Genomic DNA, 230,686 nt, shown 5'->3' on the forward strand with positions numbered 1-230,686 from the left:
TCTGTTGTAAGAAGGCTTAATTCTCTAGCGCTTCCGTTTAAATGTGGGCAAATCAATACTGTTGGATTATTAAAATCTGCCTGTCCAAGTCTTTCGCCATATAAGCTGTTTGAATCAGATTGGTTATTTTCTTGAGCAGATTGTGCAGCTTGTGCAGATTGTACAGATTGCGCAGCTTTTGTATTTTGCGTATTTTGATTGTTCTGGTTTGAAAGAGAGCCAGGAACAAACTTAAGCATTTCTTCGTGTGCAAATCCAAGAGCTGCAAGTCCTTTGGTTTTTTGCAGCACCCATGCTGCTCTCGCTCTGTCGTGTAAGCGTTTTTGCCCTTTTTCCTCGGAGCTTACAAAAATGTCATAAAGGTTACCAGAAACGTCTTGGATAACGGCATGAGATATTCCCGCAGCGGCATCGGTGGCGTTTGCCTGCTCACTTTGGCGGGTTCCGGCGAATTGTACTTCTGGCATGACCGATGAGGCCAGCGCTACCAACTTGAATCTGCTTATCTGTGTCACAGTTCAACAGTAATACAAAGCAGCGAGATATAGTCAAATAACCTTTAACCACATTTGTGTTTTAATCTTTTATTTTCTCTTTGTTTGCTGTAACAATAGAAATATGATTTCTTCTCCAGAGTCATTATTGAATGATTTAGATGATTCACAGCGTGCAGCAGCCATGGCGTTAAATGGTCCTGTTCGCATTGTGGCTTGCGCTGGTGCTGGTAAAACTCGCACTATTACACGCAGAATAGCGTATGCGTGTGCTAAAGGAGAATGGGATGAAAATCGCGTTTTGGCGGTAACTTTCTCTGTAAAGGCTGCTAAAGAAATGCAGGAACGTCTTAAAAAATTAGGTGTTAATAATGCGACTGTTGCAACTTTTCATTCTGCAGCATTAAAACATTTACGTAAGGTATGGGATTCAGTGTGCTCAGCTCCTTTTCCAAGAATAATGGATGATCCTAAAGAAGTTACAGAGCAAGCATTGATTCATTACACAGATCTTGCAAATATGACGTCTGTGCAAATAAGAGATATTATTTCAGAAATTGATTGGGCGAAAGTTTCGCTTATTGCACCAGATGATTATGCGAAAGCATACGCTTGTGTTCACAGAGAACTCCCTGCGGGCTTAGATGTTAAACAATTCGTAGAAGTTTATAAAGCGTACGAGATTGAAAAAAATACGCGTAATCTTATTGATTTTAACGATTTGCTCCTTTTAACCTGTCATATTTTAAGATCTTTCCCTAATGCTGCTAAACAGATTCGTAGTTTAATAGGTTGGGTTACTGTTGATGAATATCAGGATGTTTCGCCATTGCAACATGAGCTTCTTGTACTATGGTTGGGCGATAACCGCAATATTTGCGTTGTTGGAGATCCTGCACAAACCATCTATTCTTTCGCTGGCGCTAGTAGCTACGATTTACTTGAGTTTCCAAACGAATTTGCACCAATTTACGCGGATATTAGTTTGAATACGGATTACAGGTCTACAGAACGTATTGTTGGTCTTGCTAATCGTGTTCTTTCACAATCTGCGTGTAGGCGTGATTATTTAAAATTAAAATCAAATATTAAGGGTGGCGCTCGCGTTTCCAAAAGTATTTATAATACTGATTACGATGAGGCTCTTTCTGTTGCTCAGCAGATTTCTAAAGCTGTTAAATCGGGGGATGCGCTTCCTACGGATTTTGCTATTCTTACGCGCACTAATGTTCAGCAGAATATGTTTTGTAGAACATTAGGTAGCTTGGGCTTACATTTTTCTGTTAAAAAAGATGCTGGTCTTCAACCTGATGTGCTTGATAATAATATAGATAATACAGAAGTAAGCAATTCCAATTCATCGGTTGCTGGCGACTTATCCTTTGCTGATACAGATAATAAGTTTGTAGATAATGTTTCCGAAAAAAAGCATGTTGATTTAATTAAGAAATCTTTACTTCCTGTAACTATATCTACAATTCACGCGTCTAAAGGTTTGGAATTTAAACACGTTTTTTTGGTTGGCTGTTCTGAAGGTCTTCTTCCTTTTGGATCTTCTGTTAGTAGAAGTGAAGATGAGGATGAAGAAGAACGCAGACTTATGTATGTTGCAATAACAAGAGCGGAAAAAACCTTGCATATTTCTTACGCTCTTTGCAAGGATTATGGAAGTGGTATGCAAAGAACTGTAAGTCATTTCTTAGAATAATTTGTTTAAAATAATTCTAAGAAAATCGCAAGTTTTTCCGCTCTGTTTTATTATTTCTATTCATTTATTATTCATTTGTTATTTATTTATTGTTATTTATTATTATTCATTTATTATTCACTTATTATTTATTTATATCTGAATCGGGATTTGAATCAGAATCAGTTTCACCGTTATCTGAATCTTCGTCAGCATTGTTGTTTGCGTCATCAGATTCGTCGTCAGACGTGTCATCAGATGCTAACAGTTTGCTTAATTCATCGTCCCAATTCACATCTTTGAGTTTCTTTTCTAAATCTTCACTATTCTTGAAGTCTTCCAAATTAGGCATATTTATGCTTGATTCTTTTGACTTTTTATTTGTTTCAGTTTCCGATTCAGAATTAGACTCAGCATTAATTTCAGTATTAGTCTCAACATTATTATTTTTCTTATTTTCATAAGAATTTTCATGTTCAGACTCGTTGTTCTTAATCTTAGAAGCTGACGACTCTTCATTATCTGTAGAATCAGCCTCATAGGATTTGCTTGCCTCATCTTTGTTTTTAGAATCTGCAGAATCTATTTGCTTATTATTATCTGTGCTATTTTCATCTGTAGTATTCGATTTTTTATCACTTGCGCTTTCCTCATCCTGAGACTCTGGCAAATCAGGCAAAAGATCAGGATGATTCCACATAGAGTCTCGCTCCTCAATGCCTTTTTCGCTTGTAATAGAATCCCATAATGCTGCAGCTTCTCGCATTCTGCGCGGTCTTAATCTCAATCCGATAAGAGATTCAAAAGTTATTTCCGAAGGTCCACCTGCAGCGCGCTCGCGTCTCATCATCTCTCTAAGTTGATCGATGTGTGGAATATGTGCCATTCCAGCACGCCAAATAACGCAATCAACCCAGCCTTCTGTAAGAGCAAGAAGTGTTTCCAGTCCTCTAAGAGCCTGTTTTTGACCCTCTGTTTCTGTATCTGCAACTTTAGAAATATCCACTGCTCCAGAAACAGCTTCTGGATCCATTTCTTGAATATCTCTAAGCTGGTCTTCTACAGCATCTAAGTCAATAGAAATACCATCTGCATACTTTATAATCAGAGCTTCAAAACGTGGCATAAGCCATGGTACAGACGCAAACAAGCGAGCGTGTGCAAGTTCGCGTAAGGCAAGATAATTCATAACTTCTGTTACGTCTAATCCCCAGGTTTTTGCATAATCTATGCAATTGTATGGAATAAGACCTCCAGCTGGATTGTTAAGTAGTGCTATACCTTGATCGAAGCTTCCATGAACCTCGTGAGATAATGCTCCAGCAGCGTATCCTAGTTGCATCGCAAAAGATGTATTTCCGAGCAATCTCATAAACTGGTCAGGTTGTTTTACCTCATCTGGCATAGGAATTGGCATGATTCCATCGTATATGCCATCTACTTCTGTATCTTGCGAATCGCCGAATTTTGCGGATATTACGCTTGTAAAAGCCTCTCCCACAGATTTTGCAACAGGGTTTGCAAACTTAACCCACGAATCTATTGTTCCTTCAATCCAATCAGATCTAGAAAGAATATCTGGTGTTCCTGGCGCAGGATTTAAGTTGCAACTTGTGTCTAGCCACAAGTTTGCTTGGCTAAGTGCTCTTCTGGCACAGTCCGCAACTTCAGCGTTTACGGTTCCTCCATCGCTTGTTGATCTTTGAATAGCGATAGATTGTGCAAGCTTTTTATTTATTGGACCATCTTCGAGAGTCACTCTCATTTCAAGAGGATTGTTTAACCCTCCTGTAGAAAAAGCTTGCATCATGGCGTGAACTTCGCCTGGTGTTGGAAGTCCTCCAATTCCACACCTTTCCTTGATGTGTTCGCGTATGTCGAAAGGAAGGTTCTCAAAGTTGTGCCATGCTCTTTCGCCTTGTTCAGAACCAAAGCAGTCGACGAGCCACTGGTGAATTTCTTCTTCGCTCATAGTTAAGTCCTTACAGTCTTAGTTAAAAGTCATCTAATATTTTCTACGTTATTTCGTATTCATTTATTAGCGTGACTTTTTGCAGCTTATTACAGATTCTACCTGATATACGGCAATTTTCATTCAATAAATCAATAATTTAAGTAACTTTTTTAATTTAATATTTTAAATGAATCCTAATTCCGTTATGCGTATGGCTTGAGTATAGAATTATTTCTTATGACTAATAAGATATTTGCTGTTTTTAGTAATGGATGTATGACTGTTATAAGTTTTATGAGTAGAGTTTTTAATTATTTTGTTAAATATTTTTCTTCAAAATCCGTGCAGTATTTTATTGGACTAATTACTGGTGTTCTTGCGATTATTGTGCTTTTTCTTCCTAGCGCATATGTTGTTGAAGAGCCAGGACCAACTCAAGACGTTTTAGGAAAATCTTCTGGAAAATATGTGATAAACGTAGATAATCCTAATAATCCTAATAATCCTAATAAAAAAGTTGCTTCAGCTGCTTCGGGCTTAAAATCGCATTCAAAAAGTGGCAAATTGCTTTTAGTCACAGTAAATACGTCTGGAGTGCCAGGGTATGAGATTCCAAATATTTACGCTGTTTTATCTTGGTTTGATTCAAAAAAGCAGATTTTGCCGCGTGAGGTGTTAGTGCCTGTAAATCAAAATGCAAGTGATTATAAAAAAGAAACAAATAAGCAGATGACTTCTTCGCAATCTTCTGCGCAAGTGGCGGCTTTGGATTATGCGAAGAAACATCTTAATGTAAATGTAAAAAATGTAAAAGTTAAGATGCATATAGACGATATTGGCGGTCCTTCTGCAGGAATGATGTATGCTTTGGGTATTTTAAACAAGCTAACTGGCGTAGATTTGGCTGGCGGCAAAACAATAGCAGGCACGGGAACCATTGATAATAATGGGAAAGTTGGGGCAATCGGCGGAATTCGTTTAAAGATGATATCTGCTAAAAGAGATGGTGCAAGATGGTTTCTAGCGCCAAATAGCAATTGCGATGAGGTGGTTGGCAATATTCCGCAAGGTTTAAACGTAGTAAGCGTTAAGACTTTAGATGATGCGTATAAAGCGTTGGAGAAAATTAAGGCTGGTAAAAGTATAAAGTCTTTTAAAACGTGTAATGCGAAGATGTAGAAGGTGTTGAAGATTTTGCATCATTTTTTATCTCTTTAACTCTTTGACTCTTTATCTACATTATTGAAAATCCTATATCTAGTATGTTTTATTATGCAAAGTGCTGCATATTGTGTTTTAAGACACGCCGAGTGTGATAATTTCGATGCTAAAAAAGCGAAAAATATAAAGTTTTCAGTATATTTTTAACGTATTTTATGGTTATTCTTATAGAATCTAGTAATTTTTACGAATATTAAAAAATGTGTAGATTTTCCTTGAATTTTCCTATGGGGGGGGGGGTACAACTGTATACGTGCTTTGCAGTAGTGCACTGTGTTATTTTGCATTTGAGCGTTTGGCGCGAATTTAACTACTGGTTTTGGGGAAGCTAGGTATGCTTACGTTTATTTAACGCTTGCACGCTAGTTTTCATCAGCAGTTTCGCGTTGTTTACGTAGTCGGCTTACGTTTATTTACGTAACTTGCTTGCGCGCTTTTTTGCTTGCAATGCAGTGTTCTACACCCCGGGCAATGCTTATTAGTTTATAAAACCAACAGGTATGAGTATTCGAGTAGCTTTTAGATTTTAAGAAATCGAGGCGTTAGAATGTCATGGTTTCATGGCTGTTTTTCTAACCTTATATGTGCAGCTTGTAGTTTTGTTAACCGTCATCGTGCGATTGACGATGCTAGTGATTCTATAACTTCGCTAAAATCTAAAAGGTGCACTGAATGGTGCTCTAGTGCTAACGCTTCTAAATTGTATTACATTCGTCGCGCGACTCTTGCGTTGATTGTTGCCGTGGCGACTATTCTTGCTGTTCTCGTTGTGCCAGCTAAGCCTGCAAGCGCTGCGCAGGTTATGTGGTCGTATGGCGGTTATGGATATTTTACTGCTAATGGTAATGGTATTGGTAATGCTGTTGAAAATATGCATATTACGCCAACGATTACTAAAGACTCTAATGGTACTCATGTGCAGTATGAAATATATTTTAACTATGCTTTTCTTGAAAAACTAGATCCCCAGCCTAGACAGCGTATTCCAGCGCGACCTACTTTTTATGTAGATCTTCCGAAACAGCTTATTACGGACACTATTAGAGTGAAAAGAGATAGGCGAAATGTTTACGAGAAAAAGTGGAATGACTGGTCAACTCAGAATGCTAGCGGCATCCCAGAAACAATGAAAACTTGGGATAAGAAATGGGGCTGGTCTCAAACAATTTCTCGTTGGCATTATACGTATGGCAATACAGATTTCAATGATCAATGGGAAGATACTGTTGGTAATGGTCATTTTGGCTGTGGATATAATACTGATCCTACGTCTAAATTTCAGAATTACAGTTTATGCGAAATAAAGAAGTGGCATGACAATGGCGACTTTGGTATAATGCTGCGTTCATTTGAGAGTGCTAATTCTACGACTTGCTACCGTTGGGTTATTACTGCAGATGTGCCAGATGGTACTGATATTCGTTACATGCCTATTATTGCTGGATATCAGGCTACGAATGCTGAATCTCATGAGCGTCATTATGCAACTTATGGTCCTTATGATCATGATGGTGATGGCATACCAGATAACGTGGAGTGGGATAATAGTACCGATCCGACTAAGCCTGGTGGATTGCATTTTGAAGAGTCGGAGGATTCACAGCCTCGTCAAGCTTCTTCTGTGAGAGCTTATACTGATGATGGTCACTGGCAAGAGAATCCTGGTGATTACTTCAATAATAAGGGTAGTTTTGTTCCTGATTATGGCAGTGACGGTAAAAGAGGTAAACTATACGATCATATTCCTAAGAATCTTACTTATTCTATTGATGGTAACGCTTATTTTGATAACAATAAGAGTTCCAATGCTCAAGTTACTTTTGATGATCCTAATAGTCCGAAGCCAGGGACTTTGCAACAAGGTCATGCGTGGATTGACAAGTCCACAGGCAAAGTGTATTTTAATCCGGCAGACTCGCATAAGAATCATATAGTTTATATACCGATTAAAGTAACATATCCTAATCCAAATAAGTACAACTGTAATCATACTCAGCCTTTTTCAGAGACGGTTGTAGCTAAATTCCGTGTTTGGCCTATGTCTCATTTTTATAAGCCTGTGTATCCAGATTATGATAAGAAACAGGTGCAAGCTGGAAAATCAATTACGTCGGTTCCAAAAAACGAGGGGATTACTAAAGGTAATTTTCCGAAAGGTACTACGTTTGAGCTTGGTAAGAGTAATAAATATTCTAAACCAGTGCTTTCTTGGTCAAAAATGACTAATACTAGTACTGGTGAAGTAACTTTTACTCCGAGCAAACCTCAAAATCCTAATAATTACGATACTCCTGTAATTGCTCACTATCCTGATGGCTCAAGTAGTACGGATAATGGGCAGGTTTATGCTCACGTTAAAGTAACGCCACTTACTGTAGGCAATAACGATTTAGGTTTTTCTATTGCCGAGGGTGCAGGTATGCACGATTTCGGTAGTAAGTATTCCGACCGTATTACTTATGGTTCGTATCATACGGATCATTACACAAATCTTGATAAAGATAAGCAGATAGATAGTAGTAAGCTTCTTATACCTGACGCGTGGTCTGCTAACAACAAGTCTCCGATTAAATTCCGTGCTATTTGCCACGAAGAAAGTAAGGATAATTATACGCTTCTTAAATGGGATGAAGCGAAAAAAGAGTCTGTTGGTGAAGTTAACGGATTAAAGTTTACAGCTTTTCATCAATGGAAAATCGCTACGGAAGATGAAGAAAACAAGTGCAGGAATGATAAAAATTGTAATCTTAATGATTTTAAGTACTCGTATTTAACTAAAGATGAGTATAACACGAATACTATGGCTCGCTCTCGCGCGATTATTACTGGAACGCCTGAGAAAAGCGGTAAGTACGAGTGTCGCGTATTTGCTTTTAACAATGCTGTTAGTCTTAAGGGTTTCGATGACATAATTGTCAATGACACTGGCGGAAGTGTTGTTTATAAGAAAATGCTATTTGCTAATTATGGTACTCAGGGTGCGACTAAGGATTCAAAGGGTAAAGATTGGAATGATCAAACTTTAAAGTTTAGTGTTAAAGCTTCTTACGCGCATAGGAATAATCCTAGTTACGTGCCGTTGAAAGTGAAGGCTGGTGAATATCATGCAAGCCTTACTAACGGTTATAAGAATGTTACTGATGTGCCTACGAGTAAGAAAGGTGCTAATAATGCTACTAATCAGGATGATATAGAAGAAGGTGCACTTCCAGACGGCACTTGGTTCGAGTTTGATGAAAACCAGTATAAGAAAGATAATCCTGGTTGGTATAAGAAGGATAAGGATCATCCTTATGGAATGTCTTTCTACGATAATGGTCAAGACAATAAGCCTAGCGATGGTGGGAAGACTGGTAAAAACCATGGTACGGGTGATGGTTCTCACTATGGAGTGATGTCTTTTAAGCCGCTTAAGTGGCAGAAGCCTGGCGTGTATAAAATTCCTGTGATTGTACATTATCCGGACGGTTCAAAGTCTACGGATAAAGATGCTGGTAATGGCGATGGTGTAAGTAAACCAAATCCAGTGTACGCGCAAGTGACAGTAGATCCTATGGAAGGCGATGATATAAAGCTTCGAGTACTAAGGTCAGATTCTCCTGACGCGCCTGATATTAGTGATGCTGATGGTCAGTTTGGAAGTGGTAGCGGTCTTACCATTATGAGTGGCATGAGTCTTATGCATAAACCGTTTATTGACGCTTGGTCTACAAAAGACGTGTGGAATAGTGGTAATAAAACTGAGAAGAAAATAAGCTTGGAAGTTTTATGCGAAAATGATGATCGTGATTTTGTTTCAAAACTTGCGGGTATGAAAGCAAGTAATCCAATTACATGGAGTCATGTTGATACGTACTCCGAGCGTGAGAAATGTAAGAATAATTCTAATTGCAACGCGCAGCATAAATTGTATAGCTATAACGCTAAGGATAATCCGAATAATCCGTTCGATGCTGCTCAACGTACTACTGCTACGCTCGATGGTATTCCAGAAAAAACTGGTGACTATCAGTGTGTTGCTTGGGCTTTGAAACCAGAAGCTAAGAAATCTTTTGATGATATGAGTAATCATCATGGTGCTAAATATGATTTGTTGAATGAAGTTTACGGTAATCAGTACACAAGGGGTAAAGATTACGAGTTTAAGACTTTCATGATTCACGTGGTGAAACCATTCAAATTACCAAAGACGGGCGGCATGAATTGGAACATGCTTCTTGGTGGTGTTGTGTTTGTTGGTACTTCTCTGATACTTATTGCATTATTGCTTGATCAAAGCAAGTGGGGACGTGCGCTCATCGCTGAGATTATCAATATTATTAAAGTTTTTATCCGCAAAACCGCTAGAAAATGGCGCATTGAAAGGTGGCGATGCTGATGAAAATTTTCTGCAGCGCAAAAACTGCAGTGTCAACGTTCCATGTGTTGGCAATTGCATTGCGTAGTTGCGTTGCGTAGTTGCGTTACATAGTGATGTTGCACAGTGACGTTACATAGTGACGGCAATTATGCCGAAGCATGGTTCGGATTTAATCTTGCTGCGCGCGGCGCAAATCGTAGCCGCCGACAGAGTTCATACAACTTGCAATGGCTCCGCCGACCGTGCGCAACACAAAACAGAAAACTTATCTCTTAAATCTGCTCGAAAGGGCAATAAAAAAGGAGAAATTATGAACAAGATAACTAAGCAATGCGTGGCGGCAATCGCCTCGCTCGCAATGGCTGGCACGCTGTGCGTTGCTGGCGCAGTGGTGGCTGGCAGCTCCGCTTGGGCTGTAACACCTGCAGCTGCTGCTAAGGCTCCATGGGAGGATACCACCAAGACTGGTTCCATTACCATTAACAAGAAGGATGATACTTCTGGTACACCAAAGGGTCTTAACGGTGCAACCTTTACAGTTCAAAAAGTTTTAAAGATTGGTACTGCTGCTGTTCCTAATCTTGCGAAGCAAGAGGATTGGATTACTCTTGCATCTAAAGTTAAGGATCTCAACGAGGCTGCAAAAGCTGGTAATCCTACAAGTAAAGTCACGTTTGATACGACTTTTGGCAAGCAAGGCAAGATGAGCCAAGAAACGAAAACAGTTGATGGTGAAGCCGGCATTGCAAAGTTCGATAATCTTGCAATCGGCTTGTACTACGTTGAGGAAACTGGTGTGCCAACAGGCTATAGCCCTGAGTTTACTCCATTCTTTATAACTGTTCCGCAAATTACGCGTGAAGATGGTAAAACCACCAACACTTATACTTATGCTGTAAGCGTTTCTCCAAAGAACTGGAATGCTAATGGTGGTATTACTAAGGATGCTCAAACCAGCAAGATGGTAGGCGTTGGAGACACGCTTCCATATGTGATTACTGCCAAGGTGAAGCTTCCACTAACGCCTGCTATGAATGGTAATAGTTTATCCAGCTCTAATTTTACTGGCTTTAAGGTTTGGGATGATGCATTAGCATCTGCATATAGCAACCTTACTGACTTTGGTAATACTGCAGCTAATTATAAGGTTCAAGTTGGCGAGTACGATGCTAAAACTAAAGCTTTGAAGAAGGGTGCTGTTGATTTAACTAAAGCAGGTAATGATTTTAGTGTAAGCGATAGTACTAATACGCCTAACGATAATGATCGTAAGCGCATTCTGTTCACATTCGAAGATGCTGGCTTAATTAAGATTGCTAACGCATTCGGGACAGATTCTAAAGTGTTTGCTAGTAAGGATATTCGAGTTCAGGTAACTTTGAATCTTAAGATTAAGAGCGATTTTGGTAGTACGGGTGTAAAGACTACACTTACTAACAAGTATGGTTTTAACCCAGGCGGAGACAGTGGTAAGGATACTCCTGGTACCGATACCAAGACTGTATTCCACAAGTTCCATATCTTCAAGTACGACGGCACTACTTCAAAGGGTTCTGATGCTAGTAAGGATGATCGCAAGGCTCTTCCTGGAGCAGAGTTCAAGGCGTTTGCTGATAAAAATGAAGCTGTAAAGTGCGCAAAGGACCCAAGTGGTAACGATAATTGCAAGAATGCTATGCCTGGCTTTACTGCTAATGCTGCTAATGCAGGAACTTCTACCATCACTACAACTGGTAGTAATGGTAAGACTTCTGATTATGTTGCCAAGACTACTGATGCTCAGAGCAGCAAGATTTATCTTGTTGAGGTTAAGGCTCCAAATGGTTATGTCCGCTCAGAAGATGTTCATGAAGTGGATACTGCTAAAGCAAAAGATAATGAATCGCTTGAGGTTCCGATTGCTGATGTTCCAACGAGCAATAACATTGAACATTGGTTCAAGCTTCCAAATACTGGTGCTTATGGAGTGATCATCTTCGCCATCATCGGTTTGGGCTTAGTTGGCGCTGGCACATTCATGTACATGCGCAACAATCGCAAGAAGGAAGAAGAGCAGGCTGCGTGATTTGCTCAGTTTGATTAGCAAATCATAAACGATTGAGTCTATAAACGGTTGAGTCTGCATAAATTGAGTCTAGGAGTAAAATCCTAGACTCAATCCTATGTAGTGCGCTTGTATTAAAAAACACCGAAATTCGGTACAATCGCACTACAAGGTTACGCCAATTGATGTAGAGATTCGAGATTTTTTGCAGCGAATGAAGCGAACCTCAGCATCTTTGATGGTGATTCGCTGAAGTAGCAAGAAAAATCGAGAATCTCGGTGATGCAAGATACGCAAAAGTTCTAGATATTCAGAAGGTTTGATGTATTTCTCTACGAGCAATAAATAGCGCCATCCTAAAACCTTAGAATATTAACGTTCATAAACTATCCGTAAAAGTGCGCGTCACTTGCGAGGAGAGAAATACTCAAACCTCGCGCAACGACAAGTAAGTGGAATATGCGCGTATTATTTTCCGCTTTTTGTACGTGATTTAGGTCAAATGTGGTACAAAGTGCGGAATTATTTCAATAAATTCTTTAGCTTGGAGGAGTTATGAAGCTAGCCGATATTAGCAATTGGTGCCGCTCGTTGAGCGAGCGTGCTGTTGCTAAATTGTTCAAGAATAAGGCGAAGCATACCTCCAGCGTTGCTGGCACGAGCAGTGTGGCTGGTGTTAGTGGCGCGGCTGCGGAAAAGTCGCCAGCAACCGAAGAGCAAACTCCACGATCCAACTCAAGCAAAAAAACACAGAAAAACTTAAAAACACAGAAAACCTTTATACATCGCATAATTGAGCCGATTGCGTTAGTGCTAGCAGGCGTATTGTTCTTCAGCTACCCAGTGGCGTCAACGCTGTGGAACAACCACGTGTCTAAACAAATTTCCATAGATTACGACAAAGTAAGTTACAATCAGGCTGCTAGCGTGCGAGAATCTATTCTAAGAAGTGCGCGAAAATACAATGCGCGCAGAAAAAAATTCTTTACAGCCGACCCGTATGACGGCAGTGACAATTACAAAAAAACAGCAGACTATAAGTCATATATCAAACAACTAGACGAACCAATGGGAATTATGGGAATCATAAAAATCCCGAAAATTGGTGTAAAACTACCGATTTACCATGGCACTTCGCGCGATGTCCTAGCTCGCGGAGCAGGACACTTGTATGGCACAGATTTACCTGTGGGCGGCAAAAACAGGCATACCGTTATTACAGCGCATACTGGTTTGCCTACGGCAACTATGTTTGACGGTTTAATCGACATGAAGCGTGGAGACTACTTCTACATTGATGTACAGGGCGATACAATGCGCTACAGGGTGTTTCGCATTAGTGTTGTAAATCCAGAAGATATTAGTTTGTTGCAGCGCGAAAAAGGGCGTGATTTGGCGACTTTGCTTACGTGCACGCCGTATGGTGTGAACTCGCATAGGCTACTGGTTACGGGGTATCGCGTGCTGCCAGACCCAGTGCACGCGCCAGAAGATCATCTTCAGTGGCCGCTTTGGATGACGCTGTTTGTAGCTGCTATGATTCTTTCGCTGTTGATAATTTCAATCATGGTGACTGGATACTTGCAAAAGCGTAAGAATAAATCAGATTTGCGCGGCAAGCACATACTTTGGGTTGGACGCGGCGAGATTAAGTTACGCAAGAAGTAATAGGCATAGGTATTCCTGCATTTGTTCCCTTTTTGAGCAAATACGTAAACAAACGCGGGCAAAAATAAACAAACTCGGGAGTTTGATCTAATCTCGAAATCGTCGATTCGCACCTATTTAAGTCGGTAGTTTTTTCTTGCGTTTTGTACCGGATTTGTTGCACATATCAATGTTTTGACATATAAAAAGCGGAGATAAATAGGGGTGCGGCGTGCTCTAATATCGTTGTCTTGTGGTTGGAAGACATGCTCGCCACAATATCTTGTGGTTTTGCGACACGCAGGTCACGCAAAACACTTCACCTGCTACATGAAACTATTCTGTTATTAGCAATCAATCAATATATTTTTTTGTAAAAGAGAACAATTATAAAAACTTTTCCTTAAAGCTCTGTTAGAGTCTATTTTTTCTTGCAATTCGCTATGGGGGGGGGGTATATTTGCTAAATGCTTTTGCTTGAGTACTTTGATGAAGCTGTGCGTTCTGCGGCTTTATTGTTGTGCTCACATGTGGAATTGCATTAAGCGTTGTTTGTAAATGTTGCAATTGCTAAATGCTAGTTCATGTATTTGAATGCTCTTAGTACTTCTGTACTTGATATATGTAGTATTCTGCCCCAATTTTGGGATTCGTGTAAAAGCAGGGTGTTGCTTATGCAATAGCCAAAATTGCCAAAATGGCTAGGATGTACAAACTAGCCAAGAATGACAATCGAAGGTGAGTCGATTATGTTACCTGCAAAGTTTGCTAGTTTCGCATCTCGCGTGTGCAGTATTGCGCAGAAGGTTTTTTCTGTGAACGATACTGACAATGCGAATAGTGTGGCAGATGCACCTGATGGTTCCGACTCTACCTATTCAACGCGCCCAGATTCCGATTACCACAGTGCGCCAATTTATTCGTACTCAAATATGCAAGTAAATTCTTCATCATCTTCTTTATCTTCATTATCTTCTTCATCATTTGAGAATGATTCATTAAGCTCATACGTAGGTAAAACAGCAAGAAAATCGCATATCTTGCGAAACATGATTCTTGCAATAATTGTCACCTTTGCCACCATAGTGACAATGCTCATCGTGCCGCCGATAAAAGAAGCGAATGCAACTCAGGCTTGGTGGGATTACGCTGGCAATGGCTACTTTACTGATGGTGATTATTGGGTTGGTGATGCTGTTCGTGATGTTTCTATTAGCTATCCTAACATTCAATACAATCAGTGGGATAGTGATTATGGCAAAAGTGGAACTAAAATTAGTTGGAATATTACCTTCAATGCGGATGGTATGGGATTAAATTCGTTATCTACTAATGTGCCTCCTAAAGGGAATGCAAAGTCAGATGGTTCGCCTTGGGATGGTAGGCCAGATTTGACAGTTTTTCTTCCAAAAGGTCTTAGGGATGGTGATTCTACTCATAAAAGTTCAGTTCGCGTAACTCGCACTGCTATTACGAGACATTTTGTAAAGAAAGAAGGAGAAAAAGGCCATTGGGAATTTAAAAGAGAAGTAAAATATAATAGTCAAAGGCCAAGTGAATTTACTAATAGTACTAAGCATAATTATACCTACGCTGATGGCGATTATTATTTTAATGAGGCTTGGAAATACTCGTTAGGTGGAGAAAAACTTGGTAAAAGCGATGATGCTACCTGTGGAGACCCCGAAATTAGAAAGAAATACAATTTTTGTGAGATTCGCAAGTGGCGAGGCAATCCGAGTAATCCGAATGATTCCAGCAATAAATTTGGTCGTGTATTTCTTGATTGGGCTCAGGGTGATACAACTTTCTCTTATGAGTGGCATATAGAAGCATTTGTTGAAGATGGTGTTAATCCAGAAACCTTACCTATTATTGCTGGTTGGGATTCTAATAAAACTGGTATAGGTGCAGGTTATTGGGGGAATAGTACACGTAACAAGTGGGCTGCTATGGGTCCATTTGATACTGATGGCGATGGTATTCCTGATTACGTTGAGCATCAATTAAAAATGGATCCGACAAATGGTGATGAGATTTCATATCCTAAATACAATAATTCAGATGATAAGAAGTATGGGCAAGATAATATTCCTATTACTACATATCATCGCCCTATTACAGTGAAACCGTTTGCAAAAACTGGTGAGTGGGAAGGTAATTCTTCGCAAGGTGGTTTTGAATACGATGGTGGTACGACTACTAACTTGCCTACCAATCTTGGCATAAAATATGAGCTTACTAACAAAATTCCTAAAGGTGTAAGAGTAGTTAATTCTACATCGAATATGCCTGATGGTTCTGTATATATTGATAGCAGAACTGGTCATGTAACTTATAACCCTAGAAAAGAAGATAAGGGCCAAGTTCTTGAATTTGGGACAAAAATTACTTATCCTGATCCTTCTCGATACCCGTATAACTGTAAGTATTATGATCGTGGCTCTTTCGTTACAGAGCAGCACCCAACTAAGATAAAGGTCGTTTCGCAGGCGTCACTGTACAACCCTGTTTACACTCCAATTGATTTGACAGAAAAAACTGGTGATGATCAGGCTAGTGTAATGCCAATTGTTTACGCATCTGTTAAGAGCGTGCGTGATAATTCTAAGAAGAATGCGGATATTATTCAGACTGGCGATCTCCCTAAAGATGCTACTTTTGAGCCTAAGCAGTATGTAAATGGTAAAAATAAGAGCGATCCTGTTCTTGATTGGAGCAGTATTGAGAATCAGGATTTGCATAACGGCAAAGTTCGTTTTTATTCCAACAAGTGGAGAGAAGGCGGTAAATATCATTCACCAGTGATAGTGACTTATGCTGACGGATCTAAATCTACAGATCCAGATGCTGGTAATGCTGATAAGAATGGTGATTTCAAAAAAAGCGTTGTCTACGCTACTGTTAATGTAAAACGTCCAAATCCTAAAGATCCTTACATTATTATGAATATTCATAGTGGTGTAGGCGGTAGTAATTTGGGAGATAATGGAACAGTTTATGCTGATATAAATTCCCCGCTTAATCCGGGTTTGTGGATTGATTCGTGGTCTAGATATAAAACTGGTAAAATTTCTTTGAAATCGTTGTGCTGGAAGGAAACTATAGGCAAGGGCGGTAAAGTAGAAAAGAAGGATTACACCTTTAGTAATAGCAACGAAGATAGTGTTAACTCTTTTAGTGGATTAACTTTTAAGCAAACTGAGAAATGGGCTCATGCTAGTGACAATGATCAGCAGTGCTGGATTAATGGTAAATCTTGCAACCGTCAGAGCCAATTATATGACGATGACCAATACACTATTGAACGTTCTCGTGGAGAAATTAAAGGAAGTCCTAATAAGGGTGGTAAGTACGTTTGCCGAGTATTTGCGTTGAGCGATGGCAGCGATGCTAAGAACAAATTCGACGCTTTTGTAAAAGAAAACAAACATGATTTTGCTTTGCCAGGAAATAGTAAAAATATTGAATGGGTTTCTAAAGACGTTAATATTGTTATTCGTTCACTGGCGCATAAGTATAACCCACGTTACACAAAGGTTGAAGTGCAAGCTGGCGGTAAAGCAAAGTCTGATGCTCCAGAAAGCTATCGTGGTGCTAACGGTGTAAATAAAGGTGATAGCAGTCAGAATGATTTGGTGCAGGATGGCACTTCTTTGCCAAAAGGCACATGGTTTGAGCTTAAAAAGTACTCTAAGCATAAGAAATCAGAAGATAAGCGTTCCTGGTCTAATTTCGAAGGAAAAGACAGTAATAAGAAGAAGGATGATAATAAGCCAGAAGATACTAAGACTGACACTAAGTATGGTCAAGTTACTTTTGCACCGCTTCAAAATACTCCTATTAATGACTATCTTGTTCCTGTAATTGTACATTATTCAGACGGTTCAACTTCAGAAGATGATGATTCTGGTAACAAAGGTATGCCAGTGTACGCTCCCGTGAGCGTGGTAAGTAAGCCAGTTACAGGAAAAGACTTGAAGTTAAATGTTTACTCTAATAGGCAATTGAGCAGACATATTTCTGATAATGATAGTGAAGGTATGCGATTCCGAAAGGGCGATGAGCTTAGGGATTTAACTGAGGCAGAGAGCAAGGATAGTAAGAAGATTCCTGCCAATAGGAAAGACCCAATGTTCTTCGACTCTTGGTCAAGTATTAAGCAAGGCAAAATCTACCAGCATATGCTTTGCTACGAAATAAACCAGAAAACTGGCGCGCATGAAAATTATAAGTTTGATGAAGTTAATGGTTTAAAGCTTGCTGGTAGAAAAGGCAACAAGGATAACGGAGACTTTGAAGATGGGAAGCCTTCTCAGTGGACTAGATCAAAAGAGTCGCGTAAACAGTGCAATAAAAACAATAGTTGTAATAATGATCTTTACCTTTATGGTGACGAGCGTGACACGACTGAGCGTACTCGCGGTTGGTTGCGTGGAAAAGTTAATAAAAATGGCGACTTTGTTTGCACCGTATACGCTATTAAAGACCTTGAAAATAAAGGTCAACATGGTGGATTACAAACTAAGTTTGAAAAAGCTGTAAAAGATTTTGTAAATAATCAGTCTGGTAAGACTTTAGAAAGCGTTATTAATGGAGTTTTGACGAATAAGGAAGATAGTAAAAATCCTCAATACAATACTATGAGGCATGTGGATTGGGAGTCTGTAACCTTCCCAATTCATGTGCATAGTGACGCTCACTACTACAACCCAGAGTATGTTCCTGTTAAGGTAAAAGCGGGCAATAAGGTTACTACCGCAAAACCTAAAAGTGTGAAGCCAGAAACTGGTGGAACGGCTGGTGGTATTACAACTTCAGGTCAAATGTATAAGGATATGAAGCTTGGTGATTTGCCGCAAGGTACGAAATTCAAACTTAAGCAATATAAAAATGACGATAAACATAAAGTCATTCCATGGTCATTTATGAAAAAGTCTTCTGGAATTGATTATAGTAACTCTGGCGAAGTGACCTTCTATCCAGATGTGACCATTAGTGCTAAAGATTATGAGACTCCAGTGGTTGTTACATACCCTGATGGTTCAACGTCGGAAGATGAGGATGCTGGAAATCAGGGCAAGCCTGTATATGCGAAGGTTACAGTCGAAGGCTTAAATCAAAAAAGTAATCTTCAGCTTAAGTTGTACAAAGATAAGGATCCTCAAACTGGCGAGCCGATGAATGGTGAGTTGAACGATAGGCTGTATGTTATGAATGGCATATCGCTGCTTAGAAAACCGTTCATTCGCACTTGGAGTTTGACTAGCAAGAATAAGCTTAACCTTCGCATGCTGTGCCACAAAGATGGTACAAGTGGTAATTGGACCAGCGATGAAAAGCAAAGTGTTGTTTATATTCCTGGCAATGGTAGCAAATCCACGCAATGGAAGTTTGCTAACGAAGCACAGCAAACGAATTGTCGCGAACGAGGGAATTGCAATGCTGCACATACACTTTATGGATTCATTAATGACCCGAATGATGTGAATAGTGTTAAGAACGCAATCGCTAGAACAGAAGATATTGTTGACGGCACGCCAAAACAAACTGGCGACTATAGCTGCACAGTGTTTACGCTGGATGATACTGCACTGAAGAGGTTCAATGCTCTTGCTTCCGATAATACGTTTATGAGTAATCCTTATAATTCTGGTGCTCGCGACTTAATGAATAATAATTCTTTGAAGCAGGGAACTAATTGGGATAGACTCACGTTCTATATTACTGTGGTCGAACAATTTAAGCTGCCGAAGACAGGCGGGGAAGATTGCGTGAACTGGAACATGCTGCTGAGCGTAGTGTGCGTGATTGGTACGGGCGTGATGGCGGCTGGGTTCTTCCTTGATCAGACCAAGTGGGGGCGCGCGATGCTTGAGGCGTTGCTGCGTAAGACACTGATGTGCGAGACACTGATGCACAATATGCAAATTAAAGATTTTATCTGCAAAACTGCCAAAAAGCTTTGCGCTTTAAGGCGACGTAGCGAAAGGTGGCGATGCTGATGAAAAAATTTGCACGCAATCCTGCTAGTCGGCTAGTCGAAAGAGTAGCGCTGGCTTGCAAGCTTGCGGTGCGATTCTCGCTAAAACTTGTTGCGTACTACGATTCGCGTAAACATTAGCGCAATCAAGAAGTGTGGCTCGATTAATTGTGGCTCGTTCTTAAACTGTGGCTCGATCACAAATCGCGTCTTACTTACAAATTGTGGCTTGCTTACAAATTGTGGCTTGCCCACATACCGCAACACAAAATAAACAATAAACATTAAACAATAACCGTATTTTCCTCAAAACCTGCCCACGAGGGCACTGATATAAAGGAGAAGAAAGTGAATAAGTTCACTAAACAATGCGTTGCCGCTGTGGCTTCGCTCGCAATGGCTGGCACGCTGTGCGTCGCCGGCGCCGTGGTTGCTGGCAGCTCCGCTTGGGCTGCTCAGACTACTACTGAAAAGGCTCCATGGGATAAAACTCTTGATGCCAACAAGAAGGGTTCCATTATCATTCATAAGAAAGATAGAGTTGATTCTCAATCCGCACAAGGTCTTAATGGTGCTGAGTTCACTGTTAAGAAAGTTTCTAAGTTTGGAACTGAATCAGTAAATCTTAAAGATCAAGATAACTGGGTAAAACTTGCTGCTAAAGTTAAGGATCTTAATGAGTGGGTTGCTACTCATGGTAATAACTCTGCTGCTGGCTCATCTGCTGCAGGAGCCTTCAACGTTGAATTTGATCAATCATTTGGCACAAACGGTGAAAATAAAAAGAATACTACAGACGTTGCTGGTGAAAAAGGTGTGGCAAAGTTTGATAATCTAGAAATCGGACTTTACTACGTTTATGAGTCAAAGGTTCCAGATGGGTATTCTGCTGAATTTGTTCCTTTCTTTGTAACAGTTCCTCAGATTACTCGTGAAAAGGCAGATACTAATAATAAATATACTTATGATGTTAATGTTTCTCCAAAGAACAGAAATGCTAAGGAAGATATTATTAAGGATGCATTGACTAGTAAAATTGTTGGTGCAGGAGACACTCTACCTTATGTCATCACAACTAAGGTTACACTGCCGTCGGATGCTAGCAAGGACACAAGTGGTGAATTTGAAACTAAAAATCTTACAAATTTCCAGATTTATGATGATGCATTAATATCAGCATATGATGACCTTGAAATCGGTAAAATTTCTGCTGTCGTAAAAGTTGGTGAGTGGGATTCTACTGCTAACGATAGTAAAGGCGGATTAAAAACTGGTTCATCTGAAATGACTAAAACAACAGAATATTCTCTGAGTGTGAGCGATTCTGAAGTTGATAATAATAATGGTGCAACTCGTAAGCGTATTCTCTTTAAGTTTGACAAAGAAGTTGGATTGAAAAAAATTATAAGCAAGTTTAATAAAGATTCATCCAAAGATGTTCGAGTTCAAATCACTTTGAATCTTAAACTGAAAAAAGATTTGAATACAGTTGGATCCAATAATAAGCTAGCCAACAAGTATGGTTTTATTCCTGGTCATAAGCCAGGTGGACCAGATACTCATATTACTGGTAAAACAACAGAGACAGAGTTTCGTAAGTTCCATATTTTGAAGTATGACGGTACAACTGGTCAAAAACAAGGTGATACAAAGAAGGGTCTTTCTAAGGCAGAATTTAAGGCATTTACAAATAAAGATGATGCTGATAAGTGTGCTAAGGATCCAAGTGGTAACGATAATTGTAAGAATGCTATGCCTGGCTTTGCTGATGTTGCACAGACCAACACTGAAGCAACAATTACCACCACTGATACTAATGGAAAGACCAAAGATTATGTTGCTAAGGTAACCGATGTTAATAGCAAGATCTATGTTGTTGAGATCAAGGCTCCAGAAGGATTTGCTCGTTCTGAAAAGTCTTACGAAGTAAATCTCACTTCTGCAGCAAATGAAGAAGCACAAGAAATTGAAATTCCTAACGTTCCAGATAACAAGGGCAACAATTGGTTCAAGCTTCCAAAGACTGGTGCTGCTGGTGTGATTATCTTCGCTCTCGTGGGTCTTGGTCTTGTGGGATCGGGTATGTTCGTATTCCTTAAGAATCGCAAGAAGGAAGAAGAGCAGCAGGCTGCATGATTCTAGGCAATTCTTAGGAATTGAAAGGCGCTAGGCGATTGGGTTTCTGTGTGTTTGCGCGTGAGACTTTAATCGCCTAGTTATAATTAAATACTCAGTAGGCTGTGCTGTGTTCGCGCACACCGATGGTTTGATCTACATATGCGATGAAGTTTGAAACAAACATCGCACACGTTAGTGTGCGCGAGCATCCCTCTTCTTCGCACAGCGCAGTCTGCTGTTTTTCTTATGGTTCTGCATGCTGAGCCTGAGTGCTCTTCACGCCGCCTACTATAAAATGTTCATCAAGAACAACAATTCACTGCTAACTAGAGAAGAAGTTGCAATGTCAAACGAAAATTCGGATGAAGGCAAAGTTTCTTGGTGGAAAAGAATATTTGAAAGAATAATTCCTTGCATTATGAAAACAATTAGAAAATATCGTGACAAGAAGATAAATCCAATTATATGTAATGAAGAGAATGCAGAAGAAGTAAAAAAAGAGCAATTAGTGGAAGAACTTCGAAGTGTAAGATGCTGTTACAATGCATATGATAAATTCTCTTCAGGATTTGTACTTGGATTCCTTTCTGGGTTTATTGGATTGTTAGCTGGATTTGTGAAGCCTGAAGCTAATCTTAAGAATATTATCTTTATGGCAATACTTTTCATAGTTATTCTACTCTGTCAAGAGTTCTTCGTTTATAAAGCAAATATATATTATGAGAAAATGGAAGTTGTTAAGGCAGAACTTGAGAAAATAAATAACTCGGCTCAATCAAATCCTGAGAAAATAAGCATACGTATTTACAACCGTAACTTAGTGCGTCATAGTAATTTCATCAGTTAGCTGCACTTGCTGAAACAACAAAGAACAACGGTGTTTATATTAATGCACACCGCTTAGAGCTGAGCAAACACAAATTTTCCAGGCTAATCAAAAACAGATAACTAAATCTGTTACGAAACTCATAGACGATACTCAAAACTTAATAAATTCAAGATAAACAAACACGCGAAACGAGGAAGCATGAAATTAAACAGCGCTGTTACGAAACTATATGCTTTCCTCAATAAAATTTCACAAAACAAGCTTTTTAAAAAACAAGCTAGTGAAACGTCTGCGCCTACGCCGCGCAAATCCCACGTTGCTAGCAAATCCAAGCAAAAATCTAATCTCCGACGCATCTTAGAGCCGATTGCATTCGTGTTGGCTGGCATTTTGTGCTTTAGCTACCCTGTGTGCTCAACGCTGTGGAACAATCACGTTTCTAAGGAGATTTCTACAGCGTACGATAAATATAATCACGACCAGGCTGGCGACGTGCGACGCGCACACATTCGCGCCGCAAAACGCTATAACGCAACGCGCAAGGATATGCTCACGCGCGATCCGTACGGCGGTGACGGTCAGGAAGACATAACTAACACGCCTGGCTACAAGCGCTACCTTAAAGCGCTTGAGGAGCCGATGGGCATTATTGGCATTGTAAAGATACCGAAGATTGGCGTAAAGCTGCCGATTTACCACGGTACAAAAGAAGAGACGCTGGCGCGAGGCGCGGGGCACTTGTATGGCACGGATTTGCCAGTAGGTGGCAAGGGGCGACATACTGTGATAACCGCGCACACTGGTTTGCCGAACGCAACCATGTTTGATTCGCTAACAGACCTTAAAAAAGGCGACTATTTTTACCTAGACGTGCAAGGTGAGACATTGCGATACAAGGTGTTTCGTATAAACGTGGTGGATCCGCATGATATAAGTTTGCTTCAGCGCGAGAAGGGGCGCGATTTGGCGACTTTGCTTACGTGCACGCCGTATGGCGTGAATTCGCATAGGCTTTTGGTAACAGGGTATCGTGTGCTGCCGGACCCTGTTGCGGCGCCAGAGGACCATGTGCAGTGGCCGCTCTGGATGACGCTGTTTGTTATAGCGATGATATTCTCGGCGGCGATTCTTGCCATGATGATTGCTGTGGTTGCTGGTAAGAAGCGGCGCAAGTGGGATATTCGCGGCAAACACATACTGTGGGTTGGACGCGGCGAGATTAAGTTACGCGCGAATTGACGAGCGGCGCGTAGACCGCGCGCGAGCGATACTTCCGCATTTTGTACGTGATTTTGCCGTTTTGAGCAACAAAAAGCGGACTATTCACACAATTTGGAATATTGGCTTTGCGTTAATTGTTGTTACGAACGCTTTTCGCTGAATTTCCGCATCTTCGTCCGCTAACGGCTGAGTTACGTAACTTTTGTTAACTAGGTCGACTTTTCTGCCCAAGCAATCGGCGAGTGACCGCATTAGTTCTTGTTTGCGCACAATTCGCGAGGTTTCGTGTTCTAAGTTCGATTCGTTTTGCAACTCGTATATAAAATCCACGTCTGAATTGCGATTGGCGGTTCCTTGAGCAACCGATCCGAATAAATACAGCGATTTTACACCGAGTCTGCGGGCGATTGGAGCACAAAGTTTTTGTACGATTGACGGGGTTAGGGTAAGAGGGTGGGTCAGTTTTGTGCTTTTTGAGATTTCTGCAGATTTTGTAGATTTCGCTGGATTTGCAGCTGTTGCACTAATTGCCATTTTTCCTCCTTACGCCCAAATAATTTGTTAACTTTGACTTGATGATACCTATATATAAGTTTATACGTTTGCGCGACGACCTACCTTCGCGCTCAAAGCGTAGCGCGCGAAGGTAATTCGGAGCGCTGAGCCGCTTAGCGTAGAAGCACGGTGTGCTTCTGTGCGGCGAAGACGTGAGCGCGGCTAATCCGCGCGAACGACACGACCTGTCTTTTCGTTTAGAGCGTAGCACGAAAAGGCAATTCGTCGCGCAAACGTACTACAAGAAAAATAAACAAAGAAAAATAAACAAACACGCGAGAGATACGCTAATCAAGAAAAGCGGAAAGTGGGCGATGAGGGACTCGAACCCCCGACATCCACCGTGTAAAGGTGGCGCTCTAGCCAGCTGAGCTAATCGCCCGCTTGAAACAAGATACAGTATGGTGTGTACTAGATGCGTGATTCGCGATTTGCGTGTGTCTTTTGGCGCTTGCGTTTTGCGTTTTGAAGCGTCTTAACAATCGCGTAGAGTATATTCAATAATGATATGTTCAGGAGGTCTATTGTTTATGGCAAGTAAACCCGATACTGCGCGTAATTCTTCTGGTATTGAGCGCGTAGGTAAGCGCAAGAAGGGTTACAGCGTAGAGCAAGTTAATGATTTTCTTGAGCGTGCCCATTCTTTGTACGAGTCCGACGACATTCGTCTTACACAAAAAGATATTCAGGACGTGTCCTTCGATTTAGAAGATGAAGGATACGCTATACCTCAAGTTGATGCGGCTCTTTCTAGGTTGGAACGTGCTGTTGTAGATAAAACAACTGAATACGAAATTTCTCATCGCGGTAGAATCGTTTGGAAAGCACAAGCCGATAGTGAATACCGTGTTTTGCTTAATCATTCTCAGCGCGATTACAAGATGCGTTTTGATTCTGGTCAATCACGCAAGCCTTCGTATGATAAAAAACAGGTCGATAATGTTGTCAATAAGACCTTAGATAAGATTTCTATTCTTCTTGGTTATAAACCAACGTGGGGTAATACTTCAAGCGATCTTGATGGCATTGACGCAATGTTTGTTTCCAACGTGTTGTTTACACAGCGTTCTGGTAAACATGGATACGATGAGCGTCAAGTGGATTATTATTTGAACGCTTGCATACGATTGCTTAGTAGGCTTGAATCTTACGATCGTGTTTCTAAGTACCTAGATTTTGATTCTAATGGTGCTGCCGCATCTTCTGTTAACGCAGCATATAGTCAGCCGACGCCACAGTCTGTGCAATCTGCAAATCCTATGCCTCCATCTATTCCCGTTGAGCATAATGCGGATTCGTCTGTAGTAAATCCTGTTCAAAATACTGTTGAAGCAGATAATCCTGTTGCAAATGATATTTTTTCTAAAACTACAGTTGATGAAGTAGATTCGCATCATATTAGTGCAGATAGTGTGCCAGTCGTTGAGCATGTTGCAGGTAGTGATAATAGTTCTGCACAGCATGTTGAAGATATGCCTCAAGATAGGCAAAGCATTTTCGCACCTGTAGACAACAGTGTTGATAACAATAGTGGTGCTTCTCTTAACGATTTGCACCATGGGGATAGGGCTATTTTTACGCCTCATTCTGCTAATGTAGAGCCTAATGATGATACTGATGACGAGATGTCTCAGGCGTCTACTGTTATGCCTCCTACGTTCCCGCCATCGTATGCTCCGAAAGATTCTTATTCGCAGACTTATACAAGAGACAGTGCTATTCCAGCTGCACCTAGCCAAGATTCTTATAGTCAGAATCATGTTAATGCTGCTAATGCTGTTAATGATAATGCTGTTAATGCTAAAGATGATGATAAGAATGATTCAAAAAATAGTGCTTCAAACCCTGTTGGTGATTTGAATTTGTCTCTTCTTGCATCTCCTAAATTTGAGCCGTCGCAAAGTCTCAATTTAGATATTCCAGATCTTTCATTCCCAGTTATGAACCATTTTAATGCTTCTTCTGAAGATTTTAATGCTAACAATGCTGGCAATAATGATTCAGATGATTTGGATGATACTGGCGAATCTAATTTCGGTGGTTTTGTGAATCCAAGTCACAACTAATCTATAAAAATACTTTGGATTAGCAGATTAAGAGTTTTTGATTTTCATGCCGCTGTATAACGATGAGGCTGTAGTTCTTAAGACTTTTCCTTTAGGAGAAGCGGATAGAATTGTAGTTATGCTTACTAAAAAGCATGGTAAGATTCGTGCTGTTGCAAAAGGTGTTAGGAAAATAAAATCTCGTTTTGGGGCGCGTTTAGAACCTTTTATGCGTGTGAATGCACTTTTTGCTACTGGAAGAACTTTTGATGTTGTTTCTCAAGCAGTTTTAGTTTCTGCTTATGCTGAGAGCATTTGTGCTGATTATGATTTGTATAGTCGCGCTAGCATGATTGCAGAAATCGCAGATGATTTGGTTTCGACTTCTGCACAGTATCAGGATTCTTGTATGCAATACAATCTGCTTGTTGCAGCCTTATCTGCTCTTTCTAGGGGATTGCATAGTGCTGATTCAATTGGATTCTCATATGTTTTAAGAGCGTTAAAACTAGCCGGCTGGTCTCCTATGCTTAATGAATGCGTAGTTTGTGCAACTAAAGATGATTTATCATATTTTTCCTCTTGTTCTGGAGGAGTTATGTGTTCTAAAGATCATGATTTGCAGTCAATTAAGTGCAATGATTTAGCACGTTTTCAAATGATTTCTTTGATTAATGGCGATTGGAAGAATATAGACGGAACAGATATTGATTATTTAACGTATAGATGCGTTGAGCAGTGGTGTGAATATTATCTTGAGCGTCCAATTAAATCAATGCATTTATTAGAAAATAATATGTGATTTAATATAGCTTTTTTAGCGTCTTGCTTTAGCGTTTTAGTGAGCGTTTTTGTTAATTTTTTGTTTGAATTTTATAATAATTGTCCTCGCTGTCTGATGCAATAATGATTGATATCAGACACGGGTGCTCTTTCAAAGAGCTGAGAAGATTACTGTCTAACCGTTTAACGTGATTCGGTTAATGCCGACGTACGGAGTTTTCTGCAGGGTCGCCTTTGTTTGATAACTGATAATGAAAGGAGACCCTAATGGGTGCATCTGTTGAAGAAGAAACCGTGCGTCCATCTTTGCGATGGAATGTAGCTGATATTACGCTCACGGTTGTTGTAGCTGTAGCTTCTGGTATTATCTTCTGGGGTATCGGTTTGATTAGCGAGCCTATTTCTGCTGCTCTTAAGCTTATTCCAGTTCCAGGCGTCAGCGCATTGTACTACGGTTTGTTCTATTTTGCTGGTCCTTTGGCTGCTATTATGGTTCGCAAGCCAGGTGCAGCATTGTTCGGTGAGTTTATTGCTGCAATGGTTGAGTTGACCGTTGGAAGTCACTGGGGCGGTATCGGTACCGTTCTTCCTGGATTTGTTCAGGGCTTGTTTGCTGAGTTTGCATTCTTGTTCTTCATGTATCGCAAGTGGAATGTTGGCTTAAGCGCACTTTCTGGCGCATTAGCTGGTTTGGGTGGAATCGTTTCAACCTACCCGTTCTACTATGCAGGTGTTCCAATCTTTGGTTCATTCATGGTGATTCACACTATTTGCAGCATGATTTCTGGTGCTGTAATCGGTGGCGTTTTGATGTGGTACTTGTATAAGGGTATTGCTGCCACTGGCGCATTGAGCCGCTTTGCTTCTGGCAAAGAAGTGCGCGCCTGATTTTACGGGTAAGTACAAGTAAAATCAAGTTATAAATTTGATTTGTGGGCGGGGGATTAATTACCTCGCCCACTTTTGTAAAGTCGCAAATAAAAGTCAAAATAAAAGTCAAAATAAATCACAAATCACTATAAAACAAAGGAGTTAGTATGCTAAGAGTACGTCTTGAATATGTGCATCCATGGACGAATCACGCAGGCATGTACCTTGCAAGAAAGCGCGGATTGTATGCGCAATACGGATTAGACGTAGAGTTTACAAGCACGGATACGGAGCGCGGAGATGTTCCAGCATGCTTGGAGCGTGGAGAAGTAGATATAGCTCTTGTTCGTTTAAATCAGCTTTTGGCTCATCAAAATGGTGCAAACAAGTTGACGTCATTTGCTGTAATGAATCAATCTCAAATTGGCGGAATCATAACAAATAAAAACACGGGCATTACTCGATTTAAAGATCTAGAAGGAAAGCGCGTAGTAATCCCTATGGGCGTTAAGCGTCTATACACGGAGCTTCAGCAGGCTGTTGCTGCCGACGGCGGCGATTTTAGCAAGCTGATTACAATTGACCCAGGTCCATGGGAGCCAGACATTCGAGCCGTAGAACGCGGAATGTGTGATGCTTTTATTAACGTAGCTTGGTGGGAGCCATATCAGGGTTCGCTTCCGTTTGATCAAGTTGTTGTTCTTCCATTCGATTCTATTGGCGTAGCGCCGCATCATTCTTACTATGTTTGCGCTCGCCAAGAGATGATTGAGCGAAATCCGCAATTAATACGCAACTTTGCAAGCGCAACCGTTAAGGGCTATGAGCTAGCAGGAAAAGACCCTCAGGCTGGTGTTGATGCTTTGCAGAATGCGCTTTGCCATATTAGCCCAGAGGCTTTGCGTGCCTCGCTAGACGAAGTCATTCCGTCTTGGTACGACAAGAATGGTCGTTGGGGCACGGCAGACATGGCTTTGGTGGAAAACTACACTCGTTGGATGAGTGAAAATGGCCACTTAAGTGTGCCTCTTGATTGCGCGCTAAAAAGCCTAGAAAACGGATGTGTAACAAACGAGTATTTGCCAGAATAGTCGTTAATTTTGCAATAGTTAGTTTTGCGATAGTTAATTTTGCAATCGTTAATTTTGCATAAGCAAAGTCGCCAGCAGCCGCGCATGAGCTAGTTGGCGTCAAATAATTCTGCAAAAAAATGCGTGAAAAACAATGAACCTGTAGTTAAATATTTGTGTAAATTGGAGCGAATATGGAAAACGAAAGCAACGACCCTCAGCTAGATATTGTTGCTCAAAGATGGGCAAATGTTGATTTAGATGAGGCAAATACTGTGTGCTCGCTTTTAGAGGAGCCGCTAGAAGTAGATTGCGTTTTAAGCCATAGTTTGCGCCCGATGGCTGCAGGTTCATTGCTTCGCGCGCATTACAAAGATAATGCATCAAAGCAATCTAAAAGTTTGGACGTTTATATTAAAAGATGCAGCACAAAAGTGAGGCAAGCTAGCACAATCAGACCGTATCATCGTTTTGCTGAACATCTTTTAAAAAACAGAATAAGCACGCCAAAATACTTGTATTTTAACAAAAATAGCGAGTCTTTAGGTTTAGAAAAGAATACTGCTGGCGATACTTGTGGCGATATTTACGTAGACGGCACTCTTCTTGTAATAGGCGATTGCGCTTACGAAGTGACTTTAAAAGCTAGCGGGGAAGACCGATACAAAGACGCGTACACTTGGGATCCGCCTAAAACGCGTGAAGAAGCCAAAAATCTTGGAGCAATGATGGCAAAAATCGCCTTAGCTTCGCAAAGTTTTGACGAGCCAAATCCTAAGGAAATCAACGCTTTTCAATCAAGATTTAGTCTTTGTGCAAGCGAAGACGTGCAAAATGATGCAGAAGTTTGGTTAAAAAATAGACCCGATTTAGCGAAATTCTTAAAAGAACAGAATCGTGATTTTGTAAAAGATTTAAGCGAATTTGCTCCAACATGCAAAAAAATTTACGATTTAGGGTACGCGAATCTAAAAAAGCAGTGGACTCATGGAGATCCGCATATATCTAATTTTATGTGGGAAGGTAGTGCTCCAAGCGCAGTATTTGACTTTGGAATGGCGTATAAAAACACAGCAATCTACGATTTAACAATGACTTTGGAACGCAACACAATTCAATGGGTAGATATTGCGAATGGCAAAAAAGATTCATTTAGAACGGATTTAGTTAAGTCAATTTTGCAAGGATATTCTAGCGTTCGACCATTAACAGATGTTGAAAAAGAGTTGCTACCACTTGTTTTATCTGTAAGTCAAATCGAACAATGCGTAGAATTTGTAGACTATTACTTAAAGTCAAATGGATCTTATGACTTTAAAATTTGGGGTTATGATACTGGATTCTTAGAGCACGCTAGATGGTACAAATCTAGTTACGGAGAGCAATATTTAAACGCTTTAATAGAGATTTTGCGAGAAATATAATTATAGAGGATTTTGGTGGATTTTTTTACTTGATTTTGCATGCTTTTATTTAGCTTTGCAAAACGGGTTTAAGCATTCGTTCAATGGGGTTGTTAGATTTTAACTATGAGTTTTGAAAACGTTGATTACACTTCGTTAAGTATTCCAGCGGCTCCATTTAGTGATCCTAGCCGTGTGCCAGATTTTCCTAAAGGCAAAGTTCCTCGCCATGTAGGCGTGATTATGGACGGCAATGGGCGTTGGGCTAAAGAGCGCGGAATGATTCGCACCGAAGGGCATAAAGCGGCGGAACCAGTGGTTTTTGACACTATTGCAGGAGCCATAGAAGCAGGTGTTCGCTACTTGAGCTTGTACACGTTTTCTACAGAAAATTGGAAGAGGTCTCCTCAAGAAGTGCATTTTTTGATGGGATTTTCTAGAGATATTATTCACCGCAGAGTTGCGCAAATGAACGAGTGGGGAGTGCGCGTGCGTTGGGCTGGAAGACGGCCAAAATTGTGGAAGTCTGTTATTGACGAGTTGGAAAAAGCTCAAGAAATCACAAAAAATAACACTACGATTGACGTTGTTTTTTGCTTAAATTATGGCGGTCGTGCGGAAATCGCAGATGCTTGCGCGGCAATTGCTAGGGAAGTTAAAAGCGGCAAAATTAAGGGCGATCGCATTAGCGAGAAGATGATTGCGGAACACTTGTATAATCCAGATATTCCAGATTGCGATCTTGTGATTCGCACTTCGGGAGAGCAGCGCACAAGCAACTTTTTGCCTTGGCAAGCATCTTATGCAGAGCTTGATTTTGTGCCAGAACTCTTCCCAGATTATGGTCGCGAAGCGTTGTGGAGGTCAATTGACCGTTATGCGCATCGCGACCGCAGGTTTGGTGGCGTAAAAAACGCTTAAAAACGCTTAAAAACGCTTGAGTTTACTTAAGTTTACTTGTTTTCGCGTTCTTCAAGAATCTTGTCTACAAGAGCAGATTTTGCGTCTATTTGGCCGCTAAAACCAGGGCGAATGTCTAGTTTTAATATAACGCCTGTGCGATAGCCTTTTTCTACAAGAACCATAGTCGCGTCTTTTACAACGCGCATAACGTCGTCGAATTCGCCTTCGATGTTTGTAAACATTGCGTTTGTTTCGTTTTTTAAGCCCGAATCACGAATCACTTTAACGCAATCTGCTACGTATTCGCTAAGTTCTTCGCCAACTCCGCTAGGAGCAATGCACAATGCTGCAACTGTATTAGTTTTGTGGCAATTCTTGTTATCGCAAGTATCGCAAGTATCGCAGTTATCGCAAGTATTGTTATCAGTGTTTTCGCTCATTTCAAATCCTCTCAAAGTGAAAAATATGTGTTGCAAAATTATGCTTACACTTTATTGTATTCGTTTAGCTTATATATGATGCTTATATATGTTGCTTTAGCGTCACAGGGTTTTTCTATAATAAACACCGTTTTCACCCAAATTTTCTAGATTTACGAAAAAGGTGTATTGTGGCTGTTTCAAAGCTTGATGAAGTCGTATCCTTGGCTAAGCGTCGAGGATTTGTGTTCCCAGCTGGCGAGATTTATGGTGGTACGCGTTCTGCTTGGGATTATGGTCCTTTGGGCGTTGCGTTAAAAGACAATATTAAGCGCGAATGGTGGCGTTATATGGTCACTACGCGTGGCGATGTTGTTGGAGTGGATACTTCTGTTATTTTGCCTTCCCAAGTTTGGGTTGCGTCTGGTCACGTTTCTGTGTTCAATGATCCTTTGATTGAGTGCTTGAATTGCCATAAGCGTCATCGTGCAGATAAGCTCGAAGAATCTTATGCAGAAAAGCACGGCGACAAAATGCCAGAAAATGGCTTGAAAGACATTGCTTGCCCAGATTGCGGCACTCGCGGAAACTGGACGGAGCCTCGCGATTTCAACATGATGCTTCGCACGCATTTGGGTCCTGTAGAAGACGAAAACAGCTTGCATTATTTGCGACCAGAAACAGCTCAAGGCATTTTCGTTGACTTTAAAAACGTTATGACTGCTACACGCCAAAAGCCACCATTTGGCATTGCGAATATTGGTAAGTCTTTCCGTAATGAAATCACTCCTGGAAACTTCATCTTCCGCACTCGCGAGTTTGAGCAGATGGAAATGGAGTTCTTCGTAGAGCCTGGAACAGACGAAGCTTGGCATCAATATTGGATTGATACACGCGTAAATTGGTATGTCGATTTGGGCGTAAAGCCTGAAAATTTGCGTATGTATGAGCATCCTAAAGAGAAGTTAAGCCATTATTCCAAGCGTACTGTAGATATTGAATACAAATTCGGCTTCCAAGGATCGGATTGGGGAGAGCTTGAAGGTATTGCAAACCGTACCGACTACGATTTGTCTGCTCACGCTAAGCATTCTGGCGAGGATTTGAGCTACTTCAATCAGGCTACTGGCGAAAAGTATGTGCCTTACGTTATTGAGCCTGCTGCTGGCCTTACGCGTTCGCTTATGGCATTCTTGGTTGATGCTTACGACGTTGACGAAGCTCCAAACACTAAGGGCGGAGTTGATAAGCGTACTGTTCTTAGACTTGACCCTCGCTTGGCTCCTGTTAAGGCTGCTGTTTTGCCATTGAGCAAGAAGCCAGAATTGCAAGCTGTTGCTCAAGATCTGGCTGCAGATCTTCGCCAGCATGATTGGGTTATTGATTATGATGAGTCTGGTGCTATTGGTCGCCGCTACCGTCGTGAGGACGAAATTGGTACTCCTTTGTGCGTAACAGTTGATTTTGATACTTTGGAAGATCATGCTGTAACAATCCGCGAGCGCGACACTATGCAACAAGAGCGCGTTTCCTTAGACAAGGTTGCGGATTACGTAGCAAGCCGCATTAACGAAAAGCGTGTTAAGTATCCGCAAGGTCCTGTAGAGATTGTTGGTACTCGCGCTGCAGACGGTGGTGTGGATGTTTCTAAAGAAAACGGTGTTGATGAATCGCAGCCTGTAAAGATTGCTCAGGCTGGCGGATTGTATTAATACGCGTATAGTGAAAAATCGCTAATAAACAAAAACAAAATATATTAAAGTGAATGGAGTTAAAGCAATATGGATTTTTCTATTAAACCAGTAGATTTAGGGAAAATTCATATTGCAACTCCTGTTGTTTTATCTCCAATGGCTGGTATTACTAACTGGCCTTTTCGAGTGATTTGCCGCGAATATGGTCCGGACGGGCTTTACGTAGCAGAAATGATTACAGCTCGCGCATTAGTTGCAAGGAATCCTAAAGCCCTGCGTTTATGCCGTTTTGCGCCTAACGAAAAAGTGCGTTCTTTGCAACTTTACGGAGTAGATCCTTCTATTGTAGAGCTTGCTGCTCGAATTGTTGTTGATGAGAACATGGCGGATCACGTTGACTTAAACTTTGGATGCCCAGTTCCTAAAGTTACAAGGCGCGGCGGCGGTTCTGCTCTTCCTTGGAAAACAGATTTGCTTCAAGAGATTTTGCATCGCGTTGTTTCTGTTTGTGATCCAGCAGGAATTCCTGTTACAGCTAAATTCCGCGTTGGTATTGACGAAAATCACGAGACTTTTATGCAAGCTGGTCATATTGCGCAAGAAGAAGGATGTGCTGCTGTAACTTTGCACGCGCGTACCACTGCAGAATATTATGGTGGTCATTCTGATTGGAGCCGTATTGCTGAGCTTGTAGATGCTTTGGATATTCCTGTTTTTGGTAATGGCGATATTTGGGGTGCGGATGACGCTCTAGCAATGTTTAAAGAAACAGGATGCGCAGGCGTTGCTATTGGCCGCGGATGCCAGGGGCGTCCTTGGATTTTTGCAGATATTCGTTCTGCTTGCAATGGAAGCAATGAGCGCGTTAATCCAAGTCTTGGGCAAGTTTGCAAGGTGATTTTAAGACATCTGGAGCTTTTAGTCGAGTTTTATGATGGCGATGAGCGAATGGCTGTTCATGACTTGCGCAAGCATATTGCTTGGTATTTGAAGGGTTTCCCTGTTGGAGGTGGAACTCGTAAGAGTTTTATGGAATGTGAGTCTATTGAGGATGTTCAGCGTAATATTGATGCTTTAGATTCTTCGCTAAAGCTTCCTGAACAAGTTTTAGACACGCCGCGTGGGCGAGTTCGTTTTGCGAAAAAAGTTCATTTGCCATATGGGTGGTTGGATTCTCGAATAACATCTCATAGTGAGCGTGAGGAGTTGTTTGGCGATGATCCAATGGATGCAAGTTACTAGGTTTTACTAGTGTTTTCTAGGGTTTTTGAGTATACAAAACATAATATAAACTATTGCTTAATATTTTAAACTTTTGTTAATAAAACGCATTAATGATTTGCGTATAGCACGGTGTATTATCGAATCGGTGACATTTTTTCAGTTTTTATTCATAAAACGCCGCCATTATCGAGCGTTTTGCGCTAAAGTAATGCGTAAACGTGCGTGTGAGTGACAGGAGACAACGGTGAGCGAGATTGCCCAGACTGACAATTTCAACGACAAAACCATAATCAAGGTAGTCGGCGTCGGTGGAGCCGGTGGTAACGCCGTCAACCGAATGATCACCGAGGGTTTGCAGAACGTAGAATTTGTGGCTATTAACACTGATGCCAAGGATTTGTTGCGTTCTGATGCTGACGTGAAGATTTCATTATCTGACGCTTCGAGTCGAGGATTAGGAGCAGGTGCTGACCCAGAAAAAGGCGCTAAGGCTGCTCAAGATCATCAATCTGACATTGAAGAAGCATTAAAGGGCGCCGATATGGTGTTCGTAACTTGCGGAGAAGGCGGTGGAACTGGTACGGGTGCAAGCCCTATTGTTGCCCGCGCTGCACACCAGCAAGGTGCTTTGACAATCGCAGTAGTTACGCGTCCATTCGGTTTTGAAGGACCTCAGCGTGCTGCATCAGCAAAACTTGGTATTGAGAATCTTCGTAAAGAAGTCGACGCTTTGATTGTGATTCCAAACGATCGTTTGTTGGAAATTTCAGATCGAACCATCGGAATTATTGAAGCTTTTAAGACTGCAGATACCGCATTGCTTGCAGGCGTTCAGGGTATTACAGATTTGATTACCATGAATTCTTATATTCATGTTGATTTCTCTGATGTTACCGCTGTTCTTCGCGGTGCAGGAACTGCGCTATTTGGTATTGGTGCAGCGAAGGGTGAAGACAGAGCTACGCAAGCTGCAGAAATTGCTATTAGCTCTCCATTGCTTGAAGAAAGCATTGAAGGTGCTCATGGTGCTTTGATCAATATTGCTGGTCCAAGTGATTTGAAGCTTCAAGAAGCAAGTGCTGCAACAGAGCTTGTTCGTAAGGCAATACATCCAGAAGCGCAGATTATTTGGGGTCTTTCTTTGGACGATTCTTATGGAGACGAGGTTCGTGTTACTGTTATTGCAGCTGGTTTCGATTCTCATCCTAAGTCTGAAGACAGCAAAGCAGGTGCTTTCGTAGATATGCAGGCAGGAGTCGATCCTGTGGCTCCAGCTCATTCCACTACTACTGCTCCTTCTAAGCCTGTGGACACTGTTAAAACCGCGGAACCTGTTTCTTCTATGTTTGATTCTGTTGATTCAGTTAAGCAATATCAAACACAGGCTACTCAAGTGAAGCCTCAAGACGAACCAGACGAGCTGGATATTCCTGATTTTCTGCGTTAAGCATAACTAGGGGAGGGCATCTTAATGGCTGGTTTTATGAAGAACATGATGTCTTATGTAGGCATGAGTGATGTTCAGGACGACGATGATTTCGCTGATTCTCAGACACAAGATACTTCGTTTGACAACGACCACAGCGTTGCTCCTATGAGCCTTCATAATAGTGATGCTGCACAATCTGGTAATGGTGCTTCTACTCGATCTAATGCAGGTCGTATGAGTCGCATTACTACGATTCATCCAAAATCTTATGAGGATGCGCAATTAGTTGGAAGAGCTTTAAGAGATGGAACACCAGTAGTCTTGAATCTTACTGGTGTTAGCGAATCCGTTGCATATCGCATAGTTGATTTTTCTGCTGGCGTTGTGTTTGGTGTTCGCGGATCTATAGAAAGAGTAACTCCTAGAGTCTTCCTTTTAAGCCCTTCTCAAGTAAATATAAAAGTTGAAGATGCTCCTAATGGCGGATCTGCTCGCGACTTATTCTCCTAAAGCTAAATAACATGAGACTAGTCGCCAGCGACCGAACATTAGATTGCTACGCTTAGCTTGTATTTAAGGCAGATATCTTTTAGGTATCTGCCTTAAATTTATACTTATCCTGTACTTATATTTTGGTTTACGATTAACTTAGCTATTGTGTAAAATTATTGAAAATAGTTTAAAGGAAAAGCTTAATGGATTTTGTAATACGCTTAATACTAATTTTGAATATTTTCATAAATGCTTATCTAGTAATACTGTTTATTCGCGCAGTTTTAGATTGGATTCCGTTTATATTCCATTCTTTTAAACCAAATGCGATTTTGCAAAAATTCACTCAAATCATATATTTTATGACAGAACCACTTTTAAGATTTGCGCGAAAATTTATACCACCAGCAAGATTAGGTAGCATAAGTTTAGACGTGAGTTTTATGGTAGTGTACTTTTTGTTACTAGTTTTACAAATGTTTTTGAATATGCTTTACTGATGCTTATTAATCACAATTTTTAATGAAGCGACACGATAGTTATTAATTTAGAAAAATATTGGTAGATTTCGTAAAAAAATAATCGCTTTTTACACAATTTTTTCTATAGACGTGATAGCATCGAATAGATATATCAAAAGGGCTGCGCGCCCAAAAGTGAGGTGTAATGCATTATGGCTCTGTTAACGCCTAAAGACATTCGCGAGCATACCTTCCAAATCGTTCGATTCAAGGGAGGCTATGATGTTGACGAAGTTGATGACTTTTTGGATCAGGTTACAGAAACAATAGAAGCGCTTGGTCAGCAGGCAGTGCAGGGGCTTGGAGCTTCCACGCAGTCTCTTGGCGCCGATGTTGCTAGCTTGAACAATAAGATTTCTGATTTGACAAAGCAAGTTGAATCTTTAACAAAAGAAAATAATGATTTACGTGAAGCATCCAGCAGTGCAAACAAGAATGACAATGATCTTGCAGCAAAGCTTAAGGAAGCTGAAGAAAATAATCGTGCATTGAGCGAGCAGAATCAGCAGCTCAAAGAACAGCTGGATGGTTTAGGTGCTCAAGTAGATCAGCTCACCGCACAGGCTGCAAATGCTGATAATGCTAAGGCAGACGCTGATAAGAAAGTTCATGAAGAGCTTGAAAACGTTACTCGCGAACGCGATGACTTTAGAGCAAGTAGCGAGAACTTGGGCCGCGAATTGGAAGAAGTCCGTCAACAGCTTGTTGTAACACAGCAGGAAAACGCTAAGGTTCAGGATTTGTCTCGTCAACTTGAAGAATCTCATAAGCGCGAAGAGCAGCTTCGTGAGCAGGTTGCTAAGATGGAGCCAAGCACGGAAACAGGTAGCTTGCAGAAGATTGCAGGTGCTGGTGCAGAAGTGGGCGGTTCTGAGCCAGAACGCGCTACAGCAATGTTGACTCTTGCAATGCAATTGCACGATCAGTATGTAGATAAGGGCAAGGCTAAGGCAAATCAGATAGTCGAAGAAAGCCAAGCTCGATATAACGAGATCGTTACTAAGGCAGACGATTATTCTAATCGTACTCGTAGCGAAGCTGATGAATACAATAAGCAGACTCGTGGAGATGCGGATGATTACTCCGTTCGTACTCGTAGCGACGCAGACGCTTATGCAGCTCGCGCTCACAACGAGGCAGATGCTTATTCTGGTAAGGTTCGTCAGGCTGCTGATGATTATTCTAAGCAAACTCACGATCAGGCTGATCAATATGAGTCTGAAGTTCAGCATAGAGCAGCGGATTACGATTCCACTACTCGCACTGCTGCAGATGCTTACGCTCGCCAGGTGCGTGAGAACCTTGAAAAGCAGACTAAGGTTATTGAAGGAAACATTCAAAGCCTCAAGCAGTTTGAAACTGAGTATCGCACTCGCTTGACCGACTTCCTTGGTCAACTTGTTGCTCAAGTTTCCGATGAGAACACCTACAGTTCTATGGAAAATCAGGATCAACAGGATCAAAAGTAGTTATACTAAATCCAGTTAGATTGGAAAAATACATTGACGCATTGTGATATGCGTGTAGAACGGCTGCGTAATCGCGCAGCCGTTTTTGCACTGATTGCTTTTATTGGCGTGGTTTTAGACCGCATAACCAAAGTTTGGGCATTAGCAGCGCTTAGTGGTGGAAAAAACATTGAGATTCTTCCACACTTGCTCTCTTTTACTCTTGTTAGGAATCCTGGAGCATCTTTTGGCTTAGGCTCTTCTTTTACTTGGATTATTAGCGTGTTAGCTTGCGTTGCATGCGCTGCTATGACTGCTGTTATTAAGCACACAAAATCCTTATATTGGACTATTGCGCTTGCTTTAGCTTTTGCTGGAGCTTTTGGAAATCTTATTGATAGAGCGCAATATGCTCAAGGCTTTTTGAACGGAAAAGTCGTAGATTTTATAAACTACGGATGGTCCGTTGGAAATGTTGCAGATATTGAGCTTATGTTTGCAGGAATTGCAGTTATATGCCTCATTTTGATTGGGATTCCTCTTATAGAGCGCGCTGATGAGTGATATTCGTTTTACAGTTACTAGTCAATTTGCTGGATGCAGGTTCGACGTATGCTTGTCGAACCTTATGGGAGTATCGCGTGCAAACGCAATATCGCTAATCGATAGTGGCAAAGCAAAAATCTTAGATAAAAAATCACAAAAATCCTCAACTTTGCAAGATGGAGATGTGATTGTTATAAATCAAGAGGAAGTTGAGGATCAAAAAGAAAAGTCAACTAGCAAATCCACTATATGCGATATTCCAATAGTTTATAACGATGAAGACATTGTTGTAGTAGATAAGCCTGTTGGAGTCGCAGCGCATTCAGCAAAAGGCTGGGATGGCCCAACAGTGCCAGAATGTCTAGAAGCAAGCGGTGTTGAAATAAAAACAACCGTGTGCGATGAATCACGAAAAGGAATCGTAAGCAGATTAGACGTTGGAACAAGCGGATTAATGCTAGTTTGCAAAACAGATTTTGCGTATGAAGAAATGAAAAAACAGTTTGCAAATCATAGTGTAAAGAAAATATATCACGCTTTAGTCCAAGGAAATCTTACACAAAATAAAGCTACAATTGATGCACCAATTGGGCGAGCAAAAGTTTCAGATTTTCGTTTTACAATAACTAAATCAGGCAAGCCTGCAATTACGCATTGGGATGTTATAGAACGTTTTAAAGGAGCGACTTTAGTAAAAGTCAATCTGGAAACTGGCAGAACGCATCAAATTCGTGTGCATTTTTCGTCAATCGGACATCCAGTAGTGGGCGATCCTATGTATGGTGCGAATCCTCAATTAAGTGAAAAATTAGGACTTTCTAGACAGTGGCTTCATGCAATGAGTCTAAAATTTAAGCATCCTCGAACGGGAGAATTTATTAAAGTTGAATCGAAGTATCCGTTAGATTTGCAACACGCTTTACACGCCATACAAGAATTGTAAAAGTAGCGTTATTTAGTAAAACAGGTCATATTGCATCTATAGAATAGCCACTATGGCTAGGTTGGAAACAAACTTCGTACACTTACATAATCACACACATTATTCGCTTTTGGATGGTGCTTCGAAGATACCAGACCTAGTTGCACGTGCAAAAGAATTAGGTATGCCAGCTGTGGCTATTACAGACCACGGAAATATGCATGGTGCATACGAAATGTGGAGTACTGCTGTAAAAGCTGGTATTAAGCCGATTATTGGCATTGAAGCTTATGTGACTCCTGAAACAGCCAGACAAGACAAGAGCAGAGTGCATTGGGGAACTGAAGAGCAAAGAAGCGACGATGTTTCTGGTGGCGGTTTAATTACTCACATGACTATGTGGGCTGAAAATGATGCAGGCTTAACAAATCTACTCAAAGCGTCTTCTATAGCCAATTTAGAAGGTCGCGTAATGCGATACCCTCGAATGGATAAAGATGTATTGTCAAGGTATTCTAAAGGGGTTATAGCGTCTTCTGGATGCCCATCTGGAATTATCCAAACCCGTCTGCGCTTAGGTCAATTTGATGAGGCTTTACGCGCTGCAGGCGAGTTTCAGGATATTTTTGGGCGCGATAATTTCTTCATAGAATTAATGAATCATGGGCTTTCTATCGAAACGCGCGTTACTAAAGATTTGCTTGAGATTGCGAAGCGTCTTAATGCCCCTCTTCTTGCCACAAACGATTTGCATTACGTGCATGAAGAAGATCGCGAAGCGCAAGATGCAATGCTCTGCATTAATTCTGGATCACGTTTAGATGATCCAGACCGTTTTAAGTTTGATGGATCTGGATACTATTTAAAATCTGCTGAGCAGATGCGTGAATTGTTTAAAGAGTTTCCAGAGGCTTGTGACAATACGCTAGAAATTGCCCGTCGTTGTAACGTTATGTTCGACGATGGTGAAGATGGCGCTTTTATGCCGCAATTTGATTGCCCAGAAGGTTGGGATGAGACTTCACTATTCCTTAAAAAAGTTGAAGAAGGATTAGAGCGTAGATATAACAACAATGTTCCTATGGAAGTCTTAAAACAAGCAGACTACGAGTGTGGTGTTATATGCCAAATGCAGTTCTGCGGATACTTCCTAGTTGTTGCAGACTACATAAATTGGGCAAAAGCACATGGTGTTATGGTTGGTCCTGGACGTGGATCTGCAGCAGGCGCAATGGTTGCGTATGCTATGGGAATTACTGAGCTTGACCCAATGAAGCACGGTCTAATTTTTGAACGATTCCTAAACCCAGAGCGAGTATCTTTACCAGATATTGATGTTGACTTTGACCCAGATGGTAGAGCCAAAGTTTTGGAATACGTTGGTGAAAAATACGGAAGAGATAAAGTAGCTCAATGCGTGATTTATGGAACGATTAAAACAAAGCAAGCATTGAAGGATTCGGCTCGAATAATGGGCTACGAGTTTTCTGTTGGAGAAAAAATTACAAAAATTTTGCCTCCTCCAAAAAACGGAAAAGATATGAGTTTCCACGATATTTTTGATGAAAAATCAAAGAGATACGCGGAGGCGCGCGAGTTTCGCGAAATGTATGACACTGATCCAGATACGAAGCGAATTACCGAAGAGGCAAAAGGTATTGAAGGCTTGATTCGCCAAACTGGTGTTCACGCTTGCGCGACGATCATGGGCTCGGAGCCTATTACCGATACTTCGCCTCTTTTGGAGCGTACCGATGGAACAATAACAACAACGTTCGAGTATCATACTTGCGAAACGTTGGGCTTAGTGAAAATGGACTTTTTGGGTCTTTCCAACTTAACAGTTATTAGGGATACGCTTAAAAATGTTGAGCATAATGGTAAAGAGCCTATTGACTATACTAAAATTCCGCTTGACGATAAGGAAACATATCAGCTTCTTGCTAGAGGAGACACTTTAGGAGTTTTCCAGCTTGATTCCGACGGTATGCGTGCTCTTCTGCGCACACTTAAGCCAGATAACTTTAACGATATTTCGGCTTTGATTGCACTTTATAGACCAGGCCCTATGGATATGGATTCTCACACTAATTACGCCAAGCGTAAGAATGGTTTGCAAAAGATTACACCTATTCATCCAGAAGTTGCTGAGCCGCTAAAAGATGTTCTTGGTGAAACATATGGTTTGATTGTTTACCAGGAGCAGGTGCAGTCAGCTGCTCGTATTTTAGCTGGGTATAGCCTTGGTAAAGCAGATGTTTTGCGTCGAGCAATGGGTAAAAAGAAGCCAGAAGTGTTGGCTAAAGAGAAAATCCCGTTCTTTAAAGGCATGAAAGAACATGGTTATTCAGAAGAAGCTGCACAAGCTGTGTGGGATGTTCTGGTTCCTTTCTCTGGTTACGCGTTTAACAAGGCTCATTCAGCCGCATACGGTTTGATTTCTTATTGGACTGCGTATTTGAAAACGCATTATCCTGTGGAGTTTATGGCTGCATTATTGCAGAACGAGCGCACGAATAAGGATAAGACAGCGCTTTACTTGGGTGAAGCACGACGCATGGGTATTCGTGTTTTGCAGCCAGATATTAACGAGTCTGTTCTTGAATATTCTGCAGTTGGAGATGTAGTTCGTTTTGGACTTGGAGCTGTTAGGAATGTTGGTGATAAAGCCGTTAACGATATTATTAGCGAAAGGGAAAGCGAGCGCGGAAAGTTTGTTGATTTTAAGGACTTTGTAAACCGTGTATCTTTTGCTGCTTTGAATCGTAGACTTGTTGAATCTCTTATTAAATCTGGTGCTTTCGATTCAATTAATCCTTGTAGAAGAGCTATTTTTGAAATTTGTGGACCACTAATTGACTCTGTTATTTCTATTAAGCGCAGACAGGCAGGTGGTCAGTTTGATCTTTTTTCTGATCTTGATGATTCCGATAGTGATCTTGGAGATGCTCAAATCAACATTCCGGATGTTGAAGAATGGGATAAAAAAACGAAGCTAAACTTTGAGCGAGAAATGCTTGGGCTTTACGTTTCGGATCATCCTTTGAGTGGTCTTTCTGCTGTGTTGGCTGGTCTTAGGGAAATGTCGATTGCTCAGCTTTTAAATCGCGCTAAAACTATGGGCGAAAATCAGCAGGTAACTCTTGCAGGCCTTGTGACTAATGTAGACAGGCGAGTGTCTAAAAAAGGTAATGCTTGGGCGATTGTAACTATTGAAGACATGGAAAGTTCAATACAATGCATGTTCTTTGGTAAGGTCTATGAGTCATCTGCTGCAGAACTTGCGATTGATCAAGTTGTGAGAATTAGGGGACAGGTAGAGGTTCGAGACGAAACAGTATCTTTAAGAGCAACTGAGTTTGAAGTTCCAAGCTTAGAGGCGGAAGATGCTCAGCCTGTTACAATTGTTCTTCCTTTGCAAGCATTGGAAAAGTCGCGTATAAAAGAGCTTGAAAATATTGTTACAAGACATCCTGGTTGTTGTGAAATGAATCTTGCTTTGATTGATTCTAGAGGATGCGCAAAAGTATTATCCTTTGGAGATAGATTTAGAGTTAAACGAGATACGTCACTTTTTGCAGAGATCAAAATATTGTTTGGTCCTAATTGTTTGCCAAGCGCGTAGATTATGCTTAAAGTATTTTTAAGTGGCGTTAACTAGCTGTTTAATAAGTTAGGGGTACAAAATGTGTGCAGATCATGAAGGTTTGAGTGAAGATAGTAGCGACAAAAACTTTGCGAATAATGGGAAAAATTCTAATAATTCTTCTAATTCCAAAGAGTCGAAAGAGGTTCGCACATCTTTTACTGATAAAGAGCTTGAAGATGCGTTACTTGGATTTGAAAAAGAATTTAGCGAAGAACAAAAACATGATTCTGTCGATGATGTTGTAAATAAGATTGAACAAGCAAACTTTGAAGAAGATTTGGAAGGTTTGTTGGGCAAAAAAGCCAAGTGTGCTCTGTTTCTAACTGTTATGGAACCAGGGGAGCTTCTTGCTGCTTTTTGTAAAATGGCTGGTATTAGAGCTAAATGTTTTAGTGATGAGAACGGTGGAGTCGCCGTTTTATGCGATTTAGACGAGGATAATCCAGAAAAATCTGTTAAGCGGTTCACAGACTATTTTCGCGGTATTCCAGCGATTTTAATGGTGAATCGAGCTAATAAAATTGATGCAAAAGTCTACGAATATAAAAAAGAAGTACAGGATGCTATTCCTCCTATGGTTCTTACGATGTCTGCCAGATGTGTAGAAGATCTTATGATTTGTTATGCGACAGTTGAAGATCTTAAAGAGTCTGGGATTGAGGTTACTTATACGGATGATTTAAGCGATGAGCAAGCTAAAGAGATTTTTTATAAATATGGCAAAAAAATGTGAGCCTAATCTTGCAAATACGCTAAATTAAAAGTAAGTAAATTCATTGCTATATTTCTAAATAAAAACTAAATATAAGAGATAATATAGTCATTGCGTTTTGCTCTAAAAACATGTTGAAAAATATAAGACTTGAATACTGATTGGACTGTAGATTATGGATAGACAACAAGAGTTCGCTTTGCGTACGGTTGAAGAGCGTGATGTCCGTTTTATTAGACTATGGTTCACGGATGTTCTTGGAACTCTTAAATCGGTTGCTATTGCTCCAGCAGAGCTTGAAGCTGCGTTTGAAGAGGGTATTGGCTTTGACGGGTCTGCGATTGAAGGCATGACTCGTGTTTTAGAAGACGATATGATTGTTAAGCCAGATCCTTCGACTTTCCAACTTTTGCCATGGCATGGTGGTCCAGAAGGTACGGCACGCATGTTTTGTGACGTTTTAACGCCAGACGGCGAGCCGTCTCTTGGCGACCCTCGTCATGTTCTTAAGACTGCGCTCGCAAAAGCTAAAGAAAAAGGCTTTACTTTTTACGTTCATCCAGAAATTGAGTTTTACTTATTTGAAGCGCAAGACGATTGGTCTAAAGCTCCTGTTCCTATTGATGAAGGTGGGTATTTCGACCACGTTCCAAGAAGTTCGGCAATGGACTTTCGTCGTAGTGCTGTGAGCATGCTTGAACAGATGGGCATTTCTGTTGAGTATTCTCATCACGAAGGCGGTCCTGGTCAAAACGAGATTGACTTAAGATATGCAGACGCTCTTACTACTGCAGATAATATTATGACTTTCCGCACTGTTGTTAAGGAGATTTCTCTTGAGCGCGGAATGTATGCGAGCTTTATGCCTAAGCCTTTAACGGATCAGCCTGGTTCTGGTATGCACACGCATTTAAGCTTGTTTGAAGGAGATTCCAACGCTTTCTACGAGGCTGGGCAAGAGTTTAATATGTCGCTTATTGCGCGCCAATTTGCGGCTGGCATTTTGCATCATGCTGCGGAAATTTGCGCTGTTACTGACCAGTATGTGAACTCTTATAAGCGATTGTGGGGTGGAGCTGAGGCTCCTAGCTATGTTTGCTGGGGTCATAGTAACCGTTCTGCGCTTTTGCGTGTGCCTCAATATAAGCCAGGCAAAGGTAATTCTTGCCGTATGGAGTTTCGTGCTTTGGATCCTGTGGCAAATCCTTATCTTGCGTACTCTGTTTTGTTGGCTGCTGGTTTAGATGGTATTGAAAAGCAGATGATTTTGTGTGAGCCTACGAGCGACGACGTTTGGGAGCTTACGGATGCTGAACGTCAGGCTATGGGTATTCAGCCTCTTCCTGAGTCTTTGGATGAAGCTTTGAAGATTATGGAGAAGTCTGATTTTGTGGCTAGCGTACTTGGTGAGCATGCTTTTGAGTATTTCTTGCGTAATAAGCATCAGGAATGGGAAGAGTATCGCCGTCAGGTCACTCCTTTTGAATTGCAGAAGTATTTGCCTAGACTTTAGTTTTCTTTTGTATTGCTTTCGCGCGTGTCAAATCTAAATTTTTGAATATTTTTTGAATATTTTTCAAATGTTATTATTTGTGATTGTTGACACGCGTTTTAATTTTTTGTATTCAGATGTTTAGTTTGTGGCGAAGCTCACAGCCATAATCTAAACATATGTTTATATATATTAACGTGTGTTGAAAATTATAACATTTTATAACAAAATTCGTGAATATTAACAATTAAAGCAACATTATGTCTTCTTGCTTCTATTTAAATATGCCATTGCTTTTCGAGATTATAATAATAAAATTTTTAAATTGGTGATACTTAAATATCAAATTAGATATTCATCTACACCCATGATTTACAACGACTGTAAGCCATGCCTAAATATAAGAAGGAAGGTAACTCAAGTGAAGAAGCTGATTCTTGATCTTGATACTGGTGTTGACGATACTCTCGCTATATCTTATGCTCTTGGAAGCCCTGAAATGGAGCTTATTGGCATAACTGGAACGTATGGCAATGTTTTAATGGAGCAAGGTGTTCGTAACGCGCTTGCAATCACAGATTTACTTGGGCATCCAGAAGTAAAAGTCTATAAAGGTCTTTCACACGCAAGCACAAAAGATTCGTTTGAAGTTCTTCCAATATCTGCTTTTATTCATGGTGACAATGGAATTGGCGATGTTGAAATTCCAGATTCTCCTCGCAAAGCAGAAGATGAATCCGCTGTTGATTTCATTATTGATTCTGTAAAGAAATATGGCAAGGATTTGGTGTATGTTCCAACCGGTCCAATGACCAATATTGCTGCTGCGCTGAAGAAGGCTCCAGAAATCAAAGATGAAATCGGAAAGATTGTTTTGATGGGTGGAGCGCTCACCATTCATGGAAACGTAAACGCTTGGACTGAGGCGAATATTTCCCAAGATCCAGATGCTGCAAATATTCTATTCCGTTCTGGTGCTCCAGTGACGATGATTGGTTTGGATGTTACATTACAGACCTTGCTTACTTACAAGGAAACAAAGCAATGGCGTGATCTTAACACCAAGGCTGGTAAGTTCCTTGCAGATATGACTGATTTTTACATCAAAGCTTATGAAACCACTGCTCCACACCTTGGTGGATGTGGTTTGCATGATCCTTTGGCTGTTGCTGTTGCAGTTGATCCAACGCTTGTTACAACGCTTCCAATTAACATGCAAGTTGATGTGGAAGGTCCAACTCGCGGTCGTACCATCGGTGATGTTACGCGCTTGAATGATCCTGTTAAAACCATGCAGGTGGCTGTTGGTGTAGACGTGCCAAGATTCTTGAACGAATTTATGACTCGTATCTCTGGTTTGGCAAAAATAGCTGGCTGAGATCATATTGTTTGCGTTGTGCAACATTTTGCGACCTTTTACGCTTCTTGTTGCACAACATTCTTTATACGTAAATGTAAAAATTAAAAATATTTATTGATCGGATTATTATGACTGAAATTGCAAAATCTACTGCGGTAGATCCATACGAGGATCCAAAAACCCGCGACAAAGTGGCGATTTACTCGCTGATTTTGTTGCTTATAACCTTTATTCTTGGAACATTATGTTTGCAGGGCTTTAATCTTGTATTCGACCAGATTGGCAAGGCTGTTGGTGCTCCTGATCAAGCTTCGCTTATTACAAGCTTGCCAATTATTGTTCTAGGTATCGTGTGCTTTATATACGGTTCTCTAGGTGACTTTGTTTCTCTTCGCAGACTTATAACAATAGGTCTTGTAACACTGTTTGTTGGTTCCTTGTTTGGTTTTATTGCAAACTTCTTCTTTACTCCAAATTTGTGGACTGTTATCATTGCTCGCATTATGCAAACTGCTGGTGAACAGGTAGCAGGTTCTTCCTTCCTTGTTATTGCAACTAAGTATTTGCGCAATGATTTGAAAGTTATTTTCTTTGGACTCTTTACTGCCGCATATCAGCTTTCTGCTTCTATCGGCGTATTTGCTGCTGGTCTTTTAAGCTCTATCGCTTGGCAATATTTGTTCCTTATTCCTGCAGTAACCATTCTATTCCTGCCAGTACTTGTTAAATGCTTACCAACTAAGAATGGTATTGGTGGAAAGATTGATAAACTAGGCTTTACTATATTCGGTATTGCTGTGACATTGTTAACTTTGTTCTTCTCTTACAAAGCTTGGGGATTGCTACTTGGATCCATCGTGCTGTTTGTTGTATTCGCTGGATACATTATGAAGGCAAAGAACCCGTTCGTGACTCCTGCATTCTTTAAGAATAAGCGTTGGCTTTCGGGCATTGTTTTGATATTCATCTTCTACTTTACAAACTACTGCATGCCTCCAATCTACAATGTGATTGGCGGTGCTTTATACAAGATGAATACTTCTCAGGTTTCTTCTTACCTTGTATGGGCATTCGTTGTAGCAGCAGTGTTTGGCACTTGCTCTGGAACAATTATTGGTTTCATTGGACGTAAAGCTGGCATTATTACAGCCGCCGTTCTTATGATTCTTGGATGGGTTGGTGCTGCTGTATTCATCAATTCTGGGTTCCTAACATTAACACTGTGCGCATGCGTTTACTACGCTGGGTGCGGACTTATGTATTCGCCAATCGTTTCTACTGTTCTTAGTGCATTGCCTGTTGAAGAGTCTGGCCGTGGCTGCGGTATGAACGATTTGGTTATGAATGTTACAGCTTCTATTGGTATTTCTATTTTCAGCGGATTCTTTGCTGGAAATCTGTTCAAAGGATTCTCCTTTGCAAATATTCAAGGATTAGCTGCAGGATACTCAAACTTGCTTATGATGGGCGCTATTGTAGCCTTCATAGGTTTGGTGGTTTACATAGTTCGTAGCGTTATGGTTAAAGAGTAATTAATATTTACTCAATATTAGTGGTCACTATCTTGCAGTCATCTTTGGCTGCGTAGTTAGTGGCCACTTTTTTGTAGTCTTATGTTGCGCATTTTTACGCTAACATAGTTTTTTCATGCGTTGAATACTAATCGGGTATGCTGTTCCAAGTTCTTGTGCCCAAAGAGAAACGTAGAATTCTTCGCACATCCACTTTAGTTTTTGTGCTTTTTCTTGAGCCTCATCTCGATTCATTCCGGCTGGTAAGTCGTCAGCCTTCTTTTGAGCGTCTAGCACAAGCTTATGAGCTTCATCTGCTTGCCAAGCCCATCGTACATCTCGATCCTTATTTGTTTTAGCTTTATCAAGTCGAATTAAATCAGCATGCAAGTAGCGTTCTATTGAACTAAGCGCGCTAGAATCTGCTTTTGCAATAAATCCAGGAAAAACAAGTGAGGCTGCGTGTTCTTTAATGGATTGAAGAACACTAAGCATTGGCAAGTCGGCTTTGCCGCCAACAGCAGTGCTAACTTTAGCAAAACGCTTCAAAATAGCAATCACATCGTGCGCAATACTATAAACCGTGTCTTCGTATACTTCGTCAATATTGGCAACAGCTTCCTTAAGTTCAACATCGTTAGTAATTTTTTGTGTATCTGGTATAAGTCGCTTAATAGCTGCCATTTGCAAATCTTGAGACAAATCTTTAGAAGACTTATAAGGTGCAGAAGCAAGTATCAGAGCTTCACTTCCAAGCCATCTAGATGTAATACGTTTATCATCTAAAATAAGCATATTAAGAGCGCCTTGCCAAACCATTTGAGATCTAGAAAGATTAGTTGCACCAGACTTATGTAACAAATCTGCTCGCTCAACAACATTTCCAGCTTCTGCAGCTTTAATTGCTTTTCGGTTAACAACAGTTCTCGCAGACTCTTGAGCTGATTTTGCAAAGCGATGCTGAAGATTTATTAACGACTTATCGGTTCCTAAAATAGTAGGCTTAATACGCCTGTTGTTCTGATTATGTGAATTGTTTTGATTAGGTTTGTTTGTATTAGATTTCTTTTGCTCAACGCTAAAAGTTATGCGCAAATAAGGAGATAGCCGTTGCAACTGTTCATCGCTTAAAACTTCTGGATGGATTTGTGCTCCAACAACTTGAATCGCAGCTTTAGTAAAGACTTCGCTAAAATCTTGCCAAATAAAATCTTCTTGTGGATTTTCGTTTATTCCTGGAAGATAGTCATAATTGTCATCTATCCACTCACGGATTTTACGAGCAGTATCTGGAGCTGGAACGAATTGTACTCGCAAAGTCTTAGGAAGAGACTTAATCATGCCAATAATAAGCTCGTCTAATAAGCCTGGCACATTCCAAGTAAACTCTTGAGGCTTAAGTCGCAAAAGCGCATGAAGTGGAACGTGCACAGTTACACCATCTAAAGGATTATGCGGATCATAAATGTAGCTTAAACGCAAGTTGATTTTCTGACCGTCTGTTCCAATCGTATGCCAAGTATCGGGGTAGTCTGCCAAATCAGTGTCATTTGTGTATTGCAAGCGCTCAACATCGTCTGGGCTAAAATCAAGAAAATGCGGGTCTTGAAGCCTGTAATTTTTCCACCATTTAGCTAAATCTGCAATGGTTGTAGCTTCTTGAGGAAGTTTATCATCGTAGAAAGTAAACAAATCCTCGTCGTTTACAGTTTCGCTTGCCTGTCTAGTGCGATTTGTTTGATTATCGGCATCGTTTAAAACGTTAATATTTGAGGATATAAAATCGTTGAATGGAAAACGTTGCTGAACATTTCCTTCTACTAAGCCTTGACGAATCATCAACATTCGAGATTCATATGGGTTGATTTTAGACCATTGAACAGTGCGATTTTGCACAATAGGCAAGCCGTACAAAAGCACCTTCGATTGGGCGATTGCCGCACCTTTGCTTGCACTCCAATGAGCATCTGAATATGTTACGCGAGTAAGATTCTTAGCTAAAGACTCTGCCCAAGCAGGGTCGATTTGCGCGCAATACCTTGCCCAAAGTCTAGAAGTTTCAACTAATTCCGTACACATAATCCAAGAAGGAGTTGTTTTAGAAACAGATGAAGCTGGAAAGATTGCAAACCTTGTGCTTCTAGCACCCTGATAATCGTTTTTTGCCATTTTTTGAGCGCGCTTAATAGCGCGAATTTTGGCTGTTCCGCGAAGACCTGCAAAATCCGAAGCCTTAGGCTCGCGAATAACTTGCATGCCAATCATAGAAAGCAAGCCAGAAAGCATAGAAGCGTGGATTCCTTGGTAATCCCAAGTGCAGCAAAGACTGTGAGCAGCTTGCTGATTATTTGGTAATTGGCGGATTTGCAAAGGTGCGCGTTTAAGTGGTAATGCTTCGCCAACATTATAATGAAGTTCTTTGCATAAATCTTTAAGCTGATTAACTAAATCTTTCCACTGTTTTAGGCGTAAAAAGTGGAAAAATTCCTCTTTGCAAAGTCGCCTTAGCGCGTTATTGCTTATTTCGCCATCCGCTTGGAATATGCGATCCCAAATATTCAATGCCGTTAAAAAGTCACTTAACTCGTCTGCATAACGATTGTGTAATCTATCTGCTTCATCGCGTTTATCTTCCGGACGTTCGCGCGGATCTTGCAAACTCAAAAACGCCACAATTACCAGCACAGCAGCAAGAGTATTAGGAGTGGTTTTACGCGCAGCTTCAATAATCATGCGTCCAAGGCGAATGTCAATCGGTAGTTTAGAAAGCTCGCGTCCAATATGAGTTAAAGTGATGAAGCCTGATTTTCTGCTTATTGCACCAAGTTCACTAAGCTCGTTAAAGCCGTCGCTTACAGCCTTAATATCTGGAGGATCAATGAATCCAAAATTCGTTATATCTTCGCCAGTTTTAGCAACACCAACAGAGAGCATGTGTAAAACAACAGCGCCAAGTGAAGTGCGTAAAATCTCAGGGTCGGTAAAGCGCGGGCGAGTTTCGTAATCTTCCCTAGAATACAAGCGAATAGCGATGCCATCTGCAATTCGCCCACAACGACCAGAGCGCTGATCTGCACTTGCTTGAGAAATAGGTTCTATAGGAAGACGCTGAACTTTAGCAGACTTAGAATATCGCGAAATTCTAGCAAAACCAGGGTCTACAACGTAGCGGATATCAGGCACTGTAAGAGAAGTTTCTGCAACATTAGTGGCTATTACAATCCGCTGATGAGTGTGATGTTCAAAAACGCGATGCTGGTCTTTAGAAGAAAGACGTGCAAAAAGTGGAACAATCTCAATGGCGTCACTACGATTCATGTCGCTTGCACGCGCACCAAAATAAGAACGCAACGATGCTTCAAACTCGCGAATATAGCGCTCGCCAGAAGCAAAAACCATAATATCGCGCGCGCCCTGAGTATGGTTTGAATGAATCACAAGTTGAGCACATGCGCGAGTTACAGCAGAAGAAATGTCTTCGTCGCAAATATCGCCGCTTTCCGAAAGACTTTGGCTTTGCGCAACGCTTTCATCATCCATAGCAATATCGGCAAAACCTGGAACGTGCCTCATAAGTGAAGGCGCGCTTCCAAGCGGTTCATAAAGTACGCGCACGGGGTATGTTCGCCCCGAAACCTCTATAACAGGAACTTTAATGTGCAAAGCCTGCTCAAAATGGTCTTTAAATTTTGCAGAATCGATTGTCGCAGAAGTGATAATAAGTTTTAAGTCTTTGCGCTTTGGCAAAAGGGTTGTTAAATATCCAAGCAAAAAATCAATATTTAGGCTACGCTCGTGAGCTTCATCGATAATAATAGTGTCGTAGCGTGTAAGAAGTGGGTCGCGCTGAATTTGAGCGAGTAGAATACCGTCCGTAACTATGCGAAGCTTTGTTTTAGATGAGCTTTCGTCGTTAAAACGCACCTGGTAGCCGATTTCTTCGCCAAGCTTAACACCCATTTCGCTTGCGATTCGCTCGGCAACTGTGCGTGCAGCAAGTCGGCGAGGTTGTGTGTGAACAATTTGCTTTCCGCGACCACCTCTGCCAAGTTCCAAAGCCATTTTTGGGATTTGAGTGGTTTTGCCAGAACCAGTTTGACCAGATACGATTATAACCTGCGACTCTTTAATGGCTTCAATAATCTCGTCGTGTGCAGCACAAATCGGCAGTTCACTAGGATAGTCAAAGTTCATATTTAATCCTGTTAAATCTTGCTAAATCCTATTTTCTTAAGACTTCTATAATCCTGTATCCCTTAGAGCTTGCGTATTTTTCAACGCTAAAATCTTCCCCAAGATTTTTAGAAAGCCAAGGGATTAAGGAATCGGAGCCAAGATTTTTTTGAACAACCAAATAAGCAGTTCCACCAACTTTTAGGCGAGGAAGCCATGTGAGCAAAATATTGTGCAAAATGTCTTTTCCAACGCGGATTGGAGGATTAGACCAAATAAGATCAATGTCTTTTAGCTCATCTTCTTTTAATGCATCTTCTACAAGATAAGTGTGAATGTTATTTAATCCAGCATTCTTGGCATTAATATCAGTAAGTTCTAGAGCGCGTTCATTAACATCTACAGCATAAATTTGCGCATTAGGGGATTCAAAACCTAAAGCCAAACTAATAGCACCCCATCCGCAACCGATATCGAAAAATCGCCCATTTTCTGGAGGCTGTGGAGCATGCTTAAGAAGAACTGCAGTTCCTAAATCAAGTTTAGAAGAGCTAAAAACTCCGTTAGAAACTTGCACGCTAACCTCGTGACCGCGCAAATCAACATGCAAAGTTCGTCTTAAGTCTAAAGAATTTGGGTTAGCGGAAAAATACTGTTCGCCGCCAGTTTTAGCTTCTTTAGTATTTTTGTTTGTTTTAGTAGCATTAATGCTGCTCGTCTTTTTAGTTTTATTAAAAGTGTTAATAGCCATTTTAGTGTTGCGTTAAAAATTATGTCTTCTAGATTCACAATAATAAAACAAACGTTGTAAATCGTGTATTAACAGGGGATTTAGCGTAAGTAGTTAAAGCAAAATAGCAAAGGGCATAGTTTTGGTAGATACTTTAGCAAACAGCAATTTGGTGAGTGGTGATAATAGTATGCCTGAGCATAAAAATGAGCATAAAGACGTTCTTTCAGGACATTCCGAAGTACTACTAGATTCCACAAACACTGGATCAAGCCTAGAAAGTAACGATGAAGCTTGGCAAGAGCGCGAATCAAGAAACGCCTTAAAACGAGTTGCTGGCCTTGGAGAATTACAAGACGTAACCGAAGTAGAATACAGAAAACTAAGACTAGAACGCGTTGTTTTAGTAGGAGTATGGTCTAGCGCTCGCGGAACTTTAAGTCAAGCAGAAGAGTCTCTTAGAGAGCTTGCGGCGCTTGCTAAAACAGCTGGCGCAGTAGTGTGCGACGGCATGTTGCAGCAAAGATATAGGCCAGATGCAGCAACGTATGTTGGTTCTGGAAAAGCGCGTGAACTTGCGGCGGTTGTGGCGCAAAATGATGCGGATACGATTGTGGTAGACGACGATCTTCCACCAAGCCAGAGAAGAGCTTTGGAAGATGCCACTAAAGTCAAAGTTGTAGACAGAACGGCTGTTATCCTAGACATTTTCGCTCAGCATGCAACAAGCAGGGAAGGAAAGGCACAAGTCGAGCTTGCTCAGCTTCAATACATGCTTCCGCGACTTAGAGGTTGGGGTGCTGCTCTTTCTAGGCAGGCTGGCGGTCGCGCTGCAGGAGACGCAGGAATAGGCTCTAGAGGTCCTGGCGAAACAAAAATCGAAATGGATAGGCGCGCAATTAGGAATCGAATTTCAAAATTGCGTCACGACATTGAGCAAATGGCACCAACTCGAGAAACAAAGCGTGGCTCTAGGCGTCGCCAAGATATTCCAACTGTTGCAGTAGTAGGGTATACAAATGCTGGAAAATCTTCGATTATAAATAGGCTTACAGGATCTAAAGAACTTGTAGAAAACGCGCTTTTTGCAACTTTGGATACTGCTGTCCGAAAGTCTTTAACTAAAGATGGTCGCGCTTATACGCTTGTAGACACGGTTGGCTTCGTTAGAAGGCTGCCTACTCAGCTAGTAGAAGCGTTTAAATCAACTTTGGAAGAAGTTGGTAATGCAGATGTAATTTTGCACGTAGTTGACGGTTCTCACCCAGACCCTGTTTCTCAAATTGAGGCAGTTAACGAGGTTTTAGCTCAAATTGACGGTGTGGAAGATATTGTGCAAATTATTGCTTTTAATAAGTCGGATGTTATGCAAGAACCAATGCGTTTACGCTTGCAATCATTGTATCCTGATTCTTTAATTGTGTCTGCTGCAAGTGGAACAAATATTGACCGTTTAAGAACGCGTATAGAAAATTTGTTACCTTCACCACATGTTCATGTTAAAGTTACATTGCCTTATAGCGATTATTCTGGATCTTTGCTATCTAGAGTTAGGGAAAATGGCATTGTAAAATCGGCGGAATATAAGGATTCTGGCGTAGAATTAGATGCTTTTGTTGGCGATTCCTTGGCTGCAAAACTTATGCAAATTGCACTTTAAACAAAATTCCGGTGGTGTGATTAAAGTAAAAGCTGTTTATACACATATAGCTCTTAATGTGAGAGCAGCCCTTGTATTTTTCTATTTATAAGTTATAAGGGTCGACTCGGTTTGTGGAAAAGGGGTTTTTCTAATGGTGAGTTCTCAGGTTAAGCCAACTAAGCTGGCGATTATTGGTGCTGGTGCAGTAGGTTCTACGCTTGCGTTTGCTGCAGCTCAGCGCGGTGTTGCTCGTGAAATTGTGCTTGAGGATATCGCTAAGGAACGTGTTGAGGCAGAAGTGCTCGATATGCAGCATGGTTCTAGCTTCTATCCAGCCGTTTCTATTGATGGTTCGGATGACGTTGAAATCTGCCGTGACGCAGACATGGTTGTTATTACTGCTGGTGCTCGTCAAAAGCCTGGTCAGACTCGCTTGGAGCTTGCAGGTGCAACCATCAATATTATGAAGTCTATTATTCCTAATGTTGTAAAGGTCGCTCCAAACGCTATCTACATGCTTATCACTAATCCTGTGGATGTTGTTACGCATGTTTCTATGAAACTTTCTGGTCTTCCTGCCAATCAGATGTTTGGATCTGGCACAAACCTTGATTCTGCACGTTTGCGCTTCCTTATTGCTCAGCAAACTGGTGTGAATGTTAAGAATGTTCACGCTTATATTGCTGGCGAACATGGCGATTCCGAAGTTCCTCTTTGGGCTTCTGCTACTATCGGTGGCGTTCCAATGTGCGAATGGAATGCTCTTCCAGGTCATGAGCCATTGGATGAAGCTAAGCGTGAAGAGATTCATCAGGAAGTTAAGAACGCTGCTTACAAGATTATTAACGGTAAGGGCGCTACAAACTACGCTATCGCTATGTCTGGTGTTGATATTGTTGAAGCCGTTCTTCGCGATACTAACCGCATTTTGCCAGTATCTTCTCTTCTTGACGATTTCCATGGAATCTCAGACGTCTGCATGTCCGTTCCAACTTTGTTGAACCGTAATGGCGTAAACTCTCGCTTGAACACTCCAGTTTCGGATCGCGAGCTTGCTGCTTTGAAGCGTTCTGCGGAAACTCTTCGTCAGGCTGCTGCAGAGTTTGGATTCTAATTAATATTAGCCGTTCATAAAACGCTAATTATTAAAATTTAAATTTTGAAAGTCGTTCCTTCAATCTTTGTTTTGGGGGAACGACTTTTAAATTATGAATAAGATTTATAAAATTTGATTGTATAGGTTGTATAAATTTGCTTAAAAGGGGATTTTGAATGTTTAATCATAAAAATCTTGAGACAGATACTGTGTTAATGCACAAGTTTGAAGATTTGAGATCTCAATTTCCAATTTTAAGTCGCAAAGTACATTCAAAACCCTTGATTTACTTAGATTCCGCAGCTACTTCTCAAAAGCCGCAGGTTGTAATCGATGCAGAGAGCGAATTCTATAAGACTATTAATGCTGGCGTGCATAGGGGGGCGCACGAGTTGGCGGCGCTTTCGACAGTTGCCTTTGAAGAAGCGCGTGCAAAAGTTGCAAAACTCGTTGGTGCTTGTGGTGAAGAAGGAAACGAAGAGATTATTGTTACACCTGGAGCTACAGGCGCTCTGAATCTTCTTGCCACTTCTATTGGAAATGCCACGATTAACGCTAGATTAAGTCGTCCTGGTTTTACAAAAGTTAACTCCACTTTGCACAAGCATTTTGTGATTAATGAGGGAGATAATATTGTTGTTTCTCGCGCAGACCATCATTCTGTTTTGTTGCCGTTCCAAGAGCTTGCGATTCGATCGGGTGCGGAACTTCGCTGGATTGATGTAACTGAAGATGGTCGAGTGCGGGCAGACGCGGATTATTTGAGAACTATTATTGATGAGTGTACGAAAATCGTTGCAGTTACGCATATTAGCAACGTTACTGGCGCTATTACGGACGTTTCGACGATTTGCAAGCGTGCGCATGAGGTTGGGGCGATTTTTGTTCTTGATGCATGCCAGTCCGTTCCGCATATTCCAGTTGATCTTCACGCGCTAGATGTTGATTTTGCAGCTTTTAGCGCGCATAAAATGTATGGTCCTACGGGTGTTGGGTTCTTGTATGGTCGTCGTGAGTTTCTTCAAGCTCTTCCACCAGCCAATTTTGGCGGTTCAATGGTAGAGCTTGCGTGGCTTAACAAGCCGGCGCAATACATGGATGCACCTTATCGTTTTGAGGCAGGAACTCAGCCAGTTGCGCAAATGGTTGCGGCAGGAGTGGCAGCGGATTGGCTGCGCGCGTTGGGCATGAACCGAGTTGCAGAGCACGAGCAGGAACTTGCTGCAGAATTGTTGAAATTACAGGATGTTCCAGGAGTTCGCGTGCTTGGGCCGCTTGATTTAAACAACCGTATTGCAACGGTCTCTTTTGAGGTCGAAGGAGTGCATCCGCATGACGTTGGACAGTTTTTGGATGCGCAAGGAATTGCGATTCGCGTTGGACATCATTGCGCTCAGCCGATTCATCGTCATTTTGGCTTGTATGCTTCAAATCGCGCATCTGTTGGAGTTTATAACACAATCGAAGAAGCTCGCGCGCTTGTTGAAGCAGTTTCTCACGTTCGCGCATACTTTGGCGCATAGTATTGTCAAATAGAACTCAAGTAGAATTCAAATAAAATATTGTTTAATAACAAATAAGGAGAGCATATGTTTGATATGAGTGTTGATGACGGTAGCGGTTTAGAAAGCATGTATCAAGAAGTGATTTTAGATGCTGCTAGAAATCCGCACGGAAAAACACATTTTTCAAACACAGAAAGTCTTTCTAAAGCAGAAGAGCAGGAAGAGAAAGTTGAGGAGGCTTCGGATAAGTCGCCAGCAACCGATGAGTTTAAAAACGATTCTAATATAACAATTACAAATCATCATGAAAATTGTGCTGTAGAAGCTAATAAAGATTATGCATTAGGAAAATCTCATCAATTTAACCCAACTTGTGGAGATGAGGTTACGATGCATGTGGAACTCGCTAAAAATGCTGACAATTCAAGCAATGCGCTTGTTAAAAGTATTAAGTGGGATGGCCATGGTTGCTCAATTTCGCAAGCTAGTCTTTCGATTATGGTTGATTTGGTTGAGGGAAAAACTGTTGAGGATGCATTGCGATTGGCTGCGCTTTTCCACAAACTTATGGAATCTAGGGGAGCAGGATTAGAAAACGAGCAAGACGAAGATGAGTTGGAAGATGCAATGGTTTTTCAAGGCGTTTCTAAATATCCAATGCGAATCAAGTGCGCATTGCTTGCATGGGAAGGATTAAAAGACGGTATTGCAAAGGCTATTGAGGCTTTATAAAATCGTAGTGTAACACTAAAAATAAGGAATATTATGGCAGAAAATCAGGCTCAATCTCAAATCGACGTGAATAGCATCGGTCGCGTAACTGAGGAAGACATTCAGGATGCTTTGCATGATGTTGTAGACCCAGAGCTTGGAATTGACGTAGTGGATTTAGGTTTGGTCTACGGGATTGAAATTGACGAGCTTGGACGTGCGATTATTACGATGACGCTTACAACGCCTGCTTGTCCTCTTACAGATTTGATTGAAGACGAATGTGCGAGTGCGCTGGTTGGACTTGTAGACGAATTTAGGATTGATTGGACTTGGAAACCGCGTTGGAGTATTGAAAATATTACGGAAGATGGGCGCGCGCAGCTTGAGGCACTTGGTTATAATTTGAACAATTTGCCTGCTAGCTTTGGTTCTGGAATTGGTGCTGGAGCAGGTGTTGGATCAGGTATCGGGGCTGCTTCTTCCATAGATGTTGGTGGAATATCACCAACTATGTGAATTAAGGCTTTTAATGATTAACATAGAAGATTTTTCGCATGATTATGATGATCGTAATAATTGTGACGATTATTGCGATTTATGTGCGCAAAAAATTATTGAAAACGGCATAACAGATGTTGTTTTTGACTTGCATCTTCTTGTTGATTGGGATGCGCGCCGCACTTTGGAATCAGATTACCCAGATTATATTGGCGAGGTGCTGTTTAGCTATGAGCCAGAATGGGGTTTTGAGTTTCACGAGGCTTTGCGCGAAGCAGGATGGAGCAGTGCACGCGCGCTTGAATCGTTTAGCGAGCATCATGGTCCTGCAGTAACTTGGCTTTATCGCTTGTATTTTGAGAATTTTTCACACGGATTTTTAGGGGAGCGAACGCGTTTTTCGGCTGTTGCTCGCAATTTGATTGCACAAGGTGTGTGCGTTTGGGCGTTGGGAAATGCTTCGCAAGAGTGGATTGATTGCGCGCGTGAAACTTGCCCAATACTTGGCGAGATAAATGGCGTTAGTGCATCTTACGAATCTCATTTACGCAAGCCGAATATTATGATTTATAGAGATTTTTTGAGCAAATATGGTTTGAGCGCGTCTTCTACTGTTTTTGTTGAATCTGATTTGCGTAGCTTAAAAACTGCGCAAAGAATTGACTGTGCATCTGCAAAACTATTCACGCTGTAATAAAACTATTCACGCTGTAATAAAACTATTCACGCTGTAATAAAACTATTCACGCTGTAATTGCCTCAACATTTGTAAATATTTATCAATAGTTATCTGAATTTGTCAATGTTTGTCAATGTTTGCCAACACTGTCAATACTTGACTTATAAACATTTGTTATTTTTTACGTTTTTCAGTCATAAATAATCACCTATATGCAACTTTTTAGCTGTATTTACTTGCAATTGTGCGTTATTTATATAATAATAAAGCACAAAAGCAAGTTTTTATAAGCGTTTATTATCTATAAATTGATAATTCTTTAATAGGTTGGTATGTGACGGTGAAAGTAAAGTCGGATAAAAAGAGAACAAATATTAGTGAAATTAAAAGAATTGTTAAGAAAAATAACGGTATTATCACGGCAAAAGAAGTTTCTTCCGCAGGAATTGACTCTTGGTATCTAACTAGCATGGTCAAAAATAATGATTTGGAAAGAGTTGCGCGCGGCGTGTATTTCGATAGCAATTCAAATAATTATGATGAACTTTATTTTTTCCAGCTTCGTAATAAAGCTTGCATATGTTCTTACCAAACTGCCTTGTATTTGCATAATCTTACAGATCGCATGCCGTTTATAAACGAAGTTACGGTATGTCAGGGATATAACACGTGGCGCATAAAAAATGATGTTGAAGTGCATCAAATTAAAAAAGAATGGTATAAAATTGGTATCACTCAAGTGCGTACGGTTATTGGTAATTATGTGATGGTTTATGATATGGAGCGCACTATCTGCGATTTGGTTAGGAATCGTAGGCGTCAGGATTCAGAGATATTTGTTAAGGCTTTGCGTGCGTATGTGAGAAATCCTAAGAAAAATGTACATAGATTGCGCGAATATGCCAAAAAATTTGGTATTCTTCGGCAAGTTGACGATATTTTGGAGATTCTCGATGAATAACAGTAGTAATAAAAGTATTGCAATTAGAGATAGTGTTACGCGGCGTTTGCGTAATGCACAAAAGCAGTGTCAGTGAGCGTAAAAACCAGCATGAAAGTGTGCGATAACCCGATTAAAACTGCGAAAGCTATTTTAAATTCATAAATTCATAATCTACAATTCATGTACATTTTGTATAGTTTAATTTATGTTTGCTTATATAGACGATTCTGGTGACTCTGGGTTTAAATACAACAGAGGTTCAACTAGGTATGTCGTGATAGCAGCATGTATTTTCGATACTATTGAAGATATTACTCATACTTGGCAGTTGATTGAAACAGCAAGATGTGAGGAACAAAATGGAGAATTCTTTCATAGGTATGATCGCGAATTTAAATATAATAAAACGCACCCTAAGCTTAAAGACGTGTTTTTTGATCGCATGAAATCAGCTAATTATCACGTACGAGTAATTATTGCAGATAAAACTAAAATTCGTAGTAAAAATTTATTAAGTAAACCTAAGCTACTAAAAAGTTATATGATACGTCAACTTTTTACGCACACATTTGGAGCGGTCAGGGAATGTGTTTTGTATATTGATGGGCAGGATACTCGCGCTTTTTCTATTCCTGATACAGATTATCTAATGAATATAGTTAATAAAATATGTCCAGGAACATTACGCAAGGTTAATTTTGTTGATTCAAAAACAAATCCAATGATTCAATTGGCGGATATGACCGCTGGAGCTATTCATGCAAAATTAGAAACTGGCAATCCAAAAGCATTAGCGCATTTTAATACTTTTGCTTATAGAACTGATAAGCCGTTGGGAACGTATTGGATGTTTACAGATGACTAAATACTTTGTTGTTTGGCGAAAATTCTGTCAAAAATAACGAGTAAAAATTATAGCCCCTCTATTCATTACGTTGTGTAAAGAAACGCGCACCAGCGGGTGACTATTCGAGGGACTTCTTAAAATTCTATCAAACTAGAATGATGTTAGCAACATACTGTAGTGCTTGTCGTTTTTAATCTGCGTGAAATCGGCAACCTTAAGCAAGTTTTTTTATAAGTGAGATAGCTAGCGCGCGCATTCGGCCGATTCGAGCGAGTCGTAGTTATACATGCGCACAGTATTTGTAATAATCATCTGAGTGAGATTTAGATTTTCAGCGCGCAAGTTATCTACAAAACGCTGGTATTTAGCGAAAGTATCGTCAGAATAAGTGCTTAATTCGCCTCGCAAATACGTTTCAAAAGACGTATTTTCTGCTGTATCTTCGCTTGTTTTTAGAACGCGCATTGCAAGACCTAAATGAGGGTAGTGATTTCGAAAATCATCTGCCCACTTAACTTGCGTTAAAATAATCTGCTCCTGCGCACTTTTTCTAGGTTCTAAAATCGGCTTAATATAAGGCTTAATTGTGCGTTCAAAAATTTCCGGCGCAGTAGACTCCATCATTCGCGCATACTTTTCTGTAATCAAATTGCTGCCATCACTATTTGCACGCTCAAGATCTTGCTTATAAGACTTTTGCAAATCAAGAGGCCAAGTTAAAAATTGGCTCATGCGCATAATGTGGAACGTTTGCCAGTCTCCCTGACAATTTGCGCGTCCACCTTCGTTTTCTGTAAGCTGAAATTGCTGCCATTCTAGTTTTGTAATTTCTTCTGCAAGATTTTGCGTTTTTGGATTTTGCGTTTTTGGATTTGATAATGAATTGCACATCATAAGCTCCTTAAGCACGTTGCGCGCGAATTAATATGTGCTTCAACATACGGGCGTTGCCATTCTAAAAATGTTTCATTGCAATTGCTCAAGCCTTGATATTTAAGCTCTTCCACTACTTCATTGCACACGTTTTGAATGATCTCGTTTATTTTAGATTCGGCTTCACTGCTTCCTTTTCCGCCTTCGCCAAATCCGCTTCCACCAAAGCATGCTGCGGAACTTAGTCGCATAAGCGATTCAAGTTTATTACACACGTTTGAAAGCCTAGACGCCATTCGCGCGCTGAGCTTGCGTAAAGCTGCAAATTGCCACTTATAATATGGCAAATATCCTGCGCTTATTGGGTTATTTAGCAAAAATACGATTGACGCGCTTGCGTGCACAAACTCGTTTATAGAAAGCCATGCTGCAGCTCCGTCTTTTCGCGCTAGCATTCGTGGAACATTGTATTGACCTGCTTGAGCCATCATGCCGAGTCTTCTGGATATTAGTGAGATTCGCACATCGTCTGGCATGAGTTTAAAACTTTGACGCGTTTTGCTAAATTCTCCAAGTGGGTCTGCAAAAATTTGGCCGTTCGTAGCTGCAGCAAGTGTTGGCTCGCTTAGCGAAAGCCACAGATGCGGCTCGTTTTGACTTGGCGCGGCGGAAAATCCTGTTATGTTTTCAAAAAACCTAGCTGTACTAAATACTCCGACTCGTTTGCTGCTTTCGCATGATTTAGCGCGTGGAGTTTCTTTGCGAGATCCAAAACCATAGAATTCTTGTGGCAAATCGTTGTAAGCTGCTTGCAAATCCTCGCCAATTTCCGCATAGTCTTCATCGGTAAGCCATAAGCAGAATCCTGGTCCAAAATCATGATCGCGAGAAATCTCGTCGTCAAATCCGTAGCATTCTGATCCGTGACCGACTAATCCCGATGCAATTCGGTTTTTATATTTTTTAAATTTTGGTAATTCTAGTAGTTGCTTTCCGTAAGTTTGCCAATATAATTTTGCAAGCTGCATGCCGTTTTTTATTTTAGGATTATCTTCTGTTTTTATAATTTTATTTGACTCTGGATGCAGCTCATCGGTTGCTGGCGACTTTTCCGAATCGTATTGAATCGCATCCGCCGCGCTTGTAGCTGTAAATTTTTCTGCTGCATCCTGTGCTTGCTGCAGATTCTCCAACGTTATAGCATATGACTCGCTATCTTTTCCGTAACATTGTGCTATTAAATCTAGAGCTTCACTGTACGCTTTTACAGCGTCGGAATACTCTTTTCGTGCGTATTGAACTTGCGCATATCCAGCTAAAGCAGATGCATAATGCGGTTGATTTTGGTTATTTCCATCTTTGTATATTTTTAAACTCATTTGTGCGTGTTCAAGAGCAGAGTTAAGAGTTGCAGATTTGCTGTTAGTGCTTACGTTAGGCTGCGAGCACTCTTGCAAAATAGCAAGCGCAATATTGGTGTGAGTTGCTGCTATATCTATGTCTGTTGAAGGATTGACACTCGATTTTTGCAATATGTCCAATGCTTTTTCAAGCTGATCTATTGCTTCTTTAATTTTGCCTGTTTCGCTGTAAAGCATTGAAAGATTGTTGTGAAGGGCAGCGAGTTTTCTATCGTTTGGTTTTAGTGTTTTCGATGATTCTTTAAGAGCTTGAGAATATATTTCTGCTGCACGATCGTAATCGCCAGCCGCGCGAAGGCTAGTAGCAGCGTTTATAAGTGTTGTTGTGCCAGCTTCGGTGCCAGATAGTTGCATTTCGTTTGCAATATTTAGAGCGCGATTGATAATTGGTTGATTTTTCGCATGCTCTCCTCGAGAGCGATAAAATCCCATCAACTCGTTTAACACAGATAGCTGCAATGCTTGAGCGTTTGCTTCTTGTGATTTATCGTACGCGCAATTTGCTTTTTCTTTAGATTCTTTATTTTGTGTTTCTTTAAGTGCTTCTTCTTGCGATTGGTTTAGCGCATTTAGCAGGTATTTTTCGATTTCTTGCGCGTTTGCGTGGCTTGCAAACATATTGTCAAGCTCTTTATATAATTGATCTGCTTTTATCATTTAAGCCACCTTGCTTTTTGCGATTAAATTCCGTTTTGCTCACTACTCAATCATACAGAATTATGCGTTTATACAGAATTATGCGTTTATAAGAGTGCTGCAACATGCGCGATTGTGCAAAAACAAAAGTCGGGCTGGTGGGATTTGAACCCGCGGCCTCTTCGTCCCGAACGAAGCGCGCTACCAAACTGCGCTACAGCCCGATGTCGATTGTGCGAACTCAATAGAGATTACTCATCGTGAATTCATCTTACGAATACATGATGCAACTACATGTCGTAATCGCTCATGCAACACTCCGACAACGTGGTTATATTAGCGTGAACTTGCTACAAATTAACAGTGTGTGTCGTTGTCAAATAAATTCTTTTGAAATTTTATTAAAAATTCGCTTGTATTCTTTTGAGGCTGCATGGTCTCCGCAATATTTGCAAAATGATGTAACTTTTCGTAAATAATTTTGTATATCTTAATAAAATAATAAAAAGTTTTACTGTAAATGTATTTTTCTTTCGAAAACAGAAAAATATAAATATTTCTATAAAAATGTATATTTGTTGCAAAAATGATTAGCGTAATCAATCTATTAGCACAATAAAGTGCATTTGCGACTCGCTTATCTGTATTCCCTAGTAGCTACAATTGGCGTTTATGACTGACACGAATACTGCAATGTCTGCCGCACAAAACGCCGCAGAAAATGACGTAACAGATAACGCCAATGAAATTGACACCGTTGAGCATGCTGAGATGCTTCTCGCTCAAGATGAGGCTATTGCTAAGCGCGTAAATGATGGTGCTACTCTTGACGAAGCAATTGATCCAAGCAATAAAGAGTTTGGTCCGCTTGCGCACCCAGAGCAGGTGCAGATGCGCGTTGCTAAGCGCGCGATGATGCTTAAGGAGGGTGTGCAGCCATATCCAGTGCATCTTAACGTTACGGATACTATCGAAAAGGTTCGTGCTGATTTTGACGGCAAGCTTGAAGCTGGCGAAGAAACCGATACTGAGGTTGGTATTGCAGGTCGCGTGCTTTTCTTGCGTAATGCTGGTGGCTTGTGCTTCGTTAAGCTTTCTGCTGGTGACGGCACTACGATTCAGGCGATGGTTTCCAAGAAGGAAATTGGCGAAGAATCCATTAAAAGCTTCAAGCAGATGGTGGATTTGGGTGACCACTTGTACGTTCGCGGTCGCGTGATTTCTTCTAAGACTGGCGAGCTTTCCGTATTTGCAACCGAGTGGGCGATTGCAGCTAAGGCTTTGCAGCCACTTCCAGCTTTGCACAAGGAATTAAGTGACGATACTCGTACGCGCAAGCCGTATATTGGCATGATTGCAGACGAGAAGATTCGCGATATGGTTCGCAGGCGTTCGCATGCAGTGGCTTCTCTCCGTCGCACTTTCGACAGCCACGACTTCTTGGAAGTTGAAACACCAATGTTGCAAACGGTTCACGGCGGTGCTGCTGCTCGTCCATTCACAACTCACATGAATGCTTTCGACATTGATCTTTATTTGCGTATTGCGCCAGAGCTTTTCTTGAAGCGCTGCCTGGTTGGTGGCATTGACCGCGTGTTTGAAATCAACCGCGATTTTAGAAACGAAGGCGTGGACGCAACTCACGCTCCAGAGTTTACAATGCTCGAGGCATATCAAGCTTACGGTACTTACGATACGATTGGTGCTCTTACTAAAGAGCTGATCCAAAAGGCTGCTGTAGACGCATTCGGCTCCACTAAGGTGACTTTGCTTAATGGCGAAGAGTACGATTTTGGCGGCGAGTGGAAGCAGATCACCATGTACGGCTCGCTTTCCGAAGCTTTGGGCGAGGAGATTACGCCAGAAACTTCTGTTGAGCATTTGGGTGCAATAGCAGACAAGCTTGGAGTTGAGCGCGACGAAGTTGAGAATCACGGCAAGTTGGTTGAGCACTTGTGGGAGCACTTCTACGAGGATAAGCTTTATGAGCCAACGTTTGTGCGTGACTTCCCAGTGGAGACCAGCCCGCTTGTTAAGGGTCATCGCACGAAGCCTGGAATGGTTGAAAAGTGGGATTTGTATGTGCGCGGATTTGAGCTTGCAACTGGCTACTCCGAGCTTAACGATCCTGTTGTGCAACGCGAGCGCTTTGTGGCTCAAGCTAAGGATGCTTTGGCTGGAGATGTTGAGGCAATGGATATTGACGAGGACTTCATTGAGGCTCTCGGCGTCGGTATGCCTCCTGCTGGCGGCATGGGAATGGGTATTGACCGCTTGCTGATTGCGCTTACGGGCGCAACCATTCGCGAGACGATTACCTTCCCACTCGTAAAGCCTCTTCGCTAATTGATAGATTTTAGTAGATTGTAAAGCCGTTGGATGTTGTTTAAACATTCATCGGCTTTTTCTATTAAATTTTTCGTGTTTGCTTACTTTTATGTAAGTAGTCGTACGAAACGAATAGACTAGGTAATTATGACATATAAATTAGTATTGCTCCGACATGGTCAGAGCGCATGGAATAAGACCAATCAGTTCACTGGTTGGGTTGATGTACCGCTGACTGAGCAGGGTGTTGAGGAAGCTAAGCATGGTGGCGAGCTTCTTAAAGAGAAGAATGTTCTTCCAGACATCGTGTTCACTTCTTTGCTTCGTCGTGCTATCAACACCGCGAATTACGCGCTTGATGCAGCCGACCGCTTGTGGATTCCAGTTCGTCGTAGCTGGCGTTTAAACGAGCGTCATTATGGTGCTTTGCAAGGTAAGAACAAGTCTGAGATTCGTCAGGAATATGGCGATGAGAAGTTCATGATTTGGCGTCGTTCTTACGCAACTCCACCTCCTGAGATTGATCCAAACGATGAGTATTCTCAGACGAATGATCCTCGTTACGCAGGCGATCCAGTTCCAGAAACTGAAGCTTTGGCGAACGTTGTGACTCGCGTAACTCCTTACTGGGAGTCCGATATTATTCCAGAGCTTAAGTCTGGCAAGACTGTAATGATTGCAGCTCACGGCAACAGCTTGCGAGCAATCGTTAAGATGCTTGACAACTTGAGCGAAGAAGAGATTTCCAAGGTGAATATTCCAACCGCTATTCCTCTGCTTTACGAGTTGGATGAGAACTTCAAGCCAATTAAGCCTCGTGGCGAGTATTTGGATCCAGAAGCTGCTGCTGCTGGTGCTGCCGCCGTGGCTGCTCAAGGTCAGAAGTGAGTTTGATTAGCTTAAGTTAGCTTAATTATCTTAAATTAACTTAAATAAAAAGTAGGTTTGCAAAATTAATTGCAAGCCTACTTTTATTTTACAAGCTACTTTTTAGGTTTCTATTCAAAAATCGTGTTCTGTGCCACAACCGTATTTATGCCACAACCGTGTCTTTATCTGGTTCTGGCTTCTTAGTTGGGTCAAATCCAGAAACAATAAATACAACTTGCCTTGCTGCAGCAACTGAATGATCGCCGATTCTCTCCATGAATCTGCTTAGAAGCACCAAGTCAATCAATTGTTTTCTAGTGCCGTTCCAATCTTCGCCTTCTACAAGCGCAAAAATGTGTTCGTGTAACTTATCCATTACGTCGTCGCCGTGAATAATTGCATCTGCTACATTAACGTCTCTATTTGAAAGCATGTCTGTTAATTGACCTGCAAGAACATGCAAAAAGTCAACCATTTTTTCAACAGTTTCTTTTGCTTGACTTGGTATTGCGCAATCAGGCCAATTTCTTCTTGCGATTTGCGCAACGTGACTTGTTAAATCTCCCATGCGCTCAAAAGTCGCAGCCAAACGCATGGTTGCTACTACTTCTCGCAAATCTGTTGCTACAGGATTTTGTCTAGCTAGCAATGTTAAGCATTGATCTATAACGCTATTTTCTAGTGAATCTAGTTGAGTATCATTGTCTATAACTGCTTGTGCAGATTCTAAATCAGAATTTAATAAAGCATTTCCAGCATCGTTCATGGCTTTTGCAACAAGCTCTGCCATGCGTTCAATGTTTAATGCAACTGCCTTCATCTCTTCGTTGAAAATCACTCGCATGGTGCGTCCTTTCTTTTTTGGTGCCTGTGTTGACTTATATTGCAGTCGTATATTGCCAACGTGTATTGACGTTTTGTGTTTTAAAATTATTTTGTTTTAAACTAAACCCTAATCAAGTATAGACTATTCAAAGCACGTATAAGCGTGTGCTTAGTTGTGTTTTTGTAGAATGTTAGTCGAATATTAAAATGTGAGAGCATTGTAGTATTCTTTAAGAGTATGTTTCAGGATTCTACATCTTCGCCATTGGTTGTATTTGTAGTGTTTGCTTTGATTGCTATTTGTGTTGCAATCGTAATTGTTATGTTTGTTGTTGATTCGCTTTTTCCAATATTTCGTAGTGTTTTTAGACCGTTTTTTAGTTCTGTTGTAAATCGTATAGCAGGTGGTTTGCGTAGTATTTTTCGTAGTAGGTTTAAGAAGATTTTAAAAATTTTAGGTAAACGTAGTTTTAGTGATGATGAAGATGATGAATATTCAGTTGATAATAATTCAGATGATATAAGTTCAGATGCGTGTGCGATTTTATCTATGCTGTCTGCTGCGACTATTGTTATCGATGCTGATAATGATGTTTTACGAGCTAGTTCTGATAGTTATACGCTTGGTGTTGTTGTTGATGATTCTATTGTTCAACCGAGAGTTTTGGATTCTGTAAATAGGGTGCGCGAGTCTGGCGGTTTTGAGAGTTTTGATTTAGTTACTTTTACTCCTGAGCGGTATATAACTATTGGTGAAGGCTCTGATTTTAATGGTAATTTTGCTGGTGACAGTGCTGTGTTATTAAAATCAGCTACGGTTGCTGGCGACTTTTCCTCGAATAAAACTGATAAATCGTCTGATGCTTCCACAGTTTCTAGACCTAATTGGCTTAATGTTACTGTTGGAAGTGTTGGAGCAGGCAAGGTTGTTGTTATTTTAAATGACACTAGTGCTACGCATCGTTTTGAGCAGACTAGAGATGATTTTATAAGTAATGTTTCTCAACAACTTATTAGCTCTACTCGAATGATTTCTAGTCTTACAGAACTTTTGCAGGATAATAATGTTACTCTTAATCGTGTTAAGGAAGTGTCTTTAAAAGCTCAGAGGTCTTCTAAACGCCTGGAACATATGCTGGAAGATCTTCTGCTTCTTATGAGTGCTCAGAAGCCTATAGATGTGTCTAAGGCGAGTGCTGTGAACGTCTTGAGCGTGTTAAAAGATGTTCACAATCAAGTTTCAGATCTTGCTTTGAGTCGAAATGTGCGTCTTTGTGTTAAGTCTGATTCTTCGCTTAGTGTTCTAGGAAGTTTTTCACAAATCAGCGCTGCTGTGCGTAAACTTGTTGAGAATGCCATTATCTATTCTTCAGCAAATAGCAGTGTGGCGATTTCAGCGTTAAAGTCTGATGACTCTCAGTTTGCAGTGATTCGTGTTGTTGATTGTGGCTCTGGTATTGCGTTGCGTGATCAGCCTCGTATTTTCGAGCGTTTTTATCGTTCGGATAACCAGAACGACGGAAGTCAGGATGGTGTTGGTTTGGGTCTTGCTATTGCTAAGCACGTGGCTCTTACTCATCACGGTAGCATTACATTGTGGAGTAGACCAGGGCAGGGTACTACGGTTAATTTTGCGATTCCGCTTGCAAAATCGGATGCAAAATAGTTCGCTTAATCGTGTTAAGTGTTTTACTTTCCTAGTCTTCTATAATCCCAACGGTCAAAGTGTTCCCAAATTAGGAGCAAAATACCTATTACAAATCCGCTAAGGCACACTACTGCAAAAAACCATAGTAGAAAGTGTAAGATTGCGAGCACAACAGTGATTATCGATGCTATAAGCCATAGAACTGTTCCAGCCATAAATGCTTTGCACAGGTCTACGCGCAATGGCTTTGGTGCCTCTTTGCGCGCATCTGGGTTAATAATCGGTGCGAGCTTCATATGATTAACCATACATCTAGTAATGTCTAATATCAATTTTTGGTTATATTTTTTTGATGATATACGTTTATGATATACGTCTAAATTTTGCTATTTTCTTTTTCGACACTATTTTTATCACATCCGTACCACGTTGTAGTCTTGAGCTTTGTAGGTGCCGTTTTGACGTGACGCTTTGAACAATTTCGGGAGTGGTTTTTTATGAGACATGGTGCACATGGTGCTAAGAAAGCAAAGGGGCGTTTCGTTTCGCCTTTTATGCTTTTTTCGTCTTCTCATACTTCCAGTGTTAATTCTGAGCGTTCTGCCGAAGCGGTTTGTGCGAATAATGGTGCAGTTGTGGGTTTGAGTGAATCTGTGGCTCAGAGTTTGCAAATGTCTTCTGCTCCTCGTACTCGTCGTGAGATTCGTTTAGCTCGTGAATCTAGAGAACGTAAGAATTGTATTATTGTTTCTACGTCTTTAGTAGCTATAGTTGGTGCTGCATTGACGTCTATGGCTTTGAGCAAGACTAATGGTTTTGGTTCTTTTGCTTCAAAGCAATATGCTTCTGAGATTAATTTTTCCAATGATTCTAATGATCAAGCTGCTTCTCGTTCTAGTCAGCGTGAAAAGTTAGATCGTGCTGATAAATATTTGAAGTTCAGCAGTGCTGTTGCTGGTCTCGAAGCTGATTTAAACGCTTTCTCTACTAGATCGTCTCATGAGTCTAAGTGGGATTTAGGTTCTAATTCAGATTTTAAAGTTTCTGAAATGTCTAAGTCTTCTGCGAACAATCCGCAGGTTGCTATTTTAATGGATTCAGACGTTAATTCTTTACCTGCTGGATTTAATCCAAATCATAGTTCTGGCGATTCTGGGAATGCGTATGAGTTTAGCCAGTGCACTTGGTGGGTTTATGTTCGTAGGCATCAGCTTGGTCTTCCTGTTGGTTCTAATATGGGAGACGGCTGGATGTGGGGTTTGACTGCTCGAAAGCTTGGATATTGGGTAGATCGTACGCCTCGTCACGTTGGCGATATTATGGTGTTTGGTCGCGGTCAGGCTGGCGTTAATCGTACTTATGGTCATGTTGCTGTTGTTGAAAAAATTAATCCTGATGGTTCTATTGAAACATCTGAGTCTAGTGCGGAGCTTCATGGTAGGACTTTCTCTAGGGTTGTAAATCCGAATGAAACTTCAGCTTTTGAATTTATCCATTACTAGACTATTTGGTATTTTAATATTTTGACATTTTAATATCATCTTAATATCTGTTGCTACGTTTTGCGATTTTCTAGTCTATTCTGGATTTTATACGTATGTCTGTGCTTGCTTTTGTGCTGTAAATAGTGCGTGCGAATTTTGTTTGTGGTATTAGTTTGTAGTATTACCATGCTAACATCGCTAATGATGATTAAGCGAGATAAGATTTTTTCTTCTGTATTTGCAGGATTTGTATCTGCAGCGCTTGTTGCTGCTATGATTCCGCTTGCTTGTGCTTCCGCTTCTGCTGAAGAATCAGCAGTTACATCTACACGTTCTTTCCCTAAGATTACTGATGTTAAGCGTGATTTGTTTACAGAATCCACTTCTACCGATGTTGATGCTAATTCTCATTGGGGTGGTATTGAGTCTTTGGATGTTCCGCAGACTAAGAGTGCTTCTGAACTTGCGCTTGAACAGTCTCGCCTGCAACAGCAACAGGCGCAGAATAATTCTGCTGATGGCTTCGACGCTGCTGCAAGCCGTTCTGGAGCACGTAATGGCGTTGGGCCTATGACGTACTTTGTTGCTCCTCCAGATAATCAGTCTGTTTCTGCGATGCTTAATTTTGCTGCTCAGTTTTTAGGTAAAGTGCCTTATCGTTCTGGTGGAACAACTCCTGCTGGTTGGGATTGCTCTGGTTTTGTGCAGTACGTTTTTGCCAATATGGGTATTTCTTTGCCGCGAACTTCTGGAGCTCAGGCTACTGTAGGTACGGCTGTTCCGAGTTTAGCTCAGGCTCAGCCTGGTGACATAATTGCCAATGGTACTCATGCATCTATTTATGTTGGCAATGGAATGGTTATTAATTCTCAGTATGCTGGAACTCAGTATGATCCTATTAGATATGTTTTTTCAGGATCTTATTCTATTCGTAGAATCTTCTGACAATTTGATTTTTGAGTGGTATTCATGATTTTATGGATACCACTTTTAGTTTTTGTTAGTAGTTTTGATGCGTTTTTAGGTTATTTTTAATTAATTTTGCCGTTAATCCTTAGGTTTGTTGTGTCGCGATAGACGCGACTACCTTAAACGCGCTATTCTAGTATTTAAAGTATTTAAGAAAATAAAAAATCGCGCGATGCTAGGAGGATCTAGATGGCACAAGATGTTATTACACAAGAAAAAGCTGTTCTTGTAGGTGTTGATGGTTCTCATGCGAGCTATAAGGCTGTATGGTGGGCATCTAATTATGCTAAGCATGCTGGATTACAGCTTCAAATAGTTTGTGCATATTCTTTACCTAGTTATGCAGCTGTATCTTTTGATGCGACTTATACTGCGATTGGTGATGATAATGTTGCTCATCAAGATGCACAGGAGATTCTTTCTAAAGCAAAAGCTGTAGCTTTAGAACAGGGCGTGGATGCAACAACGTTAATTGTTACTGGCGATCCTTCTTCTGTGTTTGTAGAGCTTTCTAGGAACTATCAGCTTATTGTTATTGGTAACCGAGGTAAAGGCGGATTGGCTGAGCGCTTGCTCGGCACAACAAGTTCTTCGCTTCCAGCCTACGCTTATTGCCCAATTGTTGTTGTTCCATATACGGATGATGATGGTCAGCGAATTCACTTGAACAATAAGATTTCTAAGATTGCTGTTGGTTCTGACGAGTCTAAGTGGGGATTAAAAGCTCTTGAGATTGCTGCAGATTTGGCTGATAGTTGGAATGCGCAATTAGATGTGATTTCTGCTGTTCCTAGCGTTCAGGGTGCGGAAGGTGACACTGCTGTTATGGGATCTTATATGGAAGATCTTGATGAGAGAGTAAAGCCTATTTTGCAGCGTTTGCCAAATCTAAAGATTCATCGTTCTGTAGTTCCAGGCTCTGCTGTAAACGCTTTGACTCAAGCGAGCTTAAACAATGATTTGGTTGTTGTTGGCTCTAGGGGCAGGGGTGGTTTTACAGGATTGCTTCTTGGTTCTATTAGTCAGGGTCTGTTACAGCATTCCTCTAGACCAGTGTATGTGGTTCCACGTAAGTATGTGGAGTTAAGCGCTGCTCAAGTAGCACAGCAGTCTAAGATAAGTAACGATACTAGTGCTATTGATTCTATAAGTGGCGTTCATACAGTTGATGTTCCAAAAGCTGGTGTTGAAGCTGCTAAAGAAATCGAGCAAACTATTGATCCGCTTCACTAGTAGCTTGTAGTAGAAAATAGCGTCCAGAGCACTAAAACAGTGTTTTGGACGCTATTTTGTTTCAAAGCTAGCAACTATTTTGATTTTTACTTGTTTTTAAGTAAAAAGCGCGCGCGTCTTGCTTCGCGAGCAGCACGTTTTTTAGCGAGTTCGTTATTGTTCATTTCAATAGCAAGTTTATAAATTTTAATTAACTCTTGAGCTTGCTTTTTGAAGTCATTGTTCTTTGAGTATTCAAGAACATTTGCTTTTAGTTGTGCTTGCTCTTCTTCGCTCATGTTAAGAACGCGACTAAACACTTGTTTAAAGTCTTCTCTAGAATCCCACTGATAACCATTTTTGCCACTAATAATCTGATTTTCATTAGGGATATCGTGCTTTACGAGAGCAAATAATCCAGATGCCATGGCTTCAAGCATAGAAAGTGAATGCATCTCCGATAGGGAAGCGGTAGTGTAGTAGTCCATAGCGTGCAAATACTTAGGAATTTGCGTGTGTTCAATAGGACCTAGTAGGTAGATTCTATCTTCAAATCCTTTGCTAGCTACTTTCTTACGCAAGTCTTCTAAATCAGGTCCTCCGCCAATAACAACGAGTCTAGCTAATTCGCGCGGAAAATCACAATACATAAAGTTATCAATCAGCTCAGAGATATTCTTTTCTGCTCCGATTCTTCCAACAAAAACGAAGAGTTTCGTAGAATCAGCAATACCGTATTTTTTACGGAATTCTTTCCTAAAAGCAATTCGCTCTGGTGTAGGCAAGAACTTTTTATATTCAACTGCATTGCTAAGAACAACAACTTTTTTATCGACTTTTTGACGATCAATATAAGCTTGAGCCTTAGCAGACATACTAGTAATAATTGTTGCGTTTTTAGAAAATCGCGTAAAATATTTTGCTGAAATATTCCTAGAAAACTCTGTAAAATGCTTTAGACCAATATAAAACAGGAACTTATCGTACTCTGTATGAAGAGTATAAATAACAGGAACATGCTCTTTTTTAGCAACTTCTAGACCTATTTCACCAATGCCAAACTCGTTTTGTATATGAATAACATCTGGTTTAAAGTTGATAGGGAATTTTTTGCGCATGTTTCCAATCGGAATTGCAACCCTATACTTGTATAACTTTTTAAGAAGTATTCCTGGAACGTATACAACTCCGTCTACAAGCTTAGTTTTTCGCTGTCTTTCGGATCCGACTGTAACAACAAGAACCTCGTGTCCAAGTTCCTCGTACATTTTTTTAAGCATGTAGGATTGCGTTGCTACGCCATTTATGTATGGTGGATATGTTTCTGTAAAAATCGCGATTTTCAAAGTTTCCTCCAGTTACATAAATAGCTCTAACAACCTTAAAAGTGTAGCATTGTGTAAGTTATTGCGCCACAAATTGTGATTTTTAGCGTTTTTAGTGTCTCACATTTACTGTTACACGCACTTGCGCGCCTCGTTCAAGAGTGTGCTTAACTGTGCAACCCTTGTTGATATGTCTTTCCATGCGTTCTTTTAGTTCTTTTGCATTCTCATCGTTTAAAGCAGGTTTTGCGTTTGTAGCATCAACTGTTACATCTTCTTGGAATCTTAAGTAAGTTCCTTCTTCTGGATCATAAGTTCCATTTACAAGAACTCGAGCACCTTTTCCTTCTCCGAGCGCATGCTCAACAGCGTACTGGCTGCTTAAAGCTGTACATCCAGCTAATGCTATTTGCATTAATTCTACCGGTGAAAATTGCCCTTCTCCTTTACCAAATTTGAGTGTTGCGCCATCATCACTTTGTGCTTGCCAAGATCCGTCTTCTAAACGTTCAACCCATATTCTTCTAGTCATTTTTGCTCCTTTGCATTTTTATACATTCACACATTGTGATTATGTTTGTGCTTATGTCTATTTGTTTTTAACTTTTATTTTTTAAGACAAACCTATTATAACTAGTATGCTTTGATTTCAGTTTGATTCTTGTTCTTATATTTCTTATATTTACTTTTGGTGGTGTTGAATTTAGCTAATGATAAAATAATCTCATGGCTTTAACTCAAGAAGAACTTGCGGATATCCGCTCTCGCGTACCACAGAAACCTACTTCCGATATTCCTACACCTTATGAGGATTTGGTTAGAAAAATACTTATGGAAGGTACTTTAAAATCGGATCGCACTGGTACTGGAACAATATCTCTTTTTGGTCAACAAATTCGATTTGACTTAAGCAAGAGTTTTCCGCTTATAACCACAAAAACAGTGTTCTTTAAGGGACTTGCATATGAGCTTCTTTGGTTCCTTAAAGGTTCTAGTAATGTGCGTTGGTTGCAGGAAAATGGCGTGCATATTTGGGATGAGTGGGCAGATGAAAATGGCGATTTAGGTCCTGTTTATGGCGTTCAGTGGCGTAGTTGGCCAGCGCCTACTCAAGAAAATCCTAATCGCACAATCGACCAGATTGCTAATGTTCTTAATCTTATGAAAAATCATCCTGATTCTAGAAGGATGATTGTCAGTGCTTGGAATCCTGCAGAAGTTGAAAACATGGCTTTACCTCCTTGCCACTCGCTTTTCCAGTTCTACGTTGCTGACGGCAAGCTTTCTTGCCAGCTTTACCAGCGTTCTTGCGATATGTTTCTTGGAGTGCCGTTTAACATTGCTTCTTATTCTCTTCTTACAATGATGATGGCTCAGCAAGCAGGATTAGAGCCAGGAGAGTTTGTTTGGACTGGTGGCGATTGCCATATTTACGATAATCACGTAGAGCAAGTCTTAGAACAGCTTTCTAGACAGCCATATCCTTACCCTAAGATTGAAATTCATAAAGCTGATTCAATTTTTGACTATGAGTACAGTGATTTTAAGGTTGTTGATTATAAGCATCATCCTACGATTAAAGCTCCTGTAGCTGTGTGATCTTATTTATTAGTTGATTATTAGTTTGAGTTTTTGACTAGGAGTTTTATGGCAAACGATATTCCTGTGCGTTTAATTTGGGGACAGGCATACGATCTTGAAGGACGCGTAGGGGCAATGGGCGTAAATGGTGGTATGCCATGGAGACTTTCCCCAGATTTGCGCTATTTTAAAGCCATGACAATTTCTTGCCCAGTAATAATGGGTAGGGGAACTTGGGATTCTATGCCAGAAAAGTTCCGTCCTCTTCCTGGGCGAGAAAATATTGTTGTTTCTAGGAATCCAGATTTTAATCCAGATGGTGCAAAAAGTTTTACAAGCATTGAAGAAGCAATATGCTACGCAAAAAAATGGATTGAAGATAATCCTATTGAGCATATAGATTCTTTGGATTTGCCTAAAGATGGTAGCGCAATTTGGATTATTGGAGGCGGAGCAATTTTTAAAGAAGTGATTGAGTCAAAAATTGTTGACGCTGCATACGTAACTCAAATTGACACCAGAGTAGAAGCGGATACGTTTGCTCCTAACATTCAGAGACTTGTAGATGATGGATTGTGGAAAGTTGCATGTGATGGCGATTGGCAAGAATCAGCTATAAAAGTTGGTGCAAAACAATTCGACGCAAAATACAAGTTTATGGTATATAAGTCAATTAAAGCTAAAAAATAAGCTAGATTAAGGATATGTATGGAATCTTTAAACAAAATTCATGTAGATGCTAAGCATCCATATGTTGTTATGACGGTTTGTACAGGGAATATTTGCAGATCTCCAATGGCAGAAATCGTTTTGCGTAACGAGTTTAAGCTTAGAGGATTAAGCGATGTTGTTGCTGTAAAATCATGCGGCGTAAGCGACGAAGAATACGGGAATCCGATTGATAGGCGTGCACAAAGAGAGCTTAAAAGTAGGGGTTATTCTTTGCCGTTAAGCCATTTTGCGCATAGGATTGAGCGAGACGAAATAGAGGAAACAAATCTTTTTCTTCCAATGACTGCTTCGCATATGCAATCTTTGCTCAGGATTATTCCAGCGCAAAAACGTGGTCTTGTTCACATGTATAGATCGTTTGATCCATCTTTAGAAAAACCACAAGCTGGTCGCGAAGCTGTTTTAGATTTGGCTGACCCATGGTACGGAGGTCCTAAAGAGTTTGAGATTGCAATGGACCAAGTGGAGGAGTGCGCTCCTTACATTGTGGATTGGGTAGAGTCGCAGATAACGCGCGAATAATAATTGCGTAAAGTATAATTGCGTAAAGTCATATAAAGTTATATAAAATCGCTTAAAATATATTAAAACCAGACGAACCAATTGGAACGTCTGGTTTATTTTTATGTTTTTTATTTAAAACCTATGATTTATTTTCCTCTTAAAGCTCTGCGACTTACTCGAGGAGCATGAGTTGGGTCAATTCCTTTTGGAATACCGAACCCAGATTTGCCCTGTAGAGTACGCAAACGATCATTCAAAATTGCAAGCTCAGTTTTAGTGAGGAAGAAGCGACGATTAGGGTGAATCATCTTAAGCAAAGCAAACTTGTGATTTGTAGGCATTAAAGTTTTAGCTTTTAAAACCTTACTTCTTAAATCCCTAAGTTTAACTTGATTTTCACCATTACCAACGCAAATGCGGTAAACAGGAATATTAGATCCTGCTGTAACACTTTTAATTGCGTGCTCTTGGCGATTCATAGCTTGGCTTAAACGCTCATAGTTACCTTCGCCAACAAGGAAGATTCCGTTAAAGCCAGTTCCTCGCCAAATAGCATCTTTTGTACGAGGATCAACCCACACAGGTTGTTGAGGGAAAGTGAATCCGCCTTTGTTAATAGCAGATACAATGCCAGCTGCAGCTCCAGGCTTTCCTTCTAATCTTGCATAGCCAACCTTATCTGCGCGTTTAGTGAGAACAACAGTAAACAGTAAAAGACCCAGCATAAGCGCTGTTATTACCATCATGATCCAAGTCAAAATGGACCATCTAATAATAACACCAGCTACAATGCACAGCACAACAGGAGCTACAAAAGCTAAGCCAAGCCAAAGTGGAAGCTGCTTATCGTCTGTATGCGTGTACTTGTAAATACGCACAATCTGTGAAATCATGCCTGGCTTCTTAATGCCTTTTGCTTTATCGTTTGCCATTTGCGTTTATCCCCTAATACATAATATTAGCGTTTTATTGCTTTGTATTTTGTTGCTTTATTGCTTAGTAATCATACCCTAAACACGCTTATGCTATAAATCATAGCTTTGTTAGTATACTAGCGATTTATTTAGGCCAATTACCGCGCTTTGGTGTACTCGGCTTTGGAAGTCTCCATCTGCGCATTTGTATTGCTCGACTGCAAGCATACATAGCGGATCTAGAGCTTTTGCCAACAGAAACTTCGCCATATCGTTTAACAAGCTCTTTACGAAGCTTACGCCACATTATTATAACGTCAATAATTGCAGCAAAAAGATATGCGTAAAGAACAATCGCAAGAGCAAAATATAGAGCAATATACTTAGTGGATAAGAAGTTTTGAGTTAAGAATATGCAGAGCATAATCACGATTGCAAACGGCACAAAAAATTCGCCAATGTTGAAACGCGCATCTACATAATCTCGAATATAAACTCTCCATGGAAGCTGCTCCGACTTTGGCATATGAGCTAAGTCTCCATTTTTCATCGCATCATATTGAGCATTTTCTTTTTCGCGCAATCTAGCTCGCGCAGCCTTTGCGCTTGCTTTTCTATCCGTTGGAACTAACGGTCTAAGATTCTGCGCTGTAGCTTCGCTTTGCTTCGGCGTTGGAGCGTTCTTTGTGCGAGTCTTTGCCTTATTTTCTATTTTATTTTCACTATTTTCATTAGTCGCTGATTGATCGCCATTTTGTGCACCATTATCAGCAGATTTTTTTACGAATGGATTCCATGTCATGTTTGCAGATTACCCAACAGACTAGACGCGTTATGAGCAATTTCGTTGGTTATGAATAGTCTGATAATAGTAATTCAACTAATGTTTTTACTAATCTACTGTTTTTTGGAGGACTTATGGCTGGTTTAGAGGTTGATGATGTGCGTTCGCGCGTGCAAAACGCTTGGGAAGATGTTATTAGCGTATTAAATAAGAAGATCTCTTTAGGAGCTGTTTCTGCTAAGGGTATTACTGGAGATCATATGCGCGCTTCGGCTGAGTATGTGGCCGAAGTTTTGCGCGAAGTTGGTGTAGATGCTCGAGTTGAACAGTCCCAGAATCCAGATGGTACTCCTGGAGCTTTTGAAGTAGTTGGATCTCGTATTGTGGATCCTAATGCTCTAACTGTTTTGCTTTACGCTCATCACGATGTTCAGCCTGTTCCAGATGCAAGCGAGTGGAATACTGATCCTTTCAGAGGAACCGAGATAGATGGACGCTTGTATGGTCGCGGTAGCGCTGACGATGGCGGCGGAATTGCAATTCACTACGGTGCTTTGCGTGCTTTAAGCGAAGATTTAGGCGTAAATATTAAGGTGTTTATTGAAGGTGAAGAGGAAATGGGCTCTCCAAGTTTCATTCCATTCATCGAAGCTCATAAAAATGAGTTTGAATCAGACGTTATTATTGTTGCCGACTCTGGAAATTGGTCTGCAGATGTTCCAAGTCTTACTACTAGCTTGCGCGGAAACACTACAGTAGACGTCAAAGTGAAGGTTCTTGGTCATCAGGTTCATTCTGGACAGTTTGGCGGACCAATTTTAGATGCTTATACTATTGCTTCAATGCTTGTTGCTTCTCTTTATAACAAGGAAGGCGATTTGGATGTTCCTGGAATTAAATCTCAGGAACCTGTTGGCGGTTTGCAACGTGATTTGGATGAGGCTCAAGTTCGCGCGGATTCTTCAGTAGTGGATTCTTATAAGCTTGCTGGTACTGGTTCTCTTGCTGCTCGTATGTGGACTAAGCCTAGCTTGACTGTTATTGGTATGGATGCTCATCCTGTAGAAGAAAGCTTTAATGTGATTGCTCACGAAACGCGCTTGCGACTTTCACTTCGTACAGCTCCAAGCCAGCGTCCAGAAGAAGCACAAAAAGCTTTGAGTGATTTTTTGGTTGCAAACGCACCATTTGGGGCTGAGGTTACTGTAGAGCCAGTTGACAATGGTATGGGATGGGCTATGGATCCGAATGCCGTAGCAACTCAAGACGCTTTAGCTTCTATGAAGGATGCTTTTGGCGTGGATCCTATTAATAAGGGTGAAGGTGGATCTATTCCATTTATTCCAGAATTGCAACGAATTTTCCCTAAAGCTCAGGTTTTGGTTACTGGTCCTGAAGATCCAAAGTCTAATGCGCATAGTCCAAATGAGTCGATTTCTCTTTCTGGTTTGAAATCGAATATCGTAACTGAAGCTTTGCTTTTAGATCGTCTAACTAAGTAGACTTAACAACTCGTATACAATCGCTATATAGAATTTAAGCGTTTGTATACGAGTCTACGCAATGACGTAAAATCTTCACACGACACGGGTGCTTTGCATTAATTTGTAAAGCTGAGAGAAACCGCTTGAACGTGAATCCAGGTAATGCTGGCGCACGGAGATCTGTTTTTCCCGTGCCTTAATGGTGATCTACGATTTAAGCCAACGCATAAGTCGTAGTGAAAGAACAGTAAGGCACATATCTATGTCGAAAGAAAATGTCTTATTGCAATGCAATCAGCGATGTAAATCACTGATATGATGTTTTGTTTATTAGGATAAGTCAAAAACGTGTTTGCAATAAAGACATTTTAGGATTTTTAGGTCGTTAAAAAGTCCGTAGCAGATCTAAATGATTCTAAAAGAAAAAATTAAAAAATAGATAGAAAATAACTAAAAATCATTGCCATAAAGGATTTTGCTATGCCTGATGCATTTGAAACGCCAGTTTTTAACAAAACTAATACGCAGGATGCCGAAACATTCCTTCCATCGGCTAGCTGCAATGCTCAGCTACGTTTTGATAATTGGGGTTATCGTCATGCTTCTCGCAAACATTTTGCTGTACGCGGGTTGAACCTAACAATTGAAGCAGGGCAAAGAGTTTTGTTGCTTGGTGCATCGGGCATAGGCAAATCCACAATTCTTGAAGGTGCTGCTGGGCTGATTGGTAGTGATATTGTTAAATCTAGCCCAAATAATTCAAAGCCTGATTCGAAGAAGAATGTTCTAGTTGAAGACGAAGATGGCGGTGTGAGCGAAGGCTCAGTATTCGTAGATGATTTACCAGTTCATAAAGCGCGTGGGCGAGTGGGATTAGTGTTACAAGACCCAGAGGCTCAAGCTATTTTTCAGCGTTTAGGAGATAACGTCGCCTTTGGTCCTGAAAATATGAATGTTCCTCGTAAAGAAATATGGGATCTTGTTAATAAAAGTCTTGAAGAAGTAGGTTTAGAAGGCTTACAGTTACACCGTTCTACAGCCCATTTAAGTGGTGGACAAATGCAGCGTCTGGCATTGGCTGGAGCATTGGCTATGAAGCCAAGCGTGCTTCTTTTAGATGAGCCTACGGCAAATCTAGATCCAGATGGTGTTAATCAGATTGTAAAAGCTGTTGGTAAAGTTTTAGACGATACCAATGCAACAATGGTTCTTGTAGAACATCATGCGCAGCCTTGGATTGATTTGATTGATAGAGTAGTGGTTCTTGGTCTTGATAATTCTGTGAACAATACAGAAGAGAATAACTATGTTCACGATGATGATATTGCGCGAGACGAGTTTGCGCAAACAGTTATTGTTGCAGATGGAACTCCAGACGAAGTGTTCAGCAGAAGAGATCTTGATTTTGAAAACCTTGGGATTTGGCTTCCTGACAAGTATAAAGATCCACAAGATCGCAAAATTGGTAGGATTTATGTTGAAGGCGAACCAGATTGCGATCCAGCAAAAGGTGATGGAAGAGTAGTTCTATCAACAGAAAACCTTGCGATTAGTCATACGAGTACTCCAATAGCAAAAAATATCAATTTGAAATTTAATTCTGGACAAATCACAGCATTAGTTGGAGCAAATGGTGCTGGAAAGTCAACTTTATCTCTAACTTTGGCAGGATTAATTCCAGCTTTAGAAGGTCAGGTTGTAGCTAGTGAGGATCTTTGCGAAGGTGCAGGTGGCACTGATCCTATGAAGTGGAAGTCTACTGATCTTGCTAAAAGAATTTCATACGTTTTCCAGAATCCAGAACATCAGTTTGCGTGTGGAACCGTGCTTGAAGAAGTTATGCTAGGTCCTATTAGAACTGGAATGAGTGAAGAAGACGCTAAAACTAAAGCAGAGTCTTTGTTAGATAGATTCCGCTTATCTAGATATGCTAATGCAAACCCATACACTTTATCTGGAGGTGAAAAGCGTAGACTTACTGTTGCTGCATCTTTGGCTGCAGCTCCAAGAGTTTTAATTTTAGATGAACCAACTTTTGGACAGGATCGTAAAACTTGGTTACAAATTATAAAACTCATTGCAAGCCTTCGCGCGGACGGCGTTAGTGTTATTGTTGTTACTCACGATAGAGAGTTAGTAGATGCGCTTGGAGCGCGTTTAGTGGAACTTAAAACTAATGTGGATTCCACTAATAACGAATTTTATGAGTCTGAAAATATAGATAATTCACAAGAATCTTTAGCATTATCTTCGTCAACAAATGCAACGAATATATCTCGAATAGAAGTTAGCGATGTGAATCATCGCGATGAGGCAGCTCGTGCATCAAGTTATTCTCCATTCTTGGCATCTTTGAATCCTGTGTATAGGATGCTTGGAGCCTTCCTGCTTTCGGTTCCGCTTTTGTTTACTCTCGATTGGCTTTCTGCAACAATAGCTTTGGTTTTGGAGTTTGTGATTCTTTGGGTTGTTAAAATGAACCCTTGGCGAGTTATTAAACTTTCTTGGCCTGTATGGGTTGGTGCGCCTGGATCTGCCTTAGCTGTGTGGTTGTATGGTAAATCAGGTGGAGCAACATGGTTTGATTGGGGAATTATTCACGTGAGTGATCATTCCACAACTCTTGCAATTGCAACATTTATCAGAATTTTAGCTATCGGTGTTCCAGCTATTGTTACTGTTATTGGCATTGATGCAACTGATTTAGCTGATGCTTTTAGTCAAGTTATGAAATTGCCAGATAGGTTTGTTTACGGTGGATTAGCTGGTATGCGATTGTTTAGTGTTCTTCAAGACGATTGGGCTGCTCTTAGTGCATCTAGGCGTTCTCGCGGACTTGGTGATGATAGTAAGATTAAGGCTTTTATGCCTCAAGCTTTTGCTCTTTTGGTGCTTTCTATTAGAAGATCTACAACTTTGGCTACGGCTATGGAAGCGCGTGGATTTGGTGGAGAAAACCCAAGATCTCATGCACGTATAAGTCATGTGAATAAACGCGATTATGTGTTTATGATTGGGTGCTTAATTATCCCTGCTATAGCTTTAATCGCTGCTGTATACTACGGTACTTTTGCTCTTCTTGGAGGCAATTAACACTTAATACTAACACAAAATGTGGGCTTGATGGGATTCGAACCCACGGCCTTCTGCTCCGGAGGCAGACGCTCTATCCACTGAGCTACAAGCCCGCAACTCGTGAAAGTATACACGTTGCTAGGGATTGAAAGTATATGCTATTAGTCAATTTTTGTGACTTTGATGCATACTTTAGCGAGTTATTACGCTTTTAAGATCGCTTGCTACTTTTTTAGGATCTTCAGCGCACATGAGTGCAGACACAGTGCATACTCCATCAATGCTTAGGTCTTTGATTGGGAAAACGGTGTTTTCGTGGATTCCACCAATCGCTAGAGTTTTTACGCCCATACTGTGTGCTACTTTTGCTACCTCATTTACGCCTTCAATTCCAAGAGGCGGAACATCATGCGCCTTAGTGTTTGTGGCAAATGCAGCTCCGATTCCTATAACATCAGGAAGTGGAGTATCGTTCTCTTTGCACTCTTTATATGCTTTTTCCATTAGGTCTACTCTTGCGCAAGAAAGTCCAATCATCCATTCGGCTGGCATGGATTTACGTGCTGTAACAAAAGGCGTGTCTTTTTGACCAATATGCAGGTTGAATCCCAGTTTTGCTGCGCAATCAACGTGATCGTCTATGAAAATCGGTATATCCCCATGTTTTGCTTTTATAAGTGTTTTGCGTAACTTTATGGCTTTTTCTGATATTTCAGTATCGTTGGAGTATTTATCTCGCAATTGAACTACTGTCACTCCGCCATCTATGGATTCTACTGCAACTTGCTCTTCGCTACGGTTTCCCATACGTGGATCTGTTACTAGGTAAAGTGTCCAATCTGTTGGTTCTATGCTGAACTCAATGTTTGTTAGTTCAAACATGTTGTTTACGCTTAATGTTTGCAGCGCATCGATCCACAGTGTTCTGAATGTTCCTGGTGCGGTTGTTTGTCTCGCTGCAAACGTTCCAGCTGCTGCAGCGTGCACGTGTGCAGCTACTGTTGCTGCTACTGGGCGCTCTGGGTTTGCACCCACATATGCAGCCACTAATGCTCCAAGAGCGCACCCAGTTCCTACAACTTTTGTCATAGCTTTGTGTCCGCCAGTTATTCGCGCTAGGCATCCGTGACCGTATACCGCGTCTTTTTCTCCAGATATAGATACTACAGATCCGTATGCTTTTGCCAGTTTTTTGGCGGCTTCTAGCGCGGAGTTTACTGGGTCTTGCGCATCTACGCCTTTCATCTGACTGCTTTGACCAGCTAAAGCTAATATTTCGCTTGCGTTTGCTCGTATTACTGTTGGGTTTTGTTTTACGATTTCTCTTACAAATTTTGTTCTAGTGGTTAATGCGTCTACTCCAACTCCAACTGGGTCTAGTACCCACGGAGTTTGTGTTTCTTCGCATGCTTCTATGGCTTTGAGTATGGCTTTGCCTTTTATCTCTTCGAATGTTCCAACGTTTACTAGAACACCTGACGCTATTTTTGCGATGCCCGCGGCTTCATCTGGGTCGCATACCATTATTGGTGTAGCTCCTGCGGAAAGTAGCGCATTTGCTGTTATGTCTTGAACAATATTGTTTGTTATGCAATGAGTTAGTGGCTTCTTTGCTCTGACTCTTTCTATGCATGATCTAACGTCATTTAGAAACATTCGTCTTCTTGCGCGAACGCTAAAACTTGTATCTATATTTGTATTTGATTCGTTTAATTCTTCCATGATTTTCCCTTCGCTAGCACTACCTAGATCAGGTTTAACGGGTGTAATCTCAGCGTTTTTACGCACCCCGAACCGACTTTGACTATATCGTTTGTGTATGACGTTTGGCTGTGTAATAATTTACTTCGCGCGTTTTGCGTTGTTTTGCTTGAAATTTCGGGGATGATTGAAGACTATTGTTTTAGATTTTATAAAATTTTTCCATTAATTTTTTATTTTTGTTTGCATTTGTACTTTTATAGTGTTAGCATCAAACACAACACAAACAGATATCGTAAATTTTACGATTTACGATTTTGGATTTGTGACTGACCACATTATCGTTTAGCTTTGCAGCTAAGTATTAGGGAGGCGGCTATCATGCGTAACATGAATGCTCAAGCTCGCGATACTTTTGATGCTGCTCGTATGTGGTGGTGGCAGACTTCTCTTTGGCGTAGTTTACTCTAAAGTTTTAGAAGCTGCATGTTTTAGGCTTGTAAAAGACCTCTAGGGTAAACCTGGAGGTCTTTTTTATATCTCCGGAAAGCCAAATCTATTTGGATTAATCTTACGTCTAAAACAAATCTAGAAAATCTAAAACAAATCTATAAACATAAAAAACAATTAAAAAATTGTTTAAAACAAGCAATATAAGAATCTAAATAAAAGGAGAAAATCATGGCTCAGGAAATTAATGAAACTAAGCAGGAAACCTCGTTTACTTCTGCTGAATCTAGTGTTAATCAGGCTGCGGATTTACTTAAAGGTGTAAATGTTAAAAAGCATGCTTTAGATATTACGTCTTTGGTGTTGGTGGCTGTTCTTTTTGCGGCAGGATGTATTCTTGATTTTACTGTTGCAAAAGCGCTTTCGATCGGGAATATTCAGCCAGAGTTTGTAATTGCATCGTTCTGCTTGTCTATTTTGCTTGTTCGTCCAAACGTTATTCAGGGCGCGATTATTGGTGCTTTGGCTGCGACTTTAATTCAATTTAACACTTCAATTCCTGGTCTTGAGTACGCTTGCGATATTCCAGCAGCAATTATTATGACTTTGATGTTGATGGGTTATTTAAAGTCTTTTCCTAAGGATGCCGCTAGAAAGTTCAGTGTTTTCCCATTCATTTCTGCCTTTATTGCAACTGTTATTTCTGGAATGATTTTTGCAACAATCGCATCTTTCTTTATTCTTCACTCTCCAAACACTGTTCTTGTTATGCTTCCAATCATTTTGGGTACTGCTGTGTTTAATGCTGTTGTTGTTGAGGTTCTTTACACTCCAATTCGACTTGTTTTACACAAGTAAATCAGAATTGAAAAATAATTAAACAAATTAATTTAAATCAATGTAAATAAATATCAAAACATAAATAAATACCAAAAGTTGATAATTGAAATTTGATTATCAAAACATAAAGGAGAAGATTATGAATCAGGAAATTAACGAACATGCAGGTAATATGCTTAATTCTGTAAGTATTAAAAAGCATGCTTTAGATATTACGTCTTTGGTGTTGGTGGCTGTTCTTTTTGCGGCAGGATGTATTCTTGATTTTACTGTTGCAAAAGCGCTTTCGATTGGCAATATTAAACCAAACTTTTTAATCGCATCGTTCTGTCTTGCTATTTTGCTTGTTCGTCCAAATGTTATTCAGGGTGCGATTATTGGTGCTTTGGCTGCGACTTTGATGCAATTTAACGCATCGATTCCTGGTCTTAATTATGTTTGCGATATTCCAGCAGCAATTGTTATGACTTTGATGATTATGACTTATGTTCGCGTTTTCCCTAAGGATGCCGCTAGAAAGTTCAGTATTTTCCCACTTGTAGCCACTTTTATAACTACAGTTGTTTCTGGTTTAATATTTGCCTCTACTGCATCTTTCTTTGTTCTTCATTCTCCTAAAACGATTCTTGTTATGCTTCCAATCATTTTGGGTACTGCTGTGTTTAATGCTGTTGTTGTTGAGGTTCTTTACACTCCAATTCGACTCGTTTTACACAAGTAAGTATTTGAATTTGTGTTGGATAATATTCAGTAAGTCATATAATCGTCAGAGAATATAATCCAGAGAATAATCAATAAGTAATGTTCATAGTATTGTTGGGTTTTTAAGAGTTAGGAATTATTGTGTCTTTGCTTGAGCTTAGGGAAGTATCTTTTAAATATTTGAATCATAATAAGGATGATTCTTTAGACTCTGCAAAGGCACAAGATTCCACTTTTGCCTTGAACAATATAAGTCTTAGTATTGAATCTGGCGAATTTGTTGGAATTATTGGACCATCTGGATCTGGTAAAACAACTCTTGCCTCTATTTTCTCTGGTGCTATTCCTCATCATTATTCTGGAGAACTTTCTGGAATCGTTAAGATTGCAGGTCAAGAAACTAAAAATCTTGCTTTAACTAATATAGCTTGCTTAATTGGATCAGTTATTCAAGATATTGATGCGCAAATGGTGGCTGCAAACGTAGAAGATGAGATTCTTTTTGGTCTAGAAAACTTTGGTGTTGCGCACAATGAAATACCAAATCGAATCGATGAAGCTTTACAAATTGTTGGCATTAGTGATTTGCGCAATCGTGATTTAGACACTCTTTCCGGAGGTCAAAAGCAGAAAGTTGCGATTGCTGCTATTCTTGCGCTAAAACCTAAAGTTATGGTGTTAGATGAGCCTACGTGCGCTTTGGACCCTGTATCTTCTAAAATGATTTTTTCGATTCTTAAAGATTTGAATAAGAATTTTGGAATAACGGTTGTTGTAATTGAGCAGAAAGTGGCGCTTTTAAGCGAGTATTGTAAGCGTTTGGTTGTATTGTCTAATGGCACTTTGTCGCTTGATTTGCCTGTTGGACAAGCGCTAAAAAATATGGATTTGCTTTATTCTATTGGAATAAATTATCCTCGTACAACTCATCTTATTAACGATTTACAAAGTGAGAATATTTGCGCTAAAAGCGATTTGCCTGTATCGGTAGAAGATACAGTAGATACTATTGTTAATACGATTAATAGTGGAAATTCTTTAGTTTCACATGATGATTCATATAGTGAATGTGATGAAGATAAATGTGCGGTTGCTTTCGACTTTTCCAATGAATCGCAAAACTTAGCACAAAACGCTTCACCATGTCTTTCTTTGCAAAATGTTAGTTTTTCGTATCCAAGTGGCGTTAGTGCTTTAAAAAACGTGTCTTTTGAAGCTTACGCTGGGGAGCTTGTAACTCTTGTTGGAAGAAATGGAGCTGGAAAAACAACTGTTACTAAGCTAATAAACGGTTTGCTTAAGCCGAGTAGTGGAAGTATTTTTATTGATGGCAAAAATACTAGCAACATGAAAATAAGCCAAATTGCTCACTATGTTTCGACTCTTTTCCAGAATCCAGATCGTCAGCTTTGTAAAGATACTATTTTAGAAGAAGTTGCGTTTAGTTGCATTCTTTTAGGTGAGTCTGTTAAAGAATCTAATAATCATGCTATGCAAGTGATTGAAAAGCTTAATTTAGATCCTAATGCTAGCCCTTTTATGCTTTCTAGAGGTCAGCGTCAGATGGTTGCTTTGGCTGCAACTGTTGTAACTAAACCTAAGATTCTTGTGTTAGATGAGCCTACTTGCGGACTGGATTACATGGAATGCTTGAGAATCATGCAAGTTGTAGAAGACCTTAGAGACCATGGTTGTTGCGTAATAATGGTTTGCCACGATATGGAAGTGGTGCTTGATTTTGCAACGCGTTTAATCGTAGTAAATGATGGACATATTCTTGAAGACGGAAGCATAAGCCATGTGTTTGAGAATAAGAGTATTTGCGATGAAGCTGCTTTATGTGCTCCTCTTTTGTGCGCTGTATCTCAGGGCTTAGTTAAAAATGGTTTTGCTAAGTGTAAAGGATTGTATAAGAGAGATATGTTGGTTAATGCTCTTAAAAAGAGTTGCAATTTGTAAAACAAATGGGTGATTTTTATGCAAACTAAGATTCTTACTTATAATGCTGGTTCAACTTTCTTGCACAAGGCAAATCCTATTGCAAAACTTATATTAGCTATAAGCGTTGTTGTGTCTGCTTTTATAGCTCAACAATTTAGCGTTCTTGTAACTATTGCAGTATTGATTCTTGTTGCTATGGCTATGGCTGGGATTCTTAAAACTCTGTTTCCTCTTGTGCGCGCAATGCTTATTCTCGGCGTTGTAATGTTCTTTTTGCAAACGATTATTGCTCAGGGTGGAAATTATATGTTCTTGTGGTTTACATCAAGAGGAATTTCTGTTGCTGCAAGAGCATCTTTGAGACTATTCTGTTTTGCTTTGCCTCTTGTTAGCGTTCTTAGCATTACAAAATTGAACGATTTAGCTAATGCTGTTGTTCAATATCTGCATGTTCCTTACTGCTATGTTTTTACGATTACTACAGCTGTGCGTTTTGTTCCTATTTTTGCGTACGAAATGTCTCAGATTACAGAAGCTCAAATGGCAAGAGGAGTGGAGTTCGATACTAAGAATCCTTTTAAAAAGATTAAGCTTATGATGCCTTTGATTGTGCCTCTTTTGGTTTTGTCTGTTCGTAAAGCCGATAGTTGTGCTTTGGCTGCGGAAGAACGTGGATTCTATTTGCGCACTTGTAAGTCATCTTATAAAAAGTACACTTTTGGATGGCGTGGGCTTGTTCTTATTGTAATATCTGCGATTATGATTGCTTTGCCTATAGTTGTGTCTATATTAGCTCCACAAATTATTTAAAATAGTCTAAACTAATCTAGAATAAGTTAAAAAATTCTAGAATCTAGGCGATTTTTGATGAATAATTTAAAGGTTTGGCTTAAAGGTGCAAGACTTTATACTCTTCCAATCGGAATAGTGCCAGTTATTATGGCGATTTCGATTTTTGCAAGATATTTATTCAGTGGTCAAATACTTGTAAAACCTTATAATATTGAAAATTTTGTTATTCAATCACTATTGTGTATAGGTGTTGCTGCTTTTATGCAGATTTCAGTGAACTATGCGAATGATTATTGTGATGGTTTGCGCGGATTAGATGATCAAAGATCTAATAGAGATTTAGGCGATAAAACATTGTGTGATGTGTCTTGGAGACTTGCAGACGCTGGTATTAAACCAAAATCAGTTTTGTATGCTGTTTGCATATCTGCCTTAGTATCATGTGTTTTTGGGTTAATCATTACTGTTAGAAGTGGAATTTGGATATTTATTCTTCTTGGACTAGTTTGTCTTATGGGAGCGTGGTTTTATGCGGGAGGATCACATCCTTACGGTTACCGTGGTTGGGGAGAATTTAGTGCGTTTTTGTTCTTTGGACCTGTTGCTTTTTTAGGGACATTGTGTGCTCTTAGTTTTGGAAGTGATTTTCCTAAAGAATCAATAACAACGGCAAGCATTCCACAAATTGTGTTTTGTGTGTTATTGTCCATTATTCCAGGCGGATTCTCTGCTTGTCTTATGATGATTAACAATTTAAGAGATATAGAAAGTGATACAAAACACGCAAAATTTACAGCAATGTCAATTGTTGGGGAGAATATAGGGCGAATTATATTCGTTTCTGTTGTAATTATGTTTACGCTTCTGCAGTGTGTTTATGTTTTTCTTAATATATTTTTTGCTAAGTTTATGACAATAATTTGGAATGTAGCCAGATTGAATAAAAATGCTTTTAGAATAAATTGCTTCTTGTCTAATCAGGGTGTGTTTATTGTTTGCTGCATTTTGTTATTATTGATTACCTACATGTTTATTAAAAAAGCGTATTCGCTAGCATATGCGGTTATATGTGGGAATTATGCTAATGCTTTTCCAATATGCGTATCTTTAGCAATGCTTGGTGCTTTGACTTTTGTATTGTCAATATTTGCATGCTAGCTTTACCGCATTAAAAAGCGGTTTATAATGTATTTTATACATGCGTACTAGTAAAATCGTATGGCAACGCGCACGGTGTGCTTTTAGTGTTTGTGCAATGAATATGCATGATGCTGGTTCACGCAATGACCGCAAAGCTGGCGTGTATTAGAGTGTGCAAAATGTGTGTTAGTGGAATACATAGCGCTGTTGCCTTGTGTTTTAGGGTAAGGAAATGAGGTTGTAAAATGTCTGCTGTAACCAGCGATGAAGAGATGGGGAAGTCGCCAGTTGTGCTTACCGATGATGAGTTGCGAGATGCGGCTGAGTTGTCTACTCCTAAAAAAGACGATGATAACAGTGAAAGCAAAAAAGAAAATGCTGAAAAAACTGTTGTAGTTGCAGAAGACGAGGCAGTGAACCGTATGGATCTTGTAGCAATGTTGGAAGATAATGGCTACAAGGTTGTAGGACAAGCAGCTAATGGAGAAGAAGCGGTTAATCTTACTCGTCAATTCCATCCAGATGTTGTTTGCATGGACGTTAAGATGCCAGTAGTAGATGGTATTCAAGCGGCTGCCACTATTTGTGATGAGAATATTGCTCCAGTTGTTATGCTCACTGCTTTTTCTCAATCTGATTTAGTTAAGAGAGCTACTGGCGCCGGTGCTATGGCTTATGTTACCAAGCCGTATGAGGAGTCAAAACTTTTGCCTGCTCTAGAAGTAGCTATGGGTAGGTTTAGTGAAATTAACGATTTATTAGATAGTGTTGAGCGTACTGAAAATAAGCTACAGGATGCGCAAGATCAGCTTCGTAAAGCAGAAGAGAAGCTTAAGAAGGCTGAAGATACTCTTGAAGAGCGTAAGCTTGTAGACAGGGCAAAAGGTTTGCTTATGGACAAGGCTGGATTCTCGGAACAGGGTGCTTTCCGCTGGATTCAAAAAACTTCTATGGATCAGCGTATTCCAAAGAAGCGTCTTGCTTTAGCTATTATTGCTAAGTATGGTGAAGAAAAACCATCTGCAGAAGCGTAAACAGTATTTCAAAGCATTATTTAAAAACAATATTTTGTAGTTGTTACAATTAATGGTTGTGCCAGCTATGGTAAATAATTTCATAAAAAATTTATTTTACGAGAACGCAGGTGGGTAGTTAAGTGAATGCCAGCATCGTTGCAAACGAGGATTCTTTGAATAATGAGGATGAAAATGGAACGTTGTTGGTGGTAGATGGCCACTCACTTGCGTTTCGTGCTTTTTACGCAATATCTGCGGATAATTTTTCAACAAAATCTGGTTTTGCAACCAATGCAATATGGGGTTTTTCAACAATGCTTTCTCAGGTTATTGAAAAAGAAAAACCAGATAAGCTTGCTGTTGCTTTTGACGTTAAAGGCGGAACTTTTAGGAATAAACTTTTGCCGCAATATAAAGGAACTCGAGAAGCTGCACCAGAAGAGCTTCTAGCTCAACTTCCTGTTATACAAGAATTGCTCAATGCATTAGGTGTTAAATATATTACAAAACAGGGTTACGAAGGCGACGATATTATTGCAACCTTAGCCACAATGGGCGCTAAAGCTAGATATAAGACTCTTGTTCTTTCTGGAGATCGTGATGCGTTCCAACTTATTGATGAATATATAAATGTTTTGTATCCAGGCAGGCATTTTAAAGATTTAAAACAAATGGATACTGATGCGATTATTGAAAAATATAATGTTACGCCTAAGCAATATTCAGATTTAGCAGCGCTTAGAGGAGAAACTTCCGATAATATTCCAGGTGTTCCTGGAGTAGGCGATGGTTATGCAGCAAAGTGGATTAATCAATTCGGTGGATTAGAAGGCATTATAGAACACGCGGATCAGGTTACTGGCAAAAAAGGTGAGTCTTTGCGAGAAAGCATAGATCAGATTCGTCTAAATAAGAAAGTAAATACTCTTGTTAAAGATTTAGATCTTGGTGTTAGTATTAATGATCTTGAATTTGGAAATGTTGATGCCGCGTCAGTTGGCGAATTGTTTGAAAGACTCGAGTTTGGTACTCGCAGTAGAAGGAAGATTTTAAAAGAATTTACGCGTGGAAGCAAAGAGCTTTTAGAAGAGAACATTAAGATGATGATTTCTGCTGGAAGCACTCATGCTGTCAGTGATGTTAATTCTGCAGAGTCTGATAATTCAGATGATTTAGAGGATTTCAAAACTATAGTAGATAAAATAAATATTCATAAAATTTATTCAGAATCTGATTTAGATAATTGGATTAATCTCGTTTCACCATGTATTGAGAAAAGTGAGTCAAAGGGATCGTCAGAATTAGTTAAAGAGAATACGGAATATAAATCTAAAGCAACCGTAGATTTGTTTGAATTACTTGATTCTCAAGAAAAACCTTCTTTAAATCTTATAAGAAATGATTTAGAGTGTGCAAAAACTATTAAAGATCACAAAGAACTAGTTATATATGCATTGCAAAAACCAAATAATAGCAGTCAGTTTGGTATTTATGCAGATGTGCTAGTAATGCTATCGCAAAATAATGCTGCAATTGTATATTCTGATGTTCTTAATGGGGATTCTAGCGAAGATTGTAATAAAATCTGCCACAAGCTAAAAGATTTCATAAAAATGTATGAATCTTCAATTGTTTTGCATGACTACAAAAAACATATAGCTCTTCTTAAATCGCTGAAAATTGTAGATAATAATTACTCTTTTAATCCATTACTTGACACTCGTTTAGCATCTTATTTGATAGAACCAGATTTTCGCAATGAAAATATTGAAGATATGGCGGAACATGTTCTAAATATTCATGTAGAAAATGAAAAATCTAATGAAGAGCCTGCACAAGGAGAGCTTGATTTTGTTTTAGAAGATAGTGATAATCCTGAAGAGTTAAATCAAGAAGAGGATAAGCGTAAAAAGCAAGAAAAGCGTATTTTGGAAACTGCTGTAACAATAAGATTGTTGGCAAAGCAATATGCTATAAAACTAGATGAACGTAAACAAACAGGATTAATGGTCGATGTCGAAATGCCTGTTTCTAGGGTCTTAAGAGGCATGGAAGATGCAGGTGCTGCCGTAGATATGAACAGGCTCGTATCTATGAGAGATAATTTTGCGGCAGAAGCTCAATTTGCCCAAAAAATGGCTTTGGATGTAGCAAGCAAGCCGATAAATTTGCAAAGTCCTAAGCAGCTTCAACAATTGCTGTTTGAGGATATGGGTTTAAAGCCTACAAGAAGAACGAAAAGTGGATCTTATACTACTAATGCAGAAGCATTGCAAGAATTATATGCAAAAATTGATCCAGATGAAAAAGCTAGTCAATTCTTAGGGGCTTTGCTAAAACATCGTGAGACAAACAAGTTAAAGCAGATTGTACAGAGTCTTATTGATTCTGCAAGATATGAAGATGGCAGGATTCATACCACTTTTGAACAAACTATTGCAGCTACTGGGCGTTTAAGTTCTTCGGACCCAAATTTGCAAAATATACCGAATAGGAATGTGGTCGGTAGGGAAATTAGAGCTGCTTTTATTCCAGGAAATCAATACGATCAGCTTATGAGTTGTGATTATTCTCAAGTAGAGCTTAGAATTATGGCTCATGCTTCTGCAGATGAAACACTTATTAAAGCTTTTAAGTCTGGTGTTGATTTTCATAAGTTTGTAGCAAGCTTGGTTTATAAGATTCCAGTTGAACAAGTTAGCCCAGATCAGAGATCGCATGTTAAAGCAATGAGTTACGGATTGGCATATGGGCTTAGTACTTATGGTTTAGCAAAACAGCTTTCTATTAGTCCTGCTGCTGCAGAAGTTCTTAAAGAAAAGTATTTCGATACCTTTGGTGGCGTGCATGACTATTTGGAGTCTTTAGTAGATAAAGCTAGAAAGCTTGGATATACTCAAACGATGTTTGGTCGTAGAAGGTATTTTCCTAAGCTAAATTCCACGAATAGAGCATCTCGTGAGGCTGCAGAGCGAGCCGCTTTAAATGCTCCTATTCAAGGAAGTGCTGCAGATATTATGAAGCTTGCAATGATTCAAGTAGATAAGGATTTGCGAGAAGCTAAAGTAAAAAGTCGTGTGATTTTGCAAATACACGATGAACTTGTTCTCGAAATAGCACATGGCGAAGCAGATATCGTAGAAAATATTGTTAAAGGCGCTATGGAACATACTGTTGAGTTAGACGTTCCGCTTAACGTGTCTACTGGATTGGGAGCTGACTGGCAGCTTGCTGCTCACTGATTTTATTTGTGAGAATTATTGTAAAGCCCGCTGTAGGTTTATTGTAGGTTTATTGTAAAGGTGTAGAATATGGCAACTTTAGTTGATGTTGTTAGGGTTTTAGAAGACTTGTATCCTCTAAATCTTGCTGAATCTTGGGATAATCCTGGATTAATTGTTGGAAATCCTATGGATAATGTGAATAAGATAGTTTGTTTATCTGATCCAACTTTAGAAGCTGTTGAAGAATCATGCAAAATGGGTGCTGATTTGATTGTTTCTCACCATCCTTTGTTTTTTAAGTCGGTTCACGAAGTTTCTGGTTTTTCTGTTCGAGGAAAAATAGTTCAGACACTTATTGAAAATCATTGTGGCTTGTGGGTTGGTCACACTAATGCGGACGCGGCTTTTAGGGGAGTGGCTGATGCTGCAGCTAATGCTTTTGGTCTTAAAGATTTGCATCCTCTTGTTCCAGCAAGTAATAATGACCTTTCTCTTGGTCTTGGCAGAGTTGGAGTGCTTGAGCAAAAAATCACGCTTAAAGAGTTTGCTATGCGCGTTTTTAACGCTTTGCCTACTACTAATCTAGGCATTCAAGTGTGTGGAGATATTAATGCTATGGTTAGCAAAATAGCTGTTCTTCCAGGTTCAGGTGATTCTTTATTTGATGAAGTTCGCGCTTGCGGAGCAGACGTGTATGTAACAAGTGATTTAAGGCATCATCCTGCAACGGACGCGTACGAGCAAGCTATTTATGAATCGCAATTAGCAAACTCTAATATTATTAAGCCCATGCTTATAAACACTCCTCATAGTGCCATTGAGTCGTTGTGGTTTAAGTATGCTGTGCAAGATGTTCATGATTCTATATACAAGAATTTTGGTGAATCGTTGGATGTTTCTTGGATTGGTAGAGCTTTCGACCCTTGGAATTATGTGATTAATTAGAGTGATTGATCAGCGTGATTAGCGGATATGAATATGAAAAAACAGAAAAGTCTTGCTGATTTCTCAGCAAGACTTCATTCCGTGTCCGGAGCGGGACTTGAACCCGCACGCCTGTACAAATAGGCACTAGCACCTCAAGCTAGCGCGTCTACCATTCCGCCACCCGGACGGGTGTTTTAGACAACAGATAGAACTATAACATCTTTTTTAACTCTTTGCTTCGGCGTGTTGAAAATTAATCTATTTTTGTCATAATTTTGTTAATTTCATCCTTATTTTGATGATTAATAGGCTTGTTTGGGTCAAAATCGACAATTATTACTGGAATATTTTGTACTTCGCCGTTTGAATCCACTATAGAATGTTGTGGATTTTGATTGTTATTACGTTTTGGATAGTCCAATCTTGTGAATGCTCCACGAGATTCATGTCTTGCAAGTGATGCTTGCAGAACCGATTTTGCAAGCGTAATCATGTTTTGTAATTCCCAAATAGCGATTAGCTCTTGATTAAAAACAAGATTTTGTGAATGTAAAACAAGAATTTTAGCTTGCGGAATAATAATCGTATCGATTTTTTGCAAAGCATCTTTAAGGGTATTTTCACTGCACCTAACCGCTGTAGCATTTTCCATAATATTTTCTAGTTTTTCTAGTAGATTATATGGGTTTGTTGTGTTGCTAGATGTGCTTGTATTTTGAATAAGACCGATTATCTCTTGTACACGATTTTCTGATAATTTGTCTAGATTTTCAAAAGTATTAGGAGTGCTATCGTACACATTTTTTGATGTATCTACTATATGCTCTTCGTGTTTTTCTTGACTTTTCTCCTGACTTTGTTCTTTTAATTCTTTTGCAATAGACTTACCAGCTAGTTTTCCGAACAGGCATGCATCAAGAAGAGAGTTTCCGCCAAGGCGATTAGCTCCATGTACTCCCGAGCATGCGCATTCTCCTGCAGCATATAATCCGATTATTCTCTGTTTTTTATTATTAACTAGTTTATAAACTTGCCCGTTAAGTGATATGGGTATTCCCCCCATCGTGTAATGCGCTGTAGGTCTAATAGGTATAAGATCTTTTGATGGATCAAGATGAGCGTATTTTTCAATAGTTTCTACAACCTGTGGAAGAGCTTCTAGCATATGTTGCTTTTCTATATGAGTCATATCTAGCCATACGCAATCTTTTCTATCAATGTTGCTAGTAGTATCTTCAACGCCTCTTAAAGCATCTATCTCTGATACAATCGACCTGCTTACTACATCTCTTGGAGCTAAATCCGCATGCGTGTCGTCGTAGTTTTTCATAAATGCTTCATTCTTGCAATTCCTAAGAACTCCGCCTTCTCCTCGAGCTGCTTCAGAAAGCAATATTCCAGTATGAGCTAGACCGGTCGGATGGAATTGTATGAACTCTATGTCTTCTAGTTGCAATCCTGCGTTTAGTGCTAAAGACATTCCGTCCCCAGTTAAATCCCAGGAATTAGATGTTGTTGAAAATAGTCTTCCAGCTCCACCAGTTGCTATAAGAACATTTCTTGCACATATTTTTTCTACTTTTCCACTTTTTTCGTTTAGTGCGATTATGCCCTCTACGCTATTAGATTTGTGGTTTATAGCAAGGTCTGTTACATAAATATCTTCTTCAATTTTAATATTTTCCTCTATGCATTTTTGCCATAGGCTGTATAGAATTTGGTGTCCAATTCTGTCTGCAGCGTACGCAGCTCGTCTAATTGGCTGCTGACCGAAGTCGGCAGTATGCCCACCAAAAAATCTTTGATTAATATGACCATCTTCTGTTCTAGAAAAGGCAACTCCAAAGTGTTCTAGTTCAATAACTGTATCTCTAGCTTCTTTTGCTAGCATTTTTGCTGCGTCTTGATCGCTTAACCAGTCTCCACCGTGAACGGTGTCGTAATAGTGCCATTGCCAGCAATCTTTTTCTATGTTTCCTAATGATGCTGCGATTCCACCTTCGGCAGAACCTGTATGAGACCTTAACGCTTGAAGCTTGCAAATCACTAATATTTTAGGCTGTTTTCCTTGAGATTTTAGCGTTTTATATTCTTCAGATTTCACTAATCCCAGTGCTGCAGAAAGTCCTGCTGCTCCTGCGCCGATAATCACAACATCGTATGATGATTGCTCTACTTGTATTTGCACAGTTTTTTCTTTAACTGTAGTAGTATTTTCTTTTTGCTGACTCAAGTTTGACTGCATAACATTTATTTTCTCATATTTTCTGCTTTTTATTTAAGATTTTTCCTATTTAAACTAAAAACACCATTTTGGTTTTTGACTATTCCATTTAATTCAAGAATTGCTATTTCTCCAGAAATCTTAGATATTGAAAAATCATTATTTGAGTTTGTATGAAGCATGATTGCATGTATATTGTCAATGTTTGCGCATATTTTTTTGCTCTTACACTCTTGAATTGCTTTCAATACAATTTTTTGAAAATCATTACATGTATCTGGAATAATATTGTTATTGCTTAAAGAGTGTGGCAAATAATGGTGGGAATTAGGATAGATACTATCTATATCATTTTGTGAACATATCATCATAGCTTTTCCATCGTGAATAAGCATATTGCATCCAGCATTACTCGGTGATGTTACATCTCCTGGAACAGAATAAATCTCGCGATTTAAGCTATTCGCCCAGTTTGCTGTGTTTAAAGCTCCAGATCGTAATCGTGCTTGAGATACTATTACCTTGCTAGCAATAGCCGCAATAAGGCGATTTCTGAGTAAGAATCTACGTGCAACAGGAGTAGTGTCTGGGCATAGTTCACTAATACATGCCCCGCCACTAGAAAGAATCGCATCAAAAAGTTGAGCATTGCTTGAAGGTCCCATTTTGTTCAAACCTCCAGCAAAAACAACAATTGTTTTGCCAACAGGATTAACATTTGCTACATGAGAGTCTAAAGCATCCAAGGTTCCCCAATGAGCTGCAGCGTCAATACCATAAGCTCCGCCAGAAATAACTGTGTGCCCCTTTTTAGCGCACGATTTAGCGAATGTAAAGCTAAGCTCGTATCCGTAGTCATTGCAACCTCTAGAGCCAACAATTGCAAGTGGCTGCTTACATTGAATAAGCGCGTTGGGATCTCCAATTCCCCACAAACACAATGGGGGAGCTACTTGGCATTGGGTTGCTAAATCTTGTAGCTGTTTTGGCCAATATTTACTTTTTGGTGAGATAATCCATTGCGTTCCGTTAGAACTAAACCATCTTTTAAGTTGATTTGAATCCCAAGAAGGCAATTGTTTTAGTCTTAAACACCATTTTTTAATGGATCTGTGTAATATATCAAAATTGTTAATAGCAATTTTATTGTCAGCATTATTGCTTCCCCATATTTTAAGACCTTTCAGAAAATATTCTTCTAAAACAGAAACTTTTGAGTGATTTTTTATAATGTTAAGAATTTTTCCATTATTTTCTAAATCATCTAAATTCGATTTAGTCTGGTTTTCTAAAGATCCGTCTATGTAAAAATCATCTTGACAGCAGCTATTTTGCAGATCTAATTCTAGCTGCTTGTTTTTTGTTTTACCAATAGATTCACTTATAGATTCGCAAATAAGGTGAAGTGCTTCCACAATACTGCCAGTGTTTACTGACCCTATTACAAGTGTGTACATTATTGCATCTGCGCCATCAATACAAAATGTGAGTATTGCGCGCGATAAAGTATCGTTATCTATTCTGTAAGTATTGTTGTTGCCATTTATGCTACTAATATTGTTCATATTCTGGTCCTTAAACTAATTGCCTGAGCAATGTCAGTTAAATCTGGAGAAGTGTGCCCATAAAGATCAGCTAAAGTCCATGCAAGCCTTAAAGCTCGATCTGCTCCGCGTAAACTCAACTTGTGGTTTTCAAGTGATTTATTAATTAACTCAATAGCGTATTTAGATGTGTATTTTCTAAGCCATGTTCCAGACGCTTGAGCGTTACAACTCCATCCGAGTTTTCTAAAACGATTTTGAGCAACCAGCCTTGCGTTTTTTACGTTTTCTCGCATCATTGCACTAGTTAGAATTTTTTCTGACATTTGACTAGATCCATGTTCTGATTGCGCTTTTGAAGTAATAATTTTTTCTACAGGTGGAACATCCATTTGAATATCAATCCTGTCTAGAATTGGTCCAGAAAGTCTAGAAAAATAACGTATTCGTTCCTTCTCTTTGCATGTGCATCGTTCGCCATTGCCATAGGCGTATCCGCATGGGCATGGATTTGCTGCGATAACAAGTTGGAATTTAGCAGGATATAATGTTGTTCCTTTAGATCTTGAAACAGCTATGTGACCAGATTCCAATGGTTCTCTAAGAGTTTGCAAAACTCTTGGTGAGAATTCTGGAGCTTCATCCATAAACAAAACTCCACAATGTGCACGAGTTATTATTCCAGGCTTGGCTAGACCTGCGCCTCCTCCTATAAGAGATGCTGCAGAAGATGTATGATGAGGTGCCTCAAAAGGCGGAACATCTGTTATTCCATAGTATGGTAGTGTTCCGCAAAGTGACCTAATAGATGCCACTTCAAGCTGTTCTTGCTCGTTTAGTGGGCACATGATGCTTGGCATTCTAGATGCCAGCATAGTTTTACCAGATCCTGGAGATCCAATCATCATAACGTGGTGTCCGCCAGCTGCAGCTACTTGCAATGCCCACTTTGTGTGTTCTTGCCCTAATACTTCCGACATATCACCGATTTCTCCTAGCGGATTGGCGCTTTTTATTGGATCAACATTATCCGTATTATTCATGTTTGAAGTCGTATTATCGTTAAGCGCTGATTTGGAATAGAGTCTTGTATTATCGATTTCTTTAATATGAAGATGATCATAAGGGTTAATTGCTTTTAATGCTCGTTCTCTGTTCTTTTCGGCAATCGGTCTAGCCTTGTTTTCTAATTTCCCGTTTAGTTCGTCTACCAAATCTAAAATGTGTTTAATCCCAATTACTTCAATTCCATTTATCAGCTTGGCTTCTGAAAGATTTTCGTAGGGAATAATCATTTTTGTAATATTTTTTTGCTTGGCATATAAACAAATTGGTAGCATGCCTTGAATTGGTAGAACTGACCCATCTAAGTTAAGTTCTCCTAAAATAATCGTATTTTCTAGCTCGTTAAGTGGAATAATTCCTCTAGCACTAAGTATGCTTGCTGCAATTGCAAGATCGTAAGATGCTCCACTTTTTGGCATAGACGCAGGTGAAAGATTCACTGTTAACCTTGTTTCTGGCCATTCGCAGCGTAAAGATGTATATGCTGATTTAACTCGTTCTCTCGCCTCGCTTAAAGAGGTGTCAGGAAGACCAATAATAGAGAATCCTGGCAATCCACTAGATATGAATGCCTGTAATTGTATTGTAAAGGCTTTCAAGCCCAGTAATCCTACAGATAATGCGTTTCCAATAACCATTAGAATGCTCCTAAAATGTGATGTAGTTGAATATTTTTATCTTTTGAAATTAGTATTGATATAACGTCGAATCGTATTTTTCTGTGTTTAAAAAAGTTGTGCTCGTCTAACCACTTAAATCCAGCTTTATGTGTTTTTAAGCATTTTTCGTTTGTTACTGCTTCTAGTGGAGTTCCAAATCTTACGCTTCGTCTCGTTTTTACTTCTATGAATACAATTCTTCCAAACGGATCCATCATCACAACATCAAGCTCTCCAAAACGACTATGCCAATTTCTGTCTAATAGAATCCAATTTTTAAGAATTAGTTTTAGAGATGCGTATTCTTCTCCAAGATTTCCTATTGTTTTATTAGGGATTGAAAAATCGCATAGTTCTACTTCAATTTCTGCTATGCGATTTAAAATTTCTTCTTTTAATCCCACGCAATCCGTGCAATATTCGTTTTGCTTATATGTCATATTGCTATTTCATCAACACTAAAAACGAATTACCAGATTTTTCAATCAATGTGGTTAAAGGATGTTTTTGGCGTGTTGCGTTGGTTTTAAAGGGGAATTAGCACATAAATACAATTCATATTTTTTTTTATTATGCGTTAATTATGATTATTTTCAAATCTTTTTCATCTTTTATAAAGAATCGCCTACAGTATTAATGAAAACTATATAAATATATGCAATACTTGAATTATGCAAATTAGACCAGGTTCTATGTATCCGCTTGGTGCTACCTACGACGGTGCAGGCGTGAACTTCGCATTGTTCTCTGAGGTGGCAAAGCATGTTGAGCTATGCTTGTTCGATGAGCAAGACAATGAGACTCGCATCGATATGACTGAGCAGAATTCTTACGTTTGGCATACTTACATATCTGGAATACAGCCAGGGCAGAGATACGGTTATCGTGTGCATGGACCGTATGATCCAAATCATGGATTATGGTGTAATCCAAACAAACTTCTTTTGGACCCTTATGCAAAGGCAATAGAAGGCAATATTGACGGTGACGAAAGCCTATTTTCGTATTGGTTTGCTAATCCAGATGATTTAGCCGCAATGAACACTTTGGATTCTGCAGATCACACTATGAAAGCAGCTGTTATTAACCCATATTTTGATTGGGGTAACGACCAGCATCCAATGATTCCGTACCACGATAGCGTGATTTACGAGGCTCATGTTAGAGGAATGACGAATTTAAATCGTAATGTTCCTCCAGAAATTCGTGGAACATACGCAGGTTTAGCTCATCCAAGTGTAATATCTTACTTAAAAAAGCTTGGTATTACTGCTATTGAGCTTATGCCTATCCACCAGTTTGTAAATGATTCTTTCTTGCAAAATAAAGGATTAAGCAATTATTGGGGATATAACACCATTGGATTCTTTGCTCCTCAAAATTCATACTCGAGTTCTGGACAACGCGGCGAGCAAGTTAACGAATTCAAGGCAATGGTTAAGGCGTACCATGCTGCAGGAATGGAAGTTATTCTAGACGTTGTTTACAACCATACCGCTGAAGGAAACGATAGAGGTCCAACCTTAAGCTTCCGCGGAATCGACAATCGCGCATACTATCGTCTTGTAGATAACGATCAGAGACATTACTTCGATACTACTGGTACTGGAAATTCGCTTCTTATGCGTTCTCCTAAAGCATTGCGACTAATCACAGACAGCTTGCGCTATTGGGTAACTGAAATGCACGTAGACGGATTCCGATTTGACTTGGCAGCAACTCTTGCTCGTCAATTCCAAGAAGTAGATAAGCTTTCTGCATTCTTCGACATTATTGAACAGGATCCTATTATTTCTAGCGTAAAGCTTATTGCAGAGCCTTGGGATATTGGTGTTGGAGGATACCAAGTAGGTGGATTCCCTCCAAGCTGGTCCGAGTGGAATGGTCGCTACCGCGATTGCGTACGCGATTTTTGGCGCTCGCAGCCTTCGACTTTGCCTGAATTTGCAAGCCGACTTATGGGAAGCTCCGATTTATATGAGCAAAATGGACGTAAGCCTGTAGCTTCTGTAAACTTTATTACCGCTCACGATGGTTTTACTATGAACGATTTGGTGAGTTATAACGAAAAGCATAATGAAGCGAATAAAGAAGGCAATAACGACGGTGCTAATGATAATCGTTCGTGGAATTGTGGAGTAGAAGGTCCTACTAATATTCACGATGTTAACGAGCTTCGTCAACGTCAAATGCGAAACCTGTTCTCAACTTTGTTGATGAGCCAGGGCATTCCTATGATTTGCGCTGGTGACGAGATTATGCGTACTCAAAATGGAAACAACAACGCATATTGCCAAGATAATGCTATTTCTTGGATTAATTGGGATTTTAATTCCACACAAAAAGATATGTTTGATTTTGTTTCTAAGCTTATTCATTTAAGACTAGATCATCCTGTTCTTCACAGGCGTAGATTCTTTACTGGTAGAGAACCAGGGGATGATGTTTCAGAGATTCCACAAGTAGAATGGTTTGATCATACTGGTTCTGTTATGGATATGGAGGCATGGAGTAATACGCATGCTCTTTCGGTAATGATTTATTTGAATGGTTCAGATATTCCAGAAACCGATTGGTATGGAAGCAGGATGGTAGATAATGACTTCCTTCTTATTTTCAATGCGCATTATGAGCCTATAACATTTACTTTGCCAGATAAGAATTATGGTGAAAAGTGGACTCTTGTTGTGGACACTCATAATCCAAAAGGACCGCAATTGCATTATGAATCAGGATTCAATATTGTTGCTCAATCGCGAAGTTTCCTTCTGCTTATGAGTGAAAATCAAGAAGAAAATAATCTAGCATAAAAATATTCATATATAAAACTAATTGAGGCTTAGATTCTAAAAACTAGATTCTAAGCCTCAACTTTTTTATTGATTAATCTATATCACATTGAATATTGTTTTTAGAATGTTCATTTATTTTAATTTGTAAACGGTCGCTTTGCATTGCTGCGACTTGTCTTGAAAATACTATTATCCATCCTAAAAAGAGTAAACAAGATAATGCTTCTACATTAGTTAAGGTGTTATGACCCTGCACCCATTGATTTCCAACCCATGCGGTAAGGACTACTGCTAAATCTGAAGCTACGTAGAATGTTTTAGAAAGTCTAGGAGCAAGCCAAGGAAGGCAAATAAGCATAGTGCAAATAAGACCAGTAACACCTCTTGCGCATAAATCATGTATAACTGGGTGAGGAGTGTATCTAAATGTTCCTATACCAATAAATGCAATTCCTCCCAAAATTAGTAATGCAGCCATAATGGTGGTTCTAGTTTTAAAGTGTTTCGTAACATTAGAGTCTTTATGTTGCAAAATTTCTTTCTGAGTGGCAACGAACTCTGTTATAGCAAAGTAGCTTGTAATAATAATGCATATTCCAGCTAAAATCAGCGTAGCATTAAACATGCTTGCAGCAAATGTTGTTTTATCTCCTAGTTGAGAAAAGTTATTGTTGTACCAATACGGGTCGTCGGATGTCAATCCGGCTGTTGCTGCACCAGAAATCACAAATAGCGGTAGCAGTGATGCAACGGTTTTCGCCTCTAAGAGTTCCGCTTGAACCAGAGTTGCGTATCCAACAATTCCACTTAAAGCACAACAAAGTACAGGAAGATAACTGTTTACTGCGCTTCTTCCAATAATGCTATTGATTATAGAAAGCAGAGCAAAAGACATAAGAAGCATTGTTGCGCCATAAATCGTAGATAATGCGATTATTTCAAAAGCATGTTTTGCAATTTGCAGACAATTCTTTTTAAGTATTTCTTTGTGCGTTCTTAAATATCCGACTACAAAAGTACACATGCTGCAAATAGCCACTATTCCAGACGCTACTGTAAATAATCGTTGCGTAACTTGCCAAATCGCTGGCATAGTTTTCATGTATACAGACATTACGATTATGCTGAATATTGCACAAGCTAAAAAAGCTATTAATCCAGCCGCCTCTGCACGTTGAAAACGCCCCATGCTAACCTCTAAAATCTGTCGCCTATTTTCATTGCTGGTTATATTCTATCGCGCGTGTTGCAAATTTGCGTTTGTCTCCGATGTGCGCTATTGTAGTTGATTGTGCTTGGAGCTGGTAGTTAGCTTGGAAGCCTCGGGGTGTAGCGCAGTTTGGTAGCGCGCCTGCTTTGGGAGCAGGATGTCGCAGGTTCGAATCCTGTCACCCCGACTTTTTTGTATGTGCTTGTATTTGCTTGTTTTTGTGCAATTTTTAATCAAACTGTGTACGTAGTTGTGTACTCATATAAATGTGTTTATACAAAATTGCGTATTTGCATTTTCAACACTTACTATACAAAAAAGTACTCTATGTGTATTCTTGTAAAGGTGAGTTTTTGATGCATTATTTGCGTTGGATTCTTACATCGTGATTATAAATATTTGACTCGGGAGCCGTTTCTGGCTGAGAGGAAGCGAAAGCTTCGACCGATTGAACGTGTGCTAAGTAATGTTAGCAACGGATGTCGCTCTTTCCCCGTGCCCAAATCTTTCAATATTGAAGAAAGGCACTTATATTATGACTAATGTTTCAATGGAACATTCTAATCGCTGGCGTATTCTTGATATCGTCATAGCTGCTATTATCGCTGTTGCATCTGGCGTATTATTCTGGGCTTGGGATATTGTGTGCGCAGCTCCTACTAATCTTTTTGCAAGCCTGTTGCCTGGTGCTGAAGGTTTATCTAATGGTTTTTGGCTTTTTGCTGGACCTTTAGCTGCAATAATCGTGCGTAAGCCTGGTGCTGCATTGTTTGCTGAAACTCTTGCTGCTTTTGTGGAACTTATGTTAGGAAATCAATGGGGTGTTGGCGGATCGTTAATCGTCGGCATTATTCAAGGTGTTGGCGCTGAACTTGCATTCATTTTCTTTATGTACAAAACATGGAATTTGCTTTCCACTGCAATATCTGGATCGTTAGCAGGCGTAGCTTGCTTTATTTATAATTGGGTTAGCGGCGGTCAAGGCTGGAATACTCAGTATATTGTTGCAAATCTAATTACTTCTATTATTTCTGGTTTTATTGTTGCAGGCGTTGTAGTGTGGTTTGTTCAAAAGGCATTAGCTGCAACGGGCGTGCTTGATCGTTTTGAATCAGGCCGTCCTCAAGCATTAGTGTGAGTTATATCTAAATACTCATTGCAGCTTGTAAACTATCGTGTTTAATGCGCAAAATGCAAAAACACGGTAGTTTACTCGTATGATGTTTATATTTCGTACTTGTTCTATGTTTTATATTTTTTGAAATTGTGTTATGCAATTTTTATATTTTTAGATTTTTATATTTTTAGATTTTGCTATGCAATGAAAGTTTGTTTGTATGCAATTTGTTGATAAAAATGAATGGACTCCAGCGAGCGTAGTTGCTAAAGACTGGGGTTGGAGACACGCCACGCGCAAAGATTTTGTGTTAAGGAATGTAAATATTGATATTAAGCCTGGCGAGCATGTGTTGCTTTTAGGTGCTTCTGGCGCTGGGAAAAGTACGTTTATGGCTGGTTTAGCAGGTGTTTTAGGTGATGAAACAGAAGGCATGGAAGAAGGTAGCCTTCTAATCGGTGGCGTTCATGCTAGAGATGCTCGCGGAAAAGTTGGACTTGTTATGCAAGATCCTGATTCTCAAATCATTCTTGAAAGAGTAGGAGACGATGTAGCTTTTGGAAGTGAGAATCTTGGAGTTAATAGCGAAGAGACTTGGAATCGCGTAAAGCTTTCGCTAAAAGCTGTTGGATTAGACAATATTACTCAAGGAAGTCAGGGTCTTAGACGCTCAACACAATCTTTATCTGGAGGCCAAAGGCAACGTCTTGCTTTAGCAGGAGTGCTTGCAATGCATCCTGGATTGCTGCTTTTAGATGAGCCTACAGCCAATCTAGATCCTGAAGGTGTTCAGCAAGTGCATGATGCTGTAGCAAATATTCTTAAAAAAACAGGTTCTACAATGATTGTAGTTGAACATCATATTGATGTGTGGCTGGATTTGATTGATAGAGTTATTGTTATTGGAAAAAACGAAAATAATAATGATGCAAATGTAGGATGCGTTATTGCAGACGGTAAGCCTGAGGATGTTTTTGAAAAATATGGCGATATGCTTGCAAAAGGTGGTGCTTGGGTTCCAGGAAGAACAGTTAAATCTTTTGCTCCTAAACATTGCGATGGCGAAATCAATGGCGAAATCAAAGATACGGAAGAATCTGTTGCGCTCTATACTAATGATTGCTCTTTTGGAAGAACTCTGCCACTAGCGGAACATGTTAATGTAGCTTTTCGTTTTGGCGAAGTAACGGCTTTAATGGGGCCTAATGGTGCTGGTAAAACCACGCTAGCGTTAACGCTTGCAGGATTATTAAAACCAATTGCTGGCAGTGTGTGCATGATGGAAAAGTATGTTCCAAAACGACGTAAAAATAATCTTTTTACTTGGAAAAGTCAAGAATTGCTAGGGCGAGTTGGCATGGTGTTTCAGGAGCCAGAACATCAATTTATAACATCGTCTGTAAGAGACGAAGTTGCTGTAGGTCCTAAAAAGCAAGGAAAAAGCGAAAAGGAATCTTACGATATTGCCGATAGCATGCTTGAACGTATGGATTTAAAGCGTTTTGCTCTTGCTAATCCTTATACATTATCTGGAGGAGAAAAACGTAGACTTTCTGTAGCTACGCTTTTAGCTGCCGCTCCGCGTGTTGTTATTATGGATGAGCCTACTTTTGGGCAAGATTTTAAAACTTGGACAGCAATGGTAAAACTTATTGCGCAAATACGTGATAGTGGCTCAGCGGTGATTGTGGTTACTCACGATGATGAGCTTGTAAAGTCTTTAGATGCCAGAGTAATAAGAGTTGAGTACGAAAAAATCGTAGAGTCCGCTCATAACTATAGCGAAGGGAATGAGTAGAAGTGAATAAAACTAGTAGTGCAGAAGAATCGTCTAGTATTCAAGTTAAAGATTTTGAAAGTTTATTAAAAGTTTCGCATATTGATGTAACAGCGTCTTCTAAACGTTTAGAAAGTGAACGACTAGTTTCGCCTTCTTGGTTTATTCGTAAGCTCAATCCAATAAGTCGTTTTATTGGAGCATTATTACTTTGCTTGCCTATGTTTGTAACATTAGATATTGTTTCTGCTTCTATTGCATTCGGTTTAGATATACTGTTATTTGCAATTGCTGGAGTAACTCCTTGGTATGTTTTACGCCATACTTGGCCAGTTTGGATTGCTGCTTCGGGTAGCTTTATATCGGTGCTTTTATATGGCCAAAGTTCTGGAGATGATATATTTAAGTTTGGTTGGATGCATATAAGTCAAGGATCATTGTATTTGGCAATTTGTACCTTTGTTCGTGTTGCATCTGTAGCAGTTCCAGGCGTTATATTAGCCATTGGATTAGATCCAACTGATTTAGCAGATGGATTAGTGCAGATTTTGCATTTTTCTCCACGATTTGTGTACGGAGCATTAGCTGGATTGAGAATGTTTAGTCTATTACAAAATGATTGGCGTGCTTTTGGTTTAGCTCGAAGGTCTCGTGGTATATCGGATGGTAAAGCGTTGCAGCGCATGCTTTCGCAATCTTTTGGTTTGCTCGTGTTATCTATTCGAAGAGGCACGAAACTTGCTACAGCTATGGAAGCTAGGGCTTTTGGCAGTAGTATTAAACGCGTTCCGGCACGAAAATCGAAGTTAACAGCATACGATTGGATATTTTATGTAATTTGCATTGCTGTTCCTACTATTGCTTTATATGCTTCAATACAAACAGGATATTGGCATAATGCGTTTATTCATATGTAAAGCATTGTGAAAATTACAATGCGTACATATTCTTAGATAATATTCATAGTATGTGTGAAGTTATGAATTCAGATTCTCAAGAACATTTGGATCTTTGGAAGGCTCCATTTGTTAAGGATAACATAGACGCTTTAGTGGAAATTCCTGGAAGTAAGTCTTTATCTAATAGATATTTGATTTTAGCTGCTCTTGGAAGTAAACCTGTTGTTTTAAAGGGGCTTTTGCATTCTAGAGATACAGAACTTATGATGTCTGCTCTTAAGATTTTTGGCGTGCGATTTGAGGAAATGGAATCATATACATCTGTGCTTGTTATTCCACCTCATGGCAATATTTTTGACATTGCTGATGGATCTGTTGTTAATTGCGGCTTAGCTGGTACGGTAATGCGTTTTGTAACAGCTTTGTCTTTATTTGCAAATAAACCTATGCGATTTGATGGAGATAAGCAAGCTTATGCGCGTCCTATGAAACCAGTTCTTGACGGGTTAGAGCAGCTTGGAGCTCATGTGAAATATCACGGAGAAGTTGGTTTCTTGCCATTTAGTATTATTCCACCTAAAAATTTTGGAAGTTATGAGATAAATGACCAGCAAACCACTCATCAAAATCATGTGGTTCGTATTGACTCATCTTCGTCATCTCAATTTATATCTGCTCTGCTCTTGATTGCATCGCGTATTCCAGGAGGACTATGCATTGAGCATATTGGAAGTAAACTGCCTAGTATGCCTCATATTCGTATGACAATGGAAGATATTCGCAAAGCTGGCGGAGCGGTAGATATGCCAGAAAGCGGAGTATGGCATGTTAAAGAGCATGATTTGACTTTGCCAGATGAAGTTGTTGTAGAACCAGATCTTTCTAATGCAGCGCCTTTTATTGGAGCCGCGTTGATTGCTGGAGGATGCGTTAAAATACCTAATTGGCCATTTGAAACTACTCAGCCTGGGGGATTGTTGCCTAGAATTCTTGAACAAATGGGGGCAGAAGTTTTTCTTGAGCATGAAAGCTTAAATTCTGGCGTTCTGTGTGTTAAGTCAAATGGGAGTATAAAAGCTATTAGTAACTTGGATTTAAGCGCAGCTGGAGAGATTACGCCTAGTATTGCGGCAATGTTGGCGTTTGCAGATGGTGTAAGCGAGTTGCATGGTATTGCGCATTTAAGAGGCCACGAGACAAATCGTTTGGATGCAATAGTTACGGAACTAAAACGCGTCGGTATAGGAGCAGAAGAGCTAGACGATGGAATTCGTATTATTCCTAGCAGAAATATGCATGGGGAAGTGATGGAAACTTATGCTGATCATCGTATGGCAACTTTTGCGTCAATGTTAGGGCTTCGTATACCTAATATAACCGTAAAAAATATTGCAACAACGCGTAAAACAATTCCTGATTTTCCGGGTATGTGGTGCAAAATGATTTCTAAATAATTGCGATTTAATATAGCAAGTCCCGAATATAAAAGTCCCGACTAGATGAATCTAATCGGGACTTAATTATAGCCAAATAATAAGCTAATAAATATTAATAAAATATTTAGCGCTCAAACTTGTTGCCGTAAGAATCAACTCCAGCTTCTGCGATTTGTGCAGACTTTCGAGCGATTGCCAACTCTTCGTTGGTTGGGATTACAGCAATAATCACAGAGCTATCTGGAGTGGAAATAACGCGTGGCTCCTTAGAGCGAACCAAGTTCTTCTCTTTATCGAGCTTAACGCCGAATGGAGCAAGCTTTTCGCACACAAGAGCGCGAACAATCTCGTCGTTTTCGCCAACGCCAGCGGTGAATGTGATTACGTCCACGCCGCCCATTTGAGCTGTGTAGTTGCCAATGTAGCCAACAATGCGGTGAACGTACACGCCGAGAGCAAGCTTAGCGTCTTCGTCGCCTTCTTCAATGAGCTTGTGAATATCGCGCAAATCGCCGTGGCCAGTCATGCCCATCATGCCAGAACGCTTGTTGAAGAGCGTATCAAGCTCGTCCACGTTCATGTGCGCATTGCGAATAAGGTGGAATACCACTGCTGGATCAATATCGCCAGTGCGGCCGCCCATCATTAAGCCTTCGAGTGGGGTTAAGCCCATAGAAGTTTCAACTGGCTTACCAGAAATCTGAGCGGAAGCAGAAGCACCGTTACCAATGTGCAAAACAATCTGCTTTAAGCCTTCTGCAGGCTTTCCAACAACGCTTGGAACTACAGAGCCAATGTATTCGTGAGAAGTGCCGTGAGCGCCATAGCGACGAATGTGGTATTGCTTTGCAATATCTTTGTTCAAAGCATAAGTTGCAGCAACCTGTGGCAAATCGTGGAAGAACGAAGAGTCAAACACCATAATTTGTGGAACATCTGGCAAAAGTTCAGTCATAACTTCAGCGCCAACAGCCTCAGGGCCGTTGTGAAGTGGAGCCAAAACAGCCAAATCCTTCACCTTATTAATGGTCTTTTTGTTTACTAATGCAGGCTTAGGGAATGTTAAGCCACCCTGAACAACGCGGTGTCCAACAGCTACGATTCCAGACTTGGAAAGATTTGGACCATATTCTTCGAAGAATCCAAGTACGCGCTTTAAGCCTTGCTCGTGATCGTGCACTGGCTCGTCAAACTCATGCTTTTCGCCATTGAATACGTGCTTGTAGTGTCCGTCAACTGGTTCGCCAATTTTTTCTACGATACCAGACGCAATACCTTCGCCGCTTTCCAGATCGACGAGCTGGTACTTAATAGAACTAGAACCAGAATTGATAACAAGAACGGTTTTTGCCATGAGGGCATCCTCCATAAAGTGTTGATAAGGCTAGTAAATTGCCACGTTTAAGTGTACAGGTAAGTTCCTACAATGAGTGGGTTTTATTAGTCAGAATATCTGCAGGAACTTACCTATTTATTAAATTTGTTATTTATTGTTAGAATTGCGCTTCCAATGCTGTAAGAGCAACAGTGTTGATAATATCTTGAACCAATGCTCCTCTAGACAAGTCATTAACAGGCTTATTCAATCCTTGTAGGATTGGTCCAACAGCTAAAGCGCCGCTAGAACGCTGAACAGCCTTATATCCAATGTTTCCAGCGCATAAATCTGGGAACACAAACACATTTACGTGACCTGCTACATCATTGCCTTTAGCCTTTGATGCCGCAACAGTAGGAGACCATGCAGCGTCAAATTGAATAGATCCAACAACTTTCAAATCTGGGTCTTTTTCTTTTACCAGCCTTGTAGCTTCCTCAACTAAATCAACATCTGCGCCTTTGCCAGATCCGAGCGTTGAATAAGATAGCATTCCAACTTTAGGATCTAATCCGAAAGCTTTAGCGGTTTGTGCAGATTGAAGAGCAATATCAGCCAATTGTTCAGCGTCTGGGTTCAGATTAATAGCACAATCAGCAAATACTGCTACATGATCTTTAAAGCACATAATGAATGCGCCAGAAACAAGCTTAGATCCAGGCTTAGTTTTAATAACTTGAAGAGCAGGGCGTACGGTATTTGCCGTTGAATTAACAGAGCCAGAAACAAGTCCGTCTGCTAATCCAAGTACCACTAGCATTGTGCCAAAGTAGCTTGCGTCTTTAAGTTGTTCGCGAGCTTGCTCTTCGGTCATGCCTTTCTTTGCGCGCAATTCGCAAAGCTTGCTAATCATTTTTCTGAGTACTACTTCGTCTTGCATAGATTGGAAGCTTGCTTTGCTAAGAGACTTTAATCCAAGTTCTTGTCCTCTTGCAAGAATAGATTCGCGTTCTCCAACAATAATAAGATTTACAATGTCTCGCTCTAACAAGTAGTCAGCTGCTTTTAGAATGCGGTCTTCTTCGCCTTCTGGAAGCACTATTGTTTTCTTATTTTCTTTAGCTTTTCCAAGTAAGCTGTATTGGAAGGCATATGGGGTAGTAGGCGCATTAAAAGGTTGTTTCAAAGCGTTGATGATTTTTTCATCTGCAACATAATCGTTGAATTTATCTGATTCTGATTCGCTTATAGAAGGCAAAGTCCAAAGTGGAGTGCCATTATTGTTTTGAGCGTAGTTTTCTTTTACTTCTTTTGCTAAGTCTTCTTTGCAATCAGTTACAAATATGCCGAATACTTTTGTGTATTCTTTGCTGACGCTTGCGCATTGTGCTTCGATTGTTTGCAAGATTTGCTTGCTATCTCTGCCTTCTGCGCAAATGCTTAGGAACACTGGAGAAGCTAAGTCGGCTGCCACACTTGCATCAAATCGGAATAAATCTGGATCAAATACAGAAGTGGAATCGCTTGCTACAATAACGCATCCTTGAGCGTTCGTTACGCTAATCAGCTCGTTGAAGTGAGCTACAATATCTCCTCTTAGTGTGTCTTTGTTTTTACGAACTGCGCATGGGCATGCTGCGATTACTTGTTCTAGAGTAGCTTTTGTATTGCTTGATGCTATTAATTCGCTTGTAAACGCGTCATCATGTTTTGCGGATGGCCTAAAAACAGTTGTTGGATAATGACTTGAAAGAGCTTTTGTAACTCCTAGTGCTACGACATTGCGACTTTGTGCGCAATCTGCGCTGATAATAGTTACGTTAACTAACGACACGACTTTTCTCCTTTGATGCGTCTGCGTTTATTTTATTTTGCGTTGCATTTTTATTTTGTTTCGCATTTTCGTTTTTGCTATTCTTCGTATTTCAACGTTGAAAAATTTGCATATCAAACGAAGAATCCTCTAGTTATTTTAGAGCTATTTGTGGGACAACAAGCTGATTTTTTAATTTTTTGCGTATTTTTTATTAATTTTTTAGGGAGCCAACCTTTCGATTGACTCCCTAAAAATCAGCTAAGCAATTTTAGCATTGATAGCTTAAAACTACTCGTTATCGCCAGCGGTTGCAGCGGTAGCGGTGACAGCGCCTGGCTTGTCGGTCTTAACGCCTGGCCATACCCAATCGGTGTAGTCTGGGTGATCAAGACCCTTGTCGACTGCATACTGGAAGGCTTCGAGGCGGAAGTCCTCGAGCTTCTTGATTTCGTCGGCATACTTAGCTGCGTCAACCATGCGCAATGCTTCAGCGGTAAGCTCGTAACGATCCATGTCGTTCACGCGAACCATATCGTATGGCGTGGTGGTGGAGCCCTGCTCCTTGTAGCCATGAACGTTGAAGTTGTCGTGGTTTGGACGATCGTAAATCAAGCCGCGAATGTCATGTGCGTAGGAGTGATAAGCGAAGAGGACTGGCTTGTCAGCAGTGAAGAGATCAGTGAACTCTTCGTCAGTCAAAGCTTCGTTGTTTTCCTTAGCGGACTGCAACTTGAGCAAGTCAACAACGTTAACAACCTTGAACTTAACGCCAAGCTTGTTCAACTTGTCGGCAGCGGCCATCAATTCCTGCTGTGGAACATCGCCAACACCAGCGAGAACAACCTGAACTTCGTCATTGTTCTTAGCGTTGGAAGCCCACTTCCACTCAGCAGCACCCTTCTCGAGCTCTTCACGGGCTTCGTCGAGAGTCAACCAAGTAGCAGCTGGCTGCTTACCAGCGAAGATAGCGTTAATCATGTTGGTGGACTTGTAAGCCTTTTCAGCAACAGCAAGCAACATGTTGGAATCTACTGGGAAGTAGATGCCGATTACGTGATCGTTGTTGAAGGTCTTGTTCAAGAGCACGGAGGTTACGCCTGGATCCTGGTGCGAGAAGCCGTTGTGATCCTGACGCCATACGTGAGAGGATACCAACAAGTTCACAGAGGAGATTGGCTTACGCCATGGGATCTCGCGAACGGTAGCCTCAAGCCACTTTGCGTGCTGGTTCAACATGGAGTCAATAACGTGTACGAAGGACTCGTAAGAGCTCCAGATGCCGTGACGACCAGTGAGCAAGTAACCCTCGAGGAAGCCTTCCATCTGGTGCTCGGAAAGCTGCTCGGTGACCTGACCGGTAACAGCCATATGCTCATCAACTAAGCCAGAAAGGTAGCCAGCATCCCACTGCTTGTTGGTTACCTCGTAAGCAGCCTGCAAACGGTTGGAAGCAGTCTCATCTGGTCCGAAGATACGGAAGGAATCTGGGTTGTTCTTGATGATGTCACGAGTGTAGACACCAAGACGACGGGTAGCTTCGAGCTGGCCCCAGCCGTGACCGAATTCCTTAACTTCCTTAACTTCGTAATCCTCAAGCTTTGGAAGCTTCAAATCTTCACGAATACGACCGCCGTTAGCGTTTGGATTTTCACCAATACGGAGTTCGCCCTTTGGCATGAAGGAAAGAACGTCTTCCTTAACAGCACCCTTTTCATCGAAGAGCTCTTCAGGCTTGTAGGACTTCATCCAGTTCTTCAAAACCTCGAAGTGAGCTTCGGTATCGCGAGCAGATGCCAGTGGCACCTGGTGTGCACGCCAAGAACCTTCGGTCTTCTTGCCATCGATGAACTTCGGGCAGGTCCAACCCTTTGGAGTGCGGAAGATAATCATTGGATAGTAAGGACGAGTTACATCGTTAGTCTGAGCTTCAGCCTTAATATCGCAAATCTCATCGAAGATGGTTTCGAACATATCAGCGAAGCGACGGTGGATGGACATATGATCCTCATCGTCGAAGCCAGCAACGAACTCGTATGGTTCGTAACCCATGCCGTGGAAGAACTCATGAAGCTCTTCGTCAGAAATACGGGAAAGAATAGTTGGGTTAGCAATCTTATAACCGTTCAAGTGCAAGATTGGAAGCACGATACCATCGGTACGTGGGTTCACAAGCTTGTTGGACTGCCAACCGGTGGCCAAAGGACCAGTTTCAGCTTCGCCATCGCCGACGATTGCTGGAACAAACAAGCTTGGGTTGTTCATTACAGCGCCGTAAGCGTGGGAGAGAGCGTAACCAAGCTCGCCACCTTCGTGGATGGAACCTGGGGTTTCAGGAGCGAAGTGGGAAGGAATACCGCCTGGGTAAGAGAACTGACGGAAGAACTTCTGTAAGCCAGCTTCGTCCTTAGTAATCTTTGGATAATATTCGGTGTATGTGCCGTCGAGGTAGGACTGAGCAGTACCAGCTGGTCCGCCGTGACCTGGACCCATGATGATTACAGTATTCTGCTGGTGATCAGCGATAAAGCGGTTGATGTGTCCAATAAGGAAGTTAAGGCCTGGAGTAGTGCCCCAGTGACCTACCAGACGATGCTTAACATCTTCGCGAGTAAATGGCTCCTTCATTAGAGGGTTGCTGCGAAGATAAATCTGACCGATTGCGAGATAGTTTGCTACGCGCCAATACTTGTCTACGCCTTCGATGGCCGCCTCAGAAACTGGAGCATTTAGCTTCTTCCAAGGGGTGCCAATAACAGGACTCGTCATGTGTACTCCTGTACTCAAGCACTTTTCAGTGCAATTTTAATCATTACCATTTGGTTATAGAGGCTGAAAAACGAATGTATTAGCCTCTTTTTCCATCGTTCTCAGTATAGTAACAGCTTTTGACTTTTGTGCGTTTGATTACTCACTACGTGCGATTTTGTTGAAAAAATGTGTTAAAGTGTTCGCAAAAATCTTCTTAAAATTATCATTTATGTTATGTTTTATGTTCACTTTATTGCTATATAAAGCTTGATTGGTTTTAAAACTAGATAAGTCACGGCGTTTCTAAGCACTACAACGTCGCAAAGCGCCATTAGTATAAATTAAATCAGTCTTAAATATCACCTTTAAAATATTTGCAAAAAATAAAGTGATAAATAAGGAATATATAAGAAGCGTGTAAATAAGGAGAATCATGGCAAAAGGTCCGGTACTTGTAGTTGACTTCGGTGCCCAATATGCCCAGCTAATCGCTAGAAGAGTGAGGGAAGCAAACGTTTATTCGGAGCTTGTTCCACACTCTATGCCAGTAGAAGAGATGCTGGCAAAAGATCCAAAAGCCATAATTCTCTCTGGCGGACCTGCCTCCGTTTATGAGCCAGGAGCGCCAAAAATTGACACAAAGATTTTTGAAGCAGGCGTTCCAGTGCTTGGAATTTGCTACGGATTCCAAGTTATGGCTCACGAGCTTGGTGGAGTTGTAGACAAAGCAGCATTGGGTGAGTATGGAAAAACGCATGCAACTATTGATGAAGCAGAAGGATTGCTTGCTAATTCTCCGTTAGATCAAAATACTTGGATGAGCCACGGAGTGGCAGTTAAGAGTGCGCCAGAAGGATTTGAGGTGCTTGCTCACACTCAAGGCGCTCCTGTTGCAGCTATGCAAGACAAAAGTCGCAAGCTTTACGGAGTGCAATGGCATCCAGAAGTCAAGCATACGCCTTTAGGTCAAAAGCTTATTTCTACATTTTTGCACGAATGCGCAGGTTTGGAAAATGATTGGAATCCTTCGAATATTATAGAAGATCAAGTTGCAAAGATTCGCGCCGAAGTTGGAGATGCACAAGTTATCTGTGGGCTTTCTGGAGGAGTCGATTCCGCTGTTGCAGCAGCCTTAGTGCATAAAGCAATTGGAGATCAGCTTACTTGCGTTTTCGTAGATCATGGTCTTCTTCGTAAAGGTGAAGTTGAGCAAGTTAAGCATGATTTCGTTGAGGCAACTGGAATAAAGCTTATTGCAGTAGATGCAGAAGATGACTTTTTAGATGCGCTTAAAGGCGTAAGTGAGCCAGAGCGCAAGCGCAAGATTATCGGAGAAAAGTTTATTCGCACATTTGAAAAAGCGCAGCGCCAAGTTATTGAAGAAGCTGGTAAAACTGGAGCAGAAGTTAAATTCCTCGTACAGGGCACGCTTTACCCAGATGTTGTTGAATCTGGTGGCGGAGACGGTGCTGCAAACATTAAGTCGCATCACAATGTTGGTGGCTTGCCAAAGGACTTAAAGTTTAAGCTTATTGAACCTTTGCGTACTCTGTTTAAGGATGAGGTTCGCGCAATTGGTACGGAGCTTGGGCTTCCAGATGCTATTGTTTGGCGCCAGCCGTTCCCTGGTCCAGGCTTGGGTATTCGTATTGTTGGCGAGATTACTCGAGAGCGTTTAGCTGTGCTTCGAGAAGCAGATGCTATTGCGCGCGAAGAGCTTTCGGCAGCTGGATTAGATCGCGATATTTGGCAATGCCCAGTAGTGCTTTTGGCAGATGTTCACTCTGTTGGAGTTCAGGGAGACGAGCGCACGTATGGTTCGCCAATTGTACTTCGCCCAGTAAGCTCGGAGGACGCTATGACTGCTGATTGGTCGCGAGTTCCTTACGATGTGTTGGCAAAGATTTCTACTCGAATCACAAACGAATGCCGTCAGATTAATCGTGTTGTGCTTGACGTAACCTCTAAGCCGCCTGCCACGATTGAGTGGGAATAGATGGTTCTAATATAGTGAGGTAGAATCTGGCTCTAAAAAGAATAAAGTAAGAGTAAGAACAAAGCAAAGCCGCGATTCTTGCAGAAAGGAACAATGATGATCCACAGCATAAAGATATTTACGAGCTTCAATAAAAAGATGTTTGTAAAGCTAAAGTTTGTGTTGGCAAGAGTTGCGGCTATAACATCTTGTGTTGCTACGATTTTGGCGGGAGCAGTAGTCGTAAGCGGCCCAGCGATTGCATATGCTGGCGCAAAATCATCTCAAAAAACTATACAAAAAGGCGTAATAGTCACAGCGTTCCAACAAAATTGGAAAAGTATAGCTAAGGAATGCAAAAAGACGTACGGTCCAGAAGGCGTAAAGTACGTGCAGGTTTCGCCTCCGCAAGATCACATTAAAGGTGACCAATGGTGGACAAGCTATCAACCTGTAAGCTATAAGCTAAATTCAAAACTTGGCACCGAAGACGAGTTTAAAAAGATGATTACAACGTGCAAAGCTTCGGGTGTTGGAATTATTGCAGATGCGGTAATAAACCACACAACTGGTTTTGCAAACAAAGACACTGTTGGCGTTGGTGGAAGCAAGTATGATGCTGCAAATCAATCGTTCCCAGATGCAGGATATACAAAAGACGATTTTCATAAGTCAACAGAAAATATCAACACGTATCGAAAAGCAGAAATCGTTTGGACACATCGACTTGTTGGACTGTTAGATTTGGACACTTCTAATCCTCATGTGCAAAAAACTTTGGGAGAATACTTTGCGCATATGTTAAAGTTTGGAGTGGCTGGGTTTAGAGTTGATGCAGCAAAACACATGTCTCCGCAAGATGTAAAGGCTATAAAAGCTGCGGCTGCGGATGCTGCTGGAACAACGCCAGATAAGATTTGGTGGATGCAAGAAACAATAGGGTTTTCTGAGCAAGACCCTAGAATTCAGCCGGACCAATATTTGCAAACTGGTGAAGTGAACGAATTTGAGTATTCTTATAGGCTTAGAAACTATTTTTATGGGTCTATTGAGAATCTTAAACATATAACAGATAAGTTGATTCCAAGCAAAAAGGCTGCGATTTTCGTTACAAATTGGGATACTGAGCGAGACAATGCAAGCAGAGTTTTGACGTATAAAGATGGCAAAAAATACGAGCTTGCAAACGCGTTTATGCTGGCGTATCCGTATGGAACTCCAAATGTGTTTTCGGGATATGAGTTTACAAAACGAGATGAGGGAGCGCCTGGAGCTACGCAAACTTCGATTCCTGATGTGAGTTGTGCAAAGGATTCCAAGTGGCAATGCACGCAAAGGCTAACTTCAATTCGCGGCATGATTGGGTTCTACAACGCTGTTAGAGGCACTAAGGTTACTAATTGGCAAGATGATGACGATAATAACGTTGCGTTTAGCCGAGGAAACAAGGGTTTTCTTGCGATTAACAACACGGAAAATCCGCAAAAAGTGAGTTATAAAACCGACTTGCCTGACGGTGAATATTGCAATGTTTATGAGTCTAAAGATTGCACTAAAACTGTGAGCGTTAGTGGCGGAAAAGTAAAGACCACTGTTGATGCGGAATCTGCTGTTGCTCTTCATGTTAATGCTGTAAAAAGTCTTGGAAATGCTAGAGCTAGAAACGTTACAATATTTATTTGCGTGTTTGTTGCGGGAATTTGTACGTTTGTTGTTAATAGAAGATTTGTTGAAAAATCGAAGAAGCTTACCAAAGGCAATAGTGATGGTGCTAAAACAGGTGAGACTAAAGGTAAGTGATTTATTGGATTAGTCTTTGGATTAGTCTTTGGATTAGTCTGAAATAAATCAATAGCCTAAAACAGGTTGACTCTGTTAAAACGTTTATTTATAATGATTATTCTGGCTTTATGCCAGTATCTAATTGATAGTTTGATAAATCAAAAGGGGTCGATCGGTTTCGACGGTGATCTGTTCGCCGCGGGGAAGCGTGCCGAGAATGCGAAAGTCCACTCGTAAACGTCCTTTCGCAAAAGAATAAGTGCTAAATCTAATCGCACTGAGTTCGCTCTTGCTGCCTGAGCTTCGCGCCAGGATTAACCAGCGAGCAGCTGCTCCGTTTACCCACTCACGTCTTCGGAGTGGTGCTAAACGTCATTAGAAGACTTGCTTGAATTGCCGAGCTGCAGGGTAGTTCAGGGACTTTTACTGTAGATATGCTCGCCATGAATTGTCTGCGATAACATGGGGGCAGAAAAACTGCCGAATGGCCAGCAGACTACGCACGTAGAAGACCGAGGGTACGGTTTCCGGACCGGGGTTCAATTCCCCGCGACTCCACAAACGCAAAAACGCCACTGCTCAAACAGTGGCGTTATTTGTAGCAAAACCCAATGTTTTCAATGTCTTAAGCATAAAACAGTGGCGGTTTCTATCGCTTGTACACAAGTATGTACGATATGTGATATAGCACATACAACAAACAGAAATAATCAGAGCAAAAGCTCTAGGTATAAGATCTAGAGCTTTTTGATTTTCCTATGCATACTTATTTGCGCCGTATGTTTTGACCTATACCACTTATTTATTTTTATTTTTATCATTAATATCATTGTTTATGTAGTCAACAAAATGTCGTGCTGTAATACGAACAATGTTTTCATCAAAATAAATTTTATTATTTTTAAGCCCATTCAATATGCTTAATTTTTCTCTTAAAATTTTTTCAGCCCGTCTTATTCTTCTAACTTTTTCATCTTGATTATATTGATTAAATTTTTCAATTTGTTCAGAAATTATATCTTGTATGTCTTTTTGTAGTTCTTCATCATCTTTTCTAAATTCTTTGCTTCGTGTTGTTCGTGAATTCGTATTAATTACTGGATGTTTTACGTAATAATCATGAATAATTTTCTTAGATATTTCTACTTCATTAGCCTTATTTGGTAATATCCCTCTGCGTGCATCAATCCATGGCATCTCACTGCGGGCGCGATTTTCTAGTTCTTCAATACTAAAATCAATTAAAGCGTCGCAAACGTTATAGATAGTGAGTAAATTAGAATAAGTAAGATGATTTTTAAGTTCATAAGGTCCTAGAACAATATCTTTACATTCTATAAAAACATCATTAATTCTGTGCATCTTAAATAAATCTAGGCATACTGGACCATTGCGCCAAGCCTGAAAATTGTTATAGAACAAAGGAGAATTAGTGGATGCTAGGTTATAAGCTTGGCAATAGTAAGAAAGTAATTGTAAGCGATTAATATTCATTTTCCCATAACGTTTTAAAATCGCATATGCTACATGAGAAATAGTAATCATATCTATTCTCCATCGGTGCAGAAAAGACAACAAAATGATTAACGTAAAACCAAATGGAATCCTTTTATAAATCACGTTGAACGAATAATTTTAGTTGTAAAATGCTACGAACACGTGTAAACAATAAAAATCATTCGGTTTTAAGTTAGCGAAAACGGTACCATATAAAATAAAACACATCAACAATAGCGCGTGTCGTTCTCAATGGGGATTGTAATACAGTGTGGTAATCAACTACTGCTTTGGTGTCGAAGCAAAATCTCCTACTACTTTTATTGACTTTTATGTATGTTTGATTGTGTAAATTTGTAGAAGAGATTCTTCTTTAAGGTTGATTTTAGTTCGTTTAATATGATTATTAGGAGCGCATTGTGTGCAAACCGCCGAAAGTGATTTCGATTGTAGGTCCAACAGCATCTGGCAAAACGAGTCTTGGTATTGCAATTGCAAAGAAATTTGCTGAACGTGGTGTAAAAGCGGAGATTATAAACGCAGACGCATATCAAATGTACCGTTATATGGATATTGGTACAGCAAAAGCCACTAAAGAAGAGCAAAGCGAGATTAAGCATCATTTAATAGATATTATTGATCCAGAAGAATCCATGAGCGTTGCAAAATTTCAAACGCTTGCTAGGCAATGCATACGCGATTTGCAAAAAAAAGGTATTCGCCCAATTCTTGTTGGAGGCTCTGGTCTATATGCTCGTGCGGCTGTAGATGATATAACTTTTCCAGGTACAGATCCTAATATTCGCAAAGCTTTGGAAGATCGTGAAAAGTCGCAAGGAGCAATGGCTCTTTTTGAAGAGTTACAAAAACTGGACCCTGTGGCGGCTAAAAATATGGATCCAAGAAATTCGCGCAGAACAATTCGCGCTCTAGAAGTTATTGAATTAACAGGGAAGCCGTATTCTGCTACTCTGCCAAAATACAAGTATTTGATTGATTGTGTGCAAATAGGATTGGACTTAAACAGAGAAGATTTGGATGCGCGAGTGGAGCTTCGCACAAAAATGATGCGCGAGCAGGGTTTTGTGAATGAGGTCGAAGCAATTCGTTCTAGGCTTGGTGTTACTGCGAGTAGAGCTTTGGGATACAAGCAAATAATGGACTATTTAGATGGCTTATGCAGCGAAGATGATGCTTTTGCTGATATTGCTCAGAAAACTAAACGTCTTGCTAGAAAACAAATGGGTTGGTTTGGAAGAGATTCGCGTATTCATTGGGTTAATGCTTTGCAGCCAGATGTGGTTGATGCCTCAATGAAGATAATTAATGCTGCTGATAATGGCGATTTTAAAGATGATTTGATTGCCGAATCAACTTCCCATCATCTCGGCGCGTTAATTGTCGAATAGTAATAATAGAATAAGTTTTTAGATAATTAATCTTTAGATGTTTATGCGTGAACCCTAGCTTAGGCTGGGGTTCATTGCGTATAAGGCATATTGGGAATGATATTGAGAAACGATATCGAGATACTTATTTGTATGAACATAGGAGATTTGTGTGAATAATCATCATTTGTCAAACTCTTCCAGTGAAATCTTAGAGAAGAATGATTTAAGTACTTCTGGAACTAATGCCGCTTCTTTGCAAGATGCTATTAGCGCAAGTCACGCGCATCAGCATAAGCTTTCGCTATCACTAGCGTTAACGTCAATTGTGTTTTTGGCAGAAGTAATCGGATCTATTTTAACTAATTCGATTTCTTTGCTGATTGATGCTGGTCATATGCTAACGGATATTTCCGTTTTAGCTGCATCTACGGTTACTGCGATTTTAATGCGCAAAAAGCCTAATGCAAAGCGCACTTGGGGGTGGGCAAGGCTAGAAGTGATTACTGCTGCAGCTGGCGCTCTTGTGCTTCTTTTTGTAGGCGTTTATGCGATTGTGGAGTCGGGGATGCGTCTTTTTGGCGCAAGTCATAATGAAATTCACGGTGTAAGTCAGCTGCTTTTCTTTGGTATTCTAGGTCTTCTTGCAAATATTGCTTCGCTTATAATTCTTGTTTCTCAATCTAAAGACAATATGAATATGCGAGCAGCGTTTTTGGAAGTTATGAACGATGCTTTAGGCTCTGTAGCAGTAGTTGTTTCTGCATTAGTTATGATAGCTACAAATTGGAGCGGTTTCGACGCTGTAGCTGGCGGAATTATAGCAATTTTGATGATTCCTAGAGCGTTGCACTTGCTTAAAAATGCTGTAAAAGTTTTGCTTGAGCAAACTCCAGAAGGATTGGATATAGAAAAAGTTCGTGACCATCTTGAACACGTTCCGCACGTTCTTGCTGTTCACGATTTGCATGCAAGCACTGTTTCTACAGGAATGCCTATTTTTATGGCGCATGTTGTTGTTGAGCGCGATTTGACGATGGGGCAGTGTGCGGATATTTTAAGCCAGCTTCAAGATTGTTTGCGTGAGCATTTTCCAGTTTCTGTTTCGCACACAACATTCCAGTTGGAGCCAGAGGGATATACTACTCAAAGTTCGTCGGAGCATCACGAGTAGTTTTGTTGAGTAGTTTTTGAGTAGTTTTGTATTGCAACAGTTACGCGTGTTGTAAATACATGTAAATGTAAATACATGTAAAGTAGAGTGATATTATGCCGTTAAAAGAGTTAATAGACAACGCGCATAGCGATCGCGTTAAGCGCATTTGTGCAATAAGTCGCGCAAAATCGCGAGTGGATGGGCGCTTTTTAGTTGAAGGCCCGCAAAGCGTTAGGGAAGCGGTAAGGTACGCGCATAAATCTATTTTAGACATTTACGTTTTGCAAGATGCTGTTAATAGTGACTACATTGATGTCAATTCTTTTAAAAATCTTAAAAATGGCATTTTGCAAAATGGATCTTTAGAAACGATAAGCAAAATTGTTGACGAATCCTTAAAAAATCAGTGCTATGTGCACCCTGCAACAGCAGAAGTTATGCATAAGATCAGTACGGATTGTCAAGGGATTGTTGCCGTTTGTGATTCTACTATTTTAGATAAAGAATTTATAAAAGAATTTAATAGTATTGGGGTAGAAAGCAAATATAAGTCTGGTTTTGCTTATGATCCTATATTGATTGCAGCCTGCTGGCAGGTAAGAGACCCTGGCAACGCTGGTGCTATTATTCGCGTTGCAGATGTAGCTGGTTGTAGTGCCGTTGTTTTTGTTGACGATTGCGTGAATCGTTTTAATTCAAAGCTTGTTCGTTCTACTGCAGGCTCATTATTCCATTTGCCAGTAGTGACAATGAGTGAGGATGATTGGTTTGATTGGATAAAGTCATTAAAAATAAGGGTTATTGCAGCTGATATTTATGGAACGGAAAATAAAAAACCAAAGTCTTTTGCAAATCTTCTAAAACCACTAAGTGATGATTTAAATAAAGGATATAACGAAGGATCTAATGCAATATTATTTGGAAACGAAGCCAGAGGATTGCCAGAAGAAATATTAAATAAAGTAGACGAAATATCGGTAATACCTATTTACGGAAAAGCAGAATCAATGAACTTGGCAACCAGCGCTGCAGTAATGCTAATGGGCTTGGCTATGTCTAGTCATGAGCGAAAAATGTAGATTTGAGACGTTTTTTGAATGCTTCACAAAAGTACACATAACACGGATAGGAAGGGTGCTGTGGCAAGTAGTAAGCCGTTCGACGCGAAGGCAATTACAAAGGTAGTAAAAGAGGGTATAGCTTGTGTTCAAGCCGCTAAAACAATGGAAGAGTTGAAAGCGGCAAAAACTAAGTATGCAGGAGCTCAGTCTGCAATGACCCTTGCCAGCAAGTCTATTGGAAGTCTTCAAGTAGAAGAAAAGAAAGAAGCTGGCAAGATAATGTCGGCTTTACGCGCTGATTTTGGTCGTGAATTTGCAGCAGCCCAAGAGCGTATTAAGGCTATTGAAGAAGCTAATATGCTTCAAAAAGAAACAGTCGATATGACCTTGCCAATAAATCGTAAGCCGCTTGGCGCTCGCCATCCGATTGCGCGTATTATTGAAGACTTTGAAGACTTCTTTGTGTCTATGGGTTGGCAGATTTCTGCAGGACCAGAGGTAGAAACAGAGTGGTTCGATTTTGACGCGTTGAACTTTGGTCCAGATCATCCTGCTCGCCAAATGCAAGATACTTTTTATGTGCAAGGTAATCAGGCAAAGGATGCTGCAGGATTTGTTGGATCTAACATGGTTTTGCGTACGCAAACTTCTTCCGATCAGGTTCGTGCGTTAATTGAGCGAGGAGTACCTCTGTATATTGCGTCCCCAGGCCGAGTATTCCGTACTGATGAGCTTGATGCAACTCATACGCCAGTCTTCCACCAGTGCGAAGCTTTGGCAGTAGATAAATATTTGAGCATGGCTGATTTAAAGGGTGTTCTTGATCGCCTTGCTGTTGCAATGTTTGGCCCAGATGCAAAAAGCCGTTTGCGCCCAAGCTACTTCCCGTTCACGGAGCCTAGTGCGGAGTTGGATCTTTGGTTCCCAGATAAGAAGGGTGGTCCAGGTTGGATTGAATGGGGCGGATGCGGAATGGTTAACCCGAATGTTCTTAAGTCTGCAGGCTTAGACCCAGATGTTTATACGGGATTTGCTTTTGGTGTTGGCTTGGAGCGCACTTTGCTGCTTCGTCACGATATTAACGATATGCACGATTTGGTTGAAGGCGATAAGCGCTTCAGTGAACAGTTTGTGATGGGAGAGTAGTACTCATGCCAATGGTAGATATTGACTGGCTTAAAGATCATGTTGAAGTGCCAGAAGGTTTGACTTACGAGCAGCTTGCTAAAGATTTGGTGCGAGTTGGCTTGGAAGAGGAAGAGATTCACGACTCTCAAGTTACAGGTCCTATTGTTGTAGGATACGTTGTTGATGCTACTCCTGAGCCGCAAAAAAATGGCAAAATTATTAATTGGTGCCATGTTGATGTTGGAGATAAATACAACGAGGTAGACGAAAATGGCAATAAAGTTCCTCGTGGAATTATTTGCGGTGCTCCAAACATGGCTGCGGGAGAAAAAGTTGTTGTAACTCTTCCTGGGGCAGTTTTGCCTGGCGATTTTAAGATTGAGCCTCGCAAAACTTACGGCCACATTTCTAACGGAATGTGCGCATCCGAACGCGAGCTTGGGTTGGGAGATAGCCACGATGGCATTATTTTGCTTCGCGAATACGGTTTCTCTAAAGCTGAATATGATGCTTTGAAACCTGGAGACGACGCAATGTCGCTTCTTCACTTAAACAAGCCTTTGCTGGAAATTAACATCACTCCTGATCGTGGATACGCGTTCTCGTACAGGGGTGTTGCGCGCGAATATCACCATTCAACTGGTGCAACTTACACTGATCCAGTAATTGAACTTAATAATCAAGCTGATCAAGTAGTTTCTATGTCTGATGGAGCTTCTAAAGATATAGAAGTTAGTATTGAAGATAATAATCCTATTCATGGTGTTGTTGGATGCGACCGTTACTACGCTCGCGTTGTTAGAAACTTTAATCCAGATTCTTCTAGCCCTAATTGGATGCGTAGGCGTTTAACTCGTGCTGGAATGCGTGGTATATCTCTTGCAGTAGACGTTACAAATTACGTAATGCTCGACTTAGGTCAGCCTCTTCACGCTTATGATTTAGATAAGATTGAAGGTCCTATTGTTGTTCGCCGCGCTAAAGCTGGAGAGCATTTAACAACTTTAGATGGCAAAGACAGAGAGCTTAACGTTGAGGACTTGCTTATTTGCGATTCTCCAAAGGGAAATCACGGTTCGCGTGTTCTTGGACTTGCTGGCGTAATGGGCGGAATGTATGGAGAAGTAACGAGCGAAACGAAGAATATTCTTGTTGAAGCTGCACACTTTGACCCCGTTTCTATTGCACGTACAGCTCGTAGACATAAGCTTCCAACTGAGGCATCTCGCAGGTTTGAGCGTGGCGTTGATACTGCTTTGCAGCCAGCAGCTGCGCAAATGGCTGTTACAATGCTCAGCAATTTTGGTTCTGGGGAGCCTTCTAATACGCCTACAGACGTAAACAATACTGTTGATAGAAGTGTTATTGTTTTCAAAGCTAGCGAAGTAGAGCGTGTTTCTGGCTTAAGCATTGATTTGAATCGTATTAGCGATATTCTTACGGATATTGGTTGCTCTGTTGCTGGCGGCGGAAACGGATCGTTCTCTGTTTTGCCTCCAACTTGGCGCCCAGACTTAAATGATCCATGCGATTTGGTCGAAGAAATCGCGCGCTTGGTTGGCTACGATGAGATTCCTGTTAAGGTTCCAGCTGTTCCTGTTACTGGCAAAACTGGTTTAACGCAAGATCAAGCAACTCGTAGAGCTATTGCATATGAACTTGCTGAAATGGGCTTGATTGAATCTTTGAGCTACCCGTTTGTTGGTCAGGAAGATTTTAAAGCTTTCCGTGAAGACGTTGATTCTGTTGCTAAAGTCAGCGTAAAGATCGCAAATCCTTTGGCTGGCGATCGTCCTTGGCTTCGCAGGAATGTTCTTACCACTTTAGCTGGAACGGTTCGTAGAAATATTCGTCGTGGCTTGAGTGATGTTTCGCTTTATGAGCTTGGTCACGTGTATTTTGCGGATCCTAATGCTCCAGCTATTCCTGCTTTGCCTGGTTCGGTTCGTCCTACGGATTCTCAGCTTGCTGCGTTGGATGCAGGTTTGCCTGAGCAGCCTTTGCATGTTGCAGCTCTTTTAACTGGTAATGCTGAAGAAACAGGTTGGCTTGGAACTCATAGAGAAGTTGATTGGAGTGATGCTGTAGAAGCTGTTAATCGTTTAGGAAAGCGAATCGGCGTTGCTTTTGACGTTCGTCAGATTAATTCTGATGATGTTCCTGCTTCTTGGCATCCAGGTCGTACCGCGAAGGTGTATATTCCTGTTGATGGTGCCGACGATGTTGAAATTGGTATTGTTGGAGAGCTTCATCCTCAGGTTGATGAGAATTTGGGTTTGCCAAAGCACTCTGCAGCATTCGAGCTTGATTTGAGCGCATTGTTTGATGCTATGCAAGTTAAGCCTGTTCAGGCAAAACCTGTTTCTACATTCCCTCCTGTTAAGCAGGACTTTGCGTTTGTTGCTCCTTCTTCTTTGACTGCTCACGATTTAAAGGAAGCTATTGTTAAAGCTTCTGGTGATTTGCTTGAGTCTGTAGAGTTGTTCGATGTTTATGAAGGCGAACAACTTGGAGAAGGGCTAAGATCTCTTGCTTATTCTGTAACATTTAGGGCTGCTGATAGAACGCTTTCTAGCGATGATATGGAAGCGGTTCGAGAGGCTATTACAAAGTCTGCTCAAAAATTGCATGCAACATTGCGAGTATAAGTTCGAGTATAAGTTACAGAGTCGCGTTTTTTAAATTGATACGGCTGAATGATTAGTATTATCTGGTTGTTCAGCCGTATTTTTTAGTAAATAAAATAGTATTTATGGCTTTGTTAAAATGTATATATTCATGAATATATTTATGTATTCATGTATATTAGATTGGAGTGCTCTTTAGAAAGGTATTGCCAATTATGGTTGAGTCTAATAGGAAGTCAAATAATTTTAGTGGCGATGATGCGCTTAATCATAGTTATGTGAATGAAGATAATAATTTTGACGATGCTTTTGATGTTAATGACGATTTTGGTTCTATTGAATCCGCTGGAAAGCAGCGTCCTACGACTAAAGCTGCACGTTTAAATGCGATTGAACAGGCGCTTTTAAGTGAGGTTATTACTTCACAGTCTCAGCTTGCTAAAGTTTTGGCCCGTCATGGTTTTGAGGTTACTCAAGCAACTTTGAGTAGAGATTTGGATGAAATAAATGCGGTTAAAATTCGTCTTACAGACGGCAGAATTGCTTATGTTCTAGGAGATGGAACTGGTAATCGTCACGCAATGGATACTGTTAGGATTGATCAACAGGTTGCTAGGACTCTTTCTGGTCTTATTACAGAAGTTGGATTTGCTAATAATATTGTTGTGATTCACACTCCTTCGGGCGCTGCTCAATATGTTGCAAGTGTTATTGATAGGCAGCCTTTAAAAGGTATTTTAGGTTCGGTTGCTGGCGATGATACAGTGCTTATGGTTTGTGTTTCTAACGAAGAAGCAGAAGATAGAGCTAATTGGATGCTTTCAGTTGCATCTAGGTGATTTTGTATATAGTTTATTCATTTTATAGTTATATTTGTGTCTAATATGCATCGATGGATGTTGAATTTATAATACTTGCTGCAAAGACCACAGCGTTGTGGTTTTTGCACTTTGTTATAGTACAATCAATTGCATAAGTATTATTCCTATTGTCTTATTTTTTTAAATATTATTTTTCAAAATATGATAAAAGCGTTGTATTTCTAAGCGTGTTGAGATTTTATCTATGGTTGTATAATATACTATATATTGTTTATTTATTCAATATATGACCTTGGGAGGTCACTATGACTAGTAAGAAACGTATTGTATTGGCGTATTCGGGTGGCCTTGATACATCTGTAGCTATTCCGTACCTTAAAGAACAAACAGGTCAAGACGTTGTAGCTGTGTCACTAAACGTTGGTCAAGGTGGAGAAGCGCTCGAAGTCATTAAAAATCGCGCTTTGGCTTGTGGTGCTGTTGAATCGTATGTAGTTGATGCTCGTGAAGAATTTGCGGATAACTATTGCATGCTCGCATTAAAAGCAAATGCAATGTACGAAGACGTGTATCCTTTAGTTTCTGCGCTTTCTAGGCCGCTTATTACTCGTCACTTGGTTCACGCAGCGCACGAATTCGACGCAGATACGATCGCACATGGTTGCACTGGCAAAGGAAACGATCAGGTTCGTTTTGAAGTTGCAATTCAGTCTTTGGATCCAGATTTAAAGGCAATTAGCCCAATTCGCGATTTGTCGCTTACTCGAGATGTTGAAATCGCTTTTGCAAACGAGCACAAGCTTCCGATTACTCAAAGCAAGAAAAGCCCATATTCTATAGACCAAAATGTTTGGGGAAGGGCTATTGAAACAGGCTTCTTGGAAGATCCGTGGAATGCTCCAACCGAAGAATGCTACTCTTACACAAAGAATCCTTTGGAAGCTACAACTCCAGACGAAGTTACAATCACGTTTGAAAAAGGTATTCCAGTTGCAATTGACGGTCATAGCGTAACTCCATTGCAAGCAATCGAAGAAATGAACAAGAGAGCTGGGGCACAAGGAATCGGCAGAATCGACATTATTGAAGATCGTCTAGTTGGCATTAAGTCTCGCGAATTGTACGAAGTTCCAGGCGCGCAAGCTTTGATTACGGCTCATCAAGAGCTTGAGAATTGCTGCTTAGAGCGTGAACAGCATAGGCTTAAGCGTGCTCTTGATAAAAAGTGGGCGGAATTTGTGTATGACGGCCAGTGGTTCTCGCCAGTTGTGCGTTCTTTGAACGCGTTCATAAACGAAACGCAAGAGCATGTTTCTGGCGATATTCGCATGACTTTATACGCTGGAAAGGCTGTTGTAACAGGCAGAAAGTCGGATGAGTCTTTGTATGACTTTAACTTGGCTACTTACGATTCTTCCGATACTTTCGACCAGCGCGCTTCCAACGGATTTATTGAAATCTACGGATTGTCTAGCAAGGTTGCAGCGGCTCGAGATATGCGCGTTGCAAAGAACAACTAACAAGAGGAAAGCAGAAAGAAGAATATAACTATGCACGATGCAAATGCCGATGCAAATGTCAACGCAAACCATCCAATAGCCTTGTGGGGCGGACGTTTTAGCTCAGGACCTTCCGCAGAGCTTGCAAAGCTTAGCAAATCAACTCAATTTGATTGGCGATTAGCGGATGATGATATTGCAGGATCTCGCGCTCATGCGCATGCATTGCATCGTGCAGGTTTATTGACAAATCAAGAATACGAGGATCTTCAAAAAGCTCTAGACGAGTTGCAAAATCGCGTGGATAATGGCACTTTTACGCCAATTGAAGAAGACGAGGATGAGGCAACTGCATTAGAGCGCGGTTTGCTTGATATTGCAGGAAGCGAACTTGGAGGAAAGCTTAGGGCTGGTCGCTCTAGAAACGACCAAATCGCAGCTTTAATACGCATGTTTTTGCGCAGACACTCGCGCATTTTGGCTGCTCTCGTGCTAGATGTTTGTAATGCTTTAGTTGCTCAATCTTTAGCTGCAAAAGATTCTGTAATGCCTGGTCGTACTCACATGCAGCATGCTCAACCTATTTTGCTTGCACACCAGCTAATGGCTCATGTTTGGCCGCTTTTGCGAGATGTAAATCGCCTTGCGGACTGGGATTCGCGCGCAAACGAAAGCCCGTATGGGGCAGGGGCATTGGCTGGCAACACTCTTGGACTAGATCCCGAAGAAGTTTCTAAAGAACTTGGTTTTTCTGCTGTTTGCGCGAATTCTATTGATGCTACAGCAAGTAGAGATATTGTTGCGGAGTTTTCATTTATTGCAGCCATGATTGGCGTTGATATTTCTCGCTTAAGCGAAGAGATTATTATATGGAATACTCAAGAATTTGCGTTCGTAACTTTAGACGATGCTTATTCTACTGGATCTTCTATTATGCCTCAAAAGAAGAATCCAGATATTGCGGAGCTTGCTAGAGGAAAAGCAGGACGATTAATCGGAGATTTAACTGGATTAATGGCCACTCTTAAAGGTCTTCCTACTGCTTATGCAAGAGATTTGCAAGAAGATAAAGAGGCAGTTTTTGACCAAATTGACACTCTAGAAGTTCTGCTTCCAGCATTCGCAGGGATGGTTAGAACAATGCAATTTAATATTGCTAGGTTGCGTGAACAGTCTGCTACTGGTTTTGCCTTAGCTACAGATATTGCAGAATGGCTTGTAAAACAAGGTGTTCCATTTAGAAATGCGCATAAGTTATCAGGATTATGCGTAAAACGTGCTGAAGAACTTGGAGGGGATTTAGACGTTTTAAGTGATGATGATTTTGCTAATATTCTGAATGATTTTGTAGATCGAGACGATATTGAGAATCTTAAACTTGTTCTTTCTAGTGATGGATCAGTAGCTTCTAGATGTGGAAAAGGTGGAACGGCTTTTGTTCGCGTAAAAGAACAAATTACCCAGGCTCAGCTTGCTATTGATGAGTATAAGAAATTTTCTGAATCTGTAAGTGATGGAACTGCTTATAAGAGTGTCGCCCTGTGCTGCCAAAATTGAAAGGCTTGGATTGCGCTTTTAGCGCCCGATGCCTAGGTAAGTTTTGGCAATAATAAGGAGATACGAATGGCTCAGGTCAGGAATTACAAGGAAGCTGGATTTGCTTCCTTGTTTGAAGAGCTAAAGTGGCGTGGATTAATTTCACAATCTACTGATGAGCAGCAGCTTGCTCAAGCGCTTGACGGAGAACCATTAACGTATTATTGCGGTTACGATCCTACTGCTGCTTCATTGCATATTGGTAATCTTGTTCAGCTTATTAATATGCGTCACTTGCAAGCTGCAGGTCATCATCCTATTGCGTTAGTTGGTGGTGCTACTGGTTTGATTGGTGATCCTCGTCAAAGTGGAGAACGCACGCTTAATTCTAAAGATATTGTGGCTGGTTGGGCAGAGCGCTTACGCAAGCAGATTGGCAGAATTTTGCCTCTTGATGGAGAGAATCCTGTTCGTTTTGTTAGCAATTACGACTGGGTTTCTAAGATGTCTGCTATTGACTTTTTGCGTGATGTTGGTAAGAATTTCCGTGTTGGCACAATGCTTTCTAAGGATATTGTGGCTCGCCGCTTAAACTCCGACGAAGGCATTTCTTTTGCTGAGTTCAGCTATCAGGTTTTGCAAGGAAACGATTTCTTGTACTTGTTTGATAATTACAATGTTACTTTGCAACTTGGCGGTTCGGATCAGTGGGGTAATTTGACTTCTGGCATGGACTTGATTCGTAAGGTTCGCGGAGCTTCTGTGCACGTGTTTACAAGCCCGATTATTACGGATAATCAAGGTCGTAAGTTTGGCAAGTCGGAGGGTAACGCAATGTGGCTTGATCCTACAATGCTTAGCCCTTATCGCTTCTATCAATTCTGGTTTAATCAGCCAGACGATGAAGTTGTTAAGCTTCTTAAAGCTTTTACGTTCTTGCCTAAGAGTGAGATTGAGCGATTGGAAAAGCAAATTCAAGAAGACCCAGGAAGTCGTGAAGCTCAGCGTGTTCTCGCTTGGGAAGTTACAAGCTTTGTTCATGGTGAAGATGTTACGAATCAGGCTATTGCTGCTTCTTCGGCATTGTTTGGTAAGGGTGATTTAGACGCTATTGATGAGCAAACTCTTGAAGCTGCCTTGGATGGTGTTAAGGTTAAGGCGCAGGATGGTAGTTTAGAATTTGCTAAAGCAAATAGTGGTGATCGCGTTGTTGAGGCTGCTGTTGCTGCTGGATTGTTCCGCACAATTTCTGAAGCTCGTCGTGCTATTGAAGCCGGTGGTTTGTACGTTAACAATAATCGAGTAGACAGTGTCGATGACATTTTGAATGATAATTCATTCTTACATGGTCGTTTTGCTTTGATTCGTAGGGGCAAGAAGGCTATTGGCGCTGTTGAGCGTGATTAGTTTTTTAAGCGTGTTTGATTTGTTTTTAATATTAGATTTTTAGTATAATTTTATATTTTTAGAATTTGAAAGGTATGCCAATAATGGGCGAAGAACGCGGATCGCGTAGTGGTAAGTCGTTTGGTAATCGTGGCCATTTTAGCCGTCAAAATGGCGGTAAAAATGGTGGGAACGGCGAGCATCGTGGCGGATTCCATAAGGGTGGATTCCACAAAGATGGTGGCAGAAAGTTTAATCACCGTGATGGCGAACGTAGATTTGAGCACAATGATCGCAGATATGATGATCATAAGAACGGTCGTCGTGACGATTTTGAGCGTGATTCTGGTAGTTCAGAAGGTTTAAGACGCAATGGATTCCACAAAGGTGGATTCAATAAGAGCGGTTTTAAGAAGGATAACGATCGTAGGTTTAACCATCGTGATAATGATCATAGGTTCAACCGTGATGATCGTGATAACCGCAGTGATCGCAGATTCGATAGAAAAGATAATCACGAAACTCGCAGAAATCGTGGTTTTGATGTCAAGTCGGAAGAAAATGGCAATCCAAGGTACAAGAAGTTTGATCGTGATAATCGTGGCGAGCGCAATGATCGCCGCTTTGAAGATAATCGCGGTGGCTTCCACAAGGGTGATTTTAAGAAGAATGATTCTAGAAAGCGCGATTCAAAGTCGTCTTTCCGCTTTGAAAATGGTCCTCGTAGAAACTCGGATGGAACTGTTTCTTACCCATCTCAAAACCCTTATACTGATAGGCGTCCAGGCGAACCTAAGATGCCTAAGGGCTTAGAGTATTCCATGCTTTCTAAAGAATCTCGTGAGCGTTTGCGCGGTCTTTCTAAGGAACATTCTGAAAATATTGGTTTGCATATTCTCGCAGCTTATGCTTTGCAAGAAGAAGATCCAGAGCTTGCATTGGAACATGCAAAGTGGGCTGCAAAGCAGGCATCGCGTATTGATTTTTCGCGCGAAACATTAGGATTTATTGCATACCGTCAGGGTGATTACAAGCTTGCTGCGCGCGAGTTTAGAACAGCTATGCGAATGAATGGCTACATGGATTATCTTCCATTTATTGCCGATTGTGAGCGCGGTATGGGCAACCTTGATAAGGCTTTGGAAATCTGCATGTCGGATGAAGCTAGAAGGGTTACTGGCGAAGTCAAGGCAGAAATGTTCCTTGTGTACGCAGGTGTTTTGGCAGATACAAACCATTCAGATAAGGCTATTGAGCTTGTTCACGCAATGGGTAGGTCTAAGGGTTTGCCTGGCGAGTATAGAATGCGTGCAGTTCAGGCGGAACAGTACTTCCTAGAGGAGGCTGGGCGAAGTGATGAGGCTATTGAGCTTGACTCTTTGCTTGATCGCTTAGAAGAGCAATACGCAGATATTGAAGACGAAGAAAATCCAGAAGATGTTGTGATTGACTACGATTTGGAACATCTTAATGACGCGATTATGGACGAAGTTGGCATTAGTGAAGATGATGCGCAATTTGCTCCAGATGATGACTCGGATGATTCAGACGATTCGGATGATTCAGATGACGATTCGGGCGAAGATTCGGATGATTCAGACGATGATTCACAAATCGCAGACAATACTGAAACTATAGAGATGAGTGCAGTTAAGTCTGAAGAGGAATAGTACAACCATATTTTCTAAGCCCGGCTTCTGTATTATGAGAGTATAGTAAGCCGGGCGTTTGCTACTTCGATATTTTTAAAATCATGCGGGGATATTCTATGCAACTTGATGAACGAACGAATTTTTCAAATAGTAAATCTGCGTTAAGCAAGAATTTTCGCTTAGCTTTGCTTGACTTAGACGGCGTAGTGTATAGAGGCGGAAAATCCGTTGAATATGCTGCTGAATCAATTGAAAATGCTCAAAAAAATGGCATGTTTATTGAATATACGACTAATAATTCTTCTCGTTTTCAAGAAGTTGTAGCAAGTCAACTAGAAAGTTTCGGCTTAAAAGTAGAGCCGTGGCAGATTATAACTTCTTCTGTTGTTGCAGCAAGAATGGTTGCTCGCTACGTTCCGAGAAATTCTAATGTTTTAGTGCTTGGAGCCGATCATCTCATACAAGAGGTTCGTAGTGCTGGTCTTAATCCAGTAAAGTCTTGTAAAGACAATCCAAAAGCTGTTATCCAAGGCTGGTATCCGCAAATGACTTGGCAAGAAATGGCACAAGTCGCTTTCGCCGTAGAGCATGGAGCTAAGTATTTTGTTACTAATCGCGATTTAACAATTCCACGTGAATTTGGTATAGCTCCTGGATGCGGTTCTATGATTCAAGCTGTAGTAAATGCAACTGGAGTTGAGCCTATTGCTTCTGCTGGAAAACCCGAGTGCGCAATGTATGACGAAGCGAGATTGTTGGTTGCTGCAAATGCAAATCACAATGATGAAGATGTTAAAGAATATGCAGAAAAAGATGAGTTTGGGAATCCTGTAATAAGTATTTCGCGCTCGCTAGCCGTAGGAGACCGATTGGATACAGACATCGAAGCAGGTACCAGAGGGGGATATGAGTCTCTTCTAGTGCTTACTGGTGTCACCAATACGCGCATGTTGCTTGAGGCTCCAAAACACTTGCGACCAAGCTTTGTTTCTAAGGATTTAAGAGGACTAAACGAGGCTCATGAGTCTCCAAAGCGTGTTGACGACGTTACATTTGTATGCGGAACTTCTAGAGCACAAATTGTTTGTAATTCTATTGAAGTAAACAATCCTAGTGATTGCAACGCTTTACGTGCTGCTTGTGCGCTCACTTGGAGCTTAATAGACGGTGGAAAATCACTTGAAGACTACATTCTTCCAGAGTTTTCTTTATAAATATATGAGTTTGCGTATGTGTGTATGAGGATTTTTCAATGTCTGACGGAGATGATTTAGTTCAGCGATTAGATTGTGAACTTGTAAATCGCGGATTAGTGAAAAGTAGAACTACAGCTCAGCGTTTAATTAAGTCTGGGTTAGTAAAAGTAGATAATCGAATTGTTTATAAATCATCATTTTTAGTGGAAAAAGCGCAAGAAATAAGTTTTGATGAATCAAAAAAAGAAAATTCTTGTCTTAAATATGTTTCTAGAGGAGCACTCAAATTAGAAGGTGCGTTCTCTTTATTTGAAGATTTAGGATTAAAAGTTTATTCAAATACTAAAGCGCTAGATATTGGTGCTTCAACTGGCGGTTTTTGCGATTATTTGTTGCAAAATGGCGTTAATCGCGTTATTGCTTTAGACGTCGGACACGGTCAATTGCACCCAAAGATAGCAAGCGATCCGCGCGTTATCGAAATGAGTGGCGTAAATATTAGAAATGTTTACGCGCAAGATTTGCCTTACAAGCCTAATCTTATAGTCTCAGATGTTTCTTTTATATCTCTTACTTTTGTTATTCCAGTAATCGCGCGTATTGCGCAAAACAACGCGAATATTGTTCTTCTTGTAAAACCACAATTTGAAGTTGGTAAAGGAAATCTTGGAAAAGGCGGAATTGTAACAGATAAAGACCTAAGACTTAAAGCATTAGAAAATATTAAAGAATGCGCTAAAAATAGTGGTTTAAAAGTTGTTGCAACTCATGAATCTCCTATAGAAGGAACTCATGGAAATATTGAATATCTTCTTTATGCGCGATTTAATGGTTAAAAATAATTATTTGATAAATATTTTTTACATAAGCAGTACAATGCGCAATATGTAGTGCAACAATTACAATATTTATTGTTATTTGCAAAACCACAAAGGGGCTGTGTTATGCCAGAACTTTTAGTAGATGATGATGCTTCTTATGCTCGTCGCGCTCTGGTAGTTACGCATGCGCGTCTTGATAGTCACAGTGCCGTTGTAAATCAAGTTACCACGCAGCTTAGTAGTGCTGGTTTTCATGTAGATGTGTTTCATAGTGCTGCCGTATCTGATTTTGCGCAAAAAACAGCACATGTTATTGATGAAAACACAGAGATTGTTGTTGTGCTTGGTGGAGATGGCACAATGCTTCAAGCTGCAGAATTGGTGCATTGCACTCCTGTTCCAATCATAGGTATAAATCTTGGTCATGTTGGATTTTTGGCGGAATTTGAAAGCTTCCAAATAGATGAGGCTATTAGAAGAATTGCTCAAAAAGATTACTTTTTAGAGCATAGAATGGAAGCTCATGTAGACGTTTGGCTTCCTGGAGCGAGTGAGCCTTTAAGTGATTGGGCTCTTAACGATATTACTTTAGATAGGGCAGATCGCGGTAGAATGGTGGAGCTTTCGATTCGCGTTGATAATGTTGAAATGTCGTCTTTTGGCTGCGATGGTGTTATTGTTTCTACTCCTACTGGATCCACAGCTTACGCATTTTCGGCAGGAGGTCCAATCATGTGGCCAAATGTTGAGGCTTTGCAACTGGTTCCTTTGGCTGCACACGCGCTTTTTTCTAGACCATTGATTATCGGAGCAGGTTCAACTTTTACTATTGATATTTTGGAAGATTCAGCTTCTGGTGGTTGGATTTGTTGTGATGGTAGGCGTCAAAGGGCTTTACCGCAAGGATCTAGGATTCAAATTCGTCAGTCCAAAGATGAGCTGTTTTTAGCGCGTCTTTCTGGTGTTCCATTTACGCAAAGATTAGTTACTAAGTTTGATTTGCCTGTAGTTGGTTGGCGCGAAAATCGTCGTAAAAAGTCTTCCAAACCTAAGGAATATGAGGCTAATCTGCATAATGAAACTGATAGGAATTATGAAGATGTTCCAAATGTCTCAAATAACTACCATAACCCTAATAGCTTAAACTCGTAGGGGGCATCCTTGCTTGAAGAATTAGAAATTCGTAATTTAGGACCAATCTCTCACGCGGTTATTACTCCCTCATATGGAATGACTGCTATTACTGGAGAAACAGGGGCTGGAAAATCTATGCTTCTAAGCGCTATAAGACTTATATCTGGAGGAAAAGCTGATTCTTCTAGAATTACATCTTTTGCGTCAGAATCATGGGCGCAAGGCGTTTTTTCTGTTCCAAAGTCAGGAATTGTTTCTAATTTTTTGCAAGAATCTGGGATAGATGTTGAAGAATCTGAAGGCGATGATTCTAAAATAGATGTTTATGTATCTCGTACTGTTCCAAAATCTGGTAGGTCTAGGGCTGTAGTATCTGGTTGTTCTGTTCCTAAGACTTTGCTGGATAAAATTTGTTCGCAAACAATAACAATTCATGGGCAAAGTGATCAGTTGCGTATAGCAACAAGTGCAAAACAGCGTGAGTTCTTGGACTCAATTTCTTGTGATTCAAAAGAATTACAAGAATATTCTGTGGCATTTAAAGAATGGCAGGATGCTGTTGAATCTTATAACAGGCTTATAAATCAAGAATCTTCTTCTAGGCAGCGTGCAGATTATTTGCGAGAATCGCTAGAAAAAATTCGCCAAATCGATCCAAAACGGAATGAAGATGAAGAGCTTAAAGCTAAAAGAGACCGCATAGAAAACGCTGCTCAAATCGTTGGAGCTATTAGCGAAGCAATTTCTTCGTTAGACGCAAGTCAAATTGACTACGGCGCAATAGATTCCGTTGACGCATTACATTTGGTTGACAATGCATCTAAGGCAATTCGCTCAATTCGAGTTGACGGAGATTATAGTGCGATTGCAAATCAACTTGACGATATTTCTTCCCAAATTTCCGACATTGTTATGCAGCTCGCTCAGCAATTAGATGTTGATGAGAGTCAGGAAGATTTAGACGCTATTAACAATCGTATTCACGATTTAAGCGATTTAACTCGCAGATGGGGTCCACAGATTGACGATGTTTTAGAGTGGGCTAAAAAGGCGCAATTTGAGCTTGAAGATTTGGATGATTCACCTGAGGCTATTGATCGCGCTAAAAAAGCTTGTGATAAGTATTATTCTAATGCCAAAAATTTAGCAGATAAACTTTATGATTTGCGCAAAAGTGCAGCAGAAAAGTTTAGTTTTGAAGTTAGTAAAGAGCTTGAATCTTTGGCTATGCAAGATGCTCAGCTTTTAATCAAAGTTAATAGGCGTAAAGTAGATGAAACTGGAGTAGTTGACTTAGATTCTCATGGTTTAGACAATGTTGAGTTTCTTTTTAAGCCTTTCCCGTCGTCTGATTATTTGCCAATGGGTAGCAGTGCTTCAGGTGGAGAGTTAAGTAGACTTATGTTAGCTATGGAGTTGGTTGCGGCAAAATTCAATAACAGCGACTCTCATTCTATGACTTTTATTTTCGACGAGGTTGATGCGGGAGTTGGAGGAGTTGCAGCAGTGGAATTAGGCAAACGCTTAGCTCAACTTGCTAAAAGTTCTCAGGTGATTGTTGTAACGCATTTGGCTCAAGTTGCTTCTTTTGCTGATGTTCAATTTGTGGTTAGAAAAAGTTTTAGTGATTCATCGGTTTCTGGCGATTCTTCTAATGATTTTGACTCTTCATTAGTCGTAGATACTACTGTTACTAAGTTGGATGATTCACAGCGTGAGCAGGAAATAGCTAGAATGCTTTCTGGAAGTCAGTCGCAAGCTTCTTTAGAGCATGCTAGAGAATTGTTAAAAACAAGCAAAATCTAATCTAAAATCTGAATCTAATTCAAAGTAATTTTTATAAAACAGGATTAATATCAGGATTAATAATATGAGCGAAAATGTGTTAGTTGATAATTCAAATTGTGCAGCAATTTTTGATTTTGATGGTACTTTGCTTGACTCTTTACATGTTTGGGATGATATAGACGAAAAGAGTTTTGCTAAACGCGGTATTAAAGTGCCTGCTGATTTTGCTGATTCCACTGCAACAATGACTCCTCGAGAAGTGGCTGATTATGTTATCGCACGTTTTGGGTTTACGGATTCTCCCGAAGATTTAATGCAGGAATGGAATGATATGGCTAATGAAGCTTATTCTAATCAACTGCTTCTTAGAAAAGGCGCTAAAAATTACGTTGATTATTTGCATAAAACAGGTGCAAAATTAGTTCTTATGACTACTCTTTCTAAATCTTTATGCGAAGCATCTTTAAAGCGAACAGAATTATGGCAATATTTTGATTTGATGATTTTTGGTGAAGATTTACAATCAGATGGGAAAAATAGTCCTCAAACTTATTTAGATTTGTCCAATAGAATAGGTGTAAAACCAGAGTATTGCACTGTTTTTGAGGATTCAGCTATAGCTTTAAAGTCGGCTCGTTTGGCTGGAATGAAAACTTGTGGGGTAGCGGATTTAGATAATAGTGATTTAAATCCAGAATTTAATAATTGTTGCACAGTTTTTTGTGATTTTGATTTCGCTCCAAAAGTGTTATGCAAAAAACTAAGTGAAAATCAAAATTAAGTTGAGGTTTCACATACCCCGGGTTTTGTCGCGTGCAAATATGCACACGGATGACCATCCATCTCGATTTGACGTTACCGCCAAACTCTAGCAGTCTACCCGAAGACTTAGGCGAGCAGCCCTTAAACACCTTCTGCTTGACCTTGCTCCCAATGAGGCTTGCCATGCGGCTAACTGTTACCAGAAGCCCGGTGGTCTCTTACACCGCCGTTTCACCCTTACCTAAACAAAAGTTTAGGCGGTCTATTCTCTGTTGCGCTATCTCTCAGGTTGCCCTGGGCGGACGTTATCCGCCATTGTGCTCTACGGAGCCCGGAAGTTCCTCAGCTACTCCGAATGAACATTGCAGCCGCGGTCATCGTGAAACCTCAACCTTCCCAATTATAGCAGACGTCTTAATTTTGCGCATATTTTGCGACTCGCTAGAAAATGGCGGCTTTTAGCGGATATAATGGATGTATCAGCGGCGCTGGTGCCGTTGACGTGTACACAAACCGATTTATATCGGATTACTTAAGGAGGTTCGCATGGAAATCGTCATCACCGGACGTCATACGCAGATTAAGCAAAGATTCCGTGACGTTGTGGAAAGCAAGATGAATCGTGTGACCGCCATTGCTCCAGATGCGCAGCGCATTCAGATTGTGCTTAACACTGAGGGCAATCCAAGGCAGGCAGATACTGCAAAGAGAGTTGAAATTACTGTAGTTGCAGGAAGTACGGTTATTCGCGCAGAGGCATCTAGTACTGACCAATACAGTGCATTGGATATGGCTCTCGATAAGTTGACGCTTCGTTTGCGTCGTACTCGCGATCGTCGTAAGGACCATCGTCGTGGATATGAGCAAATGGTTCCAGTTGATTTGGGTGTTGTAGAGCCAGAAGTTGAAACAACTGTTGAAGAAGTTGTTCAAGTTGATGGAACAAATAGTGCAGATGCTGCAGTTGCTTCCGACTTGGGTCCTGGTGAATCAGTAGAGGTGAGTGTTGGAGATACTCCTATTGTGATTCGTCGTAAGCTCCACATTGCCGAGCCAATGAGCATTGACGAAGCGTTGTATGAAATGGAACTTATTGGTCATGATTTCTTCCTGTTCGTAAATAAGGAAACAATGAGACCTTCGGTTGTGTATCGTAGGCATGGATGGAGTTATGGTGTGTTTGAAATTGATACTCCAGAAAACGTTTCTAAAAAGAAGTAATAAAACAGTAAAGAAACAATAGAAGAATAAGGGTAAATAAAGTAAATAAAATAACTCATATGAGTTTAATGCCCGTCTAGTAATTAGCTAGGCGGGCATTTTATGCGTTGTTTTGGACTCGCTAGCTGCAAAAATCGTAGCCGTCGCGTAATATAGGCACAGTTTACGTCTATATTGGCTAGCCGAATAATAGACACGACCTAAGGGAGCTAAACGTGGTAGATATCGTCGATAAAGCCTTGCGCATGGGTGAAGGCCGTCAATTGAAGCGCCTTGAGAATGTTGCAAAGGCTGTGAATGCGCTAGAAGATGAGATTTCTGCGCTTTCCGATGAAGAGCTTAAAGGGCAAACGGCAAAATTCAAGCAGAAGTTAGACAATGGTGCAAAACTTGATGATTTAATGCCAGAAGCATTTGCTACAGTAAGAGAGGTTTCAAGGCGTACTCTTGGTCAGCGTCATTTTGACGTTCAGCTCATGGGTGGTGCAGCATTGCATTGGGGCAATATTGCAGAAATGAAGACTGGTGAAGGTAAAACACTTGTTGCAACATTGCCTAGCTATTTAAATGCTTTGGAAGGTAAAGGCGTTCATGTTGTTACCGTTAACGACTATCTTGCTAGCTATCAGAGCGAGCTTATGGGGCGTATTTACAGGTTCCTCGGTATGAGTGTTGGATGCATTATTACGGATCAGCAGCCTCCAGAGCGTAGGAAGCAATACAACGCAGATATTACTTATGGAACTAATAACGAGTTTGGTTTCGACTATTTGCGTGACAACATGGCTTGGGAAAAGAGTGATCTTGTTCAGCGTGGTCACCATTACGCAATAGTCGATGAGGTTGATTCCATTCTTATCGATGAGGCTCGTACGCCACTTATTATCTCGGGACCTGCCGAAGGTGATGTTACGCGTTGGTATCGTGAGTTTGCAAAGCTTGTTCTAAAGCTTGATCGCGATGTTGACTACAAGATTGATGAGAAGCGTAAGACTGCTGGTATTTTAGATTCAGGTATTGCAAAGATTGAAGATTACTTAGGTATAGAGAATCTTTATGAGCCAAGTAACACTGCTTTAATTGGATACTTGAATAATGCTTTGAAAGCTAAGGAATTATTCCTTCTTGATCGCGATTACGTTGTTACTAATGGCGAAGTTCTTATTGTTGACGAGCATACTGGTCGAGTTCTTCCAGGTCGTCGTTACAGCGATGGTTTGCATCAAGCGATTGAAGCCAAGGAGAATGTCGAAGTAAAGGCGGAAAATCAGACTTTCGCGACTATTACTTTGCAAAACTACTTCCGTATGTACGACAAGCTTTCTGGTATGACTGGTACTGCAGAAACGGAAGCTGCCGAGTTTATGGGAACATATAAGCTTGGTGTTCTTCCAATTCCTTCTAATCGTCCAGTTATTCGTATGGATAAGGATGATTTAATCTTCCGTACTAAGAAGGAAAAGCTTGCTGCTATTGTTCGAGATGTTGCTCAGCGTCATGCAAAGGGTCAGCCTGTTTTGCTTGGTACGGCATCTGTTGAATCCTCTGAGATTGTTTCTTCGCTTTTGGATGTTGCTCGTATACCTCATCAGGTGTTGAATGCTAAGCAGAATGCTAAGGAAGCAGCTGTTGTTGCTGTTGCTGGTCGTAAGGGTGCTGTGACTGTTGCTACAAACATGGCAGGTCGTGGTACAGATATTATGCTTGGTGGAAACGTTGAGTTCCTTGCAGATGCAAAGCTTAAGGCAGAAGGTTATTCTCCAGACGATACTCCAGAAGAGTATGAGAAGCGTTGGCCAGGAGTTTTGGCAGAAGTCAAAGAGCAAGTTAAAGACGAACATGAAGAGGTTAAGAAGCTTGGTGGCTTGTATGTTCTCGGCACTGAGCGTCACGAATCTCGTCGTATTGACAATCAGCTTAGAGGTCGTTCTGGTCGTCAGGGAGATCCTGGTGAATCTCGTTTCTACTTGAGTTTGGAAGACGATTTAATGCGTTTGTTCAACACTCAGCTTGTTGCGCGCGTTATGGCTAAAGGTTTGCCAGAAGGTGAGCCGATTGAATCCAAGTATGTTTCTAATGGCGTTCGTACGGCTCAAAAGACTGTTGAGGCTCGTAACTTTGAAATGCGTAAGAACGTTTTGAAGTACGATGATGTTATGAATAAGCAGCGTACTGTTATTTATTCAGAACGTCAGATTGTTCTTAAAGGTGAAGATATTCATGAAGATATCTTGAAGTTTATTAAAGATACTGCCGATAGCTATGTTCGCGGAGCTATGAACGGTTCTGATAAGCCAAAGAACTGGGATTGGGAAGGTCTTAAAGACGCTGTTAATGCTGTTATGCCAATTATTTTGGATTGGGATCAGCTTCGCCTGCAAATTGAGTCTCTTAAGGGAGAAAAAGCTGTTGAAGCTTTGCGAGACACTATAGTAGATGGCGTTACTACTATTTACGCTGTGTTTGAAGAAAGAATGGGTTCTGATAACTTGCGCCAGTTTGAGCGTAGAGTTGTTCTTGCTGTTCTTGATCGCAAGTGGCGTGAACATCTTTATGAGATGGATTATTTGAAGGATGGTATTGGTTTGCGCGGTATGGGTCAGCGTGACCCTCTGGTTGAATATCAGCGCGAAGGATTCCAGATGTATAACTCAATGATTGAGGCAATTAAGGAAGAGTCTATTCAGCTTCTGTTCCGTATGAATCTCGAGCAGATTGTTGCGGAAACTGAAAACCAAGATGATTCTTATGTTGATGCCGATATTGAGCAAGCAGAACAAGAAGAAGACGAGCATTCTGGAATCGTTGGTCCTGCTCCTATGAGCCATGCTGATGGTGAAGTGCCATTGAGTAAGCGTCCAAAGGTTGAAGAGTGGAAGACTCCTTGGGCTGATGGTCGTACGTTCCCAGGAACGAACAAGAATGATGAGTGCCCATGTGGCTCTGGCAGAAAGTACAAGTTATGCCATGGTCAGAATGAGGATCAGAATAATTTTGGTTTAAACGAAGATTAAATTTTAAGTTGTAATCTTTGAAGAATGAGGCTGGTGCTTTAACATCAGCCTCATTCTTTTGTATAAATGCACTTAAACTCGTGCGCCTTTTCCGTAGTCGTTGTAGTCTTCACTAGAAGTATAATTTTTCTTTCTACTCATAAGTAAGCCTGCAGATCCAACAAGAAACAGAAAAGCGCTTATAGTACCTGAGTATGCTGCGAAATAGGGCACTAAGACGCTAAGAATTACGCCCAAAATGCCCAGAATAAGAATAGTCCATAAAACTATGAGGGTAATAGAAATATTCTTAAAATGTGGGTTTGGTGGAACAAAATCGTCTCCGTAAGAATCCATTGTTTCATCAACATCTAACCAACTGGTCTTAACGTTATCTCTTGGACCAGCATTATTGTATGACGCTATTTTAGTAAGTGGTTTTGTCGCCTGACTAATACGTTTTTTAAAGATTTTCGCACTTTTAGATTTCTCTATTTCTTTAAAATCTTCTGCATGATCTCTAATAAAATCAGACCAATTCTCATTAAAAGAATTATCGCCAAAAGAATCATCATTATTGTTGTTTGAGTTTTTGTCCTCAGGGTGAGGGGAGTTGGTATTCTTAGAAGGAGTCATAAATTATACTGTAGCAAGTCTGCTTGATTGCGTAATGATTCGCTTTTAGTAACTCTTGCTAGAAGGGGTTTTTTAGAATGTTGTATTGGTTCTTCGTAAAGGGGTTTGGATTTATTGCGCGTTTACGGATTAATCCTACTGCTCAAGGCGTTAACAACATTCCTAAAAAAGGTGGGGCTATTATTGCCGCAAATCATCTTGCTGTGATTGACGATGCACTTTTGCCTCTCACATGCCCTAGGATGATTCATTTTATGGGTAAAGCCGAGTATTTTGAAGGCAAAGGATTAAAGGGTCGCTTTAAAAAATGGTGGTTTACGTCCGTTGGTGTATTCCCAGTAGATCGTTCTGGAGGTTCTAAATCACTTGGGGCATTGAATCATGCTCGTGAGATATTAGAAAATGGACAGCTTTTTGGAATTCATATTGAAGGAACTAGAAGTCCTGACGGAAGATTATATAAGGGACATACTGGTGCAGCTCGCTTAGCTTTAGAAACAGGATGCCCGATTGTTCCAGTTGCGATTATTGGTACTAGGGAATTGCAAAGGCATGGTCAGGTTATGCCTGCAAAGGGCTATACAAAGGCTATTTATGGCGAGCCTATTGAAGTTGAAAAAATGAATCCAGAAGATATTACGCACGATATTCTTCGTGAGCTTACCGATAGAGTAACCAAGACAATTCAAAAAATGAGCGGTCAAGAATATGTTGACGAATATGCTCAAACCGTTAAAAAGCGTATTATGGCAGAATCAGTGAAATAAGCTGATAAATTGTTTGTTGTAGATTATTTGAGTAAAATATTTTGATTCAAATAATCTACAACATAACTCACAACATTTCATACAATGTGTGTGTAGCATTACCTGCGTTATTTGTATAAATCAAATAACGGTTAATGTAACAACTGTTGGGTTTCCGCTTTCATCAAGAACACGAACTTGTGTACCAGGAGCTACAGACTGGAATCTTACCGTGTGCATAAAGTCTCCAAGCGGAGCGGAAACATTTACTTTTAGTCCTAGGGCTTCAAGAGCTTTTCGAGCGTCGTTAGCATTTTTATTGCGAACATCCGGCATAGTAACAGTTCTTGGACCTTTAGAAACAACGACATTGAGTTTATCTCCCCAATGAAGTTGGGCTCCTTTTTCTACAGATGTGCTAATAATTTTGCCTTTTTCAACGGTATCATTGAACTCTTCACTGTATGTTGGAACAAGTTTTGCGTCGTTAAATGCTTTATCCGCATCTTCTTTTGTTCGGTTAACAACATCTGGCATAGAAACAGGCATAGGACCTTTAGACAATACAACAGTAATGTTCTTATTGTGATTCATTTGCATTCCTGGTGTTGGAGAAATTTCTACAACACAGCCTTTAGGAACATCTAATGAATAAACGTCGTTGCTTTCTTTGTGATTAATAGAAGTAAAACCAGCCTTGCGTAAAGCTTTTATAGGATTCTTACCAGTTGTTGATGTTGGATCGATAATATCTTCAGGAATTGTAGATTGTCGTATTCCTTTTGACACAATAACATGAACTTTATTATTTCCGTGTTTAGATACATGACCGCCACTGAAATCAGGATTAGTGGAAATAATGTTTCCAGAAGGTATATTATCGCTAAATTCTTTTTGAACAGAATAAGGAATATTGGATATTTTAAGAGTTTGCTCGTAATCAAACCATGGAATATTTGTGATTTTGCAAGCTTCTTGTGTTTTGCATGACTGCGTATTTGGTTTCGGCAAAGACCAGTAGCTTCCAGGTCCTAGATAATACCAGTAAGAACCAAATGCGATTGCTGCTGCAATAACTGCCGCGCTGCTAACAGCTATAATAACAACTTTATTGTGTAATTTTTTATGATTAGAGTTTTGACTTTTACTGTCAGCGCTTAAATCATTCTTATTAAATTGAGGCGCACGCATAGCAATAGTTAACATATTGCTATCATTAAAATCTTCAAGTTGATTCACACTGTTTGAAGAATTTTGACTATTGGAATAGTTAAAATCAGTGTTACTGTTTTTTTGAACTATTGTCATAGTTGCATCAATATCAGCTGTTTTGTCAATATCAGTTGTTTTGTCAATGTCTTTAGTTTTAGACAATACCTCATTTCCAATATTGTTAGGATTAGAACTACTCTGATTTACATTCTCTTTATTAACTTTATCAGCATTATTTGCATCGCTCGCATTAGGAGGAAGAGGTATGTTAGAGTAATTTCTTTTATCGAATTTATCTGAATCAGACATTCTATTTTCAGTTTTGATTGCGTCTAAAGTCGTATTTAAAAGTTGATCTTCATTATCGTAATTTGGATTAAACTTATATTGCCAATCTTCTTTAGGCATATTAGCACAAATTTGTCTAAGCATACTAAGTGCTTTAGAAGCGTCACTCGGTCTTTTTTCCATTTCTCGAGCAGTAATAGATGCAAGAAAATCAGCTATAGAAGAGTTGATATCGCTACAAATTGTTTTTACAGATGGAGTGTCTTCATGAACATGCTTAAAAACAAGCGTAACAGGATTATCTGCGCTAAATGGAACACGCCCAGCAAGCATTTCCCAAGCCATCATTCCAGCAGAGTATAAGTCTCCTTGAGGAGTGGCAAGATTCTTTTCAATCATTTCTGGGGCTAGGTATGCGGCGGTTCCAAGAAGAAGACCAGTAGAAGAAAGTGTAGCTTGCGATATAGCACGAGCAAGACCAAAATCAGTTATTTGCACGTGACCGCGGTCGTTAATAAGAATATTTTCTGGTTTAATATCTCTGTGTACAACACCAGCAAGGTGTGCGGATGCAAGACCATCTAAAGTTTCCGCGAGAACTCGAAGAGTGTCTTTTAGGCTAAATGTGCCATATTTGTTCATTTCGTATCTAAGATTTACTCCATGAACATATTCCATCACCAAGTAGTCAAGTCCTTCAAATTCGCCAGTATCGTAAACCTGAACAATATGAGGATTCGCTATTGCAGCAGCAGATGTAGCTTCACGCCTAAATCTTGCAATAAATTGCTCTCTATGTATTCCTTGAGCTAGTTGAGTATGCATGATTTTAAGCGCAACTGGGCGATTAAGACGCTCATCTTGCGCTTGATAAACGGTAGCCATGCCGCCTTCTGCTATCTTCCGCATTATGCGATAGCGATTCTCAATACACATTCCTGGTTGCGCTTGAACTTCACTCATGTAGTAAATCCCTTATACGCGTATTAAACCAACTACCTAAAAGTGTACAGGCAATACAGTATCCACTAAATATTTAGTATATCAGTGATTTTACTGCCATTCTCTAGGAATGAATTTGCTAGAAACCTCGTTCAATATGGATTTTCCAAATTCAGATAATGTACTGTTATCTATTTTTTCTTGCGATTCAACCCAAAGATTGTGAATGCGCTTTTTAGACTTACTTATAGCACCACTCTGATTGAAAATGTTAATAATCCTATTAACATCATCTTCATTGCGATTATTAGAGTTATAAGCATCTATCAAAAATAGACGATCTTCGCTTGAAGAAAGATCTAGAGCATCAGCCAAAAGGACAGTGCGTTTACCTTCTCGAATATCGCCTCCAATAGGCTTTCCAGTGTGAGCAGAATCTGAAACAATATCAATAAGATCATCTGCAATCTGAAAAGCAATTCCCAATGGTTCGCCAATATCATTCGCCAACTTAATAGCGTAATTTTTATTAAGTCCAGCAGATAAAAATCCGAGCACAAGTGGAGCTATAGTTGTGTAACTTGCAGTTTTCCAACGAAAAACATTTATTGAGGATTCTGCTAGTTTCTTTGGATTTTTAAGGCTCATCATTTCTATGGAAAGATCTAAAACTTGACCAATACCAACGTTTCTTTGCATATTTGCAAACTCGCCTAAAACTTCTTGAGGATTGCGCAAATTAGTACATGCTTTTCTAGTTATGTCAAAGCTTTGAGTTGCTAAAATATCTCCAAGCATTAATCCAAGTCCAATGCCGATATGCTTGCTATTGCATGCTTTGCTCAATGCGCAATATGCGCTTGGTCTTCCTCGTCTTAAAGCCGATTCGTCGATTATATCGTCATGTACAAGTGCTGCAGTTTGAAAGACTTCTAAAGCACATGCAACATCCAGCATTGCGCAATATGCAGTGTCTTTAGAGCAGTTACCGCGTACTGCATCGAAAGCTTCTAAAGCTAAGTAAGCTCTGAGTCTTTTGCCGCCTTCACTAGAAGAAATTGCTTGTTTCACTACATCTTTAAGTGTTTTATCACAACTAGAAATAAGGTTTTTACAAGCTAAAGAATTAAATTGGTCATAAATTAATTCGCTTATACGCGTCTCTATACATGACTTTTGCGAATCTAAACTCATATTAAGAGTTATCCACATGCCTTAGACATTACAAAATGAGTATTTTTCTAGTATTTTCTAGGATTTTATAGCCTTTAACCACATTGCGTTATTTTTATTGCACTAATTTGTTTCTGCTGCAAAACTCTTATTACCAAGTTAAAAACAGTATAAAAACACAACAAAATAAGGAGGAATTATGCAAATAAAAAGTGAATTGGAAAACAAGCAAGTTTTTGAAGATAATGATCATGAATATTCAACTTTGAAAGAATTAACAAATTTATATGCTGCAGGTATGTTTTGCGGAATATCTGAAGAGTACTTTGCTATGACTTGTGTTGCTGGAAATAGTATAGAAAAAGTGAATATCAGTAATGTTCCAAAAGAATGTATGACAGTTTTAGATATTCCTAAAGATTATATTAACAAACATCATAATTATGAAGATTATTGGATTAAATGTCTTAGAGATTTAACGCCAGATCTTTTTGAAAAATACATAGGCATAGATTATATGAGCAAAAATTTGAATGTTAAAAAAGAGGAAGCTGTATTTTCAAGTTATGATATTTTTGTTACACAATCTATACGAAACTGGCATAACATGGTTTCTAAAAAAGACGGCAATATTGTGGGTTATGACTTAATAATGTTGCCGATTGCAATGCTAAATAACATTAATGTTCGAGATACTCTTCTTGTGTCTTTACTAGACAGTAAAGGCGAGTATTACAACATAAATGATCTGCTCGTGCTAGCTTTAGCTCCACGAGAAAAAGAAAGATCTAAGGAATTAAGAGATTTTCTAGAAGAAAAATTTAACGAAGAATATGAGTTGCCTGATATTTGTAAAGCGCTAGACGTTGTTAACTTGCTAAAAGCTATGACTTATGTTGTAGATAATAATCCTAAATTAAAAGTACAAGTTTACGCATTAATGTCTTATATAAGCTGGTGGTTTAAGCTAGGAGATGTTGAAAGATACGTTTCAATGGCGCTAGAAATCGATCCTGATTGTTCTATGGCTATGATTGTGGATAATGCATACAAAAGTCATGTTGAGCCAGCATGGTGTAGAAAATTCGCCACGCCGCAAGTAGGGAAGCAGAAAAAATCGTCCTTAGAAGATGATTTACTTCTTAAGTAAAAGTTGCCCTTGCCATAACTATGCCTTTGTGGTATAGTGAGATGCCTTTAAAGGGCATAGCAAGGTATGGTGAATGCCTTAATATGGCGGATTACTTTGCGCATAGCAGGGAATCTACAGGAGGAAAAGTTTGGCGAGCGAAGATACATCTATTGTCGATTCCAAGATGGGCAAGGAAGAAAATCAGGAATTTAAAATGTCAGAAGATGTTGATGATCAAGATGTAGATGTTGACGTTGATGCAGACATGGATCCAGATGAAGAACATATGGATTTAGAAGATTTTGATGAAATCCATGATGATCTTGATGTAGACGATGTTGACAATTTAGATGACGTTGACGATATGAATAATCTGGATGACATTCCAGATGATGAAGATTCCGAAGATTCTGACGATAATAAAGAAGAAGCGCCACAAGTTCCACAAGCAAAAGGTGCTTTTATTGTTCGAGATGATGATGACGACGATAATCTTACGCCTTCTGGAAATCCTAAGCGTCGAGTAATCGCCACTGGTGCTACAGCGGATCCTGTTAAGGATTATTTAAAGCAGATTGGTCGCGTGAGCCTGCTTAACGCAGAGCAGGAAGTTGATTTGTCAGAGCGTATTGAGGCTGGTTTGTATGCTCAGCATTTGCTTGATACGCAAATTGACCAAATGGAGTTTAAGCGTAAGCGTGAGCTTAAGTGGGCTGCAGCAGACGGTAAGAAAGCTAAAGATCATCTTCTTGAAGCAAACTTGCGTCTTGTGGTTTCTCTTGCAAAGCGTTATACAGGTAGAGGCATGCTTTTCCTTGATTTGATTCAGGAAGGTAATCTTGGTTTAATTCGCGCAGTAGAAAAGTTCGATTGGAAGAAGGGCTTTAAGTTCTCAACTTATGCTACTTGGTGGATTCGCCAGGCTATTACTCGTGCTATGGCAGATCAGGCTCGTACTATTCGAGTTCCAGTGCATATGGTTGAAGTTATTAATAAACTTTCTAGAGTTCAGCGCCAGATGCTTCAAGATTTGGGTCGCGAACCTACGCCAGATGAGCTTGCACGCGAGCTTGATATGCCTGTTGAAAAGGTGCAAGAAGTACAGAAGTATGGTCGTGAGCCAATTTCTTTGCACACTCCTTTGGGCGAAGATGGTGATTCTGAGTTTGGCGATTTGATTGAAGATACTGACGCAATCGCTCCATCGGACGCTGTAGCATTCTCGCTTCTTCAGGAACAATTTAGACAAGTTCTTGAAACTTTGTCTCCTAGGGAAGCTGGCGTTATTAAAATGCGCTACGGTTTGGAAGATGGTCAGCCAAAGACTTTAGACGATATTGGTCGAGTCTATGGTGTTACTCGTGAGCGTATTCGTCAGATTGAGTCTAAGACAATGTCTAAGTTGCGTCATCCTTCCAGATCGCAAACTTTGCGTGACTTCTTAGATCAGTGATTTTAGAATAATTAACAAGTAAAGTGTCGTATTGTTGCTTTGTTTAGCAGGGATGCGACACTTATTGCTTAGTGGTTGCTTAATATTCGTGTTGTACAAGGGGTAGAAGTGGTCTCTAATAAAGATCGAGAACAGTATGATGCCGACAGTTTGACTGTGCTTGAAGGCTTGGATGCTGTACGAAAGCGCCCAGGCATGTATATTGGCACCACTGATAGTCAAGGTTTAATGCATTGCCTTTGGGAAATCATTGATAATGCTGTTGATGAGGCTTTGGCTGGGGCTTGTGACCATATTATTGTCACTCTTCACGATGATGGTTCTATTGAAGTTGCAGATAATGGACGTGGTATTCCAGTAGATGTAGAGCCTAAAACAAAACTTACAGGTGTTGAAGTTGTTTTAACTAAGCTTCACGCTGGAGCTAAATTTGGTAACGCTTCGTACAATGCTGCAGGTGGCTTGCATGGCGTTGGATCTTCTGTTGTAAACGCTTTAAGCTTGCGCTTGGATGTTGAAGTTGATCGTGATGGTAAAACGCATCACATGGCTTTCCATCAGGGGCATCCTGGAGTTTATAGTGACGCAGATCCAGCAAATCCGTCTCCAGCTTCTCCGTTTAAGCGCACTCGCAAGAACAAGCCTACTGAGCTTGAGGTTATTGGTACTGTTTCTCCAAAAACTACAGGTACTCGAGTCCGCTATTGGGCTGATCCTGAGATTTTTAACTCAACAGCTCGCTTTAGTTATGAACAGTTAATTGATCGAGTTCGTCAAACTAGTTTTTTGGTTCCAGGCTTGCGCATTACTGTTATTGACGAGCACGTGCCAGAAGGCGAATTTAGCGATATTCAAGAGATTGATGTTAGCGCTAGTGATGATGCGAATGCTAATACTAGTGATTTAACAGATGATTTGGCTTTTAATGATGGATCGCAAGCAACCGTAGATAATGAATCTAATGAGCTAAATCAATCTGAATATGAATCAGAAGAATCTGAATCTGATGGCGAATCAGAAGAAACCACTGCGCAATCTGTTGCAAATAGTGAGTCTTCTAGAGAATTGCAAAATAAGCATCATCCTAGAGTGGTTGAATTTTTGCATAACGGCGGAGTAAAAGATTTCGTTGATTTTCTTTCAAAGGGTCAAGCAGTCTCAGATATTTGGCGTATTTCTGGCGAAGATACGTATGTAGAGGAGACACAAGCTGTTGATTCTGCTGGAGATTTACATGCTCAGCAAGTGACGCGTAAATGTGGCGTTGACATTGCGATGCGTTGGGTAAACGGATACGATTCAACGATTATTAGTTTCGTAAACGTTGTTGAAACTCCTGGCGGAGGCATGCACGTAGACGGATTCTTGCAAGGATTGACTAAGCAGATTCGTAAAGCTGTTGAAGATAATGCTCGCAAGCTAAAAGTAAATCTTAAAGATTCAAACACTAAGATTGAGCGAGACGATATTCTAGCTGGAATGGTTGCTGTTGTAACAGTTCGCATTGCTGAACCTCAATTCCAAGGTCAAACTAAAGATGTTCTTGGAACTGCTCAAGTTAAGCCAATCGTTACTAAAATGACGGACGCTCAATTTGGGGAGATGATTAGCGGGTCTAAGCGAGGGTTCAAAGAGCAATCTGCCAGAGTTTTAGAGAAAATTGTTTCCGAAATGCATGCGCGTATTCAAGCGCGTAAAACTAAGGAAGTTACTCGTAGAAAGAATGCACTTGAGTCTGCTTCAATGCCACCAAAGCTTTCTGATTGCCAGCCTGGAAATGACGATGTTGCAGAACTTTTCATCGTCGAGGGTGATTCTGCACTTGGTACGGCAAAAGCTGCTCGAAATTCTGCTTTCCAGGCACTTTTGCCAATACGCGGTAAGATTTTGAACGTGCAAAAAGCAAGTCTTGCGCAAATGTTATCCAACAAAGAGTGCGCTGCAATTATTCAAGTTGTTGGAGCAGGATCGGGCGCAAGTTTTGATATTTCGCAAGCGCGTTATAACAAGATTGTTATGATGACAGATGCTGATGTTGACGGCGCGCACATCCGTATTTTGTTGCTAACGCTGTTCTATCGTTATATGCGTCCGCTTATTGAGCACGGGCATGTTTATGCTGCTGTGCCGCCTCTTCACAGAATTGCGCTCGCTGGAAAGCGCAAAGGTGAGTACATTTACACTTACTCAGACGACGAATTGGCTGGAAAGCTTGATGATTTGCAAGCTAAGGGCATTGATTTTAACAGCGATATTCAGCGCTACAAGGGCTTGGGTGAGATGGATGCGGATCAGCTTGCAGACACCACTATGGACCCTAGAACGCGAATGCTAAGAAGGATTCGTATGGAAGATGCTCAGCAGGCGAGCGAAGTATTTGATTTGCTGATGGGCGATGACGTTCCTCCGCGCAAGCAGTTTATTGTTGATAATGCAGACGACTTTGATCGCTCCAAAATCGATACCTGATTTTGTTTTACTTGTGCGTTAAGTTACTTAATATTTGTAATTTTCTTCGCATTGCATGATGTGTATGACAAATTTTGAATTGTAATTACATTATGACATTTAGTTAAGTTATAATGATTTTATGATATAATTGCGAATACAGGTTTGCTTCAATAGTGGAAGTGAGTCTGGGATTTTGCATTTACTGATTTTCTTAAAATTTGTTTTATAAGAGGGAAAAATGAACAAGAAAACTGTGATTTTATTATCGACGACGATGATGAGTATTGCTACAGCCGCTTGCGCTTTTTGCATTGCTCAAACTGCGAATGCTGCTGATACTTACGTGGATTCTGGCACTTCCACTGCAAAAGTTACTACCCCCCCCCCAATTGAAAATACTTCTTCTCAAGAAATCAATTCTTCTGAGACAAATGGCATAAAGTCTTCTGATCCTTCTGATTCTTCTGATAAAGATAATATAAAACCTGAAACGAATTCGAAACCAAATTCTAATACAAAAACTGAATCCAAGCTTGAAACTAAGAGTAGCGTAAAGTCTGATGCAAAGTCTGATGTCAAGCTTGATACAAAGACTAATGTAAACACTGTCGTTAAGACTACCGCTAAATCTAATGTAGATTCTGTTGAAAATACTGATACAAAAGCTGAATCAAACATTGATTCAAAGTCTAAAGTTAATGAAAACTCAGTTTCTCCAACAATTTTTAATCAAGCGCTTTTTGCTAGTAGTAAGCCAGATCCTAATAAGACAAATCCTCAAATACAAACAACTGAGCTTAAGGTTAGTCTTTGTTGGGAAACCATGAACAAGGATAATAAAAATGAATTTATTAAGAGCAATAGCGATTTTGGTCAATTGAATTTTGAGAGTTGGTTTGGACCAAACTCAGACAGAATTGGAAAAGACGTGAAAGACGCGTTTTCAAAGATACAGTTTCAGATCAAAGACAAATCTGATAATGACAAAATAGTGGCAACGACTGTCGGTACTTATAATCCTGATACTGCTACGAGCGCAACAAAAAGCTTGGGTAGCTATGATTCAACTCATACATATGAAGTATCCGTAGTAAATAGCACCATTCCAAGCCCGTATTATGTGACGTACAACAGTGTTGTTACAGACGAATCTGCTGCCTTTGATTCTGGAGCGACGTCTTTTACTTGGACGCCATCTAAAGATAAGAATAAGCAACAGCAGAACAAATATTTTCGCCTGAATGTCCTGGAAATCGTCTATGCCAAAGATGAATCGGTGGCAGACAAATGTTTCTCATACGAGCAACCAAAGAAGGATGATGTGAGCTATCGCTCCGATGGTAACTGGAATTTTACATACACTGACGATAATATTTTTGCGCGCCTTCGTGTAAAAGATAATAAAATTCAGTTTCCAACGGATGAAAATGGTAAACCTAAGGTTCCTGTTAAAGCAGGTTTTAAGTTTGTTGGTTGGCAGTTCTATGTTGCTAAAAAAACAAACGGTAGGCCATATACGTCAGGTGATCGTATGTGGGACGACGACAAACAGATAATAAACAGTACAACGGTTGCGTACTCACCATTAAATGCGCAGACTACTATCTACCCATATTTGTTTGCTCTGCTCAGGGACAACAAAGGCGTCAATACGTTTGGCAGTAAGCTCGGCACGCAATATTGCTTGACGAATCACACCTTTGTGGTATTTCCAAAGTGGGAGGCCTCGGGTTATAAAGTTACCTTTATGAATGGCGACGCCCAGCTTGCAGAAGTAAAAGTGCAAGAGAACAAGTCGATCGATGGAGACGAATGGACAAGTGAGTCCATGCCGGCTGATCCGACGCAAGCTGATAAAGACTTTGCAGGTTGGAACACTCAGAAAGATGGTCAAGGCGACGCCTTCACTAAAGACTCGGTTGTAAAGAGCGATATGACAGTGTATGCGCAATTTAAGGATAAGGTTAAGCCTGCGCCTGCACCTACGCCGTCTCCGTCTCCGACTCCTGCACCGACTCCTATTCCAGAGCCAACTCCAGAGCCAGAATCGGAGCCTACGCATAATCCTAAGCCGACTCCTATGCCTGAGACGGATGTGACTCCTGAACCTGAGCCAATACCAGTTCCTGACGTTCCTGATGTTCCTTATGTTCCTGATGATTCGTGGATTCCTGTTCCTGAGATTGTTCCTGAGAATCCAGAGTATTCTGTTGTTGAGCAGCCTGTGTTGAATCCTGTTCATTCTTCGGATAAGCCGGTGGGGCATTCTGTTGAGCAGCGTTTTAAGGCTGTTGATGCTGGTGAGGCTTATAATGCTAAGGCTCCTGCTAAGCATTTGCCTGATACTGGTGTTTCACTGGTTATGTCTATAAGTGCTTTGTTTGTGTCTTTGTTTGCTGGTTTTGGTTTGTCTATGTTCAAGTCTCGCAGCAAGCATTAAATATGTGTGTAGTAGGTTGATTTTATGTAAGAATCTAGTTATGTTGTGTTGATATTGTGATTCAAGAATTCCCCCTGTTGTGTAACTTGTATGGTTGTTTGCAGGGGGAATTTGATTTTATTGTGTTTTTGTTTTTTTTTTGTTGTGTTTTATTTACTAGCAAACATATTTTTCGCATATTGGCGAATGTCATCTGGATTTATCATATTGTATTTTTCTTTTATTTTTGTGAAGTATTCGCCGATTATGTTTTTGCTGATTATTTTATTTGATGAATCATTAGTTTTTAGATTGCCGCGAGTAAGTATCCAAGGCTCCTCATGATGCGTGAATCGTTCAAGTTCTTTACCACTGTAGCAGCAAAGATTATCGATAACACTATCACATACTGCTCTTTCGGTGGCAGATAGTGTAGTTGTTAATTCCGCTGTAAGTCGTGTGATATCGCTTTTTTGAGCGTATCTGTAATCAGCTAATTTTTCTGATGTTTTAATTCCTGATATTTCTGTTGTTGGTGAATCTATTGGAGTAAAAGTGTAGTCTTTATAACGCAAATAGACGTCTTTATACACAGGTCCATGAACCCATGCTTGACAATCATCGGTAAATATAAACGATTTATAAAAAGCGAAATGAAAACCCTGAATGTAGTATAAGGATTTTTGCAAGGCTAGGGGAGTTATATCCTCACACTTTATAAGCAAGTATTGTATTACATTGTTTATTTTGTCACTCGACTTATTACTATTAAAGTTAATATTTGCAGAATTATTTTGTGATTCGTTTATTAGTTTTTGAGTTGCCTTGTAGCTTTTTCCGTAGCTAAGCGCGGATTTCAAATTATCCTTATTGCTGATTAATAATTGCAAGTAATATTTCGGATCATTATAAATGCGTAGCAAAATATCAGAATATTGTTTTGAAGGAATGTTTCCATCTGCAAATCTAGAAAACGTTTGTTCACCCCAACCGAGCAGTAGTGATAGTGGACGCTTACCTATTGAGTATTTAGCAGGGATTTTCTTGATTTCGTCAAGTGGAATAATATTGTTTTCTTTACGATACTCGTCATACAATGCTCGAAGATTCGCGTCAATAATTTCGGGTACATATACGGCAGAGCCGCATTCTTTGCAGTGTGCTTCTGTGCCAGTGTAGGAATATTGTTTTCCTTTGATAGATGCAGTCATTGGAACGGATTTTGTTGAGTACTCAACGTCATTCCTGCATTCTTCGCAAAATGTCTTATCTGTATTCATTTATTGAAGCTCATTTCTAAAGTTTATTATTATAATTTACGATTTGTTTTATGATACAAAAAAATAGATGTGTTGATCAAGAAAAAATGCATCTATTGATGCATAAATAATTTCATAAGTATTCTAGAATAAAATCTATTAGCCTTATTATTTTATTTGATTTGTTTTTATATTTTAAGATTATCTTCAAGAAAATGTAAATTGAAAACTTTTATTTAGTTTAAATAAGATGTTGAATCATTTGGTTACTTACAGTATTGCTTATGCTGTTGAATATTGTATCATTTTTATTGTTGCTAATTTTTGTCTTTCCGAGTAATACATGTATTTGCAGTAGGAGTGTTGCATGACTGATTTAGATGCTATTTCTGATCTATCTACAACAGATTGTGCTCTTTGCAAGGAATATAATATTCCCGATGCTGATACGCTTGCTGCGTTTGAAGAAGCTGAGCAACTGAAATATAATCCTAATGCGAAAATTTATAACTCGTTTGATGAATTTATATGTGAATATGATTAATCTTCTTCTTGCAATTATTTATCTAGCATTTATCAGTTTGGGTTTGCCTGATGCTCTTTTGGGATCTGCTTGGCCGACTATGAGCCACGATATTGGCGCGCAAATTTCTTGGGCTGGCGGAATATCAATGGTTATTTCTGCAGGAACTATTGCTTCTGCTCTACTGAGTGACAGGATGACTAAGCGTTTTGGTGCAGGCAAAGTTACGTTCGTATCTGTTGCTTTAACTGCATTGGCATTGTTGGGTTTTTCGTTTGCGCCGAATTATATTGTGCTTATTTTGTTAGCAATCCCGTATGGTCTAGGTGCTGGAGGGGTAGACGCTGCTCTTAACAATTATGTTGCTTTGCACTACGAAAGCTGTCATATGAGCTGGCTTCACTGCATGTGGGGTATTGGAGCTTCAGCTGGACCTTACGTTATGGGTTTTGCTCTTTCTCACGGATTTGGATGGTCTGCAGGATATCAGTATATTGCGATTGTTCAAGTGATATTAACTGTAATATTGTTTATAAGTTTGCCATTGTGGAATAATCGTAAAGCGCATGAATTAAGTAAATCTATTCAGATATCTAAAGAATATTCTAAAACGCTATCTTTTGCGGAAGTTTTGCGCATTCCTGGAGCTAAAAATATTCTTATAATGTTCTTCTGCTACTGTGCTATTGAACAGACTGCAGGATTATGGGCTAGTAGTTACATGGTTTTGTATGGGTCAGTTAGCCACGTTGTTGCAGCGGGATGGGCAAGTTTATTTTATGTTGGTATTACAGCAGGACGATTTATAAGCGGATTTTTGACAATGCGTTTTAATGACGAAACCATGATTCGTCTTGGGCAACTAGTGATGATTCTAGGTATTCTTGTGTTGTTATTGCCATTGCCAAATCATATAGCATTAGTTGCAGGATTCGTGATTATTGGTTTAGGGTGTGCTCCTATTTATCCATGCGTTATTCACTCTACACCGCATTATTTTGGAGCTGATAAATCGCAAGCGATTGTTGGCATGCAAATGGCTAGCGCGTATATTGGATCAATGTTGATGCCTGCAATCTTTGGATTTATTGGTCAAAACGTGTCTATGTCTTTGCTTCCAACATATTTGATTATTTTGCTATCTATAATGTCGTTTATGCATATGCAATTGCTTCGGACTTGCAAAAGTTGAGTATGAGAATATTTTCGTGTGATTGTTTGCTTAATGGTTGTTTGTTTAAGATTTATTAAGATTATTGTGAGTTTGATTACATTTTGTTGCGATTGGAATTGCTATTGCAATTGTGAGTTATAGAATATCTGAAGATTCAATGCTGTTAAATGCCTGTATTATACTTGTTTTGGTGTTGATTCCGTTATTTTGGTAATTATTCTAGAAAATTTGGTTTTGCAGGAGGAAAAATGGGTAAGAGAACCAACATAATTTTGACTACCACTATGATGGGTATTGCTACGGCGGCGTGTGCTTTTTGCGTTGCTCAAAGTGCAAATGCTGTTGAAGCATCAGTGAATGATGGCGCTAATTCAACTGTAAATTCTTCTAACACAAACTCTTATGCTGTAAGTTCTAATAAAACCAGCATGGGGGGGGGGTGCTTCCGATAGCACTTCCGTAAAATCCTCTGAAAGTATCAACTTCTCCAATTCTACTGAATCTGCAAAACCTGCCGAAACCACAAAATCTACTAAATCTTCTAAATCTTCTAAAGCTTCTGAATCTGTAACTGATGCTGAAAATTCTGAAAATGCTATACTTACTCAAACTCTTGTTGATGTAAGCAATACTAATCTTCAAACAAATAATCTTGAAGATAGAAGCGTAACTGCATCTGAAGAATCCAGGGCAGCTTCAACTGATTCAACTACTACAAATGATGAATCTTTAACTTGGACACGTGATGACTTTAATATCACCCCTGACGGCAAACAGATTGGGTACAGGAAAGATATTACTGTTACTGATCATGATGGAAAACCAGCTGGTACAGAAAATGTTATTGTTCCAGGACTTAATGCAAAAGGCCTTGCAAAGCTTAAGAAAAATCCGCATTTAGTTATTCCTGAAGGCATTGAAGTTATTCATGAAAACGCTTTTACTGGAAGTTCAACACAAGTTGGAAGTGAGCATAAACACATTGATGGCGAAACTTATATTGAAGGTGTAACGCTTCCGCAGTCCCTTAAGATCGTAGAATATGGAGCGTTCGGCTGGAATAAAATTAAGGGAACCCTTGTTATTCCTAAAGGAGTTATCTCAATACATAATGGCGCTTTTTTAGCTAATGAAATTCAAAAAGTTGTGTTTGAAGGTGTGATTGATGGTAAGGGAAAAGAGCACGATACAGACTCTAAGCCGTATTATCTTTCTGGAATTGGTACTGTTGCCTTCCAGGGTAATAAAATTACTGAAATTGATGTAAAAGATAATTTGGCTAAGTATCAATTATTCCCATCTAATAATCCACAGAAGGGTGATTCTGTATTTGATAATCAGAATCCTGGAACTTTCAATATTGAAGTAGGAGATGAATATAAAAGTCCTATTAAAATTACGAAAGAAGGTGTCAATCAGAGCATTGGTGTAGTGGAAGGATTCAAAGAAGATGGTACTCCAGTACAGATTGAACATTCATCTTACTTTAAGAAGAATAAAGAAGGCAAATATATAGCAGTAAAATCTGGCAAGCTTGAAGGTCAGTGCCTGTTTTATGATATTATCAACAAACAATTTAGGATAATTGGTATTTCGCACTTTACCTACAACATTGTTCCTAAACCTAAGATCTACAAAGTTACTTTTGTTAATGATAGCAATAAAAATTATGCTTCTGTGCAAGTTAAGGAAAACAAAAGCATAAGTGAAAATAGTGTTGTCGATCAGAAGATGCCTAAGAATCCTTCTAAGAAAGGTTACACTTTTAAAGAGTGGAATGCAGATTCTACAGGTAAGGATAAAAGCAAAATATTTACTGAAAAAACTACAGTAAAGGGTGATATAACAGTCTATGCTATTTATGATTTAAATGCGACTGTTATGAATGTTGCTCCAACTCTTACATTGCAGGATAAGACTATTACCGTTGGTGATTCTCTTGATTTAAATAGTCTTGTTGTCTCTGCTACAGATCCTGAAGATGGAGACCTAAAAAATGAGGTTAAGATTACTAATAATGGTGGTTTTGATAATACAAAGCCTGGCGTTTATGAAGTGACATTTACTTTATCTGATAAAGGGAAGGCAAGTGTAACTAAGACTGCTACTGTTACAGTTGTTAAGAAACCAACTCCAACTCCTACTCCTACTCCTACTCCTACTCCTACTCCAACTCCTGATCCTGAGCCGACGCCTGTTCCAGAGCCAGAACCGAAGCCTGAACCTACGCCTGAGCCGGATGTGATGCCTGAACCTGAGCCAATACCAGTTCCTGATGTGCCTGATGTTCCTGGTGGTTCGTGGATTCCTGTTCCTGAGATTGTTCCTGAGAATCCAGAGTATTCTGTTGTTGAGCAGCCTGTGTTGAATCCTGTTCATTCTTCGGATAAGCCAGTGGAGTATTCTGTTGTTGAGCAGCCTGTGTTGAATCCTGTTCATTCTTCGGATAAGCCATTGGAGCATTCTGTTGAGCAGCGTTTTAAAGCTGTTGATGCTGGTGAAGCTTATAATGCTAAGGCTCCTGCTAAGCATTTGCCTGATACTGGTGTTTCACTGGTTATGTCTATAAGTGCTTTGTTTGTGTCTTTGTTTGCTGGCTTTGGTTTGTCTATGTTCAAGTCTCGCGGCAAGCATTAAACGCAAATATCGCATATAATCGCGTATAAGAATTAAAAAATATTGGAATAAGGCTTCTGAGTAAATGTTTTATAACATAAAGTCAGAAGCCTTATTTTATATGCGATTTTTGATGTAAACTGTATTAAAGGTTTGTTTTAAGAATTATTACTTTGTAGTCAGTGTTCTATTGTGCTTTATCTTAAAAAGGAGGGTTTATGATTGGTAATAAGCAAGAAGTCTTTGACAAAGATAAGCTTGATTTTGCAATATTTTGTATTGAAAATGTTGCTAAGAAGCTTAATCAAAACCCTCGAGATACGTATGATGCTTTGACTAAGAAAAGTAATATTCTTATGTCTTATATTGTTCCATCTTATGATGTTTTGCATACTCAAGGCAAAGAGTATATTACAAATGACATTATTTCCTTTATGCGCGAAAAAGGTGTAAAAGTATGATTGTTTATCACGGTTCTTTTATGCCTGTGGAATTTCCAGATGTATTACATTCGCGTAACAATGTTGATTTTGGCGCAGGATTTTACGTTACATCAATACGCAGTCAGGCTGATAATTGGGCGAAGAAATTTATTAGCAAAGACAAAGATGCTTTCGTTTCTTCTTATAATTTTGACGATGATGCGCTTAGTGAATTATCTATTCTTAAGTTTGATTCATATTCTGAAGAATGGCTTAATTTCATACTTAATGCTCGTTCTGGAAATGATACGAGTAGTTTTGACGTGGTAATTGGCGGTGTTGCGAACGATAAAGTTTATAACACTCTTGAATTGTTTTTTGATAATTTAATTACTAAAACTGAAGCTTTGGGTAGGCTAAAGTATGAGAAGCCCAATAACCAAATTTGTTTTAGAAGTCAAAAAGCTATTGATTTGTGTCTTACATACATAAAAAGCGAGTGTGTAAATAGTAAGTTTTTAGGGGAGTGATGGATTTTGAAGGCGAATCCTATTTTGTTACAAAAGAAGTATGCTAGGGTTGTAAGTTTGCTAGCTGAGCGTGCTGGGTTGAGTTATGAGCAGGCGCTTGACGTGTTTTACCATTCCGTCACTTATGATTTGATGCGTAATGGTATTTCTGATATGCATTGCATGAGCGACGGATATTTAGTTCAAGATTTGCTTGATGAGATGCATAATTCTAAAATGTGTGTTAATGCATGACTTTTGTAATAAATTAAACGATTGCGTTATATATCATGCTTGCATTAGTATTTCGACTATAAAGCGTACAATGTGTATACGTTTTTACATTATCTCGTTATCTATTTTTTAAGAGGGCAAATGAATAAGAGAACTGGTCTTATGCTGACTACCACTATGATGGGTATTGCTACGGCTGCTTGTGCTTTTTGCGTATCACAGGCTGCGAATGCTTCTGAATCTTCTACTGTTGATTCTGCCAATGTTACACAAAATTTAGGTGCTGTAAGTTTTAATTCCGCCGATGGGGGGGGGGTATCTAAATAGCGCTTCTGTAAAACCTACAGAATCCACAGAACTTAAAAAGACATCGGATACTTCGAAACTGCCAAAACTCGCGCAAAATAGTAAGTATTCTGAACCTAATAGTGAAAAGATTCATAAGACCGTACTTACTGCGTCTACTGGAAATATTCTTAAAAACAATTCACTTACTGGCAATTCAAAGCCGCAAAATGTTGCTAAATCTGTTGGTAAATATAGAAGTGTTAATGATGAAACGCCTGTATTTGACACTGCTGACAACTACAAAAAGACTAGTGAGGATGATGACCAAATTAAGTATACTTATGTGAATAATTCTCAAAAAATCACGAATCCATTTCCAGATATAATTTCAGATAACGATATTGAAAAAGCATTTAAAAATAAAGAAGTTTCTGTAGAAAAAATTTATTTTAAGCCTGCTGCAACTTCAGATAATCCTAATCCCAAAAGTGAGCTTATAAAAAATAGATTCTTAAAGAATGTTGATGGGGAATATATTGTTTACAAAGTATACAAAAATTTTCCAGATGACAATAGTGCACAGATTTATTCAAATTATGGAATATCTATAAAAGGTTCCATTGCAAAAGATGGGAGTATTTATGCTGGTTCTAAATCAACGATTACAATTTCCTATGAGCCTTTTACCTTTGAACTTAATGGTTATAAAATTGCTGAGAATTCTAAAAAGTCTATTGATATCAAATGTATTGATTCTTCCTTTAAGAATTACTTGTATCTAAAGCTCACATACAAGTATAAGTTTAATTCGGAAAGATTTAATTTTTTACACAATTATTGTCACCAGGATACCTGTGATAATTATTCATTGTTTTTTAATAGGTATTTTTCTGCAGCAGATGCGCAGTTCCACTTTGTAGATGATTTGCAATATAGAGCTAAGAATCCAAATGGGGTAGATAAGTACGGTAAGTTAAAGCAACGAGGAAATTCTGACACTCATCCATCTTTAACTGATGAAGACAAAAAGAAGGGTACTCTAATATCGTCAGTTCCATTTTACGAAATTGCAGGATTGACGGATATTTCTGGTACTTCTGCTGTAATAACTGATAAAGCAGCCTTCTATCGAACAGATAGTGGTGACGGTAAGACATCTATTTTGTCTTTTGATAAAGATCCAGATATAAAATATGCGAAGCGTCCTACACTTGCTGATCTTACTGGTAAGAATATTCCAGGATACGTGTATTGGGATAATGACATTGATAAGCCTCAGAACAAGAATCATGAGTTTGTGAACGATAATGCTACTAAGGAAGATCCTGGTAATCACTATCTTTCCTTTGCTTATGAAATGAAGGATGGCAAGCCTGTTAAGCGTCTTACACGTAAACACTATTATGTTACTTTTAGAGCAATTCCTACGCAGTTGGTTGTTAAATATAAGAAGTCTGATGGAACATTCGAATCAAATGCAAAGTACGAGCTTTTAGATTCTGGTAATGCGAAAATTGGCAATGAATTTGCTGCTACAAGTGGTGATGTTACTACAAGCAACAAAGAAGCTTTAGTTACTATGATGAAATCGTCTAGTACTACTTTTCTTAAAGGTTTTACTGGTTACTTATCTAATGGTGCTGTGTATTTGATTCCAGGAAACTATACTGTAAAACCTACAGCTCAAGCGCCTGAAGGGTACGAGTGGGTTGTAGATTCAAATAAGCAGGATACCAAAACTAGTGCAGATATTAATATTGGACTTCAAACTGGAAATACTACTGCTCTGCAATTTATTACTTTTGTATTGAAGAAGAAGCCAACTCCTCCTATTCCTGCACCATCTCCAACTCCTGAACCAACACCAACGCCGACGCCTGTTCCAGAGACAGAATCGAAGCCTGATCCTAAGCCAGAGCCTATGCCTGAGCCAGATGTGACTCCTGAACCTGAGCCAATACCAGTTCCTGATGTTCCTGATGTTCCTGATGATTCGTGGATTCCTCTTCCTGAGATTGTTCCTGAGAATCCAGAGTATTCTGTTGTTGAGCAGACTGTGTTGAATCCTGTTCATTCTTCGGATAAGCCGGTGGAGTATTCTGTTGAGCAGCGTTTTAAGACTGTTGATGCTGGTGAGGCTTATAGTGCTAAGGCTCCTGCTAAGCATTTGCCTGATACTGGTGTTTCAGCAACTTCAACATTTGTGATTTCAATCGTATCCCTTTTCGTTGGTTTTTCTAGTTTGCTTGCTGGAATAACTAAACGCAAAAATTAGTATTGTATTTATGAATGTTTTGAGCGAATGCTGATAATTTCCCTCTGATGTTTTATATATCAGGGGGAAATTCGTTGCTATCGTCTTATCTGCTTTCAAACAAATATTGTGTGCGTCTACTTATATTTAATGTTTATCTTTATTGTATAATCAAAAGTGTTTATAAGTTTTGTGGATTTAAGCTTTGCTTAATGGTTGTTTGTACAATTTGTGTAATTTTATGAGTTTTTAGTGAAGAGGCGAAAATGAATAAAAAAACTGCAATCGTGTTGTCAACGACGATGATGAGTATTGCTACTGCGGCTTGCGCTTTTTGCATGGCTCAAACTGCGAATGCGTCTGAAAATAATTCTGCATCAGATGTGAAGCAGAATGTCACTAGTGTTGATTTTTCTAATGGGGGGGGGCTTTCCTTGGTGATTTAGCAAAGTCACAAAGATCCGTAAAATCACAAGAAAATGTGCAGAATGATATATCTGCAAAGTCGCGCGATTTGGCGCAGTCACATGCTTCTAAACAGTCACAAGAAATTATTAGAAAACAGAAGTCTGATTCTGAAGATCATGAATCTAACTTTGATAATGCGGAACCTTCCAGTAGTGAAACTAGGTTGACATCTTCCTCTGACTATAGTGGTTCTGTTGTCGATAACAAATCTGATAAAAGAAGTGATCTTACTGATGCGGATAAACCAAAAAACGATGAAGTAAGTACACAAAGATCAGTTAAAGCAGCAAAATATGATAGGGCGGCAGCAGAGTCGCCTGCTAATGTCGATAAGCAAAGCGAAGTTAAACCTAATAAAGATGGCATATACGATTTTAGTAATGACAAGAATGTAATTAATCCGTTCCCGAATGTTATTACGCCTGCTGAAGTCAAAGAGCTGCAGGATAAAACAACATCTGTTAGGCCTCTGTCCTCTATTCAAAAGATTTTTTATACACCCTATGGCAAGAAGTTTTCTGTAGAGAATGGTCAAGCATCTGGCGATACTAAAAGCATTAATGAGACTATCAATACATATAATGGCAGGCTTGGAAGAATTGATACATTCATATTTTTCCCGCGGGTTGATAAAGAAAGTGTATATACTGCCGATGGTCAATTTTATCCATACAGATCATCCCGCGAGCTAAAAAATCCAGATGGATCAGCAGATTTTGACTTTAATAAAGCTCCCGACAATAAGATCTCATACAGGCTCGAGGTAAATGGGAAGCTTATTGGATCCAATTTGGCTGATAAGACAAATATCACAGTATATATGAGAAAGAACCAAACGTTTATTCATGTTGTTATGGAGGGTGACAACACTCATGAAGCTATTTTTGGCTATGAAGGATTTAATCATGAAGATTCATCTGGAATTTTTGGATATGTCGCCTTTTTACCTGAATGTGGCGCGCAATTTCACTTTGTAGATGATTTGCAATATCGCAAGGCAGCAAACATTAAAGGGAATGATGAGCTTCCACAACGTAGTTCTGGTGAAGCTGATAGGTTCTCTACTAAACCGTTTACCAAGTTGGATTTATCCGATTTGTCTGACGCGAAAAATATTTCCGAAGTTAGGTTTGGTAATAATCAGGTTGTCAGAAATATGTATACGCCTCTTCTAAGCTACGAAGGCGATCCCAAGAAAGATTCTATTAAGCGCCCAACTATGGAAGAGCTTAAAAACGCTAACATCCCTGGTTATCTTTATTACAGTAACGATATTGATACTCCTAATGGAGGCAAATTTACAAAGAATAATACTGATAATTTTGGCAACTATGATTACGGTATCGCGCGCGATAAGGATGATAACCAGTTAACAATCAAACATTATTATGTGACATTTAGACCGATTCCTACTCAGCTTGTTGTGCAATACAAAGATTTGCAAAACAAGATTGAGAGTGGTAAGCAATTTGCACTTTACGTTGGCGATAAGCAAATTGCGGGTGATTTAAAGTCATCTGAGTCTAGCGCAGCTCCAGAGTTAAACGCATTACAATCAATGATAACAAATAAAAATACGGCTTTGCTTAGTGAAGCTGCTGGTTATCTTTCCAATGGTTTTGCTTATTTGTCTCCTGGAAACTACATCGTAAAGTCTGCTGCTGAAGCGCCTACAAACTATGAGTGGGTTGTTGAACCAGAAAATTCAGCAGATATTAATAGTGCTCCAATTGATGCAAAATTTAATATTGCGGTTCATAAGGATAACTCAATTTCTACTCAAAAAGTTGTTACTTTTGTGTTGAGAAGAAAGATTGCTACCGTCAAATTTATAAATGATGATGACAAGAAACCGTATGCTACTGTGAAAGTTCAGCAAGGTCTCTCTATTAGTGGTGATGGTTTAACTGATCAGTCTATGCCTGATAATCCTACTAAAGCTGGTTTTACTTTTAATGGTTGGTATCAGGGTGAAAATGGAACTGGGGATGCGTTTACTGGTGATACTGTTGTAGCTAATAGTGATATGACTGTATATGCGTCGTATGTAAAAGAAACCTCTCCTACTCCTACACCTGAACCAACTCCGACTCCTACTCCTACTCCTACACCAACCCCGACTCCTGATCCTGAGACGAAGCCTGTTCCAGAGCCAGAATCGAAACCGACGCCTGAGAAGACTCCTGAGCTGGATGTGACTCCTGAACCTGAGCCAATACCAGTTCCTGATGTTCCTTATGTGCCTGATGATTCGTGGATTCCTCTTCCTGAGATTGTTCCTGAGAATCCAGAGTATTCTGTTGTTGGGCAGCCTGTGTTGGATCCTGTTCATTCTTCGGATAAGTCGGTTGAGTATTCTGTTGAGCAGCGTTTTAAGGCTGTTGATGCTGGTGAGGCTTATAGTGCTAAGGCTCCTGCTAAGCATTTGCCTGATACTGGTGTTTCACTGGTTATGTCTATAAGTACTTTGTTTGTGTCTTTGTTTGCTGGTTTTGGTTTGTCTATGTTCAAGTCTCGCCGCAAGCATTAAATATGTGTGTAGTAGGTTGATTTTATGTAAGAATCTAGTCATGTTGTGTTGATATTGTGATTCAAGAATTCCCCCTGTTGTGTAACTCGTATGGTTGTTTGCAGGGGGAATTTGATTTTATTGTGTTTTTGCTGATTATTTTATTTGATGAATCATTAGTTTTTAGATTTCCGCGAGTAAGTATCCAAGGCTCCTCATGATGCGTGAATCGTTCAAGTTCTTTACCGCTGTAGCAACAAAATCGCAACTATAGCAGTAAAGATGATTACCCAATATGCGCAATTGGGGAAACTAACTCGGTTCCTGAAGCGTCTCTTCGCATATCGGGCTTAGGTAGCTCTACGTTCGCTCCACGTTGTGTAGTCGCGTAAAGCGGATAGTTTCCAACGTATGCTGCCAAAATCGTGTTTTGCCCCTTAAGGAATCGCTGTGATCGCACGCCTCCTGTGCCGCGACCCTTTGTAGGGTACATTTCTAGCGGCGTAATCTTTGCAGCTCCGTTTTCTGTTCCAGCAAGCGCGTCGCTATCTCCAGCAAGAGTGAATACTACGCTTCCAGAAGCAGAAAATAGACCATTTTCGCCCTCTTCGTAATTCCATTCAACATCATTTTTAGCAACTACAGCAAAAGCAGAAACAGTGCATCCTTCGTTAAGCCTAATTCCTGCCATTCCTGCAGAGCTTCGCCCCTGCGCTCGCACTTGTTTTGCGTCGAATGTAAGTAGGGAAGAATCGCTGCTTATAAACACAAGCCTATCTTCATCATTAGCAAGTGCTGCATTAATTACTGAATCGTTGTCTTTTAAGTCAATAATGCTCCAAGAATCCATTGTTGTTGGTGATTCAAAATTCCATCGTTTTACAACGCCATTCTTTGTTCCGATTGCAAGAGGAGTTTTAGAATCAGAATCGCTCAACGCAATAGCAGCTACGACTTTTTCTCCTCTAATTGGGTCTGTGCTTTGAGTAGAAGTTAATAATTCGCTTGCTTTAACGCCATTAGAAAGCGATTCTAGAACGTCTTCGTTTCCTTGATTTAAGTGTGGCAAATCTGCAACATGCGCTATTACTAATCGCCCTGCGGATGTTATTAAAGCGTATGTTGCTCGCGTAGTAGTAGTAAACATGCTTAAGCATGGAGTGTCAAAAATATTTGAAGAATGTGCCTGCCATCTATTAAATGTTTCAACATTAGTTCTTGCTATAAGCCCAGATGTGCTTAAAGCTACGGCACACGGTTCGTCGCTTAATTGCAAAGCTGCTGAGGTTGCGTCAGTATCTCCAGACTTACGAGCGGCGCTTGCTGCTGCTGCAACATCTGCCTGGGCATTTGTCAATTGATTTGCTGCAATAACTGCGTCCATGGCTGAATCAGAATTAACTTCTTTACTGTTTTTAGTGCAAACAGGTGTAAAGCTGCCATCTTCTTGCTCGTCTAAAAGAATAGTTCTGCGCGGAGTATCCCACTGCTTTACAGCGTAATCCATTTCTGCAATCACAACTTTGTCTAGCTGATTCGCTGAGCTTAGAATATCGTTAAGTTCATCTATTTTTTGCAATAAATCGTTTTTTTCGCCTTCTAGCTCTATTCGACTCATTTTCGTAAGTCTTCTGAGCCTTAAGTCAAGAATGTATTGCGCTTGAATTTCGTCTAAATCAAATACGCTAATAAGCTTTGATTTTGCGGTTTCTGCATCTTCGGAAGACCTAATTACTTGAATTACTTCGTCAATGTCCAGCATTGCAAGAAGCAATCCTTCTACAAGGTGCAGTCTCTCTTTGGCTTTGTTTAGTCTAAATTCGCTGCGCCTTCTAATAACGGTTCTTCTGTGCAAAATCCACACGTCTAGAAGCTCTCGAAGACCCATTGTGTGAGGTCTTCCATCAACTAGTGCAACGTTGTTAATCGTAAAGCTTTCTTGCAGCGGAGTGTGCTTAAAAAGCTGTGCAAGAACAGCGTTTGGGTCGAATCCTGTTTTTATTTCTATTACGATTCGCGTTCCGTTATGTCTATCTGTTAAGTCGATTGCTCCAGATATTCCATCTAGTTTGCGTGCTTTTATGCCTTGAGATATGCGTTCGAGCACACGCTCTGGTCCGACCATAAATGGTAATTCGGTAACAATAATCGCCTTTTTGCGCGCTGTAACGTTTTCAATATGCGTTTTCGATCTAGTTGTAAAAGCGCCTCTTCCAGTTTCGTATGCTTCGCGAATCCCATTGCGACCGATAATTATGCCGCCGCCAGGCCAGTCTGGTCCTGGAACTATTTGCATTAAATCGTCTAGGGTAGCATTTGGATGCTTCATAACGTATTTTGCTGCAGCTACAACTTCTCCAAGATTGTGAGTGGCCATGTTTGTAGCCATTCCAACTGCGATTCCAGAAGCTCCGTTTACGAGCAAGTTTGGTATAGCAGAAGGCAGAACAGTTGGCTCTTTTAGCTTATTGTCGTAGTTTGGAGCAAAGTCAACAGTATCTTCATTTATGTCTGCATTCATTCCAAGCGCTGCTGGAGCTAGTCGCGCTTCTGTGTACCTGGATGCTGCAGGACCGTCATCTAAGGAACCAAAGTTTCCATGACCATCAACCAAGGGGAGTCTAAGTGAGAACGGCTGAGCCAAACGCACCATTGCTTCGTAAATCGCGGAATCTCCATGCGGATGCAGCTTTCCCATCACTTCGCCTACAACGCGAGCAGACTTCATGTACGCGTGCTCTGGGGTAAGGTTCATGTTTCCCATTTGATACACGATTCGGCGCTGTACGGGCTTCATTCCGTCTCTTGCATCTGGCAATGCGCGTGCGTAAATCACAGAGTATGCGTATTCCAGGAAAGATTTGCTCATCTCTTCGTTAAGCGGCGTTTCAACAATGTTTTCCTTAACCTTTCTAGGGTCGAAGGTTTGTTTTGCTGATTTGCTGCGTGAAGGCATGACTTTGAACTCCTTGAAGTGATTTACAAGCCTTTATAATACCAATTTATGTGCACAAAAGTTTGGTAAATGCTTATTTTATGACTATTTTACTTATAGTCTGTTATGCATTATTCATGATTTCGTATAGTTTGTGTTTTGACTACAATGTTGCTTATGAGTATTGAGATTCCGCCTGTGGATGATTTGCTGAATTTTGTTGATGATTCGTGTAACTCAGATCTTCGTTTGTCTGCGATTCTTCCAGCAGTCAGCTCTTCGATTGATGCTTCGATTAGTACAGCTGTTTATAATGATCCTGATACTGCGCGCATTAGTTTTGGATTTCCGAAGTCGCAGAGTGCTGTTGTTGTGCTTGTAGACGGACTTGGCTATTGGAATCTTGCCATCAGAAAAGGTCATGCTCCATATTTGCGCTATCTTCTTAACGATTGCGCAAATCAGCGTCCAATAAAGACTTGTATTCCGAGTACTACGGTTGCAGCAATGGCAACTTTTGGCACAGGAACATGCCCTGGTCTTACTGCAATGACGGGATACACGCAAAAAAATCCTAAAACGGGTGCATTATCCCAATTAATCCAATTTAGGGATGCTCCAGATCCATTAGATTTGCAACGCCAGCCTACAATATTTGAGTCGCTTTCTAATTTAGGTGTTAGAGCGAATCATATAAGTCTTTCAAAATTTGAGGATTCTCCTCTAAGTCAAGCAGCTTTTAGGGGAGCTAAATTCATAAGTGGATCAACTCCTAGAGCAAGAATTATGAATGCTGCCAATAGTACTAAAACGCCTGGTTTAACATATTTGTACCTTAGAGATATTGATAAAGTTGGTCATAATTACGGTTGGAAATCTGAGAATTGGGTTTCAGTTTTTGAGCAGATAGACGCGCAACTGAGTCTTTTAAAAAAGAATTGTCAAAAAGGCACTTTGATTGTTATTACTGCAGACCATGGAATGATTGAATCAAATCCAGATTTGAAAATAGATATTGCAAAAGATAGTCGTCTTACTAAAGGAGTTAAGCTTGTTGGGGGAGAGCCTAGGTCTGTTATGCTTTACGCGGAAGATGGCGAAAATCCAGATGACATTGCGTTAAGATGGTCTAACGTTTTGCAAGATAAAGCGCGTGTTAGAACTAAAGAGCAAGCTGTTAAAGATGGTGTTTTTGGGAAAGTCAGCCCGTTAGCATTAAGCGTCATAGGTGATGTTCTTGTTCAAGCAAAGTCATCTGTAACTATAGTGGATTCCAGGATAGAAACAGAAAAAGCCATGAACTTACCAAGCGTTCATGGCTCTATGAGTCACATGGAAATGGATATTCCATGCTTAGTTGATATAGCTTGATTTATGATAAATTAAGCCTCTCCAAAAAGAATCTCATCCCAACTAGGAACAGCAGCTCTCGTGCTCTTCTTAGCCCTAGTATGCTCGTTCATATGCTGTTTTGGTTCAGTCTTTGGAGTTTTTATAGCAACTGTTTTATCTGCTTGAACATGCGCATCTTCAGAATCTGATCCAAAAGTGTTGGATTTAGAATTTGCATATTTGCTTTTTGCAGAAGCAGAATTGGAAGAATCGACTACCGCATTTTCACTAGAATTATCTTGTGAAATGTTTGCGCTCGCATTTTCGCTACTATCTTCATTTTCTGAATTTTCTTTAGACTTATAGATTCCAGAATTAGAAGAAGAGTTTGCAATATTTGCAATATTTGCAGCAGTTTCTGCGGCTTCTATGTTTTTTACGTTTGCAGAAGACTGTTCTGTATTATCTGGATTGTTAGATGGAGTAGAGTTTGATACCAAATCGCTTAGAATCGGATTTTCTGTATAACCATCTAAAGAATTATTCGTATTGTTGCTGTTTTGTTCTTTTTGTGCAGCCTCTGTTTGAATAGCAACATTTGCAAGATTAACGCTATTCCTTGATTCCCACTGACTCACAGCACGTTCTATTCTTGCAGAACGAATCGAATTTCCTGGAAGCTCATCATTTGCGAATGGGAAGTTTATGCTTACTGTGTCTCTATAAGCTCCTCCAAATTGTGATTTTTTAGAAGAAGAATCATTGTTCATGACTTCTTCGCCAAGCAACAATCTAGATGAAGGGTTTGCGCACGTAACAGAGTTGTCGTGCATATTCCAAGTCCACTCTGCTTTTATTGTTCGAGTAGCAGTGTTGAACTCTGCTGTTATAAGCCATGGTTCAAGTCCGCGTCTTGTGGCACGCCATTTTACAGTTTCCATTCCAATGTGTGCTTTTGCGAGAGTTCGTTCGATCAAATCTGAAATAGTTCTCATATTGCTTTGTTTTGGAGCTGGAACTGTTAAGAATTGCTCAATAGCATACTGTTTTTCTGTTTCAACGCCACTAGAGAATCTTTTAACTTGAGATTCGCTTACGTTATATCGCTTTGCAACATGTTCTGGATCGACGCCAGCACGTATCAGTGCTTGTATCTGAGATATAGGTAGTGTTGCCGTGGTAGCAGTTGGCGAATCATCAGATTTACCAATAGAATTAACTGTGTTTTGATTATCGCCATCAACATTTGTTAGTTTTTTTGATTCGGCAATCGCGTGCTCCAGCGTGTCGTCAACATGAATTTTTAACGGCGTGTTTTCAAAAATAAAAATTAAATCGCCATTATTATCCACATGATCGAAACTCGCCTCTTTTGGCGGATTTTCAAGCATTGTGCACCACTTTCCTCGCTTTTAACGCTACTTATAACATACTTTAGTCCATAGTCTGCCTTCTTTGCCATTTTCTATGAATAAAAAAGCGAGTATTCTATGCGGGGTAGCTTTCATGTATGCTATGCGCGTAGGTAGCTTTTATTAGATAGCTAAAAGTATAAAAGTAGATTTAGTAAGTAGTTTTAAAAACGAAAGGACCATAATGGCACAGGATTATGATTCTCCTCGTAGCAAAGACGAAGACGAGGAGTCATTGGAAGCGTTGAGTAAGGGTTCACAAAGCTCTTCTAACGATATAGACGATGATGAGAATGCTATTGCAGAAGATTACGAGTTGCCAGGTGCAGATTTAAGTAATGAAGACGCGTCTGTTACAGTAATACCAATGCAGGGTGATGAATTTATTTGCTCAGAGTGTTTCCTCGTAAAGCATCGTAGTCAGCTTGCGCAAATGTCTCAAGACGGTCAGCCAGTTTGCAAGGAGTGCGCAGCCTAATGTCTTATGACGAGACCTACACTGGTCCAGAACAGGTAGAAGTTCTTATCAAGTATTTAGATAATTTAGACAATACTGATAGTAATCAGCCTGCTATGGAACATATTTCTTACGCTCATGCTGGAGATGCTGGGGCGGATTTGCGAACTACGCAAGATGTGACTTTGCGCCCGTTTGAACGTGCTCTGGTTCCAACTGGTGTTGCTATAGCTTTGCCAGCTGGATACGTTGCTCTAGTTCATCCGCGTTCTGGTCTCGCTGTAAAACAAGGTGTTACAGTTCTTAATGCGCCAGGAACCGTTGATGCTGGGTATCGCGGTGAAATTAAGGTCCCGTTGATAAATATGGATCCGAACAATACTGTGCAGTTCCATCGTGGAGATCGTATAGCTCAACTAGTTATTCAGCGTTATGTTGAAGCTAATTTTATTGAGGCAAATCAGCTTCCAGGATCAGATAGATCTACAAAAGGATTTGGATCTACTGGAGTGCAATAAATTATATAAATCCGGCCAGAGCTAAGTTTATTAGACTGAGTCGGATTTATTGTATTTAATATTAAGTTTATTGTATTTAATATTAGACATGTAGATTATTGTATGATTTAGCTTGTTTTACAATGTAGGATAGTAACTATAAATCGGGAGGTGATATTCGATGGGTGAAAATCAAGACGACATTAAGGGAGCTAACATGCTCGGATGTGAAATTAGCGAAGATATGCGAGACCCATTGTGCCCAATATTGCGAATGTGTAAGTGGCATCATCCCGATGAGAATATGGAGATATTACACAAAGCTTATGCTAGAGCCGTAAAACAGCATACTGGTCAAAGGCGTAAATCAGGCGAACCATATATTATTCATCCTCTTGCTGTTGCTCAGATTTTAGCTGACCTAGGAATGGGTCCTATAGTTGTTGCTGCAGGATTATTGCACGATACTGTTGAAGATACGGATTACACGCTAGAAGAGTGTAGGGCTGATTTTGGTGATACTGTTGCAGGATTAGTTGACGGTGTTACAAAAATATCAAAAATGGAATATGGAGAAAGCGCTCAGGCAGAAACAATCAGAAAAATGGTTGTTGCAATGAGCCGAGATGTGCGAGTGTTGGTTGTAAAACTTGCAGATCGTTTGCATAACGCTCGTACATGGAGATACGTTAAGCCATCTAGCTCACATAAAAAGGCTCGTGAAACTCTAGATGTTTACGCTCCTCTTGCAAATCGACTCGGCATGAACGCAATTAAAACAGAGCTTGAAGAGCTAAGCTTTAAAGTTTTATATCCAAAAATTTATAACGAAATAGTAGTTTTAGTTGCTCGTAGAGCTGGTCAGCGTGAAGTTTATTTGCGTCAAATTCTAGAAGAAATCAATGAAGATTTAAACCAGCAACATGTAAAAGCTTCTGTTAAGGGGCGTCCAAAAGATTATTTCTCAATCTATCAAAAGATGATTGTTCGCGGTCATGATTTTGAAAATATTTACGATCTTGTAGGTGTGCGAATAATCGTTGATTCTATTCGAGACTGTTATGCTGCATTAGGTGCAGTGCATGCGCGCTGGAGCCCTGTTCCTGGACGTTTTAAGGACTATATAGCAACGCCTAAGCTAAATATGTATCAAAGCTTGCACACTACTGTTGTAGGTCCTGGTGGAAAGCCTGTGGAGATTCAGATTCGCACATGGGACATGCATAGGCGTGCTGAATTTGGTATTGCTGCTCACTGGAAGTATAAGGCAAACGGACAAGCTGGTCGCGCTTTAAGCAAGCCAGATAAAGGTGATGTTAAGCGTGAGCAAGAAGAAAACAAAGAGCTTAGCGAATTAGATAATTTAAAGTGGATTCAGCAGCTTGCAGATTGGACCAGTGAAACGCCAGATTCTGACGAATTCTTGGGTTCCTTAAAGCAAGATCTTGGAGCTTCGGAAGTCTACGTGTTTACTCCAAAGGGAAGTATTGTTGCTCTTCCGCAAGATGCAACTCCAGTTGACTTTGCTTATTCTGTGCATACCGAGGTTGGTCACAGAATGATGGGCGCTCGTGTAAATGGAAAGCTTGTGCCACTTGACACTAAGCTTAACAATGGCGATACTGTAGAAGTTCTTACATCAAAGTCTGATACTGCTGGTCCTTCAAGAGATTGGCTCAGCTTTGTAAAAAGCCCTAGAGCTAGAAATAAGATTCGTCAATGGTTTAGCAAGGAACGTCGTTCGGAGGCGATTGAAGAGGGTAAAGACGAGCTTACGCGAGCTATGCGTAAACGTAACTTGCCTTTATCTACTTTACTCACTCCGCAAGCGTTAATAGGTGTTGCTGAAGAGCTTAATATAACTGCTAACGTAGAAGCTGTTTATGCTGCAATTGGCGAAGGTCAAGTTTCCACTCAAAACGTTATCTCTCGTCTTGTTAAAGATGCTGGTAGTGAAGAAGTAGCTGAAGAAGCTCAAGAAGAAGCACTTCCGCTTAGGAGAGTGGAGCGTAATCGCAAGTCTAATGGTGTTCTTGGTGTCTCCGTAAAGGGCGTTGGAGATGTGTGGGTTAAACTTGCTCGCTGCTGCATGCCTGTTCCTGGAGATGACATTGTTGGTTTTATAACTAGAAATCAGGGTGTTTCTGTTCATAGAACGGATTGCCAGAATATGATTGATTTGCAAAAGTCACAGTCGGAGCGTGTTATCCCTGTTCAATGGACTAGCGATAAAGGCTTGTTCCTTGTTAAAGTTCAAGTAGAAGCTTTGGATCGTCAGCATTTGCTTTCGGATGTTACGCGAGTTCTTTCGGATCATGGTGTAAACATTCTTTCGGGAACGATTGCTACTGGAGATGACCGCGTTGCTACAAGTCAATTTACGTTTGAAATGGCAGATCCTCAGCATTTGAACACTCTTCTTGCTGCGATTCGTAAGATTGATGGCGTTTTTGACGTTTATAGAATTACGGGCGCAAAAGATAGTGCAGAACCGCGACTCAGAAAAATGGAACGCGACTAAACAATAAAACCTAAACAATAAAACTTCCAGTCAAATAATGTTTTGGCTGGAAGTTTTATTATTGTAATTTTTATATTATTTATGCTTTATTTTAGTTAATGTTATTACTTAATAACCTCAATAGATATAATTCCAACTGGCTCTAGTGGGGCATCAGACCTATCTGTTGGAACAGATTCGAGCTTATCTACAACAGCCTTAGATTCGTCATCCACGACTTCTCCAAAAATAGTGTGATGACCATCAAGCCAAGGAGTTGGCACGGTAGTTATAAAGAACTGAGATCCATTCGTGCCATGTAAGCGTCCGTCTCGTCCGCGCTGTTTTCCAGCATTTGCCATTGCAAGAAGATACGGTTTATCAAACTTTAAAGATGAGTCAATCTCATCGTCAAATTCGTAGCCAGGACCACCCATTCCGTTTCCAAGAGGGCATCCGCCTTGAATCATAAAGTCTTTGATAATACGATGGAATGTCAAACCGTCATAGAATGGTTCGTTGGATTTTTCTCCCGTAAAAGGATTCATCCACTCTTTTGAACCAGTCGCCAAGTCAACGAAATTTTTTACTGTAATAGGCGCTTTATCGTCAAAAAGATTAATCTTTATATCGCCTTCGGACGTATGCATATTGATAAGTGTCATAATGCGATTTTCCCATATGTTAAAGACTGTTCAAAATTGTTGCAAATAAAACTGTTGCAAATAAAAATAAGGCGAGCTTGAGCAGGATTAATCTTGCACTAACTCGCCTTATTTTCGTAATATCAAAACTTTAGAAACATAGATACTCTACGCTTTGGCGCTTTGATATAACGTTGAACCAGCTTCCTGGAACTTTTTACTCATCTCTTTCATACCCTCGGCAATAGCCTGACTGCGGGCTTCTTCAACAAGTTGTTCTTGTTGAGCTGCGCCACCGAAACGCTTGCGAATATTCTGAGAAATAGCCATTGAGCAGAATTTTGGTCCACACATGGAACAGAAGTGAGCCATTTTTGCTGGCTCTGCTGGAAGCGTTTCGTCATGGAAAGCAATAGCGGTATCTGGATCGTAGCTTAAATTAAACTGATCCAGCCAGCGAAACTCGAAACGAGCCTTGCTTATAGCGTTATCTCGATCCATGGCATGCGGATGATGCTTAGCAAGATCCGCAGCGTGACAAGCAATTTTATAAGCAATAACACCTTGCTTAACGTCGTCCTTATTAGGAAGTCCTAAATGCTCTTTAGGAGTGACGTAGCAAAGCATTGCTGTGCCATAACGAGCGATTTCAACGCCGCCGATAGCGGAAGTAATGTGATCATATCCTGGTGCAGTATCGGTTGTTAAAGGACCAAGAGTATAGAATGGAGCATTCTGGCAAATTGCTTTCTCCATTTCAATATTCATACGGACAGTGTCGAATGGTACGTGTCCTGGGCCTTCAATCATAACCTGAACATCGTGTTGCCAAGCAATCTTAGTAAGCTCTCCAAGAGTCATAAGCTCGGAAAGCTGAGCAGCATCGTTAGCATCAGCTAAGCTTCCTGGACGCAAGCCGTCACCCAAAGAGAACGCAACATCGTACTTGGCGAAAATCTCGCATAATTCTTCGAAGTGAGTGTAAAGGAAGCTTTCTTGATGGTGTTGCAAGCACCATTCAGCCATAATGGAACCGCCTCGAGAAACAATACCGGTTACGCGGTTTGCAGTAAGAGGCACGTATCGAAGAAGTACGCCTGCGTGAATAGTCATGTAGTCAACGCCTTGCTCGCACTGTTCAATAACAGTGTCGCGGAACAATTCCCAGCTGAGCTTAGAAGCGTCATCCTCAACCTTTTCCAAAGCCTGATACATTGGCACAGTGCCAATCGGAACAGGGGAGTTACGCAAAATCCATTCTCGAGTTGTGTGAATATCGTTACCTGTGGAAAGATCCATAACGGTATCCGCGCCCCATTTAGTAGCCCAGGTAAGCTTTTCTACTTCTTCGTCAATAGAAGATGTGACAGCAGAATTACCCATGTTTGCGTTGAGCTTAGTTAAGAAGCGAGAACCAATAATCATAGGTTCTGCTTCAGGATGGTTGATATTGCAAGGAATAACAGCGCGACCAGCTGCAACTTCAGAACGAACAAGTTCCACATCGCAGTTTTCACGAGTTGCAACATATTGCATTTCTGGAGTTACAATATTATGCCTTGCATACCACATCTGTGTAATAGGATGATCTGCAGCCTTCATCGGCTTATGAGTGCGACCACGCCATTCTTTAGAAGCTTTTCCTCGCTTAATAGCTCGCTTACCGTCATCTTGAAGATTTCGACTACGACCTTCATATTCAACAACATCATTGCGATCTCTAATCCAATCAAGACGAAGAGGAGCCAAGCCCTCTTTAGGATCGCACTTAGGACCTTCTGTGTTGTAATCCTTAAATGGTGGGTTAGGGCCAACGCCTGGAGTATCAGAAAGCTTAATTTCTGTATATGGCACTTCCAAATCGTAAGAACCATATTCATATTCAAAGTGAACTGGAGTAGTTTTACGAATATGAGCTTTGTCTCTTTGAGTACATCCGCGAGAAGCGATATCAACGCGCTGCTGCTTTGCTAATTTTGCAGCGTCTTTTGCTTCTTTAGCATTAATGAATTTTGGTGTATCGCTAACTTTCTCGTCAGCTTTTTCCTGCACTATAACGCGTTTTGCATAACCGTGCTTTTGATTGCCGCGAATGTGTGTAAAGCGTTCCACGAATTCACTCATTGTGGATTCTGGTGTTTCGCTTACGTACAATGCTTCAGATACAAACAATCCTGCAGCCTTACTGCGAGCAATCATTTCAACATCTTCTAAAGATGTTCTTCCTCCAACAAGTACTGGAAAATCGCTTGCTGAGCAAATAGTATTAATCTTTGCTTCATCTAAAATAGTGTGATTTGGTTCTAATTCGTAAGTTGGAGTAGTGTTTTCGCAACCATCTTCTGGATTATGCATTGCTGTTACACAAATATAATCAATGCAGCCATCAGGAAGTTCATTAATAACCTTAACAAGACTTTCTGTTTCAACAGATAAGCCGATTATTGCGTCTTCTCCTAAAAGTGCTCGTGCTTCTTTTGGTTCCATGTCGCTTTGTGCAAGATGAACTCCATCGACTTTAATTCCTTGATTTCTTGCCTGCCAGACAACGTCAACTCTTCCGTCTATTACGAAAGTTACTGAATCACATTTATCGTTATCTTCTATGATTTGTGCAATATCTCGTGCGATTGATGTGATTTCTTTTGCGCTTTCATCCGCACAATTAAGCCTTATAAATGTTGATCCTGCACGTAAAGAGTCGTCAACTACATCCGTGAGTGCGCGATTCTTGCATAGTTTAGGATCTGCAATAAAGCATGTGTTTAGGTTGAACTGGTCACGCATTGATGCGTATGGATAGTTTGAGGTCATACTTAATCGTTGCTCCCTACGTTGTATTAACTAACAGGTTCGAAGGGTCAGGTTTTTCGCCTATCTCAGCCTTCTTTAAAAAGAAAGCACCCCTGCAAAATGTTGTGACTCAGACATTTTACATTATTCGGTAGTTTTTTAGTAAATCGTAGGCATGTTGAGTGGTTGACCATTTGATAAATATAAAATCCTAGAAGCGATTAATAGTTTTTAATGCATGCTATTCGCTACTAGGATTTTATTTGTGACTTTTATTATCGAATATTATCGACGTTCATGATGGTTGATTTTATTGGATATTAAATCTCCAACAGTCTGTACTACTTGCACGAGCAGAATGCAGAAAATAACAGCAACACTCATAACATCATATTGGTAGCGCTGATATCCGTAGCGAATTGCAATATCTCCTAGGCCGCCTGCGCCAACGGTTCCAGCCATTGCAGAGAATCCAAAAAGTGTAATGAAAGTCAATGCTGCTCCACGAATTAATGAAGGCAAGCTTTCAAAAAGCAATACTTTGAATACTATTTGCGTATTGCTTGCACCAAAACTTTGTGCAGCTTCTATAAGACTTCCATCAACTTCTGCGAGAGATTGTTCAACAATTCGTGCTACGAATGGTGCAGCTGTTAGAACAAGAGGAACAATAGCACCAGAAACGCCCAAAGACGTTCCAACAATAAGCCTAGTGAGTGGAATTATTGCAACGAGTAGGATTATAAACGGTATTGAGCGAACAATATTTACAATCCAACCTAAAACCGCATTCAAACATGAATTAGGGCGTATTCCTTGTTTTGCGCTTGTTATAAGAAGAACTCCTATTGGTAATCCTATTACGTATGCGAATAGTGTAGATATTGAAGTCATAGATATTGTATCTCTTGTGCCTTCAATGAGTAGTTCTCCATATTCGTCTATAAATTGTGAAATATTTTCTTGCATTTTTATTTCACCCCATTATTTGTTGCGCTATTAGTGGTTATTCCATTTTCGGAATTACTATTATTGGATTTAGTTCCCCTATGGTTTTCAACATGTTCGTCTGCAATAAGCGTTTTTAAAATATTGCTTTGAGGATTTTTGAAAAGTGTTGAAGTGTCACCGATTTCTACGATTTTTCCGCCGTCAATCATAGCAACCCTATCGCAAATATTTCTTGCTACTGCTAACGAGTGAGTAATAATAACCAGTGTTACGTTAAGATCTCGGTTGATTCTTCTAAGCAAGTCAAGTATTTGTGCTGTAGTTGTTGAATCCAAGGCGCTTGTTGCTTCGTCACAAAGCATTATAGAAGGATTATTAGCAAGTGCTCTCGCTATTGCAACTCTTTGCTGTTGTCCGCCAGAAAGCTGAACGGGGTAGCGGTTTGCTAAATCTTTTAATCCAACTAAATCAAGTAAATACTTTGCGCGTTCTTCTCTTTTTTCTTTAGGAGTGTTGTTTATTTCCAAAGGAAAAGTCACATTTTGTAATACAGTTCTTTGTTGGAAAAGACTAAAGTTTTGGAAAATCATTCCAATATTCGATCTTATTTTAGACAAATCTCTATTTTTTGCGTCCGTAATATCTTTTCCGTCTATTATCACTCTTCCAGATGTTGGACGTTCTAACAAGTTCATGCATCTGACTAATGATGATTTTCCAGCTCCAGAAGATCCCAAAATACCAAACACTTCGCCTGATTCAATAGTTAAATTAATATCGTTAAGTGCTTCATGCGATTGCTTACCACTTGAGTAAGTTTTATAAAGATGCTTAATTTGAATCATATTATCTCTCACTGATTTTGAAAAACAAGCATGAGGCATGCGCCTCTATGCTTTTGTGAGTCACATGTCTCATACTTGTTTATGGCTAGAACACTGTAATCATCTTAGAAAACTGGCAAAACAGCGCCATTGTAGTTTTTCTTTATAAAATCACGGACCGTATCTGTTTTTAACGCTTTTACAAGAGCCTTGATTTTAGCAAGCTTTTCGGATCCCTTCTTAACAGCAATAATGTTTTCGTAGGTTTTAGCAGCTACGCCTCCAACTTTTTCGCTTGTAAGAGGATCTTTAGTTGGGTTAAATCCAGCTTGAATAGCGTAGTTTCCGTTTAGAGCAGCTAAATCAACGTCTTTAACAACTGTTGGAACCAAAGCGGCGTCTATTTCCTTAAACTTTAGATTCTTTGGATTAGAAACAATATCTTTCTTTGTTGCGTTAACATCCTTTGGGTTCTTTAGCTTAAGAAGACCTGCGTCTTGCAAAAGAAGAAGTGCGCGAGCTTCGTTGGTTGGGTCGCTAGGAACCGCAACTGTTGCTCCATCTTTTAAGTCCTTAATTGTCTTAGTCTTTCCTGGGTAAAGTCCAAATGGCTCAAAGTGGATTCCAGCAATAGAAATAATATGCGTTCCTCTTTCTTTATTGAAGTTATCTAAGTATGGCAAATGCTGATGGTAGTTTGCGTCTGCTTCGCCTTCTTCTACAGCAGTATTTGGTTGCACGTAGTCAGTAAATTCTTTAACAACCAACTTATAACCCTGCTTTTGCAAAATCGGCTTAACTACTTTGTTCAAAATATCGCTGTGAGGAGTTGGGGAAGCTGCAACCTTAATCACTTTATCGTCCTTGGTTGCTCCATTTGCAGAAGATCCGCATGCGCTTAGAGACAGTCCTAAAATTGCAGTTAGTGCGGTAAAAGCGGCAATAATCTTTGTGTTCTTTTTTGTGATTTTCATATTTTTCCCCTTGTCCTTTAATGTGTTAATAATTTTTCGTTTCTTAGCAACGGAATATCAATATATGCGATTTTGTAGCCTCTTCGCTACCTATTTTCTATTTGTATAATTTATGACGAGTTAGTAATACTAATGAAATCAGGCAGATAGGTGACAATTAATTTTTTATATTTGCTATTGATTTTTTGTTTTTCGTGATTTTTTTATGATTGGCGTTTTGCGATTTCTCTGTTTAGTGGACGCTTTTATTGCAATATGACTTATGCAATGCGCCTTATGTAACATGGCTTATAATAAAAACATGACTTCTTTGCGTTTAGCTTTAGCTCAAATTGACACTTGCGTTGGAAACATAAGCAAAAATACGGATGAAATATTGCGATTTTGCAAAGATGCAAGTAGTGGTAACGCCGATATTGTTGTGTTTCCAGAAATGACACTAACAGGGTATCCAATCGAAGACCTTGCTTTGCGTGCGACATTTAGAAAAGCAGCTAACGAAGCTGCCTATAGTCTTGCTGAAAGCTTGAAAGATAGCAGATTAGGTGACTTATACGTTGTAGTTGGAACAGTCGGTGTAGACGATGAGTTAGGTAAGCCAAGAAATCGCTTGCTTGTTATTCATGACGGAAAAGTGGAGTTTGTTTATGACAAGCATTTCTTGCCAAATTATGGCGTTTTTGACGAATTTAGAATTTTTTCTTCTGGAAATGATTGCGGAATTCTAAACGTTAAAGGCACAAAATTAGGATTTGCTATTTGCGAAGATATTTGGCAAGATGGCGGCCCGGTTGCGCGTCTTTCTAAAGAGGGGATTGATGTTTTAGTAACAATCAACGGTTCTCCGTACGAAGAAGGCAAAACGGATATCCGCTTAAAGCTTGCGCAAAAGCGTGCAAAAGAGGTTAATGCTCCTCTTGTTTACGTAAATCAAGTTGGTGCTCAAGATGATCTTGTTTTTGATGGCGGCAGTTTTGTAGTAAACGCAGACGGGTCTTTGATCGAGCGTTCTAAAATGTTTGATCAAGACTTAAGTTTTGTTGATTTTGATACAGATTTAGATGCACAAAAGTGCTCAACAATTGCTCAAAAATTAGACCCAGACGAAGAAGTTTATTGTGCATGTGTATTGGGACTTAGAGATTATATGCGTAAAAACGGCTTTAAGGGGGTTTGCTTAGGACTTTCTGGCGGAATCGACTCTGCGCTAGTTGCAACTATGGCAGCAGATGCTTGCGGTGGGCAAAACGTTTGGGGAATTTCAATGCCAAGCATGTATTCTTCGCTTGGTTCTAAAGACGATGCTTGCGATTTAGCGCAGCGACTTGGAGCGCATTACGATGTTCAGCCTATTGAGCCACTTTTTAAGTCGTTCCAAAATCAGCTTGATTTGCAAGGCATTGCTGCAGAAAATTTGCAAGCACGAGTTAGAGGTGTGATTGTTATGGCGTACTCTAATTCAAAAGGTTTGCTGGCTTTAGCTACTGGCAATAAGTCGGAGCTTGCATGCGGTTATTCTACGATTTATGGAGATGCGGTAGGAGGGTATGCTCCTATTAAAGATTTGTTTAAGACTCGTGTTTGGGCGCTTTCTAAATGGCGAAATCGTGCTGCTAAAAATGGCGTAGGTCTTGGAATGTTGCCTATTGCAGGAAGTGAAGATTTTCCTAAAGACAATAATCCTAAAGAAAAGGCTCCAAAAGATGGAATTCTTATACCTGTAAACTCGATTATTAAGCCTCCAAGCGCAGAGCTAAGACCAGGGCAAAAGGATTCTGATTCTTTGCCAGAATACGATTTGCTAGATAAAGTGTTGGAAGCTCATATTGAACTTGCTCACGGTCGCGCAGATTTGCTTGCAGACGGTTTTGATGAGCGCACAGTTGATACAGTTATTAGGCTTGTAGACCGCGCAGAATGGAAGCGTAGGCAGTATCCGTTAGGTCCAAAAGTTAGTGCGATTGCGTTTGGAAGAGATAGGCGAATTCCAGTAACAACCGCGTTTAGAGAGTAGACGAAATCTTGGATACGTCTTGGGAAAAGTCGCAAGCATCCGTTGATTAACTACATATTGCATATACGCTAGTTTGAGTATTCAAACTAGCGTATTTTACTAAAAATAAGCTAAAAAACAGTAAAATGTGAGGTAACTCACGTTAAAAATGCCAAAAATCGACGTGTACTGTTTGAACGTTGCTCTAACATAGTAGAGAAGGCGACGTGAAGAAGCGTCGTGGATACGAAAGGAGTCAAATATGGCATCAGTGGATGCATCCGTTCTCAGCGAAGAGGATCTTCGTGCAAAAGCGTGGGATGGTTTTACAAGCGGCAATTGGGAAAAAGATATTGACGTTCGTGACTTTATCCTAAAGAATTACACCCCATACGAGGGTGATGAGACGTTCTTGGCAGACGCTACCGAAAAAACGAAGCATATGTGGAAGTACCTCGACGACAACTACTTGGCAGTTGAGCGCGAGCGCCGTGTATACGACGTTGAAACCCATATTCCAGCAGGTATCGACGCAATGCCAGCAGGCTACATTGAAAGCCCAGAAGTAGATAACGTAATCGTTGGTTTGCAAACTGACGAACCTTGCAAGCGTGCTATGATGCCAAATGGTGGTTGGCGAATGGTTGAGCAGGCCATTAAGGAAGCTGGCAAGGAAGTAGATCCAGAAATTAAGAAGATTTTCACCGTTTATCGCAAGACTCATAACGATGGCGTGTTTGGTGTTTACACCAAGAATATTAAGATTGCTCGTCACAACAAGATTTTGACTGGTTTGCCAGATGCTTATGGCCGTGGTCGTATTATCGGTGATTATCGTCGTGTGGCTCTTTACGGCGTAAACATGCTTATTGAGTTCAAGAAGCGCGATAAGGATTCGATTCCATACCGCAACGACTTTACTGAGACCGAGATTGAGCATTGGATTCGCTTCCGCGAAGAGCATGATGAACAAATCAAGGCTTTGAAGCAGCTTATTAACTTGGGTAACGAGTACGGCTTGGATTTGAGCCGCCCAGCTCAAACCGCTAAGGAAGCTGTTCAGTGGACTTACATGGGCTATCTTGCTTCTGTTAAGAGCCAGGATGGCGCTGCAATGAGCTTCGGCCGTGTTTCCGCATTCTTCGATTGCTACTTTGAGCGTGATTTGAAGGCTGGCTTAATCAACGAAACCGATGCTCAGGAAATCATTGATGCTTTGGTTATGAAGCTTCGTATTGTGCGCTTCTTGCGTACTAAGGATTACGACGCAATCTTCTCTGGAGATCCATACTGGGCAACTTGGTCCGATGCTGGCTTCAGCGATGATGGTCGCACCTTTGTTACTAAGACTTCGTTCCGTTTGCTCAACACTTTGACTCTTGAGCATCTTGGGCCAGGTCCTGAACCAAACATCACTATTTTCTGGGATCCAAAGCTTCCAGAAGCCTACAAGCGTTTCTGCGCACAAATCTCTATCGATACTTCTGCAATTCAGTACGAGTCCGATAAAGATATTCGTGAGCACTGGGGCGATGACGCTGCTATTGCTTGCTGCGTTTCCCCAATGCGCGTTGGTAAGCAAATGCAGTTCTTCGCTGCTCGTGTTAACTCCGCAAAGGCTTTGCTCTACGCTATCAACGGTGGCCGCGATGAAATGACTGGCATGCAGGTTATTGATAAGGGTGTTATTGACCCAATCAAGCCAGAAGCTGATGGAACTCTTGACTACGAGAAGGTTAAGGCCAATTACGAGAAGGCTTTGGAATGGCTTTCCGAAACCTACATTGAGGCTTTGAACATCATCCACTACATGCATGATAAGTACGCGTACGAGTCCATTGAGATGGCTTTGCACGATAGGGAAGTCTATCGTACACTCGGCTGCGGTATGTCTGGCTTGTCTATTGCTGCAGATTCCTTGGCTGCTTTGAAGTACGCGAAGGTTTACCCAATCTACAACAAGGATGCTAAGACCACTGAAGGTCATGAGTACGAGTACATCGAAGGCGCAGACGACGACTTAATCGTTGGCTACAAGACGGTTGGCGAGTTCCCAATCTATGGTAACGATGACGATCGTGCTGATGACTTGGCAAAGTGGGTTGTAAGCACTGTTATGGGTCAGGTAAAGCGTTTGCCTGTGTACCGTAATGCTGTTCCAACTCAGTCCATCTTGACTATTACTTCTAACGTTGAGTACGGCAAGAACACTGGTTCCTTCCCATCTGGACACAAGAAGGGTACTCCTTACGCACCAGGTGCAAACCCAGAAAATGGTATGGATTCTCACGGTATGCTTCCATCCATGTTCTCCGTTGGCAAGATTGACTATGACGATGCTCTCGATGGTATTTCTTTGACCAACACCATTACTCCAGATGGTTTGGGAAGAGATGAAGACGAGCGTATAACGAATTTGGTTGGTATTTTGGACGCTGGCAACGGTCACGGCTTGTACCACGCAAACATCAACGTTTTGCGCAAGGAACAGCTTGAAGACGCTGTTGAGCACCCAGAAAAGTATCCACACCTTACGGTTCGAGTTTCTGGCTACGCAGTGAACTTCGTAAAGCTCACTAAGGAGCAGCAGCTCGACGTTATTTCTCGTACATTCCACCAGGGTTCGGTTACTGACTGAGTCTGATTGATTTATGAGGTGCCGCCGGGAGTGAGCAGGTTTTGCTCCTGGCGGCTTTTAAAATAAACGTAGTTTTTAAAATCGAATAAATTAAACCAAAGACGGTTATAGGAGGGCATATAGATGGTTGAAAACACAGCATTTCGTACCACGACTCAGCACATGTTAAAGGAGTCAAAAGAGTATGCCCGACAAACTTTAATGGGTGGTCTTTCTGGTTTTGAATCTCCAATTGGATTAGACAGAAAAGACCGCTTAGTTGCTCTTAAAACTGGCGATATTGGGTTCGTACATTCGTGGGATATTAACACTTCTGTTGATGGCCCTGGCACTCGCATGACAGTGTTTATGAGTGGCTGCCCACTTCGCTGCCAATATTGCCAAAATCCTGATACTTGGAAAATGCGCGACGGCAAGCCAGTCTACTTAGATGCAATGATTAAAAAAGTTGACCGTTATCAAAGTCTTTTTAAGGCAACAGGCGGCGGAATCACGTTTTCTGGCGGCGAATCCATGATGCAACCAGCTTTTGTATCTAGAGTCTTTCGTGCAGCAAAAGAGATGGGCGTGCATACTTGCTTAGATACTTCTGGCTTTTTGAATCGCAATTATACGGACGAAATGATTGACGATATTGATCTTTGCTTGCTAGACGTTAAATCTGGTATTGAAGAAACGTATAAAAAAGTAACTGGCGGCTTGCTTCAGCCAACTATTGACTTTGGTCAGCGCTTGGCGAAGGCTGGTAAGAAGATTTGGGTGCGTTTTGTGCTAGTTCCAGGTCTTACAGATAGTGAAGAAAACGTTGAAAAAGTTGCCGAGATTTGCGATTCGTTTGGTGATGCTGTTGAGCATATTGACGTGCTTGGATTCCATCAGCTGGGCCGCCCAAAGTGGCATGAGCTTAGGATTCCGTACCCTCTTGAGAATCAAAAAGGACCTTCTAGGGCGCTTAAAGAGCGAGTTGTAAACCAGTTCAAAGACCACGGTTTTGTTGTGTACTAGACTGCGTTTAGATTGCACCAAAGTTGTAATTGTAATTTAGGAAAATTTTGCGTATTGTATTGTTTTTTTTTTAAAGGATTTTGTATAATTATACAAATAACCTTTTTTAGAGAAAGGATACGCAATGAAGCGCAGAATAGGTTGTTGGATTGCATTAGCTTTTGCATTAGCGTTAGCTATTTTTGCACGGTGTAACGATCAGTTTGGCTTTGGTACAGCGCTTATTATTTTAATTGTTTTGCCGATAATTTTGTTGCCGATAAATATCGTTGCAGCTTTCGATAAGAAACTTCTTATCGAAGTGCCGATAATATCTATTGCTATAACTATTGCTACAGAACTTGCCACTTTTCCAATAAAAGATTTAGGTTTACATACCATCTACGTTATCCCAACGATTTTGGTTTCGGCGGTTGCGTTTACTCTTACTAGATTCCTTAAAACTAAACTTGTTAAGAGCATAACTCAATAAGATCAAACAATAAAACAGATTGATTATTTATTTGATTTTTATTTTTGAATAGTCGTAGTTGTGTGCGAAAGTTGAAGCCGTGTTAAAAGATGCATAATCTATAACACGGCTTAAATATATCTTGCGCAATGTTTTGCAAAATAATATTCAAGCAGATACAAAATAAAATGCTGCGTAAGATGCAAAAAGCGTAAGAATTTGGCTAAAGCGTGTAATCGGGAGGCGTTCTTGAATAAGGAACCAAAGCTCTTAAAAGAGCCTAGAGAAGGAGTTCCAGAAGTCATTGATACGCTTGAAGCATATAAAGAATATTGTAATTTGTTAGCATCAGGGTCGGGGTCTTTGGCTGCAGACGCAGAGCGCGCATCTGGTTTTAGATATGGTCACGAAGATTGGCTGATTCAGTTCAAACGCAAAGGTGCAGGAATTGGATTGCTGGACCCAATAGCTTTAGGAAAACTTGGCGTTGATTGGCATGAATTTAATGAGGCAGTAGGGGATGCGCCTTGGATTATTCACGATTCTATGCAAGATTTGCCAGGATTTTTCGATATTGGTTTGCGTCCGCGTGCTTTATTTGATACAGAAATCGCAGCTAAATTGCTTGGTAGAAAGCGATTTGGATTAAGCTCTGTAACTGAATATTATTTGGGGTTGACTCTTGCAAAAGAACATTCTGCAGCGGATTGGTCATATAGACCTCTTCCTAGAGATTGGCGAAATTACGCTGCTTTAGACGTTGAATTGCTAATCGAATTAGAAGAAGTAATGAGCGGCGAGTTAAAAAAGCAAGGCAAGCTTTTATGGGCAAATCAAGAGTTTGCACACTTATTAAGTAAAGGTGCGCAAAAGAAGGCTCCTCACCCAAATCCTTGGCTTAGAATATCTCATATAAGCGTTCTTATGCACGATAAAATCGGCTTAATGATTGCAAAAGAGCTTTGGCAAAAACGAGATGAGCTTGCTCGTCAATACGATATTGCGCCAACTCTATTGCTTTCGGATGCTGCGATTATTGAAGCAGGAAAGCGAAAACCAAGTAATTCTAGGGAGTTTCGCTCAATTCGCATTCTTAACGAACGCGTTAGGATTCACACGGGCAGCGAGCAAGACAAGATGTTTGAACGCTATGCTCCGATTCAGCGCAAAATCAAGCCAAATGTGTGGAAAGCTGTTATAGAAGACGCGATTAGCCGCGCTAAAAGTGGAGAAGTTGCTATTGTTTCTAAGCTTGATGATTCAAGTAGTAAATATGGCAATTACAACGATTCTGAAGATTCTGTAGATTCTGGCGATTCTGCGGATGCTGGCGATTCTGTTGATTCTAGCGACGCACAAGAATCGCAAGCAGCTCCACGATCTATGAAGTATTGGCGTGATCATCATCCCAAAAGATATGAGCGCTTACAAAATGTAAAGCAATCTTTAATTAAGATTGCGGAAGATACTCACACTCCTTCGGAAGTTATTATTAAGCCGCAAATCATACGTAATCTTTGCTGGCAGGATGATGTTGAGCATATTAATGTTAAAGAGTTCTTAGATGAGCAAGGCGCAAGAATGTGGCAAAGTGATTTAATTGCTGAGTCCGTAACTCGCGCTATTATGTAACGGTTGTGCCATATGGCAGAAGCTAGAAAACGTAATTTCAGGAGCATGAAGCGTGAAAATCAGCGTCAGGAATCTTGAGCCAACTAAGGTTAAGCTCACCATTACCGCAGATCTCGAAGATTTTGAGCCATTTATGGATCAGGCTCGTAAAGAGATCGCAAAGCAAATCAATGTGCCAGGTTTCCGTAAGGGACACGTGCCAGGCAAGATTGTAGATCAGCGAGTTGGCTTCGGAGCTGTTGCCGGTGAAGCTGTAAATTCTGCTGTTCCAGAGCTTTATTCTAAGGCTTTGGAAGAAAAGAAGATTCGCCCAATGGATCAGCCAGAATTTGATGTTCAGGAAGTCCCAGAATCTGCTAAAGACGAACTTAAGCTTAAGTTTGTTGCAACTGTTGAGCGTCGCCCAGAGTTCAAGCTTAACAAGTTTAAGGGTGTAGAAATCGAAGTAGAAAAGCCAGAAGTTACAGACGATGATGTTAATGCTCGTCTTGAGGCTTTGCGTCAGCGCTTCGGTACTCTTGTTGGTGTTGATCGCCCAGCTAAGAAGGGTGATTTTGCTAACATTGATTTGGAAGCTCGAATCGACGATGAGGTTGCTGATTCTCAGAATGGCGTTAGCTATGAGCTTGGTTCCAACACCATGCTTGATGGTTTGGATGAGGCTTTGGAAGGTCTTTCCGCTGGCGAAGAGACCACTTTTGAAGGCACTCTTGAGGCTGGAAAGAACCAGGGTAAAAAAGCTCAGGTTAAGGTGAAGGTTAACTCTGTTAAGACTCAGGAATTGCCAGAGCTTAATGATGACTTCGCTCAGGAAGCTTCTGAGTTTGATACTTTTGAAGAGCTTAAAGCTGATGTTCGTAAGTCTTGCGAGCAGGCAAATGAGGGTCGTCAGGCTACTATGGCTCGAGATGCCTTTATTGCTAAGCTTCAGGAAGAGGTTGAGATTCCTGTACCAAAGGGTGTTAAAGAAAAGGCTGTTGCTGAACATCTTAAGGGTATGACTCCAGATCCTGAAAAGGCTACTAAAGAGCAGAAGGAAGAAGCTGAGAAAGCTGCAGAAAAGGAGCTTCGTGACCAAATGGTTCTCGACGCTTTGGCAGAAAGCCTCGATGTTTCTGTTTCTCAAGCAGATGTTACCAACTTCTTGGTTTCTGTTGCTCAGCAGTATGGTATGGATCCAAGCCAGTTTATTAACGCTATTGTTCGCAATGGTCAGCTTGGTTCCGCTGTTCAGGAAGTTGCTCGTTCTAAGGGCTTGCTTGCTGGTATGCGTGCTGTAAAGTTCGTTGCTGGCGGAGAAGCTCTTGATTTGAGTGCTTTCTTGTCGGAAGATGAAGAGCCAGAAGATGAAAGCGTTAAAGCTGCTTCCGCTGCTGCTGCAGTAGCTGATGAGCTTACCTCTGAAAAGTAGTTAGAGTCTTCTAAATTAGAATCTTCTAATAATCTTGTTATTTAAGACCTAGTGGGGTGTAACTCTGCTGGGTCTTACTTATATCTAATTAAATAATTACGATTATTATAGGAAAATCTTAAGAATTGCGAGACGTTATGGATAATAGTGCTAAAACTAAGCATGAAGCTTGTTGCAGATTTGGCAAATTCGGCAAATCTTGCAAATTATTTAGTTTTGCAATTCGAGTAGTGCGTTTTGTTGCAGCTTCTATTGTTCTTGGCATTCTTATAGGCTTAGGTGCAACAATTCTTACGTTTATTCTTTATGCAGTACAATATATTGCCTTTGGCTCAATTGAATCTGCTAAAAACACTGTATTTTCAGCTCTTCCTTGGTATCGCTACGTGTTGTCTTGCACAATTGCGATGACTGTTGCTGCACTAGCTTGGTATTTTTTGCGAAAAAGAGAAAATCCTCCTCGAATCGTTACTATTCCACAAGCCGTTAGTGGCAGTAGAATGCCAATTTTTTCTACTATTGCACATGTTTTATTGCAAATCGGCATTGTTGGCTCTGGAATTTCAATCGGCAGGGAAGTAGCTCCTAGAGAATTAGCTGCAATGATTGCTCAGCGTTGCAGCAGTATTTTTCATATGTCTGTTAAGACTCAGCGTATACTAGTTGCGTCTGCTGCAGGCGCTGGCTTGGCTGCAGTGTACCATGCGCCTTTAGCTGGCACCGTGCTTTCTTTAGGTTTGCTTAGTAAAACTCAAGGTTTTGGTTTTTATGCGTGGCTAAATCGCGAAAATGGCTCGCTAATAGATAATGCAGCTAAAAATATTGCGCGCTCGGAGCGTTTGCATTGCTTGCCTTTTGCTCTTGTTATGAATTATGTTGCTGCGTTTGTTGTTGAATTTTTATTGCATCATTCTAGATACTACAATATTTCGCAATTTTCTTGCGTGATTTCTTGGCAAATTTGCGTTTTAACTGTTGTTGTTGGTGCAGTGTGCGGCTTAGTTGGTTACGTTTTTCGTTTTGGTATTATTTGGTGTAGAACTCATGCTTTGCGTGGCGTACAAATGCTGTGTTTTATGCCTGTAGCTGGCTTAGTTATTGGTGTTGCGGCTTGTTGGTTTCCGCATATTATGGGGAATGGTAGGTCGCTTTCTCAGCTTGCTTTTTCTGTAGCTAGTTTTCCGTATTTGGCAGAAAGTTCGCATATTGTGACTATTTTGTTGCTTCTTGCGCTAATTAAAATGCTTATGACTGTGCTTGTTTTGCGCTACGGTGCTTCTGGAGGTGTGCTGCAGCCGAGTATTTCAACGGGTGCTTGCTTTGGTGTGATTTTATACGCTATTTTTTCAACGTTTGGTATTTTGCAAGTTTTTGAGATTTCGCAAGTTTCTGCAATTTCTGTATCTATTATTGGCGCTGTTTCTTTACTTGCGTCTTCTAGAAAAGCTCCGATTATGGCGTGGCTTTTAGTTGCTGAATTAGTAAATGCGCCGTTTGCATTACTTTTTCTTATGCTATTTGCTGCAATTGTGTCCAATTGCGTAGCTAATTGTGTTGAGCGATTTATTTCGCATTTTTTGCGGTCACGCGCACACGATAGTCTAGATATATTCAAAATGTTTGTAAGGAGATAAGGTGACTGAGCTGTTTACGGCTTCTCCCGTTATGCAAGAAGGGGAGCCACAAAATCCAATGGATTCGATTTTTAATCAACTTTTAAAGGATCGTATTATTTGGCTTGGTTCTGAAGTCAAGGATGAAAATGCTAATATCATCTGTGCACAGATGCTTATGCTAGCTGCGCAAGATCCTAAAAAAGATATTTGGCTTTATATAAATTCGCCTGGAGGGTCTATTACGGCAGGAATGGCGATTTATGATACTATGCAGCTTATTGAGCCAGATGTGGCTACTATTGCTGTGGGAATGGCTGCTTCTATGGGTCAGTTCTTACTGAGTTCTGGTACTCCTGGTAAGCGTTTTATTACATCTCATGCACGTGTTCTTATGCATCAGCCTTCTGGCGGTGTTGGTGGTACTGCAACTGACGTGCGTATTAATGCTGAGTTAATTATGGATATGAAGAAAACCCTTTCTGAGCTTACTGCACAGCAGACTGGCCATACAGTTGAAGAAATTTACCGTGACAATGAGTATGATCATTGGTTTACTGCGCAGCAGGCTTTGGAGTATGGTTTCGTGGATAAGATTGTCACCACTCCAGCTTCTATGCGTGGGGAGGAGTGATTTTATATGGCAAGTGAAGAAGCAAAGTTTGTTGCACGCGCCCAGCGTTTGGGTGGATTTGGTCAGACCAGTGGTGTGTTTACGAATCGTTATGTTTTGCCTCAATTTGGCGAGCAGACTCCTTATGGTATGAAAACTCAAGATCCTTACACTAAGCTTTTTGAAGATCGTATTATTTTCATGGGTGTACAAGTTGATGACACTTCTGCTGATGACATTATGGCTCAGCTCTTGGTTCTAGAAAGCATGGATCCAAACAGGGATGTAATGATGTACATTAACTCTCCAGGCGGTTCTATGACGGCTATGACGGCAATTTACGACACTATGCAGTATATTAAGCCAGATGTTCAGACGGTGTGTTTGGGGCAAGCTGCTTCGGCTGCTGCGATTTTGCTTGCAGCTGGTGCTGCTGGTAAGCGTATGATTCTGCCAAATGCTCGTGTTCTTATTCATCAGCCTGCTATGGGTCAGGATTTTGGTAAGGCTACTGAGATAGAGCTTCAGGCTAAGGAAATGTTGCGTTTGCGTGAATGGTTGGAATCCACTCTTGCAAAGCATACTGGTCAGGATATTGAGCGTATTCGTAAAGATATTGAGGTGGATACGATTCTTACGGCTCCTCAGGCTAAAGAATACGGTATGGTAGATGAAGTTCTTGAACATAGGTCTTAAGTAGTTTTTACTTTTTAGATTTTTATGTTTTAGCTGCAACCCTTGGCGACACGCCAAGGGTTGTGTTTTTGTGAATATGGTTGTATATTAGTCAAGTTGCCGAAAACAAGGGAACGATTTCCTAAGGCTTCGGAAACATGCGCCAGTAGCCCAACGGATTAGAGCATCTGACTACGGATCAGAAGGTTGCAGGTTCGAATCCTGTCTGGCGCACAGGTGGCGCGGTGATTTTCACCGCGTTTTTTTTATTCTGTTTTCCGTTTAACGCATACTAAATCATATTAGGTATAAAAAAACGAGGAACAAATCCAACATTGGGAGCGTTCCTCGTTTGCTTGTAAGTCTTACGCTTATCGTTTAAACCTACTCAGTAACTGCCTTCTTGAGCAAAGAACCAGCGGAGATTCTAACACCGTAAGATGCAGGAATCTTAATGGTTTCGCCAGTGCGTGGGTTGCGGCCAGTGCGCTCAGCGCGCTTCACACGCTCAGCGGAGAACAGACCAGTGAGCTTCAAGCCTTCACCAGACTGCAAAGCCTCAACGAACACATCCTGGAATGCGTTGACAGCGGCCTCGGCCTGTGCCTTGGTAAGGTTGGACTTCTGAGCGATCTTCGAAACGAGATCAGACTTGTTGTATGCCATACAAGCATCCTTTGTGTTAGGGGCCTTCTCTTCCAAAGACCACTTTCACTCATAGATATTAATACATTTTCCCTACAAATGCGCGGTTTTTCGCCGTTTTTCCGAGATTTTTTTACGATTTTTTAGATTTTTTGCTTGATAAAATACTTTAAAATCGTAGAAATGCCTTATATAGGATTATTTATACTATTATCAACTAAATAATCTTATATAAATAAGAGAGTTTGTTTTCAAGATTTTAAGTAGACCATACTAAGCTGTCTAGCTTTTTAAGCATATGTTACATGGTCTAAACTAATCCGCGGTTACTAAGACTTTTCATAGCAAAAGCGCCTATTGGTATTCTTAGCCAGTAGAACATGAGTCTGTAAAGTAGGGTAGCAGATAATGCGATAGTTGGATGAATTCCAACTGAGGTAAAAGCAAAAGTAAGTGAAGCTTCAACAGCTCCCAATCCACCTGGTGTAGGAACAGCGGAACCAGCAGTATTGGCAACTAGGAACAGTAGCACTGTTTCCCAAGGGTTTGCATAGTAGCCGAAAGCAAGAAGAGCTACCCAATATCCCAGTCCTGTTGCAAAAACAAGAATAAGACCGCCTACAGTGCCTTTAATGAGCTGTTTAGGGCTACTTATTAGCTCTTTAATCTGTTTACCATAATCTGAAAGAATAGGAAGATATCTTTTACGTATAAATTTTCGAATAGGTGTAATAATCATAAAAGTGCATATGATTAGCGTTACTATTCCTATTACTGTTATGAGCATGTGTGTAGGAATCATTCCAGAAAGCACATTTTTACCAGTAAAAATGCCTACGCAGAACATAACTAAAGCTGTAACAAGTGCTTGTAAAAGCCAAACTGCACTTGTAATGGCTGTGGCTTGAGCAGCCGAATACCCATTCTTTTTTATAATTTGCATGTTCACAAAGGCTGGTCCTACGCCAGCTGGCATGGAAACAGCTGTAAACCCAGAAGCAGCTTGTGATGTAAACAGAACGCCAGCAGAAGGGCGCGAATCGTCCATAAAAGATCCAACTGTAATCGCAGAACCTACCCAAGCTAGCAAGCTGAACGCAAAGCATAATAGAACCATTAATGTATCCGCGCGTTTAAGAGCAGATACAATTTCTTGAGGATGCCACTGTGTTGCAATAGCAGCCAGAGCTGCAACAATAAGAATTAGCGTAACGAAGAATCTAATATTAAAACGGGCTAATCGCACTGTATCATAATCTTCGTCATCTGTGTGCTCACATACCTTTTCACCTAGCTTAGTTTTAAGTTCTTCAAACAATTTCTTATTCCAAGACGTTAATGCTCTAGTTGATGAAGGAATAGCAGCTTTTTGCATAAAAGGCATTATTTGAGCTAGTTTATCTGCGCCCCAAGTATTCATAGCAGCTTCTATAGCGCTACTTGTATCAATGCATGTTGCGATTATTGATAAAAGTTGTACTTTGTCTAAAGCAACATTGGTGTCGTCGCTAGCCACATCGCCATTTTGCCATCCTGCAATAACTGGAGTTCCATCTTCTAGCCTTGCAAGTGTTTCTGGGCTTATTCTTCTATGTGTTATTCCTCGATTGTTTGCAATATCGAGGTAGCGCATAAGTCTTTCCGCATCTTTAATTGTAAGTGTGTTTAAATTGCATGGTACAAGTACATTATCGGTATGGAATACCATTATTGAAGATTTTCCACAATCTGTTACTCCATAAACGTTTGCTGTAGCTAAGTGCAAGCTCCTAAGAACAAGAAGCATTGAAAGATGATGATGTATGGAGTGTCTTGCAGAACGATCTCGTCTGACGGGTATATCTATTAGCTTAATCCATTGCCATAGCTGATTTAGATATCCTGGCAAGTGAACCTGATTATCTAGAACCGAAATCACGTATCTTGTTCCATGAATATCAATCGCATCGTATAGCCTTGAATTTTCAATCAGATCGTCATCAAGGTTAGATTTCAGAACACCAGTATGGTCTGTAGTTAGTGTACGTCTGTTTAATTGAACAAGATGAGTAATTCCAATATTTTCTAATGCGTCAACTATATCTTTTCCCCAAGCACCTTTGCTGCGAGTGCCTTTAATAAATCTGATTATTGTACCTATAGCACGACCAATACACCAAGATGTTAAAACACCTGTTAGTGAATGCCATGATGTGACTATTAGTATAGGTGAAGCAATTATTAATGCTTGCCAAGATATTCTTACGACTTTACTATCTCGTCTAGGTCCACTAACGGTTAAAAAAGCAACTATTACCGCGTATATGTCTGGCAATAATTCAGTACCGTGACTGCTGGAAATTGAGTTAAATGATGTAAATAGTGGAGCATTATTTAAAGCAGTGAGAAGATAAGAAATATACCATACGAGAGGATATGTTAATAGCAAGGTTAGTGTAGATATCGTTGTGTCAATCCAACGTCTTGCGTTAATCATAGAAATTACTACGCTAGCTACTATGGCGATTGTAATTGCTTGCTGGAAAAGAGAAGATGGTAATCCAGTTACAATCCACACAATAATTTTTCCAGCATTTTTTGCATCGTGCTCTACGCCTGCGGTTGTGCCAGAAAAACACATTGTAAACAGTACAACCGCAGTTCCTAGTGCAATAGATATAATCGCGTAAATCAAGTCAGCCCAGTTACGAACTAATTTAGGCTTCGTGTCATTAATAACCAAATTTTCTTCTACTTGCGATTGCATAACCACACCGTTTATTTATTGAATAAAATTATCGAATAAAATCAACCAGCCTAGATGCAATACCAGTATAAGATTCTGGTGTAAGAGCTTTCAACCTATTTGCTGTTTCTGTATCAAAGTTTCTAGAAGATATAAACTCTTCAACATCTTGTCTAGAAATACTATGACCGCGCATTAATTCTTTAACTTGCTCATATGGGCGTTCCATTCCTTCTACGCCAGCAATTTCTTGAGCTCTCATAGCAGTTTGGATTGGTTCTCCAAGAACTTCCCAATTGCTGTTAAGCTCTTCGCTCATCATTTGCGTGTTTGGATGAATCGACTTTAAGCCGCCAAGAAGATTGTTTAAAGCAAGAAGAGCATAGCCGAATGCGGAACCAACGTTTCGTTGAGTAGTTGAATCTGTTAAGTCTCGCTGCCAACGGCTCTCGGTAAGAGTTGCGCAAAGAGTGTCGAAAAGTGCGCAAGAAATCTCAAGATTTGCTTCCGCGTTTTCGAATCGAATAGGATTCACTTTGTGAGGCATTGTGGAAGATCCTGTAGCTCCTTTAACTGGAACTTGTACAAAAACTCCGCGAGAAATGTACATCCACACGTCTACAGCAAGATTGTGAAGAATATGATTAATGTGACTTACTGTGCTATAAAGCTCTGCTTGCCAATCGTGGCTTTCGATTTGCGTTGTAAGAGGATTGAAGCAAAGACCCATTCTATTTTCTACAAATTCTTTAGAAACGCTAAGCCAATCGACATTAGGGAAAGCTGCAAGGTGAGCGCCAAAAGTTCCGGTAGCACCGTTTATTTTTCCAAGATATTCTTGGCAGCTAAGGTGTTTTAGCTGGCGATTTAGCCTGTAAACAAACACTGCAAGCTCTTTACCTAAAGTTGTAGGAGTGGCAGGCTGACCGTGAGTGAGCGATAGCATTGGCATATCTCTATACTCTTGTGCTTTTTGAGTTAAGTAATCAACAATAGCTTTCAAATTTGGCGTGTATACGTTTTCAACCGCATTTTTTACGCACCTCGCTATAGAAAGATTATTTATATCTTCACTCGTGCATGCAAAATGAACTAATGTTTTAAGATTGCTAAGCTGGGTTTTATGCCCTAATACTTGCTCTGCTTTGTCTAACTCGTCGTCAATGTAGTATTCAACAGCTTTAACGTCGTGATGTGTTATAGCTTCGTGAGCTGCATGGCGTTTTATTCCTTCTGCTCCAAAATTTTCTGGAATTGCACGCAAATAATCGCATTCTTCATCTGTTAAAGGATTTACGCCGTCTACAATGGTTTTGAATCCGTTTCCCTTGTATCCGTTTGCTAAAAGGATCATCCATTCAACCTCTACGCGCATGCGCTCGCGGTTTAAGGCTGGTTCGCTTAGAAATTCTACAAGATCAACAGTTTGATTGTGGTATCTTCCGTCTAGCGGAGTCAAAGCAATAGCAGGGCAAATATCAGTAAGCTTCATACTTTAAAGGTTACAGCATGGCATGAAACTACTAGGTGTTTTGAGCGGTTATTAGTTAATGGCGCATAGTTAATGGCTCATAATTCCTTGCCATAGTGTTGTTTCTTCTAATTCGTCACCTAGTGTTTTTCTAAAATGCTCTTCTTGCATTCGTATCTCTTTAGATCCAAGTTGATGAGAGTCTTCATAAGCTGCTTTATGATAATTCAAATCATGTGTGAGCGTTCCTTCTTCTGGTACATTTTTTACTAAGATTCCATCTTTTTCAAAAAGTTTTTCATTCTTATAACTTTTAGTTCTGTATTGTTTATTGTTTTTCTTACTATTTTCTTTATTTTTGTTTTGCGATTTTATTCCATTTACAACAAGTGAATTGGATATTGCATTATGAGCTGTTTTAGGGGCGATTGTGCCATTGTGGGCAGTAGCGCTTTTCTTTGCAGTTCCATGTATTGTAACCCAATTATTTCTATTTGGATTAGATGCGCCATCTAAGGTAGGAACTAGTTCGTCTTCCATTTCTATGCTTGTGACCCAAGTTTTATTTGGTATTGGATGGTTTGCTATTGGAGATCCAGCAGTTACGACGTGTTTTATGTTGTATTGTTTTGAGTAATCGCTAGCTATGCTTGCAGCTACAATTCCTCCTTGTGAATGTCCAACAAGAATAACTGAGTCTTTTGCTTTAATTCCGCTTTTTCTCATGGCTTCTATAACCATTCTTGTGCTGTCTGCATTTTGTCTTACGTTTTTAGAACTACTCATAACTTCTGCGTTTTGTGGCCATCCAAAAGGAGATTTTGGTTTGCCATCTGTTCCAGGTATTGTAACAAGCCAAGATATGCTACCGTCTTTTTTCTTAAATCGTTGTATTGCTATTGTTGCTCCATCTGCGTTTATTTTAGGCGGTTTTACGCCAAGGTTTCCATTTGAAAGATCTGTTAGATTTGCAAGAGCTTGACTAATATTGCTTCCTCTGTAATGCAATATTTTCGAATATTCTCTGTGAGGTAATCTAATTTTTGTTACTTTAAGATTATTCCCTTGGTTTGCATCGTTGATTTTTGCGCTAAACAAGCTTAATGCGCTTGCAAAAGTGGAAACTGGTGCTTTTGAATGTTTTCCATCGTTCTTTTCTTGAATACTAGAAAAAAGACGAATAGGGATTCCTGTTACGGGGTTTATTAGAAAATGCTTAGAAAAGCCTCTAATAAAGCCTTGTTGAATTGGCGCAGTTTCATGACTCCATTTAGAAAAGTTTTTCATACCGCTTTTTTGAGTCATATCTAAAAGTATGCTAAATCCTACGCTTGCAAAGAATGGTACTGCTGTAATAGGGAAGATACTTGTACCAATCGATACAAGATTATCTAAGTTTTCTCTATTTTTGTATTCTGCGTTAGCATATAGATTATTTGCTCTGATTATTAGAGAAGATAATTCATCAAGTTTATTTGATAACGATTCACATTGGCTTGATTTTATTCTGCATTCTGCAGGATCCAATAGCGGTTGTAAAGAATCGTCGTTAAAATAACCATTAAAATTTTTGTTATTTTCATAGAAAACAGACGATTTTTGGCTTTCAATCTGCATCGCAGCTTGCATCCAGCTTGTGCTTAACGAGTGGAAATCGTTGGATAGTTCTTGTAATTTTGCGGATTTTGTTTTGTATTCGCTAGCATCAGCTACGCTAATGGTTTTCCCACCTGTTATTGTTGATTTAACTCTCCAAGGCATTAAATTCACCTCCATAAGTTGATTTTTGAGTTAATAGAGCTAATTTCGCATGCTTTTTTGGCAACATTAAACATTTCTTCATTGAACGCGTTTGCGGCTTTTCCATGCCAATCTTTAAGAGTATTTGAATGTGCTTCGCCAAGCACGCTGTTAGAACATTGTTCTGTTCTTGCTATCAGCCAGTAATAATTATTAAATGTATGCATACAAAGTATTACACACAATGTTTTTTAAATAGTCACGAAAAATCTTTTAATGTGGTTAAAGGTTCCAAAATATTGAAATATAAGGGTTTATATTCTATTAGATATTTTTTTATTACCTTTACCACGGCTTGTTACTTGAATCTTCTTGTTTAGAAGACTTTGTTTTTCCAGACTTACTATTTGAATCATTATTGCTGTAATCTTTTTCGGATTGGTTTATTTGATTCTGGTCTTGATCTTTTTGATTGTTTTGTTTTAATAAGTCTTCGACCTTCTTTTTTTGAGAATCGCTTAAACTAGAATTCCCAGATTTGTCCTGCAAATTATTTTTTTGGTTTCGGTCATTATAGTTGGATTGTGTACTAGAATCAGTATTCTTTTTATCTTTATCAATTTGTTTTTGTAAGAATCTAGTAAGTCTTTTAGATATTAGTGCGTTGTGCTCAATACTATTTTTTATATGAGGTAAAAGAATAGTGTATGGCGATTTTGCTTCGCTAAATTGATCATCAACCTGTTTTTGAGATACGAGCAATATTTCTCTATCTGCATCAACTTTTTTTGACGCTTTTATATTATTTATTAGTGATTTTGTGGCAGAATTATACGTTGATTCTGCTTTAAGATTAGTAATAGACAAATAAGCTGATATAGCGCATAAGGCTATAACAATAGAAGATAAAGTAACAAGAGAAAATCTTAGGAGTGACTTAGGTGTGATTCTGCTAATCATATAAGCTTCCTTGATTTTGTAATCCAGCATGATAATTCCCAAAGAATCAATATGCTTGCAAGAATAGCAAAAGGCCAAACGATTGGCTCAGGTCTAAGTCTCGGCTTAACAGTATTGTTCTGTCTCCATTGTTTAGAAAGAATATTTTTTGCTTCTAATCCAATAGAGTGATTTTTGCTAGAGTCAACATATTTTCCACTAATCTCATCAGCTATATTTTTAAGATTCTGCGGATCCATCTTAGATATTCCAGGTTTTCCAGTAGATGGGTCAATAATCCATTTACCAGATTGTTTTGTAGAAGAATCTGTAGAATTTATATCATCTAAATCATTTAACTTAGTGGTGGTATTTGGGATTTTCCCGCCATTTTTAGAACCTACGCCAATAACATAAGCATGATTCATGTATCCGCGTAGAGATGAGAATGTTCTACGCTTTCTAGAAGTTGTTTCTTCTCCATCGCTTATTAAATATAAAACTGTAACGTCTTGCGGATGAGCATCATGAATTGCCTTAGCTTCAAGAAGGGTCTTATCTAGTGGAGCATCCAAACTAGTTCCGTTTGAAACTCCAACAGGTTCAGTGTTGATAGTATCAACCCAATTTTCAATTGCATTAGAATCTGGCGTAAGTGGAACATCAACACTAGAAGACGCTCCAAATCTAATAGCAGTAAAACTTGCGTTTATGTAATTATTTGTAATTTGTTTTATTATTTGTTTTGCAGAATTAAACCTAGTGGTTGTGTTGTTGTTTAAATCCTTAGAATCATTAACATTCATAGAGCCGGTAACATCTAAAACAAATATAACATTTGTAGCATTAAGAGAGCGTTGCAAAGTGCTTTTCATAACACAAGGGCATAATGCACAAATAGCTAGAAGAACGCATATTAACACTCTTCGAACCCTCATATAAATTGTTTCGTCCGAACTAATGTTTTTGCGATTAATTGGGAAAATTTCATATAACGCTAAAATGCCAAGAATCGCAATAGCAACTAGCGAAATCCAACTAAAAGATATTTTCATCGTTTTATCCTTCTCGCTGAAATAAGCCAGAGAGTTACAAAAATAACCGCAAATATTGTTGCAATACTAGGATCGTCGCTTAAAGCTGACTGTGTAGAGTCCTTTTGCATAATTGTGTGCTGCTGTTCAATTTTACGTACCAAAGCTAAAACAGAATCAGAATTATGCTGAGTTAAGAAAATGCCACCATTTTTTTCAATAAGTTCACGCATCTGATTAGTAGTGTTCTCATTTTCGCTTTGAGTAGATCCAGAATACAATCCATCGACTTGAATATTAGCTCGCTTTGTTAAATCTAAAGCTTGCTTAAGAGAATAAACTGGTTTTCCAGAAACAACATTATCTGTAGCTAAAACAATAGATGCACTACGATTAAGACGATTATGAGGTTTTTGGGAGTTGCTAGAAGAACCATATACAACTCCAGGAATCATTGCAGCGCAACTAACAAGACCGTCGCCAATTAAGGATGTTGCTTCTTTTCGATTTTGCGTGCCATCAAGCCAAGTGGAAATCTGCTGATATTGGCGCTGTTGCATATTGTCGATTTTGTCTTGTGTTTGAACTCCATCCAACAACTTAGAAGCGTACTGCAACTGTTTTTTAACAAGTGAATAATCATCTGTAAGAGGAAAAACAGTTCTAGAAGTTGAATTAAAAATACTCAAACCAATGCGCTCGCCTTGAAAATGCTCAACAAATTTCAAATAAGCGTTAATAACTTCCAGATCATACGGCAGAGTAGATCCAGAAACGTCTAAGCATAAAACAATATCTCTAGAGCTTGATTGTTCGTTCGCATTTAAAACTCTTGAAGGTCTAGAGCTGAGAATTGTAGTGCATATAAGAGCTAGGATAAGCATTATAAAAGAGAATTTGCGAAGAATATTCCATAGTCTCCATTTTCTAGCACATAAACTTCCTTGCAAATCCTCGTCTAAAGTAAATGTTCTCAAAAAGCTTGATTCTAAAATGTTTTGTGAATTATACGAATGATTCTTTAAGCTGTGTCGTTTAACCTCACTAATCACTAATACAGTTATAAGAATTATTACGCTTGCTAAAACACCAAAAAATAGGACTACTGGCCATTTAAGTCGCATAGAGAAAATAGATGAAACTAGTGTTGAACAGTTATATATTTGGTAGTTACATAATGTTGAGAATGATAATGTGGAGAATGTCATCTTTTATTCTCCTTTGTTTTCCAACTTTCTAGCAGAATAAGAACCCATCTTGCACCTTGATCCACATCTGTATTTTTAGCTTGATTATTATATGTGCTATCTGCAAATTCAGGAGGATATAATGCTGCGATTGTTTGTCTTAAAAGATCTGCTCCATGAGTGTTTTTCCAAGATTTTCTAAGTGAACTAATTTCTCCAAGTGTATGCGATTTAATGTTTTCGCCACTCATTATGGAAACATATTGTCTAGCTATTTGCGCTAATTTTGCAAAAGCCTGATCTTTCTCAATTTTATTTTCATGATATTGGCTTACCACTAAATCAATCTTTTTACGCCATTCTTGCTTATTGGCATTCATTGTATGAGCAGCATTTTTAACTTTTTGCTTAGAATCCACTTTAGTGTTTATTTTATAGATTGCAACATATAGAACTACGAAAGCAGCGCATGCGATTATTAGACTTAAGCCAATAAATGTAAATAGCATTGAATCATCGTTTAGAATTTTATTAACATCAAGAATACTCATCGACTTACCCCACTAGCTCAAGCGTAAATCTTTATTGCTTTTAGCGCCAGAAAACATACTCTGTAATGTAGCTTTCGATATAAATTTCGTCGAAGAATGGAATATTTGTTCACTAGAAGAACCGCGTATAAGCGACGATCCCGTGTTATTTAGAATTTCGTGCAATGCGTTATTGACAAAAGCTCTATGTGTATTAACTTCTTTAGCGCAAGAATCATCTTTTAAGAATGCTGGGATCTCTCGCATTGTTGTACCGTCAATTATTGGCGTGAGTTTATATGAATTAAATGGATTAATTGGACATATTGTTACCACTATCAGTGAGTGGAGTCTTGAAATTTTTTGCAAATCATCAAAATGTTTTGACGAAATTGCATATTCATCCGTAATAATTACTATTAATCCGCGTGATTGATTAATTGAATTAGCAAAATTTATGATCGTATTTGTATCTCTAAGTTTTTTACGTGTTTTGTATATATTTTTATCCAGATTACGTTCAAAATCAGGAAGATTCCTAGATGAAGGAATCTTTATAATATCGTTACCGTCAAATAAAACGCAGTTTAATGAATCATTACGTTTTAGACTTAAAGACGCAAAGAAACACGCTGAATTAGAAGCAGCCTCGTACAAATACTCGTTAAGTCCATTATAAGAACATGAAGCATTCATGTTCGCGCTAGAATCTACAAGAATCCAAGTCTTAGAAGAACAGTTTCTTTCTCTAGAAGAAACCATTGGTTCACCAAGTCTAGCGCTAGCTTTCCAGTTCATCATTCTAGCTTCATCACCAGGCTGCCATGAGTGAATGTCAACTAAATCACCATTTCCAAAATTATGATTGGACGGATGCTCTCCTTCAAAAATGCCCAACGATTTTTTGGCTACAGGTAAATTCAGACGATTATCTAATTCTTCAATCTTTCGCCTAATCTTTTTAGCAGAATTTGAAACTAATAAGCTTCTTTTAGTATCTTGTAGCACAAAATCAGATTTTGTAAAAGACTTGAATATTCTTGTAAAAAACGTATTTACAAAGATCATGGTGCAGGAACCGTTTTCACTATTGCGTCAATAATCTGATCACTTGTAATAGAATCAGCTAAAGCTTCAAAAGTAAGAAGAATCCTGTGTCTAAGAACATCATGAGCAAACTTTTTAACGTCTTCCGGTATTACGTAATCTCTTCCAGAAAGCAAAGCTTGAGCTTGACCAATGCGGATCAAAGCAATAGAAGCTCTAGGGCTTGCGCCCATTCTAACTAGAGAAGAAATAGTTTTAAGAGGGTGACTACCTTCTCCTCTAGAAGTTGCAACAATATCTACTGCATACTTCATAACTGCTTCCGAAACATGTACTCTGCGAGTTGCCGATCTTAAGAAAGTGACATCCTGAAGGCTAATCTTTTGATTATTTAAAGATTCTGGATTGAAAACGTCACTACCTCTATTGGTTAAAAGCTTCAGCATACTAACTTCTTCGTTGAAGGAAGGATACGACATAATTGCTTTAATCATAAAGCGATCCATTTGTGCTTCTGGAAGATTAAAAGTTCCTTCTTCTTCAATAGGGTTTTGTGTAGCGATAACCATAAAAGGCTGAGGAAGATTAATGCGTTCTCCACCAATAGTTGTGGCGCCTTCTGCCATTGCTTCAAGCATAGCGGATTGTGTTTTTGCGTTAGAACGATTAATTTCATCTAGAAGAATTACGTTAGCGTGAATAGGTCCAATTTGTGTTGTGAATCTTTGAGAAGCGAAGTCAAAAACTTGTGTTCCAACCAAATCTGCTGGCATTAAATCAGGAGTGCATTGCACTCTTTTGAAACTTCCAGACATTGCTGTAGCAAGAGTCTGAGCCGCTGTGGTTTTAGCCAATCCAGGAACGGACTCAATAAGAATATGTCCTCCAGCAGCAAGAGTTAAAATAAGTGATTCTCTGAGAGAATCCTGTCCAACAAGTGTTTGTGCAAACCTAGAACGAAGAATATCAGCGATCTGTTGAGCTCGTTTAATATCTTCATTAGAAACACCAGCAGATACTGGTTGATTTATAGAGTCAACAATTTGATTAGCTATTGTATTGCTGACCATTGTATTGTTAGGTGTAACTGCACGTGGTTGTGGAGGAAGATTAAATACGCCAGTATTAGCGTTATCGTTTTGTTTGCTTGGTTGTGGAGGGAATAATGCCATGCGTTTCATTCTAACTGATGTTTACTACTTTAGATGATTTTACTACTTTAAATAATCTTTACTATTCGCTAGGGAGAGTCCAATCTATTGGTGTTGATCCTAACGATATTAAAGCTTGGTTTGCTCTTGAAAATGGACGAGAACCAAAGAATCCTCTAGAGGCAGAAAGAGGACTTGGGTGAGGGGATTGAATAATGATTGCGTTTGTAAGAAGAGGAGCAAGACTTTGAGCATTTCTTCCCCACAAAATTGCAACCAGAGGAATATGCTTGCCGTTATTATCTACACGGTTATTCAATGCGGTAATAGCTGCATCGGTAATTTCTTCCCAGCCCTTTCCCTGATGACTATTAGGTCTACCTACTTCAACGCTAAGGCACCGGTTTAGTAGCATAACGCCTTTTTGAGTCCACGGTGTTAAGTCACCATTCTTTGGCATTGGTACATTTAAATCACTAACTAATTCTTTATAAATATTAATAAGACTTTTAGGTAATGGTTTAACGTTTGGAGCAACGCAGAAACTAAGTCCTACAGGATGACCTGGAGTAGGATATGGGTCTTGACCAACAATAAGAACCTTTATTTCTTTAAAAGGTATTGTAAAAGCTCTGAGAATATTGTGACTTTCTGGCAGGAATCGCCTCCCGCTAGATAGTTCATCTCTTAAAAAGTCTCCCATTTTGTGAACTTGTGGTTCTACTGGTTCAAGAGCGTCTGCCCAATCTGGGTCTATTAAATCGTGTAAAGACTTTCGCTGTTTAATCTCCATGGTTAATAACTTTAAAACATAAATGACAAATATGTGCAGCAAATAATAATAATTTTTTATATTTCCATTTATCTTATGTTTTGTGCGAGGCATTCGCTAGTATGTATTCCATACTGTTTTAATGATTTTTTGGAAGGGATACAATTATGGCGAACAATAGCCAGAACGTGTCATTCACGACTGATGATTTCGATAATCCACCAGAAGGTCCTGTTGGAGTACATCGTGGAAATCGCGCGTGGTATGCTGTATTGTTCCCATATGTTGTTGTGCTAGTTGTTGCTGTTGTGTTGGGTCTTCTGGCATGGGCGGTTATGTCTGGAGAAATCAACAATATTCGTATGCCTTGGAGTGCAAATAATTCAGCAATTTCCAAGTCTTCTAATGGCAATAAAAATGGCAAAATTGATGAGAGCAAGAGTAAATCTGACAAAGCTGATGGCGATGATTCAGACGAGGATAAGGATCCAGAAGAAACAGATAAGTCAGATAAAAAGCAAGATAAAGAAGATAAGAATTCTTCTAAAGACTCTAATGCTAACAATGGCTCTTCGACAGCAGATATTAACAAGACAGTTCAAGTAAAAGTTGTTAATGCAACTAAAATTCAGGGTCATGCAGCTCAAGAAGCTGAAAAGCTTAAGCAAGCTGGTTATGCAAATGTAGAAGCTGCAAATCCTAAAGGTAATGTTCCTTCGGATTCTGTTGTTTGGTACAAGGGAGATGAAAATCGTGCTGCTGCACAAGATGTTGCTAAAACTTTGGGTATTAGCAATGTTGAGGCAACTAGTGAAATAACTACCACAATAGTTGTTGTTTTGTGCAAGTAAATTACGATTTACTCATTTTGCAATAAATTTCAATAATAAATAATTTCTTAAATAGTCGAGTAGAAAGTTATCTAGAGTGGCTTTTTGCTTGGCTATTTTTGATTTTGCTTATAGATTTTTTCTATATATTTTTGAATATAGTTGGCACTCGGGCACTTAGAGTGCTAATCTTCATTTAGCACTCTAATGTTGCAGGTTTAATCAACAGCTGACGGTTGGTTAGATTTCGACGGTTTGAGTGAGTGTTCCATAGTTAAGTTATGTGGAGGAATAATGGCAAAGATTATTGCCTATGAAGAAGATGCCCGTCAGGGTATGCTTGCTGGTCTTGATAAGCTTGCAAATACAGTAAAGGTGACTCTTGGTCCAAAGGGTCGTAACGTTGTTCTTGATAAGTCTTACGGCGCCCCAACCATCACTAATGATGGCGTTTCAATCGCTAAGGAGATCGATCTTGAAGATCCGTACGAGCGTATTGGCGCCGAATTGGTAAAGGAAGTTGCTAAGAAGACTGACGACGTTGCAGGTGACGGCACTACAACCGCTACTGTGTTGGCTCAATCTTTGGTGCACGAAGGCTTAAAGAATGTTGTTGCTGGTAGCAACCCAATCGCTCTTCGTCGCGGAATTGAAAAGGCTTCAGAAGCAATTGTTAAGGAATTGCTCGCATCTGCTAAGGATGTTGAAACCAAGGATCAGATTGCAGCTACTGCAACTATTTCTGCAGCAGATCCTGAAGTTGGCGAAAAGATTGCTGAAGCTTTGGATAAGGTTGGCCAAGACGGTGTTGTTACCGTTGAAGACAACAACAAGTTTGGTCTTGATTTGGACTTCACTGAAGGTATGCGTTTTGATAAGGGTTATATTTCCCCTTACTTCGTCACTAATGCAGAAGATCAGACTGCTGTTCTTGAAGATCCATACATTTTGCTCACTTCTGGCAAGGTTTCTAGCCAGCAGGACATTGTTCATGTTGCTGAACTTGTTATGAAGTCTGGTAAGCCATTGCTTATTATTGCTGAAGATGTTGATGGCGAAGCATTGCCAACTCTTGTTCTTAACAAGATTCGCGGTACTTTCAACACTGTTGCAGTAAAGGCTCCAGGATTTGGCGATCGCCGTAAGGCAATGCTTCAGGATATGGCTATTTTGACTGGTGCACAGGTTGTTTCTGACGACCTTGGCTTGAAGCTCGATTCTATCGACGCTTCTGTGTTTGGCCATGCTGCAAAGGTTATTGTTTCTAAGGATGAAACAACTATCGTTTCTGGCGCTGGCTCTAAGGAAGATGTTGAGGCTCGTGTTGCTCAGATTCGCGCCGAAATTGAGAACACTGATTCCGATTACGATCGCGAAAAGCTTCAGGAGCGTCTTGCTAAGCTCGCTGGCGGCGTTGCTGTTATTAAGGTTGGTGCTGCTACGGAAGTTGAGGCTAAGGAACGTAAGCATCGCATTGAAGATGCAGTTCGTAATGCTAAGGCTGCAATTGAGGAAGGCTTGCTTCCAGGTGGTGGCGTTGCTCTTGTTCAGGCTGCTGCTAAGGTTGAGAAGTCTGCTGATATTGTTGCTCTTAGTGGAGAAGAAGCCACGGGTGCTGCAATTGTGTTCCGTGCTGTAGAAGCTCCAATCAAGCAGATTGCTCAGAATTCCGGCGTTTCTGGAGACGTTGTACTCAACAAGGTCCGTGAGCTTCCAGAAGGCGAAGGCTTCAATGCTGCAACTAATACTTATGAAGATTTGTTGGCTGCAGGCGTTACCGACCCAGTTAAAGTAACTCGTTCTGCTCTACAGAATGCTGCTTCTATCGCTGGCTTGTTCTTAACTACAGAAGCTGTGGTTGCTAATAAGCCTGAGAAGCCAGCTGCTGCACCACAGGCTGGCGCAGAGATGGGCTACTAAATAAAAGTTAGACGTATTGCTTAGCTTTTAGCTAGTTGTTATATGTGAGCGGTGAGTTGTTATAAAATACAAGTCATCGCTCACGTTTTTTATTTATTATATTGTTTAATTATTTTGTTTATCCCATTGCAAACAAAGATGTAGCTTGCGCTTCTGTATCCATGTAAATGTTAGAAGCATTTTGCATAGCGAGTTGAATGGATTGCAATGATTGTTCCATTTGCTGGTGTGCTGCACGCCATTGCCCAGCTGTTGATGCAAATTGTGTAGCTGCAGGACCAGTCCATACACTTTGCAATTGTTGGAGATTTGCGTACATTCCATTTGTGGCGTCTCGAATCGCATTAATCGAAGATGCAACTGCTGCAGCAGATTGCTGAATTTGTTCTGAATCAACTCTAAATTGTGTCATTTTTTCTCCTCATTTAGTGTAGTTAATTTTCTTATGGTTATTCATTTAGTTTTTGCCGTGCAAACTTATCTTTTGTATAAATTAAATTTATTTTTTTAACTTTTGTTTTGCATAAATTGCTCTATTTTGCGCTTGTTTCTTGTAATCTAAAAACACGGTATTATGAATATATGCCGTCTAGAAAGTTTATAAAAGATTTTTTTATCAATGTGGTTAAAGGCTTATCTGCTTTTGTAATTATTGTATTTTTGAGCGAAAGTGTTTTGTTTCCAACAACAGCTTTTGCTAATGATGGATTATCAAAAGCGGATTCTCAGAATAAAAGCACTAAAAATTTGGGTATTGTGGCAACGGATTCTATTACGGATACAGAAAATCTTCTTGGAGATTCTGTTACAAAAGTTTCAGATATGATTTCAATAACCAAAAAACAAACAGGTGTATCGGTTAAATTACTTTATTTATCTAATTTTACTGGAAATAAAAATCCGTCAAAATGGGCTAGCGATTTACTTACAAGCACTAATCCAGATCGTAATACTGTTCTTCTTGCTGTTGCTACTCATGATGGAAAGCTTGTAGTGGCAGTTTCATCTAATTCTGATGAATGGCTTAAAAGAAAAACAACCGTGGATTTGCTTTCTGATGCGGCGTATCGTCCTCTTATTAGTTCTCAAGGTGCTGATTGGTCTCAATCTGCAATCATGCTTATGAAGCAGATTGCTCGGTCTAAGAAAACTTCTGTAACTTCCAGAACAAGTGTAGTTTCAACAATCGTTATGGTTGTTATTATTGTTGCTTTGTTTGTTCTTGTTGCACTTATTTTGTGGAGAAGAAACTATATTCTAAAACAAGTATCACTAGGGTTGAGAAGAGCTAAGAGACGCCATGCGGCGCGTAAATAAATCGATTTTTTTCAGGAAACACTCAGGAAACATTCAGTTTTATAAGTGATGCTAATCAGTATGGGTAAGAATGTAGAAGCATCTATTGTTGTGGTCGATGACGAACCTTCAATTCGTGAGCTTTTGGTAGCATCGCTACACTTTGCAGGATTTGATGTAGAAACAGCAGCTTCTGGTTCAGAAGCTATTGATGTTATTGAGCGTGTACATCCAGACCTTATTGTTATGGACGTTATGCTCCCAGATATAGACGGATTTACGGTTACAAGGCGAATTCGCCAGAATGGTATTGCTGTTCCTGTGTTATTCCTTACTGCTAGAGACGACACTCAGGATAAGATTATGGGTCTTACTGTTGGTGGCGACGATTATGTTACAAAGCCTTTTAGTCTAGAAGAAGTAGTTGCGAGAATTCGTGCAATATTGCGTAGAACTCAAGATCCAGATGAAGATACTCCTGTTGTGCGCGTTGCTGATTTGGAAATTAATGAGGATTCGCATGATGTTTCCAGATCTGGTGTTCCAATTGAATTAAGTCCTACGGAGTATAAGCTGCTTCATTATTTGATGGACAATGAAGGTAGAGTATTGTCTAAGAGTCAGATTCTCAATCATGTTTGGCAATATGATTGGGGTGGAGATGCGGCAATCGTAGAATCCTATATTTCTTATCTTCGTAAAAAGATCGATGGTATTGAAATTAAAAATGAGGATGGAAGCTTAAAGAAGGTTGTTCCTCTTATTGAAACAAAGCGTGGTATTGGCTATATGATTCGCGTTCCGAAAGCAGGTCAAGCCTGATTATGCGTGAGAGCAAATCTGTGGATGGTTCGCTTTACAATAATGGTTCCAAAACATCTGGTTCTGATAACAGCGGATTAAATCAGTCCGAAGTTAGTGCTGATCGAAATGTTAAAGCCGAATTGGTGACTTATTCTGGTGATAATCCTAAAAAAACCAAGAATAAATCTAAGTCCAAATGGTTGCGGAGGCATATTGATGCTATACCGTTGAGTACTCGTTTGGTGGCGTGTACTTTGGTTGTTCTTACAATTGCTGCATTTTGTATTTCTCTTTCTATTAGGCAATTAGTTGGCAGTTATCTGTTGGATAAAACCGATGCTCAGCTTACAGATCAGGCTCAGCTCATTTACGACAATATAGATTTACTTCGTAGTAAGGATTCTGGAGAACAGGCTGCAGGTCCTAATGATTATTTCTTGCAGATTAGAGACACTAATAACAAGATTATTACTACACCTTTGATTCCAAAACTTAAAGGTGATGTTGTTTCTATGCCAACTCTTCCAGAAGATGGCGAAATTAATAATGTTGTTGTAAGACGTAGGCCTTTTACTGCTCCAGCGCGAGTGCATGGAGATGTAAAAAGCATTGATGAAACAACTGCAAAAGCTGCGGAATCTCCTTGGCGAGTTCTTGTTCTTACATGGGGTCAGCGAAGCGGATATAATTCCGAAATGCATGTTAGAGGGTATGTTTATATAGCTCTTTCTTTAAGTGACCAATTAGATACTGTTAATACGCTTACACGCTATTGTGTGATGGTTAGTATAACAGTTATCCTTCTTGGTGCTGTTTTAGCCGCTCTTATTATTCAATCTACTCTTGTTCCACTAAAGAGAATAGAAAAAACTGCGTCGAAGATTGCTTCTGGAGATTTAAGTAGGCGAGTACCTTCCGCCCCAGAAAACACGGAGGTTGGATCTTTAGCTGCTTCGTTGAACTCTATGCTTTCTAAGATTGAACAAGGATTTAACGACCAGGAAGCAATGACTGAGAAAATGAAACAATTTGTTTCTGATGCAAGTCATGAACTCCGTACTCCATTAGCTGCTATTCATGGATACGCTGAATTGTATTACATGTGGAGAGGTGTGCCTGGTCAGCAAGAAAAAGCTGATGATTCTATTGCTCATATTAAGGCTTCTAGTGAAAGAATGACGGAACTTGTAGAAGATTTGCTTTCGCTGGCGCGATTTGACGAGGGTAGAGGAATAAATGTTTCTCAGACAGTTAAAGTAACTCCTATTCTTTCTGATGCGGCAAATGATTTGAGAGCGTTAGATCCAGTTCGAGTTATTCAGCAAGGCACTTTGCATTTAGCTGATGACTGGAAGTTGATGAATTGCTCTAAGCCAACAAATTGCAGTCTTGATAGAAAGTTTATTTTTACTCCAGGTGAGTTACCTAAAGTCACTTTAAAGGGTGACGGAGCTAGATTGCGACAAGTTCTTACAAATATTGTTGGAAACATTCATCGATATACTCCAAGCGATTCTCCAGTAGAGATAGGTATGGGTGTTCTCAAGGCTTCTATTACTCCTGAAGCTCTTCAAAAAATGGGATCTGTATCTCGTTCATTGAAAGACTTTTTGGAAGCTGCGGAAGTGAGCCAATCTACTGGAACAGGCAGCTCATTTGTGGTTATTCGCGTGGTAGATCATGGGCCTGGCGTACCTGAAGAATCTTTATCTCACATATTTGAGCGATTCTATATTGCAGATCCATCTCGCGCTAGAGAAAAGGGTGGTACTGGCTTAGGTATGTCTATTGCTCAGTCTGTTGTTAAAGCTCATCGTGGTTTTATATGTGCTACTACGTCTTGTGCATCTAGGACCAGCAGCGATCAGCTTATTGATGATACAATGGCAGGAAGCGAGTCGTCTGAATCTAAGCCTCATGGTTTAACTCTTACGGTTGTGTTGCCGAATGTGATATTTGACGATGAGAATAATAAGAAGGCTAAGAATACAGATACTTCTAGCATGGTTACCGATAATAATATTGTAAAAATCGATAATAGTTTAAATTATTAATTATTTTATTTATAATTTTGCTTGTTTTGACATGTTTTTTCGGATAATTTATTGCTTATAGTTTTTGTTTTAGATTGTTCGGGATTCATGCGCTACAATTGATAAAGCGTGAGCCGAGTGAATGTTATGTGGATTATAGTAGAATATGATGATTCGCATAGAATTTAATGAATTCGAGTGAGGTGTGTTATGCCCAACGGGCGTGTTCGTTGGTACGATTCTAAAAAAGGATATGGCTTTATATGCGATGAGGATGGCAAAGATGTATTCTTACCATCTTCTGCGCTGCCAGAATCAGTGAAAGAGCTGCGTAAAGGTACGCGTGTTGAATTCTCTGTTGTTGAAGGTCGTAAAGGGCCACAGGCAATGGGTCTCACTGTTGTGGCTTCTGCGCCTTCGCTGGTAAAAGCCACAAGACCAAAAGCTGAAGATATGGCTGCAATAGTAGAAGACCTTATTAAGCTTTTGGATTCTGCAGGCAATGGTTTACGACGTCGTCATTATCCGTCTACTGCTGAGAGTAAGAAACTTGCGCATTTGTTGCGTGCTGTAGCAGACAATTTTGACGTGCAGGACTGATATTTAACAGGATTTTTTATGGCAGATGAAGTAATTAATCCTCAGGAGCTTGCATATAGTATTGCTGTGGAAACTTCAGAGCGTGAAAACGCTGTTGGAGATTTCGTAAGTGCTACAGATCTTGGTAGTGATGTTACCGATTTTAGATTTGTTTGCAATATGCCTGGGTATGAAGGTTGGCAGTGGTCAGTAACGCTGTACCACGATGCTGATGTTGATCGTTGGACAGTTAATGAGTCAACTCTTGCCCCAACTGAGGATTCTTTACTACCTCCACCTTGGATTCCTTGGAAAGATAGACTTAAGCCAACGGATCTTTCGGTTATGGACTCTATTGGTACAGCCGAAGATGATGAAAGGCTTGAATCTGGAGTTAATCCAGAAGATTTAGATTATAAAAAATCTAAAGCAAATGTTTCTGAAGATTCTGTAGAAACTGAATGTTCTGAATCGGAAAAGTCGCCAGCAACCGAACAGGATGGCGAAACAGAGCAAAATAATGAATCTAAAGAAGATAATGAGTCTAAAGAATCTCAAGAAGATTTTGAAGAAGCAGTTGAGACTTTTAGATTAACTCGTAAGAGGGTTATGACTGCTGAGGCAATAGCTCAAACGGCGAAGCGATGGTATTCGGGACAACATGGTCCTAAATCGCTTTCTACTAAAATTGCGGATGGTAAAGCGTGTTCATCCTGCGGATTTATGATTCCGTTAGCTGGCAGCTTAGGAAACATGTTTGGAGTTTGCGCAAATATGTGGAGCCCAGACGATGGGAGAGTGGTGGCATTAGATCACGGGTGTGGAGAGCATTCCGAAATAGAGCCACCAGAGCCTTCACAACTTTGGATTCAATCGGCTCCAGCTTATGACGATTATCATATTGAGATAGCTCCTCAAGCCCCTAGAGACGAGAGAGCAGATGTAGAGCTTATCGAAGAAGCGATTGAAGATAGTAAGGAAAATCGTAAAAAACATCGCAGGTTGATAATTGAAGACGAGTCTGACGAGTTCAGTGACAATAGCGACAATAGCGAAAATAGCGATTCTGCAGAAATTGATTCAATTGATAGAAGTAATAATAAAGATAATAAAGCTAATGAAGATATTGAATCAGAAGATTTTGCAGATAGCACTGATAATTCTGATGATGTTGATAAGAGTGATGTTTCGGATGATGCAGATAGCGCAGATTATGCAGAATCTGGCGATGACTCGGATTCTGCAGATGACTCTGGTTCTATAGACAATTCTGAAGATTTAAATAAGTCGTCATTAACCAATGAGTAACACTAAATGAGTAACACTAAAAATAGTGTTAGAGTCATGGCAACTCGTTACCATAGAACGAAGGATAAGAACGGAAGGCAATTATGTTTGAACGGTTCACTGACCGCGCTCGGCGTGTGATTGTGCTAGCTCAGGAAGAAGCGCGCTCTCTTCAGCATAACTATATTGGTACCGAGCATATTCTCTTAGGTCTTATTAGAGAAGGCGAAGGAATAGCAGCAAAAGCTTTAAACGCCAAAGGCGTAGAATTAGACAATACTCGTAAACAAATAAAAGAAATGATTGGCACTGGTACTGTCTCGCCTAGTGGACACATACCTTTTACTCCGCATGCTAAACAAGTGCTTGAGCTTAGTTTGCGTGAAGCATTGCAATTGGGGCACAGCTATATTGGTACCGAGCATATTCTCTTAGGTCTTATTAGAGAAGGCGAAGGTGTTGGAACGCAGGTGCTTATTAAGATGGAGGTCGATTTAGGAGACCTTCGTAGCACTGCAATGGATTTGATTCGAGGAAATTCTGGATTACCAGAAGACGGTCAGAAAGGTGATCTGGCTAATGCGGGAGGAGTGCAGGATAAGAGGAATCAGTCTGGTTCTGCGCTGCTAGATCAGTTCGGAAGGAATCTTACTACAGAAGCTGAGCAAGGGAAGCTTGATCCTGTTATTGGTCGTTCAAAAGAGATTGAGCGCGTTATGGTTGTGCTTTCTCGCAGAACTAAGAATAATCCTGTTCTTATAGGTGAACCTGGTGTTGGTAAAACAGCTGTTGTGGAAGGTCTTGCACAGAAGATTGTTGCTGGAGATGTGCCAGAAACGTTAAAGGGCAAGCAGGTTTATTCTCTTGACTTGGGCTCGATGGTTGCTGGATCTCGTTATCGTGGCGATTTTGAAGAGCGCTTAAAGAAGGTGCTTAAAGAAATTAAGACTCGTGGAGATATAGTTCTATTTATCGATGAGATTCATACTATTGTTGGTGCTGGGTCTGCAGATGGTGCTTTGGGTGCTTCTGACATGCTTAAACCTATGCTTGCGCGTGGTGAGCTACAGACGATTGGTGCTACAACTACCGATGAGTATAGAAAGTATATTGAAAAGGATGCGGCTTTGGAACGAAGATTCCAGCCTATTCAAGTTCAAGAGCCTTCTATTGCAGAGACAATTGAGATTCTGAAAGGTTTGCGTGCGCGCTACGAGAATCATCATCACGTAACCATTACTGATGCTGCTTTGCAGTCTGCAGCCGAAATGTCTGCTCGCTATATTCAAGATAGGAATTTGCCAGATAAAGCGATTGATCTTATTGATGAAGCTGGAGCTCGCCTACGTATTAAGCGATTGACAGAGCCACCAGAGCTTAAGGAACTTGATTCTAAGATTTCTAAACTTTCAGAAAAGAAAGATGAAGCTATTAAGAATCAGGACTTTGAGAAGGCTGCCGACTTGCGAGATGAGCAGGAAAAGCTTGAGGAAGAACGTAAGAATAAAGAGCAGGCTTGGCGTGAGGGCGAGTCTAATGTGAATATGGTTGTAGACGAGGATGTTATTGCATCTGTTGTTTCTAATACAACTGGTATTCCTGTTGTTAAGCTAACTCAAGCGGAATCCAAAAAGTTGCTCGGTATGGAAGCGGAGCTTCATAAGCGTATTATTGGTCAAGATGAGGCTGTTTCTGCACTTTCTCGTTCTATTCGTCGTGCGCGAGTAGGATTGAAAGATCCAAAGCGTCCTTCTGGATCGTTTATTTTCGCTGGTCCTACAGGAGTTGGTAAGACAGAGCTTGCTAAAACCTTGGCTCAATTCCTGTTCGACGATGATGATGCTTTGATTCGTGTTGATATGTCGGAGTTTGCGGAAAAGTATGCGGCTTCTCGTCTTTTCGGTGCTCCTCCAGGATATGTTGGCTACGAGGAGGGTGGCGAGCTTACGGAGAAGGTTCGTAGAAAGCCATTCTCGGTGGTGCTTTTTGACGAAATTGAAAAGGCTCATCCAGATATTTTCAACACTTTGTTGCAAGTGTTAGACGACGGTCATTTAACAGATGGCCAAGGAAGAAAAGTTGATTTTAAGAACACGATTATTATCTTGACTACAAATCTTGGTACTCGCGATATTGCTAAGTCAGCGAATACTGGTTTTAGTCTTGGTAATAATGCGGATGCATCTTACCAGAGGATGAAGGATCAGGTTAATTCGGAATTGAAGCGTCAGTTCCGTCCAGAGTTCCTAAACCGTTTGGATGATACGATTGTGTTCCGTCAGCTTACTGAGCCAGAGGTTCGTCAGATTGTTGATTTGGACGTTAAGCGTTTGAATGATCGTCTGTTTGAACGCCATATGACTTTGGAGCTTACAGATGCAGCTAAGAATCTTCTTGCGCAAAAGGGCTTTGACCCTCTTCTTGGAGCAAGACCGTTGCGCAGAGTTATTCAGCGTGATATTGAGGATGCTATAAGTGAGAAGATTTTGCTTGGCGACTTAACAGATGGCGAGCGCGTTGAAGTTGATGCGGAAGGCGAAGGTTTGCTGGGGGAGTTTATTTTCCGCGGCATAAAGTTTGATGTTGAGTCTTGATTTTGAGTTCTAACTAGTGAAAATATTCTAAATAACAAAAATCCCGGTGTGTAAATCTCATCGGGATTTTTGCGTTTTATTTCCCAAATGTCAATCAGATTTGAGTGTTAATTTTGTAGATAGTCGACTGAATCTTTAATAGTTACTCGCTCTTGGTTTATAACCTTCAAATTGTTTCTAAAAGATATTAGAAGATTCACAATTTAATTGTGTATTGCTTTGTAAACGTAAATATGCTAGAGCGGCACGCAAAACTTGTGACTCTTTTATAACAGCAATCACACTTCCTATAGTGATGCGAGCTTGTTGTACATGCGAGCATATATAAATTTTGATATTTTTACAAATTTTATGACTATGTTGTTGCAGTCATAATTTTTAAATATAATAAGGATAAGTCTATCTGATTATTCTTCTCACGTCTAGAGTGTTGTGTTGATGTCAAATGGATTAGGTGGGTGCAAATGTGTCCTTGTGTAGCAAGGCTTAGCGAGAGCTATCGTTAAAAGGTTTAGCGTATGGCGGCTTTAGGCTGGGTTCTCGCGGTTTTTGAGTGTGATTTTGCTGTTTGAGGAAACATGTCGACGCTCTGGGGTCGAGTGCACAGGATGTTAACGTTAAAAAGTGCACCCACTTTGCACCCAGCTGGTGAAGTGGAGTTATGTGATTATGAGACAAAAAACAAGGTAAAATTTATTTGAAGTTATCTTATCTTGTTTTACATTGTTGAGTCGTTTTATATCTTGTGGACAAACACTTCTGGCATATTCAAAATCATATTTTGAGCCTCGTTTCTAACACTAATATTAGGGCACTCTAAAAGAGTTCTTTTTAGTTTACACTGACCATTTTCCGCATTTATTAAATATTCTTTGTGGTGCTTGAGATAAGTTGCTGTTTCGCGACTAAATCCGATTCTCTGCAGCATAATAGTTTCAGCGTTAGTTGTTCCATACTCAACATATTCGTACCAGTCGTTAGAGAAAGAAGTTACTTTATGTATTCTTTTATATTCATTAGAAAACTTTAAGAAGTAGTTCGATAGACTGAAAAGTATTATATTATCGATTACTTCAAGGGTGTCAGCAAAAAGAATATTGCGAAATTCTATCGTATCTTGGTATGTAGCTGTTTGAGTTTTACTAATCCAAAAGTTATCCGGGTGTTCTCGATGATATTCAATGCCTTTATTTATGATATTGTTTAGTCCGAATCCGGAAATCCACTGCATTAGTAGCACACCATACCAGCTTAATTTTTTATGTTCTCCGTTAGTTACTTTTCCTAATGTAGAAAATTCATATTGCTCCCAATTAAATATGGTACATAATTGTTCGAGGAACTTCATTATATCATCGTAATGAAAGTGACCATCACTTCGTTGCGGATATTGTAGACCATTTATTATTGCTTTAGAAAGTGCAACTGTCTGATCATAAGAAATATTAATATCATCATCCGGTATAAAACCATTTTCGTTCAGTTTAGATTTTATGCTTTTTTCGTCTGTAGGAGTTAACAAGTCAGAAAATGACTGACGCACGAAACTATTGTTATTTGTAACGATGTCTTTCGCTAGAATCAGACCAAACTTTCTAGTTAGCTCATATGATTCTTCACTTTGACTATCGCTTCTTTTCTCAATTGCAACGCTTCCAGATTTAAGCGTATTAATGATATATTTTCTTTCTGGGTTTGTAAGAATACCAGCCCCAGCTTCTATAGATAGAGATTGCGGCGGAACGTCAGTTTTTAACATATCTACGTATTCCGATGATTCGCTTTTGTCGTCGGCTTCTGTAACAAATATGACGTTGCCATAAAGATTATATTCAATTCTTCCTACTCGGCCTATAAGATTTTTAAAGTCCACAGGTGTCATTTTACGAGTAAATACTTTTTTAGTAGTTATGAATAGGTTATCAGCTGGAAGGTTTACGCCTTCGAGAAGTGTACTGGTACAGAATAATGTCGTAATTTTACCAGCACGAAATAGATCTTCAATTCTCATACGAATTGAAGAAGGCAAATATCCAATATGATAGGCAATGCCTTTTTTGATGATGTCAGCTAGATAATAATCCTTGTGTACTGATGTAGCAATGTCATTAGACAAAGCATTAAGATCTTTATCATTTAAGTCATTTAATCTATCAGCAAAATTTTTAGCAGTATAAACAGCTTTACTTTTAGAATTGAAATAAACGATAGTTTGATGATGATTAGGAATATCACTGGATCTATTTTGGGATTCAATTACATATAGGAAATCTTCAAGTTGTATATTTCCTGATTTGACACCCGATACTTCGATAAGATTCTTGGAATGCTGATTATAAACAGACATTTTCTTGTTTTTAAGATCAAGCAAAAACTTAATCTGTGTTACAGGAGAAAATGATGTTTTTAATGCCGATACATTTCCTTCACTTATATCGGTTAAAAGGTGTAAATATACTTCTGGATTAGGTATATTAGGTGATGCAAAGATAAACTTTGGTGGGCATTTACGTTTCCTAAGCATATCGACTACTTTATAATAAAAAGGAGCCCTGCCATTTTTAGCAGAGAGCTTATGCGCTTCGTCTATAAATAGATAATCAATTTTAAGGTTTGGATGAGCGATGAGCATATATAAGAGACGTTCAGGCGTTAATACATAAACAAAATCATGTTTTCCTTCTAAGGCAATGTCCGTGGAGGCAGTTATTACTTTATAGTTTTTCTTCCTTAACAGGTCATTCAAATCTTCTCGTATTATTTTTTGAGACACCTCGTTAATTAAGGCCTTAGTTGGTACAATGATAGCAAAATTTTTATGGCTTTCGTTAGTTATCTGTTCCTTTATAAACATTCTCATCAGAAATGACTTACCCATTGATGTTGGTGCGGAATAGCTAAAATATTCATCATTAAGATGGTCATATGCTTGTTTTTGAGCAGAGAAAAAATGCATATTTTCTTGGGTAGGAATACGTAGGTAGGACTTTTTGTATTCTTGAAATAATCTACTTAAAATAAAAGGATCCTCAAAATCAGTGTTCAAAATGCTAATGCCACGTGTATTGTCAGTATTTGAAAATACTGAGCCACCAAATGCTTTAATGTTTTTATTATCAGGAAATAAGAAATTTAGCAGCACGATAATCTCTTGTGCCCACATTTTATGTTCTTCATATTTTGTTGCATGATTTGATTTTGAGAGTAAATCGGCAAATCGTAAAAGGTCATGGACTTCGGTGCTATTTAGCAAGTTGTCAATGGGCAGGCTTAGCGTTTTTTGTGCGTAAGAAAGCAATGCTTTTTCATATAACTTATTTAGATATTCGTTTTCACTAATTGAATTAAATATTACTTTACCCAATTTAACTTTATCGTCGCTCATAGTAACACCTCACTTACATTAGCAAATCTTCCATTATTTCTTTTTTATCTTTTTCAGCATCGTTAAATGGGACGATATAAAAGTAAAAGGAGTGCGCACCAAGATTCATTTGTTTTATTTTATTTGCAATGTAAGATACGTGCTGCTTAATATCAGTTTGCATTTTTGCGTCCACAGCTTCAAGGAAATCCAAATTAGATCTGCTTTGAGGATTTAATCCCAAGGAATACCCAAGAAAGACGCCATAAGCTATGTCGTTAGCCATCTTAGTATTGGATGATGGAACCATGATATTCATTATTTTTTCCGCAGTTTCAGCATCAAATGACTCTTCAAAAATATGACTGTCTACAAGTATAGAATCCACTCTTTTTACATCATGCTCCACCTTCTCGATAGTAGTAAAAGCATGATCGATAGCAGAACGTATGTCCCCAGTAATGTCAGAAGAACCGAATACCGTTTGATAACAAGGGAATGACGTATTTTCTAGTGTTAGTAGGTGTACAGCATCGCTTGATTTGCCAAACGAAGTAGAAGAAGAGTTCAGCTCTACTTTACTGAATAACTTTGGTGCTCCGAGAATATCTTCCAAAAAAGCATAGAGTAAAATTTCTCCTAGCTCATTTCCTGTTCCTCTAACATCAGCTGCTCCGTTTTTCTTCATTACCCTTAGAGCTTGTATTCCAATTGAGCGTGGGTTAGATGACTGGCTTAATTTTTCTACTTGTGCTCTAGAAAATACATATTCGCTTACAATATTTATTAGATAGTTGCTTAAACTTGCAAAATTAAACAGGTTACTACTTACATTAAGGTGAAAGAGGCGAAGCTGTTCCGGATTTTCAAGTCCTAAGCTTTCGCTATGTTTTACTTCAGTAAATATAGAACTAAGGTTATTACCTTGATTTGAGTGATTTAGAATTGGACTCATCTTTCGCCTCCTTTCATCTTAATTCGAACTATAACTATTCGAATTTTCCATCGGTTTCAAAGATGTGAACTAGTTCTTCATCGGTCATAGTTTTAGATACTTTGTCACGCACAGAACTCATAGACATGTCGAGGCGCTTAAAACGCATCCTTCCTGCTGCGTCTTTGCTTTTTCTTATTAGTTCAATTCTTCCTAAACCTGAATTTTGCCGCGCATACTCAGCAAAACCTTTAGCTTTACCAAGATTATCGTTAAAAGCTGGATTATGTGGCTCGAGTACATCTATAACAATCCCGTAAGGCATACGAGAATCCTTACGAATAATTATGAAATCTGGATAAGTTGGTCTAATCTCACCATCCATTTCATAAGGTATGCATAACGACCAGTTGGCTTTAGGAGGATTTCTTAACCAACATACAAAGTCATCACGTTTTGATTCTTCTTCTAATACTCCCGATTCCCAATCATTTAATTTAATTTTTGCAAAACCATTTTCGTTTACATACAAGTGATCGGTATAGTCTTTCCCATATTCATCATGAGGTACTGTAATAGTTTTAGGCAATTGGAAATTATGCTTACTAATAGCATCACCATCTGAAACAATACCGTTATATTGTTTACGATATTCTTCAGAAAGTTTTGTAGTATATCTGCGACACTCATCATTCGTTTCATGGAAAGTATCTTTTGCATAAGAATTAAGGTTTGCCATGCATTCATCATTTGCAGCAAAAAGTATTACATTAATCTTCAAATTTGTTAATTCATTAATGTCATAAGATGAACTCAAATACTCAAATCCTATACCTTCATTACCAAGACGAGCTTCTGCAACTTTAAACTGTTTATCAATATCCTCATCCGTGCTAAACAGTGAATCTTGAATAGATTTTGAATTTATAGACTGTCCAAAAACGTCAAAAATTTTCGTAGATAGCTTAAACTCTTTTGCACTTACAACAAGAGAATCATATGATCCTTCTTCCTTAAGCCTTTGAATATAAGAATCAATCATACGAACAATGTCACTATGAACTTTTTTACTAACAGATTGATCCAAACCTGTTTGGCTTAAAAGACGCGCAAGGCTAAACAAAGATTTAAGATAATCGTTAATACGATTTTTTCTAACGTCATAAGTTAAAAGTCCAGAATCATTTATAGCTTTAACTATTTTTTCACGATTAAAATCAGTCACTTCAGACTGTTCTTGTTCGCGTATTACTACAGTAGGTTCTTGTTGAGCAAAATCGTCGAGTCGCGCAACTGGCAAACTAGATACAAACTCTTCATCTATATTAGATATTGCATTTTTTGCAATATCTTCAGAATTACTTGTAATATCGTTTACATTATCGCTTAACTCATTGCTTATCGCATCACTTACAGTATTACTCGAATGATTATAAATATGCTTTTGCTCCAAAATGTCGCTTTTCTCCACATTTTTATAAGCAGCATTTTGATATGCAACATCTTCAGATCTGTTATCGTCTTGCAATAAATCATTAAATGTAGGCTGATTTATTGAAGTATGATTTAGCTTACCGTTCTGATGCGTCACTGCTGAAGAATGGGAAATTGTTGTATTATCAGCATCACCGTGAGAAGCCACGCTATGGAAAATCGCACCATGAGAAGCTGCATCGAGAATAGACTTTCTTATTATCATGTTTTGCGTATACACAGATAACGTATCTAATTTCTTATTCTCTATAGATTCTCCATAAATATCCGTAGATATACTTCCACCCTCTGAAGATTGAAAAGCGTTAATAACATACTCTACCGTTTCTTTTTCAAAGAAAGGCAAATAAAGATGCACATCATTCAAAGTATCATCTACTAGTATGTGCATTTGCATAGGCGTTCTAACCATGCGACCTAAAAGTTGCGCAATATAAGTTGCATCTTTTGCACGCCTAAAGCTCATCATTGTTTCAGCTCTAGGACAATCCCAACCAGTTGAAAGATTTTCTTTGAAAAAGACAACCTTAATGTTCATATTGTCTTGTATTCGAGAAGGCTCTTCATAAGGAACTTCAAGACCTGCAATTTCTATAGAAGAATTCGTTTCTCCAAAAGTATGTACAACTTCTCCTCTTGAGAACTTAAAACCAGTGCATTCCTCAATTTTTCTTAAACACACATCAAGATCTGTTGAAGATATTTCCGATTGCGTACCATTTTCTACTTGCACAACAAATACAGGATTAACATAAGCATGATGTTGCTCACGACAATATTGCAACCAGTGATCCCACTTATTCTTCCAATCATTTGCCGCTGCTTGTAAAACAGCCATTGCTTTATTTACAGACGTTTCATCAGAATATGAAATAATGATGCGATCTTTAAGCAAGCCTGACGAGCGAACTTCATCTGGTTTTATAATCACTCTATAAATAGTCGAAGGTGTTCCTTCTACTAAAGTATTGAATCTTTCAGAAGTAGCAGACATTCCTATTACTAGAGGCATAGAATTTAAATCGTCTTCTTCGCTTCCCTTAATGAATTTTTGCATAATCGTTGTAGCTCTGCCTGCTTCTTTGCCTTGCATGCCTCTGTGAGCTTCATCGATTATAAAATAAAGTCGATCAGACTTCTCTTGAACAGTATTTCGCAAAGTTTCCCATATAGTAAACCTACGATTATCACCATTCTTTGTAAGGTTACTAGACTTACTAAGTTTTTGCGTATTCAAGAAGTAAATATGACCATCTTCTAATAATTCTTCATCAAAACTATCGTCTGAAACAGTTACGCATTGACCTATGCGAATTCTATCTGCTTTAGTGTCTATCTTTAGTTTCGATTGCTCATTAAGTTCAGGAGAATCGGAAAGCCACACAAAAATTGC

At 39.9% G+C, this 230,686-nt stretch carries 166 protein-coding genes, 6 tRNA genes, 2 other RNA genes and 3 riboswitches (2 of these 177 only partly in view); of the genes, 119 read left to right on the forward strand and 55 right to left on the reverse strand.

Going from position 1 to position 230,686, the window contains the following annotated elements; genetic code table 11:
* Positions 1 to 467: the start of a phosphotransferase gene (locus ACJV45_RS04135; protein ID WP_419397708.1), read on the reverse strand. The gene continues 1,087 nt to the left of window position 1, outside the view; 467 of the gene's 1,554 nt are visible here — the first part of the coding sequence; its start codon is at positions 465 to 467; the stop codon falls past the left edge of the window.
* A 151-nt stretch (positions 468 to 618) separates the two neighbouring features.
* Here ACJV45_RS04135 and ACJV45_RS04140 point away from each other — a divergent pair, with 151 nt between their 5' ends.
* Entirely contained in the window at positions 619 to 2,202 is a 1,584-nt protein-coding gene (locus ACJV45_RS04140; protein ID WP_410311569.1) for an ATP-dependent helicase, read from the forward strand.
* 124 nt (positions 2,203 to 2,326) lie between these two features.
* On the opposite strand, the gene ACJV45_RS04145 is transcribed toward ACJV45_RS04140, so the two are convergent.
* Positions 2,327 to 4,153: a zinc-dependent metalloprotease gene (locus tag ACJV45_RS04145; protein ID WP_419397709.1), complete on the reverse strand. Its 1,827-nt coding sequence runs from the start codon at positions 4,151 to 4,153 to the stop codon at positions 2,327 to 2,329.
* Between the two features lie 219 nt (positions 4,154 to 4,372).
* Between ACJV45_RS04145 and ACJV45_RS04150 the strand changes: the two genes are divergently transcribed.
* The 8 genes from ACJV45_RS04150 to ACJV45_RS04185 all read left to right on the forward strand — a co-directional run bounded on the left by ACJV45_RS04150 (position 4,373) and on the right by ACJV45_RS04185 (position 23,576).
* Entirely contained in the window at positions 4,373 to 5,314 is a 942-nt protein-coding gene (locus tag ACJV45_RS04150; RefSeq protein WP_419397710.1) for a S16 family serine protease, read from the forward strand.
* A 589-nt stretch (positions 5,315 to 5,903) separates the two neighbouring features.
* Positions 5,904 to 9,734, forward strand: a complete 3,831-nt coding sequence (locus tag ACJV45_RS04155; RefSeq protein WP_419397711.1) for a Rib/alpha-like domain-containing protein — start codon at positions 5,904 to 5,906, stop codon at positions 9,732 to 9,734.
* Positions 9,735 to 9,864: 130 nt separating this feature from the next.
* A complete protein-coding gene (locus ACJV45_RS04160) occupies positions 9,865 to 11,781 on the forward strand; it encodes a SpaH/EbpB family LPXTG-anchored major pilin (protein WP_419397712.1) in 1,917 nt (638 codons plus the stop codon).
* 534 nt (positions 11,782 to 12,315) lie between these two features.
* On the forward strand, positions 12,316 to 13,428 hold the full coding sequence (locus ACJV45_RS04165; RefSeq protein ID WP_419397713.1) for a class C sortase: 1,113 nt from the start codon (positions 12,316 to 12,318) through the stop codon (positions 13,426 to 13,428).
* A gap of 704 nt (positions 13,429 to 14,132) precedes the next feature.
* Complete coding sequence (locus ACJV45_RS04170) at positions 14,133 to 19,412, forward strand: Rib/alpha-like domain-containing protein (protein ID WP_419397714.1); 5,280 nt, start codon at positions 14,133 to 14,135, stop codon at positions 19,410 to 19,412.
* A 326-nt stretch (positions 19,413 to 19,738) separates the two neighbouring features.
* Positions 19,739 to 21,526, forward strand: coding sequence for a SpaH/EbpB family LPXTG-anchored major pilin (locus ACJV45_RS04175; protein WP_419397715.1), 1,788 nt, complete (start codon positions 19,739 to 19,741; stop codon positions 21,524 to 21,526).
* 325 nt (positions 21,527 to 21,851) lie between these two features.
* The gene (locus ACJV45_RS04180) at positions 21,852 to 22,355 is read left to right on the forward strand and encodes a hypothetical protein (protein WP_419397716.1); all 504 of its coding nucleotides are present in this window, start codon (positions 21,852 to 21,854) and stop codon (positions 22,353 to 22,355) included.
* A 180-nt stretch (positions 22,356 to 22,535) separates the two neighbouring features.
* Positions 22,536 to 23,576: a class C sortase gene (locus ACJV45_RS04185; protein ID WP_419397717.1), complete on the forward strand. Its 1,041-nt coding sequence runs from the start codon at positions 22,536 to 22,538 to the stop codon at positions 23,574 to 23,576.
* A gap of 84 nt (positions 23,577 to 23,660) precedes the next feature.
* Here the strand turns inward: ACJV45_RS04185 and ACJV45_RS04190 are convergent, their stop codons facing one another.
* Both ACJV45_RS04190 and ACJV45_RS04195 read right to left on the reverse strand, forming a co-directional pair.
* Positions 23,661 to 24,092 (reverse strand): nucleotidyltransferase family protein, encoded by a 432-nt coding sequence (locus ACJV45_RS04190; RefSeq protein WP_419397718.1) that lies wholly within the window; start codon positions 24,090 to 24,092, stop codon positions 23,661 to 23,663.
* 329 nt (positions 24,093 to 24,421) lie between these two features.
* Positions 24,422 to 24,495 (reverse strand) — tRNA-Val (locus ACJV45_RS04195).
* Positions 24,496 to 24,643: 148 nt separating this feature from the next.
* Here ACJV45_RS04195 and ACJV45_RS04200 point away from each other — a divergent pair.
* The 6 genes from ACJV45_RS04200 (at position 24,644) to ACJV45_RS04225 (ending at position 31,205) form a co-directional block, all read left to right on the forward strand.
* Positions 24,644 to 26,179, forward strand: a complete 1,536-nt coding sequence (locus ACJV45_RS04200; RefSeq protein ID WP_419397719.1) for a DivIVA domain-containing protein — start codon at positions 24,644 to 24,646, stop codon at positions 26,177 to 26,179.
* Between the two features lie 46 nt (positions 26,180 to 26,225).
* Entirely contained in the window at positions 26,226 to 26,960 is a 735-nt protein-coding gene (gene recO, locus ACJV45_RS04205) for a DNA repair protein RecO (protein ID WP_419397720.1), read from the forward strand.
* A 110-nt stretch (positions 26,961 to 27,070) separates the two neighbouring features.
* Positions 27,071 to 27,173, forward strand: a riboswitch (TPP riboswitch).
* A 35-nt stretch (positions 27,174 to 27,208) separates the two neighbouring features.
* Positions 27,209 to 27,829, forward strand: coding sequence for an ECF transporter S component (locus ACJV45_RS04210; protein ID WP_004112368.1), 621 nt, complete (start codon positions 27,209 to 27,211; stop codon positions 27,827 to 27,829).
* Between the two features lie 149 nt (positions 27,830 to 27,978).
* Entirely contained in the window at positions 27,979 to 28,902 is a 924-nt protein-coding gene (locus ACJV45_RS04215; RefSeq protein WP_004124809.1) for an ABC transporter substrate-binding protein, read from the forward strand.
* Positions 28,903 to 29,075: 173 nt separating this feature from the next.
* Positions 29,076 to 30,305 (forward strand): phosphotransferase enzyme family protein, encoded by a 1,230-nt coding sequence (locus tag ACJV45_RS04220; RefSeq protein WP_419397721.1) that lies wholly within the window; start codon positions 29,076 to 29,078, stop codon positions 30,303 to 30,305.
* Between the two features lie 105 nt (positions 30,306 to 30,410).
* Positions 30,411 to 31,205: an isoprenyl transferase gene (locus ACJV45_RS04225; RefSeq protein WP_419397722.1), complete on the forward strand. Its 795-nt coding sequence runs from the start codon at positions 30,411 to 30,413 to the stop codon at positions 31,203 to 31,205.
* A 32-nt stretch (positions 31,206 to 31,237) separates the two neighbouring features.
* Here the strand turns inward: ACJV45_RS04225 and ACJV45_RS04230 are convergent, their stop codons facing one another.
* Entirely contained in the window at positions 31,238 to 31,627 is a 390-nt protein-coding gene (locus ACJV45_RS04230) for an MTH1187 family thiamine-binding protein (protein ID WP_419397723.1), read from the reverse strand.
* 170 nt (positions 31,628 to 31,797) lie between these two features.
* Between ACJV45_RS04230 and ACJV45_RS04235 the strand changes: the two genes are divergently transcribed.
* The 13 genes from ACJV45_RS04235 to ACJV45_RS04295 all read left to right on the forward strand — a co-directional run bounded on the left by ACJV45_RS04235 (position 31,798) and on the right by ACJV45_RS04295 (position 48,627).
* Positions 31,798 to 33,318: a glycine--tRNA ligase gene (locus ACJV45_RS04235; RefSeq protein ID WP_009993551.1), complete on the forward strand. Its 1,521-nt coding sequence runs from the start codon at positions 31,798 to 31,800 to the stop codon at positions 33,316 to 33,318.
* Between the two features lie 69 nt (positions 33,319 to 33,387).
* Entirely contained in the window at positions 33,388 to 34,542 is a 1,155-nt protein-coding gene (gene dusB, locus ACJV45_RS04240) for a tRNA dihydrouridine synthase DusB (protein WP_020761717.1), read from the forward strand.
* 226 nt (positions 34,543 to 34,768) lie between these two features.
* The gene (gene ftsZ / locus ACJV45_RS04245) at positions 34,769 to 35,971 is read left to right on the forward strand and encodes a cell division protein FtsZ (protein WP_419397724.1); all 1,203 of its coding nucleotides are present in this window, start codon (positions 34,769 to 34,771) and stop codon (positions 35,969 to 35,971) included.
* Positions 35,972 to 35,995: 24 nt separating this feature from the next.
* Positions 35,996 to 36,463: a cell division protein SepF gene (locus tag ACJV45_RS04250; RefSeq protein WP_004115637.1), complete on the forward strand. Its 468-nt coding sequence runs from the start codon at positions 35,996 to 35,998 to the stop codon at positions 36,461 to 36,463.
* A 185-nt stretch (positions 36,464 to 36,648) separates the two neighbouring features.
* The gene (locus ACJV45_RS04255; protein ID WP_004124829.1) at positions 36,649 to 36,945 is read left to right on the forward strand and encodes a YggT family protein; all 297 of its coding nucleotides are present in this window, start codon (positions 36,649 to 36,651) and stop codon (positions 36,943 to 36,945) included.
* Positions 36,946 to 37,118: 173 nt separating this feature from the next.
* Entirely contained in the window at positions 37,119 to 38,435 is a 1,317-nt protein-coding gene (locus ACJV45_RS04260; protein WP_004116826.1) for a DivIVA domain-containing protein, read from the forward strand.
* A 48-nt stretch (positions 38,436 to 38,483) separates the two neighbouring features.
* Positions 38,484 to 38,978 (forward strand): signal peptidase II, encoded by a 495-nt coding sequence (locus tag ACJV45_RS04265; protein WP_419397725.1) that lies wholly within the window; start codon positions 38,484 to 38,486, stop codon positions 38,976 to 38,978.
* The gene (locus ACJV45_RS04270) at positions 38,971 to 39,903 is read left to right on the forward strand and encodes an RluA family pseudouridine synthase (protein ID WP_419397726.1); all 933 of its coding nucleotides are present in this window, start codon (positions 38,971 to 38,973) and stop codon (positions 39,901 to 39,903) included. The genes ACJV45_RS04265 and ACJV45_RS04270 overlap by 8 nt, the downstream gene beginning before the upstream one ends.
* 52 nt (positions 39,904 to 39,955) lie before the next feature.
* Positions 39,956 to 43,507, forward strand: coding sequence for a DNA polymerase III subunit alpha (gene dnaE / locus ACJV45_RS04275; protein ID WP_410312287.1), 3,552 nt, complete (start codon positions 39,956 to 39,958; stop codon positions 43,505 to 43,507).
* Between the two features lie 61 nt (positions 43,508 to 43,568).
* Positions 43,569 to 44,264 carry a hypothetical protein gene (locus ACJV45_RS04280; RefSeq protein WP_004122155.1) on the forward strand — a complete coding sequence of 232 codons (696 nt, stop codon included), beginning with the start codon at positions 43,569 to 43,571 and terminating at the stop codon, positions 44,262 to 44,264.
* Positions 44,265 to 44,418: 154 nt separating this feature from the next.
* Entirely contained in the window at positions 44,419 to 45,756 is a 1,338-nt protein-coding gene (glnA, locus tag ACJV45_RS04285) for a type I glutamate--ammonia ligase (protein ID WP_004122153.1), read from the forward strand.
* A gap of 400 nt (positions 45,757 to 46,156) precedes the next feature.
* On the forward strand, positions 46,157 to 47,113 hold the full coding sequence (locus ACJV45_RS04290; RefSeq protein ID WP_004122149.1) for a nucleoside hydrolase: 957 nt from the start codon (positions 46,157 to 46,159) through the stop codon (positions 47,111 to 47,113).
* A gap of 110 nt (positions 47,114 to 47,223) precedes the next feature.
* Entirely contained in the window at positions 47,224 to 48,627 is a 1,404-nt protein-coding gene (locus ACJV45_RS04295) for an MFS transporter (protein ID WP_016827368.1), read from the forward strand.
* Positions 48,628 to 48,726: 99 nt separating this feature from the next.
* Here the strand turns inward: ACJV45_RS04295 and hrpA are convergent, their stop codons facing one another.
* Together hrpA and ACJV45_RS04305 are read right to left on the reverse strand one after the other, a co-directional pair.
* Positions 48,727 to 52,800, reverse strand: coding sequence for an ATP-dependent RNA helicase HrpA (gene hrpA / locus ACJV45_RS04300; protein WP_419397727.1), 4,074 nt, complete (start codon positions 52,798 to 52,800; stop codon positions 48,727 to 48,729).
* Between the two features lie 28 nt (positions 52,801 to 52,828).
* Entirely contained in the window at positions 52,829 to 53,530 is a 702-nt protein-coding gene (locus ACJV45_RS04305) for a class I SAM-dependent methyltransferase (protein WP_419397728.1), read from the reverse strand.
* A 169-nt stretch (positions 53,531 to 53,699) separates the two neighbouring features.
* Here ACJV45_RS04305 and hflX point away from each other — a divergent pair, with 169 nt between their 5' ends.
* The 8 genes from hflX to ACJV45_RS04345 all read left to right on the forward strand — a co-directional run bounded on the left by hflX (position 53,700) and on the right by ACJV45_RS04345 (position 61,451).
* Positions 53,700 to 55,169 carry a GTPase HflX gene (hflX, locus tag ACJV45_RS04310; protein ID WP_042904282.1) on the forward strand — a complete coding sequence of 490 codons (1,470 nt, stop codon included), beginning with the start codon at positions 53,700 to 53,702 and terminating at the stop codon, positions 55,167 to 55,169.
* A 133-nt stretch (positions 55,170 to 55,302) separates the two neighbouring features.
* Positions 55,303 to 56,265, forward strand: a complete 963-nt coding sequence (locus ACJV45_RS04315) for an L-lactate dehydrogenase (RefSeq protein WP_004112440.1) — start codon at positions 55,303 to 55,305, stop codon at positions 56,263 to 56,265.
* A gap of 158 nt (positions 56,266 to 56,423) precedes the next feature.
* Positions 56,424 to 57,770 (forward strand): SufS family cysteine desulfurase, encoded by a 1,347-nt coding sequence (locus ACJV45_RS04320; RefSeq protein ID WP_410312284.1) that lies wholly within the window; start codon positions 56,424 to 56,426, stop codon positions 57,768 to 57,770.
* Positions 57,771 to 57,836: 66 nt separating this feature from the next.
* On the forward strand, positions 57,837 to 58,484 hold the full coding sequence (gene sufU, locus ACJV45_RS04325; protein WP_004122135.1) for a Fe-S cluster assembly sulfur transfer protein SufU: 648 nt from the start codon (positions 57,837 to 57,839) through the stop codon (positions 58,482 to 58,484).
* Between the two features lie 33 nt (positions 58,485 to 58,517).
* Entirely contained in the window at positions 58,518 to 58,982 is a 465-nt protein-coding gene (locus ACJV45_RS04330) for a metal-sulfur cluster assembly factor (protein ID WP_419397729.1), read from the forward strand.
* A 13-nt stretch (positions 58,983 to 58,995) separates the two neighbouring features.
* A complete protein-coding gene (locus ACJV45_RS04335) occupies positions 58,996 to 59,658 on the forward strand; it encodes an HAD family hydrolase (protein ID WP_419397730.1) in 663 nt (220 codons plus the stop codon).
* 319 nt (positions 59,659 to 59,977) lie between these two features.
* Entirely contained in the window at positions 59,978 to 60,604 is a 627-nt protein-coding gene (locus tag ACJV45_RS04340) for a type IV toxin-antitoxin system AbiEi family antitoxin domain-containing protein (protein ID WP_004124866.1), read from the forward strand.
* Positions 60,605 to 60,791: 187 nt separating this feature from the next.
* A complete protein-coding gene (locus ACJV45_RS04345; protein WP_016828863.1) occupies positions 60,792 to 61,451 on the forward strand; it encodes a DUF3800 domain-containing protein in 660 nt (219 codons plus the stop codon).
* Between the two features lie 225 nt (positions 61,452 to 61,676).
* Here the strand turns inward: ACJV45_RS04345 and ACJV45_RS04350 are convergent, their stop codons facing one another.
* The 3 genes from ACJV45_RS04350 to ACJV45_RS04360 form a co-directional block, all read right to left on the reverse strand.
* Positions 61,677 to 62,324: a DUF4125 family protein gene (locus ACJV45_RS04350; protein ID WP_419397731.1), complete on the reverse strand. Its 648-nt coding sequence runs from the start codon at positions 62,322 to 62,324 to the stop codon at positions 61,677 to 61,679.
* Positions 62,324 to 64,384 (reverse strand): DUF4037 domain-containing protein, encoded by a 2,061-nt coding sequence (locus ACJV45_RS04355; RefSeq protein WP_419397732.1) that lies wholly within the window; start codon positions 64,382 to 64,384, stop codon positions 62,324 to 62,326. The genes ACJV45_RS04350 and ACJV45_RS04355 overlap by 1 nt, the downstream gene beginning before the upstream one ends.
* A gap of 129 nt (positions 64,385 to 64,513) precedes the next feature.
* A tRNA-Pro gene (locus ACJV45_RS04360) sits at positions 64,514 to 64,587 on the reverse strand.
* 448 nt (positions 64,588 to 65,035) lie between these two features.
* Between ACJV45_RS04360 and lysS the strand changes: the two genes are divergently transcribed.
* Together lysS and ACJV45_RS04370 are read left to right on the forward strand one after the other, a co-directional pair.
* Positions 65,036 to 66,709, forward strand: coding sequence for a lysine--tRNA ligase (lysS, locus tag ACJV45_RS04365; protein WP_004112457.1), 1,674 nt, complete (start codon positions 65,036 to 65,038; stop codon positions 66,707 to 66,709).
* A gap of 129 nt (positions 66,710 to 66,838) precedes the next feature.
* Positions 66,839 to 67,579 (forward strand): phosphoglyceromutase, encoded by a 741-nt coding sequence (locus ACJV45_RS04370; RefSeq protein ID WP_004112459.1) that lies wholly within the window; start codon positions 66,839 to 66,841, stop codon positions 67,577 to 67,579.
* Positions 67,580 to 67,724: 145 nt separating this feature from the next.
* Here the strand turns inward: ACJV45_RS04370 and phoU are convergent, their stop codons facing one another.
* The gene (phoU, locus tag ACJV45_RS04375; protein ID WP_415681368.1) at positions 67,725 to 68,405 is read right to left on the reverse strand and encodes a phosphate signaling complex protein PhoU; all 681 of its coding nucleotides are present in this window, start codon (positions 68,403 to 68,405) and stop codon (positions 67,725 to 67,727) included.
* A gap of 219 nt (positions 68,406 to 68,624) precedes the next feature.
* On the opposite strand from phoU, the gene ACJV45_RS04380 reads away from it, so the two are divergent.
* Complete coding sequence (locus ACJV45_RS04380; RefSeq protein ID WP_419397733.1) at positions 68,625 to 70,052, forward strand: sensor histidine kinase; 1,428 nt, start codon at positions 68,625 to 68,627, stop codon at positions 70,050 to 70,052.
* 23 nt (positions 70,053 to 70,075) lie between these two features.
* Here ACJV45_RS04380 and ACJV45_RS04385 read toward each other — a convergent pair whose 3' ends face one another.
* Positions 70,076 to 70,342, reverse strand: a complete 267-nt coding sequence (locus ACJV45_RS04385) for a hypothetical protein (protein ID WP_016815457.1) — start codon at positions 70,340 to 70,342, stop codon at positions 70,076 to 70,078.
* 189 nt (positions 70,343 to 70,531) lie between these two features.
* Between ACJV45_RS04385 and ACJV45_RS04390 the strand changes: the two genes are divergently transcribed.
* The 3 genes from ACJV45_RS04390 (at position 70,532) to ACJV45_RS04400 (ending at position 73,720) form a co-directional block, all read left to right on the forward strand.
* Positions 70,532 to 71,536, forward strand: coding sequence for a CHAP domain-containing protein (locus tag ACJV45_RS04390; protein ID WP_419397734.1), 1,005 nt, complete (start codon positions 70,532 to 70,534; stop codon positions 71,534 to 71,536).
* A 168-nt stretch (positions 71,537 to 71,704) separates the two neighbouring features.
* Positions 71,705 to 72,463, forward strand: a complete 759-nt coding sequence (locus ACJV45_RS04395; protein ID WP_020761680.1) for a C40 family peptidase — start codon at positions 71,705 to 71,707, stop codon at positions 72,461 to 72,463.
* A gap of 213 nt (positions 72,464 to 72,676) precedes the next feature.
* The gene (locus ACJV45_RS04400) at positions 72,677 to 73,720 is read left to right on the forward strand and encodes a universal stress protein (RefSeq protein WP_004112477.1); all 1,044 of its coding nucleotides are present in this window, start codon (positions 72,677 to 72,679) and stop codon (positions 73,718 to 73,720) included.
* 86 nt (positions 73,721 to 73,806) lie between these two features.
* On the opposite strand, the gene ACJV45_RS04405 is transcribed toward ACJV45_RS04400, so the two are convergent.
* Positions 73,807 to 75,045 carry a glycosyltransferase gene (locus tag ACJV45_RS04405; protein WP_032836847.1) on the reverse strand — a complete coding sequence of 413 codons (1,239 nt, stop codon included), beginning with the start codon at positions 75,043 to 75,045 and terminating at the stop codon, positions 73,807 to 73,809.
* Positions 75,046 to 75,136: 91 nt separating this feature from the next.
* Positions 75,137 to 75,556 carry an OsmC family protein gene (locus tag ACJV45_RS04410; RefSeq protein ID WP_004121933.1) on the reverse strand — a complete coding sequence of 140 codons (420 nt, stop codon included), beginning with the start codon at positions 75,554 to 75,556 and terminating at the stop codon, positions 75,137 to 75,139.
* A 194-nt stretch (positions 75,557 to 75,750) separates the two neighbouring features.
* On the opposite strand from ACJV45_RS04410, the gene ACJV45_RS04415 reads away from it, so the two are divergent.
* Genes ACJV45_RS04415 through ACJV45_RS04425 form a run of 3 tightly spaced genes read left to right on the forward strand, consistent with a single transcriptional unit; the run spans position 75,751 to position 77,859 of the window.
* Entirely contained in the window at positions 75,751 to 76,623 is an 873-nt protein-coding gene (locus tag ACJV45_RS04415) for a thymidylate synthase (protein ID WP_101887868.1), read from the forward strand.
* 48 nt (positions 76,624 to 76,671) lie between these two features.
* Entirely contained in the window at positions 76,672 to 77,295 is a 624-nt protein-coding gene (locus ACJV45_RS04420) for a dihydrofolate reductase (protein ID WP_419397735.1), read from the forward strand.
* An 18-nt stretch (positions 77,296 to 77,313) separates the two neighbouring features.
* Positions 77,314 to 77,859: a low molecular weight protein-tyrosine-phosphatase gene (locus ACJV45_RS04425; protein ID WP_004124893.1), complete on the forward strand. Its 546-nt coding sequence runs from the start codon at positions 77,314 to 77,316 to the stop codon at positions 77,857 to 77,859.
* A gap of 128 nt (positions 77,860 to 77,987) precedes the next feature.
* On the opposite strand, the gene ACJV45_RS04430 is transcribed toward ACJV45_RS04425, so the two are convergent.
* Together ACJV45_RS04430 and ACJV45_RS04435 are read right to left on the reverse strand one after the other, a co-directional pair.
* Positions 77,988 to 78,773 (reverse strand): DUF4191 domain-containing protein, encoded by a 786-nt coding sequence (locus ACJV45_RS04430; RefSeq protein ID WP_019262025.1) that lies wholly within the window; start codon positions 78,771 to 78,773, stop codon positions 77,988 to 77,990.
* Between the two features lie 127 nt (positions 78,774 to 78,900).
* Positions 78,901 to 79,557, reverse strand: a complete 657-nt coding sequence (locus ACJV45_RS04435; RefSeq protein ID WP_004124898.1) for a DUF3043 domain-containing protein — start codon at positions 79,555 to 79,557, stop codon at positions 78,901 to 78,903.
* 116 nt (positions 79,558 to 79,673) lie between these two features.
* Between ACJV45_RS04435 and ACJV45_RS04440 the strand changes: the two genes are divergently transcribed.
* On the forward strand, positions 79,674 to 81,041 hold the full coding sequence (locus tag ACJV45_RS04440; protein WP_419397736.1) for a dipeptidase: 1,368 nt from the start codon (positions 79,674 to 79,676) through the stop codon (positions 81,039 to 81,041).
* Positions 81,042 to 81,503: 462 nt separating this feature from the next.
* The gene (locus tag ACJV45_RS04445; RefSeq protein WP_020761686.1) at positions 81,504 to 84,116 is read left to right on the forward strand and encodes an ATP-binding cassette domain-containing protein; all 2,613 of its coding nucleotides are present in this window, start codon (positions 81,504 to 81,506) and stop codon (positions 84,114 to 84,116) included.
* Positions 84,117 to 84,138: 22 nt separating this feature from the next.
* On the opposite strand, the gene ACJV45_RS04450 is transcribed toward ACJV45_RS04445, so the two are convergent.
* Both ACJV45_RS04450 and thiM read right to left on the reverse strand, forming a co-directional pair.
* Positions 84,139 to 84,211: transfer RNA gene (locus tag ACJV45_RS04450), tRNA-Arg, on the reverse strand.
* A 79-nt stretch (positions 84,212 to 84,290) separates the two neighbouring features.
* Positions 84,291 to 85,820 (reverse strand): hydroxyethylthiazole kinase, encoded by a 1,530-nt coding sequence (gene thiM, locus ACJV45_RS04455; RefSeq protein WP_032836850.1) that lies wholly within the window; start codon positions 85,818 to 85,820, stop codon positions 84,291 to 84,293.
* Positions 85,808 to 85,900, reverse strand: a riboswitch (TPP riboswitch). (Overlaps the previous gene by 13 nt.)
* Positions 85,901 to 86,480: 580 nt before the next feature.
* On the opposite strand from thiM, the gene ACJV45_RS04460 reads away from it, so the two are divergent.
* The 8 genes from ACJV45_RS04460 (at position 86,481) to ACJV45_RS04495 (ending at position 96,849) form a co-directional block, all read left to right on the forward strand.
* Entirely contained in the window at positions 86,481 to 87,107 is a 627-nt protein-coding gene (locus tag ACJV45_RS04460) for a hypothetical protein (RefSeq protein ID WP_016815441.1), read from the forward strand.
* 121 nt (positions 87,108 to 87,228) lie between these two features.
* On the forward strand, positions 87,229 to 87,810 hold the full coding sequence (locus ACJV45_RS04465) for a tryptophan transporter (RefSeq protein WP_415690252.1): 582 nt from the start codon (positions 87,229 to 87,231) through the stop codon (positions 87,808 to 87,810).
* Between the two features lie 122 nt (positions 87,811 to 87,932).
* On the forward strand, positions 87,933 to 89,750 hold the full coding sequence (locus tag ACJV45_RS04470) for an ABC transporter ATP-binding protein (RefSeq protein WP_419397737.1): 1,818 nt from the start codon (positions 87,933 to 87,935) through the stop codon (positions 89,748 to 89,750).
* Between the two features lie 18 nt (positions 89,751 to 89,768).
* Positions 89,769 to 90,542: an energy-coupling factor transporter transmembrane component T family protein gene (locus ACJV45_RS04475; RefSeq protein WP_116692213.1), complete on the forward strand. Its 774-nt coding sequence runs from the start codon at positions 89,769 to 89,771 to the stop codon at positions 90,540 to 90,542.
* Positions 90,543 to 90,599: 57 nt separating this feature from the next.
* On the forward strand, positions 90,600 to 91,682 hold the full coding sequence (gene menA, locus ACJV45_RS04480) for a 1,4-dihydroxy-2-naphthoate octaprenyltransferase (protein WP_116692212.1): 1,083 nt from the start codon (positions 90,600 to 90,602) through the stop codon (positions 91,680 to 91,682).
* A gap of 227 nt (positions 91,683 to 91,909) precedes the next feature.
* Positions 91,910 to 92,698 carry an ANTAR domain-containing response regulator gene (locus ACJV45_RS04485; protein ID WP_248902326.1) on the forward strand — a complete coding sequence of 263 codons (789 nt, stop codon included), beginning with the start codon at positions 91,910 to 91,912 and terminating at the stop codon, positions 92,696 to 92,698.
* 122 nt (positions 92,699 to 92,820) lie between these two features.
* On the forward strand, positions 92,821 to 95,922 hold the full coding sequence (gene polA / locus ACJV45_RS04490) for a DNA polymerase I (protein WP_419397738.1): 3,102 nt from the start codon (positions 92,821 to 92,823) through the stop codon (positions 95,920 to 95,922).
* A 69-nt stretch (positions 95,923 to 95,991) separates the two neighbouring features.
* A complete protein-coding gene (locus ACJV45_RS04495; protein ID WP_419397739.1) occupies positions 95,992 to 96,849 on the forward strand; it encodes a Nif3-like dinuclear metal center hexameric protein in 858 nt (285 codons plus the stop codon).
* Between the two features lie 82 nt (positions 96,850 to 96,931).
* Here the strand turns inward: ACJV45_RS04495 and ACJV45_RS04500 are convergent.
* The 5 genes from ACJV45_RS04500 to ACJV45_RS04520 form a co-directional block, all read right to left on the reverse strand.
* Positions 96,932 to 97,018: transfer RNA gene (locus ACJV45_RS04500), tRNA-Leu, on the reverse strand.
* A gap of 66 nt (positions 97,019 to 97,084) precedes the next feature.
* Positions 97,085 to 99,076 carry an FAD-binding protein gene (locus tag ACJV45_RS04505; RefSeq protein WP_419397740.1) on the reverse strand — a complete coding sequence of 664 codons (1,992 nt, stop codon included), beginning with the start codon at positions 99,074 to 99,076 and terminating at the stop codon, positions 97,085 to 97,087.
* A 29-nt stretch (positions 99,077 to 99,105) separates the two neighbouring features.
* Positions 99,106 to 100,620: a DNA-processing protein DprA gene (gene dprA / locus ACJV45_RS04510; protein WP_419397741.1), complete on the reverse strand. Its 1,515-nt coding sequence runs from the start codon at positions 100,618 to 100,620 to the stop codon at positions 99,106 to 99,108.
* The gene (locus ACJV45_RS04515) at positions 100,617 to 102,302 is read right to left on the reverse strand and encodes a YifB family Mg chelatase-like AAA ATPase (RefSeq protein WP_419397742.1); all 1,686 of its coding nucleotides are present in this window, start codon (positions 102,300 to 102,302) and stop codon (positions 100,617 to 100,619) included. The genes dprA and ACJV45_RS04515 overlap by 4 nt, the downstream gene beginning before the upstream one ends.
* On the reverse strand, positions 102,302 to 102,763 hold the full coding sequence (locus ACJV45_RS04520) for a YraN family protein (RefSeq protein WP_419397743.1): 462 nt from the start codon (positions 102,761 to 102,763) through the stop codon (positions 102,302 to 102,304). Before ACJV45_RS04520 ends, ACJV45_RS04515 begins: the two co-directional genes overlap by 1 nt.
* 231 nt (positions 102,764 to 102,994) lie before the next feature.
* On the opposite strand from ACJV45_RS04520, the gene glgX reads away from it, so the two are divergent.
* Positions 102,995 to 105,133, forward strand: a complete 2,139-nt coding sequence (gene glgX, locus ACJV45_RS04525; RefSeq protein ID WP_004118272.1) for a glycogen debranching protein GlgX — start codon at positions 102,995 to 102,997, stop codon at positions 105,131 to 105,133.
* A 73-nt stretch (positions 105,134 to 105,206) separates the two neighbouring features.
* On the opposite strand, the gene ACJV45_RS04530 is transcribed toward glgX, so the two are convergent.
* Positions 105,207 to 106,304 carry a DUF998 domain-containing protein gene (locus ACJV45_RS04530; RefSeq protein WP_353582657.1) on the reverse strand — a complete coding sequence of 366 codons (1,098 nt, stop codon included), beginning with the start codon at positions 106,302 to 106,304 and terminating at the stop codon, positions 105,207 to 105,209.
* A gap of 134 nt (positions 106,305 to 106,438) precedes the next feature.
* Here ACJV45_RS04530 and ACJV45_RS04535 point away from each other — a divergent pair.
* From ACJV45_RS04535 to aroA, 5 genes are all read left to right on the forward strand, one after another.
* Positions 106,439 to 106,512 (forward strand) — tRNA-Pro (locus ACJV45_RS04535).
* Between the two features lie 348 nt (positions 106,513 to 106,860).
* Complete coding sequence (locus tag ACJV45_RS04540) at positions 106,861 to 107,463, forward strand: ECF transporter S component (protein ID WP_004124961.1); 603 nt, start codon at positions 106,861 to 106,863, stop codon at positions 107,461 to 107,463.
* A gap of 199 nt (positions 107,464 to 107,662) precedes the next feature.
* Entirely contained in the window at positions 107,663 to 109,240 is a 1,578-nt protein-coding gene (locus ACJV45_RS04545) for an ABC transporter ATP-binding protein (RefSeq protein ID WP_029600548.1), read from the forward strand.
* 2 nt (positions 109,241 to 109,242) lie between these two features.
* Complete coding sequence (locus tag ACJV45_RS04550; RefSeq protein ID WP_353582659.1) at positions 109,243 to 110,136, forward strand: energy-coupling factor transporter transmembrane component T family protein; 894 nt, start codon at positions 109,243 to 109,245, stop codon at positions 110,134 to 110,136.
* Between the two features lie 62 nt (positions 110,137 to 110,198).
* Positions 110,199 to 111,572 (forward strand): 3-phosphoshikimate 1-carboxyvinyltransferase, encoded by a 1,374-nt coding sequence (gene aroA / locus ACJV45_RS04555; RefSeq protein WP_419397744.1) that lies wholly within the window; start codon positions 110,199 to 110,201, stop codon positions 111,570 to 111,572.
* 106 nt (positions 111,573 to 111,678) lie between these two features.
* Here the strand turns inward: aroA and ACJV45_RS04560 are convergent, their stop codons facing one another.
* The 3 genes from ACJV45_RS04560 to ACJV45_RS04570 form a co-directional block, all read right to left on the reverse strand.
* Positions 111,679 to 112,908: an acetate/propionate family kinase gene (locus tag ACJV45_RS04560; RefSeq protein WP_004124973.1), complete on the reverse strand. Its 1,230-nt coding sequence runs from the start codon at positions 112,906 to 112,908 to the stop codon at positions 111,679 to 111,681.
* A 139-nt stretch (positions 112,909 to 113,047) separates the two neighbouring features.
* Positions 113,048 to 114,706: a phosphate acetyltransferase gene (gene pta, locus ACJV45_RS04565; RefSeq protein WP_415684012.1), complete on the reverse strand. Its 1,659-nt coding sequence runs from the start codon at positions 114,704 to 114,706 to the stop codon at positions 113,048 to 113,050.
* Between the two features lie 270 nt (positions 114,707 to 114,976).
* Positions 114,977 to 117,454 carry a phosphoketolase gene (locus tag ACJV45_RS04570; RefSeq protein ID WP_004124987.1) on the reverse strand — a complete coding sequence of 826 codons (2,478 nt, stop codon included), beginning with the start codon at positions 117,452 to 117,454 and terminating at the stop codon, positions 114,977 to 114,979.
* Between the two features lie 415 nt (positions 117,455 to 117,869).
* Here ACJV45_RS04570 and guaA point away from each other — a divergent pair, with 415 nt between their 5' ends.
* From guaA to ssrA, 3 genes are all read left to right on the forward strand, one after another.
* Positions 117,870 to 119,432, forward strand: coding sequence for a glutamine-hydrolyzing GMP synthase (guaA, locus tag ACJV45_RS04575; protein WP_415703261.1), 1,563 nt, complete (start codon positions 117,870 to 117,872; stop codon positions 119,430 to 119,432).
* Between the two features lie 96 nt (positions 119,433 to 119,528).
* Entirely contained in the window at positions 119,529 to 121,211 is a 1,683-nt protein-coding gene (locus ACJV45_RS04580) for an alpha-amylase (RefSeq protein WP_419397780.1), read from the forward strand.
* A gap of 146 nt (positions 121,212 to 121,357) precedes the next feature.
* Positions 121,358 to 121,754: a transfer-messenger RNA gene (gene ssrA, locus ACJV45_RS04585) on the forward strand.
* A gap of 237 nt (positions 121,755 to 121,991) precedes the next feature.
* Here ssrA and ACJV45_RS04590 read toward each other — a convergent pair.
* Positions 121,992 to 122,738 (reverse strand): Panacea domain-containing protein, encoded by a 747-nt coding sequence (locus ACJV45_RS04590; protein ID WP_004112525.1) that lies wholly within the window; start codon positions 122,736 to 122,738, stop codon positions 121,992 to 121,994.
* A 371-nt stretch (positions 122,739 to 123,109) separates the two neighbouring features.
* Between ACJV45_RS04590 and miaA the strand changes: the two genes are divergently transcribed.
* From miaA to ACJV45_RS04665, 15 genes are all read left to right on the forward strand, one after another.
* A complete protein-coding gene (miaA, locus tag ACJV45_RS04595) occupies positions 123,110 to 124,099 on the forward strand; it encodes a tRNA (adenosine(37)-N6)-dimethylallyltransferase MiaA (protein ID WP_116437190.1) in 990 nt (329 codons plus the stop codon).
* Positions 124,100 to 124,250: 151 nt separating this feature from the next.
* On the forward strand, positions 124,251 to 125,252 hold the full coding sequence (locus ACJV45_RS04600; protein WP_004574945.1) for a cation diffusion facilitator family transporter: 1,002 nt from the start codon (positions 124,251 to 124,253) through the stop codon (positions 125,250 to 125,252).
* A 95-nt stretch (positions 125,253 to 125,347) separates the two neighbouring features.
* On the forward strand, positions 125,348 to 126,313 hold the full coding sequence (locus ACJV45_RS04605) for a TrmH family RNA methyltransferase (protein ID WP_004137863.1): 966 nt from the start codon (positions 125,348 to 125,350) through the stop codon (positions 126,311 to 126,313).
* Positions 126,314 to 126,331: 18 nt separating this feature from the next.
* Entirely contained in the window at positions 126,332 to 127,441 is a 1,110-nt protein-coding gene (gene pheS, locus ACJV45_RS04610; protein ID WP_472850113.1) for a phenylalanine--tRNA ligase subunit alpha, read from the forward strand.
* A gap of 5 nt (positions 127,442 to 127,446) precedes the next feature.
* Positions 127,447 to 130,071 carry a phenylalanine--tRNA ligase subunit beta gene (pheT, locus tag ACJV45_RS04615; RefSeq protein ID WP_419397746.1) on the forward strand — a complete coding sequence of 875 codons (2,625 nt, stop codon included), beginning with the start codon at positions 127,447 to 127,449 and terminating at the stop codon, positions 130,069 to 130,071.
* 194 nt (positions 130,072 to 130,265) lie between these two features.
* Positions 130,266 to 130,889: an arginine repressor gene (locus tag ACJV45_RS04620; protein WP_004121816.1), complete on the forward strand. Its 624-nt coding sequence runs from the start codon at positions 130,266 to 130,268 to the stop codon at positions 130,887 to 130,889.
* Between the two features lie 287 nt (positions 130,890 to 131,176).
* On the forward strand, positions 131,177 to 132,391 hold the full coding sequence (locus tag ACJV45_RS04625) for an argininosuccinate synthase (RefSeq protein WP_004115510.1): 1,215 nt from the start codon (positions 131,177 to 131,179) through the stop codon (positions 132,389 to 132,391).
* A gap of 30 nt (positions 132,392 to 132,421) precedes the next feature.
* The gene (gene argH, locus ACJV45_RS04630; RefSeq protein ID WP_419397747.1) at positions 132,422 to 133,927 is read left to right on the forward strand and encodes an argininosuccinate lyase; all 1,506 of its coding nucleotides are present in this window, start codon (positions 132,422 to 132,424) and stop codon (positions 133,925 to 133,927) included.
* 66 nt (positions 133,928 to 133,993) lie between these two features.
* Positions 133,994 to 135,313, forward strand: coding sequence for a tyrosine--tRNA ligase (tyrS, locus tag ACJV45_RS04635; protein ID WP_419397748.1), 1,320 nt, complete (start codon positions 133,994 to 133,996; stop codon positions 135,311 to 135,313).
* An 83-nt stretch (positions 135,314 to 135,396) separates the two neighbouring features.
* A complete protein-coding gene (locus tag ACJV45_RS04640; RefSeq protein ID WP_419397749.1) occupies positions 135,397 to 136,962 on the forward strand; it encodes a tetratricopeptide repeat protein in 1,566 nt (521 codons plus the stop codon).
* 98 nt (positions 136,963 to 137,060) lie between these two features.
* Entirely contained in the window at positions 137,061 to 138,158 is a 1,098-nt protein-coding gene (locus ACJV45_RS04645; RefSeq protein ID WP_419397750.1) for an HAD-IIA family hydrolase, read from the forward strand.
* 38 nt (positions 138,159 to 138,196) lie between these two features.
* Positions 138,197 to 138,976 carry a TlyA family RNA methyltransferase gene (locus ACJV45_RS04650; RefSeq protein ID WP_419397751.1) on the forward strand — a complete coding sequence of 260 codons (780 nt, stop codon included), beginning with the start codon at positions 138,197 to 138,199 and terminating at the stop codon, positions 138,974 to 138,976.
* Between the two features lie 108 nt (positions 138,977 to 139,084).
* Positions 139,085 to 140,113, forward strand: coding sequence for an NAD kinase (locus tag ACJV45_RS04655; RefSeq protein WP_004112543.1), 1,029 nt, complete (start codon positions 139,085 to 139,087; stop codon positions 140,111 to 140,113).
* Positions 140,114 to 140,122: 9 nt separating this feature from the next.
* Complete coding sequence (gene recN / locus ACJV45_RS04660) at positions 140,123 to 141,901, forward strand: DNA repair protein RecN (protein WP_419397752.1); 1,779 nt, start codon at positions 140,123 to 140,125, stop codon at positions 141,899 to 141,901.
* A 64-nt stretch (positions 141,902 to 141,965) separates the two neighbouring features.
* A complete protein-coding gene (locus tag ACJV45_RS04665; protein ID WP_016814167.1) occupies positions 141,966 to 142,664 on the forward strand; it encodes an HAD family hydrolase in 699 nt (232 codons plus the stop codon).
* Here ACJV45_RS04665 and rnpB read toward each other — a convergent pair.
* Positions 142,663 to 143,035: RNase P RNA component class A (gene rnpB / locus ACJV45_RS04670), an RNA gene on the reverse strand. The genes ACJV45_RS04665 and rnpB overlap by 2 nt on opposite strands.
* Before the next feature lie 156 nt (positions 143,036 to 143,191).
* Here rnpB and hpf point away from each other — a divergent pair.
* Both hpf and secA read left to right on the forward strand, forming a co-directional pair.
* Positions 143,192 to 143,866: a ribosome hibernation-promoting factor, HPF/YfiA family gene (gene hpf / locus ACJV45_RS04675; RefSeq protein ID WP_004125011.1), complete on the forward strand. Its 675-nt coding sequence runs from the start codon at positions 143,192 to 143,194 to the stop codon at positions 143,864 to 143,866.
* Positions 143,867 to 144,081: 215 nt separating this feature from the next.
* Positions 144,082 to 146,880 carry a preprotein translocase subunit SecA gene (gene secA, locus ACJV45_RS04680; RefSeq protein WP_019261988.1) on the forward strand — a complete coding sequence of 933 codons (2,799 nt, stop codon included), beginning with the start codon at positions 144,082 to 144,084 and terminating at the stop codon, positions 146,878 to 146,880.
* 72 nt (positions 146,881 to 146,952) lie between these two features.
* On the opposite strand, the gene ACJV45_RS04685 is transcribed toward secA, so the two are convergent.
* A complete protein-coding gene (locus tag ACJV45_RS04685) occupies positions 146,953 to 147,495 on the reverse strand; it encodes a hypothetical protein (protein WP_004125016.1) in 543 nt (180 codons plus the stop codon).
* A gap of 77 nt (positions 147,496 to 147,572) precedes the next feature.
* Here ACJV45_RS04685 and ACJV45_RS04690 point away from each other — a divergent pair, with 77 nt between their 5' ends.
* Positions 147,573 to 148,262 carry a lysophospholipid acyltransferase family protein gene (locus tag ACJV45_RS04690; RefSeq protein WP_419397753.1) on the forward strand — a complete coding sequence of 230 codons (690 nt, stop codon included), beginning with the start codon at positions 147,573 to 147,575 and terminating at the stop codon, positions 148,260 to 148,262.
* Between the two features lie 120 nt (positions 148,263 to 148,382).
* Here ACJV45_RS04690 and ACJV45_RS04695 read toward each other — a convergent pair whose 3' ends face one another.
* Positions 148,383 to 150,704: a Stk1 family PASTA domain-containing Ser/Thr kinase gene (locus ACJV45_RS04695; RefSeq protein WP_419397754.1), complete on the reverse strand. Its 2,322-nt coding sequence runs from the start codon at positions 150,702 to 150,704 to the stop codon at positions 148,383 to 148,385.
* A gap of 90 nt (positions 150,705 to 150,794) precedes the next feature.
* Positions 150,795 to 151,877: a polyprenyl synthetase family protein gene (locus tag ACJV45_RS04700; RefSeq protein ID WP_419397755.1), complete on the reverse strand. Its 1,083-nt coding sequence runs from the start codon at positions 151,875 to 151,877 to the stop codon at positions 150,795 to 150,797.
* 178 nt (positions 151,878 to 152,055) lie between these two features.
* Between ACJV45_RS04700 and ACJV45_RS04705 the strand changes: the two genes are divergently transcribed.
* From ACJV45_RS04705 to ACJV45_RS04720, 4 genes are all read left to right on the forward strand, one after another.
* Positions 152,056 to 153,006, forward strand: coding sequence for a citrate synthase family protein (locus tag ACJV45_RS04705; RefSeq protein WP_410311610.1), 951 nt, complete (start codon positions 152,056 to 152,058; stop codon positions 153,004 to 153,006).
* Between the two features lie 130 nt (positions 153,007 to 153,136).
* The gene (locus ACJV45_RS04710; RefSeq protein ID WP_019261983.1) at positions 153,137 to 154,441 is read left to right on the forward strand and encodes an RNA polymerase sigma factor; all 1,305 of its coding nucleotides are present in this window, start codon (positions 153,137 to 153,139) and stop codon (positions 154,439 to 154,441) included.
* 108 nt (positions 154,442 to 154,549) lie between these two features.
* On the forward strand, positions 154,550 to 156,910 hold the full coding sequence (locus tag ACJV45_RS04715) for a DNA gyrase/topoisomerase IV subunit B (RefSeq protein ID WP_419397756.1): 2,361 nt from the start codon (positions 154,550 to 154,552) through the stop codon (positions 156,908 to 156,910).
* Positions 156,911 to 157,130: 220 nt separating this feature from the next.
* Complete coding sequence (locus tag ACJV45_RS04720; protein WP_419397757.1) at positions 157,131 to 159,332, forward strand: InlB B-repeat-containing protein; 2,202 nt, start codon at positions 157,131 to 157,133, stop codon at positions 159,330 to 159,332.
* 149 nt (positions 159,333 to 159,481) lie between these two features.
* Here ACJV45_RS04720 and ACJV45_RS04725 read toward each other — a convergent pair whose 3' ends face one another.
* A complete protein-coding gene (locus ACJV45_RS04725; RefSeq protein WP_419397758.1) occupies positions 159,482 to 160,591 on the reverse strand; it encodes a type II TA system antitoxin MqsA family protein in 1,110 nt (369 codons plus the stop codon).
* A gap of 346 nt (positions 160,592 to 160,937) precedes the next feature.
* Between ACJV45_RS04725 and ACJV45_RS04730 the strand changes: the two genes are divergently transcribed.
* The 11 genes from ACJV45_RS04730 (at position 160,938) to ACJV45_RS04780 (ending at position 171,588) form a co-directional block, all read left to right on the forward strand.
* The gene (locus ACJV45_RS04730) at positions 160,938 to 161,114 is read left to right on the forward strand and encodes a hypothetical protein (RefSeq protein ID WP_419397759.1); all 177 of its coding nucleotides are present in this window, start codon (positions 160,938 to 160,940) and stop codon (positions 161,112 to 161,114) included.
* Entirely contained in the window at positions 161,107 to 162,285 is a 1,179-nt protein-coding gene (locus ACJV45_RS04735; RefSeq protein WP_419397781.1) for an MFS transporter, read from the forward strand. The genes ACJV45_RS04730 and ACJV45_RS04735 overlap by 8 nt, the downstream gene beginning before the upstream one ends.
* A 230-nt stretch (positions 162,286 to 162,515) precedes the next feature.
* The gene (locus ACJV45_RS04740) at positions 162,516 to 162,719 is read left to right on the forward strand and encodes a hypothetical protein (protein WP_419397760.1); all 204 of its coding nucleotides are present in this window, start codon (positions 162,516 to 162,518) and stop codon (positions 162,717 to 162,719) included.
* Between the two features lie 145 nt (positions 162,720 to 162,864).
* Complete coding sequence (locus ACJV45_RS04745; RefSeq protein ID WP_419397782.1) at positions 162,865 to 164,904, forward strand: InlB B-repeat-containing protein; 2,040 nt, start codon at positions 162,865 to 162,867, stop codon at positions 164,902 to 164,904.
* 197 nt (positions 164,905 to 165,101) lie between these two features.
* The gene (locus ACJV45_RS04750; protein ID WP_004125066.1) at positions 165,102 to 165,344 is read left to right on the forward strand and encodes a DUF3791 domain-containing protein; all 243 of its coding nucleotides are present in this window, start codon (positions 165,102 to 165,104) and stop codon (positions 165,342 to 165,344) included.
* Positions 165,341 to 165,835 carry a DUF3990 domain-containing protein gene (locus ACJV45_RS04755; protein WP_019261980.1) on the forward strand — a complete coding sequence of 165 codons (495 nt, stop codon included), beginning with the start codon at positions 165,341 to 165,343 and terminating at the stop codon, positions 165,833 to 165,835. The genes ACJV45_RS04750 and ACJV45_RS04755 overlap by 4 nt, the downstream gene beginning before the upstream one ends.
* 6 nt (positions 165,836 to 165,841) lie before the next feature.
* A complete protein-coding gene (locus ACJV45_RS04760; protein ID WP_004111475.1) occupies positions 165,842 to 166,069 on the forward strand; it encodes a DUF3791 domain-containing protein in 228 nt (75 codons plus the stop codon).
* Between the two features lie 120 nt (positions 166,070 to 166,189).
* Complete coding sequence (locus tag ACJV45_RS04765; RefSeq protein WP_116438020.1) at positions 166,190 to 166,375, forward strand: primosome assembly protein PriA; 186 nt, start codon at positions 166,190 to 166,192, stop codon at positions 166,373 to 166,375.
* Positions 166,353 to 168,611 carry a cell surface protein gene (locus ACJV45_RS04770; RefSeq protein ID WP_419397761.1) on the forward strand — a complete coding sequence of 753 codons (2,259 nt, stop codon included), beginning with the start codon at positions 166,353 to 166,355 and terminating at the stop codon, positions 168,609 to 168,611. Before ACJV45_RS04765 ends, ACJV45_RS04770 begins: the two co-directional genes overlap by 23 nt.
* A 245-nt stretch (positions 168,612 to 168,856) precedes the next feature.
* The gene (locus ACJV45_RS04775; protein WP_009993705.1) at positions 168,857 to 169,036 is read left to right on the forward strand and encodes a hypothetical protein; all 180 of its coding nucleotides are present in this window, start codon (positions 168,857 to 168,859) and stop codon (positions 169,034 to 169,036) included.
* Between the two features lie 35 nt (positions 169,037 to 169,071).
* Complete coding sequence (locus ACJV45_RS04780; RefSeq protein ID WP_419397762.1) at positions 169,072 to 171,588, forward strand: InlB B-repeat-containing protein; 2,517 nt, start codon at positions 169,072 to 169,074, stop codon at positions 171,586 to 171,588.
* A 265-nt stretch (positions 171,589 to 171,853) separates the two neighbouring features.
* On the opposite strand, the gene ACJV45_RS04785 is transcribed toward ACJV45_RS04780, so the two are convergent.
* Complete coding sequence (locus ACJV45_RS04785) at positions 171,854 to 174,523, reverse strand: DNA gyrase/topoisomerase IV subunit A (RefSeq protein ID WP_419397763.1); 2,670 nt, start codon at positions 174,521 to 174,523, stop codon at positions 171,854 to 171,856.
* Between the two features lie 156 nt (positions 174,524 to 174,679).
* On the opposite strand from ACJV45_RS04785, the gene ACJV45_RS04790 reads away from it, so the two are divergent.
* The gene (locus ACJV45_RS04790; protein WP_419397783.1) at positions 174,680 to 175,873 is read left to right on the forward strand and encodes an alkaline phosphatase family protein; all 1,194 of its coding nucleotides are present in this window, start codon (positions 174,680 to 174,682) and stop codon (positions 175,871 to 175,873) included.
* An 11-nt stretch (positions 175,874 to 175,884) separates the two neighbouring features.
* Here the strand turns inward: ACJV45_RS04790 and sepH are convergent, their stop codons facing one another.
* Positions 175,885 to 177,225 (reverse strand): septation protein SepH, encoded by a 1,341-nt coding sequence (gene sepH, locus ACJV45_RS04795; RefSeq protein ID WP_415698291.1) that lies wholly within the window; start codon positions 177,223 to 177,225, stop codon positions 175,885 to 175,887.
* Between the two features lie 205 nt (positions 177,226 to 177,430).
* On the opposite strand from sepH, the gene ACJV45_RS04800 reads away from it, so the two are divergent.
* The 3 genes from ACJV45_RS04800 to ACJV45_RS04810 all read left to right on the forward strand — a co-directional run bounded on the left by ACJV45_RS04800 (position 177,431) and on the right by ACJV45_RS04810 (position 180,721).
* The gene (locus tag ACJV45_RS04800) at positions 177,431 to 177,724 is read left to right on the forward strand and encodes a DUF4193 domain-containing protein (RefSeq protein WP_020761336.1); all 294 of its coding nucleotides are present in this window, start codon (positions 177,431 to 177,433) and stop codon (positions 177,722 to 177,724) included.
* On the forward strand, positions 177,724 to 178,221 hold the full coding sequence (gene dut, locus ACJV45_RS04805; protein ID WP_020761335.1) for a dUTP diphosphatase: 498 nt from the start codon (positions 177,724 to 177,726) through the stop codon (positions 178,219 to 178,221). Before ACJV45_RS04800 ends, dut begins: the two co-directional genes overlap by 1 nt.
* Before the next feature lie 160 nt (positions 178,222 to 178,381).
* Positions 178,382 to 180,721, forward strand: coding sequence for a RelA/SpoT family protein (locus ACJV45_RS04810; protein WP_004112592.1), 2,340 nt, complete (start codon positions 178,382 to 178,384; stop codon positions 180,719 to 180,721).
* Positions 180,722 to 180,825: 104 nt separating this feature from the next.
* On the opposite strand, the gene ACJV45_RS04815 is transcribed toward ACJV45_RS04810, so the two are convergent.
* From ACJV45_RS04815 to ACJV45_RS04835, 5 genes are all read right to left on the reverse strand, one after another.
* Positions 180,826 to 181,365: a peptidylprolyl isomerase gene (locus tag ACJV45_RS04815; RefSeq protein WP_415690278.1), complete on the reverse strand. Its 540-nt coding sequence runs from the start codon at positions 181,363 to 181,365 to the stop codon at positions 180,826 to 180,828.
* A 147-nt stretch (positions 181,366 to 181,512) separates the two neighbouring features.
* On the reverse strand, positions 181,513 to 184,158 hold the full coding sequence (gene thiC, locus ACJV45_RS04820; RefSeq protein ID WP_019261528.1) for a phosphomethylpyrimidine synthase ThiC: 2,646 nt from the start codon (positions 184,156 to 184,158) through the stop codon (positions 181,513 to 181,515).
* Positions 184,155 to 184,262, reverse strand: a riboswitch (TPP riboswitch). (Overlaps the previous gene by 4 nt.)
* A 160-nt stretch (positions 184,263 to 184,422) precedes the next feature.
* Positions 184,423 to 185,106, reverse strand: coding sequence for a methionine ABC transporter permease (locus tag ACJV45_RS04825; protein WP_419397764.1), 684 nt, complete (start codon positions 185,104 to 185,106; stop codon positions 184,423 to 184,425).
* A 2-nt stretch (positions 185,107 to 185,108) separates the two neighbouring features.
* Positions 185,109 to 185,933 (reverse strand): methionine ABC transporter ATP-binding protein, encoded by an 825-nt coding sequence (locus tag ACJV45_RS04830; protein ID WP_419397765.1) that lies wholly within the window; start codon positions 185,931 to 185,933, stop codon positions 185,109 to 185,111.
* Positions 185,934 to 186,037: 104 nt separating this feature from the next.
* Positions 186,038 to 186,886 carry a MetQ/NlpA family ABC transporter substrate-binding protein gene (locus ACJV45_RS04835; protein ID WP_004125099.1) on the reverse strand — a complete coding sequence of 283 codons (849 nt, stop codon included), beginning with the start codon at positions 186,884 to 186,886 and terminating at the stop codon, positions 186,038 to 186,040.
* 301 nt (positions 186,887 to 187,187) lie between these two features.
* Here ACJV45_RS04835 and ACJV45_RS04840 point away from each other — a divergent pair, with 301 nt between their 5' ends.
* From ACJV45_RS04840 to ACJV45_RS04885, 10 genes are all read left to right on the forward strand, one after another.
* Positions 187,188 to 188,900: an NAD+ synthase gene (locus tag ACJV45_RS04840; RefSeq protein ID WP_419397784.1), complete on the forward strand. Its 1,713-nt coding sequence runs from the start codon at positions 187,188 to 187,190 to the stop codon at positions 188,898 to 188,900.
* A 241-nt stretch (positions 188,901 to 189,141) separates the two neighbouring features.
* Positions 189,142 to 191,517, forward strand: a complete 2,376-nt coding sequence (gene pflB, locus ACJV45_RS04845) for a formate C-acetyltransferase (protein WP_004121710.1) — start codon at positions 189,142 to 189,144, stop codon at positions 191,515 to 191,517.
* Positions 191,518 to 191,640: 123 nt separating this feature from the next.
* Positions 191,641 to 192,522, forward strand: a complete 882-nt coding sequence (gene pflA, locus ACJV45_RS04850) for a pyruvate formate-lyase-activating protein (RefSeq protein ID WP_004112608.1) — start codon at positions 191,641 to 191,643, stop codon at positions 192,520 to 192,522.
* Positions 192,523 to 192,646: 124 nt separating this feature from the next.
* Positions 192,647 to 192,994 carry a hypothetical protein gene (locus tag ACJV45_RS04855; protein WP_240611373.1) on the forward strand — a complete coding sequence of 116 codons (348 nt, stop codon included), beginning with the start codon at positions 192,647 to 192,649 and terminating at the stop codon, positions 192,992 to 192,994.
* Positions 192,995 to 193,222: 228 nt separating this feature from the next.
* A complete protein-coding gene (locus ACJV45_RS04860; RefSeq protein WP_419397766.1) occupies positions 193,223 to 194,605 on the forward strand; it encodes an HRDC domain-containing protein in 1,383 nt (460 codons plus the stop codon).
* Positions 194,606 to 194,657: 52 nt separating this feature from the next.
* On the forward strand, positions 194,658 to 196,016 hold the full coding sequence (tig, locus tag ACJV45_RS04865; protein ID WP_020761328.1) for a trigger factor: 1,359 nt from the start codon (positions 194,658 to 194,660) through the stop codon (positions 196,014 to 196,016).
* Between the two features lie 137 nt (positions 196,017 to 196,153).
* Positions 196,154 to 197,650: a chloride channel protein gene (locus tag ACJV45_RS04870; RefSeq protein WP_419397767.1), complete on the forward strand. Its 1,497-nt coding sequence runs from the start codon at positions 196,154 to 196,156 to the stop codon at positions 197,648 to 197,650.
* Position 197,651: 1 nt separating this feature from the next.
* Positions 197,652 to 198,263 carry an ATP-dependent Clp protease proteolytic subunit gene (locus tag ACJV45_RS04875; RefSeq protein WP_019261536.1) on the forward strand — a complete coding sequence of 204 codons (612 nt, stop codon included), beginning with the start codon at positions 197,652 to 197,654 and terminating at the stop codon, positions 198,261 to 198,263.
* Between the two features lie 6 nt (positions 198,264 to 198,269).
* Positions 198,270 to 198,938 carry an ATP-dependent Clp protease proteolytic subunit gene (locus ACJV45_RS04880; protein WP_004121692.1) on the forward strand — a complete coding sequence of 223 codons (669 nt, stop codon included), beginning with the start codon at positions 198,270 to 198,272 and terminating at the stop codon, positions 198,936 to 198,938.
* Positions 198,939 to 199,077: 139 nt separating this feature from the next.
* A tRNA-Arg gene (locus tag ACJV45_RS04885) sits at positions 199,078 to 199,151 on the forward strand.
* Positions 199,152 to 199,301: 150 nt separating this feature from the next.
* On the opposite strand, the gene ACJV45_RS04890 is transcribed toward ACJV45_RS04885, so the two are convergent.
* The 11 genes from ACJV45_RS04890 to ACJV45_RS04940 all read right to left on the reverse strand — a co-directional run bounded on the left by ACJV45_RS04890 (position 199,302) and on the right by ACJV45_RS04940 (position 212,179).
* A complete protein-coding gene (locus tag ACJV45_RS04890; RefSeq protein ID WP_004112617.1) occupies positions 199,302 to 199,583 on the reverse strand; it encodes an HU family DNA-binding protein in 282 nt (93 codons plus the stop codon).
* Between the two features lie 289 nt (positions 199,584 to 199,872).
* The gene (locus ACJV45_RS04895) at positions 199,873 to 202,308 is read right to left on the reverse strand and encodes a lysylphosphatidylglycerol synthase transmembrane domain-containing protein (protein ID WP_419397768.1); all 2,436 of its coding nucleotides are present in this window, start codon (positions 202,306 to 202,308) and stop codon (positions 199,873 to 199,875) included.
* Between the two features lie 28 nt (positions 202,309 to 202,336).
* Positions 202,337 to 203,779, reverse strand: coding sequence for an adenylosuccinate lyase (gene purB / locus ACJV45_RS04900; protein WP_019261538.1), 1,443 nt, complete (start codon positions 203,777 to 203,779; stop codon positions 202,337 to 202,339).
* A 69-nt stretch (positions 203,780 to 203,848) separates the two neighbouring features.
* Positions 203,849 to 205,519 (reverse strand): PGAP1-like alpha/beta domain-containing protein, encoded by a 1,671-nt coding sequence (locus ACJV45_RS04905; RefSeq protein ID WP_419397769.1) that lies wholly within the window; start codon positions 205,517 to 205,519, stop codon positions 203,849 to 203,851.
* Between the two features lie 324 nt (positions 205,520 to 205,843).
* Positions 205,844 to 206,458 (reverse strand): DUF6466 family protein, encoded by a 615-nt coding sequence (locus ACJV45_RS04910; protein WP_419397770.1) that lies wholly within the window; start codon positions 206,456 to 206,458, stop codon positions 205,844 to 205,846.
* Complete coding sequence (locus ACJV45_RS04915; protein WP_419397771.1) at positions 206,455 to 207,492, reverse strand: vWA domain-containing protein; 1,038 nt, start codon at positions 207,490 to 207,492, stop codon at positions 206,455 to 206,457. The genes ACJV45_RS04910 and ACJV45_RS04915 overlap by 4 nt, the downstream gene beginning before the upstream one ends.
* Positions 207,489 to 208,679 (reverse strand): VWA domain-containing protein, encoded by a 1,191-nt coding sequence (locus ACJV45_RS04920; RefSeq protein WP_004112632.1) that lies wholly within the window; start codon positions 208,677 to 208,679, stop codon positions 207,489 to 207,491. The genes ACJV45_RS04915 and ACJV45_RS04920 overlap by 4 nt, the downstream gene beginning before the upstream one ends.
* A complete protein-coding gene (locus tag ACJV45_RS04925) occupies positions 208,676 to 209,209 on the reverse strand; it encodes a hypothetical protein (RefSeq protein ID WP_004121667.1) in 534 nt (177 codons plus the stop codon). The genes ACJV45_RS04920 and ACJV45_RS04925 overlap by 4 nt, the downstream gene beginning before the upstream one ends.
* A gap of 12 nt (positions 209,210 to 209,221) precedes the next feature.
* Positions 209,222 to 210,256: a DUF58 domain-containing protein gene (locus ACJV45_RS04930; protein ID WP_353582685.1), complete on the reverse strand. Its 1,035-nt coding sequence runs from the start codon at positions 210,254 to 210,256 to the stop codon at positions 209,222 to 209,224.
* Positions 210,253 to 211,407, reverse strand: a complete 1,155-nt coding sequence (locus ACJV45_RS04935; protein WP_032812301.1) for an AAA family ATPase — start codon at positions 211,405 to 211,407, stop codon at positions 210,253 to 210,255. The genes ACJV45_RS04930 and ACJV45_RS04935 overlap by 4 nt, the downstream gene beginning before the upstream one ends.
* Before the next feature lie 61 nt (positions 211,408 to 211,468).
* A complete protein-coding gene (locus tag ACJV45_RS04940) occupies positions 211,469 to 212,179 on the reverse strand; it encodes a uracil-DNA glycosylase (protein WP_032836576.1) in 711 nt (236 codons plus the stop codon).
* A 146-nt stretch (positions 212,180 to 212,325) separates the two neighbouring features.
* Here ACJV45_RS04940 and ACJV45_RS04945 point away from each other — a divergent pair, with 146 nt between their 5' ends.
* Positions 212,326 to 213,009: a LytR C-terminal domain-containing protein gene (locus ACJV45_RS04945; RefSeq protein WP_065189778.1), complete on the forward strand. Its 684-nt coding sequence runs from the start codon at positions 212,326 to 212,328 to the stop codon at positions 213,007 to 213,009.
* A 273-nt stretch (positions 213,010 to 213,282) separates the two neighbouring features.
* Positions 213,283 to 214,908, forward strand: coding sequence for a chaperonin GroEL (gene groL / locus ACJV45_RS04950; RefSeq protein WP_004115364.1), 1,626 nt, complete (start codon positions 213,283 to 213,285; stop codon positions 214,906 to 214,908).
* A gap of 118 nt (positions 214,909 to 215,026) precedes the next feature.
* Here groL and ACJV45_RS04955 read toward each other — a convergent pair whose 3' ends face one another.
* Positions 215,027 to 215,320 carry a WXG100 family type VII secretion target gene (locus tag ACJV45_RS04955; RefSeq protein WP_004121657.1) on the reverse strand — a complete coding sequence of 98 codons (294 nt, stop codon included), beginning with the start codon at positions 215,318 to 215,320 and terminating at the stop codon, positions 215,027 to 215,029.
* A 170-nt stretch (positions 215,321 to 215,490) separates the two neighbouring features.
* Here ACJV45_RS04955 and ACJV45_RS04960 point away from each other — a divergent pair, with 170 nt between their 5' ends.
* The 6 genes from ACJV45_RS04960 to ACJV45_RS04985 all read left to right on the forward strand — a co-directional run bounded on the left by ACJV45_RS04960 (position 215,491) and on the right by ACJV45_RS04985 (position 223,501).
* Positions 215,491 to 216,225, forward strand: a complete 735-nt coding sequence (locus ACJV45_RS04960) for a TPM domain-containing protein (RefSeq protein ID WP_004112647.1) — start codon at positions 215,491 to 215,493, stop codon at positions 216,223 to 216,225.
* 60 nt (positions 216,226 to 216,285) lie between these two features.
* Entirely contained in the window at positions 216,286 to 217,026 is a 741-nt protein-coding gene (locus tag ACJV45_RS04965) for a response regulator transcription factor (protein WP_032836567.1), read from the forward strand.
* A gap of 2 nt (positions 217,027 to 217,028) precedes the next feature.
* Positions 217,029 to 219,062 (forward strand): sensor histidine kinase, encoded by a 2,034-nt coding sequence (locus tag ACJV45_RS04970; RefSeq protein ID WP_419397772.1) that lies wholly within the window; start codon positions 217,029 to 217,031, stop codon positions 219,060 to 219,062.
* Positions 219,063 to 219,251: 189 nt separating this feature from the next.
* Positions 219,252 to 219,641 (forward strand): cold-shock protein, encoded by a 390-nt coding sequence (locus ACJV45_RS04975; protein ID WP_004112652.1) that lies wholly within the window; start codon positions 219,252 to 219,254, stop codon positions 219,639 to 219,641.
* A gap of 18 nt (positions 219,642 to 219,659) precedes the next feature.
* Positions 219,660 to 220,928, forward strand: a complete 1,269-nt coding sequence (locus tag ACJV45_RS04980; RefSeq protein ID WP_419397773.1) for a DUF3027 domain-containing protein — start codon at positions 219,660 to 219,662, stop codon at positions 220,926 to 220,928.
* A gap of 83 nt (positions 220,929 to 221,011) precedes the next feature.
* Positions 221,012 to 223,501: an ATP-dependent Clp protease ATP-binding subunit gene (locus ACJV45_RS04985; protein ID WP_004112655.1), complete on the forward strand. Its 2,490-nt coding sequence runs from the start codon at positions 221,012 to 221,014 to the stop codon at positions 223,499 to 223,501.
* A gap of 736 nt (positions 223,502 to 224,237) precedes the next feature.
* Here ACJV45_RS04985 and ACJV45_RS04990 read toward each other — a convergent pair.
* The 3 genes in view from ACJV45_RS04990 to ACJV45_RS05000 are tightly spaced (at most 34 nt apart) and all read right to left on the reverse strand, a layout consistent with a single transcriptional unit that may run on beyond the window.
* Complete coding sequence (locus ACJV45_RS04990) at positions 224,238 to 226,886, reverse strand: DEAD/DEAH box helicase (protein WP_419397774.1); 2,649 nt, start codon at positions 226,884 to 226,886, stop codon at positions 224,238 to 224,240.
* Between the two features lie 13 nt (positions 226,887 to 226,899).
* Entirely contained in the window at positions 226,900 to 227,820 is a 921-nt protein-coding gene (locus ACJV45_RS04995) for a HamA C-terminal domain-containing protein (protein ID WP_419397775.1), read from the reverse strand.
* Positions 227,821 to 227,854: 34 nt separating this feature from the next.
* Positions 227,855 to 230,686 carry the 3' portion of a DEAD/DEAH box helicase gene (locus ACJV45_RS05000; RefSeq protein WP_419397776.1) on the reverse strand. Its footprint extends 207 nt past the window's final position, so only the last 2,832 of its 3,039 coding nucleotides appear in the window; its start codon lies beyond the right edge, outside the window — the gene reads right to left on this strand; the stop codon is at positions 227,855 to 227,857.

The sequence above is a fragment of the Gardnerella lacydonensis genome, from assembly GCF_048545055.1.
GTDB lineage: Bacteria > Actinomycetota > Actinomycetes > Actinomycetales > Bifidobacteriaceae > Bifidobacterium > Bifidobacterium vaginale_C.

What these genes read in the sequence shown, in the direction of transcription:
- ACJV45_RS04505 (WP_419397740.1), bottom strand. Translation starts at nt 99,076, where the DNA reads ATGCAGTCAAACTTGAGTCAGCAAAAAGAAAATACTACTACAGTTAAA.
- ACJV45_RS04315 (WP_004112440.1), top strand. Translation starts at nt 55,303, where the DNA reads ATGGTGAGTTCTCAGGTTAAGCCAACTAAGCTGGCGATTATTGGTGCT.
- ACJV45_RS04430 (WP_019262025.1), bottom strand. Translation starts at nt 78,773, where the DNA reads ATGGCAAACGATAAAGCAAAAGGCATTAAGAAGCCAGGCATGATTTCA.
- ACJV45_RS04155 (WP_419397711.1), top strand. Translation starts at nt 5,904, where the DNA reads ATGTCATGGTTTCATGGCTGTTTTTCTAACCTTATATGTGCAGCTTGT.
- ACJV45_RS04870 (WP_419397767.1), top strand. Translation starts at nt 196,154, where the DNA reads ATGGATAATAGTGCTAAAACTAAGCATGAAGCTTGTTGCAGATTTGGC.
- ACJV45_RS04495 (WP_419397739.1), top strand. Translation starts at nt 95,992, where the DNA reads ATGGCAACTTTAGTTGATGTTGTTAGGGTTTTAGAAGACTTGTATCCT.
- ACJV45_RS04640 (WP_419397749.1), top strand. Translation starts at nt 135,397, where the DNA reads ATGGGCGAAGAACGCGGATCGCGTAGTGGTAAGTCGTTTGGTAATCGT.
- ACJV45_RS04910 (WP_419397770.1), bottom strand. Translation starts at nt 206,458, where the DNA reads ATGATTAGCAGAATCACACCTAAGTCACTCCTAAGATTTTCTCTTGTT.
- ACJV45_RS04740 (WP_419397760.1), top strand. Translation starts at nt 162,516, where the DNA reads ATGGGTAAGAGAACCAACATAATTTTGACTACCACTATGATGGGTATT.
- ACJV45_RS04645 (WP_419397750.1), top strand. Translation starts at nt 137,061, where the DNA reads ATGCAACTTGATGAACGAACGAATTTTTCAAATAGTAAATCTGCGTTA.
- ACJV45_RS04350 (WP_419397731.1), bottom strand. Translation starts at nt 62,324, where the DNA reads ATGTGCAATTCATTATCAAATCCAAAAACGCAAAATCCAAAAACGCAA.
- pflA (WP_004112608.1), top strand. Translation starts at nt 191,641, where the DNA reads ATGGTTGAAAACACAGCATTTCGTACCACGACTCAGCACATGTTAAAG.
- ACJV45_RS04940 (WP_032836576.1), bottom strand. Translation starts at nt 212,179, where the DNA reads ATGGAGATTAAACAGCGAAAGTCTTTACACGATTTAATAGACCCAGAT.
- ACJV45_RS04180 (WP_419397716.1), top strand. Translation starts at nt 21,852, where the DNA reads ATGTCAAACGAAAATTCGGATGAAGGCAAAGTTTCTTGGTGGAAAAGA.
- menA (WP_116692212.1), top strand. Translation starts at nt 90,600, where the DNA reads ATGAATAATTTAAAGGTTTGGCTTAAAGGTGCAAGACTTTATACTCTT.
- ACJV45_RS04390 (WP_419397734.1), top strand. Translation starts at nt 70,532, where the DNA reads ATGAGACATGGTGCACATGGTGCTAAGAAAGCAAAGGGGCGTTTCGTT.
- argH (WP_419397747.1), top strand. Translation starts at nt 132,422, where the DNA reads ATGCACGATGCAAATGCCGATGCAAATGTCAACGCAAACCATCCAATA.
- ACJV45_RS04445 (WP_020761686.1), top strand. Translation starts at nt 81,504, where the DNA reads ATGCCTGATGCATTTGAAACGCCAGTTTTTAACAAAACTAATACGCAG.
- ACJV45_RS04270 (WP_419397726.1), top strand. Translation starts at nt 38,971, where the DNA reads ATGAGTGATATTCGTTTTACAGTTACTAGTCAATTTGCTGGATGCAGG.
- dut (WP_020761335.1), top strand. Translation starts at nt 177,724, where the DNA reads ATGTCTTATGACGAGACCTACACTGGTCCAGAACAGGTAGAAGTTCTT.
- ACJV45_RS04345 (WP_016828863.1), top strand. Translation starts at nt 60,792, where the DNA reads ATGTTTGCTTATATAGACGATTCTGGTGACTCTGGGTTTAAATACAAC.
- ACJV45_RS04465 (WP_415690252.1), top strand. Translation starts at nt 87,229, where the DNA reads ATGAATCAGGAAATTAACGAACATGCAGGTAATATGCTTAATTCTGTA.
- ACJV45_RS04975 (WP_004112652.1), top strand. Translation starts at nt 219,252, where the DNA reads ATGCCCAACGGGCGTGTTCGTTGGTACGATTCTAAAAAAGGATATGGC.
- ACJV45_RS04210 (WP_004112368.1), top strand. Translation starts at nt 27,209, where the DNA reads ATGGGTGCATCTGTTGAAGAAGAAACCGTGCGTCCATCTTTGCGATGG.
- ACJV45_RS04880 (WP_004121692.1), top strand. Translation starts at nt 198,270, where the DNA reads ATGGCAAGTGAAGAAGCAAAGTTTGTTGCACGCGCCCAGCGTTTGGGT.
- ACJV45_RS04320 (WP_410312284.1), top strand. Translation starts at nt 56,424, where the DNA reads ATGTTTAATCATAAAAATCTTGAGACAGATACTGTGTTAATGCACAAG.
- ACJV45_RS04990 (WP_419397774.1), bottom strand. Translation starts at nt 226,886, where the DNA reads ATGAGCGACGATAAAGTTAAATTGGGTAAAGTAATATTTAATTCAATT.
- ACJV45_RS04620 (WP_004121816.1), top strand. Translation starts at nt 130,266, where the DNA reads ATGGTTGAGTCTAATAGGAAGTCAAATAATTTTAGTGGCGATGATGCG.
- ACJV45_RS04395 (WP_020761680.1), top strand. Translation starts at nt 71,705, where the DNA reads ATGCTAACATCGCTAATGATGATTAAGCGAGATAAGATTTTTTCTTCT.
- tyrS (WP_419397748.1), top strand. Translation starts at nt 133,994, where the DNA reads ATGGCTCAGGTCAGGAATTACAAGGAAGCTGGATTTGCTTCCTTGTTT.
- hrpA (WP_419397727.1), bottom strand. Translation starts at nt 52,800, where the DNA reads ATGAACTTTGACTATCCTAGTGAACTGCCGATTTGTGCTGCACACGAC.
- ACJV45_RS04305 (WP_419397728.1), bottom strand. Translation starts at nt 53,530, where the DNA reads ATGGCTATTAACACTTTTAATAAAACTAAAAAGACGAGCAGCATTAAT.
- ACJV45_RS04140 (WP_410311569.1), top strand. Translation starts at nt 619, where the DNA reads ATGATTTCTTCTCCAGAGTCATTATTGAATGATTTAGATGATTCACAG.
- ACJV45_RS04790 (WP_419397783.1), top strand. Translation starts at nt 174,680, where the DNA reads ATGAGTATTGAGATTCCGCCTGTGGATGATTTGCTGAATTTTGTTGAT.
- ACJV45_RS04520 (WP_419397743.1), bottom strand. Translation starts at nt 102,763, where the DNA reads ATGACATATAAGCAAAACGAATATTGCACGGATTGCGTGGGATTAAAA.
- ACJV45_RS04685 (WP_004125016.1), bottom strand. Translation starts at nt 147,495, where the DNA reads ATGACTCCTTCTAAGAATACCAACTCCCCTCACCCTGAGGACAAAAAC.
- ACJV45_RS04725 (WP_419397758.1), bottom strand. Translation starts at nt 160,591, where the DNA reads ATGAATACAGATAAGACATTTTGCGAAGAATGCAGGAATGACGTTGAG.
- ACJV45_RS04570 (WP_004124987.1), bottom strand. Translation starts at nt 117,454, where the DNA reads ATGACGAGTCCTGTTATTGGCACCCCTTGGAAGAAGCTAAATGCTCCA.
- pheT (WP_419397746.1), top strand. Translation starts at nt 127,447, where the DNA reads ATGCCAATGGTAGATATTGACTGGCTTAAAGATCATGTTGAAGTGCCA.
- ACJV45_RS04200 (WP_419397719.1), top strand. Translation starts at nt 24,644, where the DNA reads ATGGCAAGTAAACCCGATACTGCGCGTAATTCTTCTGGTATTGAGCGC.
- ACJV45_RS04915 (WP_419397771.1), bottom strand. Translation starts at nt 207,492, where the DNA reads ATGAAAATATCTTTTAGTTGGATTTCGCTAGTTGCTATTGCGATTCTT.
- ACJV45_RS04435 (WP_004124898.1), bottom strand. Translation starts at nt 79,557, where the DNA reads ATGACATGGAATCCATTCGTAAAAAAATCTGCTGATAATGGTGCACAA.
- ACJV45_RS04695 (WP_419397754.1), bottom strand. Translation starts at nt 150,704, where the DNA reads ATGAGTGAAGTTCAAGCGCAACCAGGAATGTGTATTGAGAATCGCTAT.
- ACJV45_RS04515 (WP_419397742.1), bottom strand. Translation starts at nt 102,302, where the DNA reads ATGGTTATTGGAAACGCATTATCTGTAGGATTACTGGGCTTGAAAGCC.
- ACJV45_RS04225 (WP_419397722.1), top strand. Translation starts at nt 30,411, where the DNA reads ATGAGTTTTGAAAACGTTGATTACACTTCGTTAAGTATTCCAGCGGCT.
- ACJV45_RS04185 (WP_419397717.1), top strand. Translation starts at nt 22,536, where the DNA reads ATGAAATTAAACAGCGCTGTTACGAAACTATATGCTTTCCTCAATAAA.
- ACJV45_RS04420 (WP_419397735.1), top strand. Translation starts at nt 76,672, where the DNA reads ATGGCAAACGATATTCCTGTGCGTTTAATTTGGGGACAGGCATACGAT.
- ACJV45_RS04650 (WP_419397751.1), top strand. Translation starts at nt 138,197, where the DNA reads ATGTCTGACGGAGATGATTTAGTTCAGCGATTAGATTGTGAACTTGTA.
- groL (WP_004115364.1), top strand. Translation starts at nt 213,283, where the DNA reads ATGGCAAAGATTATTGCCTATGAAGAAGATGCCCGTCAGGGTATGCTT.
- ACJV45_RS04590 (WP_004112525.1), bottom strand. Translation starts at nt 122,738, where the DNA reads ATGATTACTATTTCTCATGTAGCATATGCGATTTTAAAACGTTATGGG.
- thiM (WP_032836850.1), bottom strand. Translation starts at nt 85,820, where the DNA reads ATGGAAGAATTAAACGAATCAAATACAAATATAGATACAAGTTTTAGC.
- ACJV45_RS04605 (WP_004137863.1), top strand. Translation starts at nt 125,348, where the DNA reads ATGCCGTTAAAAGAGTTAATAGACAACGCGCATAGCGATCGCGTTAAG.
- ACJV45_RS04765 (WP_116438020.1), top strand. Translation starts at nt 166,190, where the DNA reads ATGAATAAGAGAACTGGTCTTATGCTGACTACCACTATGATGGGTATT.
- thiC (WP_019261528.1), bottom strand. Translation starts at nt 184,158, where the DNA reads ATGACCTCAAACTATCCATACGCATCAATGCGTGACCAGTTCAACCTA.
- ACJV45_RS04545 (WP_029600548.1), top strand. Translation starts at nt 107,663, where the DNA reads ATGCAATTTGTTGATAAAAATGAATGGACTCCAGCGAGCGTAGTTGCT.
- ACJV45_RS04775 (WP_009993705.1), top strand. Translation starts at nt 168,857, where the DNA reads ATGAATAAAAAAACTGCAATCGTGTTGTCAACGACGATGATGAGTATT.
- glgX (WP_004118272.1), top strand. Translation starts at nt 102,995, where the DNA reads ATGCAAATTAGACCAGGTTCTATGTATCCGCTTGGTGCTACCTACGAC.
- ACJV45_RS04150 (WP_419397710.1), top strand. Translation starts at nt 4,373, where the DNA reads ATGACTAATAAGATATTTGCTGTTTTTAGTAATGGATGTATGACTGTT.
- dusB (WP_020761717.1), top strand. Translation starts at nt 33,388, where the DNA reads ATGGATTTTTCTATTAAACCAGTAGATTTAGGGAAAATTCATATTGCA.
- ACJV45_RS04170 (WP_419397714.1), top strand. Translation starts at nt 14,133, where the DNA reads ATGACAATCGAAGGTGAGTCGATTATGTTACCTGCAAAGTTTGCTAGT.
- ACJV45_RS04905 (WP_419397769.1), bottom strand. Translation starts at nt 205,519, where the DNA reads ATGCCTTGGAGAGTTAAATCAACAATAACAGGTGGGAAAACCATTAGC.
- ACJV45_RS04145 (WP_419397709.1), bottom strand. Translation starts at nt 4,153, where the DNA reads ATGAGCGAAGAAGAAATTCACCAGTGGCTCGTCGACTGCTTTGGTTCT.
- ACJV45_RS04530 (WP_353582657.1), bottom strand. Translation starts at nt 106,304, where the DNA reads ATGGGGCGTTTTCAACGTGCAGAGGCGGCTGGATTAATAGCTTTTTTA.
- ACJV45_RS04215 (WP_004124809.1), top strand. Translation starts at nt 27,979, where the DNA reads ATGCTAAGAGTACGTCTTGAATATGTGCATCCATGGACGAATCACGCA.
- ACJV45_RS04810 (WP_004112592.1), top strand. Translation starts at nt 178,382, where the DNA reads ATGGGTGAAAATCAAGACGACATTAAGGGAGCTAACATGCTCGGATGT.
- ACJV45_RS04970 (WP_419397772.1), top strand. Translation starts at nt 217,029, where the DNA reads ATGCGTGAGAGCAAATCTGTGGATGGTTCGCTTTACAATAATGGTTCC.
- ACJV45_RS04735 (WP_419397781.1), top strand. Translation starts at nt 161,107, where the DNA reads ATGATTAATCTTCTTCTTGCAATTATTTATCTAGCATTTATCAGTTTG.
- pflB (WP_004121710.1), top strand. Translation starts at nt 189,142, where the DNA reads ATGGCATCAGTGGATGCATCCGTTCTCAGCGAAGAGGATCTTCGTGCA.
- ACJV45_RS04335 (WP_419397730.1), top strand. Translation starts at nt 58,996, where the DNA reads ATGATTAACATAGAAGATTTTTCGCATGATTATGATGATCGTAATAAT.
- ACJV45_RS04835 (WP_004125099.1), bottom strand. Translation starts at nt 186,886, where the DNA reads ATGAAAATCACAAAAAAGAACACAAAGATTATTGCCGCTTTTACCGCA.
- phoU (WP_415681368.1), bottom strand. Translation starts at nt 68,405, where the DNA reads ATGCGAGTGATTTTCAACGAAGAGATGAAGGCAGTTGCATTAAACATT.
- ACJV45_RS04280 (WP_004122155.1), top strand. Translation starts at nt 43,569, where the DNA reads ATGTGTGCAGATCATGAAGGTTTGAGTGAAGATAGTAGCGACAAAAAC.
- ACJV45_RS04955 (WP_004121657.1), bottom strand. Translation starts at nt 215,320, where the DNA reads ATGACACAATTTAGAGTTGATTCAGAACAAATTCAGCAATCTGCTGCA.
- ACJV45_RS04425 (WP_004124893.1), top strand. Translation starts at nt 77,314, where the DNA reads ATGGAATCTTTAAACAAAATTCATGTAGATGCTAAGCATCCATATGTT.
- ACJV45_RS04750 (WP_004125066.1), top strand. Translation starts at nt 165,102, where the DNA reads ATGATTGGTAATAAGCAAGAAGTCTTTGACAAAGATAAGCTTGATTTT.
- ACJV45_RS04705 (WP_410311610.1), top strand. Translation starts at nt 152,056, where the DNA reads ATGCAAATAAAAAGTGAATTGGAAAACAAGCAAGTTTTTGAAGATAAT.
- ACJV45_RS04410 (WP_004121933.1), bottom strand. Translation starts at nt 75,556, where the DNA reads ATGACTAGAAGAATATGGGTTGAACGTTTAGAAGACGGATCTTGGCAA.
- ACJV45_RS04625 (WP_004115510.1), top strand. Translation starts at nt 131,177, where the DNA reads ATGACTAGTAAGAAACGTATTGTATTGGCGTATTCGGGTGGCCTTGAT.
- ACJV45_RS04370 (WP_004112459.1), top strand. Translation starts at nt 66,839, where the DNA reads ATGACATATAAATTAGTATTGCTCCGACATGGTCAGAGCGCATGGAAT.
- ACJV45_RS04400 (WP_004112477.1), top strand. Translation starts at nt 72,677, where the DNA reads ATGGCACAAGATGTTATTACACAAGAAAAAGCTGTTCTTGTAGGTGTT.
- ACJV45_RS04815 (WP_415690278.1), bottom strand. Translation starts at nt 181,365, where the DNA reads ATGACACTTATCAATATGCATACGTCCGAAGGCGATATAAAGATTAAT.
- ACJV45_RS04995 (WP_419397775.1), bottom strand. Translation starts at nt 227,820, where the DNA reads ATGAGTCCAATTCTAAATCACTCAAATCAAGGTAATAACCTTAGTTCT.
- ACJV45_RS04985 (WP_004112655.1), top strand. Translation starts at nt 221,012, where the DNA reads ATGTTTGAACGGTTCACTGACCGCGCTCGGCGTGTGATTGTGCTAGCT.
- ACJV45_RS04355 (WP_419397732.1), bottom strand. Translation starts at nt 64,384, where the DNA reads ATGATAAAAGCAGATCAATTATATAAAGAGCTTGACAATATGTTTGCA.
- ACJV45_RS04825 (WP_419397764.1), bottom strand. Translation starts at nt 185,106, where the DNA reads ATGCAAGAAAATATTTCACAATTTATAGACGAATATGGAGAACTACTC.
- dprA (WP_419397741.1), bottom strand. Translation starts at nt 100,620, where the DNA reads ATGAACAATATTAGTAGCATAAATGGCAACAACAATACTTACAGAATA.
- ACJV45_RS04700 (WP_419397755.1), bottom strand. Translation starts at nt 151,877, where the DNA reads ATGAGTTTAGATTCGCAAAAGTCATGTATAGAGACGCGTATAAGCGAA.
- recO (WP_419397720.1), top strand. Translation starts at nt 26,226, where the DNA reads ATGCCGCTGTATAACGATGAGGCTGTAGTTCTTAAGACTTTTCCTTTA.
- dnaE (WP_410312287.1), top strand. Translation starts at nt 39,956, where the DNA reads ATGGCTAGGTTGGAAACAAACTTCGTACACTTACATAATCACACACAT.
- ACJV45_RS04165 (WP_419397713.1), top strand. Translation starts at nt 12,316, where the DNA reads ATGAAGCTAGCCGATATTAGCAATTGGTGCCGCTCGTTGAGCGAGCGT.
- ACJV45_RS04160 (WP_419397712.1), top strand. Translation starts at nt 9,865, where the DNA reads ATGCCGAAGCATGGTTCGGATTTAATCTTGCTGCGCGCGGCGCAAATC.
- ACJV45_RS04755 (WP_019261980.1), top strand. Translation starts at nt 165,341, where the DNA reads ATGATTGTTTATCACGGTTCTTTTATGCCTGTGGAATTTCCAGATGTA.
- ACJV45_RS04960 (WP_004112647.1), top strand. Translation starts at nt 215,491, where the DNA reads ATGCCGTCTAGAAAGTTTATAAAAGATTTTTTTATCAATGTGGTTAAA.
- ACJV45_RS04260 (WP_004116826.1), top strand. Translation starts at nt 37,119, where the DNA reads ATGGCTCTGTTAACGCCTAAAGACATTCGCGAGCATACCTTCCAAATC.
- ACJV45_RS04415 (WP_101887868.1), top strand. Translation starts at nt 75,751, where the DNA reads ATGGCTTTAACTCAAGAAGAACTTGCGGATATCCGCTCTCGCGTACCA.
- hpf (WP_004125011.1), top strand. Translation starts at nt 143,192, where the DNA reads ATGGAAATCGTCATCACCGGACGTCATACGCAGATTAAGCAAAGATTC.
- sepH (WP_415698291.1), bottom strand. Translation starts at nt 177,225, where the DNA reads ATGCTTGAAAATCCGCCAAAAGAGGCGAGTTTCGATCATGTGGATAAT.
- ACJV45_RS04965 (WP_032836567.1), top strand. Translation starts at nt 216,286, where the DNA reads ATGGGTAAGAATGTAGAAGCATCTATTGTTGTGGTCGATGACGAACCT.
- ACJV45_RS04665 (WP_016814167.1), top strand. Translation starts at nt 141,966, where the DNA reads ATGAGCGAAAATGTGTTAGTTGATAATTCAAATTGTGCAGCAATTTTT.
- ACJV45_RS04855 (WP_240611373.1), top strand. Translation starts at nt 192,647, where the DNA reads ATGAAGCGCAGAATAGGTTGTTGGATTGCATTAGCTTTTGCATTAGCG.
- ACJV45_RS04250 (WP_004115637.1), top strand. Translation starts at nt 35,996, where the DNA reads ATGGCTGGTTTTATGAAGAACATGATGTCTTATGTAGGCATGAGTGAT.
- ACJV45_RS04770 (WP_419397761.1), top strand. Translation starts at nt 166,353, where the DNA reads ATGGGGGGGGGGTATCTAAATAGCGCTTCTGTAAAACCTACAGAATCC.
- ACJV45_RS04230 (WP_419397723.1), bottom strand. Translation starts at nt 31,627, where the DNA reads ATGAGCGAAAACACTGATAACAATACTTGCGATAACTGCGATACTTGC.
- ACJV45_RS04475 (WP_116692213.1), top strand. Translation starts at nt 89,769, where the DNA reads ATGCAAACTAAGATTCTTACTTATAATGCTGGTTCAACTTTCTTGCAC.
- ACJV45_RS04385 (WP_016815457.1), bottom strand. Translation starts at nt 70,342, where the DNA reads ATGGTTAATCATATGAAGCTCGCACCGATTATTAACCCAGATGCGCGC.
- ACJV45_RS04190 (WP_419397718.1), bottom strand. Translation starts at nt 24,092, where the DNA reads ATGGCAATTAGTGCAACAGCTGCAAATCCAGCGAAATCTACAAAATCT.
- purB (WP_019261538.1), bottom strand. Translation starts at nt 203,779, where the DNA reads ATGAAGCTTACTGATATTTGCCCTGCTATTGCTTTGACTCCGCTAGAC.
- ACJV45_RS04945 (WP_065189778.1), top strand. Translation starts at nt 212,326, where the DNA reads ATGGCGAACAATAGCCAGAACGTGTCATTCACGACTGATGATTTCGAT.
- ACJV45_RS04330 (WP_419397729.1), top strand. Translation starts at nt 58,518, where the DNA reads ATGGCAGAAAATCAGGCTCAATCTCAAATCGACGTGAATAGCATCGGT.
- ACJV45_RS04560 (WP_004124973.1), bottom strand. Translation starts at nt 112,908, where the DNA reads ATGGCAAAAACCGTTCTTGTTATCAATTCTGGTTCTAGTTCTATTAAG.
- ACJV45_RS04980 (WP_419397773.1), top strand. Translation starts at nt 219,660, where the DNA reads ATGGCAGATGAAGTAATTAATCCTCAGGAGCTTGCATATAGTATTGCT.
- sufU (WP_004122135.1), top strand. Translation starts at nt 57,837, where the DNA reads ATGTTTGATATGAGTGTTGATGACGGTAGCGGTTTAGAAAGCATGTAT.
- ACJV45_RS04295 (WP_016827368.1), top strand. Translation starts at nt 47,224, where the DNA reads ATGACTGAAATTGCAAAATCTACTGCGGTAGATCCATACGAGGATCCA.
- aroA (WP_419397744.1), top strand. Translation starts at nt 110,199, where the DNA reads ATGAATTCAGATTCTCAAGAACATTTGGATCTTTGGAAGGCTCCATTT.
- ACJV45_RS04380 (WP_419397733.1), top strand. Translation starts at nt 68,625, where the DNA reads ATGTTTCAGGATTCTACATCTTCGCCATTGGTTGTATTTGTAGTGTTT.
- hflX (WP_042904282.1), top strand. Translation starts at nt 53,700, where the DNA reads ATGCCTGAGCATAAAAATGAGCATAAAGACGTTCTTTCAGGACATTCC.
- ACJV45_RS04460 (WP_016815441.1), top strand. Translation starts at nt 86,481, where the DNA reads ATGGCTCAGGAAATTAATGAAACTAAGCAGGAAACCTCGTTTACTTCT.
- pheS (WP_472850113.1), top strand. Translation starts at nt 126,332, where the DNA reads ATGCTTCACAAAAGTACACATAACACGGATAGGAAGGGTGCTGTGGCA.
- ACJV45_RS04925 (WP_004121667.1), bottom strand. Translation starts at nt 209,209, where the DNA reads ATGAGTATTCTTGATGTTAATAAAATTCTAAACGATGATTCAATGCTA.
- ACJV45_RS04890 (WP_004112617.1), bottom strand. Translation starts at nt 199,583, where the DNA reads ATGGCATACAACAAGTCTGATCTCGTTTCGAAGATCGCTCAGAAGTCC.
- ACJV45_RS04920 (WP_004112632.1), bottom strand. Translation starts at nt 208,679, where the DNA reads ATGACATTCTCCACATTATCATTCTCAACATTATGTAACTACCAAATA.
- ACJV45_RS04485 (WP_248902326.1), top strand. Translation starts at nt 91,910, where the DNA reads ATGTCTGCTGTAACCAGCGATGAAGAGATGGGGAAGTCGCCAGTTGTG.
- ACJV45_RS04655 (WP_004112543.1), top strand. Translation starts at nt 139,085, where the DNA reads ATGCCAGAACTTTTAGTAGATGATGATGCTTCTTATGCTCGTCGCGCT.
- ACJV45_RS04690 (WP_419397753.1), top strand. Translation starts at nt 147,573, where the DNA reads ATGTTGTATTGGTTCTTCGTAAAGGGGTTTGGATTTATTGCGCGTTTA.
- ACJV45_RS04255 (WP_004124829.1), top strand. Translation starts at nt 36,649, where the DNA reads ATGGATTTTGTAATACGCTTAATACTAATTTTGAATATTTTCATAAAT.
- ACJV45_RS04895 (WP_419397768.1), bottom strand. Translation starts at nt 202,308, where the DNA reads ATGCAATCGCAAGTAGAAGAAAATTTGGTTATTAATGACACGAAGCCT.
- ACJV45_RS04265 (WP_419397725.1), top strand. Translation starts at nt 38,484, where the DNA reads ATGCGTGTAGAACGGCTGCGTAATCGCGCAGCCGTTTTTGCACTGATT.
- ACJV45_RS04540 (WP_004124961.1), top strand. Translation starts at nt 106,861, where the DNA reads ATGACTAATGTTTCAATGGAACATTCTAATCGCTGGCGTATTCTTGAT.
- ACJV45_RS04830 (WP_419397765.1), bottom strand. Translation starts at nt 185,933, where the DNA reads ATGATTCAAATTAAGCATCTTTATAAAACTTACTCAAGTGGTAAGCAA.
- ACJV45_RS04720 (WP_419397757.1), top strand. Translation starts at nt 157,131, where the DNA reads ATGAACAAGAAAACTGTGATTTTATTATCGACGACGATGATGAGTATT.
- lysS (WP_004112457.1), top strand. Translation starts at nt 65,036, where the DNA reads ATGACTGACACGAATACTGCAATGTCTGCCGCACAAAACGCCGCAGAA.
- ACJV45_RS04930 (WP_353582685.1), bottom strand. Translation starts at nt 210,256, where the DNA reads ATGATCTTTGTAAATACGTTTTTTACAAGAATATTCAAGTCTTTTACA.
- ACJV45_RS04220 (WP_419397721.1), top strand. Translation starts at nt 29,076, where the DNA reads ATGGAAAACGAAAGCAACGACCCTCAGCTAGATATTGTTGCTCAAAGA.
- ACJV45_RS04840 (WP_419397784.1), top strand. Translation starts at nt 187,188, where the DNA reads ATGACTTCTTTGCGTTTAGCTTTAGCTCAAATTGACACTTGCGTTGGA.
- ACJV45_RS04440 (WP_419397736.1), top strand. Translation starts at nt 79,674, where the DNA reads ATGGCTGGTTTAGAGGTTGATGATGTGCGTTCGCGCGTGCAAAACGCT.
- ACJV45_RS04785 (WP_419397763.1), bottom strand. Translation starts at nt 174,523, where the DNA reads ATGCCTTCACGCAGCAAATCAGCAAAACAAACCTTCGACCCTAGAAAG.
- ACJV45_RS04580 (WP_419397780.1), top strand. Translation starts at nt 119,529, where the DNA reads ATGATCCACAGCATAAAGATATTTACGAGCTTCAATAAAAAGATGTTT.
- ACJV45_RS04800 (WP_020761336.1), top strand. Translation starts at nt 177,431, where the DNA reads ATGGCACAGGATTATGATTCTCCTCGTAGCAAAGACGAAGACGAGGAG.
- ACJV45_RS04730 (WP_419397759.1), top strand. Translation starts at nt 160,938, where the DNA reads ATGACTGATTTAGATGCTATTTCTGATCTATCTACAACAGATTGTGCT.
- guaA (WP_415703261.1), top strand. Translation starts at nt 117,870, where the DNA reads ATGGCAAAAGGTCCGGTACTTGTAGTTGACTTCGGTGCCCAATATGCC.
- ACJV45_RS04935 (WP_032812301.1), bottom strand. Translation starts at nt 211,407, where the DNA reads ATGGCATTATTCCCTCCACAACCAAGCAAACAAAACGATAACGCTAAT.
- glnA (WP_004122153.1), top strand. Translation starts at nt 44,419, where the DNA reads ATGGATAGACAACAAGAGTTCGCTTTGCGTACGGTTGAAGAGCGTGAT.